Annotated in this window: 211 protein-coding genes and 1 other RNA gene; 57 read left to right on the plus strand and 155 right to left on the minus strand. The window is 54.6% G+C overall.

The window, feature by feature from the left end:
* From mazG to cysM, 4 genes are all read right to left on the minus strand, one after another.
* Positions 1 to 661 (minus strand): nucleoside triphosphate pyrophosphohydrolase (mazG, locus tag ACT3TJ_RS01185; protein ID WP_444665433.1); only part of this gene is annotated, 661 nt, incomplete at its 3' end.
* Between the two features lie 14 nt (positions 662 to 675).
* A complete protein-coding gene (gene relA, locus ACT3TJ_RS01190) occupies positions 676 to 2937 on the minus strand; it encodes a GTP diphosphokinase (protein WP_444627304.1) in 2262 nt (753 codons plus the stop codon).
* 68 nt (positions 2938 to 3005) lie between these two features.
* Positions 3006 to 4400 (minus strand): 23S rRNA (uracil(1939)-C(5))-methyltransferase RlmD, encoded by a 1395-nt coding sequence (rlmD, locus tag ACT3TJ_RS01195; RefSeq protein WP_444627303.1) that lies wholly within the window; start codon positions 4398 to 4400, stop codon positions 3006 to 3008.
* Complete coding sequence (gene cysM / locus ACT3TJ_RS01200; RefSeq protein WP_172116412.1) at positions 4401 to 5297, minus strand: cysteine synthase CysM; 897 nt, start codon at positions 5295 to 5297, stop codon at positions 4401 to 4403.
* Positions 5298 to 5388: 91 nt separating this feature from the next.
* On the opposite strand from cysM, the gene ACT3TJ_RS01205 reads away from it, so the two are divergent.
* Positions 5389 to 8109 carry an ATP-binding protein gene (locus ACT3TJ_RS01205; protein WP_444665434.1) on the plus strand — a complete coding sequence of 907 codons (2721 nt, stop codon included), beginning with the start codon at positions 5389 to 5391 and terminating at the stop codon, positions 8107 to 8109.
* Here the strand turns inward: ACT3TJ_RS01205 and acpS are convergent.
* The 12 genes from acpS to rpoE form a co-directional block, all read right to left on the minus strand.
* On the minus strand, positions 8093 to 8470 hold the full coding sequence (acpS, locus tag ACT3TJ_RS01210) for a holo-ACP synthase (protein ID WP_172116410.1): 378 nt from the start codon (positions 8468 to 8470) through the stop codon (positions 8093 to 8095). The genes ACT3TJ_RS01205 and acpS overlap by 17 nt on opposite strands.
* A 3-nt stretch (positions 8471 to 8473) precedes the next feature.
* A complete protein-coding gene (gene pdxJ / locus ACT3TJ_RS01215; RefSeq protein WP_172116409.1) occupies positions 8474 to 9310 on the minus strand; it encodes a pyridoxine 5'-phosphate synthase in 837 nt (278 codons plus the stop codon).
* 35 nt (positions 9311 to 9345) lie between these two features.
* On the minus strand, positions 9346 to 10038 hold the full coding sequence (gene recO / locus ACT3TJ_RS01220; RefSeq protein ID WP_172116408.1) for a DNA repair protein RecO: 693 nt from the start codon (positions 10036 to 10038) through the stop codon (positions 9346 to 9348).
* An 8-nt stretch (positions 10039 to 10046) separates the two neighbouring features.
* Positions 10047 to 10946, minus strand: coding sequence for a GTPase Era (gene era / locus ACT3TJ_RS01225; protein WP_441677086.1), 900 nt, complete (start codon positions 10944 to 10946; stop codon positions 10047 to 10049).
* Entirely contained in the window at positions 10943 to 11635 is a 693-nt protein-coding gene (gene rnc / locus ACT3TJ_RS01230) for a ribonuclease III (RefSeq protein WP_087109215.1), read from the minus strand. Before rnc ends, era begins: the two co-directional genes overlap by 4 nt.
* A 65-nt stretch (positions 11636 to 11700) precedes the next feature.
* On the minus strand, positions 11701 to 12504 hold the full coding sequence (gene lepB, locus ACT3TJ_RS01235; RefSeq protein WP_172116406.1) for a signal peptidase I: 804 nt from the start codon (positions 12502 to 12504) through the stop codon (positions 11701 to 11703).
* A gap of 14 nt (positions 12505 to 12518) precedes the next feature.
* Complete coding sequence (gene lepA, locus ACT3TJ_RS01240) at positions 12519 to 14336, minus strand: translation elongation factor 4 (RefSeq protein WP_172116405.1); 1818 nt, start codon at positions 14334 to 14336, stop codon at positions 12519 to 12521.
* A gap of 194 nt (positions 14337 to 14530) precedes the next feature.
* Positions 14531 to 15946 carry a DegQ family serine endoprotease gene (locus ACT3TJ_RS01245; RefSeq protein ID WP_444638909.1) on the minus strand — a complete coding sequence of 472 codons (1416 nt, stop codon included), beginning with the start codon at positions 15944 to 15946 and terminating at the stop codon, positions 14531 to 14533.
* Between the two features lie 66 nt (positions 15947 to 16012).
* A complete protein-coding gene (locus ACT3TJ_RS01250) occupies positions 16013 to 16459 on the minus strand; it encodes a SoxR reducing system RseC family protein (RefSeq protein ID WP_444621432.1) in 447 nt (148 codons plus the stop codon).
* Between the two features lie 67 nt (positions 16460 to 16526).
* Positions 16527 to 17474 (minus strand): MucB/RseB C-terminal domain-containing protein, encoded by a 948-nt coding sequence (locus ACT3TJ_RS01255; RefSeq protein WP_444621431.1) that lies wholly within the window; start codon positions 17472 to 17474, stop codon positions 16527 to 16529.
* A gap of 166 nt (positions 17475 to 17640) precedes the next feature.
* On the minus strand, positions 17641 to 18375 hold the full coding sequence (locus ACT3TJ_RS01260) for an RseA family anti-sigma factor (protein WP_444621430.1): 735 nt from the start codon (positions 18373 to 18375) through the stop codon (positions 17641 to 17643).
* Positions 18376 to 18731: 356 nt separating this feature from the next.
* Complete coding sequence (gene rpoE / locus ACT3TJ_RS01265) at positions 18732 to 19331, minus strand: RNA polymerase sigma factor RpoE (RefSeq protein ID WP_172116400.1); 600 nt, start codon at positions 19329 to 19331, stop codon at positions 18732 to 18734.
* A gap of 329 nt (positions 19332 to 19660) precedes the next feature.
* Here rpoE and ACT3TJ_RS01270 point away from each other — a divergent pair, with 329 nt between their 5' ends.
* Complete coding sequence (locus ACT3TJ_RS01270; RefSeq protein ID WP_192526389.1) at positions 19661 to 20737, plus strand: 3-deoxy-7-phosphoheptulonate synthase; 1077 nt, start codon at positions 19661 to 19663, stop codon at positions 20735 to 20737.
* Positions 20738 to 20797: 60 nt separating this feature from the next.
* On the opposite strand, the gene dinG is transcribed toward ACT3TJ_RS01270, so the two are convergent.
* Both dinG and rhlB read right to left on the minus strand, forming a co-directional pair.
* Positions 20798 to 22927 carry an ATP-dependent DNA helicase DinG gene (dinG, locus tag ACT3TJ_RS01275; RefSeq protein ID WP_444621429.1) on the minus strand — a complete coding sequence of 710 codons (2130 nt, stop codon included), beginning with the start codon at positions 22925 to 22927 and terminating at the stop codon, positions 20798 to 20800.
* Positions 22928 to 22932: 5 nt separating this feature from the next.
* Positions 22933 to 24207, minus strand: coding sequence for an ATP-dependent RNA helicase RhlB (gene rhlB, locus ACT3TJ_RS01280; RefSeq protein WP_192526387.1), 1275 nt, complete (start codon positions 24205 to 24207; stop codon positions 22933 to 22935).
* 145 nt (positions 24208 to 24352) lie between these two features.
* Here rhlB and ACT3TJ_RS01285 point away from each other — a divergent pair, with 145 nt between their 5' ends.
* Both ACT3TJ_RS01285 and xthA read left to right on the plus strand, forming a co-directional pair.
* Entirely contained in the window at positions 24353 to 24601 is a 249-nt protein-coding gene (locus tag ACT3TJ_RS01285; RefSeq protein ID WP_192526386.1) for a hypothetical protein, read from the plus strand.
* A complete protein-coding gene (gene xthA, locus ACT3TJ_RS01290) occupies positions 24601 to 25440 on the plus strand; it encodes an exodeoxyribonuclease III (protein ID WP_192526385.1) in 840 nt (279 codons plus the stop codon). The genes ACT3TJ_RS01285 and xthA overlap by 1 nt, the downstream gene beginning before the upstream one ends.
* Here xthA and ACT3TJ_RS01295 read toward each other — a convergent pair.
* The 14 genes from ACT3TJ_RS01295 to ACT3TJ_RS01360 form a co-directional block, all read right to left on the minus strand.
* Complete coding sequence (locus ACT3TJ_RS01295; RefSeq protein WP_192526384.1) at positions 25433 to 26497, minus strand: hypothetical protein; 1065 nt, start codon at positions 26495 to 26497, stop codon at positions 25433 to 25435. The two genes, xthA and ACT3TJ_RS01295, sit on opposite strands and share 8 nt — an antisense overlap.
* 4 nt (positions 26498 to 26501) lie before the next feature.
* The gene (locus tag ACT3TJ_RS01300) at positions 26502 to 27272 is read right to left on the minus strand and encodes an energy transducer TonB (protein ID WP_192526383.1); all 771 of its coding nucleotides are present in this window, start codon (positions 27270 to 27272) and stop codon (positions 26502 to 26504) included.
* Positions 27269 to 27676, minus strand: coding sequence for an ExbD/TolR family protein (locus ACT3TJ_RS01305; RefSeq protein ID WP_172116392.1), 408 nt, complete (start codon positions 27674 to 27676; stop codon positions 27269 to 27271). The genes ACT3TJ_RS01300 and ACT3TJ_RS01305 overlap by 4 nt, the downstream gene beginning before the upstream one ends.
* Positions 27669 to 28211 (minus strand): MotA/TolQ/ExbB proton channel family protein, encoded by a 543-nt coding sequence (locus tag ACT3TJ_RS01310; protein WP_192526382.1) that lies wholly within the window; start codon positions 28209 to 28211, stop codon positions 27669 to 27671. Before ACT3TJ_RS01310 ends, ACT3TJ_RS01305 begins: the two co-directional genes overlap by 8 nt.
* A 1-nt stretch (position 28212) precedes the next feature.
* A complete protein-coding gene (locus tag ACT3TJ_RS01315) occupies positions 28213 to 29577 on the minus strand; it encodes a MotA/TolQ/ExbB proton channel family protein (protein WP_444621428.1) in 1365 nt (454 codons plus the stop codon).
* Positions 29574 to 30359: a DUF3450 family protein gene (locus tag ACT3TJ_RS01320; RefSeq protein ID WP_192526380.1), complete on the minus strand. Its 786-nt coding sequence runs from the start codon at positions 30357 to 30359 to the stop codon at positions 29574 to 29576. The genes ACT3TJ_RS01315 and ACT3TJ_RS01320 overlap by 4 nt, the downstream gene beginning before the upstream one ends.
* Positions 30360 to 30602: 243 nt before the next feature.
* A complete protein-coding gene (locus ACT3TJ_RS01325; RefSeq protein ID WP_444621427.1) occupies positions 30603 to 31016 on the minus strand; it encodes an NUDIX hydrolase in 414 nt (137 codons plus the stop codon).
* 38 nt (positions 31017 to 31054) lie between these two features.
* A complete protein-coding gene (gene nrdF / locus ACT3TJ_RS01330; RefSeq protein WP_087109253.1) occupies positions 31055 to 32026 on the minus strand; it encodes a class 1b ribonucleoside-diphosphate reductase subunit beta in 972 nt (323 codons plus the stop codon).
* Between the two features lie 86 nt (positions 32027 to 32112).
* Positions 32113 to 34296: a class 1b ribonucleoside-diphosphate reductase subunit alpha gene (nrdE, locus tag ACT3TJ_RS01335; RefSeq protein WP_441677073.1), complete on the minus strand. Its 2184-nt coding sequence runs from the start codon at positions 34294 to 34296 to the stop codon at positions 32113 to 32115.
* The gene (nrdI, locus tag ACT3TJ_RS01340; protein ID WP_192526378.1) at positions 34278 to 34715 is read right to left on the minus strand and encodes a class Ib ribonucleoside-diphosphate reductase assembly flavoprotein NrdI; all 438 of its coding nucleotides are present in this window, start codon (positions 34713 to 34715) and stop codon (positions 34278 to 34280) included. Before nrdI ends, nrdE begins: the two co-directional genes overlap by 19 nt.
* A gap of 7 nt (positions 34716 to 34722) precedes the next feature.
* The gene (gene nrdH, locus ACT3TJ_RS01345) at positions 34723 to 34944 is read right to left on the minus strand and encodes a glutaredoxin-like protein NrdH (protein ID WP_087109257.1); all 222 of its coding nucleotides are present in this window, start codon (positions 34942 to 34944) and stop codon (positions 34723 to 34725) included.
* Between the two features lie 252 nt (positions 34945 to 35196).
* Positions 35197 to 35808, minus strand: coding sequence for a superoxide dismutase (locus tag ACT3TJ_RS01350; protein ID WP_193053757.1), 612 nt, complete (start codon positions 35806 to 35808; stop codon positions 35197 to 35199).
* Between the two features lie 200 nt (positions 35809 to 36008).
* A complete protein-coding gene (locus tag ACT3TJ_RS01355) occupies positions 36009 to 36935 on the minus strand; it encodes an electron transfer flavoprotein subunit alpha/FixB family protein (protein WP_172116385.1) in 927 nt (308 codons plus the stop codon).
* Positions 36936 to 36991: 56 nt separating this feature from the next.
* Complete coding sequence (locus ACT3TJ_RS01360; protein WP_192526376.1) at positions 36992 to 37741, minus strand: electron transfer flavoprotein subunit beta/FixA family protein; 750 nt, start codon at positions 37739 to 37741, stop codon at positions 36992 to 36994.
* Positions 37742 to 38133: 392 nt separating this feature from the next.
* Between ACT3TJ_RS01360 and ACT3TJ_RS01365 the strand changes: the two genes are divergently transcribed.
* Complete coding sequence (locus ACT3TJ_RS01365; RefSeq protein WP_444665435.1) at positions 38134 to 39798, plus strand: electron transfer flavoprotein-ubiquinone oxidoreductase; 1665 nt, start codon at positions 38134 to 38136, stop codon at positions 39796 to 39798.
* Positions 39799 to 39845: 47 nt separating this feature from the next.
* Here the strand turns inward: ACT3TJ_RS01365 and ACT3TJ_RS01370 are convergent, their stop codons facing one another.
* The 15 genes from ACT3TJ_RS01370 to ACT3TJ_RS01440 all read right to left on the minus strand — a co-directional run bounded on the left by ACT3TJ_RS01370 (position 39846) and on the right by ACT3TJ_RS01440 (position 53067).
* Positions 39846 to 42053 (minus strand): ATP-dependent helicase, encoded by a 2208-nt coding sequence (locus ACT3TJ_RS01370; RefSeq protein ID WP_193053758.1) that lies wholly within the window; start codon positions 42051 to 42053, stop codon positions 39846 to 39848.
* Entirely contained in the window at positions 42050 to 42634 is a 585-nt protein-coding gene (locus tag ACT3TJ_RS01375; RefSeq protein WP_193053759.1) for a DUF1285 domain-containing protein, read from the minus strand. Before ACT3TJ_RS01375 ends, ACT3TJ_RS01370 begins: the two co-directional genes overlap by 4 nt.
* Before the next feature lie 25 nt (positions 42635 to 42659).
* Positions 42660 to 43499 (minus strand): TatD family hydrolase, encoded by an 840-nt coding sequence (locus tag ACT3TJ_RS01380; RefSeq protein WP_193053760.1) that lies wholly within the window; start codon positions 43497 to 43499, stop codon positions 42660 to 42662.
* A 45-nt stretch (positions 43500 to 43544) separates the two neighbouring features.
* The gene (locus ACT3TJ_RS01385) at positions 43545 to 43877 is read right to left on the minus strand and encodes a PilZ domain-containing protein (protein WP_193053761.1); all 333 of its coding nucleotides are present in this window, start codon (positions 43875 to 43877) and stop codon (positions 43545 to 43547) included.
* Positions 43878 to 43967: 90 nt separating this feature from the next.
* Complete coding sequence (locus ACT3TJ_RS01390) at positions 43968 to 44954, minus strand: DNA polymerase III subunit delta' (RefSeq protein WP_193053762.1); 987 nt, start codon at positions 44952 to 44954, stop codon at positions 43968 to 43970.
* Positions 44945 to 45598 (minus strand): dTMP kinase, encoded by a 654-nt coding sequence (gene tmk, locus ACT3TJ_RS01395; protein WP_441677068.1) that lies wholly within the window; start codon positions 45596 to 45598, stop codon positions 44945 to 44947. The genes ACT3TJ_RS01390 and tmk overlap by 10 nt, the downstream gene beginning before the upstream one ends.
* 63 nt (positions 45599 to 45661) lie before the next feature.
* Positions 45662 to 46666, minus strand: coding sequence for an endolytic transglycosylase MltG (gene mltG, locus ACT3TJ_RS01400; RefSeq protein WP_441677067.1), 1005 nt, complete (start codon positions 46664 to 46666; stop codon positions 45662 to 45664).
* 9 nt (positions 46667 to 46675) lie between these two features.
* Positions 46676 to 47503 (minus strand): aminodeoxychorismate lyase, encoded by an 828-nt coding sequence (gene pabC, locus ACT3TJ_RS01405; protein ID WP_441677066.1) that lies wholly within the window; start codon positions 47501 to 47503, stop codon positions 46676 to 46678.
* Between the two features lie 6 nt (positions 47504 to 47509).
* Positions 47510 to 48748, minus strand: a complete 1239-nt coding sequence (gene fabF / locus ACT3TJ_RS01410) for a beta-ketoacyl-ACP synthase II (protein ID WP_441677065.1) — start codon at positions 48746 to 48748, stop codon at positions 47510 to 47512.
* Between the two features lie 191 nt (positions 48749 to 48939).
* On the minus strand, positions 48940 to 49173 hold the full coding sequence (gene acpP, locus ACT3TJ_RS01415) for an acyl carrier protein (RefSeq protein WP_008956801.1): 234 nt from the start codon (positions 49171 to 49173) through the stop codon (positions 48940 to 48942).
* Between the two features lie 124 nt (positions 49174 to 49297).
* On the minus strand, positions 49298 to 50041 hold the full coding sequence (gene fabG / locus ACT3TJ_RS01420; RefSeq protein ID WP_193056301.1) for a 3-oxoacyl-ACP reductase FabG: 744 nt from the start codon (positions 50039 to 50041) through the stop codon (positions 49298 to 49300).
* Between the two features lie 69 nt (positions 50042 to 50110).
* Positions 50111 to 51070 carry an ACP S-malonyltransferase gene (gene fabD / locus ACT3TJ_RS01425; RefSeq protein WP_193056300.1) on the minus strand — a complete coding sequence of 320 codons (960 nt, stop codon included), beginning with the start codon at positions 51068 to 51070 and terminating at the stop codon, positions 50111 to 50113.
* Between the two features lie 196 nt (positions 51071 to 51266).
* On the minus strand, positions 51267 to 52286 hold the full coding sequence (gene plsX / locus ACT3TJ_RS01430) for a phosphate acyltransferase PlsX (protein WP_193056299.1): 1020 nt from the start codon (positions 52284 to 52286) through the stop codon (positions 51267 to 51269).
* 43 nt (positions 52287 to 52329) lie between these two features.
* On the minus strand, positions 52330 to 52500 hold the full coding sequence (gene rpmF / locus ACT3TJ_RS01435) for a 50S ribosomal protein L32 (protein WP_087109291.1): 171 nt from the start codon (positions 52498 to 52500) through the stop codon (positions 52330 to 52332).
* A 36-nt stretch (positions 52501 to 52536) separates the two neighbouring features.
* Positions 52537 to 53067 (minus strand): YceD family protein, encoded by a 531-nt coding sequence (locus ACT3TJ_RS01440; RefSeq protein WP_193056298.1) that lies wholly within the window; start codon positions 53065 to 53067, stop codon positions 52537 to 52539.
* Between the two features lie 168 nt (positions 53068 to 53235).
* Here ACT3TJ_RS01440 and ACT3TJ_RS01445 point away from each other — a divergent pair, with 168 nt between their 5' ends.
* The gene (locus tag ACT3TJ_RS01445; protein ID WP_193056297.1) at positions 53236 to 53835 is read left to right on the plus strand and encodes a Maf family protein; all 600 of its coding nucleotides are present in this window, start codon (positions 53236 to 53238) and stop codon (positions 53833 to 53835) included.
* Positions 53836 to 53843: 8 nt separating this feature from the next.
* Here ACT3TJ_RS01445 and sppA read toward each other — a convergent pair whose 3' ends face one another.
* The 3 genes from sppA to ACT3TJ_RS01460 all read right to left on the minus strand — a co-directional run bounded on the left by sppA (position 53844) and on the right by ACT3TJ_RS01460 (position 56656).
* Positions 53844 to 54968 (minus strand): signal peptide peptidase SppA, encoded by a 1125-nt coding sequence (sppA, locus tag ACT3TJ_RS01450; protein ID WP_444621426.1) that lies wholly within the window; start codon positions 54966 to 54968, stop codon positions 53844 to 53846.
* 63 nt (positions 54969 to 55031) lie between these two features.
* Positions 55032 to 55682: an HAD family hydrolase gene (locus ACT3TJ_RS01455; RefSeq protein WP_172116367.1), complete on the minus strand. Its 651-nt coding sequence runs from the start codon at positions 55680 to 55682 to the stop codon at positions 55032 to 55034.
* 32 nt (positions 55683 to 55714) lie between these two features.
* A complete protein-coding gene (locus ACT3TJ_RS01460; RefSeq protein ID WP_087109302.1) occupies positions 55715 to 56656 on the minus strand; it encodes an RluA family pseudouridine synthase in 942 nt (313 codons plus the stop codon).
* 673 nt (positions 56657 to 57329) lie between these two features.
* Here ACT3TJ_RS01460 and rne point away from each other — a divergent pair.
* Positions 57330 to 60533 (plus strand): ribonuclease E, encoded by a 3204-nt coding sequence (rne, locus tag ACT3TJ_RS01465; RefSeq protein ID WP_444621425.1) that lies wholly within the window; start codon positions 57330 to 57332, stop codon positions 60531 to 60533.
* Between the two features lie 66 nt (positions 60534 to 60599).
* Here rne and murB read toward each other — a convergent pair whose 3' ends face one another.
* From murB to ACT3TJ_RS01500, 7 genes are read right to left on the minus strand one after another with little or no spacing between them, the layout of a single operon-like run.
* Positions 60600 to 61637: a UDP-N-acetylmuramate dehydrogenase gene (murB, locus tag ACT3TJ_RS01470; RefSeq protein ID WP_319941218.1), complete on the minus strand. Its 1038-nt coding sequence runs from the start codon at positions 61635 to 61637 to the stop codon at positions 60600 to 60602.
* Positions 61634 to 62104 carry a low molecular weight protein-tyrosine-phosphatase gene (locus ACT3TJ_RS01475; protein ID WP_444621424.1) on the minus strand — a complete coding sequence of 157 codons (471 nt, stop codon included), beginning with the start codon at positions 62102 to 62104 and terminating at the stop codon, positions 61634 to 61636. The genes murB and ACT3TJ_RS01475 overlap by 4 nt, the downstream gene beginning before the upstream one ends.
* Before the next feature lie 27 nt (positions 62105 to 62131).
* Entirely contained in the window at positions 62132 to 62902 is a 771-nt protein-coding gene (gene kdsB / locus ACT3TJ_RS01480) for a 3-deoxy-manno-octulosonate cytidylyltransferase (RefSeq protein ID WP_172116364.1), read from the minus strand.
* Entirely contained in the window at positions 62902 to 63111 is a 210-nt protein-coding gene (locus ACT3TJ_RS01485) for a Trm112 family protein (protein ID WP_172116363.1), read from the minus strand. Before ACT3TJ_RS01485 ends, kdsB begins: the two co-directional genes overlap by 1 nt.
* A gap of 13 nt (positions 63112 to 63124) precedes the next feature.
* Positions 63125 to 64150, minus strand: a complete 1026-nt coding sequence (lpxK, locus tag ACT3TJ_RS01490) for a tetraacyldisaccharide 4'-kinase (RefSeq protein ID WP_444621423.1) — start codon at positions 64148 to 64150, stop codon at positions 63125 to 63127.
* Positions 64150 to 65883: a lipid A export permease/ATP-binding protein MsbA gene (gene msbA / locus ACT3TJ_RS01495; protein WP_444621422.1), complete on the minus strand. Its 1734-nt coding sequence runs from the start codon at positions 65881 to 65883 to the stop codon at positions 64150 to 64152. The genes lpxK and msbA overlap by 1 nt, the downstream gene beginning before the upstream one ends.
* Positions 65884 to 65939: 56 nt before the next feature.
* Positions 65940 to 68222 carry a DNA internalization-related competence protein ComEC/Rec2 gene (locus ACT3TJ_RS01500; protein WP_444621421.1) on the minus strand — a complete coding sequence of 761 codons (2283 nt, stop codon included), beginning with the start codon at positions 68220 to 68222 and terminating at the stop codon, positions 65940 to 65942.
* A 97-nt stretch (positions 68223 to 68319) separates the two neighbouring features.
* Here ACT3TJ_RS01500 and ACT3TJ_RS01505 point away from each other — a divergent pair, with 97 nt between their 5' ends.
* Complete coding sequence (locus tag ACT3TJ_RS01505) at positions 68320 to 68871, plus strand: DUF2062 domain-containing protein (protein WP_444621420.1); 552 nt, start codon at positions 68320 to 68322, stop codon at positions 68869 to 68871.
* On the opposite strand, the gene ACT3TJ_RS01510 is transcribed toward ACT3TJ_RS01505, so the two are convergent.
* Positions 68868 to 69548, minus strand: a complete 681-nt coding sequence (locus ACT3TJ_RS01510) for an ABC transporter ATP-binding protein (protein ID WP_444621460.1) — start codon at positions 69546 to 69548, stop codon at positions 68868 to 68870. The genes ACT3TJ_RS01505 and ACT3TJ_RS01510 overlap by 4 nt on opposite strands.
* 106 nt (positions 69549 to 69654) lie before the next feature.
* Entirely contained in the window at positions 69655 to 70896 is a 1242-nt protein-coding gene (locus tag ACT3TJ_RS01515) for a lipoprotein-releasing ABC transporter permease subunit (protein WP_444621419.1), read from the minus strand.
* A 222-nt stretch (positions 70897 to 71118) separates the two neighbouring features.
* Between ACT3TJ_RS01515 and ACT3TJ_RS01520 the strand changes: the two genes are divergently transcribed.
* Positions 71119 to 72171, plus strand: coding sequence for an agmatine deiminase family protein (locus ACT3TJ_RS01520; RefSeq protein WP_441677131.1), 1053 nt, complete (start codon positions 71119 to 71121; stop codon positions 72169 to 72171).
* A 9-nt stretch (positions 72172 to 72180) separates the two neighbouring features.
* On the plus strand, positions 72181 to 73095 hold the full coding sequence (locus tag ACT3TJ_RS01525) for a carbon-nitrogen hydrolase (protein WP_441677054.1): 915 nt from the start codon (positions 72181 to 72183) through the stop codon (positions 73093 to 73095).
* A gap of 149 nt (positions 73096 to 73244) precedes the next feature.
* Here ACT3TJ_RS01525 and ACT3TJ_RS01530 read toward each other — a convergent pair whose 3' ends face one another.
* The 4 genes from ACT3TJ_RS01530 to ACT3TJ_RS01545 all read right to left on the minus strand — a co-directional run bounded on the left by ACT3TJ_RS01530 (position 73245) and on the right by ACT3TJ_RS01545 (position 78749).
* Positions 73245 to 74192: a Nudix family hydrolase gene (locus ACT3TJ_RS01530; RefSeq protein ID WP_441677053.1), complete on the minus strand. Its 948-nt coding sequence runs from the start codon at positions 74190 to 74192 to the stop codon at positions 73245 to 73247.
* A 109-nt stretch (positions 74193 to 74301) separates the two neighbouring features.
* The gene (argJ, locus tag ACT3TJ_RS01535) at positions 74302 to 75531 is read right to left on the minus strand and encodes a bifunctional glutamate N-acetyltransferase/amino-acid acetyltransferase ArgJ (RefSeq protein WP_441677052.1); all 1230 of its coding nucleotides are present in this window, start codon (positions 75529 to 75531) and stop codon (positions 74302 to 74304) included.
* A gap of 36 nt (positions 75532 to 75567) precedes the next feature.
* Positions 75568 to 78315, minus strand: coding sequence for a preprotein translocase subunit SecA (gene secA / locus ACT3TJ_RS01540; protein WP_193053780.1), 2748 nt, complete (start codon positions 78313 to 78315; stop codon positions 75568 to 75570).
* A gap of 86 nt (positions 78316 to 78401) precedes the next feature.
* Entirely contained in the window at positions 78402 to 78749 is a 348-nt protein-coding gene (locus ACT3TJ_RS01545) for a hypothetical protein (RefSeq protein ID WP_172116353.1), read from the minus strand.
* A gap of 107 nt (positions 78750 to 78856) precedes the next feature.
* Here ACT3TJ_RS01545 and ACT3TJ_RS01550 point away from each other — a divergent pair, with 107 nt between their 5' ends.
* Positions 78857 to 79312: a DUF721 domain-containing protein gene (locus ACT3TJ_RS01550; protein WP_193056286.1), complete on the plus strand. Its 456-nt coding sequence runs from the start codon at positions 78857 to 78859 to the stop codon at positions 79310 to 79312.
* Positions 79313 to 79467: 155 nt separating this feature from the next.
* Here ACT3TJ_RS01550 and lpxC read toward each other — a convergent pair whose 3' ends face one another.
* From lpxC to rsmI, 17 genes are all read right to left on the minus strand, one after another.
* Complete coding sequence (gene lpxC / locus ACT3TJ_RS01555) at positions 79468 to 80379, minus strand: UDP-3-O-acyl-N-acetylglucosamine deacetylase (protein WP_172116351.1); 912 nt, start codon at positions 80377 to 80379, stop codon at positions 79468 to 79470.
* A 135-nt stretch (positions 80380 to 80514) separates the two neighbouring features.
* Positions 80515 to 81693, minus strand: a complete 1179-nt coding sequence (gene ftsZ / locus ACT3TJ_RS01560) for a cell division protein FtsZ (protein ID WP_172116350.1) — start codon at positions 81691 to 81693, stop codon at positions 80515 to 80517.
* Between the two features lie 34 nt (positions 81694 to 81727).
* The gene (gene ftsA / locus ACT3TJ_RS01565; RefSeq protein WP_193053782.1) at positions 81728 to 83017 is read right to left on the minus strand and encodes a cell division protein FtsA; all 1290 of its coding nucleotides are present in this window, start codon (positions 83015 to 83017) and stop codon (positions 81728 to 81730) included.
* Between the two features lie 302 nt (positions 83018 to 83319).
* The gene (locus tag ACT3TJ_RS01570) at positions 83320 to 84033 is read right to left on the minus strand and encodes a cell division protein FtsQ/DivIB (RefSeq protein ID WP_193053783.1); all 714 of its coding nucleotides are present in this window, start codon (positions 84031 to 84033) and stop codon (positions 83320 to 83322) included.
* A 9-nt stretch (positions 84034 to 84042) separates the two neighbouring features.
* The gene (locus ACT3TJ_RS01575) at positions 84043 to 84981 is read right to left on the minus strand and encodes a D-alanine--D-alanine ligase (RefSeq protein ID WP_444621418.1); all 939 of its coding nucleotides are present in this window, start codon (positions 84979 to 84981) and stop codon (positions 84043 to 84045) included.
* Positions 84978 to 86390 (minus strand): UDP-N-acetylmuramate--L-alanine ligase, encoded by a 1413-nt coding sequence (gene murC, locus ACT3TJ_RS01580; protein WP_444621459.1) that lies wholly within the window; start codon positions 86388 to 86390, stop codon positions 84978 to 84980. Before murC ends, ACT3TJ_RS01575 begins: the two co-directional genes overlap by 4 nt.
* Before the next feature lie 53 nt (positions 86391 to 86443).
* Positions 86444 to 87541 (minus strand): undecaprenyldiphospho-muramoylpentapeptide beta-N-acetylglucosaminyltransferase, encoded by a 1098-nt coding sequence (gene murG / locus ACT3TJ_RS01585; RefSeq protein ID WP_444621417.1) that lies wholly within the window; start codon positions 87539 to 87541, stop codon positions 86444 to 86446.
* Between the two features lie 17 nt (positions 87542 to 87558).
* Positions 87559 to 88743, minus strand: a complete 1185-nt coding sequence (ftsW, locus tag ACT3TJ_RS01590) for a putative lipid II flippase FtsW (protein WP_444621416.1) — start codon at positions 88741 to 88743, stop codon at positions 87559 to 87561.
* Positions 88740 to 90119 carry a UDP-N-acetylmuramoyl-L-alanine--D-glutamate ligase gene (gene murD, locus ACT3TJ_RS01595; RefSeq protein ID WP_444621415.1) on the minus strand — a complete coding sequence of 460 codons (1380 nt, stop codon included), beginning with the start codon at positions 90117 to 90119 and terminating at the stop codon, positions 88740 to 88742. The genes ftsW and murD overlap by 4 nt, the downstream gene beginning before the upstream one ends.
* Before the next feature lie 45 nt (positions 90120 to 90164).
* On the minus strand, positions 90165 to 91247 hold the full coding sequence (gene mraY / locus ACT3TJ_RS01600) for a phospho-N-acetylmuramoyl-pentapeptide-transferase (RefSeq protein WP_087109356.1): 1083 nt from the start codon (positions 91245 to 91247) through the stop codon (positions 90165 to 90167).
* 9 nt (positions 91248 to 91256) lie between these two features.
* Positions 91257 to 92615, minus strand: a complete 1359-nt coding sequence (locus ACT3TJ_RS01605; RefSeq protein WP_441677047.1) for a UDP-N-acetylmuramoyl-tripeptide--D-alanyl-D-alanine ligase — start codon at positions 92613 to 92615, stop codon at positions 91257 to 91259.
* On the minus strand, positions 92612 to 94108 hold the full coding sequence (locus ACT3TJ_RS01610; protein ID WP_441677046.1) for a UDP-N-acetylmuramoyl-L-alanyl-D-glutamate--2,6-diaminopimelate ligase: 1497 nt from the start codon (positions 94106 to 94108) through the stop codon (positions 92612 to 92614). Before ACT3TJ_RS01610 ends, ACT3TJ_RS01605 begins: the two co-directional genes overlap by 4 nt.
* 19 nt (positions 94109 to 94127) lie before the next feature.
* Positions 94128 to 95837, minus strand: coding sequence for a peptidoglycan D,D-transpeptidase FtsI family protein (locus ACT3TJ_RS01615; protein ID WP_441677045.1), 1710 nt, complete (start codon positions 95835 to 95837; stop codon positions 94128 to 94130).
* Positions 95834 to 96169, minus strand: coding sequence for a cell division protein FtsL (gene ftsL / locus ACT3TJ_RS01620; RefSeq protein WP_172116339.1), 336 nt, complete (start codon positions 96167 to 96169; stop codon positions 95834 to 95836). Before ftsL ends, ACT3TJ_RS01615 begins: the two co-directional genes overlap by 4 nt.
* 2 nt (positions 96170 to 96171) lie before the next feature.
* Positions 96172 to 97128, minus strand: a complete 957-nt coding sequence (rsmH, locus tag ACT3TJ_RS01625) for a 16S rRNA (cytosine(1402)-N(4))-methyltransferase RsmH (protein WP_172116338.1) — start codon at positions 97126 to 97128, stop codon at positions 96172 to 96174.
* Between the two features lie 64 nt (positions 97129 to 97192).
* Positions 97193 to 97566, minus strand: an RNA gene (gene rnpB, locus ACT3TJ_RS01630) — RNase P RNA component class A.
* A 32-nt stretch (positions 97567 to 97598) separates the two neighbouring features.
* On the minus strand, positions 97599 to 98456 hold the full coding sequence (gene rsmI, locus ACT3TJ_RS01635; RefSeq protein WP_172116337.1) for a 16S rRNA (cytidine(1402)-2'-O)-methyltransferase: 858 nt from the start codon (positions 98454 to 98456) through the stop codon (positions 97599 to 97601).
* Between the two features lie 111 nt (positions 98457 to 98567).
* On the opposite strand from rsmI, the gene ACT3TJ_RS01640 reads away from it, so the two are divergent.
* From ACT3TJ_RS01640 to ACT3TJ_RS01655, 4 genes are read left to right on the plus strand one after another with little or no spacing between them, the layout of a single operon-like run.
* Positions 98568 to 100058 (plus strand): penicillin-binding protein activator, encoded by a 1491-nt coding sequence (locus ACT3TJ_RS01640; RefSeq protein WP_444621414.1) that lies wholly within the window; start codon positions 98568 to 98570, stop codon positions 100056 to 100058.
* Complete coding sequence (locus ACT3TJ_RS01645) at positions 100058 to 100429, plus strand: YraN family protein (protein WP_193056276.1); 372 nt, start codon at positions 100058 to 100060, stop codon at positions 100427 to 100429. Before ACT3TJ_RS01640 ends, ACT3TJ_RS01645 begins: the two co-directional genes overlap by 1 nt.
* Before the next feature lie 24 nt (positions 100430 to 100453).
* A complete protein-coding gene (locus tag ACT3TJ_RS01650) occupies positions 100454 to 101047 on the plus strand; it encodes a phosphoheptose isomerase (RefSeq protein WP_172116335.1) in 594 nt (197 codons plus the stop codon).
* 53 nt (positions 101048 to 101100) lie between these two features.
* On the plus strand, positions 101101 to 101673 hold the full coding sequence (locus tag ACT3TJ_RS01655) for a BON domain-containing protein (protein ID WP_172116334.1): 573 nt from the start codon (positions 101101 to 101103) through the stop codon (positions 101671 to 101673).
* 93 nt (positions 101674 to 101766) lie between these two features.
* Here the strand turns inward: ACT3TJ_RS01655 and ACT3TJ_RS01660 are convergent, their stop codons facing one another.
* The 8 genes from ACT3TJ_RS01660 to zapE form a co-directional block, all read right to left on the minus strand.
* Positions 101767 to 102252 (minus strand): ClpXP protease specificity-enhancing factor, encoded by a 486-nt coding sequence (locus tag ACT3TJ_RS01660; protein WP_193053794.1) that lies wholly within the window; start codon positions 102250 to 102252, stop codon positions 101767 to 101769.
* 62 nt (positions 102253 to 102314) lie between these two features.
* The gene (gene sspA, locus ACT3TJ_RS01665; RefSeq protein ID WP_172116332.1) at positions 102315 to 102941 is read right to left on the minus strand and encodes a stringent starvation protein SspA; all 627 of its coding nucleotides are present in this window, start codon (positions 102939 to 102941) and stop codon (positions 102315 to 102317) included.
* Between the two features lie 148 nt (positions 102942 to 103089).
* The gene (locus tag ACT3TJ_RS01670) at positions 103090 to 103830 is read right to left on the minus strand and encodes a cytochrome c1 (protein WP_193056275.1); all 741 of its coding nucleotides are present in this window, start codon (positions 103828 to 103830) and stop codon (positions 103090 to 103092) included.
* Positions 103830 to 105080 (minus strand): cytochrome b, encoded by a 1251-nt coding sequence (locus tag ACT3TJ_RS01675; protein ID WP_444665436.1) that lies wholly within the window; start codon positions 105078 to 105080, stop codon positions 103830 to 103832. The genes ACT3TJ_RS01670 and ACT3TJ_RS01675 overlap by 1 nt, the downstream gene beginning before the upstream one ends.
* Positions 105080 to 105679: a ubiquinol-cytochrome c reductase iron-sulfur subunit gene (gene petA / locus ACT3TJ_RS01680; RefSeq protein ID WP_444621413.1), complete on the minus strand. Its 600-nt coding sequence runs from the start codon at positions 105677 to 105679 to the stop codon at positions 105080 to 105082. Before petA ends, ACT3TJ_RS01675 begins: the two co-directional genes overlap by 1 nt.
* A 235-nt stretch (positions 105680 to 105914) precedes the next feature.
* Positions 105915 to 106304: a 30S ribosomal protein S9 gene (gene rpsI, locus ACT3TJ_RS01685; RefSeq protein ID WP_444621412.1), complete on the minus strand. Its 390-nt coding sequence runs from the start codon at positions 106302 to 106304 to the stop codon at positions 105915 to 105917.
* 13 nt (positions 106305 to 106317) lie between these two features.
* The gene (gene rplM, locus ACT3TJ_RS01690; RefSeq protein WP_172116327.1) at positions 106318 to 106746 is read right to left on the minus strand and encodes a 50S ribosomal protein L13; all 429 of its coding nucleotides are present in this window, start codon (positions 106744 to 106746) and stop codon (positions 106318 to 106320) included.
* Positions 106747 to 106931: 185 nt separating this feature from the next.
* Positions 106932 to 108113: a cell division protein ZapE gene (gene zapE / locus ACT3TJ_RS01695; protein ID WP_444621411.1), complete on the minus strand. Its 1182-nt coding sequence runs from the start codon at positions 108111 to 108113 to the stop codon at positions 106932 to 106934.
* A gap of 201 nt (positions 108114 to 108314) precedes the next feature.
* Here zapE and ACT3TJ_RS01700 point away from each other — a divergent pair, with 201 nt between their 5' ends.
* Complete coding sequence (locus ACT3TJ_RS01700; protein ID WP_193053799.1) at positions 108315 to 108779, plus strand: ZapG family protein; 465 nt, start codon at positions 108315 to 108317, stop codon at positions 108777 to 108779.
* A 57-nt stretch (positions 108780 to 108836) separates the two neighbouring features.
* Here ACT3TJ_RS01700 and ACT3TJ_RS01705 read toward each other — a convergent pair whose 3' ends face one another.
* Positions 108837 to 109598, minus strand: a complete 762-nt coding sequence (locus ACT3TJ_RS01705) for a Nif3-like dinuclear metal center hexameric protein (RefSeq protein ID WP_172116324.1) — start codon at positions 109596 to 109598, stop codon at positions 108837 to 108839.
* Between the two features lie 138 nt (positions 109599 to 109736).
* Between ACT3TJ_RS01705 and ACT3TJ_RS01710 the strand changes: the two genes are divergently transcribed.
* The gene (locus tag ACT3TJ_RS01710; RefSeq protein WP_444621410.1) at positions 109737 to 110981 is read left to right on the plus strand and encodes a Do family serine endopeptidase; all 1245 of its coding nucleotides are present in this window, start codon (positions 109737 to 109739) and stop codon (positions 110979 to 110981) included.
* Positions 110982 to 110999: 18 nt separating this feature from the next.
* Here ACT3TJ_RS01710 and hisD read toward each other — a convergent pair whose 3' ends face one another.
* The 9 genes from hisD to ACT3TJ_RS01755 all read right to left on the minus strand — a co-directional run bounded on the left by hisD (position 111000) and on the right by ACT3TJ_RS01755 (position 117761).
* Positions 111000 to 112331, minus strand: a complete 1332-nt coding sequence (hisD, locus tag ACT3TJ_RS01715) for a histidinol dehydrogenase (protein ID WP_444621409.1) — start codon at positions 112329 to 112331, stop codon at positions 111000 to 111002.
* 12 nt (positions 112332 to 112343) lie between these two features.
* Positions 112344 to 112997, minus strand: coding sequence for an ATP phosphoribosyltransferase (gene hisG / locus ACT3TJ_RS01720; RefSeq protein ID WP_172116322.1), 654 nt, complete (start codon positions 112995 to 112997; stop codon positions 112344 to 112346).
* 28 nt (positions 112998 to 113025) lie between these two features.
* Complete coding sequence (gene murA, locus ACT3TJ_RS01725; protein ID WP_172116321.1) at positions 113026 to 114288, minus strand: UDP-N-acetylglucosamine 1-carboxyvinyltransferase; 1263 nt, start codon at positions 114286 to 114288, stop codon at positions 113026 to 113028.
* A 10-nt stretch (positions 114289 to 114298) separates the two neighbouring features.
* Positions 114299 to 114550: a BolA family protein gene (locus ACT3TJ_RS01730; RefSeq protein WP_087109408.1), complete on the minus strand. Its 252-nt coding sequence runs from the start codon at positions 114548 to 114550 to the stop codon at positions 114299 to 114301.
* A gap of 96 nt (positions 114551 to 114646) precedes the next feature.
* Positions 114647 to 114979 carry an STAS domain-containing protein gene (locus tag ACT3TJ_RS01735; RefSeq protein WP_444621408.1) on the minus strand — a complete coding sequence of 111 codons (333 nt, stop codon included), beginning with the start codon at positions 114977 to 114979 and terminating at the stop codon, positions 114647 to 114649.
* Positions 114976 to 115632 carry an MlaC/ttg2D family ABC transporter substrate-binding protein gene (locus tag ACT3TJ_RS01740; RefSeq protein WP_444621407.1) on the minus strand — a complete coding sequence of 219 codons (657 nt, stop codon included), beginning with the start codon at positions 115630 to 115632 and terminating at the stop codon, positions 114976 to 114978. Before ACT3TJ_RS01740 ends, ACT3TJ_RS01735 begins: the two co-directional genes overlap by 4 nt.
* A 26-nt stretch (positions 115633 to 115658) precedes the next feature.
* A complete protein-coding gene (gene mlaD / locus ACT3TJ_RS01745) occupies positions 115659 to 116123 on the minus strand; it encodes an outer membrane lipid asymmetry maintenance protein MlaD (protein ID WP_193053805.1) in 465 nt (154 codons plus the stop codon).
* 16 nt (positions 116124 to 116139) lie between these two features.
* Complete coding sequence (gene mlaE, locus ACT3TJ_RS01750) at positions 116140 to 116940, minus strand: lipid asymmetry maintenance ABC transporter permease subunit MlaE (protein ID WP_172116316.1); 801 nt, start codon at positions 116938 to 116940, stop codon at positions 116140 to 116142.
* Positions 116940 to 117761, minus strand: coding sequence for an ABC transporter ATP-binding protein (locus ACT3TJ_RS01755; protein ID WP_172116315.1), 822 nt, complete (start codon positions 117759 to 117761; stop codon positions 116940 to 116942). Before ACT3TJ_RS01755 ends, mlaE begins: the two co-directional genes overlap by 1 nt.
* 255 nt (positions 117762 to 118016) lie before the next feature.
* Here ACT3TJ_RS01755 and ACT3TJ_RS01760 point away from each other — a divergent pair, with 255 nt between their 5' ends.
* The 10 genes from ACT3TJ_RS01760 (at position 118017) to ACT3TJ_RS01805 (ending at position 125317) form a co-directional block, all read left to right on the plus strand.
* The gene (locus ACT3TJ_RS01760; protein WP_172116314.1) at positions 118017 to 119003 is read left to right on the plus strand and encodes a KpsF/GutQ family sugar-phosphate isomerase; all 987 of its coding nucleotides are present in this window, start codon (positions 118017 to 118019) and stop codon (positions 119001 to 119003) included.
* 36 nt (positions 119004 to 119039) lie between these two features.
* Entirely contained in the window at positions 119040 to 119582 is a 543-nt protein-coding gene (locus tag ACT3TJ_RS01765) for a KdsC family phosphatase (RefSeq protein WP_172116313.1), read from the plus strand.
* Positions 119582 to 120154 (plus strand): LPS export ABC transporter periplasmic protein LptC, encoded by a 573-nt coding sequence (gene lptC, locus ACT3TJ_RS01770; protein ID WP_444621406.1) that lies wholly within the window; start codon positions 119582 to 119584, stop codon positions 120152 to 120154. Before ACT3TJ_RS01765 ends, lptC begins: the two co-directional genes overlap by 1 nt.
* 8 nt (positions 120155 to 120162) lie before the next feature.
* Positions 120163 to 120654: a lipopolysaccharide transport periplasmic protein LptA gene (lptA, locus tag ACT3TJ_RS01775; protein ID WP_193053807.1), complete on the plus strand. Its 492-nt coding sequence runs from the start codon at positions 120163 to 120165 to the stop codon at positions 120652 to 120654.
* Positions 120655 to 120663: 9 nt separating this feature from the next.
* Positions 120664 to 121413 carry an LPS export ABC transporter ATP-binding protein gene (lptB, locus tag ACT3TJ_RS01780; RefSeq protein WP_444621405.1) on the plus strand — a complete coding sequence of 250 codons (750 nt, stop codon included), beginning with the start codon at positions 120664 to 120666 and terminating at the stop codon, positions 121411 to 121413.
* Between the two features lie 123 nt (positions 121414 to 121536).
* Positions 121537 to 122949, plus strand: coding sequence for an RNA polymerase factor sigma-54 (locus ACT3TJ_RS01785; protein ID WP_444621404.1), 1413 nt, complete (start codon positions 121537 to 121539; stop codon positions 122947 to 122949).
* Positions 122950 to 123047: 98 nt separating this feature from the next.
* Positions 123048 to 123356, plus strand: coding sequence for a ribosome hibernation-promoting factor, HPF/YfiA family (gene hpf / locus ACT3TJ_RS01790; protein ID WP_172116309.1), 309 nt, complete (start codon positions 123048 to 123050; stop codon positions 123354 to 123356).
* 4 nt (positions 123357 to 123360) lie between these two features.
* Positions 123361 to 123831 carry a PTS sugar transporter subunit IIA gene (locus ACT3TJ_RS01795; protein WP_193053810.1) on the plus strand — a complete coding sequence of 157 codons (471 nt, stop codon included), beginning with the start codon at positions 123361 to 123363 and terminating at the stop codon, positions 123829 to 123831.
* Between the two features lie 67 nt (positions 123832 to 123898).
* On the plus strand, positions 123899 to 124813 hold the full coding sequence (gene rapZ, locus ACT3TJ_RS01800; RefSeq protein WP_444621403.1) for an RNase adapter RapZ: 915 nt from the start codon (positions 123899 to 123901) through the stop codon (positions 124811 to 124813).
* 234 nt (positions 124814 to 125047) lie between these two features.
* Positions 125048 to 125317, plus strand: coding sequence for an HPr family phosphocarrier protein (locus ACT3TJ_RS01805; RefSeq protein ID WP_444621402.1), 270 nt, complete (start codon positions 125048 to 125050; stop codon positions 125315 to 125317).
* 10 nt (positions 125318 to 125327) lie between these two features.
* Here the strand turns inward: ACT3TJ_RS01805 and pmbA are convergent, their stop codons facing one another.
* Entirely contained in the window at positions 125328 to 126668 is a 1341-nt protein-coding gene (pmbA, locus tag ACT3TJ_RS01810; protein ID WP_444621401.1) for a metalloprotease PmbA, read from the minus strand.
* Positions 126669 to 126764: 96 nt separating this feature from the next.
* Here pmbA and yjgA point away from each other — a divergent pair, with 96 nt between their 5' ends.
* On the plus strand, positions 126765 to 127286 hold the full coding sequence (gene yjgA, locus ACT3TJ_RS01815; RefSeq protein WP_444621400.1) for a ribosome biogenesis factor YjgA: 522 nt from the start codon (positions 126765 to 126767) through the stop codon (positions 127284 to 127286).
* A 3-nt stretch (positions 127287 to 127289) separates the two neighbouring features.
* Here yjgA and tldD read toward each other — a convergent pair whose 3' ends face one another.
* The 7 genes from tldD to ACT3TJ_RS01850 form a co-directional block, all read right to left on the minus strand.
* Positions 127290 to 128744: a metalloprotease TldD gene (gene tldD, locus ACT3TJ_RS01820; RefSeq protein WP_087109445.1), complete on the minus strand. Its 1455-nt coding sequence runs from the start codon at positions 128742 to 128744 to the stop codon at positions 127290 to 127292.
* Complete coding sequence (locus ACT3TJ_RS01825; protein ID WP_444621399.1) at positions 128741 to 132601, minus strand: YhdP family phospholipid transporter; 3861 nt, start codon at positions 132599 to 132601, stop codon at positions 128741 to 128743. Before ACT3TJ_RS01825 ends, tldD begins: the two co-directional genes overlap by 4 nt.
* A gap of 4 nt (positions 132602 to 132605) precedes the next feature.
* Positions 132606 to 134069: a ribonuclease G gene (gene rng, locus ACT3TJ_RS01830; RefSeq protein WP_444621398.1), complete on the minus strand. Its 1464-nt coding sequence runs from the start codon at positions 134067 to 134069 to the stop codon at positions 132606 to 132608.
* Between the two features lie 74 nt (positions 134070 to 134143).
* Complete coding sequence (locus ACT3TJ_RS01835; protein WP_193053816.1) at positions 134144 to 134746, minus strand: Maf family protein; 603 nt, start codon at positions 134744 to 134746, stop codon at positions 134144 to 134146.
* 2 nt (positions 134747 to 134748) lie between these two features.
* On the minus strand, positions 134749 to 135237 hold the full coding sequence (gene mreD, locus ACT3TJ_RS01840; RefSeq protein ID WP_441677028.1) for a rod shape-determining protein MreD: 489 nt from the start codon (positions 135235 to 135237) through the stop codon (positions 134749 to 134751).
* Entirely contained in the window at positions 135237 to 136178 is a 942-nt protein-coding gene (gene mreC, locus ACT3TJ_RS01845) for a rod shape-determining protein MreC (protein WP_193053817.1), read from the minus strand. The genes mreD and mreC overlap by 1 nt, the downstream gene beginning before the upstream one ends.
* Before the next feature lie 24 nt (positions 136179 to 136202).
* The gene (locus ACT3TJ_RS01850; RefSeq protein WP_087109456.1) at positions 136203 to 137240 is read right to left on the minus strand and encodes a rod shape-determining protein; all 1038 of its coding nucleotides are present in this window, start codon (positions 137238 to 137240) and stop codon (positions 136203 to 136205) included.
* A 234-nt stretch (positions 137241 to 137474) separates the two neighbouring features.
* Between ACT3TJ_RS01850 and gatC the strand changes: the two genes are divergently transcribed.
* From gatC to gatB, 3 genes are all read left to right on the plus strand, one after another.
* Complete coding sequence (gene gatC / locus ACT3TJ_RS01855; RefSeq protein WP_087109458.1) at positions 137475 to 137762, plus strand: Asp-tRNA(Asn)/Glu-tRNA(Gln) amidotransferase subunit GatC; 288 nt, start codon at positions 137475 to 137477, stop codon at positions 137760 to 137762.
* A 112-nt stretch (positions 137763 to 137874) separates the two neighbouring features.
* The gene (gatA, locus tag ACT3TJ_RS01860) at positions 137875 to 139335 is read left to right on the plus strand and encodes an Asp-tRNA(Asn)/Glu-tRNA(Gln) amidotransferase subunit GatA (protein WP_193053818.1); all 1461 of its coding nucleotides are present in this window, start codon (positions 137875 to 137877) and stop codon (positions 139333 to 139335) included.
* Complete coding sequence (gene gatB, locus ACT3TJ_RS01865) at positions 139335 to 140789, plus strand: Asp-tRNA(Asn)/Glu-tRNA(Gln) amidotransferase subunit GatB (RefSeq protein WP_172116296.1); 1455 nt, start codon at positions 139335 to 139337, stop codon at positions 140787 to 140789. Before gatA ends, gatB begins: the two co-directional genes overlap by 1 nt.
* A gap of 77 nt (positions 140790 to 140866) precedes the next feature.
* Here gatB and sixA read toward each other — a convergent pair whose 3' ends face one another.
* The 4 genes from sixA to ACT3TJ_RS01885 form a co-directional block, all read right to left on the minus strand.
* Positions 140867 to 141349: a phosphohistidine phosphatase SixA gene (gene sixA / locus ACT3TJ_RS01870; protein WP_193053819.1), complete on the minus strand. Its 483-nt coding sequence runs from the start codon at positions 141347 to 141349 to the stop codon at positions 140867 to 140869.
* Positions 141342 to 142409 carry an NAD(P)H-dependent glycerol-3-phosphate dehydrogenase gene (locus tag ACT3TJ_RS01875; protein WP_193053820.1) on the minus strand — a complete coding sequence of 356 codons (1068 nt, stop codon included), beginning with the start codon at positions 142407 to 142409 and terminating at the stop codon, positions 141342 to 141344. The genes sixA and ACT3TJ_RS01875 overlap by 8 nt, the downstream gene beginning before the upstream one ends.
* Before the next feature lie 101 nt (positions 142410 to 142510).
* A complete protein-coding gene (gene htpG, locus ACT3TJ_RS01880) occupies positions 142511 to 144415 on the minus strand; it encodes a molecular chaperone HtpG (protein ID WP_444621397.1) in 1905 nt (634 codons plus the stop codon).
* A gap of 102 nt (positions 144416 to 144517) precedes the next feature.
* Positions 144518 to 144865 (minus strand): YkvA family protein, encoded by a 348-nt coding sequence (locus tag ACT3TJ_RS01885; protein WP_193053822.1) that lies wholly within the window; start codon positions 144863 to 144865, stop codon positions 144518 to 144520.
* Positions 144866 to 144966: 101 nt separating this feature from the next.
* On the opposite strand from ACT3TJ_RS01885, the gene ACT3TJ_RS01890 reads away from it, so the two are divergent.
* A complete protein-coding gene (locus tag ACT3TJ_RS01890; protein WP_193053823.1) occupies positions 144967 to 146916 on the plus strand; it encodes a transglycosylase SLT domain-containing protein in 1950 nt (649 codons plus the stop codon).
* Positions 146917 to 146971: 55 nt separating this feature from the next.
* Here ACT3TJ_RS01890 and ACT3TJ_RS01895 read toward each other — a convergent pair whose 3' ends face one another.
* Entirely contained in the window at positions 146972 to 147628 is a 657-nt protein-coding gene (locus ACT3TJ_RS01895; RefSeq protein WP_193053824.1) for a LysE family translocator, read from the minus strand.
* 135 nt (positions 147629 to 147763) lie between these two features.
* Here ACT3TJ_RS01895 and ACT3TJ_RS01900 point away from each other — a divergent pair, with 135 nt between their 5' ends.
* The gene (locus ACT3TJ_RS01900) at positions 147764 to 147967 is read left to right on the plus strand and encodes a cold-shock protein (protein ID WP_018915713.1); all 204 of its coding nucleotides are present in this window, start codon (positions 147764 to 147766) and stop codon (positions 147965 to 147967) included.
* 61 nt (positions 147968 to 148028) lie between these two features.
* Here ACT3TJ_RS01900 and ACT3TJ_RS01905 read toward each other — a convergent pair whose 3' ends face one another.
* From ACT3TJ_RS01905 to ACT3TJ_RS01920, 4 genes are all read right to left on the minus strand, one after another.
* On the minus strand, positions 148029 to 148781 hold the full coding sequence (locus ACT3TJ_RS01905; RefSeq protein WP_193053825.1) for a hypothetical protein: 753 nt from the start codon (positions 148779 to 148781) through the stop codon (positions 148029 to 148031).
* 43 nt (positions 148782 to 148824) lie between these two features.
* Complete coding sequence (gene yegS, locus ACT3TJ_RS01910) at positions 148825 to 149784, minus strand: lipid kinase YegS (protein WP_193053826.1); 960 nt, start codon at positions 149782 to 149784, stop codon at positions 148825 to 148827.
* A gap of 38 nt (positions 149785 to 149822) precedes the next feature.
* A complete protein-coding gene (pepN, locus tag ACT3TJ_RS01915; RefSeq protein WP_444621396.1) occupies positions 149823 to 152453 on the minus strand; it encodes an aminopeptidase N in 2631 nt (876 codons plus the stop codon).
* A gap of 97 nt (positions 152454 to 152550) precedes the next feature.
* A complete protein-coding gene (locus ACT3TJ_RS01920; protein WP_087109478.1) occupies positions 152551 to 153036 on the minus strand; it encodes a YajQ family cyclic di-GMP-binding protein in 486 nt (161 codons plus the stop codon).
* A gap of 216 nt (positions 153037 to 153252) precedes the next feature.
* Between ACT3TJ_RS01920 and cobO the strand changes: the two genes are divergently transcribed.
* Positions 153253 to 153852, plus strand: a complete 600-nt coding sequence (gene cobO / locus ACT3TJ_RS01925; RefSeq protein WP_172116286.1) for a cob(I)yrinic acid a,c-diamide adenosyltransferase — start codon at positions 153253 to 153255, stop codon at positions 153850 to 153852.
* 86 nt (positions 153853 to 153938) lie between these two features.
* Here the strand turns inward: cobO and ACT3TJ_RS01930 are convergent, their stop codons facing one another.
* The 11 genes from ACT3TJ_RS01930 to ACT3TJ_RS01980 all read right to left on the minus strand — a co-directional run bounded on the left by ACT3TJ_RS01930 (position 153939) and on the right by ACT3TJ_RS01980 (position 167082).
* The gene (locus ACT3TJ_RS01930; protein WP_193053829.1) at positions 153939 to 155237 is read right to left on the minus strand and encodes an adenylosuccinate synthase; all 1299 of its coding nucleotides are present in this window, start codon (positions 155235 to 155237) and stop codon (positions 153939 to 153941) included.
* Complete coding sequence (locus ACT3TJ_RS01935) at positions 155237 to 156430, minus strand: ATP phosphoribosyltransferase regulatory subunit (RefSeq protein WP_172116284.1); 1194 nt, start codon at positions 156428 to 156430, stop codon at positions 155237 to 155239. The genes ACT3TJ_RS01930 and ACT3TJ_RS01935 overlap by 1 nt, the downstream gene beginning before the upstream one ends.
* Positions 156431 to 156614: 184 nt before the next feature.
* Positions 156615 to 157511: a protease modulator HflC gene (hflC, locus tag ACT3TJ_RS01940; RefSeq protein ID WP_172116283.1), complete on the minus strand. Its 897-nt coding sequence runs from the start codon at positions 157509 to 157511 to the stop codon at positions 156615 to 156617.
* Positions 157512 to 158786 carry an FtsH protease activity modulator HflK gene (hflK, locus tag ACT3TJ_RS01945; RefSeq protein WP_192526309.1) on the minus strand — a complete coding sequence of 425 codons (1275 nt, stop codon included), beginning with the start codon at positions 158784 to 158786 and terminating at the stop codon, positions 157512 to 157514. It lies immediately after the preceding gene.
* Between the two features lie 126 nt (positions 158787 to 158912).
* The gene (gene hflX / locus ACT3TJ_RS01950; protein ID WP_444621395.1) at positions 158913 to 160223 is read right to left on the minus strand and encodes a ribosome rescue GTPase HflX; all 1311 of its coding nucleotides are present in this window, start codon (positions 160221 to 160223) and stop codon (positions 158913 to 158915) included.
* Between the two features lie 37 nt (positions 160224 to 160260).
* Positions 160261 to 160509 (minus strand): RNA chaperone Hfq, encoded by a 249-nt coding sequence (gene hfq, locus ACT3TJ_RS01955; RefSeq protein WP_009099947.1) that lies wholly within the window; start codon positions 160507 to 160509, stop codon positions 160261 to 160263.
* A gap of 150 nt (positions 160510 to 160659) precedes the next feature.
* Positions 160660 to 161598 (minus strand): tRNA (adenosine(37)-N6)-dimethylallyltransferase MiaA, encoded by a 939-nt coding sequence (miaA, locus tag ACT3TJ_RS01960; protein WP_172116280.1) that lies wholly within the window; start codon positions 161596 to 161598, stop codon positions 160660 to 160662.
* 75 nt (positions 161599 to 161673) lie between these two features.
* Positions 161674 to 163605, minus strand: a complete 1932-nt coding sequence (mutL, locus tag ACT3TJ_RS01965; RefSeq protein ID WP_192526307.1) for a DNA mismatch repair endonuclease MutL — start codon at positions 163603 to 163605, stop codon at positions 161674 to 161676.
* A gap of 8 nt (positions 163606 to 163613) precedes the next feature.
* Entirely contained in the window at positions 163614 to 165089 is a 1476-nt protein-coding gene (locus ACT3TJ_RS01970) for an N-acetylmuramoyl-L-alanine amidase (RefSeq protein WP_192526306.1), read from the minus strand.
* Positions 165083 to 165577: a tRNA (adenosine(37)-N6)-threonylcarbamoyltransferase complex ATPase subunit type 1 TsaE gene (gene tsaE / locus ACT3TJ_RS01975; protein ID WP_172116277.1), complete on the minus strand. Its 495-nt coding sequence runs from the start codon at positions 165575 to 165577 to the stop codon at positions 165083 to 165085. Before tsaE ends, ACT3TJ_RS01970 begins: the two co-directional genes overlap by 7 nt.
* Before the next feature lie 11 nt (positions 165578 to 165588).
* On the minus strand, positions 165589 to 167082 hold the full coding sequence (locus ACT3TJ_RS01980; RefSeq protein ID WP_192526305.1) for an NAD(P)H-hydrate dehydratase: 1494 nt from the start codon (positions 167080 to 167082) through the stop codon (positions 165589 to 165591).
* Positions 167083 to 167198: 116 nt separating this feature from the next.
* Here ACT3TJ_RS01980 and queG point away from each other — a divergent pair, with 116 nt between their 5' ends.
* Positions 167199 to 168281 (plus strand): tRNA epoxyqueuosine(34) reductase QueG, encoded by a 1083-nt coding sequence (gene queG, locus ACT3TJ_RS01985; protein ID WP_192526304.1) that lies wholly within the window; start codon positions 167199 to 167201, stop codon positions 168279 to 168281.
* Positions 168282 to 168295: 14 nt separating this feature from the next.
* On the opposite strand, the gene orn is transcribed toward queG, so the two are convergent.
* Positions 168296 to 168877, minus strand: coding sequence for an oligoribonuclease (gene orn / locus ACT3TJ_RS01990; protein WP_172116274.1), 582 nt, complete (start codon positions 168875 to 168877; stop codon positions 168296 to 168298).
* 88 nt (positions 168878 to 168965) lie between these two features.
* On the opposite strand from orn, the gene rsgA reads away from it, so the two are divergent.
* Genes rsgA through asd form a run of 3 tightly spaced genes read left to right on the plus strand, consistent with a single transcriptional unit; the run spans position 168966 to position 171769 of the window.
* The gene (gene rsgA / locus ACT3TJ_RS01995; RefSeq protein ID WP_172116273.1) at positions 168966 to 169985 is read left to right on the plus strand and encodes a small ribosomal subunit biogenesis GTPase RsgA; all 1020 of its coding nucleotides are present in this window, start codon (positions 168966 to 168968) and stop codon (positions 169983 to 169985) included.
* A gap of 17 nt (positions 169986 to 170002) precedes the next feature.
* The gene (locus ACT3TJ_RS02000) at positions 170003 to 170845 is read left to right on the plus strand and encodes a sulfurtransferase (RefSeq protein WP_192526303.1); all 843 of its coding nucleotides are present in this window, start codon (positions 170003 to 170005) and stop codon (positions 170843 to 170845) included.
* 51 nt (positions 170846 to 170896) lie between these two features.
* Positions 170897 to 171769, plus strand: a complete 873-nt coding sequence (asd, locus tag ACT3TJ_RS02005; protein ID WP_172116271.1) for an archaetidylserine decarboxylase — start codon at positions 170897 to 170899, stop codon at positions 171767 to 171769.
* A gap of 2 nt (positions 171770 to 171771) precedes the next feature.
* Here asd and epmA read toward each other — a convergent pair whose 3' ends face one another.
* Both epmA and efp read right to left on the minus strand, forming a co-directional pair.
* Positions 171772 to 172752, minus strand: coding sequence for an EF-P lysine aminoacylase EpmA (epmA, locus tag ACT3TJ_RS02010; RefSeq protein WP_192526302.1), 981 nt, complete (start codon positions 172750 to 172752; stop codon positions 171772 to 171774).
* Positions 172753 to 172899: 147 nt separating this feature from the next.
* Complete coding sequence (gene efp / locus ACT3TJ_RS02015; RefSeq protein ID WP_172116269.1) at positions 172900 to 173466, minus strand: elongation factor P; 567 nt, start codon at positions 173464 to 173466, stop codon at positions 172900 to 172902.
* A 138-nt stretch (positions 173467 to 173604) separates the two neighbouring features.
* Here efp and epmB point away from each other — a divergent pair, with 138 nt between their 5' ends.
* From epmB to ACT3TJ_RS02030, 3 genes are all read left to right on the plus strand, one after another.
* Complete coding sequence (gene epmB / locus ACT3TJ_RS02020; protein WP_444621393.1) at positions 173605 to 174624, plus strand: EF-P beta-lysylation protein EpmB; 1020 nt, start codon at positions 173605 to 173607, stop codon at positions 174622 to 174624.
* A 335-nt stretch (positions 174625 to 174959) separates the two neighbouring features.
* The gene (locus ACT3TJ_RS02025) at positions 174960 to 175319 is read left to right on the plus strand and encodes a hypothetical protein (protein ID WP_444621392.1); all 360 of its coding nucleotides are present in this window, start codon (positions 174960 to 174962) and stop codon (positions 175317 to 175319) included.
* Between the two features lie 8 nt (positions 175320 to 175327).
* Positions 175328 to 177349 (plus strand): pyrroloquinoline quinone-dependent dehydrogenase, encoded by a 2022-nt coding sequence (locus ACT3TJ_RS02030; protein ID WP_441676992.1) that lies wholly within the window; start codon positions 175328 to 175330, stop codon positions 177347 to 177349.
* Positions 177350 to 177474: 125 nt separating this feature from the next.
* Here ACT3TJ_RS02030 and ACT3TJ_RS02035 read toward each other — a convergent pair whose 3' ends face one another.
* Positions 177475 to 178317: an ion transporter gene (locus ACT3TJ_RS02035; protein ID WP_192526298.1), complete on the minus strand. Its 843-nt coding sequence runs from the start codon at positions 178315 to 178317 to the stop codon at positions 177475 to 177477.
* A 306-nt stretch (positions 178318 to 178623) separates the two neighbouring features.
* Here ACT3TJ_RS02035 and ACT3TJ_RS02040 point away from each other — a divergent pair, with 306 nt between their 5' ends.
* From ACT3TJ_RS02040 to ACT3TJ_RS02070, 7 genes are all read left to right on the plus strand, one after another.
* Complete coding sequence (locus ACT3TJ_RS02040; RefSeq protein WP_192526297.1) at positions 178624 to 181455, plus strand: monovalent cation/H+ antiporter subunit A; 2832 nt, start codon at positions 178624 to 178626, stop codon at positions 181453 to 181455.
* The gene (locus ACT3TJ_RS02045; protein ID WP_087109531.1) at positions 181455 to 181787 is read left to right on the plus strand and encodes a Na+/H+ antiporter subunit C; all 333 of its coding nucleotides are present in this window, start codon (positions 181455 to 181457) and stop codon (positions 181785 to 181787) included. The genes ACT3TJ_RS02040 and ACT3TJ_RS02045 overlap by 1 nt, the downstream gene beginning before the upstream one ends.
* Entirely contained in the window at positions 181784 to 183295 is a 1512-nt protein-coding gene (locus ACT3TJ_RS02050; RefSeq protein ID WP_441676991.1) for a monovalent cation/H+ antiporter subunit D, read from the plus strand. The genes ACT3TJ_RS02045 and ACT3TJ_RS02050 overlap by 4 nt, the downstream gene beginning before the upstream one ends.
* Entirely contained in the window at positions 183292 to 183789 is a 498-nt protein-coding gene (locus ACT3TJ_RS02055) for a Na+/H+ antiporter subunit E (RefSeq protein WP_172116262.1), read from the plus strand. Before ACT3TJ_RS02050 ends, ACT3TJ_RS02055 begins: the two co-directional genes overlap by 4 nt.
* Positions 183783 to 184052, plus strand: a complete 270-nt coding sequence (locus ACT3TJ_RS02060) for a K+/H+ antiporter subunit F (RefSeq protein WP_087109537.1) — start codon at positions 183783 to 183785, stop codon at positions 184050 to 184052. Before ACT3TJ_RS02055 ends, ACT3TJ_RS02060 begins: the two co-directional genes overlap by 7 nt.
* A gap of 37 nt (positions 184053 to 184089) precedes the next feature.
* A complete protein-coding gene (locus tag ACT3TJ_RS02065; RefSeq protein ID WP_192526295.1) occupies positions 184090 to 184476 on the plus strand; it encodes a Na+/H+ antiporter subunit G in 387 nt (128 codons plus the stop codon).
* A gap of 173 nt (positions 184477 to 184649) precedes the next feature.
* Positions 184650 to 185483: a DUF6694 family lipoprotein gene (locus tag ACT3TJ_RS02070; RefSeq protein WP_318779675.1), complete on the plus strand. Its 834-nt coding sequence runs from the start codon at positions 184650 to 184652 to the stop codon at positions 185481 to 185483.
* Positions 185484 to 185556: 73 nt separating this feature from the next.
* On the opposite strand, the gene serB is transcribed toward ACT3TJ_RS02070, so the two are convergent.
* From serB to pgi, 4 genes are all read right to left on the minus strand, one after another.
* Positions 185557 to 186762 (minus strand): phosphoserine phosphatase SerB, encoded by a 1206-nt coding sequence (serB, locus tag ACT3TJ_RS02075; protein ID WP_192526294.1) that lies wholly within the window; start codon positions 186760 to 186762, stop codon positions 185557 to 185559.
* Positions 186763 to 186765: 3 nt separating this feature from the next.
* Positions 186766 to 189018 (minus strand): DNA topoisomerase IV subunit A, encoded by a 2253-nt coding sequence (gene parC / locus ACT3TJ_RS02080; RefSeq protein WP_192526293.1) that lies wholly within the window; start codon positions 189016 to 189018, stop codon positions 186766 to 186768.
* Between the two features lie 5 nt (positions 189019 to 189023).
* Complete coding sequence (gene parE, locus ACT3TJ_RS02085) at positions 189024 to 190919, minus strand: DNA topoisomerase IV subunit B (RefSeq protein WP_192526292.1); 1896 nt, start codon at positions 190917 to 190919, stop codon at positions 189024 to 189026.
* Positions 190920 to 191076: 157 nt separating this feature from the next.
* Positions 191077 to 192774 (minus strand): glucose-6-phosphate isomerase, encoded by a 1698-nt coding sequence (gene pgi, locus ACT3TJ_RS02090; protein WP_192526291.1) that lies wholly within the window; start codon positions 192772 to 192774, stop codon positions 191077 to 191079.
* A 100-nt stretch (positions 192775 to 192874) separates the two neighbouring features.
* Here pgi and cmoA point away from each other — a divergent pair, with 100 nt between their 5' ends.
* Both cmoA and cmoB read left to right on the plus strand, forming a co-directional pair.
* A complete protein-coding gene (gene cmoA, locus ACT3TJ_RS02095) occupies positions 192875 to 193618 on the plus strand; it encodes a carboxy-S-adenosyl-L-methionine synthase CmoA (RefSeq protein ID WP_087109693.1) in 744 nt (247 codons plus the stop codon).
* Positions 193619 to 194632: a tRNA 5-methoxyuridine(34)/uridine 5-oxyacetic acid(34) synthase CmoB gene (gene cmoB / locus ACT3TJ_RS02100; protein ID WP_192526290.1), complete on the plus strand. Its 1014-nt coding sequence runs from the start codon at positions 193619 to 193621 to the stop codon at positions 194630 to 194632.
* Between the two features lie 20 nt (positions 194633 to 194652).
* Here cmoB and ACT3TJ_RS02105 read toward each other — a convergent pair whose 3' ends face one another.
* The 9 genes from ACT3TJ_RS02105 to ACT3TJ_RS02145 form a co-directional block, all read right to left on the minus strand.
* Positions 194653 to 195327, minus strand: coding sequence for a zinc metallopeptidase (locus tag ACT3TJ_RS02105; RefSeq protein ID WP_192526289.1), 675 nt, complete (start codon positions 195325 to 195327; stop codon positions 194653 to 194655).
* 79 nt (positions 195328 to 195406) lie between these two features.
* Positions 195407 to 196546 (minus strand): App1 family protein, encoded by a 1140-nt coding sequence (locus ACT3TJ_RS02110; protein WP_192526288.1) that lies wholly within the window; start codon positions 196544 to 196546, stop codon positions 195407 to 195409.
* A complete protein-coding gene (locus ACT3TJ_RS02115) occupies positions 196546 to 197109 on the minus strand; it encodes a type 1 glutamine amidotransferase domain-containing protein (protein WP_192526287.1) in 564 nt (187 codons plus the stop codon). Before ACT3TJ_RS02115 ends, ACT3TJ_RS02110 begins: the two co-directional genes overlap by 1 nt.
* 193 nt (positions 197110 to 197302) lie before the next feature.
* Positions 197303 to 198730: a sulfate adenylyltransferase subunit CysN gene (cysN, locus tag ACT3TJ_RS02120; protein ID WP_192526286.1), complete on the minus strand. Its 1428-nt coding sequence runs from the start codon at positions 198728 to 198730 to the stop codon at positions 197303 to 197305.
* Positions 198730 to 199692 carry a sulfate adenylyltransferase subunit CysD gene (gene cysD, locus ACT3TJ_RS02125; protein WP_172116252.1) on the minus strand — a complete coding sequence of 321 codons (963 nt, stop codon included), beginning with the start codon at positions 199690 to 199692 and terminating at the stop codon, positions 198730 to 198732. The genes cysN and cysD overlap by 1 nt, the downstream gene beginning before the upstream one ends.
* Positions 199693 to 199866: 174 nt before the next feature.
* A complete protein-coding gene (locus ACT3TJ_RS02130; protein WP_192526285.1) occupies positions 199867 to 200601 on the minus strand; it encodes a metallophosphoesterase in 735 nt (244 codons plus the stop codon).
* On the minus strand, positions 200601 to 201047 hold the full coding sequence (locus ACT3TJ_RS02135; RefSeq protein WP_172116250.1) for a DUF1249 domain-containing protein: 447 nt from the start codon (positions 201045 to 201047) through the stop codon (positions 200601 to 200603). The genes ACT3TJ_RS02130 and ACT3TJ_RS02135 overlap by 1 nt, the downstream gene beginning before the upstream one ends.
* A 23-nt stretch (positions 201048 to 201070) precedes the next feature.
* Complete coding sequence (locus ACT3TJ_RS02140) at positions 201071 to 201724, minus strand: NUDIX domain-containing protein (RefSeq protein ID WP_192526284.1); 654 nt, start codon at positions 201722 to 201724, stop codon at positions 201071 to 201073.
* Between the two features lie 75 nt (positions 201725 to 201799).
* Entirely contained in the window at positions 201800 to 202444 is a 645-nt protein-coding gene (locus ACT3TJ_RS02145) for a tetratricopeptide repeat protein (RefSeq protein WP_192526283.1), read from the minus strand.
* A 196-nt stretch (positions 202445 to 202640) separates the two neighbouring features.
* Between ACT3TJ_RS02145 and greB the strand changes: the two genes are divergently transcribed.
* Positions 202641 to 203174, plus strand: coding sequence for a transcription elongation factor GreB (greB, locus tag ACT3TJ_RS02150; protein WP_172116247.1), 534 nt, complete (start codon positions 202641 to 202643; stop codon positions 203172 to 203174).
* A gap of 13 nt (positions 203175 to 203187) precedes the next feature.
* Here the strand turns inward: greB and ACT3TJ_RS02155 are convergent, their stop codons facing one another.
* The 4 genes from ACT3TJ_RS02155 to ACT3TJ_RS02170 all read right to left on the minus strand — a co-directional run bounded on the left by ACT3TJ_RS02155 (position 203188) and on the right by ACT3TJ_RS02170 (position 207383).
* The gene (locus tag ACT3TJ_RS02155; protein WP_192526282.1) at positions 203188 to 203916 is read right to left on the minus strand and encodes an SIMPL domain-containing protein; all 729 of its coding nucleotides are present in this window, start codon (positions 203914 to 203916) and stop codon (positions 203188 to 203190) included.
* 109 nt (positions 203917 to 204025) lie between these two features.
* Entirely contained in the window at positions 204026 to 205024 is a 999-nt protein-coding gene (locus tag ACT3TJ_RS02160; protein WP_192526281.1) for a methyltransferase, read from the minus strand.
* The gene (locus ACT3TJ_RS02165) at positions 205021 to 205830 is read right to left on the minus strand and encodes a methyltransferase domain-containing protein (RefSeq protein WP_192526280.1); all 810 of its coding nucleotides are present in this window, start codon (positions 205828 to 205830) and stop codon (positions 205021 to 205023) included. Before ACT3TJ_RS02165 ends, ACT3TJ_RS02160 begins: the two co-directional genes overlap by 4 nt.
* A 44-nt stretch (positions 205831 to 205874) precedes the next feature.
* The gene (locus ACT3TJ_RS02170) at positions 205875 to 207383 is read right to left on the minus strand and encodes an amidase (protein WP_192526279.1); all 1509 of its coding nucleotides are present in this window, start codon (positions 207381 to 207383) and stop codon (positions 205875 to 205877) included.
* 182 nt (positions 207384 to 207565) lie between these two features.
* Here ACT3TJ_RS02170 and ACT3TJ_RS02175 point away from each other — a divergent pair, with 182 nt between their 5' ends.
* From ACT3TJ_RS02175 to ACT3TJ_RS02190, 4 genes are read left to right on the plus strand one after another with little or no spacing between them, the layout of a single operon-like run.
* Positions 207566 to 208576 carry a LacI family DNA-binding transcriptional regulator gene (locus ACT3TJ_RS02175; protein ID WP_192526278.1) on the plus strand — a complete coding sequence of 337 codons (1011 nt, stop codon included), beginning with the start codon at positions 207566 to 207568 and terminating at the stop codon, positions 208574 to 208576.
* Positions 208577 to 208612: 36 nt separating this feature from the next.
* Positions 208613 to 209581 carry a sugar kinase gene (locus tag ACT3TJ_RS02180; RefSeq protein ID WP_192526277.1) on the plus strand — a complete coding sequence of 323 codons (969 nt, stop codon included), beginning with the start codon at positions 208613 to 208615 and terminating at the stop codon, positions 209579 to 209581.
* Positions 209582 to 209616: 35 nt separating this feature from the next.
* Positions 209617 to 210591 carry a 2-hydroxyacid dehydrogenase gene (locus ACT3TJ_RS02185; RefSeq protein WP_192526276.1) on the plus strand — a complete coding sequence of 325 codons (975 nt, stop codon included), beginning with the start codon at positions 209617 to 209619 and terminating at the stop codon, positions 210589 to 210591.
* An 8-nt stretch (positions 210592 to 210599) separates the two neighbouring features.
* Positions 210600 to 211283, plus strand: coding sequence for an HAD family hydrolase (locus ACT3TJ_RS02190; RefSeq protein WP_441676988.1), 684 nt, complete (start codon positions 210600 to 210602; stop codon positions 211281 to 211283).
* 117 nt (positions 211284 to 211400) lie between these two features.
* On the opposite strand, the gene uxuA is transcribed toward ACT3TJ_RS02190, so the two are convergent.
* From uxuA to ACT3TJ_RS02230, 8 genes are all read right to left on the minus strand, one after another.
* Positions 211401 to 212576, minus strand: coding sequence for a mannonate dehydratase (gene uxuA, locus ACT3TJ_RS02195; protein WP_444621391.1), 1176 nt, complete (start codon positions 212574 to 212576; stop codon positions 211401 to 211403).
* Positions 212577 to 212586: 10 nt separating this feature from the next.
* Positions 212587 to 214059 (minus strand): mannitol dehydrogenase family protein, encoded by a 1473-nt coding sequence (locus tag ACT3TJ_RS02200; RefSeq protein ID WP_193053857.1) that lies wholly within the window; start codon positions 214057 to 214059, stop codon positions 212587 to 212589.
* Positions 214060 to 214061: 2 nt separating this feature from the next.
* Positions 214062 to 215345: a TRAP transporter large permease gene (locus tag ACT3TJ_RS02205; RefSeq protein ID WP_192526273.1), complete on the minus strand. Its 1284-nt coding sequence runs from the start codon at positions 215343 to 215345 to the stop codon at positions 214062 to 214064.
* A gap of 2 nt (positions 215346 to 215347) precedes the next feature.
* Complete coding sequence (locus tag ACT3TJ_RS02210) at positions 215348 to 215929, minus strand: TRAP transporter small permease (RefSeq protein WP_193053858.1); 582 nt, start codon at positions 215927 to 215929, stop codon at positions 215348 to 215350.
* Between the two features lie 83 nt (positions 215930 to 216012).
* Positions 216013 to 216981 (minus strand): TRAP transporter substrate-binding protein, encoded by a 969-nt coding sequence (locus ACT3TJ_RS02215; RefSeq protein WP_444621390.1) that lies wholly within the window; start codon positions 216979 to 216981, stop codon positions 216013 to 216015.
* 81 nt (positions 216982 to 217062) lie between these two features.
* On the minus strand, positions 217063 to 218085 hold the full coding sequence (locus tag ACT3TJ_RS02220; RefSeq protein ID WP_444621389.1) for a Zn-dependent oxidoreductase: 1023 nt from the start codon (positions 218083 to 218085) through the stop codon (positions 217063 to 217065).
* 30 nt (positions 218086 to 218115) lie between these two features.
* Positions 218116 to 219327, minus strand: coding sequence for a D-mannonate dehydratase ManD (gene manD / locus ACT3TJ_RS02225; RefSeq protein WP_087109628.1), 1212 nt, complete (start codon positions 219325 to 219327; stop codon positions 218116 to 218118).
* Positions 219324 to 220070: a GntR family transcriptional regulator gene (locus ACT3TJ_RS02230; RefSeq protein ID WP_444621388.1), complete on the minus strand. Its 747-nt coding sequence runs from the start codon at positions 220068 to 220070 to the stop codon at positions 219324 to 219326. Before ACT3TJ_RS02230 ends, manD begins: the two co-directional genes overlap by 4 nt.
* Before the next feature lie 115 nt (positions 220071 to 220185).
* Here ACT3TJ_RS02230 and ACT3TJ_RS02235 point away from each other — a divergent pair, with 115 nt between their 5' ends.
* On the plus strand, positions 220186 to 221361 hold the full coding sequence (locus ACT3TJ_RS02235) for an alpha-hydroxy acid oxidase (RefSeq protein WP_444621387.1): 1176 nt from the start codon (positions 220186 to 220188) through the stop codon (positions 221359 to 221361).
* A 399-nt stretch (positions 221362 to 221760) separates the two neighbouring features.
* A partial coding sequence (locus ACT3TJ_RS02240; RefSeq protein ID WP_444621386.1) for a four-helix bundle copper-binding protein occupies positions 221761 to 221942 on the plus strand: 182 nt, incomplete at its 3' end.

Here is a 221942-nt window from a genome sequence, read left to right on the forward strand (position 1 = left end):
GGCTGCGGGCTAAATTGGTTACCGCAAACAATAAATCACCGACTTCTTCCTGAGCATGGCGTGTATCTCCTGTCGCCAGTGCTTCTTCTACCTCATCCAGCTCTTCACGGATTTTATCCAGAACGCCCTGCGTATCAGGCCAATCAAAACCTGCCCGGGCCGCGCGCTTTGAAAGCTTGTTCGCACGGCTTAACGCGGGCAACGTACAAGGTACGTCATCAAGTACCGAAGGCGCCTCAATGACACGTTGGGCGCGCTCTTCCGCCTTAAGTGACTCCCAGCGCTGATTAATCTGTTGGGTCTGTAGCGCTTCAGCGCTAACACCTGGCGGCCTACGCGAGCCAAGCGTACCCTCCGGAAACACATGCGGGTGCCTGCGCAGCATTTTAGTCGTCAACGTATGTACGATATCGTGAAAATCAAAGCGCTGCTCTTCTGCACCAAACTGAGCGTAATAGATGACTTGGAAGAGTAAATCACCAAGCTCCCCCGGCAGCTCATCAAAGGCTCGCCGCTCAATGGCATCGGCAACCTCGTAGGCTTCTTCCAGCGTATGGGGAACGATGCTGTCCCAGCCTTGCTTAATATCCCACGGGCACCCTTGCTCGGGGTCGCGCAGTACCTGCATTAATGTCAGCAGGTCATCCAGATCATAGCGCATCAAGCCGCTCCATATTAGGCACCTTTTTCAGGGTCTGCGTTTCGCAGGCGGCGCACTTCGGTCACATTGGGCAGTTGCTGAATACGTGAGAAGAGCCGCCCCAAAGATTCAAGTCCATCCACTTCTAACGTAATCCTCAGGCGAGCGATGCCTTCGTTGGTATCCGTTAGCGTATTCACCGCCAGCACATTGACTTTCTCATTGCCTAGAAGGCCCGTCACATCGCGCAGGAGGCCCGAGCGGTCCCAGGCCTGGATTTCGATAGTGACCGGATAACGCGTATGAGCGCGCTCGCCCCACTCTACTTCAATGATACGTTGGGGCTCTTCCATACGCAGTTGGAGGATATTGTTGCAGTCCTGACGGTGTACGGTAACCCCTCGCCCTTGGGTGATAAACCCCACAATCGGCTCACCCGGAACGGGGCGGCAGCAGTTAGCCATGCTGGTTTTAAGATTGCCCACGCCAAGCACGGTAATGTCACTTTTAGAGGGCTTGCTCGGCTGTTTGCGCGGTTTGGCAAGTAAACGTTCCAGCTGTTCCTGATCGTCAGTCTCGCCAAATAACTGCTGGGCCTGGTGTAGTACCTGCCCAATACGCAGGTCGCCTGCCCCGATAGCGGCATACATATCATCAGCGTTTTGATAATTAACCGCGTCGGCCAATTTGGGGAGATCCAACTGGTCGACATCAAGACGGCGCATTTCTCGCTCAAAAAGTACCCGGCCCTCTTCCAGGTTTTGGCCTCTGGCCTGATGCTTAAACCATGCCTGAATTTTGGCGCGCGCTCGTGACGTGCGCACATAGCCAAGATTAGGATTGAGCCAGTCGCGGCTTGGCCCGGCTTTGGTGGCGGTAAGAATTTCCACCTGCTGGCCCGTTTTAAGCTCATAGGTCAGCGGAACAATGCGCCCGTTAATTTTGGCGCCCCGGCAGCGGTGGCCAATTTCGGTATGAACCCGATACGCAAAATCAATCGGGGTGGCAATACGCGGCAAGTCGATCACATGACCGTCAGGCGTAAAGACATAGTTGCGGTCGGGGGCCACGTCACTTGAAAGCCCTTCGCGCAGATCACCAAAATCACCCACTTCGTCCTGCCACTCAAGCACTTGACGCAGCCAGGCAATTTTTTCTTCGTAGCTACGGCTTTTCGCGTTGGTATCGTGCCCTTTATAACGCCAGTGGGCACATACCCCGAGTTCTGCGTCGTCATGCATGGCGAACGTGCGGATTTGAATTTCGAGGACTTTATTCTCAGGCCCGACCACTGCGGTATGAAGCGATTGATAGCCGTTCTTTTTAGGGTTGGCGATATAGTCGTCAAATTCGTCTGGAACATGGTGCCAGCGCGAATGCACAATTCCTAATACGGTGTAACAGTCGGTGACCTCTGGCACCAAAATACGCACCGCACGAACGTCGTGTACGTCAGAAAAATCGATCCCTTTGCGCTTCATTTTACGCCAGATCGAGTAAATATGTTTGGCTCGGCCGCTCACGTCATGATGGGTAATATGCTGGGCTTCCATCAACGTTTTAATCGTTTCGACCACGTCGCGGATATAGTGCTCTCTATCCAAGCGCTTCTCAGCAAGCAGCTTGGCGATCGCCTTGTACTCATCTTCGTGCAAATAGCGAAACGACAGGTCTTCAAGTTCCCACTTGATTTGCCCCACCCCTAAGCGATGCGCGAGGGGCGCATAAATGTCGGCGACTTCGCGGGCTACCTGCAGACATTTTTCAAGCGGAGCATCCTTGACCTGACGCAGCGCACAGGTGCGCTCGGCGATTTTAATAAGCGCAACGCGAACATCGCTCACCATGTTGACCAGCATTTTACGCAGGTTTTCCTGCTGGTTATGCTGTGCCATACCGTGGTTGGGCGCGAGTGGATAGCTGATGGCGGCCATTTGCAGGACGCCATCAATTAACCTGGCAACTTCACTGCCAAACCGCTTGGAGACGGCCTCCAGACTCAACAGACCTTCGCGCACGGCGCGATAGAGCACTGCCGCTTCCAGGGTCGCCTGGTCAAGCGTTAGGTCTGCCAAAATGTCTGCCATTTCAAGCCCCATACGAAAGCTTGAACCAGGAGATAACCATTCACGATGAGTACGAGGCGCCTCACGTTCGAGTTGCTCTGCCAGTTCGCAGGCTTCAATAAGGCGCTCAGGATCACTTAGACGCACATCTTCTTGCAGGCGCGTTAACCATTGTTGTATGTCTACCCTGCCGCTATCCATTAGCGGCTGGTCTTCACGCACTTTCACCATGACTCTTACTCATCCCTTCAGGGTATTCATCTTGACGGCGAATACCGTGGCTTGATGCGATAGGCGGACTAGCCTTCGTACTCGAAAAGCATAAGCGATTCCATATGTGCAGTGTGCAGGAACATATCCGCCACTGCTACTTGCTTAATACGATAGCCTGCACGAACCAGATGCGCCGCATCACGAGCAAGCGTTGCCGGGTCACACGACACATACGCAAGCCTGGGTACAGGATAACGGCCCAGTGCCTTGCACACTGTTTCTGCACCGTTACGCGGTGGGTCCAGCACCAGTGCGTCCAAGTGCTGCTGAGTTTTCAACAAGGCTTCAACCGCTGTGCTATCGCTTAAATCAGCCTGTTGAGCACTTACCTCTAGCCGGTTACGCGCTGCATTACTGCTGATGCGCGCCACCATTGAAGCGCTGCCTTCAACGGCATGTACTTTGGCACCGCTTGAGGCGATGGGCAGGCTAAAGTTACCCATTCCGGCAAACAGGTCCATAACATGCTGGCCAGGCGCAGGAGCCAGCCATTTCACCACGTGCGCCACCATTTGTTGATTGACGTCAGCATTGACCTGTAAAAAATCACCGGGAGCAAAGGTGAGCGTGAGCGGTGGTTGGCCTTCTATCTGCAGGGTCTCTTCCAGCACCGGTTCAGCGCTGTACCAGTGTAGGCAGGCAGACTCGCGGCCCAGCCACGCGCCAAGCGCAACCCCTTGCTGCCTGGCAAATGCCTGCCAGCGCTCGGCATCCAGCGCATGTGCTTTCAACTGGCGAACCAACAGCACGCATTCCGACGCAGTCGCCAAGAGTTCGATGTGGCCCACCAGACGCGGCGCCTCAAGCGTTGCTAACAAGGCCCTCAAGGGAGGCAAAAGCGCTTGCAAGGGCTCCACCAATACGTGGCACTGATGAATATCGACTAACCGATGACTATGGGCTGCGCGAAACCCCAGCAGCACGTTACCCTGCCCATCTATTTTTACGCCGAGTCGCGCTCGGCGGCGATAGTGCTCCGTACTGCCATGAAGCAGATGGGGAGTGCCAAGCTCAATACCCTGGCGAGCAAACAGCTCGCACAGTACGTCTTGTTTATGCGTGCGCTGCGCCTCAATCGCCATATGTTGCAATTGGCAACCACCGCACTGGCCAAAATAAACGCAGGGGGGCTCAACGCGCTGTTGCGAACGGTCCAGCAGCGCTTTTACATGCGCTTCATCAAAACGTTTGCGGTTGACATGCACGGCAGCGTCAACACGCTCGCCGGGAAGCGCCCGGTCAATAAACACGGTTTTACCTGTGGCGTCATGCGCAACTCCCCGGCCATCATGCGCCAATCGCTCAACCACCAGCGCATCACTAGTATCAGAAGCGCTTGTTGACTTAGCAGCGGGCTTGCGTACCAGCCCTGACTTGCCTGATGCAGCGCGCGATGGACGCCGCTTACCCAGCATGGCCATTTATAGCTCCGGGCCGAATAGGCCCATTGAGAGGTAACGATCCCCCCGATCACACACAACAAACACGATGACCGCGTTTTCGACCTGTTCCGCAATACGCAACGCACCCGCCAGGCTGCCGCCCGATGAAACACCCGCTAGAATGCCCTCTTCACGGGCCAAACGGCGCATGTTGCTTTCAGCCTCTTGCTGGCTAATATCCAGCGTAATATCTACTCGCGGAGCTTCAAAAATCTCGGGCAGGTACGCCTGCGGCCAACGGCGAATACCGGGAATGCTGGCGCCATCGGAGGGCTGCAAGCCGACAATCTGAATAGCGTCGTTCTGCTCTTTAAGGTAGCGAGATACGCCCATGATAGTGCCGGTGGTGCCCATGGAGCTTACAAAATGGGTAACCTCCCCCTGGGTTTGCTGCCATATTTCAGGCCCCGTTGTACGGTAGTGCGCCAAGGGGTTGTCTGGATTGGAAAACTGGTTCAGCGGCTTGCCTTCGCCCCGTTCAATCATGGCATCGGCAATATCCCGGGCCTCCTCCATACCACCGGCCTTACTGGCAGAAATCAGCGTGGCGCCGTAAGCCACCATGGCCTGCTTACGCTCCTCGGAGGCATTTTCAGGCATCACCAGGACCATGGTGTAGCCTTTGATAGCCGCCGCCATGGCGAGCGCAATACCGGTATTTCCCGAGGTTGCCTCGATCAGGGTATCGCCTGGCTTTATTTCTCCACGCGCTTCCGCTTCATTCAACATCGAAAGCGCGGGACGATCCTTTACCGAACCAGCGGGATTGTTGCCTTCAAGCTTCGCCAACAGCGTATTGTTGCGCCCAGCAGTGATCCGCTTCAAACGCACCAAGGGAGTGTTGCCAACCACATCCTCTAGCATGGGATAATTCATCACACGTTCCTTATCATTACCGTTATGCTGCATTATATCGGTGCTGTCGTACGCTGGACAGGCAACCACATTGAATCAACGAGTTTCTTCCATGTCTTTAAACACGCGTTTGCTGTTCGCGCTACTTGGCTTTCCGCTTCTGGTGTACGCCATGATGGCTATTTTGCTCATGGTGCAAAGTGATACGGCTGAACGTGCGGCGCTTCACGAGCGACTTAAAGATGCCGGTGAGCTATTAACCCCCAGTTTCCAGCTTGCCATGGCAGACGCAGACTTTCAGCGTATGGAAAGGCTTTCTCGACGGCTGTTGGACCGCTATGGGCTTAGTTCTGTCAGCCTCTTCGATGAGCAAGGTAACCGTTTGTTCGTGTTAGGCCGCTCCACCCCGCCTCAGCTACGTTTAACAGCGCCCAGCGCTCCCCTGATAGAAGAAGAAGAGCATATTTGGCGACTTCTAGTCCCTCTTGATAGCGTGCTCCCCAACATAAACCCGACCGGGGTGGGCTGGCTTGAAGCCGAGGCAAACGCCCGCCCTTTGACGCTTGAACGCTACAAACTGTTGGCCAGTTTAAGCCTGGGCGGCATGCTATTAGGGCTACTGCTGTTTCTGGGTGCCTTTGCTGTCAGTCGGTATATTTCCCGGCCTATTGAGGAAGCTAACCAGGCCTTATATCGCTTATCTCGTGGCGACTATCGGCTGCAATTAACGCCTGCACGGCCAAGCGAACTTCGCCAACTAGCCGTTCATGTGAATAGCCTGGCTGAGCACTTTCAGCAGTCGCAGCGCGATATGCAGACCCAGATTGAGCAGGCGACCAGCGAATTGCAGGAATCAATGGAAACCATTGAAGAGCAAAATATCAAGCTCGACCTGGCCCACCGCAGCGCGCTCCGTGCGAATGCCGTTAAATCCGAATTTTTAGCCAATATGAGCCATGAGATACGCACGCCACTCAATGGCATTATCGGTTTTTGCCGGTTACTGAGCCGCTCCAGGTTGGATAACCGCCAACAGGGGTGGTTAGAGCACGTTCACCGTGCCTGCGACAACCTGCTAATGCTCGTCAATGACGTGCTCGATTTTTCCAAGCTTGAAGCAAATCGCCTCACACTTGAAGAAGTCGACATTGATATTGTATCGCTTTTGGATGAAGTAATTGGCCTGCATGCGCCTGAGGCGCAACGTAAACATCTGCACTTGGTGGCAATGATTTACGATGATGTGCCTACGCCGCTTAGCGGCGACCCGCTGCGTATTCATCAGGTGCTTAGTAACCTGGTCGGCAATGCACTCAAGTTTACCCACGAAGGCGACGTTATTGTTCGTGTGATGCTCGACACCCAGGAAGGCCAGCACGTGGTACTGCGTATCAGTGTTAGTGATACCGGCATTGGTTTGAGCGAAGAGCATCAAAAACAGCTTTTTAGCGCTTTTTCCCAGGCAAAACCCAGCCATTCACGCCAATTTGGCGGTAGCGGGCTGGGCTTATCGATTTGCCGCCAGTTGATTGAGCGAATGGGCGGCACTATCAGCGTGGAAAGCGAGGTAGGCCACGGCTCAACGTTCTCATTTACTCTTCCACTACTGGCTAACCAAAGCGGCGAACGCCCCGCAGAGCTTACTCTGAAAAGCCCGGTCGTACGTCTTTATGAAACCCATACGCCTACTCGCAATACGCTTGAGTACTTGCTAGAGCGCTGGGGGGCTATTCCCGTCGCCTTTACCGCTAATGAGCCCGAAGACCTACTGATGTTATGCCTGGATCAAGATGAGTTCGAAATAGAGAGGAGAGACTACTGGCGAGATTTGATTGAGCAAGCCGCCTGCCCCGTATTGATTCTGGCAAACACCACCAGCTATGACTTACCGCCTTGGGAGCTTCCTCATGGCGGGGAAATGCTCTGCAAACCTTTCACTCGCGCTCAGCTGGTCACGACATTGCGCCATTTACTGCAGCCTGCAGATAAAGAAATAGCGTCCGCTCAATCAAAAGCGCCTCCGCCTACGGACCCTTCCGTCATTGATATTTTGATTGTTGACGACAATGCCTCCAACCGTGAGCTGCTTAAGGCGCTGCTTGAAACGGATCAACTGCGTATTACGCTTGCCGATAGCGGGCATGAAGCGCTTGCCTTGGCAGTTAATTACACGGCTGACATGGTGCTAATGGATATTCGTATGCCGGGTATGGACGGCGTTGAAACCAGTCAGGCACTGCGCCGTATCAATAATCACTGGTCACGCTGCCCTATTATTGCGGTAACCGCTCATGCTTTAAGCAGTGAACGTCAGCAGTGGCTGGCGGCTGGGCTGGATGATGTACTGATAAAGCCTGTTGATGAGGCGCAGCTACAACAGCTGTTGCTGCGTTTTTTGGCCGTACCCCCTTCTCTGCCTACCGTGACATCAACGGCAACCTTGCAACGAAAAGACACTACTGAATTTGCCAGTGAAGCACTCGCGGCCGTCGATTTAACCATGGGCACACAGCTTGCGGGCGGCAAAGAGAGCGTTGCCTATGCACAGCTTATACGCCTGATTGACAGCCTGGATGAAACAGAAACGCAAATGCGTGCCGCCTATGCCCAGAAAAACCTGGCGATGCTGCTGGACTGGGTGCATGGGCTCAATGGAGCAAGCCGTTACTGCGGCGCACCTGAGCTAGCCCTATTGGTAGAAACCCTTGAGACGCGGTTACGCACCAGCGGGCTCAGTCATGTGGAGAGCCTCCTGGAAGCGTTGTACACCGCAATGGCACGCTTGCGTACTCATCGAAGCAGGCTGGCCGATGGGGCTAACGCTCCAGAATGACAAAGGCAACCGCGTACTCCGCTTCATCACTTAGCGTGATATGGCTGGTCGTCGCGCCGGATGCCTGCATTAGCCGCTTGGCCTCATGGCTCAACTGCAAAAAGGGCTTCCCCAAGGGGTCATTAACCACTTGGATGTCCCCCCACTGCATGCCGCCTCGAAGGCCAAGCCCTAGTGCTTTTACAAACGCTTCTTTAGCGGCAAATCTTTTCGCCAAGTAAGCCACCGGTTCGCCTTTTTGCTGCCATATCGCGTATTCGTCAGCTCCCAAAATACGCTGAGCAAAACGTGGCCCATGACGCTCAACTGCCCGGGTAAAACGCGCCACCCGGGCAATATCGGAACCAATCCCCACAATCATCTGTTAGTGACCACAGCAGTCATGATGACCATGCGTATGCTCATCTGCATGCTCATGGCTATGTTCATGATCGTGAGCATCTAAAGCCGCCATCAACCCCGCTTCCTGGCCTGCAATAATAAGCCGCTTCATTTCCTGAACAGCCTCTTTGAGGCCAACAAACAGCGCGCGAGCAATAATGGCGTGCCCGATATTCAGCTCATTCACCCCAGGTAGTGCGGCTATCGCTTCTGCATTATGGTAATGAAGGCCATGCCCAGCGTTAACCACCAGCCCCAAGGAAACGGCCTGAGTCGCTGCTGCGGTTAAACGCTGATACTCAGCATTTGCGGCGTCACTCCCCAGCTTCTCTTCTGCATAAGCACCGGTGTGCAGTTCAATCGTTGGGGCACCAGCGCGATGAGCCGCATCAATTTGCGCTTCATCAGGATCAATAAACAGCGATACGTCACAGCCTGCGTTTTTCAGCCGCTCGCACGCTTTGGCAACCGCATCAAAACTACCGACCACATCCAGACCGCCCTCTGTGGTAAGTTCTTCGCGTTTTTCAGGTACCAGGCATACGTGTGCAGGGCGCACCTCTTCAGCCAACGCGAGCATCTCTTCGGTCACTGCCATCTCTAAATTCATACGGGTATTCAACACGTCCGCCAACAGCCTGACATCGCGAAGCTGTATATGGCGGCGGTCTTCGCGTAAATGCACCGTAATGCCATCTGCGCCCGCTTCTTCAGCCAACAAAGCAGCCTGTACCGGGTCCGGGTAGCGGGTACCACGTGCCTGACGCAGCGTGGCGATATGGTCGATATTAACGCCCAGTAGAATACGCGGAGGATGCATAACTATCTCCATTCCAAAAAAGTCATAAGCATGAACTATGGCTGACGCCGGCGGGCCAGTGCCATCATTAGCTCCCGAGAGCGCAGCGCAGCAGACCCCAAATGCGGTGCTAGTGCCGCCCGCATGACTGACTTAAGAACGCTTGCTAGCCCCGCATGTTGCCAGTCACCCTGCTCAATATAACGCAATGCACGCCCTTCAAGCCCCTGCTCTGCGGGAAGAAAAGCACGGCTTTGTGCATCAAACCGATAGCGGGCTTGCGGGTCCAGCACATTATTATCTGGCGTACAAAAACGCGGGGTAGCTTCAAGCGCATCCAGCAATGCCCACTCATACCGCCGCAAGGCAAGAGCGCGCTTGGAAGGCATTGGCAGCGCTTCAAGCAGCGCCGTATAGAAGGCAAAAACATCGGGCGCAGCAAGTTCCAGGGGCAGCAGCCGGGTGGCGATTTCATTCGCGTAAAGACCGCATAGGAGCCCCTCTCCTGCCAGTAATGCCGTTTGTCCACGCGACTCCATCAACGTGAGGCGTTTCAAATCGCGTTCGCCGCGCCAGCTAACAAACAGCGGCGTAAACGGCTGTAGTCGTTGACGCGACTTGGACCCCGGCCGCTGCCCTCCGTGGGCAACGGCGCGGATACGGCCATTATTAAGCGTCAGTAAATCGACTAACGCGCTGGTTTCACGGTAGGGTTTACGATGCAGTAAAAAAGCGGGTTCCGCTGACATTGCGACACTCAATCGAGGTCGTAACCCAGGCTTTTCAAGGCACGCTCGTCATCAGACCAACCGCGCTTCACCTTGACCCACATATTAAGCATGACCTTGGTACCCAGCACGCGCTCCATATCCAGGCGCGCCTCGCGGCCGATGCTCTTGATCCGGTCACCGTTTTCGCCGATCAGGATGACTTTCTGCCCTTGGCGTTCCACCAGAATCAGCGCGCTGATATGCGTGACGCGCCCGGCTTCACGGAACTCTTCAATTTCAACGGTCATCTGGTAGGGCAACTCGTCACCCAACTGACGCATGACTTTTTCACGCACCAGCTCAGCGGCCATAAAGCGCAGGCTCTTGTCGGTAATCTGGTCTTCCGGAAAGAAGTGCACGCTTTCTGGCAGATGTTTAGCCACTTCCTCTTCCAGCGTTTCTACCTGGGTGCCGTGCTTGGCTGAAATAGGTACAACGGCTGCAAACTCACGCCGCGCGCCCACTTCAGCAAGCCAGGGTAGTAACTCGCCCTTATCCTGTAGACGATCCACCTTATTGACGGCCAGAATAACCGGTGCCTTAACATGCTCAAGACGCTTGAGCACGGCCTGGTCTTCGTCAGTCCAGCGGGTACGATCAATAATAAATACCACACAGTCAACATCACGAAGTGCTTGGGTAGCCGCCTGGTTCATAAAGCGGTTGATGGCTTTATTACGGTCTTTGGACATGATGTGCATGCCCGGTGTATCCACGTAAATAAACTGCGTATCTTCAACCGTTTTAATACCCATTACCTGATGGCGCGTGGTTTGCGGACGCCGCGAGGTAATCGAGATTTTTTGCCCCAGAATACGATTCATGAGGGTTGATTTGCCTACGTTAGGCCGTCCAACAATGGCCACAAAGCCGCAGGATTGGCTCATGATTTGTCTCCTGGTTTTTTCTCAAGGTACGAAAGCGCTTCTTCTGCCGCTTGCTGTTCAGCATGGCGGCGACTAGGGCCTTTACCGGTGGTATGCTTGCTTAGTAGCTCAATGTAGCACTCCACGGTAAAGGTCTGGGCATGCGCCTCGCCCTTTACAGAGACCACTTCATAGCGCGGCAGCGCTGACTGACGCGACTGCAAAAACTCTTGTAAGCGTGTTTTAGGGTCTTTCTGGGTATCTTGTAACGAGATATTCTCTAGACGCTCGGCGTACCAGGAAAGCACGCGTTCCCGGACAACATCCATGCCGGCGTCCAGGTAAATGGCACCAATTATCGCTTCAACCGCATCGGCGAGAATCGACTCACGGCGATGCCCTCCGCTTTTCATTTCCCCCGACCCCAAGCGCAAGCATTCTCCAAAGGTCATTTCACGGGCGAGCTCAGCAAGCGTTTGGCCTTTCACCAAACGCGCGCGAAGGCGCGATAACTGCCCTTCCCGCGCTTGAGGGAAACGTTGAAACAAGGCTTCTGCGATAACGAAATTAACAATTGAATCACCCAGAAATTCCAGGCGCTCATTGTTACGACCACCGTAGCTTCGGTGCGTCATGGCCAGTTCCAAGAGCGTCTCGTCGCCAAAGGTATGGCCGATTCGTCGGCAAAAAGCGTTTAAAGGATTACTCACAAGGCTCCTACGTCATTGACGTTAACTATTAGTGACATGACTAACCAGGGCTGACATAAACTTATTCATTCAATCCGTCGCACCGTATTAAAGCTGGGCAACCCGCCGTCCCAATGCATCCAAACAGCAAATGCACGACCCACAATATTCTCTTCCGGCACAAACCCCCAGTAACGGCTATCGTTGGAGTGATCGCGATTATCGCCCATCATGAAGTAGTGACCTTCAGGCACTTCAACTTCGCGCATTTGCGGCCCTGGGTCGCGGGGGTTGTTGTAGATAGTATGGCGCACGCTACCCAACTGCTCTTCTAATAATAGCTCTTGTGGCGAGGCATCGGGGCCTTCTTCCAATAACGTTTTAGTGACCAGTTCGCCGTTCACATAAAGCTGTTTATCTTCGTAGCGAATACGGTCGCCCGGAAGGCCTACCACCCGTTTGATAAAGTTGACCGATGGCTCATCCGGGAAGCGAAACACCATCACATCGCCACGCTCAGGCTCACCAACCTCCAAAATACGGTTGTGAACCACCGGCAAACGCAAGCCGTAGGCAAACTTGTTCACCAGGATAAAATCGCCTACTTCCAGCGTAGGCCGCATTGAACCCGAGGGAATTTGAAACGGTTCGACAATAAAACTGCGTACTACCAATACCACCAGAAGTACCGGGAAAAAAGAGCGCGCATAATCGACCGGCCAAGGCTCTTTTAAAAGTTTTTCCTGTGTTGGTGCGTCGATGTTCCCAGCAGCGGCTTCCTCTGCTTTCGCCAACCGCTCACGACGCTTAGGCCGCAGCCAAATCACATCGATAAAATAAACGACCCCTGAAATTACAACGGCCAGTACCAGCAGTAATGAAAAATCCATAAAGGAAACCTTCCCTAGTCGTTAACCTTGAGCACAGCGAGGAAGGCATCCTGGGGAATTTCAACGCGCCCCACCTGCTTCATCCGTTTTTTACCGGCTTTCTGTTTTTCCAGCAGTTTTTTCTTACGGCTTACATCACCGCCATAACATTTTGCCGTTACGTTTTTACGCAGGGCTTTTACGGTAGAGCGCGCCACTACCTGGCCACCGATAGCGGCCTGAATGGCCACGTCAAACATCTGGCGCGGAATCAGCTCTTTCATTTTTTCGACCAGCAGCCGGCCGCGACTATGGGCATGATCACGGTGAATAATCACCGCGAGGGCATCTACCTTTTCGCTATTGATCAGCACGTCCAGGCGCACCAGCTTGGCCGCTTCGAAACGCTCGAAATTGTACTCAAGCGACGCGTAACCGCGGGAGATGGATTTCAGACGGTCGAAGAAGTCCATGACCACTTCCGACATCGGCAACTCATAGGCTAACTGAATCTGGTTACCCAGGAACTGCATGTCTTTCTGGGTACCGCGGCGCTGCTCACACTCGGTAATGACGTTACCCACAAACTCCTGAGGCACCAGAATACTGGCCCTCACGATGGGCTCACGCATCTCATCCACGTCTGCCATATCCGGCAGTTTGGAGGGGTTGGAGATGTAAGTGACATCACCATTCTTCATCGCAAGCTCGTATACCACGGTCGGTGCCGTGGTAATCAGGTCAATATTGTATTCGCGCTCAAGCCGCTCCTGGATAATCTCCATGTGGAGCGTGCCCAGGAAACCGACGCGAAAACCAAAGCCCAGGGCATCCGAGTTTTCCGGTTCATACTCTAAAGAGGCATCGTTAAGCGCGAGCTTTTCAAGCGCATCCCGGAAGTCTTCGTAGTCATCAGCACTGACGGGGAACATCCCAGCATACACCTGAGGCTTCACCTTCTGAAAACCAGGCAGACGCGGCACGTCGGGCGTTTTGGTATGCGTGATAGTGTCACCCACCGGCGCACCGTGAATCTCTTTAATGCCTGCGACAATAAAGCCCACCTCACCCGCGCGCAGGATATTGGTCTCTTTGCGCAATGGAGTAAAAATGCCCACTTCAGTGGCGTTCCAGTCGCGGCCCGTTGACTTGATACGGATCTTGTCGCCCTTGCGCAGCGTGCCATCAAACAAGCGCACTAGCGAGACTACGCCCAGATAGTTATCAAACCAGGAGTCAATGATCAATGCTTGCAGGGGGGCATTCCGATCACCTTTAGGCGGCGGAATATCACGCACCAAACGTTCAAGCAGTCCTTCAATGCCGATACCGCTTTTGGCGGACACCTGGCAAGCGTCTGTGGCGTCGAGACCAATGATTTCCTCAACCTCTTGCGCCACCTTGTCCGGGTCGGCTTGGGGTAAATCGATTTTATTGAGGACCGGCAATACTTCCAGGCCCTGCTCGATGGCGGTATAGCAGTTAGCTACCGACTGCGCCTCAACTCCTTGGCCCGCATCTACGACCAGCAGCGCCCCTTCGCAGGCATACAGTGAGCGCGATACTTCGTAGGAGAAATCCACGTGGCCTGGCGTATCGATGAAATTAAGCTGATACACCTCGCCATCGGCCGCAGTGTAATCGAGCGTCACCGATTGCGCTTTAATGGTGATACCACGCTCGCGCTCAATGTCCATGGAGTCGAGCACTTGCTCTTTAAGCTCACGCTGGGTCAATCCACCGCAGGTTTGGATCAAGCGATCAGAGAGCGTTGATTTCCCGTGATCGATATGAGCGATAATTGAGAAGTTTCTTATATTCTTTAAATTACTGCTAGAAACGTCGTGGGACATCGAGAGTGGTCTGCCTTAGTGGTACGTAAGCGGCTTTATTACCAGCCGCCTCGAGAGTTTAAAGCCCGAAAACAGCTGGCATGTTGGCCACTTTGCCTATTTCCGTTAAAAAGATAAGCGCTATTGTAGCGATATGTGCGGGATAGGAACAGCAGTCCGGCGAGAACCGCCGGACTGGGTAGGCAGAGAAGGTCTTATTCCAGGCGTAAAGCTAAAAACAGTGAGCGCCCCTCACGGTAAACACGCACTGGAATTGCCCGATCACTGGGTAGCTGTTCGACAATGTCTAACAACTCATCCGGAGAAGACACGCTGCGGTGATCAACACTTACCAGTACATCGCCAACACGGAGGCCCGCTTGAGCGGCAACGCTACCAGGCTCAATCTGACGCACTGCAACGCCCCCCTCAATATTTAGGCGCTCTCGCATCGCGTCATCCAACTCGGCAACCGAAATGCCCAAACGCACCTGATTGTTGCTTTCATCACCCTGTGTGGCTGCTTCGGAATCGGGCCAATGTCCCAGCGCTACCGTCTCCGTTACCTCTTCGCCATCGCGCATTAAGGTAAGCTCCACATCACTTCCAGGCGTAACACGGCCAATTAAGCGCGGCAGCGTGCTTGAGCGATCAACCTCTTCGCCATTGACGCCAGTAATCACGTCGCCAGCACGCAAGCCGCCTTGCGCCGCAGGGCCTTCCGGGTCAAGATCAGCAATGAGCGCCCCACTTGCGTTTTCCATACCAAAGGATTCGGCCAAATCCTGAGATACAGGTTGAATCATGACGCCTAGCCAACCGCGATCAACGCGCCCCTCTTCACGCAGTTGATCAGCAACGTCCATGGCGACATTAATGGGTATCGCAAATGAAAGCCCCATAAAGCCGCCGCTACGGGTAAAGATTTGCGAGTTAATCCCGACGACTTCTCCGTCAAGATTAAACAGCGGCCCACCGGAATTACCTGGGTTGATCGCCACATCCGTTTGAATAAAAGGAACGTAGGCATCACGCGGCAATGTGCGATTAATCGCGCTGATAATGCCTGCAGTGACGGAATGATCAAACCCGAACGGAGAGCCAATCGCGGCTACCCACTCACCCACTTTAAGATCGTCAGAATTGCCAAGATTCAAGACCGGTAATTCAGAAGCATCAATTTTTAAAAGTGCAACGTCGGTCTGAGCATCGCTGCCAACCAACTCAGCGGAAAGCTCTCGATGGTCATTCAAGCGCACCAATATCTCGTCAGCATCCTGGACAACGTGGGCGTTAGTCATGATATAGCCATCATCGCTAATCACGAACCCAGACCCCAGCGACTGACGCTCTTCACCACGCCCTTGTCCGCCACTACCTGGCGGGGCTGGAAAACTATCGCCGAAAAAATGCCGGAAAATCTCAGGTATCTCTTGCCCACCGAACCCACCCATTGAAGGGCCACTACTGCGTTGCACGGTACGGCTGGTTGAAATATTGACAACGCCTGGCGCGGCCTCTTCAACCAACTCTGTGAAATCGGGTAAATTATAGGCATAGGCATTTTGGCCTATCATCAATAATGTGGCCATGCATAGCCATAATGCGGAAGGAAGAACCAAGCGCTTCATGTAAGAGCTCCTAATAAAGCAGACATCAAACGAAGGAAGTGCAACTCACCATGAGATGCAGGACGCCTAACTGACCAATTGAGGGCGAAAGCGTTCCGTTCGCCCGCTAAGCAATTTTTTTAAAATCCCACACCCAATGAACAACGTCATAAAAAAACTGGCGGGTGCCCACCACTCAGCCCCGCCTAACGCTGCAACCCCTCCTGATAACAGTAGCGCAACCAATAACGGCAGCGCATAGACAAGCAAGGCTAACAGGGTAATATCGGAACGGCCAAGAGTAAGCGTTACGCTTGTGCCAAGCGGGTAGTGTTCGCAAAGTTGAGTGGGGGCATAAGGGGTTTTGACTTCAATACGCTGATGCTGCTGACGCGCCAACACGCCCATGCCACATCCACGGCCCTGGGCACACTGCTGGCAACTCTCTTTAACCGACACATCGACTAACAGCCCTCGCGGGGTGTAGCCAACAACGCGACCGGCACGCAGCAAGGCATCACTTTCAGATTTCATCAACGCATTAATACCTTGGCTGGACTGATTGAGCTGTAGATCATGCGCACAATGTACATAAGAAAATTTAGTCAAACTCAACCGATTGAACAATACGCTGAAGCATTGAAGGGGGAACTTCACCAATACCGACGAGCTGCCAGTACTGCTCGCCTTCAGCATATTCGTCAACCGCTATCGACGAAACACCAATTTGGTGGACGCCGCGATTCAAATCTTGCGGCCCCGCTTGAGGCTCGGCAAAAATGCTAATGGTGGCCAAACCGTCGCTATACAAACGCTGATGCGCCTCGTCATCCTGGGAGAATGTCGGCTGAGCGACAAACCCTTCGGGCAGCCATGAAGGCTGCCAAGCGGGCTCTGTGCTGACGGGCAACGCATCAATGACAACCTGACCTGCATAACGCTCGGGCTCATTTAATTGTGTTATTTGAAAGGTTTCTAAAATACGACCCGTTGAATCGCTTAGCACGTGTTTTAACAATAAGCCAGTTGCATTATCCAACCACCACTCATGGGTATAACGCTGCTGGTCATGCGGCTCAAATCGAAGCGTTGCCGCCTCGCGCCCAGCGACTCGGACGTCTTCATCCAGCGAAATATCGTAAAACTGAGAAGCGTGGTCAACCCACCCTTCCAGAGAAGGGAACGCACCGTTTTCGCTTTTTTCTGACCAAGCCAGCTGTCCTACGCGGGAGCGACGCTCGACGCTTACAGAGGGGCCATCAAGCTGTTGAACAACTTGCTGGCGAACACCATCCTGAATGCGATGAGAAAGCGCTAGCGTGCGCACATCAATGGCATTAATCACCACGGCCCGCGCTTGAAACGTATAACAATGGCTCGCCTGTAAACTTCTTTCCAGCCACACCTGAACATTGCCAGATGCATTTTCAGAGGGCACATCCGCACACATGCCCCGTTCATCAGTTTGTGCATAGAGCTGTAAAGGCAACAGGCTAATGCTCAATAACGCAGCAGAAGCCATCCACCTGTTTCGCCAGGTCACCATCATGCGGGTTTATTCCCTTATCTATCGGTAGCCACTCTTAGCCTGCTGTTACCTGCCATCTTTCAAATACCTATCTCGAAACCAAGGCATTTTCCCGAGTTATACCTTACGAATACGTGTTTAAAATTCGTATTCAGGTGCCTCACTCCGGAAACATTGTCATAACATGTTAGCGTTGGCCTAGTGGTTCAGTGACAGAAGAACGCATCAATGGCATCCAGCTTTCGCCATTGCCATAAGCGGCACCCTGAGAATGCTGCTCCAGATACGACTGCAGAAGCCTGATCTGATCAACATCAATAGTGGTACCTTGCTGTGCGGGAGCACTTTGAGCCACGGCGGCTGAAGCAAAGCCCGTTTCGCTTACGTTCATTAGCCCGTTTTGCGCTTGACCATTAACCCGAAAAGGCGTTGGTTCAAACATCGGCATGCTGGCAGAGGTCATTGACGCTGGCTGCGAGGCGGCAAGGTTGACAGGCTGAACCTGACCCGCTGCACCTCCGCCCGCCGAGGACGTTGCCGCAACAGTGTTGCCTGGCTCAATACTTTCACCGTCAGCACCAAAGAACTGAACACCAGTAATCACCATAAGTGATACCGCTGCTGCAACACCGGCGCCGCGAGCAAAAGAGATGTTACTTGACCGAGCAGGGGTTGACGCTGGGGCGTCAGCCATCATCGGAGCAGGTTCATCCTGTAAACGCGCCATAATACCGGCGGAAACGTCGGCGCTCACATCAACACTCCGCTCACGCTGCATCATGCTACGAGCCAAGTGGTAACGTCGCCACGTATCTGCCGCATCAGCATCATTTGGCAGTGCCTTCAACACTCGGCGTAGTTCCAGCTCATCACTTTCGCTATCCATTAATGCTGAAAGCGATTCCCGTGTGTTTTGACTCATACTTCACACCCTCACACTGTGTTAAATGAAGCCTTACCGCAGCACGGCAAATAAGCAGCGACCGCTGTAACAACTCCACTGGCCAAGATCTGATAACAACTCGCTTAGTGCAACGCACCTCGCATGATGCTGCCTCATTCTTTGGTACATCAGCCGCTTGATGCGACATGGTAGCTCTAAAGCGTCACGGCTGCTTGTTCTCATCCGCTCAACGAAAGCAACTGATGAGTATGACGCCTTGCCTGCCAGACAGTTCACAAAAAAAGGAAAAACGTAATTTTCTGTGTCCTGACCGTTACCTGCAACTTTTACCTGCAACTTCCAGCAGCACTGTGTTTATTCAGTTCTATCGACCACTATTCGTCGCGACTGTTCCGTGCAGTCGTCACTAACGGTCGAATGTGTTCATCCACCGCTTCACGCGCGCGAAAAATCCGCGAACGCACAGTCCCCACTGGGCACTGCATTACCTGAGCAATATCTTCGTAGGCAAGGCCGTCCAGTTCGCGCAGCGTAATGGCCGTACGTAGATCGTCCGGTAGCTTTTCAATCGCCTCAAAAACGGCGGCTTCAAGTTGATCACGTGCAATAGCAGCTTCTGGCGACTCGGCATCTGCCAATCGGCCACTCTGGTCGACAAGCTCTGCATCCACAATGTCCAGGTCGCTACCAGGTGGCCGTCGGCCCCGAGATACCAGATGGTTTTTAGCCGTATTGATAGCAATGCGATACATCCAGGTATAGAAAGCACTTTCAGCACGAAACTTACCAAGCGCTCGATAGGCTTTGATAAACGCTTCCTGGGCCACGTCCTGGACCTCAGAGTGATCGTGTACGTAGCGACCGATCAAACCAATAATTTTATGCTGGTATTTTTTTACCAGCAGATCAAACGCGCGCGTATCACCTTTTTGGGCACGTTCGACAAGCTGTTGATCCGTTTCCCGAGTGCCCATTCACACGCCCCTCCAGCTCGTACGACATGCGTCGAGCCCTATTTCTGCCACCCCTTTTGAGCGGGCCTTCACAGCAAGCAGCATAGCGTCCCTTGGGCATTAATTAATGACAATGATGACAGCGGCGACCAATATGCCGCTGTGTTTATGATTCATAACGCTAAGTGTTACGCGTTCTGTACGAGGCATCAAGCGCTTACACACTACTTGCAAAATCTTGAAGCTGACACTGCTCAACGCTTTCAAGTTCCTCAAGAATTGATTTTTACCACCCTGACACGCCATAGTAGGCGTTATTTTTCGCTCACTGCGCACGCATAGGTAGCTAGATGTCAGAACAACAGGTCCATAACCTTAACGTCCTCGCCCAGGATGTCCTCACCACACCCGACGCACTCAAGCGGGCGGTTCCTCTTACCGATACCGCTGAACGTACGGTCATTGAAGGGCGTCAAACCATTCAGAATATTCTGGATGGTAAAGATCCACGCCTGTTAGTTGTCGTCGGCCCCTGCTCTATCCACGATGTAGACGCAGCGCTGGATTACGCCCGCCGCTTGCGCAAACTGGCCGACCAGGTCAGCGATAGTCTTTATATCGTGATGCGCGTGTATTTTGAAAAGCCTCGCACAACGGTCGGCTGGAAAGGCCTTATCAACGACCCGCACCTCAACGACTCCTTTGAGATTGATGAAGGCCTGCATATTGCGCGCAAGCTGCTGGTCGACCTGGCGGACATTGGTTTGCCGCTGGCGACCGAAGCACTCGACCCCATTTCGCCTCAATATCTGCAAGACTGTATCAGTTGGTCAGCGATTGGTGCACGTACCACTGAGTCACAAACCCACCGCGAAATGGCCTCAGGCCTCTCCTCACCGGTCGGTTTTAAAAACGGTACCGATGGCAGCCTGGACGTCGCTATCAATGCGCTGCAGTCCGTGGCGAGCCCGCATAACTTCCTGGGCATTAACCCAGCCGGTCAAGTAGCCATTATTCGCACCCGAGGTAACGCATACGGCCACGTCGTTCTACGGGGCGGTAACGGCAAACCCAATTACGACAGTGTTAGCGTGACGCTGGCTGAAAAAGAGCTTAAGAAAGCCAACCTTTCTGCCAATATCATGATCGACTGTTCTCACGCCAACTCTAATAAAGACGCGGCCTTACAGCCGTTGGTATTGGAGAACGTGACCAACCAGATTCTTGAAGGCAACACCTCTATCATCGGCCTGATGGTGGAATCCAATATCGGCTGGGGCAATCAAAAAGTTCCCGCAGACCTAAGCCAACTGCAGTACGGTGTTTCCATTACGGATGCCTGCATCGACTGGGATACGACGGTAGAAACGTTTACCCGCATGAACGACAAGCTGGCACCGGTACTTGCCAAGCGCATTGCGCAGTAACCCGACCGCACGCACATGCCCCGCTATGGCGTCAGCCATAGCGGGAGGATGACAGATGACTTATGGATGAATCTCGCGCCTGAATGGTGGTAAAGCATCCAGTAGCGCCTGACCGTAGCGCCGGGTAATCACACGCTTGTCCAACAACGTAATGACCCCCTGGTCGCTCTCTTTACGAATCAGTCGCCCACAGGCCTGCACCAGTTTAATCGAGGCATCCGGCACGCTAATGCGCATAAACGAGTTCCCGCCCTGGCTCTCGATCCATTCGGCAAGCGTCGCCCCTACCGGGTCATCCGGCACTGAAAACGGCAGCCGCGTGATCACCACGTGGGTCAAATAGTCACCAGGCAGATCAATCCCTTCAGCAAAACTGGCTAGTCCGAAAATAATACTGCCTTTGCCCTTGTCGACCGCCGCGCGGTGCCGCTCAATTAACTCTCTTTTGGGCAGCGCATCCTGGGCAAGCACCCGCTCTCTGATGGCCGCTGGCAGGCTTTTCTCTACCGCGCGAAGCTGCGCACGAGAAGAAAACAGCACCAGGGCCGCCTCCTTCTCGGTCAATTGCGTGACAAACTGAGCGATCGCATTTTCATGTGCATCGCGATCACCCGGGTCCGTCGCCTCCTTTGGCACACGCAGCACCGCATTGGCATAATCAAACGGGCTGGGCAACGCCTGGTAGCGGTACCGATTAGCCAACCCGGCACGCTCCTGAATGCGTTCAAATCGACCCAGTGCCGTCAGCGTTGCCGAGGTGACCACTGCGCCATGGCAGCGCCCCCACAAATGCTTGGCAAGCGTATGGGCCGCTGATACAGGGCTTGCAGAAAACTCAATCTCAGGCTCACCCGCCACCCGACTTAGCGTAAGCCACCGAGCACTTGGCGGCGCGTTAGGGGCATCCTGTTCACTAAACGCTTGCCATAAGGCGTGGGCTTCCAGGGCGCGGCCATGCAGCAGGGCGACCAGTGGCAACCAGCTTTCCGCTTGTTCGCGATCAAGCCCGGTCTGCTTATCAGGATCAAGGCTTTCACGCAGAATCTCGCTGATGCTTTCCAGACAGCGCGAGAGCGTGGCAAACATCACCAGTAGCTGCTGCGCCTGTTCACGCAGCGCATCAGGCACCTGGCCTTTTTCAAACCGCGATTGCAGTGTGTTTTCTTCATCGGACAGCCCATTGGGCCGCCCTGCCAGCTGGTGCCCTACGCTAAACACATCGCCTAGTACAGGTTCCAGGCCATGGATGGCCTCGGGCAGGCTTGCCAGTAAGCGCGCGATGGTGGGCTGCACCGCCAACGCCTGATTCAGGTCGGTCAAACTGCTTTTAAGCGTGTTTAACCAACGCACACAGCCGTGTACGGCAAACCGGTGGGCGAAATGCGAAAGCGCCTTATCAGGCAGGTGATGGCCTTCATCAAAGACAAAAATGCAGTCGGCAGGATCCGGCAAAATCGCCCCACCTCCCAGCGCCAAATCCGCCAGCACCAGGTCATGGTTGGCAACGATAACATCCGCATTTTCAAGATCACGACGCGAGCGAAAAAAAGCACAGGCGCCAAAGTGGCCACAGCGCCTACCGGTGCATTGGCGGTGGTCTACCGTTAGCCGCCGCCAGTGGGCATCATCAATGGTGGTGGGCCAGTTATCGCGGCCGCCCTCCCACTTACCCTGCCCATAGGCGTCCGTCATATCAGTGGCAAGCACGGTAAAATCGCTGCTTTCGGTTTGCAGCGACTGCTCGAATAGCGAAAGCGTCGGGTTAGGCTCAGCGCCTTCCATTACCTGGTCCAGCTTGGCCACACACACATACCGGCCGCGACCTTTGGCCAGCGCGTAACGAAAGGCAATACCGCTATGGCTGGCAAGCGCGGGCAGGTCTTGATTCAGCACTTGCTCTTGCAAAGCAACCGTAGCGGTCGAAATGACCAGCCGCTTACCACGCGCTTTCGCAATGGGTAATGCAGCGATCAGATACGCCAGCGTTTTGCCGGTGCCGGTGCCCGCCTCCAGCACACAGACATGGCTGTCGCTGGTGCGCTTGCCTTCGCTATCGCTTTCGATATCCCCTAACGTGCGGGCAATCTCAGCAATCATCAGGCGCTGCCCGTAGCGTGGCGTCAGCTCAAGCTTTTCCACCACGCGACGATAAGCGTCCTGAATATCGCTTTTTAGGGCATCATCAAGCATGTGCTTTACAGCATACCTTCCGGCGGATGTTCGCAGGGCAGTTTGCCGTTGATATAGCGTTCGATCTCAGGCAATGAGAAGGCATCTTCTTCGCCCACAAAGCTGATGGAAACGCCTTTGGCGCCTGCACGACCGGTACGACCAATACGGTGAACGTAGTCTTCCGGGTCTTCAGGCAGCGTGTAGTTGATGACGTGGCTTACGTCTTCAATGTGAATTCCGCGGCCTGCCACATCCGTAGCAACCAGTACTTGAATATCACCTTCGCGGAAACGCTCAAGCGTAGTGATGCGCTGGCTTTGCGGTACGTCACCCGACAGCATGGCCGCACTGATACCGGCTTTTTTCAGCAGGTCATCCAGCTTACGAACCAAATCGCGGCGATTACCGAATACCATCACACGCTCAAAGCTCTCTTGCTCAAGCAGGTTTACCAGCAGGCGCTGCTTATCGTCGTCCGAGACGAGATAAACACGCTGGTCAATATCCGCCTGGTTTTCAACCGTGACTTCAATCTCAACGTGGGCTGGGTTAACCGTCCACTGATTGGCCAGATTGAGAATATCGTCGGTAAAGGTGGCAGAAAACAGGAACGTCTGGCGCTCTTCTGTCTTCGGCGTGTAGCGAATAATACGCTTTACGTCAGGAATAAAGCCCATCGACAGCATACGGTCGGCTTCATCCAATACCAGCACTTCCACTTCAGAAAGGTCGATATCGCGCTTTTGATGGAAATCCAGCAAGCGGCCTGGCGTTGCGACCAGGATATCAATCTTTTTGCCCAAACTTTCGCGCTGCTTTTGATAGTCCATCCCACCAACAACGCTGGCCACGTTCAACTGCGTAAAGCGAGCAAGCGCCTTGGCGTCTTTTTCGATTTGCAGGGCCAACTCACGCGTAGGCGCAATAATCAGTGCTCGCGGCGCACCGGGCTTTTGACCATCCGGTGCAGGCTCTTCAAGGAAGTACGCCATTACCGAGATCAAAAATGCAGCCGTCTTGCCGGTACCGGTTTGCGCTTTACCCACTATATCGCCACCCAGCAGCGTTGCACGTAGCGCTTCAGCCTGGATCGGTGTGCAGTATTCAAACCCTTGGGCATGAATGGCGCGCATCAACGGTAGCGGCAGATCAAAGTCATGAAAGCGCCACTTGCCAGCCACGGCAGGCACCTGAAACTGACGAAGATCCCAGCTAGACTGGCGGCGACGCGGTTTCCGACGGCGACGTTTCGGCTTGCGGTTCTGGGCCGATGCTATGGTCTGTTCCGACTCGCTCATAGGCTATGTATCTGTCCATTACTGTGAATGTTAGGCATCACGAAGCGCGTATTGTATCAGGGGTTGGCGCTAAGAGCGCGTCCTGCTGTCGAAGGTAGGCCAGAGCCTGTTAGAATATGGCTTAATTCGACATAAGGAGCGCGACATGACGCGTAAGAAAAAAACACGTTCTTTGGCTGACAAGGTGACGATTCGCACCGGGCGCCGCAAAGACTATAAACAGTGGCGCCATGATAACCCCGACCAGGTGACCTCTTCACGCCGTTTTGTCGCCAAAAAGCAGCAGCAGCGTAAACTTCAGGCAGAGCGCAAGCTGGCGCGCCAACAGGAGGGCCAAAGTATCGCCATCCATCCTGACAAAGAGACGGATCATACGCCAGAGGATAAATCGTAATGCGATTGGTTTCTTTCAACATCAACGGCATCCGCGCTCGGCTTCATCAGTTGCAGGCCTTGATTGATACCCAGCAGCCTGACGTTATAGGCCTGCAGGAAACCAAAGTACAGGACAGCGAGTTCCCCCTGGCCGATGTAGAGGCCATGGGCTATCACGTCTATTACCATGGGCAAAAAGGCCACTATGGGGTGGCGTTAATGTGCCGCCAAAAGCCCCAGGACATCTTTTATGGCTTTCCCGATGATGGCGAAGAAGCGCAGCGGCGCATGATTGGCGTACGCTTGCTGGCTGACGACGGCGAATCAGTCACCGTTTGGAACGGCTACTTCCCACAGGGTGAAAACGTTAGCCATCCGACGAAATTTCCCCATAAAGCGCACTTTTACCGCCAACTCACAAGTCTGCTCAACGAACATTACCGTGCGGACGAGCGTCTAGCGATTATGGGTGATTTTAACATTTCACCTGAAGATCAGGATATCGGCATTGGCGAGGCAAGCCGCAAGCGCTGGCTGCGTGAAGGCAAAGCAAGTTTTCAGCCGATTGAGCGCGAATGGCTGGCGGGCATCAAAGCCTGGGGACTAACCGACAGCTATCGCCTTTGCTACCCAGAGAACAATGAGTGGTTCAGTTGGTTTGATTATCGTTCCAAAGGCTTTGACCGCGAGCCCAAACGTGGCCTACGGATCGACTATATTCTAGTAACACAGCCGCTTGCCGACTGCGTTCAGGCAGCGGGGATCGATTATGAGCTGCGCGCGATGGAACGCCCCTCCGACCATGCACCGACCTGGAGCGATTTTGCGGTTACGCTCAGTCCTTCTGACGTTAATTGAAATTGGCCAGCCACTGGCTGGCTTCTTCATCGCCCAACTCAGCTGCCTGGAAAAGCGCCTGCTCGGCCTGCTCTTCATTTCCCCAGGCATAAGCCAACTGCCCATATTGGCGCCAGTCCTTGGCCGCTTGGGTATATTCAGCCAATGTTTGCCAGGCACTTAGCGCATTATCGACGTGCTTGGCCTGCTGCCAGGACGTGGCGAGCAAGCGTAACGAGTGCTCATCTCGCTCAAGCTCCCCCTTCGCCAAGGCATTTTCCACATGCTCTGCGGCCCGCGCAGGCGTTCCTCCGCTTCGATGCAGCTGAACCAGTAGCCAAAAGTCATCCTTTGTTTCCAGCTTGCCCAACTGCCACGCCATTTCCCACAAGCCAGCGGCAACGCCTGGCTGGCCTGCCTGCTGGGCAAGCCCCGCTGCCTGCTGCCACGCGTCTCTATCGCTTTGTGGGCCCAGGCCTTCAACCAACCAGCCAAGCGCCTGTTCGCTTTGCCCTGAATGTCGTAGTACGGCAAGCGCCAGCGCTTGCTGGCTCTCATCAAGCGCTTGTGTTTGCTCAACGGCCTGATTCAGCTGCTCAGCGGCAGCATCCCATTGCGCCTCTTGCGCCATCAAACGCACCAACTGCCATAGCGCGGCGATATCCTGCTCGTTCTCTAGCCATTCGCTCAATAAATCAATGGCCTGCTCATTTTGCCCCGCCACACGTCGCAGCGACGCTTCTTCACGCAACCAACGCGCTGCCTGCTCTGCACCCACACCGCTGGTCTGACGCGCCAATGCGAGATGATCAGCGGCCTGAGCAGGCTTTTCCTGGCGAGCCAAAGCGCTTGCCGCCAGCTGATGGTAGAGCGCACTGGCCCAACGGTCAGAAACATTTCCTCCAGCCAATCGATTCGCCTGGGCGGTGGCGCGTTCAGCCACGGTCTCAAACGCACCACTTTGCAACTGCTCTTGCTGCGTTTTCAAATCACGAATGATGTCACCCGAAAGCGGTGCATCGGCCTGAGCGGCAGAAGCCCAAACACTGAACATTAGAATCCATGCTAAACGCTGCATTCCGTTACCTCAATTGAAACTCTATGCGCTGTGTGGCACGCCGGATCTGCTGGCTGCTGGCAAACTGCCACTGCCCAATAGCCTTTTGGGCGGCGTCATCAAATACACGCCGTGGCTGAGAATTCGTTACTCGAACGGAGGACCGGTCAACGCTACCATCGCGACGAATAATAAATTCCACCTCAACGAACCCTTCCATACCTCTGCGCTGCGCGCGCGGTGGATAATTAGGGTTAACACGATTGGTAGGCGCCACCTGCCCGACACTTACTGGCTCGTTGGAAGGCGGCGCTTCGGCTACCGGGGCCGCTTCACGCTGAGCGGGTGCCTCCGTGGGCGTCGCTACTGGCGCTGCTTCCGTCGGCGGCTCTGGGGATGGCTCAGGTGCAGGTTCCGGCTGCGGTGCGGGCTGAGGCTCGGGTTGAGGCTCGGGCGCTATTTCCGTTAACTCCGGCAGCTCATCCTCCATCTCCACCGGCTCGACGGGTACGTCAGGTAGCTCTACATCAGGCAGCGTAATAGCACTATCGGTTACCGGAGGCGGCTCGGGTGTCGGCATGGGCGGCGGCGCCTGCTGAGGCGTGGCTTGCGCAGGCTGTGGCGCTGGCGCCTCTTGCTCAGGCGCCACTTCTGGCGCTTCCACCATATTCATGGTCATGGTCATTATCGGCGTTTCAGGCTCGCTTTCTGGCGGCGTTACCAGTAGTGCCAGCAGCCAAAACAGACCCACTGCCAGCGTAATTCCCACCAGAAAGGACACCGCATGACGCATCATGGCGCACTCCGGCTCGCAGCGACGGCCACCTGCTCTACCCCGGCCTCTTTAAGGCGATCCATAACTTCAATGAGCAGCCCGGTCGTCGATGCCCGGTCCGCCTGGATCACGGCAGACCCTTGCTCGGTCAACATACCGGCCACTTCCCGCCCTACGTGATGGACATCCACTGGCTTACCGTCCACCCAGACAGCACCTTCAGGTGTAATAGCCACCAGCACCTGCGCTTCCGGGCGTGGACTCGCCGCACTCGATTCCGGGCGTTCAATCTCGATACCGCTCTCTTTAATGAAGCTGGTCGTTACGATAAAGAAGATCAGCATAATGAACACCACATCGAGCATGGGCGTCAGGTTGACTTCATTGCTTTCTGCGTTTGCGTCCATTGAACGGCGTCTACGCATCACTCTCCTCCAAGGCACGTGCCAGCCGGTCATGCAACCGCTGATCTTCTCGACGAATCACGTGCTCTAAACGACTAATAAACAGAAGCCCCACGACCGCAATCGCCATACCGGTTAACGTAGGCAGCGTTGCACGCGCCACGCCATCAGCCATCGCGCGCGCTTGATGCGTATCACTCATCGAGAGACTATCAAATACGGTAATCATGCCGGTAACAGTACCCAGCAGGCCCAGCAAGGGGCAGAGCGCGACCAGCAGTTTTAACCAGGGCAGCGGACGACGAAGCCTGGCCACCAATGCTTCTGCCCACACGTGGCGTAGCGTGCGCGCGCTCCAGCTGCGGTGGTCGCGTCGCTCCGCCCAGCGACGAATCAACTGCCGACGGGCGGAACGCCAGGTAATGCGGTAGTACCACCAGCGCTCTATCGCCATGCCGAACACCAGCACCGCGACCAACGCTAGCACGACCAGAACCGCACCACCGGCATCGACTAACCGCTCTACCGGTTCAAGCCAGAGAGGTAGCGTGGGCATATCAATTCACCGACGTAGCATGAGCAGTAGATTGAGCTTCCAAATGATCCGCCAAGGTCGCACTCGCCTCGCCTTCAATCACCTGGCTTAAGTGACGGCTGCGGCTTGAAAGCGCCGTTTGCGCAAACAGCAAAGGCACCGCCGTAATGAGGCCCAGCACCGTGGTGACCAATGCCTGGCTAATGCCCCCTGCCATGAGCTGCGGATCGCCGGTGCCAAACACGGTAATCGCCTGAAACGTTACAATCATGCCGGTCACCGTACCTAACAACCCCAGCAGCGGTGCAATAGCAGCCAATAGCTTAACAATGGGCTGACCCCGCTCAATGCGCGGCAACTCTGCCAGTACCGCTTCATCCAAACGTGCTTCTAACGCTTCAGGGGTTTGGTGCTTATCCATCTCTTTAAAGCGAAGCAACACGCGGCCTAGTGGGTTATTCGACTGCAACTGATTAAGCGACTGACGTTGGCGGCGCACGCGAAGACTCTGTAGCACCAAGTAGGCATATTGCCCCAGCGCCACCAGCAGACCCAACACCCCCAGCACGACGATGACATAACCGACGTACCCGCCCTGCTGGAAACGCTCCCACAGGCTAGGACGTTGAGAAAGCGCCTGTAAAACGGGGCCTTGAGTGGGGTCAATCAGGAATTCCCTGCTTTCTCCCTGATGGTAAGCCGCGAGCACACTTTGAATTTCGTCTGGCGTACGCGGCGCTTCGGCCAAATGACTGACGTCACCATCTTGCTGAAGTAGTGCATTTTCCGTAAACGCGGCGAAGTCACCCAATCGAACCACGTTACGGGGCGCGATCATGCCGCTGGAATCCGCGACCGGAAGCTCCAAACGTTCAACCTGCCCGGTTTTTGCAGCCAGCGTTGCCAGGCTGTCGACCACGTTTTCTAGCTGACGACGTTCAAGCACTTCCGCGTTATCCAGGCGAGGCGGCAGTATCTCTTCTTGCAAGGTTAACCAGCTATCTTCACCCAATGCGTTGCGCACTTCGGTACTGTGTCGCGCAAGGTTGGCCAACAAGCCGGAAAGCGCTTCACCCTGTTCGTTCTGGCGCTCGGTTAACTCACTGGCCTGCTCAGCCTGCTCGGTTTGCTGGGCTTGCAGCGCCTCACGCTGCTCCTCGGCTGACTGGTGGGCGGCGCGAGCCTCTTCAAGCGCTGCATTTAACGCTTGCTGATCTTCCAAAAAGCGCGCCAAGCGCTCCTGGTCACGCGCCTCAGCGGCCTGGCGTGCTTCGCGTAGCGATGAAACAGGCTCACTTTGCGCCGAGACGCCGAAACTGACGGCGACAAGCCCCACCAACAAACCAGCACTTACCAGGCGTTGCAGACGTTGACGATTGACGCTCATGGCTGACCTCTCTGCTGTTCTGCAACGGTAATGGATAGCGGCAACCTCAATAGATCCGGCGTGCGCTGGTCAGCGGCGATGCGCAGACCATTGCGGACTTCGCGCCGTGCTCGCTCATCCAACGGTAGCCATTCATGGTTGGCGGCATCCCAAACACCGCCTTCCCGAGCGTCTGGCGTCAGGTAGTAAAATCCAATTCTACCGACGCGTAGATAATCTACTTCCCGAGCATTGCCTTCAGGGCTTTGCAAACGTCCGCGCCAGTTATCAATGTCACGGCCGTATTCAAGCTCTACTCGCCATGCTTCTAATAAGCCGTTGATCCGCTCAACGGTGTTGCTGCTCTGCGCCTCATCAGAGTGCACGACTCGAGCCAAGCGCTCATCGCGCAAGAACGGCATATCCTGCTCAATCCAGCGCGTTAGCTGTGCTTGCATATCCTGCTCGATGAGCGGTAGCGCCGCGCGTGTCTCTTCCAGGGTATTCAGTGCAGTACTTAAACGCTGCTGACGTTCGGCTTCTTCTACCAAACGCGCACTTAGCGACGCGTTTGTGGCCTCCATTTGGCGAGTCTCACGCTCTAGCCGACGTAACTCTTCTAGCGCGCCCCGGGTCTCTTCATCGGCTGCATCAATTTGCTGCTGCAGGGCCGCCTGGGTTTGTTGGGCTTCTACGCTCTGGGCCGCCTGGCCCGCTGTTTCATCGCTTGCCATTAGCCCACCGCTGACTAGCACGAAGGCTAAGCAACACGTACGCACGGCAAAGAAAGACCTGTTCAGCACGTCGACTCTCCGTTACTGCCTAGCGAGCTTTACCATTAGCCACACTAGAAACCAATTAAGTATAAGAACGATTTGCGTTTAAATTCTACGCGTTAGCCTACCACCATCTCAATAAATGACAATATTTATCATTAACATTAAGACGTTTTTTGCTTTATTTTGGGTATAAAAAAGGGCGCCAAATGGCGCCCCGCTTATAATGGTGATGCTTGATGTCTTAAACGTTCAACATGACACATGTCTTTATGACACGGTCCTTATGACATAGCCTTTGGTTAGCGGCGCGAGTGGAAGCTCCCACGCCTGCTCACGGCTTACCCATTTGGCTTCAGCGATTTCAGCGGCCGCCTCTACCGGCTCATCAATCACCAGCCCATAGAGCTGCGCTTCAATCGTCATGCCAGGCTCATTCGCCGCCGGGGCCTTCTGTACGCCCAAAGGAAGCAGCCGGTCTTCAGTGACATGCAAACCGAGCTCTTCTTTAAGCTCACGACATAGTGCTGCCAGTGCCGTTTCACCCGGATCGATCTTACCGCCCGGCTGCATAAAGAAAGCGGTGCCCTGTTTACGCACCAGCAGCAGTCGACCATCCAGGTCACTTACAACCGCCGCTGCGATTTTCAGTACACTGGCCGTGTTTGGCGTTACATCTGGCATGCCCCTTCCCTCTTTTTACCGCTTACCGGATGAGACTATTAAAACTCCCAGTCATCATCTTCAGTGGCAATGGCTTTGCCAATAACATACGAGGAGCCAGAGCCTGAGAAGAAGTCGTGGTTTTCATTCGCGCTGGGCGACAGAGCCGCCATAATCGTCGGGTCAACGTCGGTCACGCTACTGGGGAACAGCGGCTCATAGCCCAGGTTCATCAGCGCTTTGTTGGCGTTATAATGAAGAAATTTCTTCACATCTTCCGACAGCCCCACTTCGTCATACAGTGACTCGGTGTAGCGCACTTCATTATCATACAGCTCAAGAAGCAGCTCATACGCGTAATCCTTGACTTCCTGCTGACGCTCGGGCGTGGCTTCTGCCAAGGCTTGCTGGAATTTGTAGCCAATGTAGTAACCGTGTACCGCTTCATCGCGAATAATCAAACGAATAAGATCAGCGGTGTTGGTTAGCTTGGCGTGACTGGACCAGTACATGGGCAGATAGAAGCCCGAATAGAACAAAAAGGACTCCAAAAATACGCTGGCCACCTGGCGCATCAACGGGTCATCAGAGCGATAGCGCTCCAGAATCAGTTCTGACTTAGCCTGGAGCGTGGGATTCTCTTCACTCCACCGGAAGGCATCATCCACATCGCGCGTGGCGCATAGCGTCGAGAAAATCGAGCTGTACGAGCGCGCATGCACCGACTCCATAAACGCAATATTGGTGTATACCGCCTCTTCATGGGGTGTGCGAGCATTTTCCATTAGCACCGGAGCACCAATGCTGCTTTGGATCGTATCCAGCAGCGTCAGGCCTGTAAACACGCGAATGGTTAGCTGCTTTTCCTGCTGGGTCAGTGTGTTCCACGATTGAATATCGTTGGAAAGCGGCACTTTTTCCGGCAGCCAAAAGTTACTGGTCAGGCGATTCCATACTTCAAGATCCTTGTCATCCTGAAGACGGTTCCAGTTGATCGCATTCACCCGCGATAAGCGTTGCGTGGTAGTCATGAAATAACTCTCATTAAAAGCGCCGTATTACATACGGCGCATCAAGTACAGAATATCAAATGCTGGCAATTTGCCAGGCACGGGTATTAAAGCGTGCAGGAAACACAGCCTTCCACTTCAGTACCTTCCAGCGCGCTTTGGCGCAGACGAATGTAATAGAGCGTTTTAATACCTTTTCGCCACGCGTAAATCTGCGCCTTATTGATATCACGCGTTGTCGCAGTGTCCGGGAAGAACAGCGTCAATGAGAGCCCCTGATCAACGTGCTTGGAAGCCTCAGCGTAGGTATCAATAATCTTCTCAGGGCCAATTTCATAAGCGTCCTGGAAGTAATCAAACGTGGACTCGCTCAAGAACGGCGCAGGGTAATAAGCACGCCCCAGCTTGCCTTCTTTACGAATCTCGATCCTGGCCGCTACCGGGTGGATACTTGAGGTCGAGTGGTTAATATAGGAAATAGAGCCCGTGGGCGGCACCGCCTGCAAGTTGCGATTATAAAGGCCGTGGGCCATTACCGAGGCCTTGAGCTCCTGCCAGTCCTGCTGAGTAGGCAGCGTGATGTCGCTACGCTCGAACAGGCCGCGTACTTTATCGGTGCGTGGCAGCCACTCCTGGTCGGTATATTTATCGAAGAACTCGCCCGTTGCATATTTGGAGTCTTCAAAGCCTGCAAACGTATCGTTATGCTCAATCGCCAAGCGGTTCGACGCGCGGATGGCATGAAAGGCGATGCAGTAGAAATACAGGTTGGTAAAGTCCAACCCCTCTTCAGAGCCATAATAAATGTGTTCGCGAGCCAGGTAACCGTGCAGGTTCATCTGACCAAGACCAATAGCGCGTGACTTGGCATTACCTTCGGCAATAGAGGGTACGCTACGTAGATTGCTCATTTCTGAAACTGCGGTTAACCCGCGAATGGCGATCTCAACGCTTTCGCCAATATTGCCGGCGTCCATTACCTTGGCGATGTTCATTGATCCCAGGTTACAGGAGATATCCTGACCCATTTGGCGATAGCCAAGATCATCGTCGTATTCGGTAGGTGTATTGACCTGCAGAATTTCCGAACACAGGTTACTCATATTGATACGACCAGCAATCGGGTTCTCCCGGTTGACCGTATCTTCAAACATGATGTACGGATAGCCCGACTCAAACTGCAGCTCTGCCAGTGTCTGGAAGAACGCCCGCGCATTGATTTTGTGCTTACGGATACGCGCGTCCGCGACCATCTCATGGTATTTCTCGGTAACGCTGACGTCGCCAAACGGGACGCCATAAACGCGCTCAACGTCGTAAGGCGAGAACAGGTACATATCGTCATTGCGCTTGGCAAGCTCAAACGTAATATCCGGAATCGTCACGCCCAGCGACAACGTTTTAATGCGGATTTTCTCGTCAGCATTTTCACGCTTGGTATCCAAAAAACTCAGGATATCGGGGTGGTGCGCATTCAGATAAACCGCGCCAGCGCCTTGGCGAGCACCCAACTGGTTCGCATAGGAGAAGGCGTCTTCCAAGAGTTTCATGATCGGGATAATACCCGACGACTGATTCTCAATACGCTTGATGGGTGCGCCGGACTCACGGATATTGCTCAACAAAAAGGCAACACCGCCGCCCCGCTTGGAAAGCTGTAGCGCTGAGTTAATCGAGCGACCGATCGACTCCATATTGTCTTCAATACGCAGCAAGAAGCACGATACCAACTCACCACGCTGCTGCTTGCCGCAGTTCAGGAAGGTAGGCGTCGCTGGCTGGAAACGACCACTGATTATTTCATCAACCAAGGATTTTGCCAGCGCTTCATCGCCGCGCGCCAGGGTCAGTGCCACCATGCATACGCGGTCTTCATAGCGCTCAAGGTAGCGCTTACCGTCGAACGTTTTTAGCGTATAGCTGGTGTAGTACTTGAAGGCACCTAAAAAGCTTGGAAAACGGAATTTGTAGGCATACGCCTGCTCAAACAACGCTTTAACAAAAGCGAAGCTGTATTGGCCGAGCATCTCCGCTTCGTAATAGCCCTCTTCCATCAGGTAATCGAGCTTTTCTTCCAGCGAGTGGAAAAAGACGGTGTTCTGGTTAACGTGTTGCAGGAAGTACTGACGTGCTGCTTCACGGTCTTTATCCAGCTGTAGCTCACCGTTGGCACCGTACAAATTAAGCATCGCGTTTAGCGCGTGGTAATCCAAAGTACGCGCTTCGGAAGCTCCCGTAGCCGGCCGTTTGGGTTCAGCCTGGTTTTTCGTGACTAGGTTTGTCGTTTCCAAAACTCTTCTACTCCTTTGCGAACCTTGGCCACGTCATCGTCGGTGCCAAAGAATTCAAATCGATACAGCAATGGCACACGGCACTTTTCTGCAATAACGCGACCAGCCAGGCCATACGCATCACCAAAATTAGTGTTACCGGCAGCAATGACGCCGCGAATAAAGCGTCTATTCTGCTCATCGTTAAGAAAGCGAATAACTTGCCCTGGCACCGCACCTTTTGCCTCGCCGCCCCCGTAGGTGGGCGTGATTAATATATAAGGTGCTGTGGCATGTAGCGTCGGTTCATCACGCCCTAGCGGAAGGCGCTGTGCGGCCAGACCAAGTTTTTGTACAAAACGATGAGTGTTACCTGATTTGGTGGAGAAATAAATTAGGCTGCCGACCTGGGGTGTTGCAGCGGCGGCGTCCACCAACATAGCAATTTTACGCCAACGCTTGGATACGGTCCGGGCGGAAACCCGACCAGTGATCATCACCAGCAACGACCACTGGAAGCTGGCGGTAGCCAAGGGCTTCTACTTCTTGCTGGGCACCTGACTCAGCGGTGATATCAATAACGGTATACGCTAGACCCTGTTTATCCAGAGCACGGTAGGTAGCAGTACACTGAACACAAGCAGGCTTGCTATAAATCTGGATTGCCATGGTCATTTTCCCCTTTTCATAGCGGTATTTTTCGGGCAGAGCATATCTAGTACCTCCCCCCCTCTGAAGACATCACACATACTATATATAGACCATGGGAAAATCAATTCAAGCATATATAGTATTTTTTCATCCACAGGTTATTGACAGCTCATGCCCAGCCTACGGTCTGGAAACAAAAAAACCGCCCCACAGAGGGGGCGGCATTGTGCAGGCGCCAGCGGCTGGCATCCTGCCCGACATAGCGCTAAATTAAGCGATAGCAGCCTGATAGCGACGCTCTACGTCTTCCCAGTTAACGACGTCGAAGAACGTAGCAACGTAGTCAGGACGCTTGTTCTGATACTTCAGGTAGTAGGCGTGCTCCCATACATCCAGGACGAGCAGCGGCGTGTTGCCGTGCATCAACGGGTTATCCTGGTTCAGCGTATTTTCAACAACCAGCTTTTTCGCGGGAGTCACGGAGAGCCATGCCCAGCCGCTACCAAAACGACCTACGGCTGCCTTTTTGAACTCTTCCTTGAAGGAGTCCAGGCCGCCTAGTTCGCTATCAATAGCATTGGCAACATCGCCCTGAGGCTGACCACCACCGTTCGGCGACATCATTTGCCAGAACATGGAGTGGTTGGCATGGCCGCCGCCGTTGTTAATAACCGCTTGACGCTTGGCTTCCGGCACACGGTCCAGGTTTGAGACGAGCTCTTCAATCGCAACGTCCTCAAGGCCTGTGCCCTCAAGTGCAGCGTTGAGGTTATTGACGTACGTTTGGTGGTGACGCGAGTGGTGAATTTCCATGGTCATCGCATCAATATGCGGCTCGAGTGCGTCATAAGCGTACGGCAGTTCGGGAAGTGTATGTGCCATATTATCATCTCCTTGAGTGGCTTGCGTTGCGTTCATCATGATAGGTGTGGTCAGCCCACACCTTTTTCAACCGCTTTGGCGGCACTTTCTCACATTGCCCGTACTTTAGCCAACTACGGGCAGTTTATCTAATTTACTCTCCTAAAAAAGCCGGCTTTTAATAAGCCGGCTTGGGTAAACCAAGTCAATCCAGAAACGCCTTACAGCTTGCTCTCAAGTTCAGGCAGAATCTCGAACAAATCGCCTACCAGACCATAGTCCGCTACTTGAAAGATCGGTGCTTCATCGTCTTTATTAATCGCGACAATGACCTTGGAGTCTTTCATGCCCGCCAAATGCTGAATGGCGCCCGAAATACCTACGGCAATATAGAGATCAGGTGCCACGATCTTGCCGGTTTGCCCGACCTGCATGTCGTTAGGAACAAAGCCTGCATCTACCGCTGCCCGTGAGGCGCCTACGGCCGCCCCCAGCTTGTCGGCGATACCGTCCAGCAGCTTGAAGTTCTCGCCATTGCCCATGCCGCGGCCGCCTGAAATAACCACTTTGGCGCCACCCAGCTCGGGTCGGTCGGACTGTGCAAGTTCTTCTTTAACAAAGCTTGACTGGGTATTTTCAACCACCACATCGACCGCTTCTAGCGTAGCGCTGCCGCTGCTGGCAACGGCATCAAACGCGCTGGAGCGTACGGTAATTACTTTCAGCGCATCATCACTTTTCACGGTGGCGATGGCGTTCCCCGCATAAATGGGACGCAGGAAGGTGTCAGCGCTCTCAATGCCAATGACGTCGGAAAGCTGGCTAACATCTTTTAGGGCAGCCAAACGCGGCAACACATTTTTACCGGTTGTGGAGGCGCTCGCCAGCACATGGGTGTAACCACTGGCTAACTCCACCAGCAGCGCGCCCATGGGCTCAGCCAGTTGGTAAGCGTAAACAGCGTTATCTGCAACCCGCACCTTGCTGACGCCATCAAGCTTGGCGGCTGCTTCAGCGGCAGCCTGGACGCCCTCTCCAGCCACCAGAACGTCAATATCGCCACCGATGGCTTTGGCGGCAGCTACCACGTGAGCGGTGGCGCTGGCGAGTTGGCCGTCATTGATATCGGCAAGTACCAAAATGCTCATTAGATCAGCTCCTTTCAAAGCACTTATCTTGAAGAACTTATCTCAAAGAACTTTTCTTAAAGAACTTTGGCTTCGTTTTTTAGTTTATCGATCAATTCATCCACCGACGCAACCTTAATACCGCCTTTACGTTCTGCCGGGGACTCGACTTTCAAAAGGCTTACCCTGGATGCCACCTCAATGCCGTAATCGGCAGGGGTTTTGACGTCCATCGGTTTCTTTTTAGCCTTCATGATATCCGGCAGCTTGGCGTAGCGTGGCTCGTTCAAGCGCAAATCGGTTGTCACAATGGCAGGCAGCGTCAGCGCAACAGTCTGCAAGCCGCCATCGATTTCACGGGTAACGTTAACCGTATCACCATCAATGGCCACTTCTGAGGCGAACGTGCCTTGCGGCAAGTTGGTTAAGGCAGCCAGCATCTGGCCCGTCTGGTTATTGTCGGTGTCGATCGCCTGCTTACCCAGGATGACCAAGCCGGGCTGCTCTTCGTCAACCACCTTGGCCAGCAACTTGGCAACTGCTAGCGACTCAACTCGCTCGTCGGTTTCGATGTGAATAGCGCGGTCAGCACCCAGCGCCAGCGCGGTACGCAGCTGTTCCTGGGCGGCTTTGGGGCCAACGGTGACGGCCACCACTTCAGTAGCAACGCCCTTCTCTTTTAGGCGTACCGCCTCTTCCACCGCAATTTCGCAGAAGGGATTCATGGCCATTTTGACATTGGTAAGATCAACGTCAGAGTGATCTGCTTTGACGCGGATTTTGACGTTATAGTCGATGACGCGTTTAACCGCGACGAGTACTTTCATAGGTTCCTCGCTTGGCTGGTGGCAAAAGCCGTTAACCAAAGTCGGCACCCGCCCAGCGGACACCGCTTATAAAAGAGTCAGCCTCGCCATACGCGATGACGATGCCGAAGAGATTCATGCAAGCGTTTGATAGGCACGCAGTTACAAAACCTTGTTAATTTGCCACAGCCTGCCCAATGGCAACAATACCCATTCGCTACCGCTATAGTCGAACAATCACCAAACAGGGCTACGTTTGGGCCACTGAGCATGAAACGCGCTTTTAGCATCGTAGGCGTGACCTGACCACGGTATTATGCCTATCATGGAGCATAACCAGAAGCAAACGACCGTTTTATATTAAGGCCGTGTTTTTATAAGGCACTGCACTTATGAGAATAAGGAGAGACCAGGTGGAAAATGTTGAACGCGACGTCATGGACTTTGATGTAGTGATTGTAGGCGCGGGTCCTTCTGGGCTTGCCGCTGCCTGCCGCCTGATGCAGCAAGCAAATGAAGCCGAACAAGAACTGACCGTTTGTGTCGTGGAAAAAGGCTCTGAAGTCGGTGCGCACATTTTATCTGGCGCGGTGTTTGAGCCACGGGCGCTCAATGAACTCTTTCCCGACTGGCAAGAGCGTGGCGCCCCTTTGAACACTCCCGCCATTCGCGATGATGTTTACCTGCTCAAAGATGCCCAAAAGGCACAGAAGCTGCCCAATTCGCTGGTCCCCAAAAGCATGCACAATACCGGCGGTGATCAAACGCGCTACGTGATCAGTGCTGGTAATCTGTGCCGCTGGCTTGCCGAGCAAGCTGAAGCGCTGGGTGTTGAAATTTTCCCCGGCTTCGCCGCCCAGGACGTCATTATTGAAGAAGATGCCGTACGCGGCATTTTGATAGGCGATATGGGCGTCGCCGCTGACGGCACGCCGAAAGATGGCTATATGCCGGGCATGGAGCTGCGTGCCAAATACACGCTGTTTGCTGAAGGCGCGCGTGGTCATTTAGGCAAACGCTTAATCAAGCATTTTTCCCTTGATGCTGGACGCGACCCGCAACACTACGGCATTGGCCTAAAAGAGCTCTGGGACGTTCCCGCTGACAAGCATGAACCCGGGCTTGTGGTTCACGGTTCTGGCTGGCCGCTGGATAAAGATACCTCTGGGGGCTGGTTCCTGTATCACGCTGAAAACCAGCAGGTAGTGGTTGGCCTGATTATGGATCTTTCCTATCAGAACCCCTGGCTTTCGCCGTTTGATGAATTTCAGCGCATGAAGCATCACCCGGCGCTTAGCCGATATCTGGAAGGCGGTAAGCGTGTAGCTTACGGCGCCCGAGCGCTCACCAAAGGAGGTTTTAACTGCCTGCCTAAAATGACGTTTGCAGGCGGCCTACTAATTGGCTGTGATGCAGGAACCCTTAATTTCTCCAAAATCAAAGGCCTGCATACCGCCATGAAGTCAGGCCTGGTGGCCGCTGAAAGCGTTTTTGAAGCCCTAAAAGCAGGTGATGAAGGCGCGCAAGAACTGGCTAGCTTTACCCAAAAGTGGGAAGCCAGCTGGGCTTACGAAGAGCTTAAAGAAAGCGCAAGCTTTGGACCCGCCATGCATAAGTACGGCACCGTGGGTGGCGGCGCTTACAACTTTGTTAATCAGTTGCTGGGCAACAAGCTGCCCAATGTTCACGACACGACCACTGATTACGGCGCTCTAAAACCGGCGGCTGAGTTTGAAAAAATCAATTACCCCAAGCCGGACGGAAAGCTCTCGTTTGATAAGTCCTCTTCGGTGTTTCTCTCCAACACCAATCACGAAGAGGACCAGCCGTGCCACCTGCACCTGGACGATCCTGACATTCCGATTAAGCACAACTTACCCAAGTATGCCGAGCCGGCCCAGCGTTACTGCCCTGCAGGCGTGTATGAAGTGGTAGAGGATGATGCTGGGCAGCCACGTTTTCAGATCAACTTCCAGAACTGCGTGCACTGCAAAACCTGTGACATTAAGGACCCGGCCCAGAATATTACCTGGGTAGCGCCTGAAGGCGGCGGCGGGCCCAACTATCCCAATATGTAAGCTGTAAACAGCAGGCGCCAAACAGAGCCACTTGCACCGCCTAACAGTTAGGCGGATTGCACAGGTGGCTCTAATCGCTCAATGGGTGCGCGGCGAGCAATTAAACGTCGCCTGCCTGCTTGAACAAAACGCACATCAATGACCGGATCAGAGGGATTACCTTCTACCGAGGCAATCTCTCCCTCACCAAAAACGGCGTGATGCAGCCGCTGTCCGGGGTAAAAGTGCTCCCCTGGCGCATAAGCGGCCTGGGGCTCCTTCACCTCGGGCGCCGTTAACGTAATATCGTCACGCCCTAACCGCTCAAGATAGCGTTGTACAATCGCTGGCGAAGCCGCCCGTAACACAGCGCTTGTGGGCTCGCTCTTCGCTAGACACTCGGCAACCTGCATGCTGTCCTGCCATGCGCTTTCAGCAATAAAGCGACTTGGACGATGCGAGCCACCATCGTGCATAACCAGAAGCTGCTCTTCTGCGCGAGTAATCGCGACATAAAAGAGTCGGCGTTCTTCTTCAAGGCGCTCATCGCTCAGTGGCGTATCCCGGCTATAATGCGGGAAGTCTTCCTCATTGACGCCGGCGACTACCACAAGCGGCCACTCCAACCCTTTGGCACCATGCACGGTTGAAATCAGGACACCCCCGGCCTGGTTTTCAACCGGACGCTCTAATAACGCTATAAAGGCGTCCGGATCAGGCACGCTTTGAGCCTGTTCGATCAGCACATCCAAAAGGCGGACGTCCTCTTCGCCTTTATCCCGCCGGGCTGCGGCACGCTTTAGCGTTTTTTCAGCGTCGATGCTTTCCACCACATGGCTAAGTAATTTAGCGGATGGCCATGCACGTAGCCGGGGAAGCTCACACAATAACGCCCAGCGTTTTTTTAACGTACGCCGTTGAAGCGGCTTTAGCTCAGTAAGCACGGGGTCATGCCGTTCTGGCCACTCTTGCGTAGTGGCCAACTGGTAGGCCAAGCGCTGTAGCCGTTCCCGCGCGACAAAAGGCGTTGGCTGAGAGAGCAGTAACAGCAAGTGTTCTGGGTCGTGGAGAAGCTCAGGACGGCGAGATAGCTTTAAGTAACCCACTAACGCCTGCACCAACGGTAAGCGAAAAACAAAACGATCTTCACGCAGTAAGCGAAAGGGGATGCCGGCCTGCAATAACGCCAGCTGGAACGGTACGGAAAGTGCCCAACTGCGCACTAACAGGCTGACCTGGTGAAAAGCGCGCCCCTGCGCACTCCAATCCATCAAGGTATCCAGCAGGACAGCACTTCCCTGCCCGACCGATACCCGCGTATGCGGATTATTTGCCGCCGCCAAACAGAGCTGATCGGGGCGTCGTTGATTGGCAACAATCGCATGATTCGCGGTTAACGCCAGCGCATGCCCATGGCGAAACGTCGTTGATAGTGGGTAATCGGTGGGCCGCCCGAAGGTCGCGGTAAAATCCTCCAGCATGGTGTCCGGCCGCGCACCACGCCACTCGTAAATGCACTGATTAGCATCCCCTACCGCCATAACCGCCGCCGTGCTACCCGCCAATACCGCAAGGAGGCGTTGCTGCGCCGCGTTGATATCCTGATACTCATCAATAATGACGTGGTCCAAAAAGCCTTCCACGCGCTGGCGTAGCGTAGCGTCAGCTTCCAGCGCCTGGAGCGGCCGATACAGCAAATCGGCGTAGGTCATAAGACCTTCATCCGCGAGCATTCGCTCTGCTTCGTTAAACGCGCTGGGGAAGTAATCAGTGTCCGGCTCGTAGTTAAGCCGCTCATAAAGTGCTTGAGGTTCGGCCATTTCTGCTTTGACCAGATTACAAAAATGCGCCAGCGCCTCCAGGCGCTCGCCCTCAATGGCCGCATCGCGCCGCTCAACGCTTTCACGCAGCACATGTAAACTGGCCTGGCGAAGCAAGCGCTCCAACTGCCAGTCAGCCGACAGCAATCGGCGTGGTGCCAGCACTCCCCAACGGCACAGACTTTGGGTTAATCGATGCCCCAGCGAGTGAAAAGTACGCACCGCAGGCAGCGCCTGCCCGGAGGGGGACATGCTTACCAAGCGTTGATGAAAATCATCCCGTGCTGAGCGGTTAAACATCAGTATCAGCATCCGCTTGGGCGCAACCCCACCGGCCAGCAGATGCAGCACTCGGGCTGCCATGGTGGTGGTTTTACCCGCACCGGCGACTGCCGCTACTCTGGCATGGCCGTTTTCATGATGGACAACAGCGTGTTGTTCTGCGGTTAACTTCACAAAGCCTCACTCGGTGCGCCATTATCGCCGCCAGCGGCGTCCTCAGCATCCACACAGCCGAGTGGAAACCACTCACCGGCACTCCACACACCGACTTCACACTGGCCATTAGCCAGTGTTTTCATACTTGCTGCATCAACCAGTTGATAAAACACATGGCGATGTAATCGGGCGGATAACCCATACCGGACAGCAATTTCCGGCAGCATCTCGCCACCTTGAGTCTCGCTGAACGCTAGAGGGTGTGTCGCGTCAAGGCGCACGACATCTTCAAACTGGGTCGTAAACCACCAGGCATCCTCATGAAAGTCGGCCTCAACAGCCACAAAAGGCAAATCGTCCACCTGGAGACACCAGCGCTCAACAGGCGTCACCAGGCAGTAGCCTTCCGGGTCGTGGCGCAACAGCGAGGATAGCAAACGCGCAACATCAGGGCGGGCAAACGGCTGCCCTTCGTGTAACCAGGTGCCGTCTGCTTGAATCACAATATTGATATCGCCAGACAGCGCTGGCTGCCATTGATCCACAGGCGGAATAGTGGCCACACTTTGACGCTGCTGCAGGAGTCGATCAATATTCATTGCATCCGCCTTGCGCTAATACCGCTTAACGTGAAGACACGAGCCCAGACTGCGCCAGGGCCTGTTTAACATGCGCAGGCGCATCGGGCACGGCTGCTTTAAACAGCTGAAAGAAGTTGGCCGTCGCTTGCATGGCCACTTCATCGACGCTGATGCCCCGCGCTTTGGCGATGCACTCTGCCACCTCAACAACCCACGCAGGTTCGTTGGGTTTGCCACGGTAAGGCACAGGGGCCAAGTAAGGACTATCGGTTTCAATAAGCAGACGATCCAGCGGCAGTTGGCGGGCCAATTCACGCAGCGACGCCGCGTTATTAAAGGTAATAATACCGGACAACGAAATATAGAAGCCAAGCCGCACCGCTTCACGCGCCATGTCCAAGTCTTCCGTAAAGCAGTGGAGCACACCACCGACGCGTGGATCGCTATATTCTCGCAACAAGGCAAGCGTGTCTTCCTTGGCTTCCCGGGTATGCACGATAACGGGCAACTCAAGCTCGCGGGCAGCGATCAAGTGCTGCTTAAAGCGCTCATACTGCACCGCAACCGGCACGCTTTCCCGATAGTGATAATCTAGCCCGGTTTCACCAATGGCAATGGCGCCGTACTGCTCTGCGGCTTCTTGAATATCACTCGCCACTGGCTCTTGCACAGGCGTATGCAGCGGATGAAGGCCCGCAGAAATAGCGACGTCGCTATGCTCACGAGCAATCGCAGCGAGCCCTGGCATATCCTCAAGGCTCACTGAAATCGCCAAAAACTGGCTAACGTTTGCAGCTCTAGCCGCGTTTAGCGTGGCGGCGATATCACCACCATGCGTGTGCTCCGACAAACGATCCAAATGACAGTGCGAATCAACAAACATGAACGTCTCATCAACCAAAAAGAGAAATAAAAAGGCGGGATAACGCTAAAGCGTCAATGAAGGAGCCGTATGATCATCAGCTTCCAGCAGCATTTCGATGTGCTCGCGCAGAGCGCTATCCTTAAAGCTAAAGTGAACGCCAATTCCCGCAACGCGCTGACTACTTATCTCGTCAGGCGATACCCATACGACATCACCCAAAACCGTCAGGCGCTCACACTCACCTGGCAACGTGAGCAATAAAGTGACCTGATCACCCAGCGCATAGGGCGTTTTAGTCGGTACAAATAGACCTCCACGCTCCAAAAACGGCATATAAGCTGAAAATAGCGTAGACGCATCAGGCACGGTGAGGGCAAGGGCTTTTTGAATACTCATATCAACCTCGCTCGCCGGTAAATCCATGACCACCATCGTAACGACATGACTAGAAGGTGATGGTTGAAATCCATAGCCAACGCAATAACGCTATGAGCGCAGCAGCGCTGCCCAACGCACTAGCCATGCTTCAAGCACCAGTTGCGGGTTTGGATTGGCTCCAACCGCTAACAGGCGCCGCTGTTCTCGGGCGTAATCCAGCAAACGAAACCAATCCTGCGCACGGCCATTTTTGACCGCTTGGCGGTAAAGGGGTTCTAAATCGGGATTGTGCAGTACGCTTGCTTCACCTGAAATACCCAAGCGAATTAAGTCTTCAAGCCATGCGATACCGTACCACAAGATAGCGTCAATCGCTTGGCGGTCCAGCCGTGCGGCCTCCGATACCGGCTCAGCGCCTCGCACCAATTGCTCAAAGCAGTCATGAATCTGGTGGCGTAATGCCCGCTCTTCAGGCGAAGCTAATTCAGCCGCCAAAAGCGGCAAACCACCCGACACCCGCCACCAAAAATACGCCTCTTCCTCACCGCCCAACTGTTCGATTAACCAACTGCGACACGCAGTAAAAGGCACACTGGGAAACGACCACTGCTGGCACCGGGAACGAATAGTCGCCAACATGCGAGATGGCACATCAGAAAGCAGAATAAACAGCGTTTTAGCGCCAGGCTCTTCCAGGCTTTTAAGCAACGCATTGGCCGCGGCGATGTTCATGCTCTCGGCCGGTGAAAGAACAATCACACGATAACCGCCCTGTTGGGCGGTCTGTGAGACAAACCGATTAACCTCGCGAATAGGGTCAATACGTATTTGGCGCTTGCCTTCTTCCGGCGAAACCCGCAACAGGTCCGGATGATAACCCGACGCCAGCATGGAACAGCTATGACACTGGCCGCATGCCAGCACATTCGGGCTTGCGCACAACGTGCGGGCAATTAGCGCCTCTGCCAGCTGCTGCTTACCCACACCGTGAGCGCCACTTAACAAAATGGCATGGGGCATACGCCCCTCATCTGACAGCCGCACCAACTGCTGCCATGTGGCCTCATGCCAAGGCAGTAGACCACTTAACGCCATAGCGCTATCCGTTCGGCGAGCACATCCTGAATATCGGCTTGTACGCTAACCAGCGACTGATGGGCATTAATGAGCGCAAAGCGCTTAGGCTCAGCACTGGCACGCTCCAGGTAGGCGTCACGGACAGCTTGAAAGAACTCGCCCCGCTCTTGCTCAAAGCGGTCACGCTGCTCATTTTGACTGTTAAGCCGTGACTCCAGGCGCGACTGCGCCGCCGTTAACGGCATATCAAGCAGTAACGTCAGATCTGGCGTTAGCCCCTTCTGCACAAAGGCTTCAAGCTGGGCAATGCGCTCAACCGACATACCGCGCCCGCCGCCCTGGTAGGCAAAGGTCGCGTCAGTAAAACGGTCGCATACCACCCATGCACCGCGCTCCAATGCAGGCACTATTTTTTCGGCCAGATGCTGCGCTCGCGCGGCAAACATGAGTAACAGCTCAGCATCGGCGTGCAATGGCTCCTGGGGAGCAGGGTCCAGCAGTAGCGCGCGGATCGCCTCGGCGCGCGGCGTCCCCCCCGGTTCGCGGGTGCTCACCACGTCAAGACCTTGCGCTTCCAGCGCTGCGACCACAAAAGCCATATTGGTGGATTTACCTACGCCCTCACCGCCTTCAAGCGTAATAAAGCGTCCCCGCTTGGTCATTGCCATCCCTTAATCAACGCGTGCATCGTTGAGATTAACTTCATGAAAAACCGTCACTTTGGGTCAGCGGTTGCGAATATAGCGATTAACTGCATTATTGTGCTCACGCAGCGTACGTGAAAAGTGGTGTGTACCGTCCCCCTTGGATACAAAATAGAGCGTCTCGCCTGGCAGAGGATCAACCGCTGCTTCAAGCGACGCTCGCCCCGGCATGGCAATCGGCGTGGGCGGCATGCCATCAATCACATAGGTATTGTAAGGCGTGGCTTCACGCAGATCGGCATAGGTAATGCGCCCTTGATACCGGTCGCCCATACCGTAAATCACGGTCGGATCAGTTTGTAGGCGCATGCCCTGCTCCGTCCGGCGCTTAAAGACACCGGCGATCTCACGCCGTTCTTCAGGCGCGCCTGTTTCACGCTCAATCAGCGATGCCATAATAAGCGCCTCATAAGGCGTCTCAATAGTCAGGTCATCCGAGCGTGCGGCCCATACCTCTTCTAAAATGTTTTCCATCCGCACCAACGCTTGGCGCAAAATATCGACGTCACTCATACCCAGGTGGTAGCGGTACGTATCGGGGAAAAACCAGCCTTCTGGAAAGGTGCCTTCTCTATCCAGCAAGGTCATTATTTCTTCATCGCTCAACTCCGCCGTGCGATGTTCCAGCTTGGGTGCGTTATTGAGTAGGTCGCGTAGCTGACTAAATGAGCGTCCTTCTGGAAGCGTCAACGGATACGTCACCACGCGGTTACTGCCTAACAGCGCCAGCATTTCCAGCCCGTTCATGCCAGGCGTTAACTCATATTCGCCCACACGAAGACGGGGAATACGTTCGGGCTGAACCCGAGCCAATACTTGAAAAGCCCAGGCATCCTCAAGAATTCCTTGCGCCTCCAACTGCGCAACCACCTGATTAAAGCCTGCTCCAGCAGGCACCTGATATAAAACAGGGGCTTCTAAAGCAAGAGGAGCTTCTAATCGGCTTTGCCAATAAAAATAGCTGCCTGCGACGCCAACGACGCCCAATACCAGCATAATTCCAACAGCGGCCAGTAACCGTTTCAACGTATCACCTCAACAAAATAGGTCAGGGCTTGCGGTATAAGTTGACGCATAGCCAAGCAGACGATGCGCCCGTGTTTGGAACTTATCGGGCTGATTAATCGGCCAACGCTGCAGACAAACCGCATCTTCAGACAATAACGTCGCCACTGGCCATACGCCCTGTACGGAGTTCGCCACCCAAGCGCGCTCAACGGCGGGTAAGGCCTCAAGGGTAAGATTAGCTTCACGCACAGCGCCTTCAGCAATTAACGCGGCACGCAATGTACCGGCCACGCCACACATATCGAGTGGCGGCGTAAACAGTTCACCGTGTTGCTGCCAAAACAGGTTCATACTGGTCGCCTCGACCAACTGCCCTTGAGCGTCCGCCAGCAAACCTTCGGCAATCGACACATCCTGCCACTCTTGTCGGGCCATTACATTTTCGAGGCGGTTTAAATGCTTGATACCAGCCAAAGCCGGTTGGTGAGCCAAGCGTATGCGGCAGGTACGCACCGTCACGCCGCTTTTCCAGCGCTCAACCATAGGGGCGAAAGAAGTCCGCCGACTTAGTAAACGGGGTGTTGGTGTATCAGGTAATGCATACCCCCTTCCACCACTACCCCGAGTAACAATCAGTTTTAATACCTCAAGCGGTGCCGTGGCGTCTTCCTGCCAAGTGGCATCAATCGCCTCTTGGCAGGGAACCGGAATACCGAGCCGCTGGCACCCCTTCACCAACCGTGCCACGTGGTATGTCCACAGCACCGGTTTACCGTTACGTAGCAGCACCGTTTCGAACACACCGTCCCCATACGCCAGCCCGCGATCATCAAACGGCACCTGAGGCAGGGTCATCTTGCGTTATACCTTTTTAAACAACAGCGAGCCGTTGGTGCCGCCAAACCCAAACGAGTTGGACAAGGCAACATCGATGCGCATGTTACGCGCCGTGTGCGGCACATAGTCCAAGTTGCAGCCTTCCTGGGGGTTATCCAGATTAATCGTTGGCGGTGCCACCTGATCACGAATGGCCAGAATGCTAAACACCGCTTCAACAGCGCCAGCAGCCCCCAACAAATGGCCAATCATGGATTTGGTAGAACTTACCGCTACATTCTGAGCAGCGCTGCTCATTACCCGTTCAACAGCCCGGCTTTCGGCCAGGTCGCCCGCGGCCGTAGAGGTGCCATGCGCGTTAATATAGTGCACTTCGGCAGGGTCCATTTGAGCATCTTTAATCGCATTGCTCATGGAGAGCGCAGCCCCGCGACCATCTTCAGGCGGTGCCGTCATGTGATAGGCATCATCACTCATGCCAAACCCGACAAGCTCGGCATAGATATTCGCGCCACGTGCTTTGGCATGCTCGTACTCTTCAAGTACCAGTACACCGGCACCATCAGAAAGTACAAAACCGTCGCGATCTTTATCCCACGGGCGGCTTGCCGCTTCGGGATTATCATTACGCGTTGAAAGCGCTCGGGCGGCAGAGAAGCCTCCCAGGCCAAGTGGCGTCGTTGCCATTTCAGCACCACCACAGACCATGACATCCGCATCCCCATAGGCAATCGTGCGTGCACTATAGCCAATGTTGTGCGTACCGCTGGTACATGCGGTGGTAATAGCGATGTTAGGCCCTTGAAAGCCATGTTGAATCGCCAAATTTCCCGAGATCATATTGATGATAGAGCCCGGCACGAAAAAAGGTGATACGCGACGAGCGCCGCCCTTGTTAAGCGCATTGTGGTTATGCTCGATCATGGGCAGGCCACCAATACCTGACCCCATGGCTACCCCAATACGCGGTGCATTCTCTTCTGTACAGGTAATGCCAGCATCCTGAATTGCCTGCGCGCCAGCCGCCATGCCGTACTGAATGAACAGGTCCATCTTGCGGGCTTCTTTGGGATTCAGATAAGGGCTAATATCAAAATTCTTAACCGAACCACCAAAGCGTGTATTGAAGCTACTTGTATCAAAGTGCTCAATGGGCGCTATGCCGCTCTTACCAGCCGTAATATTCGCCCATGTTTCATCCACGTTATTGCCCACTGGGGTCACCAGGCCTAACCCAGTTACCACTACCCTTCTTCGTGCCATTAGCTTTCCTCCAGGCATCCATGGTGACTCGACCCATCCGGGTCATTTTCAGTAGAAATCAGATGACTAGTATAACGGAGATTGAACGTTATGTTCACGGTGAAGCACAAAGCAAAAAAGCCGCCCTTTAAAAGGGCGGCTTTTAAGGGGGATGCTAGCACCACACCCTCGTTTGATGCATCAACTTGCCCTTACTGGTGGGCGTTTACGTAGTCGATGGCTTCCTGAACTGTGGTAATTTTTTCCGCTTCTTCATCAGGAATTTCAGTATCGAACTCCTCTTCCAAAGCCATTACCAGCTCAACAGTGTCAAGCGAGTCAGCACCCAGGTCTTCAGTGAAAGAAGAGCTGTTCTGGATGTCTTCTTCTTTAACGTTCAGGCGCTCTGCTACAACTTTCTTAACGCGCTCTTCAATAGTACTCATTAACGTACTCCAGTCGTTCACATTAGCCGTTTTGGATAACCAGCTATTTGGAAACCGCAAGCCAAAAGCTGCGGGGTAGTTTATAGACGCCCTTAGGCAGGCGCAACCGCTAAGCCTAAGGCCATCAACGCATATTCATGCCGCCGTTTACATGCAGGGTCTCACCGGTAATGTAACTTGCAGCATCACTGGTAAGAAAACCGACAGCGGCAGCTATCTCTTCCGGACCACCCAGGCGAGCCAACGGAATTTGCTTCAGCAGCATTTCATGCTGCGCTTCCGGCAACGCTTGTGTCATATCGGTCGCGATAAAGCCAGGCGCCACTGCGTTAACCGTAATGGCACGTGAAGCCACCTCACGCGCCAACGCACGGCTGAAACCTTCCATACCCGCTTTTGCAGCTGCATAGTTAGCCTGACCCAGGTTACCCATGGTCGCCACTACAGAGCTGATGGATACGATACGCCCAAAACGCGCCTTGGTCATGCCTCGCAGGCACGCCTTGCTTACACGATAGACAGACTTGAGATTGGTATCCATCACCGAATCCCACTCATCCTCTTTCATGCGCATCAATAAATTATCACGCGTAATACCGGCGTTATTAACTAAAATTGTCGGCGCACCAAAGCGCTCCGTGATGACCTTAAGCACGTCATCAATGCTTGCCTGGTCCGTCACATTAAGGCAAAGGCCAGCACCCTCAATGCCGTTTTGCTGCAAATCGGCATCAATTTTTTGTGCCCCGGACTCACTGGTCGCGGTTCCGATCACGATACGGCCCTGACGGCCCAGCTCGTGAGCAATCGCTCGACCAATACCACGACTGGCACCAGTAACAAGCGCAACTCGGCGTTCTTGCGTCATAATTTTTTGCCTTTAACTATTGGCTTCTTAACCACGTAAATAAGCAAGGATAGCGAAAATTTCAGCGAACTAGGCGTCACTAGTCTGCGCTTCACGTGCCAGCTCAAGCGCCGCATCCAGGCTGTCAGGATCATTGACTGCCAACCCTTTAGCGCCACGGACAATGCGCTTGTTAAGCCCTGTCAGCACTTTACCTGGGCCACACTCAATAAATACATTAACAGACTGAGCAGCCATGGCTTCAACGCATGCTGCCCAACGCACCGGCTGATAAAGCTGCTCGATCAACCGCGTACGCAGCGTATCAATGTCGGCATGCGCCTGCGCATCTACGTTTTGAATAACCGTGTAGCGTGGCGCTCGAAATTCGACACTTTCCATAGCGGTGGCCAAACGCTCGGCAGCTGGACGCATCAGTTCACAATGCGAAGGCACCGAAACCGGCAGCGCCATTGCACGCTTGGCACCCGCCTCCTGACACGCCACAATCGCCCGCTCAACCGCAGCGGCACTTCCGGCAATCACGACCTGGCCCGGCGAATTATAATTAACGGCCGAAACAATATCCCCCTGCGCAGCACTGGCGCAAGCGGCTTCAACCGCACTATCTTCCAAGCCGAGAATAGCCGCCATACCGCCCTCACCGACCGGTACAGCGTCCTGCATGGCTTCGCCGCGAAGGCGAACCAGCTGAACGCCTTCAGCAAAACTCATCACACCCGCACACACCATGGCGCTATATTCACCCAGGCTGTGCCCGGCCATGACAGTAGGCCGAGGCCCTTCAAGCTCCTGCCACACCCGCCAAATTGCAACACTAGCAGAAAGCAGCGCAGGCTGCGTGCAAGCGGTCGCGTTTAGCGCGGCCTCGGGGCCTTCCTGGACGACTTTCCACAAGTCGTAACCAAGTGCATCCGAAGCTTCCTCAAATGTTGTTCCCACTACACTATAGCGTTCGGCTAGCTCACGCAGCATTCCAAGCTGCTGAGAGCCTTGCCCGGGAAAAATGAGGGCAAGGGGTTGAGACATGTCGTTCACCTTTGCTCTTTAGGCATTTGCTCATTTGAGCGATAAGCGTGGCTATGGCTACATCCTGCTGTCACCCATAGCCCGCAAAATAAGTTCTAACCTTTTATTATCGAGCACTTTACCTAGTAGCACTCTGCGCCCATACCCTACACCATGGTGTACACATAAGCGCCTTCCTTAATGACTGAAAATGGTATTAACGGCGCTCCCAACGCCCTGCCATACGCGCGGGTAGATTATGCTCCACCTCATGTACAGCACGCTGGATCGCATAATAAAAACCCTCTGCCTGGGTACCACCATGGCTTTTCACCACGATGCCCTTCAAACCAAGCAGGCTTGCTCCATTGTAGCGTACAGGGTTTAATTCTTGCTTTAGATAGCGCAACACAGGCTTGGCCAGTAGGCTTGCCAAACGACCGCTTAGGCGCGATTCAAACGCCATTTGGACACGCTCAACCAGCATACGAGTCAAACCTTCGCTTGCTTTGAGTACGGCATTCCCGACAAAGCCATCACACACCACCACATCAAGCTTGCCTTCAAAAAGATCACCACCTTCGGCATACCCCTGATAGGCAAAGGCGGACGCATCAGAATATTCGCGCAGAAGCCGGTCTGCTTCGCGCACATTCGCACTCCCCTTGGTAGCTTCCGCCCCCACATTAAGCAGCGCGACACGGGGCAGGCTTACATTATCAACGCACTGCGCCATGGCAGCACCCATGACGGCAAAATCAACCAACCGGTGCGCGGGCGAATCCACGTTCGCGCCCAAATCCAGTAAATAGCAGCGACGGCCATAGCGGGCCGGAATCGCAGTACTAATGGCAGGCCGTGAAATACCTTTAAGCGTTCCCAGCTCACGACGAGCAAGCGCGACCAACGCAGCCGTATTGCCCGCGCTTACGCCAGCGACTGACTCGCCCAACCGAAGACTCCGCAACATACACGCCATACTGCTTTCCTGGCCATGACGAAGCGCCCAGGCAGCACTGGAGGCCTGAGAGATGCTCAAAGGGGCATCACTAACCGCTAAACGTGACGCTGCCGCAGCCAGAGGCTGCGGCAAGCGTGAAAGCTCAGCAATAATATGCTGACGCGGACCAAACAGAGTCAATTCAAGACCAGGATGTTCAATCACTGCTCTTGCAGAGCCTTCGATAACCGCATGGGAGCCTTGATCGCCTCCCATCACATCAATCGCTAGGCGCATGCAGCACCCACTCTATTTGGCCGCTTAACAAGATAGTTAAGGCTTATACCTCAACCACCTTGCGACCACGGTAGAAACCATCTGCAGCGACATGGTGACGCAGGTGCGTCGTACCGGTTTCTTTGTCCTGAGACAGCGTCGGCGCGCTCAGCGCGTCGTGGCTACGACGCATACCGCGCTTGGAACGAGTCTTACGGTTCTTTTGAACTGCCATGGGTGTTTACTCCAGGGTGTGTAGGGTAAATAACGCTTACTTTTTGCCCTTTAAGGCATTAAGCACTGCGAAAGGGTTCGTGGCCGGCGTCGCTTCTTCTGACGCACCGTCTGTCTTGCTGACCAGCTGCTCCGCCGAGACATGGCATTCGGTCTCATCGTGATAGACCACCTGCGGCAGACTGAGGATAAGCTCATCCTCAACTACCGTTAGTAGATCCAGCTGTTCTTTTTCCACCAGCACCGGTTCATGACTGGCAGGCAGCTCGGCGGCCAAGGCCTCGTCACTGATCATTCCAAGCAGGAAGTCACTGGACACGTCTTGGCTCAGCGGCACCAGGCAACGACGACATGGCAATGCCAGCGTCGCTTGCAAATGGCCACGAATTTCACGACGACCTTGGGCATCCACACCAAACTCAAGGACAACATGACAGTCGCCCGTTTGGTCACCTGCCTCTTCGGCAAGCCGTGGCAACGAATTCAGTGCCACTACGCCTTCTAGTCGTTCGCGGCGGGCTGCAAGCTTATAAGGCTCAACCCGGCTGGGGAGTTGTGAGGTCAACATAGGCGCGCAATGATAGGCACTCCCCCCGCTGGTGTCAAAGCTTCAACTCAATTCTTCATGGTTTATCGCACATTTCCCCATGACTTATCGCCCACACCCGCAAATTAGGCACGCCCGCTGGCTTTCGCTACACTCCCCTTTTATTCCAAATCGCTTAGGAGAAATGGCGTGCCGCTTACTCAAAACGCATCGCTGGTGCTGGGCTCAAGCTCGCGCTGGCGACGAGAGCTGTTGGAACGCTTACAGCTTCCCTATCAGTGCTATTCGCCTGATATTGACGAAACACCTCGTGCCAATGAGTCCCCCAAGGCACTTGTGCATCGTTTAGCGCTCAGCAAAGCCAACGCCGTGGCGCCCCACTTCCCCAATCACTACATTATCGGCTCAGACCAGGTAGCGCTCTTTGAAGGCGACATACTGGGCAAGCCCCACACCCAGGAACGCGCCTGCGCCAACCTGGCGCGTTTTTCAGGTCAGCGCGTTACTTTTTTAACCGGGTTAGCGCTGCTTGATACCCAAAGGCAACGCCACTACACCCACATAGAGCCTTTCGACGTTATCTTTCGGCAGCTGACCACACGCGAAATTGAGCGCTACGTCACCCTTGAGCAACCACTGGACAGCGCTGGCAGCTTTCGAATGGAAGGATTGGGCATCACGCTGTTTGAAGCGTTAGAAGGGCGTGATCCGAACGCCCTGATTGGGCTTCCGCTTATTGCGCTGTGTAATATGCTACGCCAAGTGGGCATGGACCCACTTGACGGTTAAGCTCGGGTTTATTGTGCCTGGTAGCGTAGCGGTGAGTGAGCCGCTTTAAGGCCAAGCACCTCCGCCGCCACTTGGGTAAAGCGTCGCGTCAACCGATCAAACGGATCAAGACGCGGCGTATAATCTTCCCAACTCGCCTCCCCCACCTGATCGCGCGCCACTTCTTCAAGGCTTGCCAACTGGTCCACCAGACCAAGCTCAAGCGCCTGCTCGCCGCTCCAGATAAGCCCAGAGAATATATCTGGCTGGTCGCTTAGCCGATCGCCTCGCCCAGCACGAACATCATTCATAAATTGCTGATGTGTTTGCGTCAACACACTCTGCCAGAATGCCTGCGCCTCTTCATCAAGCGGCTGAAACGGGTCCAAAAATGCCTTGTTCTCGCCCGCCGTTAACACACGGCGCTCTACGCCTATCTGGCTGATCGCATCCTGAAAGCCAAATCCTGCATAAATAACCCCAATCGAGCCCACCAGGCTTGCCGGTGAAGCAATGATTTCATCGGCTGCCGAAGCGATATAATACGCCCCACTCGCACCGATATCCTCGATAACCGCCAGAATCGGCTTATCACCCTGCTCGCGCAGGCGCATGATTTCCGCATAAATACGCTGCGATTGAACCGGGCTACCACCGGGACTATCAATATGCAGCACAACGGCTTCGGTATTATCTGATTCCCAGGCGCGATTTAATCCCTGAATGATACGCTCGGCATTCGCTGGAGCATCACTGGCAATAACACCATTAACGTCTACGATGCCCAAGTGACGCTGCAGGGTAGACGCATCGCCCGTTGCGGCCCAAAAAGCGTTATATACAACAGTCGCGACTAACGCCAGTACCAAAAAGAGCGTCATAAAACGGAAAAACAACTTCCAACGCCGTGTACGACGCTGCTCCGTTAACACGCCGCCAATCCAGCGATCCATCATTTCAACCTGGGCCAAGCGCTGCCGCTCACGCAGCGTTTCAGCATCATCGCCTGCCGCCCCCACCGCAGCAGCCTCATCTTTATAAGCCGCCACGTCAGGACCCTGCGTCCAGCGATCCTGACTTGAACGATCAGGCGTAGGGTTGTCCTCAGGCTGTTGGTATCCGCTGGCATCACTGCGGCGCCAATCATCACTCATATACCATCCTTTTTTGAGTTTAGGGACGCCAGATGATGGACCATCCACCCAACGTCGCATCCTCTATCCATGCAGCCAGCCAAAAAGATCTTCAACGTTATGAGCGACCCACTTGGGCTGGCTTGCCGCTAGCCGCGCTGGCGTATGAACACCGTACGTTACTGCCACACGATCCATGCCGATGGCCCGCGCCATTTCCAGGTCATATTCCGTATCGCCTACCATCACTGCACGCTCCACGGGAACGTCAAGTTCTAGAAGCAACTCATTCAGCATTTGTGGGTGTGGCTTTGAACGTGTTTCATCTGCAGTGCGACTAGCATGAAACCAGCCCCCACTTCCCGTTTCAGTGAAAACCCGATCAAGGCCACGGCGGCTTTTACCCGTGGCAACGGCCAAACGCTGCTGTTCGCGCTCGCGAAGTCGCGCTACGTGCGCCTCGACCCCATTAAAAAACGGCATGGGCGTTGTGTTTCCATGCACAAACTGATGTGCATAGCGCTGACGCAAGCGTTCAGCCTGAGCAGGACCGATGCCCGGACACAGCGTGGCGATGGCTTCAGGGAGCCCCAGGCCGATAATATCTCTAATTGCCGCGACGTCCAGCTCGCCCCACTCAGCCTCCTGGGCCGCTGCCTGCATACAGGCAACAATTTTCGACACCGAATCCATCAGGGTGCCGTCCCAATCAAAAATAATCAGCTCGTAACGCATTACCGCCCCTTATTACTTCACTGCCCGTACATTTATTGCCGAGCACGCTTGAGCACGTCTTCCAGAACTTCTGGCAACGGCGCCTTAACGGTCACTGGGCGGCCGTTGGTAGGTTCCGGAAACGTTAGCGAGCGGGCATGCAGAAACAGACGACTAACGCCTAGCTGTTTCGTCAAGTGCGCACTTTCACGTGTCGAGTACTTATCATCCCCAAGCAGCGCATGCCCCGCATGAGTCGCATGAACGCGAATTTGATGTGTTCGCCCGGTCACCGGCTCGGCTTCAATCAGCGTGGCTTTCTCAAAGGTTTCAACAACCGCAAAATGGGTGCGCGATACCTTGCCGTTTGGATCTACCCGCACTCTACGCTCACCGTTGCCTGCGTCGAATCGGTCAAGACGCGCACTTTCATAGGTTTTACGTGCAGGCCAGCGACCGCTCACAAGCGCCAGATAACGCTTGTCCATGCCATGTTTTTTTAACGACTCGTTAAGTGTCACCAAGGCATCACGAGACTTTGCCAGCAACAAGCAGCCAGAGGTATCGCGATCAAGCCGATGAACAAGCTCCAAAAAGCTCAAATCATCCCGCACCTGACGCAGTGCTTCAATCAACCCGATTTTAACCCCGCTCCCCCCATGCACCGCCAAGCCAGAAGGCTTATTAAGCACCATCCAGTCAGGGCCTTCCATAATGACGCTACCTACTAACACGTCACGCAAATTATCGCTGACTTCCTTCACCGCCTCACGCGGCGCCAAACGTAATGGCGGCACCCGGACCAGGTCACCCGCCTGGAGACGGTAGTCCACCTTGACGCGCTTTTTATTAACCCGTACTTCACCTTTACGCACGATGCGGTATATCAATGCTCTAGGAGCACCTTTCAGGCGAGTCATCAAAAAATTGTCAATTCTTTGACCTGCCTGTTCAGGGGCGATATCCACCCACTGTACTTCACGCCCTTCGGCCATTGCCGCGCACTCCTGCTGTGTCTCTATGATGCCAGGCTAAAAACGGCATTCTAACGTAGACCCAAGGGCATTGCGTCAATTGCTGGTAGTTGTCTTTACTGTTATATTCCAAATCGTTCACTACTAAGCGTGGGCAGCTTGTCGAGTATTACAGTTTTCACAAGTGCTACTACCACGTTTAGCTAAAAGCGCCTGCCCGACTAACACGCAGGCCTGAGCACAAGAAGCGGCGCCAGTGTACGCATTGCCCGAATCTTAACGTATTAAAATGCAGTCACTCTGTCGCCCGTATGATGTCGACAGATTTGCTAACGCTTAGCCCACAACGGCAAGCGAATGCTGAATAAAACGCCACGCCCAGAACTGCCCCGTCTTTTCGTCACAAGGCGCTGGTCACTTCTGGGCGACAAGTTCAACGCTGTGCCGACGACCGGCGTTGACGAATCGATGAATGCTAGGTGTAGGCGGTGTCAGCAGGGCCGGATGGACGTGACAGCCACCGAAACACGTCCTGCCTCCGCCACGTACTCAACCTGTCAGCCGGGTCGGTTAAAACCTTCCTGGCTTGCCGCGTCAGCATAACCATGCGCCGAGCACAAGCACGCAGCACCCACCGATTCGTCTACGTCACTCCTTAGACGGTCCGTCGGCGCGCAACGCTATGCGAGACAACATGAAACGGATGCTTATCAATGCGACCCAACCCGAAGAGCTTCGGGTCGCGCTGGTTGATGGACAACGCCTGTACGATTTGGATATTGAATCAGGTGCACGAGAGCAGAAAAAAGCCAATATTTACCGCGGCAAAATTACCCGCGTGGAACCCTCCCTTGAAGCGGCCTTCGTTGACTTTGGTGCAGAGCGCCATGGTTTTCTACCGCTCAAGGAGATCTCCCGCGAATACTTTCTTAAAGACGTATCTGGCCGCCCCAGTATTAAAGAGGTACTGAAAGAGGGCCAGGAAGTTATCGTGCAGGTGGACAAGGAAGAGCGCGGCAACAAAGGCGCAGCCTTAACGACCTTTATTAGCCTGGCAGGCCGCTTTTTGGTGCTTATGCCCAACAACCCTCGTGCAGGCGGTATTTCTCGCCGCATTGAGGGCGAAGAGCGCAGCCAGCTAAAAGACGCCATGGGTCAGCTCACCGTACCTGACAAGATGGGTCTCATCGTGCGCACGGCGGGCATTGGCCGTAATCCCGAAGAGCTTCAGTGGGACCTGGATTATCTGGCCCAGGTATGGGAATCAATCACCACAGAGGCCGCCAAGCGCCCTGCTCCGTTCCTGATTTACCGCGAATCCAACGTTATTATCCGGGCCATGCGGGATTACCTGCGCCAGGATATCGGCGAAGTGCTCATTGACAGCCCTGAGATTCATGCTGAAGCACTAGGCTTTATCCGTCAGGTAATGCCGTCATATCAGCAAAAAATCAAACTCTATGCGGATGAAGTGCCGCTCTTCTCGCGCTTTCAAATTGAGTCACAGATCGAAACAGCCTATCAGCGCGAGGTAAAACTCCCGTCTGGCGGCTCGATCGTTATCGACCATACCGAAGCACTGGTTTCAATCGACATCAACTCCGCCCGAGCGACCCGCGGCAGCGATATTGAAGAAACCGCCCTTCAGACCAATTCTGAAGCGGCCGATGAAATCGCCCGCCAGCTGCGCCTTCGGGACATTGGCGGCCTGGTGGTGATTGACTTTATCGACATGGGCCCGGCACGCAATCAGCGCGAAGTCGAAAACCGCATGCGCGACGCTTTGAAGCTTGACCGCGCACGGGTACAGATTGGGCGCATTTCACGCTTTGGCTTGATGGAGATGTCTCGCCAGCGCCTGCGCCCTTCACTGGGCGAAACCAGCGGTGTGGTCTGCCCGCGCTGTAATGGTCAGGGCACCATCCGCGATGTCCGTTCGCTCTCGCTCTCGATCATGCGTCTTATCGAAGAAGAGGCCATGAAAGAGCGTAGCGCACAAATTCGTGCGATTCTGCCCGTACCTGTTGCTACCTATCTGCTCAATGAAAAACGTAGCGTACTGGCCGATATTGAGTCACGCCAAGAGGTACGCGTTGTACTGCTACCCAATCCGGAAATGCATACGCCTCATTATGACGTGCAGCGTTTACGCGATGACCATTTAGATGAAGATGACACTCAAACACTGTCAAGCTTCGAGCTATCTACCGATACCGAAGTAGGCAAAGAGCCCAACCCCAACTTCTCGCCGCCCACACAGCGCGCTGAAGCGGCAGTTAAGAGCATTGCTCATAATGCCCCCGCCCCCGCCTCACTACAGACGGACGAGCCAGCAGCAGCCAAGGCCACCGTACCTGCTACCAACGATGAGCAACCCAGCGTTATTGGGCGCTTTATCCGCGGGTTTGCAAAGCTACTGGGCAGCGATGACAACAGCCCAGCCGAAGCCCCTACTAGCAAGCCAGAAGCGCCTGCGCCACGTAAACAAGCCGAGCGTAGCCAACAGAAACCGGCCCCATTAGGCAGTGAGACGAAACAGCGTCCTGCCCGTAGCGAGCGCACCGAAAACAGCAAGGCAGATCAGCGGCAGACCCCGTCGCGAAATGCCAATGTCGATGCCAGCGAAGAAGCCAACGATAAGCGCAGCGGCCCTTCTCGCACTCGCAATCGGCGCCGGAACCAGCAACAGGACGAGGCTAAAACGCAGGAGAGTGGCAGCAAAAACAGCCGCCAGAATCAGAAAGAGACCTCTCCCGCAAAAGACGAAAGTCTGAATACATCGAAGAAAGCGCCTCAAAAAGAGTCACGTCGAGAGACTCAACGCGACAATAAACCGGCAAAAGAAGCTGCGCAAAACAACGCAGAGCAGCCGACTCCCCAGGATGATGGCAAACCGAAGCGTACGCGCAACAACCCGCGCAACCGTTCACGCAAGCAGGCAGTCAGCCCCCAGGCGGAAGCCGAGCAGTTAAAGCTGCAGGCCCAGGCAGCCGAAGAGGCCACGCACGCAGACGCTACAGCCCCAGCGGCGGAAACGCCCGAAGCTGCAGCACCGAAACAGGAAGTCGCTCACGAAAGCCTTTCTGAAGCCTCTGCACAGTTGCCTGAAACGCAAGCCGAAGCTTCGCCTGCCAGCAGCATTGCAGATAGCAATCACGCTGACAGCCACTCGCATCAAGCGACCGCTGAGGAAAACACTCAGGAAACCGTTCAGGAACTTTCTCAAGCACCAGCTCAGGAAGCAGCTCAGGAAAGTGCCAAGCCTCAAGACGCGGAAAATACCGGCGTTAGCGCTGCTGACGAAACTACTCCGGTAGCGGCAGTTGAACCCGCCGAAACACTTAAAGCGGAACAGCCCTCTCCGAAAGTCGCCGAGCATGACGTTGCGCCAACTGAAGCAACAGCACCGGCCCAGCAAGAGACGCCCGCAGCTGCCGAGCCTGAAAGCGCACCGGTCCCGGAAGATGAACCGAAAACGGCAGATGAAGCGAAGAGTGACGATGTCATATCTCTTCCGCAGCAGACCGATGAAAAGCTCGAAAGCGACGCAAGTAGCAACGTCGATACTACGCTCGCGCCATCGCCCACTGAATTGGCCGAAAGCGGCGTAGCCGATGAACCCCAGCAGTTGGCACCGGTCAATGCGTTGGCAGACGAGAAACCTGTAGAAAGCAGCACACCTGCGGATAACGTACCTGCCGACAAATCGCTTGCCCAGGAAGATGTGCAGCCTGACGCCACTAACGTTGACGTTGCGCCACACGCCGCTAAATCGGTAGACGCACCTGTCGCCGAAGAAGTGGCTGAAGAAGCACCCAAGCCGCGTCGTCGCCGTACCCGTGCGCATAACGACCCTCGTGAGCTGCGCAAGCAGGCACAAGAAGCCAGCAAAGAGTAATTTGCTGACTGCGTAAAAAAACCCCGCCTGGCGGGGTTTTTTTATGCGTTAGTGCTCATGTATTTATCAACCTTGAACCAAACGTGGCTCCGGCTCCAGCTGTACATTAAAACGAGCATGCACACGGTCGATAATCTTGCCTGCAAAGCGCAGCAAACCCTTACGGTCACCGCCGCCAAAATGAACCAACACTAACGCCTGGCGGTCATGCACGCCAAATTCGCCCTCACATACACCTTTAAGACCGCACTGATCAATCAACCAACCGGCCGCCAATTTGGTCTTTCCTTCGCCTAAAGGGAAATGTGGCATGTCAGGATAGCGGGCCAATAGCGTCTGCCCTTGCTGATCTGAAACAATGGGATTCTTGAAAAAACTGCCTGCATTGGCAAGCTGCCCCGGGTCTGGCAATTTTTCCTGACGAATAGCTGCCACTGCCTCTGCAACATCCAACGGGGTGGGCGCATTCGGCAAGCGCGAGGCAAGATCGCCATAGTGAACCTTCGGTGCGGGCTGCCTGGAAAGCCGCAATACCAGCCGAGTAATCACGACACGATCACACAGCGCACCCTTGAAAAGGCTATCGCGGTAGCCAAACGCACACTCAGCATTCTCAAGCCAACGCGTGCTTCCTGTCGCAATCTCCATGACCTGCACGGCCTGAAGGCTATCGGCAAGCTCAACGCCATAGGCGCCGATGTTTTGCACGGGGGCTGCACCACAATCACCCGGAATCAGCGCCAGGTTTTCAATTCCCCAGAACCCTCGGGCCGCCATATTGAGCACCAGCGTATGCCAGTTAACGCCAGCCCCCACATGCGCCAACACATTATTACCCGCCGAGGTCAGCCACCACTGCCGTAGTGCCGGGCGTATCGCAATCCCTGTTAAGCGCGGCGGCAAAAGCACGTTGCTCCCCCCGCCCAAAAGCGTTACCGGCCAGCACTGATGATGGGCGATAGCAAGCGTCGCACGTAAGGCGTCTAGCGTGGTGGGTTCAGCGTAATAATCAGTCACGCAGGGCAAACGTAACGTATTGGACGATGAAAGATCCACGCGTTCGTTAATGAGACAAGCCGAGTTTTTAAGGGCTGAAGCTGTCACACGCGGTCACTTTTCAGGTGCTGGATTAACCCTTGTGACGCCGTTTCGATCATATCAAGTACGTCTTCAAACCCCTGCTCACCGCCATAGTAAGGGTCTGAAACCTCTGCTCCCGGCGTTCCAGAGAACTCCAGGAAAAGCCCGACATAAGCGTTGCTTTCGTCTGGTTTCAAGGCACGCATTGCCCGCAGATTGTCGTCATCCATGCCCAGTACATAATCGAATGTCAGAAAATCTTCTGCGGTCAGCTGCCGGGCACATAGCTGGCTCAGGTCAATACCTCGCCGCTTGGCTGCTGATTGAGCGCGCGAATCGGGTGCTTTCCCTATGTGCCAAGCGCCTACTCCGCAAGAGTCAATACTGACACGTTCACTCATACCTGCGTTTTCCAGTGCACGTCGAAAAATGCCCTCGGCAGTGGGCGAGCGACAAATATTTCCTAAACAGACAAAAAGTACCCGCGTCACGACGCGCTCCCTGTACGTTGAAAAGTATTAACCAGATGGCGCTAACAGCGCGCGAACACGAGCTAAATCTTCCGCCGTGTCGACACCTGCCGGGTTAACCTCGCACGCCAATGCCACCTGAATTAAATGGCCATGCTGCAAAGCGCGCAGCTGTTCAAGCTGCTCTAACTGCTCCAGCATTGAGGCCGGCCAATCCTGATAGGCGGCTAGAAAGCTCGCGCGATAGGCATAAATCCCGATATGGCGCAGCCATGCATCCGTTTCAAGCAGTGCAGGCTGCTGCTTGAACTGCTCACGATCCCAGGGGATGGGCGCACGTGAGAAATACAGCGCCCGCCCCTGCAGTGAGCGCACTACTTTGACCACATTGGGATTAAAGAGTGATGCTACATCGTTAATCGGCTCAGCCAACGTCGCAATGGAGGCTTCTGCGTCATCGGCCAAGCGCAGTGCCACTTGGTCGATTAACGCGGGCGGAATGAGCGGCTCGTCACCCTGCACATTCACCACTAGCTCGTTTTCACCCAAAGAAAGGACCTGGGCAACTTCGGCAAGCCGATCCGTTCCCGAGGCGTGATCATCGCGCGTCATGACGACCTCAGCCCCATACGGCAGCATCGCATCACGGATACGTTCATCATCGGTCGCAACAACGACACGAGCCGCCTGGCTTTGACAGGCACGCCGCCATACATGGGCGACCATAGGCTCACCAGCAATATCCAGCAGTGGCTTGCCTGGCAACCGGGTTGAACCATAGCGGGCAGGCACAACGGCTATAAATGCAGGAAACGCCATTACAGGTCTCCCGTGCGACCTGGTGAGGTTGGGAGCTTTTCGTCAGCGTCCATTACCCGGGCTTCCTCAGGCAGCATAACCGGGATACCTTCTTGTATCGGATACGCTAGACCGTCATAAAGACAAACCAGTTCCTGCGCTTCGCGGTCGTACTTAAGCTTGCCGTTACATAACGGGCAAACCAGCATTGCCAGCAGTTCCTTATCCATTTATGCATCCCCTTCAGGACAGAGCTGACAGCCTGGCTGCCAGCCAATGTTCAAATTCTAATGGAAGCGTTGCCTCCACTTCTAATATCCAGCTATTGGGTGGCGCAATTCCCATGCATTTCACCGCATCTTTGGCGGTCATGACCACGGGCCGCTGTTTCGCCGGAGTAAATATATCCGCACTAAAACGCTGGTGGTCTGCCAGCGCCAGCATTTCACCGTTTACGCCTAAATCACGCAATGTATTAAAAAAGCGCGCGGGGTGTCCGATACCGGCCACGCCAAACACCGGCACGCTAAAAGGTAGCGGTGTCAGCGGAAAGCGCTTGCCATCATTTAGGCGCCGCCAACTTATCGGCATTAGCTGCATGGAAGTGGCGCTCACCGAAAGTGATTGGCGCATGTCTCCCTTCGCTATTTCACCATTCACTATTTTACCATTAACAACCACCGCATCTACACGCGCTAAACGTTCGGGCGACTCACGCAGTGGCCCCGCAGGCAGGCAGCGACGATTACCCAACCCTCGCGCCCCATCAATCACCACGATCTCAATGTCTCGCTCAAGCGCCAGATGCTGCAGCCCGTCGTCACTCAAAATAATATCGCAACCGAGATCGACCAACGCTTGAGCGCCACGCGCACGCTTGGGGTCTGCTACCACGGGTAACAAGGTTTGCTGGGCCAGCATAACCGGCTCGTCACCGCTTTGCGCGGGATCCGTCGATGGCGTTACCTGGAGCGGGTAGTGCTCGGCTTTACCGCCATAGCCACGCGTGACAATACCCGGCGTCCAACCTTGTGTGACCAACCAGCGGCTTAACCAAGCCACTAATGGCGATTTCCCGGTTCCACCCAGGGTGATATTACCCACCACGATGACCGGCACTGGCGCACGCCATGTGGCCTTTTGGCCACTCACGTACGCGGCTTCACGACGCGCCATGGCATAGTTATAAAGCGCGCCCAATGGCCTTAGCGGCAATAGCCATGGGCTATTGTGATAGCCCGCTTCAAGCCAGCGCTGCGCCAGCGTCATTATGCTTCCTGAAACTGAAGTTGATACAGCGCAGAGTAGGCACCACCTTTGTCCAGAAGCTCCTGGTGCGCTCCTTGCTCAATAATACGCCCCTGGTCCATCACCAGGATTCGATCTGCACGCTCAATCGTGGACAGACGATGGGCAATGACGAGTGTCGTGCGTCCCTGGCAGACGTGCTCCAGCGCTTTTTGGATATAACGCTCAGACTCGGTATCCAGAGCAGAGGTTGCCTCGTCCAAAATCAATATCGGGCTATCTTTAAAAATCGCCCGAGCGATCGCCAGACGCTGGCGTTGCCCACCCGATAGCATGACCCCGTTTTCACCCACCACCGTTTCATAACCTTGTGGCAGCTTATCGATAAATTCGCTGGCATACGCCGCCTTGGCGGCAGCTTCAACTGCCTGACGATCAGGGTTCGCCGTGCCATAAGCAATATTATCGGCCACCGTGGCGTTAAAGAGCGTCACTTGCTGTGTGACCAAGCCAATCTGCTGACGCAATGGACCTAACGCATACTCATTAATATCCACACCATCGATTAAGATGCGCCCTTCATTAAGACGATAAAAGCGTGGCAATAGGCTAACGAGGGTTGATTTTCCGCTGCCTGAACGACCCACAATCGCCACCATCTCACCAGGCGAGACGTGCAAATTGATGTCATGCAGCACGCTTGGCTGGTCGTCGGCATAGCGAAAACCAATATTTTCGAGCATCAGCTCGCCCGTTAGACGCTTGGGCACACGCTGACCGGTGTCTTGTTCCGGTGCTGTATCCATCAACCCAAAGAGCTCTGAAGCGGCAGCAAGCCCTTTTTGAATTTCACTGTTAATTTCAGTGAGCTGGCGTACCGGCTTGATCATCAAGGCCGCTGCGGTAATAAACGCAACAAACTCACCAGGCGTCATATCGGCCATTATCGCCGGCGCCATGGCCAGCCACACCAGCAGCGCCATGGATATCGCTACCAGCATAAGAATAACCGGGGAGCTTATCGCCCGCGTCATTGCTTCTTTCATACTCTGCTTACGGTTCTCTTCGCTTACCCGTGCAAACCGTTGCTTTTCATAATCCTCAGCGCCGTAGGTGCGCACAACGCGGTAGCCTGACAAGCCTTCGGAAGCGACATGAGTGACATCACCCATCGAGCTTTGTATGCGTTTGGAAATACGCCGAAAGCGCTTGCTGACATAGCTCACCACCACGCCAATAATGGGGGTAACCCCTAAAAACAGTAGGGTTAGCATCCAGTTCGTCCAAAACAAATAACCCACCAACCCCACAACAAACAGGCCTTCGCGCAAAATAACGGTGACAGCATTCGTTGCAGCGCCCGCCACTTGCTCTACATGGTAGGTCACGCGCGAAACAAGGTGGCCGCTTGAGTGCTGGTCAAAAAACCGTCCAGGCAGATGCAGCATGTGGGCAAAAACGTCGCAGCGCAGCGTGTGGATCACATAGCGTCCTACATACGCCATATAGTAGGTACTTAGAAAAGTGCCTACACCACGCGAAGCAAACATCAAAATAACAAACAGCGGAAGAAACAGCCGAAAAGCAGCATCGGGATTTTGGATACCATCGATTAACCGCTTCATCATCTCAGCAAGTGCCGTACTTGATGCGGCATATACCACAAACCCAATAGCGGCCAAGCCAAATGCTTGCCAGTGTGGTTTTACGTAGCTAAGTAGCCGTTTATAAATAACCCAACTTGAATCGGTCACACGCGCTCCTGGCAATAGTGTGCAATGCGCTGGATTCTACCTTATGGCGAGGCGCATCAACACCGCTTAACGCCACCATGTTGAACACTACCGGATGGCCAACGCATTGGTGTCATAGACACAGGATGATCTTTTTGAAGCCAAAACCGCAGTGCCCCATCGTGCCCGGTACTCCACAGGCAGCTCTTATACGCTCGGAAGCGGCGTACCACATCATCGACCGGATGCTGGAAAGCATTATTGCGACCTGCACTAAAGATCACATGCAAAGGCGTCGTATGCTGGACAAACTGAACACCTGAGCTCGTGCGGCTACCGTGATGTCCGGCGACCAATACGCTGAGCGGCACATCAATATCTTTTAGAAAACGCCGCTCTATATCACGGCTGACATCTCCGGTAATTAATAACTGATGCTCTCCCGCGCTGACTTCCAGCACACAGGAGCGGTCATTGGCCGAGTAATCATTGGACCCGGCAGGCGGCCATAAAAACCGATACGTGATTCCATCGCGTTGCCACTGTTGGCCACGCTCGCACGGGGTGGCCGTTACCGGTAGAGCTTCACCTAGAGGCGCACGCCAGTGCGTGACTGCATGGCTCTCCAGTAGCGCGCCTATACCGCCTGCATGGTCACTGTCGGCATGGCTAACTATCACCTCATCAAAACGCTGGCCTGGCGACCACAATGTTTGCAGAGGCATAAAGCCTGCCTGAAAACGTGGCCCAGTATCGTATAAAAGCCGGTACTGCTGGCTGCGTAGCTCGATAAGCTGACCCTGGCCCACATCATGCACCGTTACACGCAACGTGCCTTTAGGTATTTGCTCCAGCGGAAGCCACCAGGCAAGCGATACCACCAGACACGTAGCCCCCACTTTCAACCAGGACACCACGCCAGGCAGCCCCCAGCATAAGGCCAACAAAAGAAGAGCGCCGCTTAATGGGTACACTAGCGCATGATCAGGTTCCCACAGCGGCCATCGTTCTGACGTAACGGTCAGAAAAACGTAAAAAACCGACAGTGCTTGTTCAAACAACCACCACATGCCCGTACCCAGCCACGGCAACGGTGAAAATATCCAGCCCAGCAGCGCCAACGGCACCATGATTGAACTTACCCAGGGCACGGCGATTACATTAATAATGGGCGCGCCCGGCGCCATACGTCCAAATGCGATCAGCACGGCGGCGGCCATGAGTGGGGCCAGTAACAGCTGGGAACGCAGCAACGCCCAGCACCAGCCTTTAACCCCTTTTGGTCGCGTGCGCCCTTGCCAAATAATGATCAACCAGGCAACAGCCACAAACGATAGCCAGAGCCCAGGGCGCCATAAAGAGAGCGGATCAAGCAGTAGAATAACGGCAAGTGCCAGCCACCAGGCCTGCCAAGTGGCTGGGGAGTGTCGACCACTGAGCACCCACAGCCCTACCAGCGTCATGACCATGGCGCGCATGGCGGGCGGTTCCATACCGGCCAGATAGGCATAACCGATGGTGACCAGCGCGGCCACCCACCAGGGCCACACGCGCATTCGCCAGTTCAAAGGCGTTGTTAGCCGTGCGATGAGCTTTGCCAGCAATAGCGCAAACCCGGCCACCAGCCCCACATGCAAGCCTGAAATAACCACCAGATGCGTCGTTCCCGTGGCATTGAGTAACGACCAGTCCTCCTGGGTTAGCTGGCTGCCCTCCCCCAGCGTTAAGGCTGCGAGCCAGCGGCGTGTTCGTTCACCGAGTGGTTGTCTCTCCAGCACATCAAGCGCCAGCTTTCGTACAGAAAACCCAGCCGTGGCCAATTGCGTCGGCGCTGGCTCCTGGCGTACATACCCCGTTGCATGAATGCCTTCTCGCCAGAGCCACTGTTCAAAATCAAACGTACCAGGGTTGGCAAATCCGCGAGGCGGGCGCAGACGTAGCGTCATTCGCCACTGCTCTCCCGCATAGTAAGTCGGCGCGTTATACGCCGTTACACGGACCTTGTTAAGCGTATCGCAAGCGGGGTGATGGGTAGGTCCTTCACAGGTTTTTACCGCTAACAGTAACCGCTGTGCATCACCCAATGGGGTTACGCTCAGCACCCTTGCTTCCACAACGACATCTTCGCCGTTGAGACCTTCGGGCAAGCGACTGCCCCACTCCTGATGAATGCCAACCACTACCCAGCCACCCAGTAATAGCCAGAAAGCCGCCTTGGCGCGCCAGGCCATCAGTAGCAGCACGCCCAATAAGCTAACGCCAACAAAGGGGTTCATTGCCCCCGTTATACCGCTTAATCCCGCGATTACTGCCCCTAACAGTGCCGCTAGCGCTGCCGGTATCGCCATGCCAAACGGCATACGGCTCTCCTTGGCTTAAGAACTTCATCTACTTGGCATAGCCGAAGCGCTACGCGATATGGATAATAGGGTGCACTAATAGGCAAGAGTACCTGACATGCCGCGCCGGTTCCTGCAGCGCTACATGCCCAAACCCGACACGCTACGGCGACAGCGGTCGCTACGCTTTATAGCACCGCTAATTGCCGACCCCGGGCTGTGGCTTTTAACTCGGCGAAGCGTTGCCAACGCCTTTAGCGTTGGCTTGTTTTGCGCCATGCTACCGATTCCATTTCAAATGGTAGTCGCTGCCGTGGGTGCTCGCCTAAGCCGTTGTAATTTAGCACTTTCGGTAGGCCTTGTCTGGATTACCAACCCACTCACCATGCCGCTGATTTTTTATTTTAACTATCGAATTGGCACATTTATGCTTGGAGCCCCGGTACGTGAAGCACCTACGCGTATTTCAACGCGCTGGATTGCCGAACAAATGCACGATATTGTGCCGCCACTGATTGTTGGCTCATTTATTACGGCTATTGTGCTAGCAGTGGCCGCCAATATCGGCATTCGCCTTATTTGGCGCTGGCATGTCTCTCATAATTGGAAACGCCGCCGCCTAAATAGGCAGCGGCGTCGGGCATGTATCGAATCCGAGTTCGATGATTAAGGTGTGTGAGGCTGCTCAACCAACTTGCCCGCGTCCAGTTTAAGCACCCTGTCCTGATGTGCAGCCAGCCCCACGTCATGCGTCACGATAACAAACGCACACGCGCTCTCTTTGGCCAACTCATCCATCAAGGCCAGGATCGTGGCTGCCGTCGTTTGATCCAGGTTACCGGTAGGCTCATCCATTAGCACCAGGCTTGGGTCTGTTACCAAGGCACGCGCAATGGCAACCCGCTGGCGCTCACCACCAGAAAGCTCGCCTGGCTTATGATCAGCCCGCGCCTTCATCCCTACACGCTCAAGAATCTGCATAGCGCGTTTTTCAGCGGTTTTTTTCGACTGACCGCGGATAATTAACGGTAACGCTGCATTCTCAACGGCGGTAAATTCTGCCAGCAAATGGTGAAACTGGTAAACAAACCCAATGTAGCGATTACGAAACGTCCCCAAGGCCGCTTCGTTTAAGTTGGAAAGTGGCTCACCAGCGATCACCACCCGACCATCGCTTGGGCGATCCAGACCGCCCAGCAAGTTTAAAAGCGTGGTTTTACCCGACCCAGAGCTACCCACTATCGCCACCCGCTCGCCCGCACGAACGGAAAGTTCAAGCTTATCAAGCACGGTCAGGTCTTGTGGTCCTTCGCTATATACCCGCGTTAACTCCTGGCAATCCAACATAACAGGCGGCTCGTTCGCTCCCCCTGCTGCGGCTGGCGTAGCGTTGGACGGCGTGGAAGTTGACTGCATAGACGTTAACGGCCCAGTAGTAGACATGGAAGCATCCTTATTCATAGCGCAGAACATCCGCCGGTTGAACGCGAGCAGCGCGCCAGGCTGGGTACAGCGTGGACAAAAACGTTAGACCGAAGGCCGCCAACACAATATTGCGCACGTCATCCCACCTAAGCTGGGACGGCAAATCGCTGATAAAGTAAACGCCTGCATCCAGAAATTTAATCCCAAAGGCCGCTTCAAACCAACCGATCAGATCAGATACTGTCAGCGCCAGCAGTATGCCCACAGCAACGCCAATCGCAATACCAATCAAACCAATGGCCATGCCTTGTACGATAAAGATGCCCATGATCGAGCGTGGCGTAGCACCAATGGTACGCAAAATAGCGATATCGGCACGCTTGTCGGTGACCACCATGACCAGAGTAGAAACAATATTGAACGCCGCAACGGCAATGATCACCGTTAGCAGCAGTGCAATCATGCGCTTTTCCATCTGAATGGCCTGGAAAAGGTTGCCATGCGAGTACGTCCAATCGGTGCCGCGGTAGCCTGGTCCCAGATCGTTCACAATGGCCTGGGTCTCGCTGCCCGCAATAAACAGATCATCAAGCTCAAGGCGCAAACCACCTACCGCGTCGCCAAGGCGCGCAAGGGTTTTCATATCTTCGATATTGGCGTAAGCGAGATTGGCGTCCAAATCGGCGCCCACGCTGAAAATACCGCTAACGGTAAAGCGCTTTAACCGTGGGAAGACACCCGCCGGAGTGATAGAAGCTTCCGGCACCAGCAGCGTCACTCGATCACCTACACCCACCCCCAGCTGGCGAGCAAGCATAGAGCCAAGCACCACATTCCACTCATCTGGCACTAATTCAGCCAACGTGCCTTGGCGCATATGCTGACCAATAATCGAGACCTGGTCTTCCCAATCGGGATCAATACCGTTGACCATGGCTCCCTGGTTGCGGCCACCCGCGGAAAACATGCCCTGCTGCTCAACATACGGTGCAGCCCCCGTCACGCGCTCACGCTGCGTCAATCGGTCTGCCAGCGCCTCCCACTCCACCAGGCCATCGGTTGCTTCAATTTTAGTGTGCGGCACCATTCCTAGAATCCGGGTACGCAGCTCATGGTCAAAACCATTCATAACCGATAACACCAGGATGAGTACCGCCACACCCAGCATTAGGCCCAGCATCGATGTTAGTGAAATAAAAGAAATAAAGTGGTTCCGGCGTTTGGCGCGCACGTAGCGCAGCCCCACCAGAAAAGGCAAACGATCAAGCATGGCGTCATTCCTTATTAATAAGCGCTCATGGTACGGTTTTTTTAGCCATACTGCATGTGCAAACGGGCATTAGAGTAACAGACCCCAGGCCCGTTCCCTGAAACCACGTAACGCTTGCAAGTTCTTCGACGACGCCCTACATTGCGCCCATTTGCGCTGGCTAAATCGGTGAGCGCTTTACTTCAAATAACGTTACCAAGAGACTTCCTAACCTTGGCCAATATGACATATCGCTTGCTGCCGGAATGGCACCCCCAGGATGGTCTACAGCTGACCTGGCCACGCCCTGATGGCGATTGGGCATCGCTTCTATCGCGTATAGAAGCAACGCTTGAGCGCATCGTGCTGGCAACCGTTCGTTACCAGCAGGTAGTGATCAGCATGCCAGATCAAGCCACCTGTGACCGCGTACGCAAAACGTTCGATGCCTATGGTGTGCCTGCTCATAAGCTATTGCTGATCGTAGCGCCTACCGATGATACCTGGGCGCGTGACCACGGCCCGATTAGCGTTGTTGATGATGGAGGCCAGCCGCTACTGTTGGATTACACCTTCACCGGCTGGGGCGGAAAATTCCCTGCCAGCAACGATAATCGGCTGACGCAGGCGTTAGCCGATGCAGGCGTCTGGGCATGCCCAGTGGCTTCACGCGATATGGTATTGGAAGGCGGGGCTATCGAAACCGATGGCGCGGGCACGCTGCTGACGACCGAAGCCTGCTTGCTCAATCCTAATCGCAACCCGCATTTAACACGCCAGGACGTTGAAGCCTTGATAGGCGATGATTTCGGCGTCGACCGGGTGCTTTGGTTAACCAATGGGCATCTGGAAGGTGATGATACCGACAGCCACGTTGATACTTTGGCGCGATTCTGTAACCCATCGACCATTGCTTATGTGCGCTGTGATGACCCACAAGACCCGCACTACACAGCCCTACACACCATGGAACAAGAGTTAAAGGCATTTCGACAACGCAACGGCGAGCCCTACCAGCTTGTCCCGCTGCCTTGGCCACAAGCATGCTTTGACCCTGAAGACGGCCATCGGCTGCCAGCTACTTATGCCAACTTTTTGATTATTAATGAAGCAGTACTGGTGCCAACCTACGGCGACCCGGCTGATGCGTTAGCACTCAGTGCGCTGGCCGAAGCGTTCCCCAACCATGCGCTCATTCCCATTGAGTGCTCGAGCGTTATTCGTCAACATGGCAGCTTACACTGCCTGACCATGCAGTTGCCCAAGGGCACGCTCACCACCTCTTTTCATCAGTAAGGAGCCAGGATGTCTATCAAGGTGACCTCTGACCTAACGGTTGGCGTAGTGCAACAGTTTGCCTGGCCCGATAAAGCGCAGAGCCTGGCAGCCAGTGAAGCGGGCATTCGTGATGCCGTAAAACGTGGCGCTCAGCTTGTCATGCTGCAAGAGCTGCATGCTACCCACTACTTCTGCCAGTATGAAGATCCGGCCCTGTTCGACCTGGCCGAACCGCTGGATGGTCCGACCGGTCAGCACCTGGCCGCACTTGCTCGCGAATTGGATATCGTGCTGGTCGGCTCGCTGTTTGAGCGGCGCGCACCAGGGCTTTATCACAACACGGCGGTGGTATACGACCGAGATAAAGGCCGGGTGGGTCAGTATCGGAAAATGCACATCCCTGATGACCCAGGCTTTTATGAGAAGTTTTACTTCACCCCTGGTGACCACGATGCGAGCCGTGCAGAAGGTTTTACACCGATTGATACTTCGCTTGGCCGTTTGGGCGTACTGGTGTGCTGGGATCAGTGGTACCCGGAAGCGGCTCGCCTGATGACCTTGGCCGGAGCAGACTTGCTGCTCTACCCCACGGCGATTGGCTGGGATCCTAACGATGATATTGCGGAACAAACCCGCCAAAAAGATGCCTGGACGTTAATCCAACGCTCGCATGGCGTCGCCAATGGCTTACCGGTGATTGTTGCCAATCGCGTGGGGTTTGAAACCGATCATTCAGGCGTGGGCGATGGCATTCAGTTTTGGGGAGGCAGCTTTATTTGTGGGCCTCAGGGCGAGCTACTTGCCCATGCCGGTGAAGAAGCTGAACAACTGGTTGTGACCATTGATATGGCGCGCTGCGAAAATACTCGCCGTATCTGGCCTTACCTGCGTGACCGCCGTATCGATGCCTATAGCGATCTAACCCGCCGCTTTCGCGACTAGGCGTTATCGCCCTATAGACCACTGTTTAACGTAGCGGTCTTTGACGAAAAACGCCTGCCAAAATCATCTGGCAGGCGTTTTTTCTAGCACCTATTTCTGTACGTACCTCAGCGCTGACTTACGCCATTACGTCAGTAGTAACAAACTTCTTACTTCCAGAAATCGCGAATCGAAGCGATGCCTTGGGCGCCTACGGCGCGGGCGTGATTGGCATCGAAGCGTGTCATTCCACCCAGCGCAAAGACCGGCATTCCGGCACGCTCAACCAGTTGTTGAAAATCATGCCAGCCCATCGGCGCTACTTCCGGATGTGAAGGCGTAGTGCGAAGCGGTGACAGCGTCACAAAATCACACCCCAGCAGCGCCGCTTTGGAGAGCTGAGTTTGGTCATGTGTCGAGGCAGAGAGCCACTTTTGCTCGGCAATCGGACGTCGATCCAGCTGCATCAAGCGCTCGCTGGTTAAATGAATACCATCGGCATCCACATGTTCAAGCAGCGCAGGCTCGCCGTTGAGTAGAAGCTTGGCGCCATACTCATGACACATGCGCAAGGCGCGTTCAGCGCGCTTAAGATAAGCGGCTTCATCAAGCTGCTTGGCACGCAGCTGCACCAAGCGAACGTTGTCTTCTTTCAAGGCCCGCTCCAGGAGCGTATCAAAACGCGCCTCGTCAGCCTCTTCTTTTGTAATCAGATATTCAGTGGGCAACATCACAGCACGCAGGATCGGCAGGTTGGCCGCCGGGAACGGATAATTAGCCAACTCCTCCATCGGCACCCAACGCACGGCTTGGCCTTCGCGACCAAAGGGCTCGCCAGCAAACTCATGAACCTGCCAAACATCTAACAAAATATGCTTGTCAGGATATTCGTGATGCACACGGATCAAGGGCTGCGCACGCACAATCTCAACACCAAGCTCTTCGTGCAGCTCACGCTTAAGGCCCTCAAGTCCTGTTTCATAAGGCGCGAGCTTCCCACCCGGAAACTCCCACAAGCCACCCTGATCGACATTCGAGGGCCGACGTGCAATCAGCACTTGCTTCTGATCGGCACTAATGATGGCTGCTGCCGCAACATGAACTCGTCGTTTTACCATTACATTCATTACGTCTTTATCCACTGTGTGCGCACCGGCGGATCAGTGCCGGCGCTTACTCGCTGCGTGAGCCCTTTATGACTGCCAAACCCAGTCGGTGACTGGCTAACTAGCTACGATAGTCTGCGTTGATCGACACATAGTCATGGGAAAGATCAGAGGTCCATACGGTGGCACTCTCCTGACCGCGCCCTAAACTGATGCGAATCGTAATTTCGTCTTGCGCCATGACGGCACTGCCTGCGGCTTCCGTATACCCAGCCGCACGACCACCTTCTTCAACCAAGCGAACATCTGCCAGGTCAATGACAATGCGGTCCACGTCAAAATCAGCCACAGGCGCTCGACCTACTGCGGCCAGGATACGCCCCCAGTTAGCATCAGAGGCGTAAAGCGCTGTTTTCACTAAAGGTGAGTGGGCGACGGTAAATGCGACATCCAGCGCTTCCTGACGACTTTCTGCGCCATCAACCTGGAGCGTCACAAACTTTGTCGCGCCCTCACCATCACGGATGATCGCCTGAGCCAAGCTCGTCATTACCTGCTGCAATGCATCACGGAAGACAGCGATATCCTCGTCGTCTTCAATCGCCGCTCCCGTGCCTGTCGCTGCCAACATGCACGCATCATTGGTTGAAGTGTCGCTATCCACGGTAATGCAGTTAAACGAGGCATCCACCGTCTCGCGTAACAAGCGATCCAGCAATGACTGTTCAATAGCAGCATCCGTGACGACAAAGCCCAACATGGTCGCCATGTTGGGTTTAATCATACCTGAGCCTTTAGTGATGCCATTGATAGTAACTGACCCGTCACTAACCTTCGCGGTAACGCTGGCGCCTTTGGCTCGGGTGTCGGTGGTTAAAATCCCTTCACCGGCATTTTGCCACGCCTGACTATTGTCAGCACCTGACGCAAGCGCTGGCGTGATACCGGCTAAAAGGCGCTCCATGGGAAGTGGTTCACCTATAACCCCCGTTGAGAAAGGCAGTACCTGATGCTCGGCAACGCCAGCTTGCTCTGCTACCGCTTTACAGCTGGCGTAGGCATCATGAAGCCCCTGCTTGCCAGTGCCCGCATTCGCATTACCGGTATTAATTAGCCAGTAACACGGTGCTTGGCCCTGCTCGCGGCAACGCTCAATATGCGCCTTGGCAACCGACACCGGGGCAGCGCAGAAGGCATTTCGCGTGAACACACCAGACACGGTTGCCGAGGCGGGTAGCTCAATAACTACCATGTCACGACGACCCGGCTTTTTAATACCCGCCATTGCACTTCCCAAGCGCACCCCAGCCAAGGGGGGCATCACCGGAAAGGGACTATTTCCCACCGCCATGATCGTCTCCTCTACCTAAATCCAGACCGCTTCTGATTAGCTTAATTTGCCGCAGCACTGCTTGTACTTCTTACCTGAACCACACACACACGGGTCGTTTCGGCCAACTTTCGGCCCTTCGCGACGGACAGGGCGTGCGTCCTGTTCAGTGCTTTCTACATCACTGTTTTCACCGCTTAATCCGCTTTCACTGGAAGAAGCATCATCGTGACGATTCGCGGCCGCGGCTTTTTCGCGGGCCAGCTCTTCACGCCGCTTTTGCTCCAGCGCATCAACTTCTTCAGGCTGACGTACCTGAACATGGCTCAGAATACGGGTGACATCCGCTTTAATATTGGTCAGCAGGTGCTGGAACAATTCAAACGATTCACGCTTGTACTCTTGCTTGGGGTTCTTTTGTGCGTAGCCGCGTAAATGGATGCCCCGACGCAGGTGATCCATGGACTGCAAGTGCTCTTTCCAACGCGTATCCAGAACCTGAAGCATGACCTGCTTCTCAAAACGACGAATCAGGGTCGCGCCTGCGGCATCCACCTTGGCCGCATAAGCGTCACGGTGCATGTCTTGCAGACGCTCACGCAGCTTCTCTTCGCTAAAGCGCTCATCATCAGCGGCCCACTGGACCACCGGGGCATCCAGGTTGAATTCTGTCTTAAGGTGCATTTCAAGCCCAGCCAGATCCCACTGCTCGGCTAAACTCTGCGGCGGAACGAAGTCGTTAATAGTGTCTTCCATGACTTCTTCACGAATACCCACGACAGCTTCTGAAATGTCATCAGAGGCCAGAACCTCATTGCGCTGCTCGTAAATAACCCGGCGTTGGTCGTTTGCCACGTCATCATATTCAAGCAACTGCTTACGAATATCGAAGTTACGCCCTTCCACTTTTTTCTGGGCACGCTCAACGGCGTTAGATACCATTTTGTGCTCAATGGCTTCGCCGCGCTCCAGGCCCAATGCCTGCATGAGACGCTTAACGCGGTCAGAACCAAATAGCCGCATCAGACTATCTTCCAACGACAGGAAGAACCGCGTTGAACCTGGATCGCCCTGACGGCCAGAACGCCCACGCAACTGGTTATCAATGCGCCGAGACTCATGGCGTTCCGAACCAATAACGTGCAGGCCACCGGCTTCCAGCACACCATCGTGACGCTGCTTCCACTCGGCTTTTAATGCATCAATCTGCGCCTGACTTGGGTTTTGCAGCTTGGCAACGTCAGCCTCCCAGTTGCCCCCCAACATAATATCGGTACCTCGACCGGCCATGTTGGTGGCAATAGTGATCGCGCCAGGACGCCCTGCCTGAGCAATAATCTCAGCTTCACTCTGGTGCTGCTTGGCATTCAGGACATTGAACTTCAGCCCCGCTTCGCGCATTAAGTGCGCCAGGTACTCAGACGTCTCGATGGACGCCGTACCTACCAACACCGGGCGGCCTGCCTCTGTTTCGGCCTGAACGTCCTTAATAATCGCCTCGTACTTCTCCTCGGAGCTAAGGTAGACCAGGTCGTTAAGGTCTTTACGGGCTAACGGGCGATTGGTGGGAATGACGATAACATCAAGCCCATAAATCTGACGGAACTCAAAGGCTTCCGTATCAGCAGTGCCGGTCATGCCTGCCAGTTTTTCATACAAGCGGAAATAGTTCTGGAAGGTGGTGGATGCCAGCGTCTGGCTCTCGCGCTGAACGGTGACCCCTTCCTTGGCTTCAACAGCCTGGTGAAGCCCTTCCGACCAACGGCGGCCAGGCATCGTCCGTCCAGTATGCTCATCAACGATGACCACCTGGTCTTCCACTACGATGTAATCAACATCCTTATTGTAGAGATGCCGTGCCCGGAGCGCAGAATGCATGTGCTGAAGTAAATTCAGGTTTTGAGCGGCGTAAAGCGATTCACCCTCTTTAAGAAGGCCTTCCGCCTGCATCAGCTCTTCAACCCTGTTATGCCCCTGCTCGGTCAGCTCAACCTGCTTTTGCTTCTCCTCCAGCACAAAATCGCCGGTTGCAGGCTGGTCGTCATCTTCCGAGACCTCACCCTCTTCCAACTGCTGGGCAAGCTGATTAACGACGTTATAAAGATTGGTATTTTCATCCACCGCACCTGATATGATCAACGGCGTACGCGCCTCATCAATCAGGATAGAGTCCACCTCATCGACAATGGCATAGTGCAGGCCACGCTGCACCTTATCCTCCAAAGAGAACGCCATGTTGTCGCGCAGGTAGTCAAAGCCAAATTCGTTATTGGTACCGTAGGTAATATCACACCGATATGCATGGCGTTTCTCCTCCCCGGTTTGACCGGAAAAGATAACCCCAACAGAAAGCCCTAAAAACTCATACAGCGGGCGCATCCACTCGGCATCACGGCGGGCAAGGTAGTCATTGACGGTAACAACGTGTACGCCCTTTGCAGGCAGCGCATTGAGATAAACGGCCAGTGTTGCTACCAGCGTTTTACCTTCGCCGGTTTTCATTTCAGCAATACGACCACGGTGCAGGGTCATGCCCCCCACCATCTGTACATCAAAATGCCGCATACCCATGACGCGCTTGCTGGCCTCTCGCACAATCGCAAACGCAGAAGGCAACAAACTATCCAGCGCCTCGCCATTTTCCAGGCGCAAACGCAGCTCCGCTGTCTTACCTTGTAATTCAGCATCGCTTAATCCTTCAAGCTCAGCTTCGAGCACGTTCACACTGCGAACGTTTTTGTGCATGCGCTTTACTTCACGGTCGTTCTTGGAGCCAACAACCTTGCGTAACAAATTATTAATCATGAAATTTCCAAATCATCTTGAGCGAACCAATGGGTTTCGCCCTGTTCCGTATAAGGCAAGTAAAGTACGTTGTAGAAAACCGTGAGTTAAGCGGGCGGACCGCGCTGGGTAAGCACATCGTGTGCGGCTACCCGGCGCTTTATAAAGACATAAACAGGTAAAAAGTGGCGCTGCACCGCGATACGTTTAAATCGCTGCTGCCAACCGCGCAATGCGCGTCGCCTTTTGGCGATCCAATGCGATTGAGCACGTAAAATAGCCGGCACCCACAAACACACGCAGACGTTACGCTCAGCCCCCCGCATGGCATCAAAAGGCACTAAACTATTGGGCAACAAGCAGCTTACCAGGAGCCCCGCCAGCCACCAACGCGCCAAGCCATAGCGACGGTTACGTCGCGGCAAAGCAGAAAAGGTGTTAAGCGTGGAGGACATGCTGTGGATTGGCTCCTGAGCGTGTTAGGCTCTGCAAATAAGTAATGCATCCGTGTAGATGCCGCTACTTGGTTATATATTGAGGGGTTACCCCAGGATTCAAGCGTATGAGTATAAAGGTTAAGCGTTCTCGCGCACAGCCCATCGCCCGTCTGCTAAACAAGTCAGGGGATATTGGCCAATTAATGCGCCAGTCTCGCTTGATAGATCAGGCCCAGTGTCATTTAAGAGCCCACCTGCCAGAAGAGATGCGCCCACATATCTTTGTCGGCGGCTTTCGCGATGGGCGCTTAACCCTGATCAGTGGGCAGGCAAGCTGGCTGACATGGTTGCGCTTTGAACAGCAGCGGCTGTTGACGCTGCTACATCAACTGCCAGGCTTTGAGGCTGTGAACGGCTTTACCTTTAAAGTACGCCCCGTCCGCCCAGTTGAGGCGCCTTTGCGTAATACCCGACACTTATCCGCCAGTGCGGGAAAAACGCTCAGCGAGTGCGCAAGCGACACGCACAATCCTGCGCTACGTAAAGCGCTAGAGCGCCTTGCGTCTCACGCACCAAAATAAGCGCCGCGCACATTGCGCACTTCTCAAATGCCAGAAACGCAAAAGCACCGCCTGAGCGGTGCTTTTTTTCATCAAGTCCAGTTATCGAGCTTGACTACCAAAGGTGGAACCTGGATAGCGCGTCATAGCTAATATCTGACACTCCTGCTTGGCAGTTAGGCCATTGCAGGCGCTGCGTACGAAATAGGCGCAACGGCTTTTTCATCTTCAAACGTCACGATTTCATAAGCATCAGGCTGTGCCATCAATTCGCGGCAAAGCTGGTTATTCAGCGCATGGCCAGATTTTGTACCGTGAAACTCACCAATCAGGCTGTAGCCTAACTGATACAAATCGCCGATCGCATCCAGCACCTTGTGCTTGACGAATTCATCTTCGTAACGCAAACCGCCTTCATTGACGATGCGATAATCATCAACCACGATCGCATTATCCAGGCTTCCCCCCAGGGCCAGGTTATTAGAGCGCAAAAACTCCAAATCCTTCATAAACCCAAAGGTGCGCGCCCGAGAAACTTCTTTCACAAAAGAGGTCGTCGAAAAGTCGATAAGCGCGGTTTGTTTCTGCTGTTCGAAAACCGGGTGGTCGAAGTCAATGGCGAACGAGACCTTGAACCCTTGGTGCGGAAGGAAAACGGCTTCTTTATCGCCATCTTTAACCGCGACGCGACGCTTGATACGTATAAATTTCTTTGCTGCATCCTGCTCAAGAATACCCGCCGATTGGATTAAAAACACAAACGGGCTGGCACTACCGTCCATAATCGGTACTTCGGGAGCACTTAGGTCAACGTAAGCATTATCGATGCCTAGTCCTGCAAACGCTGACATCAAATGCTCAACCGTTGCCACTTTCACACCTTCGAGTGAAAGTGCAGTGCAAAGTGTTGTGTCTTCCACTAACTCTGCGCGTGCGGGTATATGTACCACAGGCTCCAGATCGGTTCTAACAAACACAATCCCGGTGTTTGTCGGCGCCGGACGCAAAGCCATGTGGACTTTTTTGCCGGAGTGCAGACCCACTCCAGTGGCGCGGATGACGTTTTGTAGGGTGCGTTGTCTGATCATGGGCAGTGGTCGAACTCTAATGACGGTAGTACCGTAGGGGAAGGAAAGTTATCAAACAGCGTTCACTTTAACAGCAAACGAGCGTTTTAACCAATAAAACACTCGTTTGCTGGCCCGGTAAACCTATAGAAACAATCAATCGGCCTGACGGCGCAAGAAAGCAGGTATGTCCAGATAGTCGTCAGCATCGGCTGAGCGACTCTTTTCCGGACGCGGTTTGGGCGCGTGTTCAGGCGCCTCTGCACGGGCAGTTGCTTGCTGACGCATTACGGTAGGCTGCTGTAGCTTACGGTAATCAGAAGAGTCAGCAGAAGAGCGACGTGCAGGTTCACGTGTCGTCGCTTTGGCAGCTTTCGCGCCATCTAATCCAGCAGCAACAACAGTAACACGCAGCTCATCAGACATTTCCATATCGATGGAAGTTCCCACGACAATGGTCGCTTCTTGTGAAGCAAACTCTTGAACGGTGGCACCTACATCGTTGAACTCGCCAATCGACAGATCCGGGCCTGCCGTAATATTGACCAGAATGCCTCGCGCGCCATGCAGATCGATATCTTCCAGAAGCGGGCTACGGATAGCTTTTTCGGCTGCTTCACGGGCGCGGTTCTCGCCGGTAGCTCCGCCCGTACCCATCATTGCCATGCCCATTTCAGACATAACAGTACGCACATCAGCAAAGTCGACGTTGATAATACCAGGGCTTGTGATCAGCTCGGCAATACCTTGAACAGCGCCAAGCAATACATCATTAGCAGCGCTAAACGCAGTTAACAGCGTCGCGCTTTTACCCAGTACGGATAAAAGCTTTTCGTTGGGTATGGTGATCAGCGAATCAACATGCTGAGAGAGCTCTTTCATTCCCTCTTCGGCAGCGCGCATACGCTTGGGGCCTTCAAACGGGAAAGGCCGCGTAACGACAGCTACCGTTAAAATACCCAGTTCTTTGGCAACTTGCGCAACCACTGGCGCGCCGCCGGTGCCTGTACCACCGCCCATACCAGCGGTAATAAAGACCATATCGGCGCCTTCAAGCAGCTCAGCGATTCGGTCACGATCTTCCATCGCGGCCTGACGACCTACCTCAGGGTTGGCGCCAGCACCGAGCCCCTTGGTGATTTCACCACCTAGCTGTAATACTGTTTTTGCGGATACGCGTTTAAGCGCCTGGGCATCGGTATTGGCGCAAATAAATTCAACGCCTTCAATGTTACTTTCAACCATGTGATTGACGGCATTGCCGCCGCCGCCACCAACACCGACTACTTTTATGACCGCACTACTTGAGGGTGCGTTATCTACCAATTCAAACATAAGCCCCGTCTCCTGAACCGCGCTTGCGGCCCTGTCAGAAATTTCCTTTGAACCAGCCCTTGATTCTGGCCAGCGCCGAATGGTCTTCCTTGATATCACGTCGAGAGAGCTCGTTGCGACCTTTATGAGGTGCAATGACTCCCCCGTGGCTTTCTAGACCCTGCCCATGCCGCGCTTCTTGCAGTGCATAGTGCAATAAGCCGACACCTGTCGCATAAATGGGGTTTCTCACGACATCCGCTAAACCTTTAACGTTTTGCGGACAAGCAATACGAACCGGCATGTGGAATATCTCTTCCGCCAGTTCGCCGACCCCTTCCATACGTGAGGTGCCACCAGTGAGCACAACACCAGCGGCAACCATGTCTTCATAGCCACTGCGACGTAATTCGTCTCTAACCAGTGTAAATAGCTCTTCATAGCGTGGTTCGACCACTTCTGCGAGCGCCTGACGCGACAAGTCGCGTGACGGACGATCACCCACACTAGGAACCTTAATCATTTCATCGCTTGCAGCCAATTGCGTTAAGGCACAAGCGTATTTAACCTTGATCTCTTCTGCGTGCTGCGTCGGTGTACGTAGCGCCATGGCAATATCGTTGGTGACCTGATCACCAGCAATTGGTATAACGGCCGTATGTCGAATGGCACCTTCAGTAAAGATGGCCATATCAGTGGTTCCACCGCCGATATCCACCATGCAAACGCCTAATTCACGCTCGTCTTCGGTCAACACTGCCATGCTGGATGCCAGCTGCTCCAGGATAATTGAGTCGACGTCCAAACCACAGCGTCGAACACATTTCTCAATATTCTGTACCGCGTTGAGTGCTGCCGTTACCAGATGAACTTGCGCTTCTAAACGTACACCGGACATGCCCAAGGGCTCGCGAATACCGCCTTGTGCATCAATTGCAAATTCCTGGGGCAGTACATGTAAAACGCGCTGACCTTCTGAAACCGCCCTTGCCCTCGCTGAATCAATAACGCGATCAATATCAGAAGGAGTAACTTCACGCTCTTTAATAGCGACCACGCCATCTGAATTCATCGAGCTAATATGACTACCCGCAATGCCCACATATACCGAGTGAATATCGCAACCAGCCATAAGCTCGGCTTCTTCCACAGCGCGCTGAATAGATTGAACGGTTGATTCAATATTAATGACAACGCCTCGCTTCATACCCCGTGACGGATGCGAGCCGATACCAGCAATTTCAATGCCGCCATCATCGGTAGGTTGACCGACAATTGCGACGACCTTGGACGTTCCAATGTCCAGCCCGACCACCATATTCGATGCATTGGGTGAGCCTGCCATGAGTCGGGAATTCTCCTTGTAAACTTTTTAAAATTAAAATAAATAGGGATACTTAAACCAACTTATTCTTTGCCTATTATAACTTGCAACCGGTAAGCGCTGATAGCTCAATAGCGCAGTACGCTGATGTGAAGTTTAAATCTACAAAATCACCGATATCCCATAGTATAGAAACAATTGGCATAATACGACCAGCCCAAGCCCACAATAATGGGCTTGAAGTGTAATTTAAACCCCATTAATGCGTTTTTACGCGCTGACGGCGACTTATCATGGCTAAAGCGCGTTAATTAAAACTTGAGTTAGTCTTCTGATGCCTCAAAATCGCTCTGACCATGCCAGGCAACAGCGACACCGTTAGGATAGCGCAGATCAATATAACGAATATGCTCACTATACCTTGATAACTCGCGCTGCCAGGAGGCCGCTAAGCGTGCCAAACGCACTTCATGCTCGCGCCGGCCCAGCATAATCCAGGTACCGTTACTTAGCTGTACACGCCATGCACCGCGCGGTTCTAATCGAAACTGAGTAAGTGCCAACGACAAGTTTGCGAAATAAGGTGTTAGACGATGATAGTAATTTAGCACCTCTTCACTGCTTCCGCTGGGGCCCGCAAGATCAGGAAGACCTGAAGGCACCGCCAGAGGTGCAAAAGCAAAGGGCTCGCCTTTCGGGTTAAGCAAAAAGTCATCATTCCAGCGCGCAACGGGCACTTGTTCCGCCAGTTCAAACACCAGCGCATTCGGCCACTCACGAGAAATACGCACTTCTTTAAGCCAGCCAATCTCCAGGGCCCGGTTACGCAGCACACCTAAATCAGCCGATAACCAAGTGGCACCTTGAACCAAAGGGGCAAGCTGAGTGCGTAGGTAATCTGCGCTTACGTAATCCCACTCCCCACGGATGGAAACACGCTCGATGGGCCGATCCAGCCATAGCCATAGCGCGCGCCCTCCTGCCACTAACAGTAACGCCAGAAGCAGGATACCAAACCAGGCATTACGCCTTTTCATAAGGCCTCATCATGATGCGTTCTGCTTTCCGGCAGAGTGGAGTATCTGCACCACCAGGTCATCAAATTCGATGCCCGCATAGGCAGCGGCTTGAGGCACCAAACTGTGATCGGTCATGCCAGGCACGGTATTAACTTCCAATAGCCAGAACTGGCCATTGGCATCCCGCATCACGTCCACACGCCCCCAGCCTTCACAACCAATGGCCGCAAACGCGTGCTGGCACAGCGTTGCCAGCTGCGCTTCCTCTTCTGCGGTAAGCCCACAAGGAAGATGGTACTGGGTCGTATTGGAAACGTATTTGGCTTCATAGTCATAGAATCCGCCAGGCACTTCGACCCGAATAGCGGGCAATACACGCTCATCCAACAGCGCCACCGTGTACTCTTCACCGACCACAAAGCGCTCGGCCATCACTCGGGCATCAAATTGTGCCGCTTCGCGATAGGCGGCCTCAAGCGCCTCCTGGCTTTTAACTATACTGATCCCAAGCGTGGAGCCTTCATGTACTGGCTTAACCATCATCGGCAACCCAAGCTTGGCGACTACTCCGGCCCAGTCTGCATCAGCCGTTAACATAATGCTTTCCGGCGTGGGCAGCCCAATGGCTTGCCAAACCTGCTTGGTGCGCTGCTTATCCATTCCCAGTGCTGACGCCATAACGCCACTACCGGTATAGGGAATACCCAGGAGTTCAAGCGCGCCCTGCAGCGTACCGTCTTCACCACCACGACCATGCAGGGCGACAAATATCGCCGATGGCGCCATCGCCTCAAGTCCGGCTAACCCCTTATCGCGTAAGTCATAGCCTTCTGCGTTAATCTTTTGGCGTTTTAGCGCCTCGAGTACAGCGGCACCACTTTTAAGGGAAACCTCACGCTCAGCAGAAGAGCCGCCGTAAACCACCACCACACGTGAGCAATCAATATTGACGTCTTTCAGGCTCACAGCTCCACCTCACTCATTTGCAGCTTCGCCTTGGCCAAGCTGAGCGAGATACCACCTACGTCGCCCGCCCCCTGAGTAATTAGAATGTCATCGGGTCTCAGTACATTGGCCAATAGCGCTGGCAGCTCCTGCTTATGTTCAACAAAAAGCGGGTCTACCTCACCGCGCTGACGAATCGAACCTGCAAGCGTGCGCCCTTCAGCGCCAGGGATAACCGCCTCGCCCGCGCTGTATACGTCTAAAAGCACCAGCGTATCTACCTGGGACAATACTCGAACGAAATCTTCATAGAGATCCCGGGTCCGGCTGTAGCGGTGGGGCTGATAAAGCATCACTAAACGACGCTCAGGCCAGCCAGCGCGGACTGCTCTGATGACCATATCCACTTCGCGCGGATGATGGCCATAATCATCCACTAACATAATCTTGCCGGGCGCTTTAGGCGCAGGGAAATGGCCATGCACTTGAAAGCGCCGCCCTACCCCAGCAAACCCCGCCAGACCACGCAGAATCGCCTCGTCACTCACGCCTGCATCCGTAGCAACAACAATCGCTGCCATCGCATTAAGCGCATTGTGCTGACCAGGCATGGCAAGCCGCACGTTTAAGGGCGCAGCCTGGCCAGGCCGCAAAGCCGTAAAGGAAACTTCACCACTTTGCTGCACAAAATCGGTAATCCGATAATCGGCATCTTCTTCAAAACCGTAGGTAACGAATTGGCGCTTAATCTGAGTTCGCAGTGCCCGTACATGCGGGTCATCGATACACAATATAGCCAACCCGTAGAACGGCAGGTTGTGTAGAAATTCGATAAAGGTATCTTTTAACCGTTCGAAATCGCCACCATAGGTGCTCATATGGTCAGCATCAATATTGGTAACTATCGACACCATTGGCTGCAAATGCAGGAATGAAGCGTCAGACTCATCAGCCTCTGCAACCAGATAATCCCCTTCACCCAAGCGCGCATTGGTACCGGCACTGGTCAACTTCCCGCCGATGACAAAGGTCGGGTCCAGGCCGCCTTCGGCTAACAGCGTCGCCGTTAAGCTGGTCGTGGTTGTTTTTCCATGGGTACCGGCAACCGCAATGCCGTGACGAAATCGCATTAACTCTGCCAGCATCTCGGCACGACGCACCACGGGGACACGGTGCTCATGTGCCCAGCGAATTTCAGGGTTGGTCGTATCAACGGCGCTTGAAACAACCACAACGTCGGCCCCTTCGACATTCTCCTCGGCATGGCCAATCTCAACCCGAACACCACACATGCGAAGCCGCTCAATAACCGAAGAGGCTTTCATATCGCTGCCACTGACGCTGTAACCTTGATTGGCCAATACTTCGGCAATACCACACATGCCCGCGCCACCGATACCGACGAAATGAATATGCTGAATACGGCGCATACCCGGGCCGCTTGAGCTTATGCGTTGCAGCGACGATGGGGTTACTGAGTCGGTCACACGTTTTCTCCTTTGTGTAGTATCGCCAGGCATCCTTCGGCTAATCGCTCTGTGGCATCCAGGTGCGCGGCCTGGCGTGCACGGGAAGCCATCAGCGCCAGCGTAGCGGGCTCTAACAGGTCATTTAAATAGTGCGTTAAGCGCTCAGGCGTCAGCGCGGACTGCACAACGCATAGCGCAGCACCCGCATTAACCAGCACATTGGCATTGACTCGCTGGTGATCATCGACCGCAAAAGGAAACGGAACAAGAAGCGAGGGCTTTGCCGCAGCCGCCAGCTCTGCAACCGTTAACGCCCCCGCTCGACAAACCACCAAATCAGCCCAATCATACGCTGCGGCCATATCATCAATAAACGGGGAAACATCGGCCTGTATGCCATGTTCGGCGTACCCTTGTGCCGTTTGAGCGTCCCGCGACTTCCCGGCCTGGTGGCGTATTTCCGGGCGCTTACCGGGTGGTAGCGCAGCAATCGCTTGGGGCAAGCGTTCATTTAATGCCACAGCACCTAATGATCCCCCCACCACTAACAAGCGCAGCGGACGCCCCTGTAATGCCTCGACCGTACGCGGCACTTGGCCAAGTGTCGCTATATCTTCACGCACGGGGTTGCCAATGACGTCTGCCCGCGTACCGAACGCTTCAGAAAAGGCAGCATAGCTGCGCGTCGCTAGGCGGGAAAGCACGCGGTTGGTTAAGCCGGCAACTGCATTTTGCTCATGAACGACCAGCGGAATACCCGATAGCCACGCAGCAAGCCCGCCCGGACCACTGGCAAAACCACCGAGGCCAACCACCAACTGCGGCTTAAAGCTTTTTATGACATCACGTGCTTGCCAAATAGCTCGGCTAAGGTTCACCGGCGCTTTAAGCCAGCCTGCCATACCATTACCGCGCAACCCACTCACGGCAATGGTATGCAGCTTAATACCGGCCTCGGGCACCAGTCGATTTTCAATACCTCTGGGGCTACCCAACCACTCAACGTCAATGTTTTGCGCCATAAGCGCACGCGCAAGGGAAAGCGCGGGGATCACATGCCCACCCGTTCCTCCTGCCATGATTAAAACACGCCGATGTGCGTTCACCGTCACAAACGACTCCTTGAAAATTATTTCGATAACCGCGGTTCATGGCGCGGTTTATAGGGGGTTGGCGCACGGCTCGGCCGCTGTCGTGTTTCTGCGTCAACCCGCAAAAGCAGACCAATCATCATGCCAATAACCAATAAGCTCGAACCACCATAACTTATCAAGGGCAAGGTCAGCCCCTTGGTGGGCAGCAGCCCCGAGCTTACCGCCATATTGATAAATGCCTGAGAGGCAATAACAAAACAGATACCGTAACTTACGTAAGCACCAAAAAGATGGCCCGCAAGTTCAGCCTTTCGGCCAATCCACATGGCGCGACTAATCAACAGGGTAAACAGCAGGATAATCGCAATAGCGCCAATCATGCCTAGCTCTTCGGCAATAACGGCAAAGATAAAATCGGTATGCGCCTCGGGTAAATAGTGCAGTTTCTGGACACTATTTCCTAACCCGGTGCCTGTAACATGCCCACGACCAAAGGCAATCAGCGCTTGGGTCAACTGATAGCCGGTTGCGAACTGGTCTGCCCACGGATCCAAAAAACTGGTCCAACGCGCCAGACGGTAAGGCTCCAGCGCCACCATCATGACCGCACCAAATCCCAAAACAGTACCGCTGCCAATAAGTAACACGAGCGATGCACCACTCATCATTAACATGCCAATGACACACGTGGTGTAGACCACCATGCCGCCAAAGTCGGGCGCTAAAAACAGCAATCCTGCTGGTAGCGCCAACACCGCAATGGGACGCCACATGGTAAAAACACGGCGGCGTAAATCATAGGTAAAACGCGACATAAACATCGCCATGTAAAAGATAAGGCCTATTTTACCAAGCTCAGATACTTGAAGACTAGGCAGCGGGCCCGGCAGCGATATCCAGCGCTTACTGCCGTTAATTTCCTGACCAAACAGCAACACGCCTACCAACAATGCTACGCTTATTAAAAAAATCAGTGCCGCATTCTGGCGCCATACTTCAAGGGGTACGCTAAGCATAAACAAGCAGCCTAGCGTTGAAATGAGCAAGAAAACCCCATGCTGCCGAAAGTAGTAGAAGCTATTCTCCAGAAGCCCTATTGAGGCCGAGCTGACCATCACCCAGCCAATGCCTGCAAGCGCCACAGCGGCTGCAATGAGCCAGATATCACAGGGGGAGTTTCGCGTCGTTAATACAGTGTGCAAGCGCTTTAATCGGCTCATAAGGGTACTCCCGTCGCACTGCTTTCCACCCAGCGACGAAAAGCATCACCTCGAACCTGGTAGTTGGGAAACTGGTCCAGGCTTGCACAGGCAGGTGACAGCAACACACAGTCGCCAGGCTCTGCCTGGCTAAATGCGGCCTCCATTGCCTGCGTTAAGTCGTTTACCTGCTGGACCGGCACATGCACTGCTACAGCGTCTGAAATTCGATCACTATCAGCACCAAATAGCAGTGCCAACCGCGCGCAGCGCGCCAACGGCACCGCTAACGGCGAAAAGTCAGCGCCTTTACCTACACCACCCGCCAACCAAATCAAGCGGCCCGTTAACGTGGCGCCCAACCCTTCAATGGCGGCTAATGTTGCCCCAACATTGGTGCCCTTCGAGTCGTTTATCCACGTCACCCCATTAATACAGGCTACTGTTTCGCTCCGGTGAGGCAACCCCGTAAAGGCTTTTAAGGCTTCTACCATGGAAAATGCATCAAGCGCCAACGCCTGCCCCATTGCCAGTGCTGCTAATGCATTCGTATAGTTGTGCTGGCCAGCCATCTTCAATTCACTCGCCGAAACCCATGACGTCTGCCCCTGCATGAGCATAAGCTCGGCCCCTTGCCATACCAGCCCCCAGTTGCTGTCTGTGGGCGGGTTCGCTGAAAAGCTGGCAATGCCTGGTCCTTCTTGAAAAGGCCAGGTCAGGGGGTCGTCCTGATTGACAACCGCATACTCCGCACCGTTAAAAATACGTTGTTTTGCCAAACGATAGACCGACATATCACCATGCCTATCCAAATGATCTTCGCTCAGATTCAAGAAAGCCGCGACTTTTGCACCCAAGACAGGCGTGGTTTCAAGCTGAAAACTGGAAAGCTCAAGAACATACAGCTCTGCATCCGGCTGCTCGGCCAATAAATCCAGCGCGGGCGTTCCCAGGTTGCCGCCAACCGCCACTCGCAAACCAGCCGCCCTGGCCATCTCACCCAGTAGAGTGGTCACCGTGGATTTCGCGTTTGAGCCCGTGATAGCCGCAATGGGGACCTGGGTCCCGCGAACAAACAGCGCCGTTTCACCAATCAGCACAGGCTCGCCAGTATACGGGTTAACGCGCCCAGCCAGGCTTTCAAGACCCGGCGAATCGGGGCCAACGCCTGGGCTAAGCACTACTTCATAAGCGTCCGTAAAATCGAGCGACGTCAGAGGGCCGCAGATGACGTCAACGTTTGGATGGGCTGCATAAAAAGCGTCAAGCCCCGGCGGCTCGCTGCGCGTATCGACGACCATAAACGGCGTATGCGTGCGTGCCAGGTGGCGGCATATTGCTCGGCCTGAAAGGCCTAAGCCAACGACCACTGTGACACCCTTGGGTACTCGCACCATCTCTGGCTCCTTTGCGGTTTACGCTTAAGGCGATAACGCTACCGATTAACGAACCTTGAGCGTCGCGAGGCCCAGCAGCACCAGCACAACGGTAATGATCCAGAAGCGCACAATAACGCGTGGCTCAGGCCAACCTTTTAACTCGAAGTGGTGATGCAGCGGCGCCATACGGAAAATACGCCGCCCCGTCAGTTTGTAAGACCCGACTTGCAGGATCACCGACAACGTCTCCACTACAAAGATACCGCCCATAATAAACAGGACGATCTCCTGGCGAACGATGACCGCCACAACCCCAAGCGCCGCCCCCAGGGCAAGCGCACCTACATCTCCCATAAACACCTGGGCGGGGTACGTGTTAAACCATAAAAAGCCGAGACCCGCACCTGCAATCGTGGCGCAGAAAATAGCCAGCTCACCGGTGCCGTTTATAAACGGGATATGCAAGTAGTTAGCGAACACTGCATTACCGCTAGCGTAGGCAAACACCGACAATCCCATCGCTACCAGCACGGTTGGCATAATGGCCAAGCCATCCAGCCCGTCGGTTAAATTCACGGCGTTAGAGCTACCCACAATCACCAGGTAGGTTAATACGATATAGAACACGCCAAGCGGCAGTGCGACGTCTTTAAACAGCGGCACCAACAAGCTGGTTTCAACGGGCGTGGTTGCGGTGAAAAACAGCACTAACGCAGCGCCAAGGCCTACCACCGACTGCCAAAAGTATTTCCAGCGTGCCGGCAGGCCTCGCGGGTTCTTTTCTACCACTTTCCGGTAATCATCGACCCAGCCTATCGCACCAAAGCCCAGCGTAACGGCCAATACCACCCACACGTAGCGGTTGGTTAAATCACCCCATATGATGGTGCTGATGCCGATGGCCAGCAGGATCATCACCCCTCCCATAGTAGGGGTGCCCGCTTTTGATAGATGTGACTGCGGGCCATCATCACGCACGGCCTGGCCTATCTGGCCTTCCACAAGCCGGCGAATAACCCACGGCCCTAGCCAAAGGCAAAGCATTAATGACGTTAACGCGGCAAGAATGACGCGCAGGGTGAGATAGTTAAAAACCTGAAAGCCCGTATAGTACTGAGCTAAAAAATTCGCCAAGTAAAGTAACATGAACGGCGTTTACCTTATTTCATCCGAGCACAGCGCAGTAATGATCTTTTCCATACCGGCGCTACGCGACCCTTTAACCAACAACGTGGCATTGGGCGGCAAAGTATTAATGACATGACGCACTAGCGTCTCGTGGTCGTCAAAATGCTGCCCGCGACCGAAGGCGTCACAAGCTGGACGCGCGTTATCACCCAACGTCAACAGCCCGTCGATGCCAAGCTCAGCCGCGTAGCGGCCCATCTCAGCATGCAGTTTTTCCGTTTCGTCTCCCAGCTCACCCATGGCGCCCAGTGCGCACCAACGCGGCGCGGGGAAACGCATTAACGTCTCCATAGCGGCTTTGACCGCCCCAGGGTTGGCATTATACGTATCGTCTAACAGCGTGGCACCATTAAGTCCCGAAACGATACTTAGCCTTCCTTTCAATGCGCGCAGGGTCCGCAGACCTTCAATCACATCCGTGGGCGTTACGCCTATCGCTAATGCGGCCGCAGCCGCGGCCAGCGCATTGCTCACGTTGTGCTTACCTGGCATGGCAAGCTGCACATCGCCCAGCGGTTTGCCATGTTGAACAAGCGTGAAAGCATACCGCCCCTGAGAGTCACAGGAAAGCGCCGAGGCATGAACATCCGCGGCACTATCAAACCCAAAACTGATCACACGGCGCGGCGACGCACAGGCAGCCCAAAAGGGGTAGTAACGATCATCGCGATTGAGCACCGCAATGCCCTGCTCACTTAGACCGTTCAGCAGCTCGCTTTTGGCTTGGGCAATATGACCCATGCCTCCAAACTCGCCAACATGCGCGCCCGTTACGTTGGTAATCACCGCCACACCCGGTACGGTTAATCGACTGGACCAGGCGATTTCACCCAAGTGATTTGCGCCTAACTCAATCACGCCTGCTTGATGCTCGGGCGCTAAGCGTAAAAGCGTGAGGGGTACGCCAATATCGTTATTAAGATTGGCTTTGGTGGCCAACACGTTACCCAACGGCGATAACAGCGCAGCCGTCATCTCCTTCACCGTCGTTTTGCCACTATTTCCCGTGATACCGACTAATGGGATAGCGCACTGACGGCGCCACGCGCCCGCTAAAAGCCCAAGCCCCAGGCGTGTATCAGGGCATACCAACTGAGTCAGTGGACTTTCAACAGCGGACTCAACCAGTGCCGCCGCCGCGCCTTTGTCGCGGGCCTGTTCGATAAAATCATGACCATCAAACCGCGGCCCTTTAAGCGCGATGAATAAGCAGCCAGGCACAATCTGCCGAGTGTCCGTCACAATGGAGGTAAATGCGCGCGATGCATCGCTGGCGGGCACCATAATTCCCAGCACTCTGGCGGCATCGGCCAGTGTCCAGTTCATTGTGCACTACCCCGCAATGCAAACGCCTTCATGACTTCATCTTCATCGTTATAAGCGTGGCGGACGCCGTTGATCTCCTGGTAGGCCTCGTGGCCTTTCCCTGCGACCAGAATCACATCGTTTTGAGCTGCCTGCTGAATTACTTGACTGATCGCGTGACGACGGTCCGCTATTTCGAGCAGTGTTGCCGTTGAGGCGAGCCCGGCAATAATGTGCTGACGAATCTGCGCTGCTGACTCGCCCCGTGGATTATCGTCAGTCACCACGACCACATCCGCCAGAGCCTCCGCCGCTTTTGCCATTTCTGCGCGCTTGCCTGTGTCGCGCTCACCGCCACAGCCAAACACACACCACAGCTTGCCCGCCTTGCTTAAATGGGCGCGCAGCGCTGTGAGCGCATTGTGTAACGCATCAGGAGTATGGGCATAGTCAATCACCACGCCCGGAACGCCTTTTGCGTGATAAAGCGCCATACGGCCAGGCACCGGGGTAAGCGCAGCGGCAGCCTCGAAAAGTGAGTTAATCGAATGGCCCCATCCATAAAGCGTCGCCATGGCCAACAACACATTATCCAGGTTGAAGCGCCCGACCAGACCCAGCACTAACATGTGCTCGCCTTCGGGCGTGGCAATAAGTGCTTGCTGGCCTGTTTCGCTTGTCTGAACGTCCATCACCCGTAGCGTTACGGCCTCATCCTGACCGACCGCCAATACGCGAACGCTTTGATCACAACCAGCCAGCATCAATCGCGCCAGAGGATCATCGGCATTAACCACTGCAAGCTCAAGCTCGCTACGTCTGAACAGCTTCGCCTTGGCCGCGGCATAAGCCGCCATGCTGCCATGATAATCAAGATGATCTCGCGTTAGATTGGTAAACACGCCCACCTTTATATTCGCAGCATCTAAACGATGCTGGTCAAGGGCATGGGAGGAAGCCTCAAGCGCTACTCGCTTAATGCCCTGAAGCGCCAGCTCTCCAAACGCCGCCTGCAGGGCTAAAGGCCCCGGCGTGGTGAGCCCAGTATCCACTAGCTGGCCCGGGCGGCCTACACCCAGCGTTCCTACCACACCCGCCGGAACACCTAGCACTTCGCTAAGTTCTGCAATGTAATGAGTAACGGAGCTTTTACCATTGGTACCGGTGACGCCAATAACCTCAAGGTCATCCGGAACATTAAAAAGTTGTTTACCCAACTCTCCCAAGCGGGCAGCCAGATGTGGCAAGTAGAGTACACGCCCATCCCAGGTCGCATGGCGCTCCGTGGTATGCGCCAGCACCAGCGAAGCGCCTTGCTCAAGCACTGCGCGAATAAAATCGCGCCCGTCACGCTGACTACCTGGAACAGCTACAAATATATCGCCGACTTCCAGCGCGCGTGAATCGGTGGTCAGACGTAAAGACGCGGGTAGTTCGGGAAGCGGCTGCTCAAACGAAGCACCCGGCCATACTTTGCTCAGCGCACTCCATACATCGGTGGGAGCCAACGTCATGCCATCTCCTTAGCCATTCTTACTCGTCAACTTCATGGTCTGGCGGTACGTCCAACAAGCGCAATGCGTTGCCTGTCACGCTTGAAAAGACCGGAGCGGCCACTGCACCGCCATAAAATTCACCCGCTTTAGGGTGATCAATCATCACCACGGTCACAATACGCGGGTCGGAAATAGGCGCAATGCCTGCAAATACACTGCGATAAGCATCCGTGGTATAACCGCCCTGCCCCGACTTACGCACAGTCCCGGTTTTGCCTCCCACACGATAACCTTCAACGCGTGCGCGCCGACCACCGGTATAGGCGGCAACGGATGTCTCCAGAATACTCAGCAAATCATTGGCGACGGCGGGCTCAATGGCAGGCAGTCCTTGGGGCGGTTCAGAAAGGCGTAGCAATGAAGGCGGTAAGCGCATGCCACCATTAGCCAGCGCGGTATAAGCACTGGCTAATTGAACAGCCGAGGTAGACAAACCATAGCCGTAAGAGAGCGCTGCCCGCTCACTACGCGACCAGCGCACCGGGGCCGGAAGACTGCCCGTTGACTCCCCAGGAAAACCCGTTCCAGGGGATTGCCCCAGCCCTAGTTGGTTATATTTTTCCCACATAGCCGTATCGCTTAACTGCAACGTTAAACGGGACATACCCACGTTGGATGAGTGCTCCAAAATACCAGCAAGCGTCAACTCACCATAATCGCGAAAGTCACGAATGGTAAATTGATCAAGACGCATCCAGCCAGGCGACGTATCCACAACGGCATCGCGATCCACAATGCCGCTTTCAAGAATGGCTGCCATGGCCAGCGGTTTCATAACAGAGCCTGGCTCAAACACATCAACCAGCGCCTGGTTACGCAACCCACGGGGATCAAGCCCGGTACGATTATTAGGGTTATAAGAAGGCAGGTTAGCCATCGCCAACACCTCGCCGGTGCGGGCATCCATCATGACAAGCACGCCACCATCGGCTTCATGCTCAGCCACCGCCGCTCGAAGCTCCCGGTACGCCATATATTGAATGCGCTGATCAATTGAGAGCACCAAGTCTCCGCCTGGCTGCGCTTCACGTATGACGCCTAGCTCGCGCACCAAACGCCCACGGCGGTCTTTAATGACGCGGCGCTGGCCAGGGTGACCGGCCAGGAAAGGCTGATAAGAGAGCTCCAACCCCTCCTGCCCCCTATCATCTACATTGGTCACGCCAAGTATCTGTGCGGCGACCTCGCCAGCAGGGTAGTAACGTTTGTACTCGCGCTGGGGATACACGCCGGGCGTGCGTAAATCCAGAATCTGCTGGGCCGCTTGAGGCGTCATCTGGCGGCGAAGGTACATAAACTCACGGCTGCTATAAAGTTCAACCCGCGCCTCAAAGTCATCCGGCGACATGCCTAGCGCCTGCGCCAGCATTACGCGCTGAATACCATCTTCGGGTAGCTCTTGAGGATTGGCCCACAGCGTAACAACCGGTGTTGAGATCGCGAGCGGCTCGCCGTTTCGATCCGTGATCATGCCGCGGTGCGCAGGGATCGCTTCATGGCGAAGTGTTCGCGCATCTCCCTGGCTCTGTAGAAAGGGTCGGTCAATCACCTGTAGCAGTGTGATGCGCCCAATAAGGATGCATGCCACTACGCAAAATACGATCAATATAAAGTAAAAACGACCGTTACCTAACGGGGGGGCAACAGGTAGATGACGGGGCATCCCTCCCCGACGTTCGCCTCTCATGGTCGTATCACCTCAACATCATGCACATCAGGAATACGCATATCCAAGCGCTCCGTCGAAATTTGCTCAATACGAGCGGGTGTCGACCAAGCGCCCTCTTCCAAAAGCAACTGCCCCCATTCGGTCTGCAGCTGATTTTTCTCCTGCCCAAGCTGTTGCAGCTGAGCATACTGAACGCGCGTTAAATGAGTAACAACAACGGTGGCTAAGCCACTAACAATGCAGGCAAAAAAAAGCAGGCAAATAACCAGCGGCCACGTGCGAAAACGTAGTTTAAAGGGCCATTCAGTGCGTAGCGTTGAGCTCCAACGCTCAATCCGATCCATGCTCATGGTTATACTCGTTTTCGGGCAGCCCGCATAACGGCGCTGCGCGCACGTGGATTACCGACCACCTCGTCATCACTAGGGCGTACGCCTTTGCCCAACGCCTCAAGACGGCGATTTAACTGATCATCACGGATAGGCATACCACGCGGTAGATGCGAATCGCCACGCACATAATGACGTATAAAGCGTTTTACACGGCGATCTTCCAGCGAGTGGAAACTGATAACCACAAGATGACCACCGGGCGCTAGCGCTTCAAGGGCTGCGTCTAAGGCAGCATCAAGTTGATCTAGTTCACCATTTAGATAAATTCGTAACCCTTGAAATGCTTTGGTCGCAGGGTGCCGCCCCTTTTCCCAAGCAGGGTGGGCTTTTTTCAGCACCTCGGCCAGGTCGACCGTATGCGTAAACGGCGTTTCAACACGCCGCTCGACCACCGCACGTGCCAAGCGCTTTGCATAGCGCTCTTCACCGTAGGCTTTAAACACGTGAGCGATATCCGCCTCTTTAGCACGTGCTAAAAATGTGGCTGCACTTTCGCCTTGCGTCGGGTCCATACGCATATCCAGCGGACCATTGCGCATAAAGCTAAACCCACGCTCAGGGTCATCCAACTGCGGAGAAGAAACACCTATATCCAACAACACGCCAGACAGCTTGCCAAACACACCCTGCTCACGCGCATAGTCAGCCAGGCGGGCGAATTCACGCTGGGTAATTTGAAAACGCGCATCATCGATTTCAGCGGCGGCAGCAATAGCTTGGGGATCGCGGTCCATGGCCATCAGGCGCCCCTGGTCGCCAAGGCGAGACAGGATTAACCGCGAATGACCGCCACGACCAAAGGTGCCATCTAAATAAATACCGTCAGGAGTATGTACAAGGGTATCAACCGCCCCTTCCAGTAATACGCTGGTATGGCGAAACGGTGAAACGACCTGGTCAGCGTCAGGAGAAGGCATGTTACTCTCACACAAATCTCATAGAAAAATAAAAGGGGCTCGCTACTGCGGGCCCCTTATGGAAATGGGGAGTCGGCCGATAAGCCGGGTTCTGTCGTGGACAGTCATTCCTCTAGGCGCTGCGTCACCACAGCGCTCAAGCAACCTACCCGGACCCAGCGCGGGCCACGCCTTTGGGTCCCTATTTGGTCTTGCTCCGAGTGGGGTTTACCATGCCACGCACTGTTGCCAGGCGCGCGGTGCGCTCTTACCGCACCCTTTCACCCTTACCGGCCCTTTGAGGTTTATTTCAAGAGGCTTAGGCGGTCTACTCTCTGCTGCACTTTCCGTCGGCTTACGCCGCCCAGGCGTTACCTGGCACTCTGCCCTATGGAGCCCGGACTTTCCTCCCCCAGCCCATCAAAAAGATGGGCTAGCGGCGACTGTCTGGCCAACTCCGGCGGCAAGCATACCAGCGCCCTCGCTTCGCCTCAATGCTCGGTTTTAATTGCCTGCAATCTTGCATACCACTCTTGTTTGCGACCGCCCAGCATTCGAGCCACTATCGCTGCTCCTTGCTTGACACCTACGCCCTCATCCAGCAGCACTTTCATCAACGCATCTGCGCCAATATTCTGATGTTCGCTTTGAGTGACGGGCGGGGCACCTGCCACCATTACCACAAACTCGCCTCTTGCCTGGTTAGGATCTTCTGTTAGCTGCGCCAACAGGGCTTCCGGAGTGCCCTGAAGAAAGGTCTCAAACGTTTTAGTCAACTCCCTGGCCAATACCACGCTACGTTCGGGCATTTGGTCACGCAGCGCCTCCAGGGTATGCACAATACGGTGTGGGGATTCGTAAAACACCAGCGTTTCTTCCCGAGCTTGCCACTGCTCCAGCGCCTGGCGGCGCGGGCCTGGCTTGGCGGGTAAAAAACCGCAAAACGTGAAGCGATCAGTCGGCAGACCCGCCCCAGAAAGCGCCGTCACAAAGGCACAAGGCCCGGGCAGCGCCACCACATGACGGCCACGCACGCGCAGCTCTCTCACCAGCACAAACCCAGGGTCACAAATAAGCGGCGTTCCAGCATCGCTAATCAATGCAATACTTTCGCCTGCCTCCAGATAAGCATCCAGGGTATCCACTCGGCGCGCCTCATTATGTTCATGAAGCGACAGCATGGGTGTATTAATCCCCAAATGCGCCAATAAGCGGGCGCTATGACGCGTATCCTCTGCCGCGATGCGCGATACTTCCGCTAATACCCGAGCTGCACGCGGCGATAAATCGTCCAAATTCCCAATTGGGGTGGCAACCACGTACAATGTGCCCGGATTGTGGTGTGTCATCGTGACTCCCGATTTGTTAATGGCTTGCTCTGACGGTGCGCTATGCTTGTGCTATGCCAACTTACCCACTGACATGCGGCGACAGCGCAAATGAAAACTAAGGAAGGATACATGAAACAGTCTCTGCGTGGCGTACTCGCCACAGGCCTCTTGGCACTTCTTATGACTGGCTGTGCGATGCAATCGCCCAGCGTGGTCGACCGCGCGGACGATCAGGAGGCGGGCCGTTTGCTCAATCAGGCAGAACAGCAGGCCCCGAATCAAGCGGCTAAAACTCGTCTCGAAGCAGCCACCATTTTTGCCCAACAAGGGCAGCGGCAACGTGCTTTTGAGACAGCCGATGCGCTTGATGAAGTCAGGCTTTCAGACACGGATCGCGTTCGCTGGGCACTGCTTTTCTCTGAATTAGCGCGTGGCATGGATAATCCACGCGCCGTGCTGCGTGCCACGCAAGTGCTCAACGACGACCTGCCCATTCAGGATGATCAACGCGAAACGCTGACAGAGCGCCAGCGCTGGGCGCGTACCGCGCTTGATGAACCCGACATGGAACAACTGACACTACCAAGTCTTGAGGGTCAGGACATAAGCCGCATCATTGTGGCCCTGCCCGAATCAGGCCCGCTTAGCGGCGTCGCCAATACGCTATCGACCGCCATGCGTCGCCATCACGAGATTCGCGGTGACAATGTACAGCTCAGCTTCATCGACGCGTCACAATATTCGATGGATGAGATTTATAGCCGTGCAGGACAGATGAACGCGCAGCTGATTATCGGCCCCCTCGCCAAAGACGAGGTTAGCCAGCTCGAACAACGCAATAGCGTACCGCTTCCCACCCTTGCGCTGAACTATGGAAGCGGCGAACAGAACCGTGCTGCGGGTCTTTTCCAGTACGGCCTTTCCGCTGAAGATGAGGCCCGCCAGGCAGCACGCCGCGCATACCAGGACGGACATCGCCAGATGTCGGTAATGGTGCCAGATAATGACTGGGGACGCCGAGTCGGCGAAGCATTCTGGAATGAGTTTCACGGCCAGGGTGGCGAAGTGACGACGGCGGTACGCTACAACCCGGACAGCGCGGTCACCAATGCCGTTCAGACAGCCTTAAACGTGAGTGGCGAACGTGCTCAACTGGGCAGTATTGATGCCTTGTTCCTACTGGCCTTGCCTGATTACGCTCGCCAAGTCCCGCCCACCATGGATTACTACTACGCGCCCAACCTGCCTATTTACGCCACTTCCCACCTGCATGAAGGGCACTTACAAGCGCGTCGTGACCAGGATCTTGACGACGTCATGTTTATGGATATTCCATGGCAAATTCCTGACGCCGCTGTCGGTGGTGAAGAAGTACTCCCGTTCTACCCTACTTACCAGCGTTTGAGCGAAGAGTCTGACGCTTCCATGTTCCGCCTAATGGCCATGGGCGTAGATGCCTATGAAATTGCGACCGAGCTTTCAGATATTTCAGCGCTAAATGGCCTACGCGGCAGCACAGGAACGCTCTACCTGACGGGTGACGGCCGCATATATCGCGAACTACCCTGGGCGAAGTTTCAAAACGGTGTCCCGGCGCCCATTTTAATCCCTGGGCAATAATGGCAAATAACGCCCAAACTGCCCGTAAACGCGGCGCAGCCATTGAGCAGTTAGCTGCTCAATGGCTGCAGCAAAGGGGTCTTACCCTCGTTACCCAAAATCATCACGTAAAGGGTGGCGAGCTTGACCTAGTGATGCGCGACGGTGACACACTGGTGTTTGTTGAAGTAAAGCATCGGGTAACTACGCGATACGGACACCCTCTGGAAACCATCACGCCGACAAAAAGAAAGCGCCTAATTCGGGCCGCTCAGCTATATCTTGGCAATTTCGGCCTTGCATCGCCTTGCCGCTTTGATATTCTTGCCATTACGGGCGCTCCGCCCACTCTCGAGTTCCACTGGGAGAAAGCGGCTTTTGATGCCTACTAATTCCATTTTAACCAGGAAGCCCTAATGGACTTTCAATCGCGCATTCTTAACCACTTTAACGCCAGCATAGACACCAAAACCTATGCGAGCGAAGTACTCCCCCCCTTTATCGAAGTCGCCAGTCAAATGATGGTTCAGTGCCTGGTTAATGAGGGAAAAATTCTGGCATGCGGTAATGGAGGCAGTGCGGGCGACAGCCAACACTTCTCTTCTGAACTGCTCAATCGGTTTGAGCGGGAACGGCCAAGCTTGCCTGCCCTTGCGTTAACCACCGATACATCAACGTTGACATCCATTGCCAACGACTACAGCTATAACGAAGTATTTTCCAAACAGATACGCGCCCTTGGGCAGCCAGGCGACGTATTGCTGGCAATCTCTACCAGCGGTAATTCGGCTAATGTCGTGCAGGCGATCCAGGCAGCTCACGACCGTGAAATGACGGTTGTAGCATTAACCGGGCGAGACGGTGGCAACATGGCTTCCTTGCTGGGTCAGGATGATTGCGAGATTCGCGTCCCTGCCACATCAACAGCAAGAATCCAGGAGATTCACCTACTGGTCATTCACTGTTTATGTGACCTTATTGATGAACAGTTATTCGGCAGCGCTGACTAACGGGGCAGTACCCTACCACTCATCATTTTCATTAAGATAAGGAGTCATCCAACATGGCCCTGCGCTTTTTCTCTCGTCCGTTACTAGTTGCGACACTAGTAGCTGCTGCTCTGATCAGCGGCTGCGCCACGCACAGTGCTTCCAACCCCTCTAACTATGGGCAGCTCAGCAAGGACGTTAAAGCGGTCGATGCGACCATTGAGCGCGAATCCAAGCGTGCGCTGGACCAGGCCGATGCTCGACTGGCCGATGCCCGCATTCGTACGCACAGCTATAACGGTACATTATTATTGGTAGGCCAGGTCCCCAGCGAAGAACTACGCACGAAAGCGGGTAATGTTGTGCAAAACCTGCGTGGCGTTAATCAGGTGCATAACGAACTCACCATTGCGGGCAATCTGCCCGCCACCCAGCGCCTAACCGACACATGGATAACGACCAACGTTGTAAGCACACTCGCCACCAACGACCGCATCGACTCCTCCAAGATCAAAGTGACCACTGAAAATGCCAATGTTTACTTGATGGGCTCGGTCTCCCACGAAGAGTCTGATCGAATCGTTGCTGCGACCTCCTCAGTTGGCGGTATTCAGCGCATTGTCAAAGTATTCGAATACATTGATTAACCGGCTCTTGGGCCTATAAAAAAACCTCGCACAGTCACTATGCGAGGTTTTTTATGGCCTGACCTTTTATAGCCTGACCAGATAGCACTGGCGCTATTTTACGACGCGCAGTGTTGGCTTCTTCTTGGACGTCGAAGACGTTGAGGACGCTTCAGAAGCATCTTCAAGGTTGCCGCCAGAAACAGGCTCCGTCACCGTCAATTCAGGCTTGGAAGGTGAGTCAGGCGCCTCATCAAACTGCTCCTCTTCATCCCCTTCTTCAGCAAGCTCAGGCTCGTGACCAAACACCATGCCCACACCATTTTCACGGGCATAAATAGCAATCAGCGCAGGAATGGGCACCATCACCTGCATGGGCTGGCCGCCAAAACGTGCGTTAAAGCCAATTGCCTGATTCTCCATAAACAAATCACGCACGGCTGTTGGCGCCACGTTCAACACAATCTGACCATTCTGTACAAACTGGCGCGGCACTTCGACCCCGGCCTGCGTCGCATCAACGACCAGGTAAGGGGTTAGTTCATTATCCAGCAACCACTCATAGAGCGCTCGGGCGAGATAGGGGCGACTCGATTTCATAAGACTCCCTCCTCCTGACAAGTAAGGCCCCAGCCCTTACCGGACGATGGGGCCATGTAAATTCAAGTACGCATCTCTTTTTCGCGCTCACTCAAAGATGCTTTGAACGCTTCCCGCTCAAACACTCGCGACATATAGCTTAAAAGTGGCTTAACCTGCTTTTCAGGCAGCTCAATATTAAGATCTGGCAAACGCCACAAGATCGGCGCGAGACAGCAGTCCACCAGAGTGAACTCTTCGCTCATAAAGAAAGGCATATCTTCAAAGATCGGTGAAATACCAATCAGGCTTTCACGCAGCTCTTTACGCGCCTTGTCCGCCTCTTTCTTCCCACCGCTACGGATCTGGTCGACCTTGGGGCACCACTCTCGCTCAATGCGGTGCATCCAAAGACGGCTCTGCGCACGGGCCACAGGGTAAACTGGGAGTAACGGTGGATGCGGGAAACGCTCATCCAAATACTCCATCATGACTTTTGACTCATAGAGCACTAAATCACGATCCAACAACGTGGGCACACTGTTGTACGGGTTGAGGTCTGCTAAATCTTCGGGCGGCTGCTCTTCGTTAACATCAACAACATCAACGGCCACCCCCTTCTCAGCCAGAACAATGCGCACACGATGACTAAAATGATCATCACTACCTGAGTAAAAAATCATCGACGACCGCTTGGCCACAACACCCATGAAAGCATCCTCGCATTAAAACAATTATGGATAATAACACGCCAGAGGCACCTTATGGTAAGGCAGCCTGTTTTGGGTTACCGCTTAACATCAACGCAACCGCCATGTGATTTACACGATGGCTCAACTCTGTTTTTAGCATTCGACGCTAACGGATATCTTTCCAATATTCACGCTTCAGCAAGTAAGCAAACACGCCAAAAATAAATATGAAAAACAAAACTTTAGGGCCAATACTCTGCGCCTTCAGCCTAGAAGGCTCGCCAACATAGGCTAAAAAATTGGTAATATCGTATACGGCTTCTTCAAATGCTTCGGGCGATAGCTCTCCAGGCGCTGTCACGCTTAATTGCTGACACCGCCCGCCACCTAGCGCTAAAGGCCGAGCCTGACGACAGTCGAGCTCTTGCACACCTTGAAGAGGCTCAAGCACATTCGGCATTGCCACCGACTCATAGACCGTATTATTGACGCCTGTAGGGCGCGCGGGATCTCTGTAGAACCCCAACAGAAAGCTGTACACCCAATCGCCCCCACGCAAACGTGTCGTTAGGGATAAATCTGGCGGTACAGCGCCCCACCATTGCGCGGCATCGTCGTCGCTTAGCGCATTATGCATAGCGTCGTTAAATGCAAGGCCTGATGAGAACATAACACTATCTTTCATCAACGCCTCAGGAATACCCAGGTCGTCCGCAGTGCGCGAAAATCGCTGATAACTCAGCGTATGACACCCAAGACAGTAGTTAACATAAAGCTTGAGACCATTTTGCAGAGAGGCACTATCCTGCAAGTCGGGCGACATTGACGTCACGTTACGTGTTTCTTCTTGCGCCGTAGCCGTCATCGGCAACAGCCATAAAAACAGAGCCATTACGTATTTTTTCATTAGCCAGTCACCCTTTTCGGCACGGGCCTGGTTTTTTCCAACCGGGTGTAGAACGGCATCAATAAAAAATACGCAAAGTACAACACGGTAAATAGTTGCGCCAATCGTGTCCGAACAGGGGTAGACGGCAATACACCCAACACGCCTAACGCGACAAAGCTTGCAACAAGCACGACCAGCATCAGCTTCGACATCCAGCCTTTATAGCGCATGGATCGCACCGGGCTACGGTCCAGCCACGGCAAAACAAACAGCACTGCAATAGCGCCACCCATAAAAACAACGCCCAAAAAGCGAGCATCCAGGCCCAGCAGCGAGAAATTCACTCCCCGTAAAATGGCATAGAAAGGCGTGAAGTACCAAACAGGCGCAATATGGTCGGGCGTATTAAGCGGATCAGCCGGCGCAAAGTTCGGCTGCTCAATAAAAAAACCGCCGCCTTCCGGGAAGTAAAACACAACGCCACAAAAAACGAAGAGAAAGATGGCCACGCCAACCAGATCTTTAACGGTATAGTAGGGATGAAAGGGAATACCATCTACCGGCTTGCCCGCAGCGTCTTTCAATCCGTTAATTTCAATACCATCAGGGTTATTCGACCCCACCTCATGCAGCGCTACAATATGCAGCACCACCAGCCCAAGAATCACCAGCGGCAGTGCAATGACATGCAGCGCGAAAAAACGATTCAAGGTAGCCCCTGACACCACATAATCGCCGCGCACCCACTCGGCAAGCCCGGGGCCGATACCTGGAATAGCTGAAAAAAATGAGGTAATTACCTGCGCTCCCCAATAGGACATTTGCCCCCACGGCAGCAAATATCCCATAAACGCCTCGGCCATCAGAATCAAATACAGCGCCATACCGAACACCCACACAAGCTCACGCGGCGCTTTATAAGAACCGTACAAAAGCCCCCTAAACATGTGTAGATAAACAACAATAAACAGAGCGGACGCACCCGTTGTATGGAGATAACGAATCCACCAGCCCCACTCAACGTCGCGCATTATATATTCGATGGACGCAAACGCCTCTTCAGGAGAAGGACGATAGCTCATGGTTAACCAGATGCCGGTCAAGAGCTGATTGACCAACACCAGTAGCGCAAGCGATCCAAAGATGTACCAGATATTAAGATTTTTAGGTACGTAGTAGTTGGCCAGATGGTCGCGCCATAGCCTGCTTACTGGAAACCGAGCATCCAGCCAGCCCAGCAAACCGCCCGACTTCTCGCGCGCCGCCATCAAACAGCCTCCTTATCTTCGCCCACCACGATAATAGTATCGTTAAGATAATGATAAGGGGGCACTTCTAGATTCGTCGGTGCAGGCATACCGGTATATACGCGCCCCGCCAAATCAAAACGCGAACCGTGGCACGGGCAAAAAAAACCACCTGACCAGTCATCATCACTATCGGCCTGTGCGTCTGGCTCAGGCCGATACAGCGGCGAACAGCCAAAATGCGTGCAGAGACCAATCAACACCCCCACTTCTGGCTTAATCGAGCGAAGCGCTCCTTGCACATAGGCAGGTTGCTGAGGGTGATTTGAATCAGGGTCTGCCAAGCGCTCTGTCGCCACGGTTTCAGTGCGCGCTATCATTTCAGGCGTTCGGCGAATGATCCATACGGGCCTGCCCCGCCACTCAACGGTCATACGCTGGCCAGGCTGCAGCTTGGATATATCCGCTTGAACCGGCGCACCCGCCGCTCGCGCCCTCGCACTGGGTTGCCACGATGCCACAAAGGGAACGGCCACGCCGACCATGCCTACTGCTCCTATAACGGAGGTAGCGCCAACAAGGAAACGTCGTCGACCTTTATTGATGCCGTGCTCTGCCATGCAAGGCTTCTCCCATTAACGTGATGCGTGGCCACCCAATGCATAAAAGAACGAATCTGCGAAATACTATACGATAAATAGATGGATATCCTTGATAGCCGTCATACTGCTCCAGGACCACCAAAATAACTTGATGCTAATATAATTTGATACTAATGCATTATACTTTTTGATTTTACAATAAAAAACGCCCAGGCCGATGGCCTGGGCGTTTTGCCGCATAAGCGTTGAAAAATTAACGCTTGGAGAACTGCGGACGACGACGTGCTTTACGCAGGCCGACTTTCTTACGCTCAACTTGACGCGCATCACGCGTTACGTAGCCAGCGGCACGCAGCGTAGGACGCAAGTCTTCGTTGTAGCTCATCAGGGCACGAGTAATGCCGTGACGGATAGCGCCAGCCTGAGAAGAACCACCGCCACCAGCGACAGTTACAAAAATGTCGAACTGGCTCAGGGTTTCAGTCAATTCCAGCGGCTGACGAACCACCATACGACCAGTAACGCGACCGAAATACAGGTCGAGTTCTTGGTTGTTAACGGTGATTTTGCCAGAGCCCGGCTTCATAAACACGCGAGCGGTGGAAGTCTTGCGGCGCCCGGTACCGTAATACTGCTGTGTCATGGCGAAGATTTCCTCAGATGTTCAGTTCAAGCGGCTGCTGGGCAGCATGCGGATGCTCGGCACCGGCGTACACTTTTAACTTGGTATACATGGCACGACCCAACGGACCTTTCGGCAACATGCCTTTAACGGCAAACTCAATGATGCGCTCGGGCGCATGATCAAGCATTTTGTCGAATGTCATGGTGCGCAGGCCGCCCGGGTAACCGGTGTGGCGATAATAGGTCTTAGCCTTCGCCTTGTTGCCAGTCACTTGGACTTTCTCAGCGTTGATGACAACGATGTAGTCGCCAGTATCAACGTGAGGAGTAAATTCGGGCTTATGCTTGCCACGCAGGCGGCGAGCAATCTCGGTTGCCAGACGACCGAGCGTTTTGTCCGTAGCGTCGACAACATACCAGTCGCGCTGGACGGACTGCGGCTTAGCACTGAACGTCTTCATGGATGAAATCACCAGATTAAGTGTATTGGGTGGCTAACACCGTCAAGCGGTGAAGCACCTTCCCTATTTTTTTTGGTTGCCAAGCTTAGCCTGACAACATGTAGCGAGGCGGCATTCTACAGTATGGCGCGGGACAAGTTAAGCCCTAATCGTGGCTTTTCTTAACGACTGGGCCATAAACCTCATCACGGCTTATGGGGCAGCGCCAAATATTCACGCGACTGCATTTCCTGAAGGCGCGACAGCGTACGCTGAAACTCAAAGGTTAGCTTACCGTCCCTATAAAGCTCTTCTACCGGCACCTCTGCTGACATTAATAGCTTTACCCCGCGATCATAAAACTCATCGACCATATTGATAAAGCGGCGCGCCTGATCGTCATGCTTGGCTTCCATCCGCTTCACATTCGACACAAGCACCGTATTGAAGCTACGCGCTATTTCAATATAGTCATTCTGGCTACGCGGCCCATCGCAGAGCTCCAGAAATTCAAACCACGCCACATTTTCATGTAGCCTGCGCGTTTTCAGCACCCGATGATTAATTTCCAGCGGCGCATCCGCCTCACCCTCGTGGCCAGCGATCTCGCGGAAGCTGCGCGTAAGCTCCTGCTCGGCCGCCTCATCCAGCGGCGAGTGAAATATCTCCGCGCGTTCCAAGGCGCGCAGCCGGTAGTCGACCCCGGAATCAACATTGACTATCTCACAGTGACGCTTGACAAGATCGATGGCAGGGAGAAAGCGCGCCCGCTGCAGGCCATCCTTGTACAGGTCATCCGGCACGATGTTGGAAGTAGCGACTAGCACAACGCCCCGCTCGAACAGCGCCTCAAGCAGGTTGGCCAGAATCATGGCATCCGTAATATCCTTGACGAAGAACTCATCAAAGCAGATAACCCGAGCCTCTGAGGCAAATTTACCAGCAATCAGCGTGAGAGGATTCTTCTCACCCTTATAGTGGGTTAACTCGTTATGAACCCGCTGCATGAAACGATGAAAATGGGTGCGCATCTTTTCAGGAAAGGGCAGCGACGCAAAAAAATTATCAACCAGATAGGTTTTACCACGCCCCACACCGCCCCAAAAATAGAGGCCTTGCACTTGGGGCAACGTCGGTTCGTTTGACGATGAGGCTTTACCGAACAGGCCCTTCATTTTGGCCTTCAAGCCGCCATGTGCCAGCACGGCCTTGGAAACCGCGGTGGGCGTCGCCATTAGGTCGTCATAAAGGCGCTGCAAATGCTCAACCGCTAACTCCTGCGCCGCATCATGCTGAAAGTCCTCGCGCCGTAGATCTGCACGATAGCGCTCCATGGGCGTTGGCCGAGATGACGGACCTGCCTTTTGGTTTGCAGAAGTAGCTGACATTTACTCGCTCCAATGCGTATTACGACGGCCCTCTAAATCCGACCAGCCGCCTTCAAAAAGCTGGGATTATACGCTGCACATCGTCTAAGCGCATGGTTGGATTGACCTAACCTGCCAATCGACGCCTATAATGAGGCTTGATTCGTTCGCAAACCGTCCACTCAAGCGTGACGGGGCGCTCCAAGTATCAGGGAGAAAACTGTGGAAGCAAGCTCGCCTTATACCTTTGCCATCGTTGGCATTATTATTGGCTTCATCCTCGGCTTGGGATGCTATCGGCTGTTTAGTAAAGGAGAGCGTCATAACGCGTCTTTACGCCAAACAGTGCTGGAACGAGAACATCAAATCGCCGAGCTTAAAAAAGGCATGGGAGGCCATTTAGAGGGTGTCTTCGAGCATTTGAAGTGCATTCGCGCCGAGGCCGACCAGCTTGAGCAGAAAATCATCGAGGATGCACAGCAGTGGCATTTGGGCAGCAACACGCCTGCGGCCATCAAAGAGCGACAGCAACCAGCGCAGCATCAAGCCGCCACACCCACAGGGCCTGATTCGGAGGGTAGCCTGGCCACCCCCCGTGACTATGCGGATGGTAAAAATGGCACGCTGGCAGAAAACTTTGGCTTAAAAGGCGATAACGCCGATACGCCCCAACCGCCTCGCTATTAAGCCTGCACCTCACGCCATCGCCCGTTACCGGTGATTTTCAACCCCGTCGCCAAAAGGTCAGGCGGGGTTATCGATATCGACAAAGCGGTGCTCAATATCGTACTCATCGGCCAGCCACTCCCCCAGCGCCTGCACGCCATAGCGCTCGGTTGCATGATGACCCGCGGCAATGTAGTGAATGCCCAGCTCGCGCGCCAAATGGGTAGTACGTTCAGAAATCTCACCTGACACAAACACCTGTGCACCTGCTTCAAAAGCAGCTGTAATCATGTCTTGCGCGCCCCCTGTACACCAGGCGATCCGCTCAATATCCCCCATGTTCGGCGCCTCAATCACCAAAGGCGCACGTTGCAAGACATTCGCCATTTGTTCTGCCAACGCGGTCACGCTTTGTGCTTGAGCCAAGCGCCCCGACCACAAAAAACCCTCTCCCAACTCACCATCCAGACAACCCTCTACCCGCCAGCCCAATCGCCTGGCAAGCTCTGCGTTATTCCCCATCTCGCTATGGGCATCAAGCGGAAGATGATAGGCAAGCAAATTGATATCGTGGTTAATCAGCGTTTTTATACGCTGATGCTTCATGCCTGTAATGGCCACTGGCTCATTTTTCCAGAAGTAGCCGTGGTGAACCAACAGCATGTCGGCCTGCCAAGCGACTGCTTCCTCCAGCAACGCCTGGCACGCAGTGACCCCACTCATTACGCGCTTAATATCCGGCCGCCCAGCGATTTGCAGGCCATTGATCGTAAAGTCCTTAAACGTTGAAGCACGCAGCTGATGGTCGCAAGCAGCTACGATTTGATCGCGATGAGTCACAAGGGCTCCTTTAATGATTCGTCGACTATCATGAGGATGAGCATCAGAAAGTGTTACCATAATGCCATAGTAAAACCCGCTTCGTGTGATCGCGAACCTCACGTTTGACAAGACCACTACCCGCTGAGGAATTTTTGCATGCACCGCTTTGTGCTGCCTTATTTATGGCCTATTTTGACCGGGGTATTATTAGCTGCCCTGCTACTATTTGCATTCCCGGACACGCTGCCCAATCCCTTTACCAACGCGCCCTCCACGACATCACAAGCCCCCACCTCCCCTCTGGTGAATGTCAGCGACGAGGTTAGCAGCCGCCCGGCCCCCGAAACTCGCCAGGCCGCTCCGCTTTCGCGTGACCAAGGGCCTGCCAGCTATTCAAGCGCGGTCGGCCAGGCAGCGCCTGCCGTCGTGAATATCTACTCATCGCGTATTGTCGAGCGCGATCAACACCCGCTGATGTCTGACCCTTTTTTCCAGCAGTTTTTCAGCGGTGACGATGCGACAACCCACCAGCGCATGTTATCCAGCCTCGGCTCAGGGGTTATTATCAGTCACGATGGCTACGTACTAACCAACCACCACGTGATAAATGGCGCTGACGAGATTCAGGTGGCACTGCGTGATGGGCGCGAGACACTCGCCGAGGTCATTGGCACCGACCCCGAAAGCGACCTCGCCGTATTGCATATCGACCTTGAGGATCTTCCGGTCATTGAAATAGCCGACTCAGCGGATGTGGCCGTTGGGGATGTTGCGCTGGCCATCGGCAATCCATTTGGTGTAGGGCAAACCGTTACCATGGGCATCATCAGCGCGACCGGCCGTAATCATTTAGGCTTAAATGCCTATGAAGATTTTATTCAAACGGACGCAGCAATTAACCCGGGTAACTCAGGCGGCGCACTGATCAACCCCGACGGCGCCCTGGTGGGCATCAACACAGCGATTTTCTCACGCTCCGGCGGCTCGCAAGGCATCGGCTTTGCGATCCCGGCCAACCTAGCGCACAGCGTTCTGGATGAGCTAGTGACTCAGGGGCGGGTCATACGTGGCTGGCTGGGAATTGAAGCGCAAGCGCTGTCACGCGAACTCGCTGCCTCGTTTGGGCTACGCACACCTCAGGGGGTTATTGTTGCGGGTGTAGCGAGTGGAGGCCCAGCAGACGAAGCGGGGCTAGAGCCTGGCGACATCCTGCTCTCGGTTAACGGCCAAACCGTGCTGGACGCTCGCGCTACGATGAGCAATATTGCCTCCATCCCCCCCGGCACAACGCTGCCTATCACCATTGTTCGTGGCGGCGAGCGCATCGATATCTCGCTTGAAGTGGGCGAGCGCCCGCTGATTCCCAACGCACCATTGGGCGAGCGACCTAAAGAATCCTAGCACTCGCCCGCAGGCTAATTACGGCTTAACCCGATACTCCGCTGACCGCGCATGCGCGGTCAGCGACTCTCCGCGAGCCAATACTGACGCGACCTCGCCCAATGCTGACGCACCCTCACGCGAGCAGTGGATAATGGAGGAGCGCTTCTGGAAGTCGTAAACCCCCAGGGGAGATGAGAAGCGCGCCGTACCGGACGTGGGCAGAACATGGTTTGGGCCTGCGCAGTAATCCCCTAGCGCTTCTGCCGTGTAACGCCCCATAAAGATCGCACCGGCATGACGCACATCAGCAAGCCAAGTGTCCGGTGCGTCGACGGAAAGCTCAAGATGCTCGGGCGCGATACGGTTAATGATATCAACCGCCTCAGCCTTGCTCTGACAAAGCACCAACGCCCCCCGCCGACCCAGCGATTCACGCACGATTGATTCGCGATCAAGCGTGGGCAACAAACGCTCAATAGAGGCGGACACCGCATCCAGGTGTTCACTATCCCAACTGACCAGAATCGCCTGAGCATCTTCGTCATGCTCCGCCTGTGAAAACAGGTCCATGGCTAGCCAGTCCGGGTCGGTCTGCCCGTCGGAGACCACTAAAATCTCGGAAGGCCCCGCAATCATGTCGATACCGACCTGACCGAACACCGCCCGCTTAGCCGTCGCAACATAAATATTGCCGGGCCCAACAATCTTGTCCACCCTTGGCACGGTTTCTGTGCCGTATGCCATCGCAGCGATAGCCTGAGCGCCACCAATAGTGAAGACGTCATCGACCCCCGCCAAATGCGCCGCCGCCAATACCAACTCATTGACCACGCCGTCAGGAGTAGGAACGACCATCACAATTTCGCGCACGCCCGCCACATGGGCAGGAATCGCGTTCATCAATACAGAAGAAGGATAAGCCGCCTTGCCCCCCGGGACATAAATACCCGCGCGATCAAGCGCCGTAACCTGCTGCCCCAGCACCGTGCCATCAGCCTCTTCATACTGCCAAGAGGTTGGCTTTTGCCGCTCATGATAGAGCCGAATACGCTCGGCGGCGCTGGCTAACGCATCGCGCTGCGCTGCGGGCAAATTTTCGAAAGCGTGCTTTAGCTGCTCGGGTTTTAAACGCAGTTCATCCATGCGTTCAACCGAAAGCCGATCAAAACGATTGGTCGCTTCAATAACCGCTGCGTCGCCGCGCTTTTTAACATCCGCCAGAATCTCATCAACCCGTGCTTTTACCGCCGTATCCGAGACCCCTTCCCAATCCAACAGCGTATCAAGGCGGTCATCGAACGAGGCATCAAGCGTTGAAAGCCGGGCGATCATGGGCGTGGAGCCAACCGCTGAAGACATAGTGCTCATAAAGACCCCGCGTTATGTGGAAGGCTGTGCTTGGCGTTTTTTCACGGCGCGCTCCAAGCGCGCCAAAAGCGGCTTGATACGCTCATGCTTCATGGTCATGGCGGCCTTGTTCACGACCAGGCGTGTGCTGATATGAGCAATTAACTCACGTGGCTCCATGCCATTGGCACGCAGCGTATTGCCCGTATCGACAATATCAACAATTTCATCGGCCAGATTCATTAAAGGCGCTAATTCCATTGCCCCATAAAGCTTAATGACTTCGGCTTGAATACCCTGTTCGGCATAGTAGCGCCTGGCAATATTCACAAACTTGGTAGCTACACGCCGACGCGCATGAGCAGGCTGCTCCCCTGTCACCCCGGCGGTCATCAGCTTACAGCGAGCAATCTCCAGGTCCAGCGGCTCATAAAGACCTTCAGCACCATGCTCCAATAAAACATCTTTCCCCGCGATACCTAGATCAGCTGCGCCCAGCTGTACATAGGTCGGCACATCGGTGGCACGAATAACCACCAGTTTTACATCGGGCAGGTTGGTATCAAACAACAGCTTACGGCTCTTGCCCAGGTCTTCTGCCGGTGTAACACCGGCATCAGCGAGTAACGGCAGCGTCTCATCCAAAATACGCCCTTTGGAAAGGGCTAAAATTAGTTGCTTACTCATTATAATGGCCAATGGTTAATAGCATGGCTTAGCCAGGAATACGGCGAATACGTGCACCCAGCAACTGCAATTTCTCTTCGATACACTCGTAGCCACGATCAATGTGGTAGATACGATCAACCAGCGTTTCGCCTTCCGCCATCATGGCGGCAATCACCAGCGACGCGGAAGCACGCAGATCGGTGGCCATCACAGGCGCGCCTGAAAGCTTTTCAACACCGTTAATTAATGCGGTGTTACCTTCAAGGGCTATGTCCGCCCCCATGCGGTTAAGCTCTTGCACGTGCATGAAGCGGTTTTCGAAGATGGTTTCCACTACGCGCGAATGGCCAATGGCGACGGCGTTCATGGCCACAAACTGGGCCTGCATATCGGTAGGGAACGCCGGGTACGGCGCGGTGCGGATATTAACGGCCTTGGGCCTTTTACCGTGCATATCCAGCGCGATCCAGTCATCACCACTGGTAATCTCGGCGCCCGCTTCTTCAAGCTTGGCAAGCACGGCTTCCAAAATGTCCGCACGGGTGCGCTTTACTTTCACCCGCCCACCGGTCATGGCGGCTGCCACCAGGAAGGTGCCGGTCTCAATACGGTCGGGCATAACATCGTGGTGACAGCCATGCAGCTTCTCGACACCTTCAATCACAATGGTGTCAGTGCCGTGGCCACGAATATTGGCGCCCATTTTGATCAAGCATTCGGCCAGATCAACAATCTCTGGTTCACGCGCCGCATTCTCAAGGACAGTCTTACCCTCGGCAAGGGTGGCGGCCATCAACAGATTCTCAGTGCCAGTTACCGTGACCGTATCGAAGAAAATAGTCGCGCCTTTCAAGCGGCCATCAACGCGAGCACGGATATACCCGGCTTCAACCCGAATATCCGCCCCCATGGCCTCCAGGCCACGGATGTGCAGATCAACAGGCCGAGAACCGATGGCACACCCGCCAGGCAGCGACACATCTGCCTCGCCGAAGTGGGCAAGCAAGGGGCCTAGCACCAGAATGGAGGCACGCATTTTCTTCACTAACTCATAAGGAGCGTGACAATGCGTGACTTGAGAGCCATCCAACTGAATAGTGAGCCGTTCACCCATGACAGGCTCAACGCCCATACGGCCCAACAACTCAAGCGTCGTGGTAATATCCTGAAGATGTGGCAGGTTGCCGACAACCACCGGGCCATCGGCCAAAAGGGTGGCACATAAGATAGGCAGAGCCGCGTTTTTGGCGCCGCTTACCCAGACCTCACCATCCACCGACCCATTGCCGGTAATAATTAACTTATCCATGCAGGCGCCGTTATTGAGCGTTTTCCGACGCAGTGGACCACTGCGTCGGAGTGAACGTTTTAATACTGATGGCGTGTAAAGCGCCCGAGGCAATTTCATCACTTAACGCGGCGTAAACCAGCTGTTGGCGCTTAACCGGAGAGAGGCCTTCAAAGGCGTCACCCACCGCAATCACCTGAAAATTACAGCCTTCGCCCTGGATATGAAAGTCACATCCGTCGATACGGGATTCAAGCAGTGCTTTTACCTCATTGGGTTGCATGAGACAGGAAACTCCTTCAGGTCGATGTGAATAGTACTAATAAGGCAACATAATAAAGAAAAGCGACACGCTTGGCGATGCCAAGGGTGCCACCCCCTAACGGGCGAGGGTTGGCGGATGGATAAGTGATTCAATTTCTGAAAGAAGCGCTAAGCGTTCAAGGGGCGCTGAAAGGGTCACCGCATTGACGGTAATGCTGCGCGACTGGCAGGTACGCATCCATTCAAACAGCACGCTTATAACCGCACTACTGGCTTTATGGACGCCATTAAAATCAAACGTAACATCACGTTGCTCTGTCGCCTGGAGCCATTTTTTACCCGCGGCGGCAAGCTCTGCCGCCGCGTCCATGCCAACATCGCCCGTAACGCACAATGTATTTTGCGAGGCCTCGAGGCTTAGCTGGGACAGTGACAGTAAACGTGTCACGCATCGCCCCCCTGCTCCAGCTCGTCGACACCAATTTCAGGTGCCCAGCCACGAATAACCGCATCATAGTCACGATTGTTTTCGCGCATTGCTTGGTCAAACTGGTTGCGGAACGTCAGTCCCAGGTTAATACCGTTAACAATCACGTTCACTACGCGCCATTCACCGTCAGACAGGCGCAGGCTATAGCTCACCGGATAGACCTGTCCGTTATTGGCCACCACTTCCATATCGACACTTGCCTGGTCTTCGTAACGCTGACCGCGCTGGTTATTCAACACCCGCAGCTCACGATAATCGAACGTTACCAAGCCACGTGCATACGTATCAATTAAGGTCTGGCGAAACACGTTTGCAAAGCGACTGCGCTGCTCCGGGGTCGCGTTACGAAAGTAGCTTCCCATCACGCTGGCACCGATATAGCGAAAGTCCGCCACGCCTTCAAGGCTGGTGTCGACCAACGCTTCAAGCTCACCCATATGATTGGCGTAATACTCCCTCTTGCCTTTGATCTCTCCCATCAGAGCATTGACGTTTTCCCGAACCATCGCTTCAGGCGACTGGGTTTGCGCATGAGCCTGAAGCGGTAAGACCAGTACCAACATCATGAACGCAAAAAGCCAGCGCATCGGCGTCAGTGTCGTGTTTCGCATTACATTCACCTCTACTAATAGAATGTTTAATTACTCGCCATATTGGATACAAATTGCTGGATTAGTTCTTCAAGCACCAGCGCAGACTGGGTATCGCGAATGGTATCGCCATCTTCAAGCACTTCAGGGGCGCCACCCACGCTTAAGCCAATATACTGCTCGCCCAACAGGCCGGAGGTTAAAATGGCGGCTGTTGTGTCCTCGGAGAGCTGCCCTTCCAAGTCATTATCCAGGCGTAGTGTGACCCGAGCGTCAAACCAGTCGGTATCTAAATCAATCGACTCCACGCGCCCAACGGTCACGCCCGCCATGGTGACTCTAGAGCGCGGCTTTAATCCGCCAATATTGGAGAAATTGGCGTCAAGGTGAAACGTTTCAGAAGAGCTAGCAAGGCTTAAACCACTGACGCGCAGGCCCAGAAAAATCAGCCCAACAATCCCCGCCAGCATAAATAGACCCACGCCAAATTCCATTGTTTTACTGCGTTTCATGAAACCACTCCACCTATTAAAGGCCGCCGAACATTACGGCGGTTAATACAAAATCAAGCCCCAATACTGCAAGCGATGAATAAACGACGGTGCGCGTTGTGGCCCGCGAAATCCCTTCAGACGTCGGCATTAAGTCATAGCCTTGAAACACCGCGATCCAGGTAACAACGACGGCAAAGACAAGACTCTTGATGATGCCGTTACCTACATCGCCGATAAACGATACGCTGGCCTGCATGTTGCTCCAGTAAGAGCCTTCAAAAACGCCAAGCCACTCCACACCGACCAGATAGCCACCCCAAATACCCACGACGCTAAAGCCAACCGTCAGAATGGGCAGCGAAACGAACCCAGCCCAGAGCCTGGGCGCAATAATTCTACGCAGTGGGTCTACGCCAATCATTTCCATACTGGTTAGCTGCTCGGTGGCTTTCATTAAGCCAATCTCAGCGGTAAGTGCCGACCCTGCCCGCCCGGCGAATAGCAGCGCAGCGACAACCGGCGCCAATTCCCGCAGCAAGGAAAGCGCAACCATTTGCCCTAACGCCTGCTCCGCGCCAAAGTCGACCAAAATAGTGTAGCCCTGCAGCGCCAGCACCATGCCAATAAAAAGTCCCGATACGATCACAATCGCCAGCGAGAGCACGCCCACAAAATGCATTTGACGCAGCCAGAGGCTCCACCCTTCACGAGACGGCACGCCGACCGCTGACTGGCCAAGAAATAGCCCGGCACGGCCCAGCGCTTCCATTACATCGCACCCTTTACGCCCCAAACGGGCGATATAGCCGATGCCTTGTTCAAATTTCGACTGCATTACCCTGCCCTTGTCGCGGTAACGGGGCCAAGAATATCGCTATACAGCGTCTCGGCGGGATAGTGAAATGGCACAGGGCCATCTGGCTCGCCATGAACGAACTGGCTAACGCGTGGGTCCTGGTTGGCATTTAGTGTTTGCGGCGTTCCCTCAGCGACGACCTGACCATCAGCGAGAAGATAGAGATAGTCGGCGATGCTTAGTGTCTCTTTAATATCGTGAGAAACCACCACCGAGGTAAGCGCTAGTGCCTGGTTAAGCCGTTTAATCAACTGCACCAACACGCCCATGGAAATAGGATCCTGCCCGACAAAAGGCTCATCATACAAAATGAGCTCCGGGTCTAACGCTATTGCCCGGGCCAGCGCCACGCGCCTGGCCATACCGCCCGAAAGTTCTGCAGGCGTTAGATGACGAGCCCCGCGCAGCCCCACCGCTTGAAGCTTTAGCAATACCAGGTCTCGAATCATGGCATCGGGCAGGTCGGTATGGACGCGCAAGGGAAACGCGACGTTCTCGAACACATCCAGGTCAGAAAACAGAGCGCCGCTTTGAAACAGCATGCCCATACGTTTACGCAATGCAAACAGCGCTTTTCGCGACAGCCGATGAACGTCCTGGCCATCGACGATAATACGTCCACGATCCGGCGTTAGCTGACCACCAATGAGTTTTAGCAAGGTTGTCTTGCCGGTACCGCTAGGCCCCATAATGGCGGTGACGTTACCCTGAGGAATAATCATGCTGATTCCACGAAAGATCTCATGGCTCCCACGTGAAAAATGCACGTCTTCAATTTCGATGAAGGGAACGTCTGTCATGGGTTGGTTGACTCCCATTGTTACTTAATAGTAGCGGGTGCGTTTATCGGTTGGATATTCTACCGTTTAAAAACAGCGTTTTCTAAATATTCTCGAACATCAAGCTTGGCTTCAATGGCACTTATGGCAAGGCGTGCGTTCCAACCCACCCTAAAAACCCGTTAAAGCGCTATGCTTATAGATGCCCACAAAATGGTATTCTTGTCAGTTAATCGCACTACGTTTGCACTGTATTTCTATTAAAACGAGATGTTCATGCCCCAGCCCTCACCCACTGTTAGCCCGTTGCGTGAAAGCGCCCTACGCACGCTGCAAATAGAACAAGCCGCCATTGGCGGTCTTCAAGGCAAGCTTGATGAAAGCTTCGACCGTGCATGTGAATTGATGCTGGCGTGTCAGGGCCGGGTCGTCGTGACGGGAATGGGCAAGTCTGGCCATATAGCAGGAAAGCTGGCCGCCACGCTTGCCAGCACCGGCACACCTGCTTTTTTTGTTCACCCTGGTGAAGCTAGCCACGGCGACCTGGGGATGATTACGCGCAACGACGTGGTCCTGGCACTTTCAAACTCCGGAGAAACCGCCGAAGTGACGGCGCTACTGCCTCTGTTAAAACGGCTAGGCACACCGTTAATTAGCATGACAGGCCGCCCTGGCTCAACACTTGCCAAACATGCGGATGCTCACCTGAACAGCGGTGTTGAACGCGAAGCGTGCCCTCTGGACTTGGCCCCCACAAGCTCCACGACGGCCGCCCTTGCCCTGGGCGACGCGCTTGCCGTTGCGCTACTTGAAGCACGCGGATTTACCGCTGATGATTTTGCCTTATCGCATCCCGGTGGCAGCCTGGGAAAACGACTGCTATTGCGCGTTAAAGACCTTATGCATAGCGGCACACGCTTGCCGCAGATAGCACTAGGCAGCCCGTTGCGTGATGCGCTCTTGGAGATTACCCGCCAAGGGTTGGGATTTACCTGTGTTGTCGACAGCGAAGGGCGACTTGCAGGTGTTTATACCGATGGCGACTTACGCCGCACCCTCGATCAGTTTCATGATCTGCGCAAAGTAACCGTGGACGATGTAATGACCCGACCCGGCAAACGCATTGGCCCCGACCTACTGGCCGCCGAAGCGGTGCGCATCATGGAAGATAGCCGTATTACTGCGCTAGCGGTCGTCGATGACGAACAGCGCCCCATCGGGGCGCTCCATATGCACGACTTGCTTGCCAGCGGCGTTATCTAACCACTTTACCCAACAGTTTACTGACAAGGAGTCTCTATGGCCCTCCCCACTGCGCTACTTGACCAGCTTCGCCATGTGCGACTACTTGCCCTCGATGTTGACGGTGTGCTCACCGATGGACGGCTATACTTTCAGGCCGACGGTATCGAGATCAAAGCCTTCCATACACAAGACGGCCATGGCTTAAAGTTGCTTAAACGTGTGGGCATTCATGTGGCGTTAATTACAGGACGCGACTCCCCCATGGTGAGCCAGCGTGCTGCGGCGCTGGGAATTAACCTTGTCCATCAGGGCTGCGAAGATAAGCTCACTACTTTGAAAGCGTTGTGCGAGCGCCTCAATCTGAACCTAAGCCAGGTGGCTTACTGCGGCGATGACCTGCCTGATCTTGCGCCTATCAAACGCGCAGGCGTTGGTATTACGGTACCCAACGCACCCGATTACATGCATACCCACGCTGACTGGATTACCGACCGCTTGGGTGGTCACGGCGCCGTACGTGAAATTTGCGATACATTGCTTGAAGCGCAGGGCCACTGGAGTACTGTTCTTGAGTCGTATTTGAATGGTCGCGTGTAATGTTTCAAAGGACCAAGAAACGCGTCGGGTTAGCGGCCCTGGTGATCGCTTTAGGGGGGCTGCTGGTATGGCTGGACCCACGCGGCCCGGAAGACCGGCCCGTTGACGAAGAAGCGCAGGCTGAAGAGCCTGGCCACGTGCTGGAAAATGCCGAGATCACGCTGTTTGGTGAAACAGGGCATATCCAGCAGTCGCTGTCCGCGCCTTTATTGGTTTACATACCACAAAGCACCCAGGCCGAAGTCACTCAACCCGAAGCGACACTGTTTGATAGTGATAACCGAGAGTGGCTCGCTCACGCCAACGAAGGCGTTCTGAACACGGCCACCCAAGCACTAACACTGTCTGGTGATGCACAGCTCCTGGCGCCTACAGAAGGCTGGCAGCTTGATACTGAGTTATTACATTATGATGGGGTAGCGCGTCATGTCTGGAGCGAGGCGCCCGCCGTGTTTCAGCAGCCACCTCAACGAATGAGCGCATCACGTATGGATGTTTGGCTTGATGATAGCCAAGTCCGACTAACCGATAACGTCCGCGGCCATCACCCCCCCGCAACACAAAATCCTTAGGAGTCGCTATGAACGCTTTTATTCGCACCGCGCTTTTCGCCCTTGCGGTGCCGCTATCGGCAGCGGCCCAGACAAGCCAAGCCCCCATTGAAGTAGAAGCCGACCAGCTAGACCTTGATCAGCGTGCAGGCACTGCCGTTTATTCAGGCGATGTCAATATTCGCCAAGGCAGTATGCAGCTACGTGGTGATCGCGTTGAAATTATCCGTAACGACGCGGGTGAGCTTTCTCGCGCTATTGCCACCGGAGAGCGCGCCTACCTACGCAATCAACTCGATGATCAGGACGCGCCGATGGAAGGATGGGCACGCCGCGTGGTTTATCACGTAGCAGAGCGGCGTGTAGAGCTTATTGACCAGGCCGAACTGACCCAAGCGGGTGATCAGTTTACCGGTGGCCGCCTGGAGTACTTCATTGACCGCGAAGTGGTGCAGGCACGCTCCGATGTAAACGGTAGCGAGCCGCAGCGTATTCGTATGACGCTTCAGCCAGCGCAATAGGAGTCAACCATGTCTATTGCGGAAGCACCACCCATAAAAACCCTTTACGCCAATCACTTGGCAAAAAGCTATAAGCGCCGCCGCGTGGTTAAAGACATTAGCCTGGAGATTGCTCAAGGCAGCGTGGTAGGCCTGCTTGGCCCTAACGGCGCGGGTAAAACCACATCGTTTTATATGATTGTGGGCCTGGTGAAGTCTGATGCGGGTAGGGTGCGTATCGACGAGCAAGACTTAACCCGCGTTCCCATGCACGAACGCGCGATGGCCGGCATTGGCTATCTACCCCAGGAAGCGTCTATTTTTCGCAAGCTATCGGTTGCGGATAATATTATGGCGATTCTGGAAACCCGCAAAGATCTGGACAGGGCAGGACGAGAGCAGCGGCTTGAGGCCCTGCTTGACGACTTTCATATTACCCACATCCGTGACAACCTGGGCATGAGCCTTTCCGGCGGCGAGCGGCGGCGCGTCGAAATTGCCCGCTCCTTGGCCACAGAGCCCGCGTTTATCTTGCTGGACGAGCCATTTGCAGGTGTCGATCCCATCTCGGTTGGTGAAATCAAGAGCATTATTCGCGCCTTAAAACAGCGCCACATTGGCGTGCTAATTACTGATCATAACGTCCGAGAAACACTGGATATTTGCGATATCGCCTATATTGTCGGTGACGGCCACATTATTGCTGGCGGCAGCCCTCAGACTATCCTTGATAACCAAAAAGTGAGGGAAGTTTACCTGGGTGCTGATTTTCGCTTATGAATTTAATTTCACCGCTAAACAGTGATCTGCAGTAAAAATTTTATCAGTGGCATGCTTATTGCACTTGCACAACAACATGACTCGCACTAGGGTGAAGCTTTCCGATTAACGAGTGGTTCTCAGATGGTCATGAAAGCTTCTCTCCAATTGCGTATCGGTACGCAGCTGACCATGACACCTCAGCTGCAGCAAGCGATTGCACTGCTACAGCTATCGACATTGGATCTACGTCAGGAAATTCAGCAGGCACTGGATGCCAACCCAATGCTGGAGCAGGAAGACGAGTTCGGCGAGCAGGCGACCGTCGAAACACCTGACGAGGAGTGGTCAGAAAGCATTCCCGAGGAACTGTCTGTCGATAGCGACTGGTCTGACACTTACCAGGACATGGGTAGCTCTGGCAGCAGCGAAGGCCCCGATTTTGAACGCCAGGCCGCGGGACAAAGCCTGCATGGACATCTCCTTTGGCAGCTGGCGATGACCGACTTTACGGCTCGTGAGCAGCTAATCGCCGAAAGTCTGATTGATGCACTGGACGCCAATGGCTACCTGACGCAGCCGCTCAACGATATCCGCGATGGGTTACGTGCTCAGAGCATCGAAGGTCTCAGCCAGCGAGAGTTGGAAACCACTCTGATGCGCTTACAGCAGTTCGAGCCAACGGGCGTCTTCGCCCGTGACTTGCGCGAATGTTTGATGCTTCAGCTTGCAACGCTCCCCGACGACACGCCCCTACTGGTTCCCGCGCGCCGATTGGTTCGCCAGTTTCTTGAAGCGCTGGGCAAAAATGACATGCGCCTATTAAAGCGCCGCCTAAGCCTGGACGATGAGCAGCTAGACGATGTGATCGGTCTGATCCGAAGCCTGGACCCACGCCCAGGCAGCGCTTATGGCGTCACCGACGATAGCTATATCACGCCCGACCTGGTCGTACGTCATGATCATGAAGGCTGGCACCTGGAGCTAAACCCTGAAGCCCTGCCTCGGCTGCGTATCCAGCCCGACTACGCCAGTTTAATCAAGCGTGCAGACAAGAGTCAGGATAACCAGTTTTTAAAAGAGCACTTGCAAGAAGCGCGCTGGCTAATCAAAAGCTTGTCCAGCCGCAACGACACGCTTCTACGCGTAGGGCGCGAGATTATCACTCGCCAAATCGGTTTTTTAGAGCACGGTGAAGAAGCGATGAAGCCGTTGATTCTTGCCGATATTGCCGAGGCGGTTGAGATGCACGAATCAACCATTTCTCGGGTCACCACACAAAAATATATCCATACCCCACGGGGTGTCTTCGAACTTAAGTACTTTTTCTCAAGCCAAATTAGCGGGCAAGATGGCGCAGACAGCCACTCAAGCACCGCGATTCGCGCCCGGCTTAAAAAGTTGATTCAAGATGAGCCTCCCGGCAAACCTCTTTCGGACAGTCGTTTGGTGACATTACTGGGAGATGGCGGCATCACAGTGGCACGCCGTACGGTGGCGAAATATCGTGAGTCGCTGGGCATTCCCTCATCAAGTGAACGTCGTCGTTTGCGTTAGTCGTTACAAGAGAAATGGCAAAACTCGCGACAGGGGCTTTGCAACACCGTAAAAAGGGTTACAATCGAAATTCAGTCCGATGGATAAGGAGCACGTCAATGCAAGTAAATATCACGGGTCATCATGTAGAACTGACTGACGCCTTGCGTGACTACGTTAATGAAAAACTTGAACGCATCGAACGTCATTACGACCACATCACCACGGTACAAGTCACCTTATCTATTGAGAAGGAGCGCCAACATGCCGCGTGCACCCTTCATGCGGCAGGCGCCGACTTACATGCCGACGCCGAAGATGTCGATATGTATGCCGCTATTGACGCCTTAGCAGACAAAATTGATCGTCAACTCGTTAAGCACAAGGAAAAAGCACAAGCTCGCGCCCAAGGCGCTGGCGTGCGTTAATTCAATGACGTTGGAAACCATCCTCCCCCCGGAGCGCGTACTTTACGACGTGCCCGGGGGCAGCAAAAAGCGGGTGCTGGAGTTTTTCAGCACCTTTATCGCTCAAAATACACCCAGTCTGGATAGCCAGGAAGTTTTCAGCCGACTGATCGGCCGGGAACGTCTTGGCAGCACGGGGATCGGTAACGGCGTCGCCATCCCCCATGCGCGCAGCCCACATTGCGTTACGCCTATTGCGGGTTTTTTAAAATTATCAGAACCTATTGATTTTGATGCTATTGATGGCGACCCGGTCGACCTCGTCTTTGTGCTGCTGGTTCCCGAAGAGGCTGACGACACGCATTTGTCGCTTTTGGGACAAGTGGCCACCATTATGAATGATGCGAGCACACGCCAGGCATTACGCAAAACCAGCAGCCAGCACGATTTGCTTGACCTGCTAATGGGCAAGATTCGCGAACAGGCCGCTCCATAATCGCCCATAACGACTAACACATTTTCATGCGTTATCCCTTTTATACGTTCAATCAGAGAGAGCCACTATGCAACTGGTGATTATTAGCGGCCGCTCTGGCTCTGGCAAATCAATCGCATTACAAGCGCTGGAAGATATTGGCTATTACGCCATTGATAATCTCCCCGCCATGTTGCTTGGTTCTTTGATTGACGAACTCCGTGACGAGGGTGAACGTACACATCTAGCGGTCAGTATCGATGCCCGCAACCTGCCAGCGGCGCTTGAGCGCCTTCCCGCACTGCTTGAAGAGCTGCGCGCGCGGCCTATAGATTGTCAGGTTATCTATCTAACCACCGATTCACGTATTTTACTGGAACGCTATTCTGCGACACGGCGACGCCATCCGTTAACGCGCAACAGTGATATGACGCTTGAAGAGGCGATAGAGAAAGAGGAAGAGACGCTCAACGAAATACGTGACTTGGCCGACCTGCGGATTGATACATCACGCTTATCGGTCCACGACCTGCGTCGTCGCATTTCAGACCAGGTAGCCCACCAGCGCAAGGACCAGCTAACACTCACCTTTGAGTCGTTCGGCTACAAACGTGGCGTACCCATGGATGCAGATTTAGTCTTTGATGTACGCTGCCTGCCCAACCCTTATTGGGACCCAACGCTACGCCAGTACACAGGACGTGATGCCACGATTATTGCGTTTCTGCGCGGCTACCCGATTGTCGAAGAGATGAGCCATGATATTCAGGCAATGCTTGAGCGCTGGCTGCCTGCTTACCAAAATAGTCAGCGCAGCTATATGACGGTAGCTATTGGCTGTACCGGCGGGCAGCACCGTTCTGTGTATATTGCCGAGCAGCTGGCGCAAAAGCTGGCACCGCTCATCGGCGAAGTCCAGTTGCGTCACCGAGAATTGGAGCTGCAATACACGCTACGAGGAACCCGGGCAGAGCCACCGACGGCTTCTCCATTTTCCGAGTAGACGCCCAGCCCTACGTAAACGCTTATGCCACAGGGTTTGTACGAAAAGTCGCTGAGCGAAGGCCAGACAAGGCAAAAATCAGCGAAAAAACGGACCGAGCTCGCGCACGAGTTTACATGTGTAAATGAGTATCTTGATCGGACTCGCGCACGAGCTGATTTTAACGCCGTATGGTCAAGCGCAAGCAGTTTTCGTACAAAGCCTAATGACACCACTCGGAAAAAAGGAACCAGGGTGCCAGAAAGAACCTTAACACTTACCAATCAGCGCGGCCTACATGCCCGCGCCGCCACAAAGCTGGTGAAGTGCAGCCAGCACTACTCCGCCAGCATACAGGTGTATAAACAGCAGCAATTGGCTGATGCAGCCAACATCATGTCGCTATTGATGCTGGCCGCACCCTGCGGCACCCAACTGCGGATTTGTGCGGAAGGCGAGGATGCCGAACAAGCGCTTGATGCAATCCAAGCGCTGTTCGACGCCCGCTTTGACGAAGATCAGTAGTACGGCTTTTTTAGCTACCGGCGACAGTCATCGCATCCACTAACCAGCTGCCCGTATGGATGCTGCCGCGCGTATCGATATCACTTCCGATACCAACAAGGCCTGAGAACATACGCTCAAGGTTTCCAGCGATGGTAAATTCTTCAACCGGATACTGGATTTCTCCATTCTCGACCCAGAAGCCCGCCGCACCACGCGAGTAATCCCCGGTTACGCCGTTCACGCCTTGGCCCATTAGTTCGGTGACCCAAATGCCTCGACCCATCGTTTTAAGCAGCGCATCACGCGTCTGCAAGGATGCGTCTAAACGCACGTTGCGGGCACCGCCAGCATTCCCCGTGGTTTGCATGCCCAAGCGACGGGCACTGTAGGACGAAAGCATATAGCTCGCGATACGCCCCTGTTCGATAAAGCGGTTATTACGTGTCTGCACACCTTCTCCATCAAACGGCGTACTGGCGGTCGCTCCTATTTCCATAGGGCGCTCTTCCAGACTAAACCATTCAGGAAATAACGGCGTGCCCAAACGGTCACACAGGAAAGAGGATTGGCGATACAGCGCGCCACCCGCCAATGCGCCCAATAAATGCCCAACCAAACCACTAGACAGCGAAGGATCAAACAGAATGGGAAAGGTGCCGGTTGGCGGCCGCTTGGCACCTAACCGACGCAGCGTACGGGCCGCGGCCTCGCGCCCTACTTCACCCGGGTCGCGCAAATGCTGTGGATTACGCGCAGAGGTATAGTCGTAGTCCCGCTGCATACCACCTTCATCCTGAGCAATGAGCATGCATGAAAGGGAGTGACTACTGCCTTTTTGGGTACCTAAAAAACCATGGCTGTTAGCATAAACCCGTACGCCCTCACCGCTTGAAAGCGACGCGCCTTCTGACTGACTAATACCCTCAACATCACGACCCGCCTGCTCGCAGGCAAGCGCAAGGTCGATTGCTTGCTCAGTTGTCAGCGCCCACGGGTAATGAACCTTAAGGTCCGGCAATTCGGTCGCCATCTGATCGGCATCCGCCAAGCCAGCCACCGGGTCTTCACCGGTATAACGCGCAATGGCTAATGCTTTCTCAACCGTTGCTTGAATCGAGGCACTGCTGGCGTCACTCGACGATGCACTTCCTTTGCGCTTGCCGACGTAAAGCGTGACGGCAATGCCCTGGTCTCGTGAAAGCTCAACCGTCTCCACATCGCCCAAGCGCACGCTAACGCCCACGCCCTGGTCAACGCTTGCGCCCACTTCCGCCGCATCGGCTCCCAGGCGCTTGGCCAAGGTCAACGCCTCTTCTGCACGCGCGGTTAACAGTGCCTGCTGCGAGGATGCATCAAATGCCTGTGCCATATAGCCTCCTTTTTCGTACGAATCTCATCGCCGAATCAATGTTCTTGTCGCAGCCTGATATAATGCTGCCAACGAATCTTGTCTGTGAGCCTTACTATGCCGAAGAAACGCCCCGAGCCCCTGGATACTCAAGAACCCGAAGAGCGCCCCAGCAAGTCGCAGCTCAAACGCGAAATGCATGCGCTCCAAGCGCTCGGCGAAACCTTAATCGCCATGAAACCTGCTGAGCGTGCCCGCTTTCCTCTCTCCGACGACATGCTGCGTGCCATCGAAGAGACCTCTCGTATTCGCTCCCACGAAGGGCGCCGCCGTCATATGCAGTATGTCGGCAAGCTGGTTCGCAAAGAGGACCTGACCGCGATTCAAGGTGTCTTTGACTCAATTGAGCAGGAAAAAGAGCAGCGCGACCATGCCTTTCATCGTCTTGAAAAGTGGCGGGACCGGCTTATTGGAGAAGGCGATCCTGCCATTGACCAATTTATGGCAGACTATCCCAACGCGGATCGCCAAGCGCTACGTCAGTTAGTTCGCAACGCTCAGCGTGAGCGCGATCAGGACAAGCCGCCCGCCAGCTCGCGTAAGCTGTTCAAACTTCTACGCGACACGCTGGCGCTTTAACACTTACGAGGACTGCGTACCGCCAACGGTTAGCTCATCCAGTTTTAGTGTGGGCTGACCCACCCCAACCGGTACGCCTTGACCCTCTTTGCCACACACGCCAATGCCTGTATCCAGCGCCATATCGTGGCCAATCATGGAGACACGCCCCATCGCCTCCGGCCCATTACCAATCAGCGTGGCGCCCTTAACGGGAACCGTAATGCGCCCATCCTCAATCAGGTAGGCTTCGCTGGCGGAGAATACAAATTTGCCCGAGGTGATATCCACTTGGCCGCCACCGAAGCTAACGGCATAAATACCTTTTTTGACGCTTTTGATAATATCCTCGGGTGCATCCTGGCCTGCCAGCATGACCGTATTGGTCATGCGCGGCATGGGTAAATGCGCAAACGACTCGCGGCGAGCATTACCGGTTGGCGCCATGTTCATTAATCGAGCATTCAGCTTGTCCTGCATATAGCCAGTAAGAATGCCGTCTTCGATCAACGGCGTGTTTTGCCCGGGTGTGCCCTCGTCATCGACACTTAACGAGCCACGACCATCAGCAATCGTGGCATCATCGACCACCGTCACACCCTTGGCAGCGACGCGTTGCCCCATACGACCCGAGAATGCCGAACTGCCTTTACGGTTGAAATCACCTTCCAGCCCATGACCGACGGCTTCGTGCAGCAAAATGCCCGGCCAGCCAGAAGCCAGTACCACCGGCATTTGCCCGGCTGGTGCATCGACCGCCTCAAGATTGACGAGCGCTTGGCGTACGGCCTCTTTTGCGTATCGCTCGGCAACACCTTCATTACGCAGGCGAGCCATGGAGTAGCGTCCGCCACCGCCTGCACTGCCGCGCTCTCTGCGGCCATTTTTCACGGCAATTACGCTAACGTTAAAGCGCACCAGCGGGCGAATATCCGCGGCCAAGGTGCCATCACTGGCACGCACCAAAACCACTTCGTAAGTGCCAGAAAGCGAGGCGCTTACCTGAGAAACGCTAGGGTCAGCCGCGCGAGCGATGCGATCAGCTTCTTTTAGCATGGCGACCTTCTCTTCAGCAGTCAGCCCCGCTAAAGGATCAACACCAGCGTAAAAAGGGGCCACTGAAACCGGCTTAACGGCTTGCCCAGGCAGGCGCTTGCCACTACGCACAATGCCTGAGGCCGTGCGCCCGGTATCGATAAGCGCATCCGCACTAATCTGATTGGAGTAGGCAAAGCCGGTTTTTTCTCCGGCCAGGGAGCGGACGCCCACACCGCCATCAATGTTGTAACTTGCCTCTTTTACCTCACCATCTTCCAACACCCAGCCCTCTGTCCAGGTGCGCTGAAAGTAGAGATCAGCGTAATCCACACCCGCGCCCATGGCGTACTCAAGGCCTTTATCAAGCCCATCAAGGTCCAAGCCACCCGGCGTAAGAAGAATGGAAACGGCGGAGTCTATATCGCTCTTAAATGCGGTCATTCGGAGCCTTCTAAAGTAACCTGCGGCGAAGTCCAGGGGCCTCGCGCGCGATAATGAATGGTCGTCGCTCGATCCAGAGCGCTGCCAAAAAGCTGATCAGCAATAAATAGTGCGCCACCTACAACAGGAGCGCCCACCGCAAGGGCGGCAATGGGCAGTGTTTGCGTCACCGGCATCACAACGCCAAGGCGCAAATCAAGCTCTCGATGAAGCAAGTTAACATTACCGGTTAGGGTTAAGTTGGCGGCAGGTGCTTTAATTTGCAATGGCTCGCTCAACGAAAGCTGGCCATTTTCGACATCTGCCGTGCCGTCAACGCGATCAAAAGCGGTACCCGTGCCGGTGACGTCAGAAAAATCCAACCGCAATCGACGCAATATATTATCGAAATTCAGCAGGCCAACGAGACGCACCGGTGCAGAGTCCAGATGCATAAAGCGCCCATCCTGCACGTCGATGCCTATGTCGCCCTGCGCCTGATTTAACGAGAACTGCCATGGTGCGCCCTCCCAGCCAAGATTGGCGGTTGCGGTAGTACGTCGGCTGCGTAAGGCAACGGGTTGATCCATGCGCTCAAGAGCGGTACCTACATCGCCGCCTTCGATGGAAATATTGGCCTGGGTTCGACTGGTCGAGGCATCGCCCTCCCAATAGAGTTCACCACGAGCAGAAAGTTGCCCAAGCGTTAACCCAACCGGCATTAGCGAAAACCGGCCTGGTTCAGTGTGCCAATAGGCGGATAAAGGCCCGAAACGGCTTTCCCCCACGCTCATTTCCGCCAACCGAAGTCGCCCATCGGGTAGCTCAGCCAGCCACTCAGGAATAGCCGCAGGCACTGTGCGCTGCGTCTCCACCTCACCGAGCCAGGAGTCCGGCGAGGTCGTTTCTGACTCACTGCTCGTATCTGCCAAATTAGTCAGCCGATCCAGTGCTAACTGGCTAATGGTGATATCCAGAGGGTGCTGAGCTGCTTGCTGATAGCGAAGATGCCCCGTCACCAAGTCGCTCTCAAGCGCTGCGGTAACTGTGCCATTCTGCACACTGCCGATTAATGCCGCACCACCAACGCATGCTTGCTGATAGACAAGGCAAGCGGTATCCAGGGCGAACTCCAACGGCGGATGCTGACCGGATAGTTGAGCGGTTAGGCCACCGCTCTGGTCGCCTCGAAACAGTGGAGCGACGGCTTGTTGCCACGCCATCGGGTCAATGCGAGGAAGGTTTGCCTGTAAGCGAAAGCCTGACTGCATCGGCCACTCGGGTGCGCTTACCTCAGCATCCGCCACATGCAGGTTGCCTGACACGTCACCTAACCGATCCTTTAAGCGTAAATGCGCGATATCGGCCAAGCGACTCTCCACCCGGCCACTGTCGAAATCAGCACTAAGCGTCCAGGGCCAAGGCTCGCCTGCAGCCTTGGCAAAAGGTTCAGGCAGATCAAGACGCACCCCTTCAAGCTGGCTTTCTAGAGATAGCGCAGGGCCTGGCTCAAGCGTTACGCGCCCTTGCCACTGCATCGTTCCATCAAGCAGCTGCTTGCCTTGCTCGGCAGGTATATCCACCAATGAGAAAAGTGACGCCACCGGCGTTTGCCCCCGCAAGCGGATACCGTCTCGCTGGGTATGCATGTCAGCACTAATATCGCCGCCCAATAGCTGTCCATCGACACTGCCTATTAGCGCCATGCTGTCACCGTACTGCTGCCAGGTTAACTGGCCCTTTACCGCCTGAAGCGCCTCGCCCACGGGGGCGTAAGCGACACGGGTGAGCGCAGGGACTGCATTGACTTCCAGCTGGAAATTATCTGGCGCTTCCAGAGGTAGCGATATGGCTAAATCAGCCTCTACCTCGCCTTCAGCCTGAAGGTCGTTGAGAATATTCATATCGACATCAGGTATCGATGTTAAAAATGCGATCAGGGCGGAGCCATCGCCATGCAGGTTACCCGACACATTGAGTATCTCATCTTGCATGGTCAGCTCGCCTTGTGAAGCGGTTATACCGCGACTCTGGGCATGCTCAACCCGCGCTTCAAGCACCTGATTTTGCCACGTTAAACGCCCTTCAACATCCTCCAGGCGAGGCCAGCCGGGGGCAATAGGCAAATGCCCTTCGGTTATCTTAAGTGCCAGCGTTGCGGATATATCATCAGCGCTAATGTCGCTCTCGATAGGCAGGCTCAGTTTGAGCGAACCATTAGGCACCTTGCCGCCAATATCATCTAACAGCCAGTCACGCAGTTCCTCATCGAATACATGCAAGGGCAGCCATTGACCCAGAGGGCGCTCAAGCGCATCGACATTGGCAAAATCGATATCCAGTCCGAACCGACCTGTCTCCTCTGCAACCACTAACCCAAACCCACCGCTTATCTGGGCATCGTCCCAATCCACGTTAATTTGACGGCCGCTGACCATCGTATTAGGTCCATCGTAGACCCACTCTACGATGCCCTCAGCCTGCTGAAGCTGCATGGGTTCGGTGAACAAGTCGGGGAAATAGAGCGAACTGTCACCGGCACTATTAAACGTCACCCGGCCACGGGAGTCCCGAGCTTGAACCCAGGCATCCATGGGGCCGCCACCTGGCGCGCCTTCCCAAGGCGATACTTCGACATTGGTTAACGCCGCATCGACCTCCCAGCTACCCTCCTTCTGGCCCAAGCTCAGCCCTTGCACCCGCCCCCTCGGAGCCAGCGTTTCCAGTACACGCGTCACGGATTCGGGTAACAATACGTAGTCTCGCCAAGCAGTGAGCGAAGCCAGCTCAAAAGCACTGGTACGCAGCGCCCACTGGCCTGGCCGATGAGACAGGTACCAGTGATGCGGCAGTGCTGGGCCTTCTATCGCCTCGCCAGGTTCGGCCCAATCAACACTCTCTGCGTTACCGCTTAACCACGCTTCACCGCCCTCTCCTTCGCGTTGCCACTCACCCTGTGCTTGTATGTTTCTTAGCACGGCGAACTGAATATCCTGGCGCAGCACTAGCTCAGGGATATCGATGGCAAGGCGCACCTCCTGAAGCCCGCCTTCATACCAGCGGCCCCACACGCGTGCATCGCCTCCGGCCTGCTCCAGGTTCGGCACATGTTCTGGCCGAAACAGCTCAACCAGCGTCAGTAACTGATCAAACTGGGCCTCCAGCTTCAACGTGGCAGAGAAGTCGTTCAGGCCATCTCGGCCCGGCTGCATTTCCGCTAGTAGCTGTACAGCGGGTATTGGTGGCGCTTCGCTACGCTCCGAATCAAGAACGTCGACCGTACCCTGAAGTTTTGCCCCTTGCTGATTGCCGGCTAATAACAGCGCAGGAGCTTCGAGCATGACGCGCTCTTGCTTGCCGTGCAGAACAACACGCGTGTCATCAATCCAGATTTGCTGGCGCAATACCCATTCCGTCCAGGCATCAATGGTTGGCAAGTCAACATCCGGCTCTGGCGCTATATGCACCGGCAGCTTGGCAGGGTCGGGCCATTGCCAAACGTCGTCCACTCCTTGATAAAGGTGAAATTCGGTTTGATGTAATCTGATGTCGCTAAAAATAGGCAAGAGATTACGTAGCGATGCGCCAATATCCAGGCGCAGCTCGGCTTGGCGCAGTGAAAAAAGCGGCTGACCGCTCGGCGTTTCGGCCCCAAAGCCTTCAAGCTCCACGATCAACTCACTACGCGCCATTGAAAAGGAGAGGTTTTCAATCGTTACCGGCACACCAATCTGAGCTTCCAAAAAAGCTTCAACATGCGGCGTCAAAGTATCTGCCTGACTGACCATAAGCCGGAAAAGCAGCGCTATGACCGCAATACCGCCCAGTCCCCAGGCAAGCAGAAGTAAACTCCAACGCGTCAGCGAGCGGATCGTCATGGCATCACATCAACACAATATCGTACTGCTCTTGTGAGTAGTGTTGCTCCACCTGAAAACGAATCGTTTTATTAATAAACGTTTCCAAGTCTGCCACTGCCGCCGACTCCTCATCCAGCAGCCTGTCAACGACGGCCTGGGAAGCAAGCACGGTATACGTTTCAGGGCTATAGGCACGTTCTTCACGCAGAATCTCGCGGAAGATCTCGTAGCACACCGTTTCAGGAGTTTTGAGCGTGCCGCGTCCGCTGCACGTAGGACAGGCATCGCACAACGTTTGCTCAAGGCTCTCACGAGTACGCTTGCGCGTCAGTTGCACAAGCCCTAACTCGGTAACACCGGTGCATTTGGTCTTGGCATGATCACGCCCCAGCGCTTTTTCAAGCACACGAATAACCTGGCGCTGATGCTCTACCTCCGCCATATCGATAAAATCGATGATGATGATACCGCCCAGATTGCGTAACCGAAGCTGGCGGGCAATGGCCGTTGCTGCCTCAAGGTTGGTCTTGAAAATGGTCTCTTCGAGGTTGCGGTGCCCAACGTACCCCCCCGTATTGACATCAATGGTTGTCATCGCCTCGGTCGGGTCAATGACCAGATATCCGCCTGACTTCAGTTGCACCTTGCGGCCCAGCGCCTTCTGAATCTCATCTTCTACACTATAGAGATCAAAAATGGGCCGCTCGCCTGGATAGTACTCAATTCTATCCACGGCATAAGGCATAAACTCTTCGGCAAATTCGACCAGCTTGACAAAATTTTCCCGAGAATCGATACGCACTTTCTCGATGTCATCACGCATCACATCGCGCAAGGTACGCATAAACAGCGGCAAGTCGTCATAAATGACGTTGGACGGCGCCGCGCTAATTTTGCGTTCGGTAACTTTACGCCAGATACGCAGCAAAAAGTGCATATCGCCCGCCAGTTCCTCATCGCCGACGCCTTCAGCGGCCGTGCGTACGATAAAGCCGCCGGTCACTTCCAATGTTTGCTCAGTAATGCTGCTATCCAGCAGGGCCTTCAGGCGCTCGCGTTCACGCTCATCTTCAATGCGCTGCGAAACCCCATGATGAGGAGAGTCGGGCATATACACCAGGTAACGAGAGGGAATAGAGAGGTGCGTGGTAAGACGCGCCCCTTTCGTACCAATGGGGTCCTTGGTTACCTGTACGACCAGCGCTTGCCCCTCGTGCAATAATTGCCCAATGGTTTGCTGCTCATCAACGGGCGTCCCGGAGGGCATAACTTCATGGGCATGGATAAACGCCGCGCGCTCAAGGCCAATATCGACAAAGGCAGCCTGCATGCCAGGCAATACGCGAACCACTTTGCCTTTGTAGATATTACCTACAATGCCACGTCGCCGTGAGCGCTCTATAAGCGCCTCTTGCAAAACGCCATTTTCAACGAGCGCAACCCGTGTTTCCATGGGCGTTAAATTGATGAGGACTTCACCGCTCATGCAAAATTCCTTCTCGGTTCACGTATATCACACCCGTTACAGGGGGCATGAGACGACGAATAAGTGTGCGAGTATTAATGCCCCATCCAAATAGGCACTCCCTGCTGGCCAAGCAACTGCGCCGTTTCATAAAGCGGCAAACCCACAACGGCAGAGTGGCTACCCTTGATTTCTTCGACAAAAATGGCGGCCAAGCCTTGTATGGCATATCCGCCCGCCTTGTCCGCTGGCTCACCCGTTAACCAGTAATCGCTAATTTCCTGAGCGGTGACCTGTCGCATCTTGACGTCCGTCGTTACGCAGCAACACAGCACCCCCTTGGGCCCCGTAACAGCCACCGCCGTCAGCACCTGATGCGTCCGATTCGACAACTGCCTCAGCATGGCGGCGGCATCGTCTGCATTAACCGGCTTGCCCAGAATAGTACCGTCTACCACTACGGCGGTATCCGACCCAAGCACCGGTAACAGCGTCTTCGGCGCAGCGGCCAAGGCCTTGGCAACCGCAAGACGCTGTACATAAGCCGCTGCTGACTCTCCCTGTTTCGGCGTTTCATCTACATCGCTGGGTATAACACTCACCGTCACCCCAATGGACGCCAGCAGGTCTCGCCGCCTGGGTGAAGCAGACGCCAAACAAAGCATGGGCGATGATGTAGTAGCCAGCGTTGACTGCATGCCTAAGCCCCCAGTAAGCGTCTTTCCAGTGCCTTAAACATGGTAGCTAACCATGGCCATAAAAAGGCACTGATTAACGCCGACATCAGGAAAGAGAGGTGTATTGAGAACTCCCCGGTTAAGGTACGTAACCACTGTTCGACTAACTGCACCAGACCAAGCAGCACCAGCACCAGCAGCGACTGTTGAACCAGTGAATACGCTCGAAAGCGCGGATACACTAGGGCGCATAGAAACGCTAATAACGACAATATCAGCGCATGTTGGCCAAGCGCCGTTCCCTCTATCAGGTCAAGCAGCAGCCCAAGTACAAAGCCATGGAAAACACCGACTCGGTCAGGTGATCGCATACACCAGTAAATCAGCATCAGCCCGATCCATTCAGGCCGATAAACTTGCCACCCCTCGGCCAGTGGCATGACTTGCAAACACAGCGCCAGAATCAAGCTAAACCACACCACTACCAAAGGTACAACAGGTGCGCGCGCCATTAGCGAACCTCCTGAGGGTCAGCAGGTACCGCTGGCGCAAGGCGCTGGGCTGCATGTATCGCGCTGGCTGAGATATCCATGGACTCATCCCAAATTGAATCTTCGATGTCTTCGCGCGGCGGTGGGAAAAGTAGCAAGAAATGACGAGCACGCTGCAACTGGGCAGTAGGTTCAGCCGTTACATGCGCAAATGGCTGGCCGGGGTCATGATAAACGTTGGTAACGCGCGCAACGGGGTATCCTGGTGGAAAACGACCGGCAATCCCTGAGGTGGTGAGCAAGTCGCCTTCCCGAATATCCGCCGTGTCTGGCACGTGTAATACATTGACGCTGCCATAGCGACCAGCCCCCTGGACAATAAAGCGCAATCCGTTACGGTTAATCTGAACCGGCAATGCATGGCTTGCATCTGCCAGCAACAGCACACGACTAGAGTACGCTGAAACGGCTGTCACTTGGCCTACCAGCCCCGACGCATCAATCACAGGCTGCCCAACATACGCCCCGTTACGATGCCCACGATCAACCACCATTTGATGGCTAAACGGGTCATTATCCAGGGAAAGCAGCTCTGCACTGATATAAGGAATTTGGCGCCGTTCTGCGGCGTTTAATAGATGACGAAGCTCGGTATTTTCAGCCGTCAGGTTGGCCATGCGCTGCCCACGATGAGACAGCGTCAGAATTTGTTCGCGCAGTCGGCGGTTTTCGTCCACCAATGCCTGCTGATCAGACAGCGCGAGCGCGCCCCAATTCAATAGATCGCTAGGCACGCTAACAATCCATTGAACAGGCGCAACAACCATCGTCATTTGGGCGCGCACGCCTTCCATGCGTGTAAATCGGTGGTCGGCAAACATCAAGGCGCTTGCCGCCAGCACGCAGAAAAACAGCCGGTAGCCCGGCAGCGACCCGTGTGAAAATAGCGGTTTAATAGGCAATCCCCCGCGATAAACCGCTAAAAATTAGTCGCTTGAGAGCAGCTCAAAAGTGTGCTGATCGATCATTTCAAGCGCTTTACCGCCGCCTCTTGCCACACAGGTAAGTGGGTCTTCGGCAACGATGACCGGCAATCCCGTCTCTTCAGCAATCAGCTTATCGAGGTCGCGCAGCAACGCGCCACCGCCTGTTAACACCAAACCGCGCTCCGCAATATCAGAAGCAAGCTCTGGGGGCGACTGCTCAAGTGCGCTTTTAACAGCGGCGACAATCGAGCCAAGCGTTTCCTGCAGCGCTTCCAGAATCTCGTGCGAGTTCAACGTGAAGCTGCGCGGTATACCTTCCGCTAAATTACGCCCACGGACGTCGATTTCACGCAGCTCACCACCGGGGTAGGCGCAACCAATCTCTTCCTTGATTCGCTCAGCCGTGGCTTCACCAATCAAGCTGCCATAGTGGCGGCGCACGTACGCGGTGATCGCCTCATCAAAACGGTCACCGCCTACGCGGATCGATTCTGAATACACCACGCCATTAAGCGAAATAATGGCAATCTCGGTGGTACCACCACCAATATCTACCACCATCGAACCTTGCGCTTCCTCAACTGGCAGCCCTGCGCCAATCGCAGCAGCCATTGGCTCTTCGATCAGGAACACTTCACGGGCGCCAGCCCCTTCAGCGGACTCACGGATCGCTCGCCGTTCAACCTGCGTTGACATGCACGGTACGCATACCAGTACGCGCGGGCTAGGCGTCAGGAAGGTGCTCTGGTGCACTTTACGAATAAAGTGCTGAAGCATCTGCTCGGTGACTGTAAAGTCGGCGATAACGCCGTCTTTCATGGGCCGGATGGCGGTAATATTGCCAGGCGTACGTCCCAGCATGCGCTTTGCGTCGGCACCTACCGATGCCACGCTACGCATACTGCCAGACTGGCGAATGGCGACAACGGACGGTTCATCAAGCACGATGCCACGACCGCGAACATAAATCAGTGTGTTGGCCGTACCCAGATCGATCGACAGATCGCTGGAAAACAGCCCCCTCAAACGTTTGAACATGGATGTTGTTACCTAGTGCAGACCGGGAACCCTGTGCGGATGCAAACGGTATCACCGCAACCCCTTGGCAGCAAGCACGAGTCGCGCTGAACACTGCCCGCGGAGGTCAAAATGTGCTACCTTTTGCGGCTATTTTCCACGTCTGCTACACAAGACGTTTTTTTCGATGACTGATTGTATACCGTATAACGCGGAATATGTTCCATCTCACGTTTTAGCGAGGAATTTTCGATCATGGCGCTTGAAGAATCTCATGTGCGCCGGGCTGCGCATCTGGCCCGACTCGCCGTCAGCGATGACCAGGCTATTGGCTTTGTAGACGATCTAAGCCGCATTCTGGACATGGTCGACCAATTACAAAGCATTGATACAGAGGGAGTTTCTCCGCTTTCACACCCATTGGACGCCACCCAGCGCCTGCGTGCGGACGAAGTAACCGAAACCAACCAGCGCGACACCTTTCAGCGTTGTGCTCCGGCAGTGGAAAACGGCCTATATCTGGTCCCCCGTGTCGTTGAGTAAGAAAGCCGTGTTTTTAAGGCTGTTTTAACGACAGTTTTAATGACGGTTTTAAAGACAGTTTTAACGACGGTTTCCACACTTTTCATACGTTCTCGAACGGAGCTTTCGGGTCATGCTTGATAAAACGTTAACGCAACTCGCTGCCGCCTTAAAAAGTGGTGAGTTTTCCAGCCGCGAGTTAACCTCGCACTATTTACAAAAAATTGAAAAAGCTGATAGCAAGATCAACAGCTTTATTACCGTGACCGCTGAACAGGCGCTTAATCAGGCCGAAGCGGCCGATAAAGCACGCGCAGCGGGTAATGCCGGGCTGCTTACCGGCATTCCTTTGGCGTTAAAAGATATTTTTTGTACACGCGATGTAAAAACCAGCTGTGGCTCCAAAATGCTGGATAACTTCATCGCGCCGTATGATGCCACCGTCGTAGAGAAGCTTAATGCGGCCGGCACCATCAGCCTGGGTAAAACCAATATGGATGAGTTCGCCATGGGCTCCTCCAATGAGAATAGCTACTACGGTGCGGTTAAAAACCCTTGGGATTCAACCGCTGTTCCCGGCGGCAGTTCCGGCGGAAGCGCTGCTGCAGTCGCTGCCGGCCTTGTGCCTGCGGCCATGGGTACCGATACCGGCGGCTCTATTCGCCAGCCGGCGGCTTTTTGCGGCATTACGGGGTTGAAGCCCACTTACGGGCGCGTTTCGCGCTACGGCATCATTGCCTACGCATCCAGCCTGGACCAGGCAGGCCCCATGGCCCGCTCGGCTTCCGACTGCGCGCATTTGATGAACGTGATTGCGGGTCACGACGTACGCGACTCCACCAGCGTCGCCCGCGGTGTGCCTGACTATACCGAAACCCTCAATGCACCGCTTTCAGGCCTAAAAATCGGCCTACCGAAAGAGTATTTTGGTGACGGACTAGACCCCGAGGTCGAAAAAGCCGTGCGTGACGCGGTAAGCGTGTATGAGTCGCTGGGTGCGACGGTACGCGAAGTGAGCCTTCCGCATACTCACTATGCGATTCCGGCCTACTACGTCATCGCCCCTGCGGAAGCTTCCTCCAACCTGTCGCGCTATGACGGCGTGCGCTTTGGATACCGCTGCAATGAGCCGGTCGATTTAGTCGATCTTTACATGCGCAGCCGTGCCGAAGGCTTCGGTGAAGAGGTCAAACGACGCATTCTGATTGGTACGCATACTCTTTCTGAAGGCTTTTTTGACGCCTACTACACCAAAGCGCAGAAAGTTCGCCGCTTGATTCGCCAGGACTTTTTAGACGCGTTTGAAGATGTTGACGTCTTGATGGGGCCGGCCTCGCCGACGCCGGCCTTTGACCTGGGTGCCAAAAAAGATCCGGTCTCGATGTATCTGCAGGATATTTATACGATTGCCGTGAACCTGGCGGGCATCCCCGGCATCAGCGTACCCGCAGGCTTTGCCGGCGGCCGCCCAGTAGGCTTACAGATTCTGGGTACGCACTTTGCTGAAGCGCAGCTTTTAAATGTGGCGCACCAGTATCAGCAAGCGACCGACTGGCACCTTCAACTTCCTGCTATTGCCGAGGAGCACGCCTAATGCAATGGGAAACCGTAATTGGGCTGGAAGTCCACGTACAGCTCGCGACTCGCTCCAAGATTTTCTCTGGTGCTTCTACCGCGTTTGGCGCTGAGCCAAATACCCAAGCATGCGCGGTTGATTTGGGCCTTCCAGGAACGCTGCCTGTTCTCAACGAGCAGGCCGTGGCCATGGCCGTTCAGTTTGGTCTAGCGGTCCATGCGGATATTGCTGAAGTATCGGTATTTGATCGCAAAAACTACTTCTACGCGGACCTACCCAAAGGCTATCAAACCAGCCAGATGTATCAGCCCATAGTGGGTCCTGGGGACGTGGAAATTACCCTGGATGACGATACTACCAAGCGTATTCGCATTCACCATGCGCACCTGGAAGAAGACGCTGGAAAGTCGCTGCACGAAGACTTTTTAGGCATGACCGGCATCGATTTAAACCGTGCAGGCACTCCGCTGCTAGAGATCGTTTCCGAGCCGGATATGCGCAGCGCCAAAGAAGCCGCCGCGTATCTTAAAGCGATCCACTCCATCGTTACGTATCTGGGCATTTCCGACGGCAATATGGCCGAAGGCTCAATGCGCTGCGATGTGAACGTGTCTGTGCGCCCGAAAGGCCAGGAAGCCTTTGGCACCCGGGCAGAGATCAAAAACGTTAACTCGTTCCGCTTTGTCGAGCGGGCGATTGCGTTTGAAGTAGAGCGCCAGATTGAGCTCATCGAAGACGGTGGTACTGTCGTTCAAGAGACGCGCCTGTTTGATCCTGAGCGCGATGAAACCCGCAGCATGCGGACCAAAGAGGAAGCCAACGACTACCGCTACTTCCCCTGCCCCGACCTACTGCCCGTCGTACTTGATAACGCTTACCTGGACCACTTACGCAGCCAACTGCCTGAACTGCCCGCCGACAAGCGTGAGCGCTTCAAGAGTGAGCTAGGCCTTTCTGCTTATGACGCCGCGGTGCTATCTGCCAGCCGTGAAATGGCCGAGTTCTTTGAGGAGGTTCACCAAGGTTGCGGTGATGCCAAGCAGGCCGCAAACTGGGTACAGGGCGAGCTTTCCGGGGCGCTTAACCGTGAGAACCTCGCCATCAACAGCAGCCCCATATCGGCGCGCCAGCTGGGCGAGCTACTTAGCCGAGTGATTGACGATACGATCAACGGCAAAGCCGCCAAGCAGGTCTTCCAGGCGCTCTGGAATGGCCAGGGCGAAAGTGCCGACGCCATCATCGAAGCCAAAGGGCTTAAACAGGTCACTGATACCGGCGCGATTGAAGCCATGATCGACCAGGTGATCTCTGAAAGCCCGGCTCAGGTCGCGCAGTATCGCGACGCAGAACCTGAAAAACGCGGCAAGATGATTGGCTACTTTGTGGGTCAGGTAATGAAAGCCTCGCGCGGCACGGCTAACCCCCAGCAGGTTAACGGCGTGTTAAAAGAGAAGCTCGACGCGCTGCTGTAAGCATCAACGTTTGGCTCGTACAGCAACGCGAACGGCGGCCTTGGGGCCGCCGTTTTTATTACCTTAAAACGGTTCTTTCAAGCCAACTGACCTGGCGACATATAACGCGCTAACTGAGCGCAGCCTGCTGCCCATACATCTGCCTCTAACTCCGCAATGCCCGCGGTGTCGAACCCCAGCCCCTGGCCCGGCCTGCCCTCCACCAGCAGTTCCGTCAGATTACCCACCAGCGGCATATGGCTGACCAGCATTATCGGCGCGCTGTCTGGCTGTGTTAACAACCATTCGCTTACCTTGGCCGGGTCATCCTCTGGGGTTATAAAGTCCAGCGTGCTTAGCGAACAGCCTAATGCCTCAGCGACAATACGTGCCGTTTGTTGCGCACGCGCATAGGGGCTTGCATAGAGAACCGGTACGAAAAGCTCCCCTTTTGCCAAGCGTGCAGCCAGCCATTGCGCCATCATGGCGGCTTCGTGCTCCCCCTGCGGGGTGAGCAGCCGTTTGCTATCCAGAAAGCCGGGCGCTGCTTCTCCGTGGCGCATAATGAATAAGCTACTCATGCCAGCCTCGATTATCCAAATGGGCCTGCTGAACTGCCTCACGGGGCAGAATAAATTCTACATCACTGCTCTGCTCGCCCATCATCAGCGTACGCGCCATCTCCTGGGCAGGCACACCGCCGAAGAGAACATGGGAGAGGCCTTCGGCAAGCGGCATATATACACCCATTTCCTGCGCCTTGGCACACACCAGCTTAACCGTATTGACGCCTTCAGCCACTTGGCCAAGCGCGGAAACAGCCTCTTCAAGGCTGCGCCCCTCGCCCATGGCATACCCCACGCGATAATTACGCGACAGGTTCGACGAACAGGTCACAATCAAGTCGCCCACCCCGGCAAGGCCAAGGAATGTCATGGGGTTAGCCCCCTGGGCCACGGCAAAGCGGCTCATTTCAGCCAGCGCCCGAGTCATTAGCATGCTGCGGGTATTTTCCCCCATACCCAACGCAGCGGCCATGCCCGCCGCAATGGCATAAATATTCTTAAGTGCACCGCCCAATTCCACCCCGTGGCGATCATTGCTGGCATAAACACGAAAGTAGCGGCAGCCCAATGCTTGCTGCACACGGGTGCGCGTTAGCGCATCGGCACTGGCAATCACTGTCGCCGTTAGCTGCTTATCGGCTATTTCTGAGGCAAGGTTGGGGCCTGCGATGACGCCAATATGGGAAAAGCCGGTTTCATCCGCTAACACCTGACTCATCAGCAGAAAGCTATCCGACTCAATACCTTTGGTGGTACTGACCAGAATTTGTCTTGCCTTTAGCCAAGGTTTCGCGGCCTGCACCACGCTTCGAAACGCCTTTGAGGGAATGGCGATAAGCACAAGCTCGGCATCGTCCAGCACCGTGTGCAGGTCCGTTGAGGCTTGAACGGCAGGATTCATCGCATAGTGAGGCAAGTAGCGACCGTTACGGTGCTCTTGATTAATTTGTGCGACCAGCGCTTCGTCTCGCATCCATTGACGCACATGGGCACCGTTATCCGCCGCGATGCTGGCAAGCGCCGTACCGAAACTGCCACCTCCCAGCACCGCGACCTTGATTTGCTGCTCAGCCATAAGGATGTCCTGAAAAAATCACGCGAAAAGTAACAGCTACTTTATCAAAACAAACGGCCCGCTTGGGAATCCAAACGGGCCGTGAAAAGTAGCAACGACGATTAAGCGGTCAGTACGCTGTTTAGACGCTTCACATAAGCGGCTGGGTCGTCCAGATGACCACCTTCGGCGATAATCGCCTGGTCAAGCAGGATGTGCGCCAGCTGTGTGAAGATCTCGCCTTCTGCTCCTTCCAGGCGTGTTACCAGCGGGTGCTCCGGATTGAGCTCTAAAATGGGCTTAACGTCCGGCATTTTTTGCCCGGCGGCTTCCATAATGCGGCGCATTTGAAAGCCCATTTCATGCTCAGGCAGCACGACGCAGGCCGGTGAGCCGGTCAAACGATGGGTAACCTTGACGTCCTGTACACCATCGCTAAGCGCTTCTTTAACGCGCTTCAGCAAGTCTTCTTTCGCCTTGGCTGTCTCTTCCTGAGCCTTTTTCTCGGCTTCGTCTTCGACATCACCAAGGTCCAGCTCGCCTTTGGCAACATCCGCAAAGGATTTACCGTCAAACTCGGTCAGATGGCTCATCAGCCACTCATCAATACGGTCAGACAGCAGCAGAACTTCGATACCTTTCTTACGGAAGATCTCCAGGTGCGGGCTGTTTTTCGCCGCATTGAAGCTATCTGCTACCACGTAGTAGATCTTCTGCTGGCCTTCTTTCATGCGCTCGACGTAGTCGGCAAGCGATTGATCCTGGGTAGCGGTGTCGCTGTGCGTGGACGCAAAGCGTAAAAGACCAGCAACTTTTTCGCGGTTAGCAAAATCTTCGCCTGGGCCTTCCTTCAGCACGCTGCCGAAGGTGTTCCAGAAGGTTTGGTACTCTTCGCTGTCCTTGGAAAGCTTTTTAAGCATATCCAGCGCACGCTTGGTCAGCGCCCCTTTGATCTTGTCGACCTGCGGGTCCTGCTGCAAAAGTTCGCGGGAAACGTTGAGCGACAAATCGCGCGTATCCAATACGCCTTTGATAAAGCGCAGGTAGAGCGGCAGGAACTGTTCAGCGTCATCCATGATAAATACGCGCTGCACATAAAGCTTAACGCCGCGAGCGCCATCGCGCTCATACATATCAAAAGGCGCCCGGCCCGGCACGTAGAGCAAACTAGTGTACTCAAGCTTGCCCTCTACCTTGTTGTGGCTCCAGGCAAGCGGGTCGCTAAAGTCATGGGCAACGTGCTTATAAAACGCCTTGTACTCGTCATCAGAAACATCGCTCTTGGGGCGCGCCCAGAGTGCAGTGGCTTCGTTAACGGTTTCCCACGTGGTGACTTCGCTACCTTCGATGTCGTTGCCTTCATCATCCTTGACCGTTTCGGTCTTGGGCATGCGCACGGGCACTTCAATATGATCAGAGTACTTGCGCACCAGGTTTTGAAGGCGGTAATCGTCAGCAAACTCTTTAGCGTCTTCTTTCAGATAAAGCGTAATTTCGGTGCCGTGAAGCTCGCGCTCAATATCAGCGACGGTAAACTCACCTTCGCCTTTAGAGCGCCACTCAACGCCTTCAGAGGCGGCCGTCCCGGCTTTGCGGGTACGCACTGCCACTTCGTCAGCCACAATAAAGCCTGAGTAGAAACCTACACCGAACTGGCCGATCAACTTGGCATCTTTTTGCTGCTCGCCTGACATCTGCTTTAAAAACTCAGCGGTGCCTGAGCGGGCGATGGTGCCCAGATTAGCGATAACGTCTTCGCGGTTCATACCAATACCGTTGTCGCGCAACGTAATGGTATTGGCTTCTTTATCGTGCTCAATTTCTACTCGAAGCTCGCTGTCGCCTTCGTACAGCGCATCGTTATCTAGCGCCGCGTAGCGCAGTTTGTCACAGGCATCCGCGGCGTTAGAGATAAGCTCACGCAGGAAAATCTCCCGGTTGGAATACAGGGAGTGAATCATCAGGTTGAGAAGCTGCTTAACTTCTGTTTGAAAGCCTAACGTTTCTTCGTGGGTCGCTGTTGACATTCGCCTAGCCCTCATCAATCACGTTTGTTTAGAGTTCCTGCCTCCCAATGAGACAGGAACGAAAAAATGTGTGAGTTGGATATGGGGATAAGCAGAGCGATTTCAAGAAGGTGAGTGTTGAGAAGTAGTGATATCAATATCGCCGTACTTCCAGGCGCGGTAATCTGCCAAGCGCTGGTCAATACGGTTGAGAAGCCAGCCAACGATAATGACATCGTCAATCAGACCTATGAAAACGAGAAAGTCCGGAATTAAATCGAACGGCATTGCAAGGTAGGCAAGCGCCAGCGTCATCATGCCAAAGGCAGCCCAGGGCACAGGCCGAAAGCGACCGCTCAGGACATCAGACGTCATGGGCACAAACAGTTTCAGTGCGCGTCCGATACGTTTTACAGCCCAGAGGCGGGATTTAAGTCGACGAAATAGCCACAACGTGGATAATCGAGCCATCGTAATTGAATCCTCCAAGTGTCACGATTGTCTGAACACTATTTGACCATTTCGTTCACTATTAGCGGTTGCCAATCCGTTAGCGAGAAAGAGAGAAAATTATGCAGGCATCGCCATTCAGATCCCCTTTTCGCACTTTATGCGCGGCAATCCTGGTGGGCTTACCCACTGCCTCATGGGCTGCTTCTGATACCGCTATGCGCGATGCGTTAGAAGCCGCTCGTCAACAACAGTGGAACCACATCGACGAGCGCGCTATTGAAGGCCATGTGCTGAGCGGCTATGTCGACTACCACCGATTACGCAATCAACTACCCAACGTCTCGACGGCCCAAGTACAACGCTTTATTGACCAGCATAACGACTCTCCGCTTTCTGAGTGGCTACGCGGCCAGGCCATTGCCCAGTATGGCCACGCGGGGCGTTATAGCGATTTGCTGGCCGTTGCCGATGGCGAACCTGCAGGCACCGCTCGCCAGTGTTATTACTATACAGCCATACTGGATTCACAGCCCCAGCAGGCCGCAGAGGCAGGCCTTGCACTTTGGCTTGAAGGAAGCTCTCAGCCCGATGCGTGTGACCCCCTGTTTGACCGCCTGCGGGCTAACGGCACGATTGATTCAAAGGCTATCTGGGAGCGAAGAATGCTCGCTTGGCAAGCCGGTGAAGATCGTCTCTCAGACTATTTAGACGGGCTGCTCAGTGGCCAGTGGCACACCGCTATTGAAACCGCCGACCAAGTGAATACCAATACCCGCGCGGTCACCTCAGCGCCCGCCTGCCTTGGCCCTGAATGCGCGGCAACCGCCAGTTTCTACAAAGCCGCGATGCAGCGGTTCACCCGTGAAGATACCCCGGCCGCATTGAGTAGCTGGCAAACCATCGCGCCCAACTTGAACCTTCTACCCAGTGATCAGCAAACCATTGAAGAAGAGTTGGCTTTCTATGCACTGGTACGCAATGTACCCGGCGCCTTAGGCTGGGTAGATGACGTTCTTCCCTCGTTGGATAGCGAGCGCGTGCTTGAGCTACGCGTACGTCGTGCATTGGCAGACCGGCAGTGGCAGGAGGTGATTCACTGGATTGCGGAAATGCCCACCAGCCAACAAGAAAACAGCCGCTGGCAGTACTGGCTGGGGCGTGCCAATGAACAGCTGGGCAGCCAGGAGGCAGCCACCGCTCGCTACCGTCAGGCGGCGACCGACCGCAGCTTTTATGGGTTTGCGGCCGCTGAACAACTTGGCCAGCCTTACCAGCTCAATCTTGAGCGCAATCATTTTGATGAGACTTCACGCGAACGCACTGCACGCCTCCCCGTGGTCCAGCGTACCGAAGCGCTGCTACGCATTGGCGAAGACGGCCTTGCCAATAGCGAATGGCTGTATGCGGTGAAAAACGGCACGCCCCAGCAGGCGCGCGCCCTGGCCGATTATGCAGCCCATCAACAGTGGCATGCACGCCTGGTACAGACCACGATTGCTGGCAGCATGTGGGATGCGCTTGATTGGCGCTTCCCCGAGGCTTACCGGGAGAGCTTTATGCACTGGGGCCACCAAACCGGTGTAGACCCGTATATGCTAATGGCGATTACCCGTCGTGAAAGTGCCTATAACCCGGTAGCGCTCTCTCCAGCAGGCGCCCGCGGTTTGATGCAGTTAATGCCCGGCACGGCAAGCCTGGTAAGTCGCCAATTGGGTATTAGTGACCCAGGGCCTTACGGCATTCTTGACCCTGAACTTAATATTCGCCTGGGCAGCACTTATCTGCGCAACAAGCTTAACCGCTATCAGGGTAACCGACTTGCCGCCGCTGCCGCCTATAATGCTGGCCCTGGGCGTGTTGATCAGTGGCTGGGAAGCGGCATGGAGTCATTTGATCTGTTTGTGGAAAGCATTCCCTTTAAAGAAACACGCGATTATGTGCAGGCGGTGCTTAGCTATCGGGTAATTTTTGAAAGTTTGGCCAACGGTGGTAACAGCGAAGGTGTTTCACTGTTAAGTGATAGTGAACAACAGGTACGTTACGACCGCGCTTTGCTGGCTCGTCAATAAGCGTACAAAGGTAATCGCGCTTACTGCCTGGTCAGTTTACTCACCAAGCGCCCAGTTATACTGGGCGCTGCTCCATCGCCAAACGGAGCCCAAACGCGACCAGCACCGCGCCAGTCGCGGCATTTAACGCCTGCGCAAAGCGCACGCTGGCGAGCCACTTGCTGGCGCCTCCCACCATGAATACCACGCTGATTTGCCAGATATTGGCAATGATAAAGTGGACACCTGCTAGCCACAGGGACTTGACCAACGCCGGATCACCCGGCGCAATAAACTGAGGCAAAAAAGCCATATAAAAAATAATCGTTTTTGGATTCAATACATTGGACAGCAAGCCTTCCTTAATGGGCTGCCAAAGCGGAACAGGAGAAGCAGCACCGATCACCCCTTTGACCGGTAATGGCTGGCCACGCCTTGCAGCTAACAAACTGGTGACCCCTAGCCATACCAGATACCCCGCCCCGACCAACTTTAATAGATGAAATGCCCAGGCCGACTGGAGCAGAATCAGTGAAATACCTAATGCCGAGATGGTCGCGTGTACAAACAGACCGCAGCAGATCGCTAAGCTGGTGGCAATGCCGTCCCGAGTCCCGCCTCGGGCAGTGTTACGGATAACCAGCAAGGTATCCACGCCAGGCGTAATCGACAACAGCGTAATAGCGACCAAAAAGGCCACAAACTGAGAATCTACAAGCTGTATTGACAACATATACGCGGCTCAACAAAAGTTAAGAAACATTAGATTGTTACTGGACGACCCATTTTTTTGCATCTACATTGATTTTGGCGGGCGAATCCTATGCAGGTTCGCTTGATCATTATAGGCACGTTAAGGAAACGACTAATGGCAACTGGCACCGTCAAGTGGTTCAACGATACGAAAGGTTACGGCTTCATCTCACCGGATGATGGCAGTGACGACCTGTTTGCGCACTTCTCCGAAATTCAAGCGGAAGGCTTCAAGACCCTGCAAGATGGTCAAAAAGTCAGCTTTGAGGTAACGCAGGGTAAAAAGGGCCTTCAGGCTTCTAACATTCGCCTTGCTTAATCATGGCCGAATGTAGCGAGGCCCGCCAAGGCGGGCCTTTTTATTGCCTGCTCAACGCGCCTTATTGATGAGTAGCGTTAGTATTATCGCTGTCTGCGTCTTCATTCAGAATAACCCCACGGCTACTACTGCCATTATGTTCACGCTCGATTTCCTGAAACTGCTCTTCAAGTCGCTTTTGGGCTTCCTCAAAGCGGCGTTCGGTATCCTCAATCAATGCATCAACATCGGTAGCTTCCCGGTTATCTTCCAAGCGCGAGCTTTCGGGTAGGCTGCTCTGTGTTTCCCACTCATTGGACAATGCTTCTTGCTCAATAGCATCGTACTCTTCGGCTTGTTGCTCTGCTTCTTCAAACTGCTCATTTAGGCGCCGTTGGGCTTCCTGAAAACGCTGTTCAGTCTCTTCAATCATTTGATCGACGTCGGAGCGCGTTGCCTCTCCTGGCAATGCGCCACCCTCTTGCAGTATCTCATCAGGGTCCGCCGCCAGAGTGTCTTCGCCTGCCGTTACCTCTTGGGCCTCGGGCTCGTCAGCGTTGACCGCATCATCTTGCATATCATCACGCAGCGCCTCGGCCTGCTCTAGCTCTTCAGCGGCCTGGCGCGCCTCAACGTCATCCTCTACCTCCGCAGGACTTGGCATATCCGCGGCATTTTCAGCGGCGGCCGGCGCTTCTTCCTCTTGTACAACGTCTTCATCAGAAACCGATGAAGGCTCATCCGGTGTCACATCAGTCTCTTCTTGAGAGTCACCACATGCGCTTAGCAATAGTGCCAAGGTGGCAACAACCGGTATCCATAAACGGTTTACCATTAGATTCCCCTTCTTAAATAACGCTTTTAAAGACAGCCTACGATCAGTGTCGGTCATTTGCTGACAGTAACGAGCAACCCTCAGGCAATAAAACGTGCAGCGCCAACGGCACCACTTCAACGCAAAAACGATCATACTGACACATTTCGCCGTCCAGCGTTAAGGGCCAAGCAGGATCATCTTTCTGAGTTGTGACCGTCAGCTCAGTCGCTGTGAAATAGCGTACATACTGCCCATCAGAGGGAAAGCTCTGAAGCTCGCTAATCAGCGTCGGCAGTTCCGTTACGGAGCTAAAATCCTTCACCAGAAGAACATCCAAGCGGCCATCATCAAGCTTGGCACGTGGGGCGAGCACCTGTCCGCCGCCTGATTGCCGGCCATTACCTAACGCCAATAACAGCAGCGAGACATCCTGCTCTTTATCGCCCCAGTGAAGCGTGCCACGATAGCTGCGATGCCGCCAGGCTTTAAGCGCCCCCATTAAGGAGTATGCACCTCCGCCTAACAAGCGTTTCAGCGTCTTCGGTGTTGAAGAGGTAATTTCCGCCCCAAATCCGCCCGTGGTCATGTTGACGTAGTACTGAACGACGGTTTTATTATTAGCCTCAGCCGTTACTCGTACGACATCAACGGGGTATGCGCTTAGTGTCCTTGCCTGTGCCAGCGCAGGGCTTGGCTCCAACGGTAACCCCGTGGAGGTGGCAAAGTCGTTGGCACTGCCCAGCGGCACAACGCCCAAAGCGGGACGCTTATCATGAGCGACACGCATTAGCCCGTTAACCACTTCGTTAACAGTGCCATCGCCGCCGCAGGCGATGACATGGGTGATGCCCATATCACATGCCTGCTCGGCAAAGAGAGCGGCGTCACCGCCCTCCCATGTTGAGCGCACGGTAATCGGCATCCCTGCCTCACGCTGCTCTTCAACGGCTTCACGCAGTGCCGGGTTCCCGGCTGATTTACCATTTATAATCAGTAAAAAATGCGGTTGTGAGTCGTTCACCAATGGCTTCCCTTTCATGGTTGGAACGCTGGGAGTGCTTACGCCAGCGCTTTTTCAACTACTTCATATACGTTCGAAGATAGCGGCTCTTTTTTGATACGTTCCAACTGCGCATGCATTAAGGCCTGGCGCGCTTCGTCAAAACGCTGCCAGCGTGTTAGCGGGGTAACCAATCGCGCGGCAATTTCCGGGTTTAGTCGATTAAGCTCAATCACCACATCGGCAAGCAGCGCGTAACCCTTACCATCCAGGCGATGGAAATTAACCCGATTTTGCGTAAAAGCACCCACTAGCGCACGTACTTTGTTTGGGTTCTTGATTGAAAATGCCGGATGCTGCATCAAGAACTCGACACGCTCCAGCACATCAGGCTGAGGCCGCGTCACCTGAATCGTAAACCACTGATCCATAACCAGCGAATCATGCGCCCATTTTTCACCAAACGCTTTTAAAGCGGGTGACGACACGTCATCACGTTCGCTATGCACAAGCAGCGTTAGCGCATGGCTCACATCGGTCATATTGTGGTCAGCGGCAAACTGGGCCTGACAAAATGCAATCGCCTGCTCATCCTCAATCGACATCAAATAGCTAAGCGCTATGTTTTTAAGACTACGCTGGGCGATTTGCTCAGGCGTTGGCGCGTAAGCCTCCTCCGAGCGATTGGCTTCAAACGTGGCCACAAATTCATCGCGAAGTGCTAACGCCAATGATTGGCGCACAAACTCACGCGCCGCGTGAATCGCATCGACATCGACGATCGGCTGCTGCTCGGCAATGTAGGCTTCAGAAGGCAGGGTTAGCATCTCGGCCAGCACCGCCTTGTCAGACGTGGAGCTTGTCAGCAGCGCTCTAAAGGCTTCCGTAACGCGGCCATCCATGACTTTTTCAACGCCATTACGATGCGCCGCGATCAGATCGTCCAACGCCAGCATGGCCAAGCGCTGACCGGCATCCCAGCGGTTAAAACCATCACTATCATGGGTGAGCAAAAATGCCAGTTCTTCACGTGAATAGGGGAAATGTAGCTTCACTGGCGCCGAGAAGTCACGCAGCAGTGACGGTACTGGCGCCTCGGCGACATCGGTAAAGACAAAGGTCTGCTCGTTATCGCGTAAATGGATCACCGCATCCTTGCCCAGCACTTCCCCGGCCATGGTCAGCGTTAAGTCCTGACCAGATTTGGTTCCCACCAGCCCCATCCGCACAGGGATATGCAGCGGCTGCTTCTCGGTTTGGCCGGGCGTGGCAGGCGTGCGCTGCCGAAGCGTTAGCCTGTATTCACTATGTACATAGTCGTATTCACCGTGGACATCAATCTCTGGCGTACCTGCCTGCGCGTACCAGCGCATAAATTGATCAAGCGTTTGGCCCGACGCCTCTTCCATACAGCCAACAAAGTCTTCAATGGTGACCGCCTGACCATCAAAGCGCTCAAAGTAGGCATCGGCCCCTTGGCGGAAATTTTCCCACCCCACCAGGTTACACAGCATACGCACTACTTCTGCACCCTTTTCATAAATAGTCAGGGTGTAGAAATTGGTGATTTCAATGTAGTGGTCGGGGCGCACAGGATGCGCAGTGGGGCCTGCATCTTCTGCAAACTGCGCCGTACGGAAAAAAGACACATCTTGAATACGCTTAACCGGCGCCGAGTTGGTATCAGCGGAAAAACACTGGTCCCTAAAAACGGTAAAGCCTTCTTTCAGCGATAGCTGGAACCAGTCACGACAGGTCACTCGATTGCCGGACCAGTTATGAAAATATTCGTGGGCCACAATGCCTTCCACGTTTTGAAACGTGGCATCGGTGGCGGTATTGGGATGCGTCAGTACAGCGGCAGAGTTGAAAATATTCAGCCCCTTGTTCTCCATCGCTCCCATATTGAAATCGTTAACGGCCACGATCATAAACAGATCAAGGTCATATTCGCGGCCATAGGTCTGTTCATCCCACGCCATGGAACGTTTGAGCGAAGCCATGGCGTGTTCGGTTTTATCCAGATTTTCCTCTTCTACCCAAATTTGCAGCGTGACATCACGGCCGCTCATGGTAGAAAAGTGGTCTTCAACCTTGTGTAAATCACCCGCTACCAACGCAAACAGGTAGCACGGTTTAGGATGCGGATCTTCCCATTTCACGAAATGGCGACCGTTTTCCAATATACCGCTGTCCACGGGGTTGCCGTTGGCCAGCAAAACGGGTTCGTTGTTTTGATCACCAATGACCGTGACGGTGAAGGTGGCCATCACATCCGGGCGGTCTGGGTAGAACGTAATGCGCCGAAAACCTTCCGCTTCACACTGGGTACAGTACATACCACTCGACTGGTAAAGCCCTTCCAGAGCAGTGTTAGCACCAGGCGCAATTTCTACCTCACTTTCAAGGCTGAACGTTCCCGGCAACTGCATAATACGCAGGCTGCCCTCATCCAATTGGTAATCCGCCTCCGCTAGCGGTGTGCCATCAATGGCCAACGAGATCAGCGACAGCTGCTCGCCATTCAGCACCAGAGGCGTTTGGGCGTCTACGTTTTCGTTACGTTCAATCAACAATCGTGCTTTTACACGGGTGGCAGCAGGGTCAAGATCAAACGTCAGCTCGGTGTGGGTGACCTGGTAGGCGGGCGGCTGATAGTCGCTTAAATAAACCGGCTGCGGATCAGACATAGTGCGTTAGCTCCTGTAATAAACGATGGTTGCGAGTAGGCAAAAAGAGTGGCAAAAACGGGGCAGCGCATAGACACCGCCCTACACGTGATAAGGCTTAATCGCGGAAATTATCAAACTGCAGAGGTAGTTCAGGCCCCTCTTCACCCCGTAAAAGCGCCATGACGCCTTGTAAGTCGTCACGTTTTTTCCCGGTCACGCGAACTTTTTCACCCTGAATTTGCGCTTGGACTTTAAGCTTACTCGCCTTGATACGCTTTACCACATCCTTGGCTTCTGCCGCATCAAGCCCCTGCTTCAAAACGACTTCCTGACGCGCCTTCACCCCGGAAAGCTCGGGGTCTTGAATATCCATGCAGCGCGCATCAATGCCTCTGGCAATTAACCGACCACGCAGTACATCCAGCATCTGCTTAAGTTGAAAATCGACCTGGGCCTCTAACTGCACTTTTTCGCCTTCAAGGGCGAAGCTTGCGTCAACGCCTTTAAAATCAAAACGCGACTGCACTTCACGATTCGCCTGGTCAACGGCGTTAGACGCTTCGTGCTGATCAAATTCCGACACAATATCAAAAGAGGGCATGGCATTTTTCCTGGCAAGTTATGAAGGGTTATTTTAGAGCAGTAAGCTCCCTATCGGCCAATTCTGTTATTGATTAGCCGCAAAAACCTCGATTCCTACGGAAAAGCTTAACAACTGTATAAATTTTATTCACATTTAAGCCATCATCACGGCATTGCAAGCTCTATATGGCGTAGGCTAGAGACCTTCAGGCAGCCTTTTAAGAGGAAAGCGACGGTGAAAGACCGCGATACACGCCATAAAGCGTCGATGGAAAAACTCAAAGCCCGCGTGGATGAAAAAGTAGCCAGCGCCACAGAACAACGCGGACTGCTGCTGGTGAATACCGGGAATGGTAAAGGCAAAACCACGGCCGCCTGGGGCACCGTCACCCGTGCGTTGGGCTATGGCTATCACGTGGGGGTTATTCAGTTTATTAAAGGCTTATGGGAGTGTGGCGAGCGCAACCGTTTGGAAGATGACCCTAATCTTGACATAGCAATTATGGCAACGGGCTTTACTTGGGACACCCAAAACCGTGAAGCCGACACTCAAGCCTGCCTGGCTGTTTGGAAAGAGGCTGAGCGCATGCTGGCTGACCCAAACACTTACCTGGTCGTGCTGGATGAAATTACCTACATGCTCAAGTTTGGCTACCTGGATATCGCCACCGTTAAAGCGGCGCTTGAAAATCGCCCCAGCGAGCAGACAGTAATTATTACGGGGCGTAATGCGCACCGTGAACTGATAGCCATGGCGGATACCGTCACCGAAATGCAGGAAGTTCGCCACGCCTTTAATAATGGCCTACAGGCACGTCGCGGCATTGATTTTTAATCAATATTTACCAAAAAGGGGTGCCAAGGCACCCCTTCTCATACACCCGACGATATTCTCAGCGAGTGTTATTCGACGACAGCGGATTATTCGCCGTCAAACGGATTGCGCAGTACGATGGTTTCAACACGGTCTGGCCCCGTTGAAATAATATCAATACTGGTGCCCACCTGCTCTTCCAGGAAACTGATGTAAGCGCGGGCGTTAGCCGGTAAATCGTCGACGTTTTTAGCACCCAGCGTCGACTCTTTCCAGCCTGGTAAATCCTGATAAAGCGGCTCTATGGCTTCGTAGCCTTCAGAATCAACCGGGTTGTCCAGCACGTCACCATCTTTACTGCGATAGCCCACGCACACCCGAATATTTTCCAGACCATCGAGCACGTCAAGCTTGGTCAGGCAGATGCCGGATATGGAGTTAATTTGTACCGCATGACGCAGGGCCACAGCATCAAACCAACCGCAACGGCGTGGACGACCCGTGGTGGCACCAAATTCGTGGCCACGCTCAGCCAGGTGACGGCCATGGTCGTCGAACAGCTCAGTGGGGAACGGTCCTGAACCCACGCGCGTGGTATACGCTTTGGTAATACCCAGCACATAATCCAGGTAAAGCGGGCCGACACCAGAACCCGTGGCCGTGCCGCCAGCCGTGGTGTTGGAGCTGGTAACAAACGGGTACGTACCGTGGTCGATATCCAGTAGCGAGCCTTGGGCGCCCTCAAACAGAATATTCTCACCCGCCTTGCGCAGGTCGTGAACCATGCTCACGGTATCGCATACCATCGGACGAAGCTCATCGGCCATTTGCATGGCGCTGTCCAGCACTTCCTGGAAGTCGACGGCGGGTTCACCGTGGTAGTTAACCAATACGAAGTTGTGGTAATCCAGCACTTCGCCCAGTTTGGAGGCAAACCGCTCCCGATGAAGCATATCGCCCAAGCGCAAGCCACGGCGTGCCACTTTATCTTCGTAAGCCGGACCAATGCCTCGACCCGTTGTGCCAATCTTGGCAACGCCACGGGCTTTTTCGCGGGCCTGATCAAGGCGCACGTGGTAAGGCAAAATCAGCGGGCAGGCAGGTGAAAGGCGCAGGCGCTCACGCACCGGTACACCTTTATCTTCAAGCTCGCGGATCTCTTTGATCAGCGCTTCAGGCGAAAGCACCACCCCGTTGCCGATTACGCAGGTTTTACCCGGACGCAGGACACCCGACGGAATGAGATGAAGCACCGTTTTTTCACCGTCGATTACCAGCGTGTGGCCCGCATTATGGCCACCCTGGAAACGCACTACCGCCGCCGCTGACTCGGTGAGCAGGTCAACAATCTTGCCTTTGCCTTCATCACCCCATTGGGTGCCCAGGACTACGACATTCTTACCCATTATGCACTCGTCTCTTGTGTCAGGGCCGTTGTCTGCCAACAGCCATCGATAAACTCAAGACGGCGGTCACACTTGTGCTCCGCCGGCCCAGTACGCTGCCCAGGCAGCGCTTGAATAACGCGTTCTCCCTGCTCTCGCAGTGCAACTATGGCAGCGTTGAGAGACTCTTCCTCTTGGGCAGGCGCCCAAATGGCGCCGTTGCCTGGCGATGCCAAGGCCAATGATGCCAACTGCTTTAAATCCATCGAAAAGCCAGTAGCCGGACGTGCACGCCCAAAGGCGCGCCCCGTATCATCATAGCGGCCACCCTTTGCAAGCGCATGGCCGTAACCTGGCACATAAGCGGCAAACATCATGCCTGTGTGGTATTGATACCCACGCAGCTCGGCAAGATCAAAATAGAGCGACACGTCAAAGCGAGCCAACACGCCCTGATACAGCGCACTTAACTGATCAAGCGCGGCGGTTACAGAGGCCGGAGCACCTGCAAAGCGCTCGCGTGCTTGCTCAAGTATACTGGCGTCGCCGTGCAACTCACCTAGCGCCATAAACATATCGGCCAGTACCGGGTCGCTGACGCTTGCGTTAACTTGCTCCGCCAATTGTCCCGGCGACTTGAGTGCCAGTGCCTCAAACAGCGTGCTCTCCTGCTCATTATTAAGCGCGGCAGCGTCTACCAAACTACGGTAAATGCCGATGTGCCCAAGAGCCAGATGTATTTCACCTGCGCCTGCGGCTTTTAAACTGGCGAGCGCCAAATGAATGATTTCACTATCGGCCTCTAACCCAGCATGGCCAAACAGTTCGACGCCGACCTGAACAGGGCTGCGTCCGCCCTGATGCTGATCAGCTTTAGCGCGCAGTACGTTCGTGCAGTAGCACAGCCGAACGGGCCCTTGGCGTTTGAGCGAGTGGGCATCCATACGCGCCACCTGCGGCGTAACATCTGCCGAGGCGCCCATCATACGGCCGGTTAATTGGTCTGTTAGCTTAAAGGTTTGCAGATCAAGGTCGGTACCGGTACCGGTCAACAAGGAGTCTAGAAACTCCACCGGTGGTGGCATGACCTGGTCATAGCCCCAGCAATGATAAAGATCAAGCAGCGCGCGGCGCAGCTCTTCCATGCGGCTTGCCTGAGGCGGTAGCACCTCATCCATGCCGTCGGGCAACAGCCAGCGGTCAGCGATGGTCATGTAAACAATCCTGCAAGACGATGAAGGCCCTGGAGTCGATGAATACGCGCTTGACGCATTAACGTTAAATGAGGGCCACAAAAAAACCGGGCGACGCCCGGTTCAATTAAGTCTACCACGTTTGCTCAAGGGATGAACCCCGCCATGCGTTCTGCTTCATGGCAAAATTCACCCCTATACCAACTTACTCTTCTCCGCCTGCTTGCCCGTTAGGATTAGCACTGCGCAGGTAACGGAAAAAGTCGCTGCTGGGGTCTAATACCAGCATATCACCGTCGCCCGAGAAGCTATCGCGGTAAGCATTCAAGCTACGCCAAAAGGAGAAAAACTCCTGATCCTGGCCATACGCTTCAGAAAAGATACTGGCTGCCTGAGCATCACCTTCACCGCGCAGCGTCTCTGCACGCTCATTTGCCTGAGCGATAAGTACGTGGCGACGACGGTCAGCATTAGCGCGAATCCGCTCCGCTTCTTCCTGTCCCTGGGCACGCCATTCGCGGGCTTCGCGCTCACGCTCAGAGCGCATCCGCTCAAAGACTGCCGCTGACACGTCTTCAGGTAAATCAATACGCTTGATGCGAATATCGCGGATAGCGACACCCAGCTCATCACGCATCAGGCTATCCAGCTCTTCGGTAGGGCCAATCATCAGGTCATCACGGCGCTCGGCAATGATTTCCTGCAGATTAAGACGGCCAAACTCGTTACGTAAGCTCTCGTCAACACGTGGCTGAATAAGGCGGATCGCCATCATTTCATCGCCTGCCGTTGCCTCGTAGTAGCGGGTAGGATTAACCACCTGCCATTTAACGTAGGAGTCGACGATAACTGCTTTTTGCTCAAGCGTCAGATAACGACTGGTATCGGTATCCAGCGTCAGCAGGCGCGTATCAAACTTACGGATCGTTTGAGCAACCGGTATTTTGACATGCAGGCCAGGCTGAATATTCTCTTCAATAACCTCACCAAAGCGCAGTTTTACGGCACGCTGTGTCTCATCAACAACATACAGCGAATTACTTGCCAACCACGCGACAACAGCCAAGCCACCAACGATCAGCAGGGATCGATTATTAATCATTTACCGGCCCTCCCTGCGAATAGAGCTACTACTTGAAGATGAAGAATTCGTCGTTTGGCTTCCACGTAAACTTTCTACAACACGCGGATCCAACTCCTCACTGCCTGAGCCACTGTCATTAGCGCTTGATGCGCTATTGCTGCGCCCACTATTGCCACGCATTTGATCAAGCGGCAGATACATTAGCGGTGCATTTTCGCTTACATCCATGAGTACCTTGGGCGTACCGCCGTAGACGCTTTCAAGCGTATCCAGGTACATCCGCTCACGCATTACCTCTGGCGCATTTTGGTACTCTGTTAACAAGGCATTGAAGCGATTCGCTTGACCCTGAGCTTCGGCCACGACCGACTCACGATACCCTTGGCCTTGCTCAACCACGCGTTGGGCTTGACCCTGAGCGGCCGGGATAATGGCGTTAGCGTAAGCCATGCCTTCGTTAATGGTACGCTGGCGGTCTTCGCGAGCACGAATTACGTCATCGAATGCGTCGATAACCGGCGCAGGCGCGGAAGTCGACTCAATGTTAATGGTTTGTAAACGGATACCCGCTCCATACGCATCAAGATAGGACTGCAAGCGGCTAGCGACCGAGCTGCCCAGGATTTCACGCCCTGAGGTCAGGATATCGATCATGTCTGTGCCACCTACAACGTGACGCAAAGCAGAATCAAGCGCATTTTCCATGGACAGTGCAGGATCACGCACATTGAGAACAAAATCTTGCGGATTTGCGACCTGGTACTGCGCCGATATTTCCACTTCCACGATGTTTTCATCGCGCGTCAGCATCGCCTGGGTTTGTGACACAGAGCGAACACGCGTGACATTCACCATGCGGACATCGTCAATCAACGGCGGATTCCAGTGAAGGCCCGGCCCAACAACGCTCTGGTACTCACCAAAACGTAAAACAACGCCACGCTCAGACTGATCCACCAGATAGAAGCCGGAGGCTGCCCAAATCGCTAGCGCAACCACAACTAAAAGGCCCGGCAATGCAAGCGTATTACGTGGTTTACCACCACCGCTTCCACTGTTCCGCTTGTTTCCGTTGCCTTTTTTACTGCCGCCGCCCAGCATGCCGTTCAGCTTGTCTTGAAACTTCTTGAGCGCTTCATCAAGGTCAGGAGGGCCTTGGTTATTACCCCCATTATTCCCGCCCCGATTACCGCCGTCGTTGCCACCACGGTTATCACCGTCGTTGCCACCCCGTCGACCACCACCACTCCATGGGTCGTGCTGGTTGCCACCACCAGGCTCATTCCAGGCCATACTTCGTCTCCACTAAGGTGCTCATCTGCGCATGGCATGCCTTCGGCAAGCTCCATGCGCTTTATTGAAATTATTGCTATATCAAACTGTTATTACCATCCCTTACACGAGTAGAAAAGCAAGGACCTACCACTCGTCAACTTCACGTAATGCTACAGGCAAATAGGTGTTAGCACGCTCACCCAGCTGCGCCATTAATTGGTTAAAGTCGCGACGCGGTAGTCGAACATCCAATACAGAGCGCCCCTGCTCATCAAATGCTTCCTGACGCACGGCGTTTAGCTCATGAAGTCCTGCCCGCAGCTTGCCCTGTTCTGGCGTCAGTGTCAGCGAAAATCCGATGACATCGCCAGCCAAGAGCTCAGTAAGCGCTTCATGAAGTAGCTCAAGACCTTGGCCTTGTTGAGCAGACAACCACACCACTTCAGGCACGCCATGCCCATCACGCTCAATACGCGGTGCGCTATCAAGCTTGTCGATTTTATTCATTACCTTGAGAACCGGCACACTATCGGCGCCAATCTCTTTCAATACGTGCTCTACCTGGTCAACGTTTAGCTCGCGATCAGGGTCGGCTGCATCAATCACATGCACAAGCAAAGTGGCTTCCGCTGCCTCCTGAAGCGTCGCCTGGAACGCCTCAACAAGCTTATGGGGCAAATGCCGGATAAACCCTACCGTATCCGCCATCACCACCGGGCCCACGTCTTCGATCTCAAGGCGCCTCAGCGTCGGGTCCAGCGTTGCAAACAATTGGTCAGCGGCATACACATCGGCATTGGTTAACGTATTAAACAGCGTCGATTTGCCTGCGTTGGTATAACCGACCAGCGATACACTGTGGATTTCCGCACGTGCACGGGCGCGGCGGTTCTGTTCACGCTGGCTACGTACTTTATCCAATCGCTTATTGATTGACTTAATACGTCCTCTTAATAGACGGCGGTCGGTTTCCAGCTGCGTTTCGCCGGGCCCACGCAAGCCAATCCCGCCTTTTTGGCGCTCAAGGTGCGTCCACCCACGCACAAGGCGAGTAGACATATACTCTAGCTGAGCAAGCTCGACCTGCAGCTTACCCTCATGGGTTCGTGCCCGTTGCGCAAAAATATCGAGAATCAGACCAGTACGGTCAAGGACTCGGCACTTGAGTTCTTTCTCAAGGTTGCGCTGCTGGGAAGGACTTAAACTATGATTGAAGATCACCAGCTCCGCCTCATGAGCCGCGAGCATGGCTCGCAACTCTTCCAGCTTTCCCGAACCCACAAAGGTTCGTGAATCAGGGCGCTGACGACTAGCGGTGAGCAGCGTCGCGGGCTCTGCACCTGCAGAGCGCACGAGCTCTAAGAACTCACCCGGGTCTTCACGTGCTTGTTCGTCATGAAAATCAACGTGGACAAGAACTGCCGTTTCACCGGCTTCTGGGCGTTCAAAAAACAATCAATACCTCGAGGACTCTATTGCTCATCCAGCGGTGTTAAATATCCGCATCAGGCGCGGCCGGGTCTTGTGCCGGCAAACGCACATTGCGCGAAGGCACCACCGTGGAAATAGCATGTTTATAAACCATCTGACTAACGGTATTACGCAGCAGAATAACAAACTGGTCAAACGATTCGATCTGGCCTTGAAGCTTAATGCCATTTACCAAAAAGATGGAGACCGGAATGCGCTCTTTGCGCAAAATATTCAAGTAAGGATCTTGAAGGGACTGCCCTTTGGACATGTTGCTCTCCCTAAACTGTCGTTGGGGTTGGTTGTTAAATGGCGTGCCCTACTGGTGCTACGCCGCAATCTATTTGCCCGAAAGGCCCGTGTGGTTGAAAGCGCCCTTCGGCTACTCAAAAACACACGCTCACGAAACCACTATCTTACGCTAAGCACCGCTTTCACGCACGAATTTCAGCGTCTTATCCACCACGTCCAACTGCTGCGAATCAATCCAGGTAAGATTAGACCAGCTTCTTAACCAGGTTAGCTGACGCTTGGCGAGCTGGCGAGTAGCAATTACGCCGCGCTCCTTTAAGACAGCATAGTCGTACTCACCGTTCAGATACTCCCACACCTGACGATACCCTACGCTTTTCATGGCGGGCAGCTCCAGATGCAGGTCACTACGCTTTTTGAGGGCGGCCACCTCATCTATCAAGCCCTCCTCAAGCATAGCGGCAAAACGTTTTTCAATACGTGCGTGTAAAACACGTCTGTCGTCTGGCGCCAACGCAATGGATAGCACGCGCCAAGGGAAAGGCGCTGGCTGCTGCTCACCCCACAGCTCACTCATTGAGCGCCCACTGGCGTAATAAACTTCGAGTGCGCGCATTAAGCGTTGAGGATCATTGGGATGGATGCGCTGCGCCGACACAGGATCCACATCCATCAGTTTTTTATGCAGCGATTCCAGGCCTTCACTTTCACGCTGTTTGGCTAGCTGCTCGCGAATAGCGGGGTCCGCCGCAGGCATATTTGCGACCCCTTCAACCAGGCGCTTGTAGTACAGCATGGTGCCGCCCACGAGCAGTGGCACCTTGCCCGCTGCGCTGATTTGCCGCATCTCACTAAGCGCATCTTCTCGAAAATCAGCGGCTGAATAGGGCTCTGCAGGATCACGCAGATCTATTAACCGATGGGGTGCACGGGCAAGCTCAGCAGCACTGGGCTTAGCACTACCAATATTCATGCCGCGGTAGACCATTGCGGAATCAACGCTGATTAGCTCATGCCCTAGCCGCTCGTGCAGCGCGATTGCCGTATCGGTTTTTCCGGCCGCCGTGGGACCCATTAAAAAAATCGCCCAAGGGCGTGTATCAGCCATACCGTGGCAAACTCCGCCAAAAAATAACAGGGATTAATTCAGCCAGCCGCCACTTGGCAACATCTGGCAGCACCGCTACTGTCCGCGCAAGAACAACCGATCAAGCGCTTTTAGGTTCATTTGTGTCCAGGTAGGCCGACCATGATTACACTGATCGCTACGCTCGGTGCGTTCCATATCGCGCAGCAATCCATTCATCTCTTCAATGGTTAGCCGTCGATTCGCGCGCACGCTACCGTGGCATGCCATAGTGGAAAGCAGCTCATGAATACGTGTTTCTACCTGATGGGTGCGCCCAAAACGGGCAAGCTCTTCAAGCATTTCTCGCACCAGCGCTTCCGGGTCAGCCTGGGCCAAAAGCGCGGGTAACTGGCGCACCAGCAGCGTTTCCGGCCCTGCAACATCCAGCTCAATCCCCAATTGAGAAATGGCTTTCTGTTCGCTTTCTGCCGTTGCCACTTCCGTGCGGCTGGCAGCAAGCGACACGGGCACCAATAGCGGCTGAGTATCAATACCACTGGCGGCTGCCAGCTGATTTTTCATCCGCTCGTAGACAATACGCTCATGGGCGGCGTGCATATCCACCAGCACGAGCCCTTGGGCATTTTGCGCAAGGATATAAATCCCATGCAGTTGCCCCAACGCAAAGCCTAGCGGCGGCGCACTGGTCGGGTCACTTTCAGGCATTACCGCAGGTGCTTCGCGCACCTCGCTAACAGACTCGTGACCGCCAGCCCATGCACCCGGCGGCTGCGGCGTAAGCAGCGTATCCTCATGATTAGGGTGCAAGGCCTGATAGCCCTGCATAAAGCGGCGTACTTTTTCAGCCCCCGGGTGACGGTCAGGCGCTTGAGAAAGCGCCATGCCTTGCTGCTGCCACCGGGTAGAATCGGTCTGCTCAGGTTCGGCAGTGGCACCATTCACGCCTTCTGCTGAATGCTCCGAGGCATCACTGGCATCGCCATCACTTTCTTGCGCTGGCTTAGACGTCGCCAGGCAGTGGTGCAGACTTGAGTAGAGAAAATCATGCACCATACGCCCATCACGAAAGCGCACTTCATGCTTGGTGGGATGAACATTCACGTCGACCACATCAGGGTCCAGTGTCAGGTAGAGTACAAACACAGGATGGCGGCCGTTATAGAGCACGTCCCGGTAGGCCTGGCGCACGGCATGGGCCACCAGGCGGTCACGCACCACACGCCCGTTAACAAAAAAGTACTGCTGATCGGCCTGAGAGCGTGAGTGCGTGGGCAAGCCCACCCAACCGCTTAGGCGCAGACCACCAGCTTCGCGCTCAATATAGCGTGCATGCTCAATAAAATTCTTACCCAGTAGCGAGGCGATACGCCGCTCCTGAGCCACCGCCGTATGCCCAGCAGGTAGCTGGTGGACTACCTTCTGGTTATGACGGAGCACCCAGGTGATGTCGTAACGCGACAGTGCCTGACGCCGAAAGGCCTCTTCCACGTGGGCAAACTCGGTCTTTTCGGTACGTAAGAACTTGCGCCGCGCAGGCGTATTGAAGAACAAATCACGCACCGCAACGCTGGTGCCTCGGGGGTGTGGTGCAGGCGTTACTCGCGCCTCCATCCCTCGCCCTTCGGCCACCACTCGCCAGCCGGTTCGCGGGTCTTCTTCCGCATTGGACACAAGCTCCAACCGAGAGACAGAGCTTATTGAGGCCAGCGCCTCGCCACGAAACCCCAGAGAACTGACGCCCTCCAGGTCCTCAAGGCTTCCGATTTTACTGGTGGCATGACGTGCAAGCGCCAGCGGCAAGTCCTGCTCACTAATACCGATGCCGTCATCGCGTACTTTAATTAATCGCGCACCGCCCTGCTCGATCTCAACCTCAATGCGCTGACTTCCCGCATCAATGGCATTTTCCACCAGCTCCTTGGTTACCGACGATGGACGTTCGACAACCTCCCCCGCGGCGATTTGGTTGGCCAAGCGGGGGTCGAGTACATGAATACGTGATGGCAAAGAACTCGACTCGGACACCAGACACCTCAAGAGTTGGGAATACGTAATACTTGGCCCACGCGAATAACGTCGCCATTCAAATCATTAGCTTGGCGCAGCTGGCCCACTGGCACACCGTGGCGCAGCGCGATCGAAGAGAGCGTATCGCCTGACTGAATGCGGTACTCATTCCCCGTAGGCTGGCGATGATTATCGCGCTGCCAGGCAAGCAGGCTCGCCGGTGGCGGGTTACGTTCAAAATGTGCGTTTAACCCGGAAAAAATAGCATCCGCAAGCCCCTGCTGGTGAACGGGATCACGCAGTCGACGCTCTTCACTGGGGTTGGAAATAAAGCCAACCTCAATCAATAGCGAAGGAATATCAGGCGATTTAAGTACCATAAAACCGGCCTGCTCGACGCGAGATTTATGCAGCCGATTAATCCGCCCCAACTGCTCAAGCACCTGCCCGCCAATAGACAGAGAATCGTTCAGCGTGGCGGTCATGGTTAAATCAAGCAAAACACCGCGGAGTACTTGATCCTTATCACGCAGCGAAAGGTTGCCGTCCACCCCGCCAATCAGATCAGCGCGGTTTTCGCTGTCGGCAAGCCACTGGGCTGTTTCTGACGTAGCGCCACGCTGCGAAAGCGCGTATACCGAGCTGCCCTCGGGGCGCGGACTGTTAAATGCATCGGCGTGAACCGACACAAAGAAATCGGCCTTTTGCTCACGGGCAAGCTGGGTACGTTGCCGCAGACCTATATAATAATCGCCATCGCGAATAAGCACCGCTTTATAGCCCGGCTTGGCGTTGATTTGCGCAGCCAGTCGGCGGCTTATATCCAGCACAACGTCTTTTTCTCGCGTACCGCCAGGGCCAATAGCGCCTGGATCTTCACCGCCGTGGCCAGCATCAACGGCAATAATAACATCGCGTTGGGGGTGCGGCTGGGCGGGCTGAACTTCGGCCGACTCAGGGCTTTGCGTTCCAGGCGACGCCTGGCTATCCGGCAATTGAGCCTGAACATCGTTTCGCTGCGCCAGCATTTCCTGATCACGAATCATCGCTTCTATCGGATCAATCGGGTTTTCAACGGCACTCTCGCCAGGATACTCAAGGTCTACCACCAAGCGGTGACCATATTGGTCATTAGGCGGCAACACAAAGTGGCGCGGTTCCACTAAGCGATTGAGTTCCAGCACCACGCGCAAACCACCCCCATCCCGCGGTCCGGTCCGCACAACCTCAATCGCGCTGCCATCTAGCGGCAATGTGGAGGCATCCGTTTTTAGCTGGCTCTCCTCCAAATCAATCACCAAGCGCTCGGGGTCCGACAGGGAAAAAACATTCGCCTGAGTGACGCCGGAAAGATCAAATACCAGCCGCGCGTGGTCGGGGGCGGCCCATAACCGCATGCTTTCAACATCAGCGGCCTGTACAGAAGAAACGCTTGCCATTAGCGCCATCAGCCCAGGCATGAGATACCGGGCCAGGCCGGTGAATTCGTTGCTAGTTACCATGAAGTGGCACCGTCTTCTGACTGCTTAAACGATTGTCTTGACTGCAGCCCATTAAGGACGCACTCACCGTACTCACTGAGTGCGTTCAACGTCGCCTCGCGCCCTGCACCCGCTACCGTAAGTGATAAGAAAATATCGGGAGCTGGCAGCCATCCCTCGCCGCGACTTGGCCACTCAACAATACATAGAGCGTCGTCCGCCAGCACATCACGACCGCCGATAAACTCAAGCTCCTCAGGGTCAGATAAACGATAGAGATCTAAATGATAAATGCGCTGTGTGCCCAGCTCATAAGGCTCCACGAGGGTATAGGTAGGGCTTTTGACTGCCCCCAGATGCCCATAAGCCCTTAAAACTCCACGTGTTAATGTCGTTTTACCGGCGCCCAGGTCACCTTCCAGGTAAACACGCCCACGCCCCTGCAATGCACTTCCCAGCGCTTCACCAAAAGCGACCTGCGCTTCTTCATTTTCCAATTGCACCTGCATGTGGGCTGCCTTCACGGGTTGATCAATACTCGTGCATAGGATGCCAGATCACTTGCCAGCAAGCCACGTTCTCCTTGTGCCTGTGCGGCGCGGTCGGCGGCTAGCGCATGCACCATAACGCCTAGCCAGGCACTACTCTCTATCTCTGTTCGCTGGGCGACCAAGGCGCCGAGCATACCGCTGAGCACGTCACCCATTCCACCACTGGCCATACCGGGGTTTCCGTAAGGACATACAACCAAGCCACCGGGCCCGGCAATCAAGCTCCCCGAGCCTTTTAGAACAACAACGCCTCCTCGTCTACGCTGCAGCTCACGCGCAGCGGCAGGCCGGTCAGCCTGCACATCGGCGACGCTACACTCAAGCAACCGGGCAGCTTCGCCAGGGTGCGGCGTTAAAATCCAGTTATCACGACGCTCGCTCGGCCAGTGGCTGGCGAGTAAATTAAGCCCATCGGCATCGACGACCAGCGGAGAGCCCGATGCTAGCGCGTGCTGCAACACAGCCTGCCCCCAAGCGGCCTGCCCCATCCCCGGCCCCACCACCAGAACATCCGCTTTTTGCGGAAGTTCGTTTAAATCAGCGCCGCCGCGTACACCGTGCGCCATTACTTCCGGGCAACGCATCAAACTGGCGATGGTATGCTCTGGCGCGGTTGCCAGGCTTACTTTGCCAGCGCCTAAGCGTACCGCCGCTTGGGAAGCCAACAGCGCTGCACCACCAAACCCCGGAGCACCGCCCAAGACCAGCACATGCCCCATATCGCCTTTATGGCTGGTACGGGAGCGCGGCGCAAAGGCGTCTGTTAACCAGCCTTCGTCCAGCCGCCACGCACAAGGAGGAATATCAAAAAAGGCCTGCGCTTTAACGCCCAAGGGGCGAAAATCAATCTCCCCCGTATAGGCAGGCGCTTCGCCGGTATGTAGCCCTATTTTATCGCCAATAAACGTGACGGTAGTATTCGCGTGAACAGCATCGCCAAGGACCGCGCCCGTATCCGCGGCTAACCCAGAGGGTATATCGATCGCCAGCACGGGACATTTAGCGGCGTTGATCGCCTTAATCGCCTGTTGCGTTGCCCCTGTCACCTTGCCGGTAAGGCCGATACCGACCAGAGCATCAACAATCACCTCGCCCGAGAACACACAATCGGCGTGCCACGCTTCGCAGGAAACACCGGCAGAGGTTGCAAGCTCGGCAGCCCTGGCGACATCACCTTTCAGTGCATCCAACGGCTTTAGCGTAATACGCTGCACCTTAAGCCCTGACTGAATGGCAAGCGCTGCCAGTACATGACCATCGCCAGCGTTATTTCCCCCACCACATAACACCGTTACGCTACGCGCATGGGGCCAGCGCGCGCGAAAGCTATGCCAGGCACTGGACGCTGCCCGCTGCATTAGGGCAAACCCTTCGATACCACCGGCAATGGTACGGCGGTCCAGTTCACGTACCTGCTCCGCTTTGAATAGCGGGCGCAGCGAGGAAGTACTTAAGGTGGACACGATATCTCCTTTCGCATGTTGTGATGGCGACCAATTGCGTTAGCATAGCGCGACTAATGCTCGACCGTAGACTGATAATGCCCTGTTCCACTGCTTCTTCACTTTCAAGCCATACCATGACCACTGAACAACTGGCCCATCTTGCTGACCTCATCAAAACCTGGGGCCGCGAGCTGGGCTTTCAGCAGGTTGGTATTACCGATACGCAGCTCGATACGCATGAGCAGCATCTCAACGCATGGCTTGAGAAAGGTTATCACGGTGAGATGGGCTTTATGGACAAGCACGGTACCAAGCGTACACGCCCGGCCGAGCTTGAACCGGGCACGCTGCGAATCATCAGCGTGCGTATGGATTATTTACCTCCCGAAGTTGAAACGACTCGGCTGCTGGGGCAGCCGCAAAAAGCCTATGTATCACGCTATGCATTGGGCCGTGACTACCACAAGCTAATACGTAAGCGCCTGGCTCAACTGGGTAAAAAAATCGAACAGGAAGTAGGCCCTTTTGGCTACCGTGCCTTTGTCGATTCTGCCCCGGTAATGGAGCGCGCCCTGGCGCAAAAGGCAGGCCTTGGCTGGTTCGGTAAAAACGCCATGCTGCTCAACCCAAAAGCAGGCTCACTGTTCTTCTTGGGCGAGCTTTATACCGACCTGCCCCTCCCCGTTGACCCGCCCTACGAGCGTGAGCATTGCGGCAGCTGCGATGCTTGTCAGACCGCCTGTCCAACAGGGGCGATTGTTGACGACAAAGTGGTGGATTCGCGCAAGTGCATCTCCTATTTAACGATTGAGCTACACGGAGCGATCCCGGTTGAGTTTCGCCGCGCCATGGGCAACCGCGTATATGGCTGCGACGACTGCCAACTGGTATGCCCGTTCACACGCTTCACCCGCGTGAGTAACGAGCAAGATTTTGCCCCCCGCCACGACCTGGACCGCGCCTCCCTGCTCAGCCTGTTTGGCTGGAGCGAAGAGGCATTTTTGGACAAAACCGCCGGCAGCCCCATTCGACGTATCGGCTACGAACGCTGGCTACGCAATATTGCCATTGGCCTGGGCAACGCACCGTGGAGCGAGGCGGTTGAAGCCGCGCTGTGGGCACGGCGCGCTTACCCCAGCGCTCTGGTACGTGAACACGTTGCCTGGGCGCTTGATGAACAGCGCCTCAAGCGCGATGCACGCATTGCGACAAGCTAACGTTCAACCGAGGCTTACTCTTCTTCGTCCTGCCCGCCTGCCACGCGCAGAAAAGTGTTGCGGTAGTGGGCAAGTTCAGCAATCGACTCTTTGATATCATCCATTGCCAAGTGCACGTTGCGCTTGCTAAAGCCTGCCAGTGCGCCCGGGTTCCAGCGCTTGGCAAGCTCCTTAACGCTTGAGACATCCAGGTTACGGTAGTGGAAGAAACGCCACAGCGCTGGCATCTCACGCTCCAAAAAGCGTCGGTCCTGATGGATGCTATTACCACACATGGGCGACGAGCCTGCCACCACGTACTGGCGCAAAAATTCCAGTGTCTGCTGTTCGGCACTGGCCGTATCGTTCTGGCTGGCTTTTACGCGCGCGACCAAGCCGGACTCGCCGTGGGTCTTCTGGTTCCAGTCATCCATTTGTGCCAACAGACTATCTGGCTGCTTAACGGCAATTACCGGGCCTTCCGCCACAACGTTTAAATCCGCATCGGTAACGAGTGTTGCCACTTCGATAATGCGCTCTTTATCAGGGTCAAGGCCGGTCATTTCCAGGTCGATCCAGACCAGCAGATCACTGCGCGGTTCGTTACTATTGCTCATGCTTTTCTCCAGGATAGCCAACGGGTCGAGTTACCCGGCGTCAGTTAACAGGTACACTATCCCCTATTGTACCGAGCATCGAGTGGTCATGAGCAAACGTAAATTAAGCCGCCAGCAGCAGTGGCGAGTCGACAAAGTCCAGGCAGAGCGTGCTAGCCGCGCTGAAAAGCGTGATGTACGCGACGCAGAAAAGCTGGCTGCTGGCGAATACGGCGCCGAACAGCCCGGCCGGGTGATGGCGCATTTCGGGCGAACGCTGGAAGTACGTAATGCCGAGGGCACACCGGTACGCTGCCATCTACGTGCTAATCTGGACGGCATGGTGACCGGTGACCGAGTAATCTGGCGGGCAGGCCAGGAGGGCTCCGGCGTTGTTGTGGCCCGCGAAGAGCGCGACAGCGTGCTCAAGCGCCCTGATGCGCGTGGCCAACTTAAGCCGGTCGCCGCCAATATCGACCAGATTTTAATCGTTTTTGCCGTTGAGCCGGCGCCGCACCCTAATTTGATTGACCGCTATCTGGTCGCCGCTGAAGCCACCGCTATCGCGCCTGTTCTGGTACTCAACAAAATCGACCTGCTGCCAGACGATGGCGGCGAGCTTGGCAAGCTACTAGAGCGCTACCGTGCGCTAGGCTACCCGGTGGTGCGTACCACGACGGCCAATGAAGAAGGGCTTGCCCCTTTGCGCCAGCAACTTGAGGGTCGCACCTCAGTGTTTGTGGGCCAAAGCGGCGTGGGTAAATCATCGCTAATTGACCTGCTGTTGCCCGATGAGTCATTGCGTATCGGCGCGCTTTCCGAAGACTCGCGTAAGGGCACGCACACCACGACTACCGCACGGCTCTATACCATGAACCGCGATGAAGTCACCGATGGCGAGCTGATCGACTCTCCCGGCATTCGGGAATTTGGCCTGATTCATTTGACCGAACAGGACGTGACCGACGGCTTTATCGAGTTCCGCCCTTTCCTTGGCTACTGCCGTTTTCGTGATTGTCGTCACCGGGAGGAGCCAGGCTGCGCTTTACTTGAAGCGGTTGAGGAAGGCAAGATTCACCCGGAACGTTTTGCCAGCTATCGCCGGATTCTCGATAGTTTAGACGCTTGATTTTAAAGGAGCTAACCATGAGCACCGAGCACCCATCGTCAGAGTCAAATCTTCTACCGCTGATCGTTGAGCCAGAACAGTTACAGAGCCACCTGGATCAACCAGCGCTTTTGATCATTGATGTGCCGGTGAATCCGGATAACTACCGCCAGGGGCATGTGCCGGGCGCAGTATATCTGGATTTTCGCTACCTGATGCGCGGCGAAGGCCCGGTGCCCAATGACGTTCCCGATGTAGGCTTCTTATCGCAACTATTCAGCGCATTGGGGCTTACTCGCGACACCCACGTTGTAGCCTATGATGACGAAGGCGGCGGCTGGGCAGCGCGCCTTTTATGGACGCTGGAGCTGATTGGCCACACCCGCTACTCCTATTTAAATGGCGGCATTCATGCCTGGCGTGATGCCGGTATGCCCGAAAGTACGGAGCAAACCCGCCCCTCGCCTAGCGAATACCATGCACAAATTTTAAACCCGCAGGCGCTCATCACCTGTGATGAGATTAAAGCCAAACTGGGTGACAAGCAGTTTGCAGTTTGGGATGCGCGCTCCAAGGGTGAATATGACGGCGAGCAAGGCAATAATAAGCATCTTGGCCACATTCCAGGTGCGGTCAATATGGATTGGCTAAACGCCATGGACCGGACCCGCGCCCTGCGTATTCGCGACTACGCCGAGCTTATAACCGAGCTTGGGGCCATGGGCCTAACGCCCGATATGGAAGTAGCCACCCACTGCCAGAGCCACCACCGCAGCAGCTTTACCTGGCTGGTGGGTAAAGCGCTAGGGTTTAATATACGCGGCTATGCGGGCTCCTGGGGCGAATGGGGCAACCGCGACGATACGCCGATCGAAAAGTAACGTAACCGGCTTGGCTGGCACGACGTTTAACCACTGCTAAAAGTAATTAATGTGACGCTACCTCAAAAAGCTTTCTCGTTACTCCAGTACCCGCTTCCCCATCATGCCATCTCGCGTCTGACCGGCACGTTTGCGCAGAGCGAGGCGCCTTGGCTGAAAAACATGCTGATCAAGGCCTTTATCAAGCGGTTTAACGTCGACATGAGCCAGGCACTTGAGCCGGACCCAACGGCATACGCCAATTTTAACGCGTTCTTTACCCGCGCTCTAAAAGCGGATGCTCGCCCACTGGGGCAAGGCATTTTAAGCCCGGCCGATGGCTCGCTTTCGCGCCATGGCCGCCTGCAGGCGGGTCAGCTGGTTCAAGCCAAGGGCCATACCTATTCGGCGCAGTCGTTACTGGGCGGGGATGCGGCGCTTGCAGAAGAGTTTATGGGCGGCAGTTTCGCGACCGTTTATCTCTCGCCACGCGACTATCACCGTGTACATATGCCCATGACCGGCACGCTACGGGAAATGATTTATGTGCCTGGGCGAATTTTCTCGGTGAATAAAGCCACCGCGAGCTACGTGCCTAACCTGTTTGCACGCAACGAACGCTTGGTATGCATTTTTGATTCAGAGCACGGCCCATTTGCCATGGTGTTGGTCGGCGCGATGGTGGTTGCCGCCATTGAAACCGTGTGGTCTGGGCAAGTTACACCGCTGGCGGGCGTGCCTCAACGCACACGTTTTGACAACACCATCACCCTTAAGCGCGGCGAGGAAATGGGGCTATTCAAACTCGGCTCTACCGTTGTGATGTGTTTTGCCAAGCCGGTTGCGTTTAGCAATCCAGCAACGCGTGAGGATTATCGGCCAGAAGCCATGGTGCAAATGGGCCAAACCCTCGGTGATTTTCCGCCAGCCCCGCCTATCGCTTAGCGTTAGCAATTAGGCGTCGAAAAGGTGAGCACGTCTTCAAGGCGTGCTTTACCCAATGCCAATTGAATTAAACGATCAATTCCCAGCGCTACGCCCGCACACTCGGGCATGCCATGCTCAAGCGCTGCCAGCAAACGCTCATCAACATCGACCACGGGTAGCCCCAGACGTCGCCGTTCAGCGTTATCGTCGCTAAAGCGAGTGCGCTGCTCCGTGGCATCGGTTAGCTCGTGATACCCATTGGCCAGCTCAATACCGCTCAGGTAAAGCTCAAAACGTGATGCAACCCACTCTCCATCCACATCCTGGTGTCGGCGGGCAAGCGCTGCCTGGCTGGCGGGATAGTCCGTGACCACGCTTAATTCGTTCTGGCCCAACGTGGGCTCAATCACCATGCTCATCAAAAGGTCGAGGCAGGTATCCCGGCCTTCGTCCACCAACGCCCCGGTAGGCATCCGGCCTCGCTCAGCGGCCAGCGCGCGTAGCTTATCAAGTGACGTTGTGAAGGGGTCAACAGCCAAGCAAGTATGGAAAAGCTCGCGATAACGATAGTGCACTACCGGCCCGGCAAAAGCAGGTAACAGCGTGGCCACCAGCGTGGCGGTCTCGTCGATCAGTTCGCCAAGCGACAACCCTGGCCGGTACCATTCAAGCATCGTGAATTCGATGTTGTGGCGCGAACCTACTTCGCCATCACGAAAGCTTCGCGCCAGCTGAAAAATGGGCCCACTGCCCGCGGCCACTAAACGCTTCATATGAAATTCAGGTGAGGTTTGCAGCCATAACCGTCGCTGACCTTTATCAGTGCGCGCTTGAGTCGCAAGTGACACCAGGTGCACATCGGTACTTCCACCCTGTCCAAGCACAGGCGTTTCAACTTCCAGCACGTCACGTTGGGAAAAAAATGCTCGTACTTTTGAAAGCAGACGTGCTCGCTCACGCAGCGTTTCAATTTGCGCATTTGGTCGCCACTCAATGGCCATCACCGCTCCTTGAATAAAATAAAGCCACGCAAATGCGTGGCTCTAAGGTAGAACAAATGCCGCCAAGTGCGTAATAAGGCCTACCGCTTTATCCACTTGGCTAAGCACTTAACTACTCACTTAATACTTGGCTTAAAAACGTACTTATCAAGCGCGAGAAACGTACTCGCCGGAGCGCGTATCGATTTTGAGCACTTCGCCCTGGTTGATAAACAGAGGTACACGAACAACAGCACCTGAAGAGAGCGTTGCGGGTTTAGAGCCGCCCTGCGCCGTATCGCCCTTCAGGCCTGGGTCAGTCTCGACCACTTCAAGCTCAATGAAGTTGGGCGGCGTCACCGAAATTGCCTTGTCGTTCCACAGTGTCAGCGTATAAGGCACCTGCTCTTTGAGCCATTTAACAGTATCACCCAGCGCTTTTTTCTCTACGGCGTACTGCTCAAAAGAGCCGTCCGTTTTCATAAAGTGCCACATGTCACCGTCGGTGTAGAGGTACTCCATCTCCAGGTCCATGACATCGGCACCTTCCAGTGAATCACCCGATTTAAAGGTACGCTCACCTACACGGCCGGTCATCAGGTTACGCAGCTTAACGCGGTTAAACGCCTGGCCCTTGCCGGGCTTGACCAATTCGTTCTCAACGATTGAGCAAGGATCACCGTCGAGCATTACTTTTAAACCGCCTTTGAATTCATTGGTAGAATAGTTAGCCATGTTGCCTCTCTGTGATCTATTTCAGTTAGCTATTACAGTGAGCGATGCAAGATAGCCTACGTCGCCGCAGCGTGGATAGCATCGTCAAATAAGTGCGCGCATGATAACCCGAAGGAGGGCTTTTTGCAGGAGAACATTATGATCGTTGCCTCGGATAATCACGAGCGATTCAACGAAGCCTCAAGCCCTACGTGGCAACAGCAGCTTTCCAGCGCCATTCGTGACCCGCATGCGCTTTGCAAGCGGCTTGGACTAAAGAGTGAATGGCTCTCTGGCGCACATACCGGGCATACGCTGTTTGAAACCTGCGTGCCCGAGGCCTATTTGTCACGCATTACTTACGGCGATACGTCAGACCCTCTGCTGCGCCAAGTGCTGCCCGTCAGCGACGAAGCGCTCACGCCTAGTGGTTACGTGTTTGACCCTCTTGAAGAGGCTGATCATCGCCCTGCCAAAGGGTTGATTCACAAATACGCCGGTCGGGTGCTATTAATCGCAAGCCCAAACTGCGCAATTAACTGCCGCTACTGTTTTCGTCGCCACTTTCCCTACAGCGATAATTCACCTTCCAGGGCCCAGTGGCAAGATGCGCTTGATTACCTGCGTAGTAGCCCCACCATTCATGAAGCCATTCTTTCCGGCGGCGACCCGCTGGCTGCCAACGACCGTCAGCTAGCCTGGCTAGTCGGCGAGCTGGAAAAAATCCCTCATCTTAAGCGGCTGCGCATTCACACACGCTTACCCGTGGTGATTCCTGATCGTATCGATAATGCGCTACTTGCCTGGCTGGGCAATACCCGGCTGCAAAAAGTCGTGGTACTGCATATCAATCATGCCAACGAGGTAGATCAAGCTGTCGTTGAGGCCTGCACCCGATTAAAAGAAGCCGGTGCCACCCTGCTTAATCAAAGCGTACTGCTGCGCGGCGTTAACGACGAAGTGAGCACACTCACCGCCCTTTCAGAGCGGCTTTTTGAGGCAGGCATCCTGCCCTACTACCTGCATGTATTAGACCCGGTGCAGGGCGCCGCTCATTTTGATGTACCGGATGATGAAGCACGTGTACTCATCACCCAACTACGTGAGCACTTACCCGGTTTTCTGATGCCCCGACTTGTGCGCGAAGTACCTGGGGAGGCGAGTAAAACGCCGCTGTGAGGGGTATCAATAGCCAAGCGAGCAGCCCGATACGGGGCTTGGCATAAACGTTACACCATTCTGGAAATGCTTGCCGCCTCGGCGCTTTGGACAGCCCAAGAGGTTGTGCATGCCAAAACCGCTAAAGCGGCATTTTCAGTCATAAACCAGGGCTAAAGCTCAATGCCTAGCCCCTACCAGCATCGTTAACCAGATGCGCCCTCTCTCGCCTCCTCGCAACCGTCTCGTACATAAACCTTCTGTCAGCGCCACCTCAATTACCGGCGTCTGCTACGCTTAAACGAACAATTAGGTAAACATTGGGGCCATCTATTCATCACAGGAGTGATAACGCAATGTCGCGATTACAAAGACGCCGTACGGGCGCAGGGGTACTGCTTTTAGCCGCTCTAGCGGGTGTTGTGATTTCTACTTACGCTTATATAACACCGTTGACCGGCGTAACCGGCACGCTTGGCGCATTGGTGGCTATTCTGGCCTGCATTGTGCTCATTGCCGCGGCACTGGTGCTCTTCAAACTTAACGCCAGTGGCGGGCTCATCGCGCTTCGTACGCTTATTATTATTGGGCTGGCTGGGACATTTTTCGCCGCTATGCTTTTACACCAGTGGTGGCTGGGCGTCGCCATGGTCATAGGCCTGATCGGGCTGATGGTTGATATAGCAAGCTCCCCCTCTAAACCCACTCGGACCTGAGGCGCTCTATGCCTGCTCATTATGTAAATACCCAACGCCAATGTGGGCGTTCATCCTCTCGTTTCACTGGCAACCTGCTTTTAGCGCTACTGTTCACACCGTTACCGCTATTGGCGCAAGCGCTGCCTTCCGAGCAAAGCGAACCTTTAAACGAGACAAATAGCCACCAGGCAATTCCGCTAGTCCCCGAAGGCGCCATTTGGGATAGCTTTCACGGGCAGCTTAATGCGCAAAAATATAGCCCACTGGATCAGATCAACGTAGACAACGTAGGTCATTTAGAAAAAGCGTGGGAGTTTCATACCGGCGATGTCTCCGATGGCTCTGGCGATATTCCTCCCACGGTTTGGTCAGCAACCCCCGTATTTGCCAACGATACGCTCTATATAGGCACGCCGTTTTACCGGGTATTTGCCTTGGACCCCGCCACTGGCGAACAGCGCTGGATGTTTGACACCGATTCCTCTCTTGAAGCCTTGACCCAGCCAGCGCTTAAAAGCCGCGGGGTAGCCTACTGGGAAGCGGACGAGCCTTCTGACAATGCCTGCGATAAAATCATCTACTTCGGCACCATGGATGCTCAGCTTTTCGCACTCGATGCCGATAGCGGTGAACCCTGTGAAGACTTTGCTGATAATGGCGTTTTGAACGTTAACCAGTGGAATAATATTCCCGAAGATTGGCCGTTATCGCTCTTGCAACCCCCCACTGTCGTGGGTGACCGGCTTATCCTGGGCTGGGCGGGTAAAGACTGGGCAACCAGTGAAGCCCCTTCGGGTACCGTTTTCTCGGTCAATGCGCGCACAGGCGAGCTTGAGTGGGCCTTTGAAGCGCTATCCGAAGAGATGCGTGAACGCAGCGGTACCGCCAATGTTTGGACTCACATGGCAGCCGATGAAGAACTTGGGCTTGTATACTTGCCCATCTCTTCGCCCTCGCCCAACTTTTGGGGCGGTAATCGTACCGAGGAAGTGCCGCTGGCCACGTCCACGACCGCACTGGATATTGAAACCGGAGAGGTCGTATGGTCACGCCAGTGGGTACATCACGACCTATGGGACTACGATATTAACGCCGCACCTACCCTAATGGATATTACGGTCGATGGTGAAGAGATACCGGCGTTAATGCAGGCCACCAAAATGGGTTTTCTCTTCGTGGTTAACCGTGAAACCGGCGAAGACGTGTGGCCGATTGAAGAGCGCGAGGTACCTAGCGGTGATGGTACGGTAGAGGGCGAAGTCTACTCACCCACACAGCCATTTCCCACCAAACCCGCCCCGCTGCTTGACCAGTCTGAGAAACCAAGCATCTGGGCGCTGGCCGATGCGGTGAGCTTTGGCCAGTGCTCCGCCCTTTGGGATGATCTTTGGTATGAAGGCATGTACACCCCACCTACCACCCAAGGCGAAGGAACACTTGCCTACCCGGACAGTGCCGGTGGCGTGCAGTGGGGCGGCGTGGCCTTTGACCCGGTTAATCAAACGGCCGTCGTCAATACGTCACATATTGTGCAATACGTGAAGCTATTTAATCGCGACGACTTTGAAGAAGCCGACAGAGGTTCAGGTAATGAAAGCGGATACTCTCCTCAAGAGGGCGCGCCCTACGGCATGCGCTTGGAAGTAGCGCTTAACTGGCTTGGCATGCCCTGTTGGGAGCCGCCCTTTGGCGAGTTGGTGGCGCTGGATATGACCACCGGCGATGTGAAGTGGCGCCGCCCGGTAGGCGCTTCACAGCAGTACGGCTTTTTCATGCCTGAGCGTTGGGGCTCACCGACCATTGGCGGCCCGGCTATCACGGCTGGGGGGCTTATATTTATCGGCGCATCCATAGACGCCAAGCTTCGCGCTTACTCGCTTGAAACCGGCGAACAGCTTTGGTCTGACCAAGCGGAAGCGCCCGCAGTCGCCAATCCTGCCGTTTACGAGTACGAGGGCCGACAATATGTGGCGTTCGTAGCCGGGGGCAATACGATTGTCAAAGATCAGGTAGGCGACCAACTGGTGGTCTATGCCCTGCCGGAGTAACCGTACCTTGTAAACACCATAACCCAAAGGGGCGGCCCGTGTTTTGCAACACGGGCCGCCCCTTTCTCTATTCCTACCATGTTCGAAGAAGCCGTATCCGCTACCGCATGGTGCGTGCCTGCCTTCTATTGAGGCGAGTTTGTATCACGCTTTGTCAGTGCTGACTCCATACGGTCAAGCTGAGCACGTAATTCACGAACATCACTACGTAACCCCTGTATCTCAGCCTCCTCTCCTTCGCCACTGTCCAGCGCCATCTGGGCGCTCTCTTTTTGCATGACGTCCAGCACAATGCCGATCATCATATTGAGAAAGATAAAGGCGTTGAGGAATATGAACGTTAAGAAGTAGATCCAGGCATAGGGAAAGTGCTCCATCGTCGGGTACAGGACGGCAGTGGCCCAGCTTTCGAATGTTGCCACCTGGAAAAGCGTGAGCATGGCCAGCGCAATGTTACCCCATAGCTGCTCATCGACGGTGTGGAACAAAAAGCTGCCGATTGCGGCATAAATGTAGAAAATAATAAACATCAAAAGCGCCACGTATCCCATACGTGGTATGGATTTGATCAACGCCGACAGCAGCATTTGAAGCTCAGGTATCATTGATACCAGACGCAGCACGCGGAAGATGCGTAGCAAGCGCGCCAGCAGCACCATTTCTGACTCATCCATGGGGATTAGACTGGCGGTAACAATCAAGAAATCAAAGATGTTCCAGCCTTTTTTGAAGAAATCCCGCAGCCTGGGCTCTGCCGCCATACGAATAAGGATCTCGACCAGAAAAAACACCGTCACCGCCATATCCAGCACGCCGAGCCACTGCTCAAACCGGCTCACCTCATCGTAGGTGCGTGCGCCAATTACCAGCGCCGATATCACAATGATGGCAATCACAAACGTCTCAAAAAACTTATTACTGCGCAGCTTTTCAAAGCGTGCCTGCCAGGTACTAAAGGAAGTGCTCATTGCTGTAAAGTTCTCGCAAGCATAGAAAATTCAAAAAATAGTTTAAAAAATGAGAAGCATTATTCATCCTCCCCATGCGGCAACGCAAATGCTACCTGCAATAACCGCCAACCGTTTGGGGCGTGCATCAACGGCAAGTCCCCAATCACTTTCTCTTGTTCATTGAATACGCGGACCGATTATACGAAAGCCGCACATCTTCAAAACAAGTGATATTCTACAGTTTCGCTTAATTTACCCTTGGCCCTAGGTGTATTCTCCTCACTTTGCGGCCTTTTTTGAGATTTTATTGCGCTGGATGAGCCCATGACACTGCTTTGGATAGCCTTATTACCGTTGCTTGGGGTACTGGTGCCACTGATCACCGCTCAACGCGACCGCTCTGTGTGTTCGCTTGCGACGAGCGTGGTACCGGCTGCCGCCCTGCTACTCACCTTACTTCAGATACCGGCCTTGCTGGATGGTGAAACATTGCGCTTCCATGCTGAATGGATGCCTGAGCTTGGCTTGGAACTTGCCTTTCGTCTGGATGGCCTGTCCTTGCTTTTCAACCTCCTGATTCTGGGGATTGGCCTGCTCGTATTGCTGTATGCCCACTTCTATTTGGGCAAAGATGAACCTGTAGGGCGTTTCTACGCTTTTCTGATGCTGTTCATGGCCTCTATGGTCGGCATCTCAATGTCTGACAACCTGATTCTTTTATGGTTGTTCTGGGAGCTTACAAGTCTCTCCTCGTTTCTATTGATCGGTTTTTGGTCTTATCGTAACGATGCGCGTAAAGGCGCACGCATGGCGCTAACCGTGACAGGTGCAGGCGGCCTTGCCCTATTAGCGGGGCTATTACTGCTCGGCGATATGGCCGGCAGCTTCAATATGAGTGATGTGCTGGCCAGTGGTGCCACCATTGTGGCGGACCCGCGCTACCCCATCATGCTGGCACTAATTTTATTGGGTGCTTTCACCAAATCGGCGCAGTTCCCGTTTCATTTCTGGTTGCCGCATGCCATGGCGGCGCCGACCCCGGTTTCTGCTTATCTGCATTCGGCCACCATGGTTAAGGCGGGCATCTTTTTAATGGCCCGGCTGCATCCAGCGATTGCCGGTAGCGAGCTTTGGAGCGTGGTGGTACCGCTTATCGGTTCAATCACGCTGCTATATGGCGCCTGGTTTGCTCTGTTCAAGACGGACCTAAAAGGTATTTTGGCGTTTTCTACCATTAGCCACCTGGGCCTGATTACAGTGCTATTGGGCATCGGCACGCCTATGGCCGTTTTGGCGGCGCTGTTTCATATTGTTAACCACGCCACTTTCAAAGCAGCGCTTTTCATGAGCGCAGGCATCATCGACCATGAAACCGGCACACGTGAGCTTAAGCAGTTGGGTGCGCTGCGCAAAACCATGCCCATTACTGCCCTGCTGACGACACTGGCCGCTGCGGCGATGGCAGGTGTGCCCTTCTTTAATGGGTTTCTCTCCAAGGAGATGTTCTTTACTGAAACATTAGCCACGCCCGTACTGGGCGGGTTAAGTTGGCTAATCCCTGCGCTGGCCGCTATAGGTGGCATTCTTTCCGTTGCCTACTCGGTACGTCTGGTGTATGCGGTGTTCTATGCGCCTGCGAAGGAAGCGTCGCCCAAGGCGCCTCATGAGCCACCACACCTGATGCGTTTTCCGGTCGAACTACTAGTAGTGCTCTGCATGCTGGTAGGTTTATTCCCCACGCTGATGGTCAATAACCTGCTTGAGCTGGCGACGCAAGCGGTGCTCGGTGAACCGCTGGACTTCCACTTGGCTATTTGGCACGGCGTGAACCTGCCACTCATCATGAGTATGGTGGCGTTTGTAGTGGGTGTTGTCCTTTACTGGCGCCATGCTGATCTACGTCGTTTCGCCCAATCGTTTGCCAGCGTCGATGCAAGCCGTGTGTTTGAGCGCGCAATGATCAGCCTTGAGCAACGTGCAGAAGCCCTCGTGGCCGCCTGGGACGGTCATTCGCTGCAGCGCTTTGTGGGCTGGCTTTTGCTGTCCACGCTGATCATGGGCGTTATCGGCTTATCACAAATTACCGAGCTTACCGGCCCCAAAGGCAATCAACCCATTGATGGCGTGCTGCTGCTAGGCGCTGGCATGTTGATTTTTGGCGGTATCGCCACCGCCGCCACTCACCGCTACCGGCTAATTTCACTACTCATGCTGTCGGTGGTGGGACTTTTTGTAGCCCTTACGTTTGCACGCTTCTCTGCACCGGATCTAGCGCTGACGCAGCTTTCGGTGGAAGTGGTAACGATGATTTTGCTGATGCTGGCGCTTTTTTTCCTGCCTCAAAAGACGCCCCCCGAATCCAGCCCCAAGCGCAATCTGCGCGACATGCTGTTAGCGGGTTCATTGGGACTTGTCATCGCCAGCATTAACTATGCGGTGATGACGCGAGATACGCTGTCGATCTCTAACTTCTTTATGACCAATAGCGTTCCTGGCGGCGGCGGCCATAATGTGGTCAACGTCATTCTGGTCGATTTCCGTGGCTTCGATACCTTGGGCGAGATTACGGTGCTGGCCTTGGCGGGCTTGGCGATTTTCAAATTGCTCAACCGTTTACGCCTGTTTATCCCGCACAGCGACGGAGAAGGCCGCGTTTGGTCCCCTGATCGTTATCCGGCCATTCTGACCTCTATTTCACTAGCTCTATTGCCGTTGGCGCTGCTGGTATCGGCGTTTATTTTCTTGCGCGGCCACAATGAGCCCGGCGGCGGCTTTATCGCTGGCTTGATCACCGCGGTTGCGCTGATTCTTCTGTATATGGCACGTGGCGTGGAATGGACACAACAGCGTTTGGACTTCCCCTTCCAACCCGTTGCCATTGCAGGGGTTGCGGTGGCGACGCTAACCGGCTTGGGTAGCTGGTTGTTCGGCTACCCCTTCCTGACCTCTGCCTTCAGCTACTTTAGCCTGCCGGTAGTCGGTAAGTTTGAGTTAGCCACTGCTCTGCTGTTTGATCTCGGCGTTTATCTCGCCGTCGTCGGCGCCACGCTGATGATTCTGGCCAACCTGGGCAAGGTCACCACGACTCACCGGCCAGTGGTTAATGAGCCCAAGGGCGATGAGGTCACGCCGCCACCCGCCAAGGAGCAAAGCTGATGGAATTACTTTACGCAATCACCACCGGCGTACTGAGCACCTGTGGCCTCTATTTAACGCTTCGGGGGCGTACTTTTCCCGTAGTGGTAGGTCTAACGCTGCTTTCTTACGCCGTGAACCTGTTTCTATTTTCGATGGGTGGGTTAACCACTGACGGTGCGGCCATTGTTCATGGCGAAGGCGTTTATGCCGACCCGCTGCCTCAAGCGCTAGTGCTTACCGCCATCGTTATTGGCTTCGCAATGACCGCTTTCGTCGTGATTCTCGCGATGCGCGCCCGCAGTGAAGTGGGCAACGATCATGTAGACGGTAAAAAGGAAGACCGCGAATGATGCAACACCTGATTGTTTTTCCTATCGTCCTGCCACTGATCGCCGGCATTATGCTGCTCTATCAGCGCCAAGGATTGGTTCGCTACAAACGTATCGTGAGCGTTGTGGCCACCGTTCTATTACTGGCCGTGGCGATAGGCCTAATTAGCCAAGCCATGCGTGGCGAGATTCTTTACTACGCATTGGGCAACTGGCAAGCGCCTTTCGGCATCGTACTGGTGCTCGACCGCCTATCTGCCTTGATGCTGTTGATCACAGCCCTGCTTGCAGTGGGTGCCGTGATATTTGCCTGTGCAGGGGATGATGAAAAAGGCAGCAATTTTCACGGCCTTTTTCAGTGGCAACTTCTGGGCATTAATGGCGCGTTTCTAACCGGCGACTTGTTCAATCTGTTCGTCTTTTTTGAAGTGCTGCTTCTCGCCTCTTACGCGCTGCTGCTACACGGTGGCGGCAAAGCACGCATCCAGGCGAGCGTGCATTACGTGGTACTCAACCTGGCAGGTTCTTCACTGTTTCTGATAGCGGTAGGTACGCTTTATGGCGCTACGGGAACGCTTAACATGGCGGATATGGCGCTGCGCGTAGCCGAACTGCCTGCTGAGCGCCAAGGTCTGGTGACCGCTGGCGCGTTAATGTTGTTGGTGGTATTTGGCTTGAAAGCCGCCATTTTGCCGCTCTATTTCTGGCTACCGCGCGCTTATTCAGCGGCGCCCGCCCCGGTGGCAGCTCTCTTTGCCATTATGACCAAGGTCGGTATCTACGCCATCCTGCGCGTTTATCTGCTGATTTTTGGCGAAAGCGCGGGCGCACTGACCGCACTGGAGCAGCCATGGGTATGGTGGCTCGGCTTGGCAACGCTCGTTGCCGCTGGGGTAGGCATTATGGCTGCCCGAGACCTAAAACTACTGGTCGCTTACCTGGTGTTGCTGTCGGTGGGCACACTTTTGGTCGGTGTGGGCATGCGAATAGAGCAAGCGACTTCAGCGCTTCTTTACTATTTGATTCATACCTCCTTGATTACGGGTGGTTTATTCCTGCTGGCTGAAATGATCGGATTACAGCGCGGCAAGGCAGGGACTCGGCTGGTGAAAAGCCGCCCCATGACCCAAGGCAAGGCGTTAGGGCTACTGTTTCTTGTAGGTGCTGTCGCCGTTGTGGGCGTTCCGCCACTTTCCGGCGCCTTGGGGAAAGCACTGGTGCTCAACGCCGCTGAAGGTGCTCAGCGATTATGGCTATGGCCTACTCTACTGCTGGTGAGTTTGGCAGCCTTGATCGCTCTGTCGCGCGCAGGTTCCACGATCTTCTGGCGTAGCTATCGCGGCAGTTTAGGCGGCAATGCGTTGCCACGCCGCCAATGGTTTGCCGTCATCTGGCTGCTAAGCGCGGCCCCCTTAATGACCCTGTTTGCAGGGCCCATCAGCAGCTACACCCAAGCAACGGCCGAGCAGCTATCACAGCCACAAGTCTTGATCGACACGCTGCTACTTGATGCAGGAGATGCCCCATGATTACCCCGCGCTCCTGGCTGCCGACGCCAGTTTTATCGCTATTATTACTAGGCGTCTGGCTGCTGCTTGCACGCAGTTACGCCCCCGGGCAAATCGTACTGGGCGGCATACTGGCCATTATCATCCCACTGGTGACCTATCGGTTCTGGGACACGACTCTACGCATCAAAAAGCCCTGGGTGCTGCTGCGGTTTATCTTGAGGGTTTTAAAGGATATCGTCGTCGCCAATTTTGAGGTGGCTTATCTAGTGGCCAACCCTTGGCGCAGGCTAACGCCACATTTTATTGAATACCCTTTAATGCTGGAGGAGCGCTTCACCATTACGCTGCTGGCCAGCACCATTAGCCTGACGCCTGGCACGGTATCAGCCAACCTGCGCCTCGACGGTCAATCGCTATTAATCCATGCTCTGGATGTTGATGATGAAGAGGAACTGATCAGGCAGATCCGCGAGCGGTATGAGCGTCCTCTCAAGGAGATTTACGAATGCTAAGCATTGCTTTGTACATTACCCTAGCGCTTGTCGTCATGGCGCTGCTGATGAATCTCTTTAGGCTTACCGTGGGGCCAGACCTCCCGGACCGCGTACTGGCGCTGGATACCATGTACGTTAACTCCATCGCACTGATTGTTCTGCTGGGGCTATGGCTTAACAGCAAAACCTATTTCGAGTCGGCGCTGCTGATTGCCATGCTGGGCTTTATCAGCACCGTGGCCGTGTGCAAATACATTCTGCGCGGAGACATTATCGAATGAACGCACTTTCTGTCTCGTATCACCCGGAGGCGTCGCCATGTCGCTCTTTGTAGAAGCACTTATCTCCTTAATGCTTATCACCGGCGGCGTGTTCGTATTTATCGGCTCACTGGGGATGGCTCACCTGCGCGATTTTTATATGCGCCTGCATGGCCCTACCAAGGCCACTACGCTGGGTATTGGCTGCATGCTGATTGCCTCAATGGGTTATTTTTGGAGTGTCGATGGTCACATTGATATTCAGGAGTTGCTCATCACGCTATTTCTGTTTATTACCGCCCCTGTCAGCGCCCATTTGCTTGCCAAAACCGGCCTGCACTTGCGTTTGAGGCATGCCCAAAAAACGCAGGGCAAACCGATAGAGCTTCGCTCAGAGGAAGTCGGTGATAAACCCGTCCCCCATCCCGACAAAGGCCACGGTTAGCCGTCCGGCCATGGCCCTGTAGTGAGAAAAACAGTCTCTACACGGCCACGGCTTCCTAAATTTTCACAGCCCACAACCGATAAATAAAGTGCTTAACAATGACAGAGATAGTAGTGGTCGTTAGCGCTTTCCGGTAAGCTCCACAGCGTTTTTGACCATAATGAGGTGAATGTATGTGGAGCCTCCTACGGCTGTCTGCCATTACGCTATCGCTATGTGTGTTAGCCGGTTGCTCAGACCCCAAAATAGATACCAGCTCCATGCCAGCGGCGGTTGTCTCAATTGAGAATGTACGTGAGGCGATGCCTGCTTATAAGCGTGATGAGTTTGATAAAGCGCTCGCTATCATGGCGATGCCAAACTTTGGCAGCATGGCCTTACTTAGCCCTAAACGAATGAATGCAGCCGAGATCGCTGAATCGGCCAACGTTCGCATGCATGGTCTAACGGGCGACCAGGTAATTAAACGCGCCGACGATATTCTACGTGAGAGGCGAGCCAGAGAGCGTCAGCAGGCGCTCTCTACCCTTGCCCGGTTGACTGAAAAGCAAGCGCGGGCAGCTAAAGACCGCGAGCAACGGGAGCGCTTTAGCATTGATAACGCACGCTATTATATAAGCCAAAGCCCATACGGCACACCAGAACCGGCGCTGGATATTGAGGTGACCAATCATACGGAGCAGGCCGTCTCGCAAGTATTTTTAAGAGGTGTTGTGACCAGCGCTGATCGGTCCGCGCCCTGGATTGATGAAACGTTTTACTATGTGATTGCGGGCGGTCTTGAAGCAGGTGAAACAGCCATGTGGCGCTTGGCACCTAATCGTTTTAGCGCTTGGGGAAACACACAAATACCCAGCGATGTATCGCTCACGGTAACCGTCGAAGGCCTTCAAGATGCCCAAGGCAACCCGTTATGGGATTCGCCTGAACTTAGCAAGAGCGAGGTAGAAAGGCTTGAGCACCTGAGCCACGAATATCAGGGCATCGCACTATCTACCACCCAGTAGTTGTCGGGTTTATAGAGCGCGTACTATTGAGTCGGTACGTTACGCACCGACTCAATAGCTGGCCGAAAAGCACTTAATCCATTAGATCCGTTTGGCGATAACCAATCAGATACAGCACGGCATCAATGCCCAGTGTCGAGATCGCCTGACGCGCTTGAGCGCGCACTAATGGCTTGGCTCGAAACGCGATACCCAATCCCGCTTTAGCCAGCATTTTCAGGTCATTGGCGCCATCGCCTACCGCAATGGTCTGCTCCAACGTAAAGCCTTCGCGCAGCGCAATTTGTTCCAAAAGCTCTGCCTTGCGCTCAGCATCAACGATCGGCAACGTCACTTCACCAGTGACTTTACCGTTCTCAATCACCAGCTCATTAGCATGAATCTCGTCAAAGCCGAGTTTTTCCTGTAAATGGCGGGCAAAGTAGGTAAAGCCCCCGGATAGAATCACGGTGCGGTAACCGAAGCGCTTTAAATTAGCCATCAAACGCTCTACGCCATCCATTAACGGCAGCTCTTCGGCAATCTTGATCAGCACCGACTCATCCAGGCCTTTCAGCTTGCTCATGCGTTCGCGAAAGCTCTCCTGAAAATCCAGCTCGCCACGCATGGCCCGTTCGGTCACCTCGGCAACCTCATCACCCACCCCGTGGTGCCGGGCCAGCTCATCAATCACTTCAGCTTTGATCAGCGTGGAATCCATATCGAAGCACACTAGGCGGCGATGGCGCCGCCAGATTGAGTCTTCCTGGATGGCGATATCCACGCCATGTTCGCCTCCTAGTGCCAACGCCTTTTCGCGCAGCGCTTCGATATTCGCCTCGTCGCCACGTAACCAGCACTCAACGCAGGCACCGCCGGAAGGCGCGCTACCCTCCAGCGATTCACGCCCAGAAAGCCGATGAATCAGCTCGACCGTTAACCCAAATTCTGCCGTTAAAATGCCGACTTCAGCCAATATGCCTGCTGGCAAATGCGGCGCCAGCAGCGTCAAAATAAGCCGAGGCTGACTTGCTTCGTTGCTCCAGCGCCGATAATCGTCGGCGTTAACCGTAATCACCTGCACATCCAACCCTAGCGCATCGCCCGCCTCGCTGAGCATCGCCTCCAAGGCATTATCGCGTTCAAGCCCCACAAGGGCTTCCAGAGAGAGCATGCCAAACGTCACGCTTTGATTAATATCCAAAAGCTGGGCATTCGTGCGGGCCAGCGCTTTCCCAAATCCCTCTAGCTGCCCGGAACGCGCCATACCGGTTGCACGAATTAAACAACGTTTTGTCATGAGTTACTCTCCCGCCTCTAACCGATCAACTTTTTGGAAGCCGCGCGGCAACTTGCTGCCTCGTCGCCCTCTTTCGCCGCGATAATACGCTAAATCATCCGCTTTCAAGGTCAGCTTGCGCTTACCGGCGTGAACCAGCAGTGCGTCGCTTGCCGAGAGAACGGTAACGTCACGTACAAACTCCTCACGTCGGGCGGCTCTCGGGCCGGGAATATCGAGCATTTTGTTGCCTTTACCTTTGGTCATTTCAGGCAACTGCTCAAGCGGGAACAGCAGTAATCGGCCTTCGCTAGACACCGACGCCACCCACAGCTCTTCACCGTCAGGCACTTCGATGGGCGCCATCACGCTACAGCCTTTGGGTACGCTGAGTACCGCTTTGCCGGCTTTATTTTTACCGGTAAGCGCGTCCAAGCGGGCCATAAATCCATAACCACCGTCGCTTGCCAATACGAAGCGCCGTTCGGGTGGGGCAAGCATTAGCCCGGCCATTTGTGCCCCTGCCGAGACATTAGCGCGGCCGGTCACCGGTTCACCTTGGCCCCGCGCACTGGGCAAGTTATGGGCGGCCAGGGTATAAGCGCGTCCCGTGTCGTCCAGCAGCACCAGCGGCTGATTAGTCTTGCCCCGAGCGGCCAGATGAAAGCTATCACCGGCTTTATAGGACAGTCCTTCCGGATCAATATCGTGCCCTTTGGCAGCGCGAATCCAGCCTTTATCAGACAACACTACGGTGACCGGATCAGCCCCCAGCAACTCAACTTCTGAAAGTGCCTTGGCTTCACTGCGCTCAATCAACGGTGAGCGGCGCTCGTCGCCGTGCTCTTTGCCCGCCGCACGAATCTCTTTTTCGATCAGCGTGGTTAGCTTTGCTTCACTGCCCAGCAAGCCCGTAAGGTACTTACGCTCTTTTTCCAGCTCGTCCTGCTCGCCGCGAATTTTCATCTCTTCGAGCTTGGCAAGGTGACGCAGGCGCAGTTCGAGAATCGCTTCCGCTTGGCGCTCAGAGAGACTAAAAGTGGCGATTAGCGAGGCTTTTGGGTCATCTTCCTCACGAATAATTCGGATCACTTCGTCAAGATCCAGATAGGCTGTCAGCAAGCCTTCCAAAATGTGCAGGCGGTCTTCCACCTTGCCCAGGCGGTGCTCCAACCGGCGGCGCACCGTGGTCCGGCGAAAGCGTAGCCACTCGCCCAGCATATCCGTTAGGGGCATGACCCGCGGGCGGCCGTCCAGGCCGATCACGTTCATATTTACCCGCACGTTCTTTTCCAGGTCCGTGGTGGCAAACAGGTGGGCCATCAGCGACTCGACATCGACGCGGCTGGAGCGCGGTTCAATCACTAGGCGCGTGGGCTCTTCATGAGTTGATTCATCACGAAGATCGGCCACCATCGGCAGTTTTTTCGCCTGCATCTGCGCGGCAACCTGCTCAAGTACCTTGGCACCGCTGACCTGGTACGGCACGGCGGTAATCACGATATTGGCGTCTTCGCGGGTATAGCGCGCACGCAGTTTTACCGAGCCTCGGCCTGACTCATAAAGCTTACGCAGGTCGGCTTGGGGCGTGATGATTTCCGCATCCGTAGGAAAGTCCGGCGCGGGTACAAACGCCATCAAGTCAGTTGTGGTCGCCTTAGGGTTGCGCAACAGATGGCAGGTAGCCTCGACCACTTCGCTAACATTATGGGGCGGAATATCGGTGGCCATGCCCACGGCAATCCCGGTACCGCCATTGAGCAGTACATGAGGCAACTTGGCAGGCAGCACGAGAGGCTCCTGCATGGTGCCGTCAAAGTTGGGTGCCCAGTCGACCGTGCCCTGCCCCAATTCGCCCAGCAGCACTTCGGCAAACTTGGAGAGCTTGGCCTCGGTGTAGCGCATGGCGGCAAACGATTTGGGGTCATCCGGACTGCCCCAGTTGCCTTGGCCATCCACCAGCGGGTAGCGATAGCTGAACGGCTGGGCCATCAGCACCATGGCTTCGTAACAGGCGCTGTCGCCGTGAGGGTGGAATTTACCCAGCACGTCGCCCACGGTACGCGCTGATTTTTTGTACTTGGCATTGGCGTGTAGCGCCAATTCGCGCATGGCGTAAATAATCCGCCGCTGCACGGGCTTCATGCCGTCGCCAATGTTGGGCAGCGCACGGTCCAAGATGACGTACATCGAGTAGTCGAGGTACGCTTTTTCGGTATAGTCGCGCAAGGAGAGGCGTTCGACGTCGCCTTCCGCTACCTGAATATCCATGGTCATCGGGGTTATACCTCAATATCTGCGAGGTTGCCGTAATCTTCCAGCCATTTCTTGCGGTCGCTGGCGCGCTTCTTGGCGAGCAGCATATCCATCATTTCCATCGTGCCATCGCCCTCTTCCAGGGTGAGTTGCACTAGGCGACGGGTTTCGACCGCCATGGTGGTTTCGCGCAGCTGTAAAGGACTCATTTCGCCCAGGCCCTTAAAGCGCTGTACGTTAGGTGTACCGCGCTTTTTCGCCAGTTGCTTGAGCACGGCGGCTTTTTCGCTCTCATCGAGGGCGTAGTGCACCTCTTTACCTAAATCGATGCGGTAAAGGGGCGGCATGGCGACAAACACATGACCGGCATCCACCAGCGCCGGAAAATGGCGTACAAACAGCGCGCACAGCAGCGTGGCAATGTGCAAACCATCGGAGTCGGCATCGGCAAGAATACAGATCTTGTGGTAGCGCAGCTTTTCAAGGTCGGCGCTACCTGGATCAGCGCCAATCGCGACCGCAATATCATGAACTTCCTGAGAGCCGTAAATATCGTGCGTCTCGACTTCCCAGGTATTCAGAATCTTGCCGCGCAGGGGCAGGATTGCCTGAGTGTCGCGGTTACGCGCCTGCTTCGCACTGCCCCCGGCCGAGTCGCCCTCGACCAGAAACAGCTCGCTAAGTGACGGGTCCTGCCCGGAGCAGTCAGCAAGCTTGCCGGGAAGCGCCGGGCCTGATGTGACCTTTTTACGGGCGACCTTCTTGGCCTTTTTCTGGCGATGCTGAGCGGCGCTGATCACCAACTCCGCCAACTGCTCGGCTTGATCAATATGATGATTGAGCCACAACGAGAAGGCATCCTTCACCACGCCGGAGACAAAGCCTGCGATGGTGCGTGATGACAGCCGCTCTTTGGTTTGCCCGGCAAACTGGGGGTCGAGCATTTTCACCGAAAGCACGAAAGAGGCGCGCTCCCAAAGGTCCTCAGCGGTGAGTTTGATGCCGCGCGGCAGCAGGCTGCGATATTCACAAAACTCGCGTAGTGCATCCAGCAGTCCTGATCGAAAACCGTTAACGTGAGTGCCGCCTTGCGGCGTGGGAATCAGGTTAACGTAACTTTCCAACAGCGACTCACCGCCTTCCGGTAGCCATTGAATGGCCCAATCCACACCGTGCTCGTCGTCACTGAAGTGGCCGACAAACGGTTCACCGGGCAGTACGTCATAGCCATCGGTGGCTTCGGCCAAATAGTCGCGCAGACCATCAGCGTAGGCCCACTCGGTTTTGGTGCCATCTGGCTCAATCAGCGTAACGGCAAGCCCTGGGCAGAGCACCGCTTTGGCGCGCAGTAGATGTTTAAGCTTTGAAACGGCCAGTTTGGGGCTGTCGAAATAGCTCTCATCAGGCCAAAAACGCACTAAAGTTCCGGTAGCGCGTTTAGCCGCCTTGCCGATTTCATGCAGATTTTCGACTTTTTCGCCGTGCTCAAAGGCAATCGCATGGCGCGCGCCGTCACGGGTCACTTCTACTTCCAGGCGCCGTGAAAGCGCGTTAACGACCGAGACGCCAACGCCGTGAAGGCCACCAGAAAACCGATAGCTTGAAGAGGAGAACTTACCGCCTGAGTGCAGTTTGGTAAGAATCAGCTCCACCCCTGAAACGCCGTGCTCGGGGTGAAGATCAATCGGCATACCTCGGCCGTCATCCTGAACCTCGATGCCCCCATCGCTGTGCAACGTGACACGAATAAAAGAGGCGTGGCCGGCCAGCGCTTCGTCGACGCTGTTATCAATCACTTCCTGGGCCAGGTGATTGGGCCGTGAGGTATCGGTGTACATACCGGGACGCTTACGTACCGGCTCGAGCCCTGACAGGACTTCGATAGAACTCGCGCCGTACTGAGAGGCATCAAACTGGGTCATGTAACGTCGGTTCCTGAAGGGTAAAGCTGGCAGCCGCCTGTAACTTGTACAGGCGGCCGACAAAGATCGCTAGAATAGCAAAAAGCTGTATATCCAGCCATATCTAATACATGGCAGGAAAACTGGGAGCACGCTTTTTCATAGACGCCCGAGGCAGTTACCCATCCTGCTCGGCGGCCCAAAACGCTTCAATCAAGCCGCGGCTAGAGGCATCCATGCGGGTAATGTCGCCCTGCCCATCGATGATGCCTTGGGTATCCGTGGCAATTTTTTTGCCAAGCTCCACCCCCCACTGATCGAACGGATTGATATCCCAGATAACGGCTTGAACAAACACCTTATGCTCATAAAGGGCAATCAAAGCCCCCAGCGTAGCGGGCGTTAGTGTATCCAGCAGTACCGTGGTCGATGGCTGATTGCCGCGATAGCGTTTGTGCTCTGGACGGGGGCCATCATCATCCAGCGCGTCATCGCCGAGCATCAGAACGCGGGACTGGGCAAAGCAGTTGGCAAGCGCTAGCCGGTGCTGCGCTTTGAGATGGCGGCGAGTATCCGGGTCTTCCACCTCATCATAACGCTTGAGCGGAGCGATAAAATCACACACAACCGACTGAGTGCCCTGATGAAGCAGCTGATAAAACGCATGCTGAGCATTGGGGCCCAGCTGCCCCCACAGTACCGGGCAGGTCGAATAATTGACCGCCTGGCCCTGGCGGGTAACCGACTTGCCGTTGGACTCCATTTCCAGCTGTTCAAGGTAGGCAGCAAAATATTCCAACCGACCATCGTAAGGCAGGATTGAGTGGGCGCGGATATCCAGAAAATTAACGTTCCAGATGCCGGCCAAGGCCAGCAGAACCGGCAGGTTATCTTCCATGGGCGCTTCACTGAAGTGGCGGTCCATGGCGTGGGCACCGGCCAGCAGCTCGCGAAAATGCGTCATGCCTACGACCAGAGCAATCGGCAAACCAATCGTGCCCCATAGCGAATAGCGCCCGCCTACCCACTCCCAGAATTTAAGCTGGTGGTCGGGCGCAATGCCCCACTCGCTCATTTTCTCGGGGCTGGCCGACACACCAATAAAGTGCTGGCGCACAATAAGTTCAGCGCTTACCGGTGGAGCACTGACAAAATCGCTATGCTGAGTTAAACGGCCCAACAGCCAGTCTCTGGCCGTATTGGCGTTGGAAAGAGTATCAATGGTGGTAAACGACTTGGAGGAGAGCACAAAGAGGGTCGTTTCCGGATTTAGACGCCCTAAATAATCGGCCAGCTGCGAGCCATCCATTGTCGAGGCAAAATGTACCTCAACGGGATGAATATTCTCAGGCCGATAATCGGCCAGTGCATGGGTCACCATCAACGGCCCTAAATCCGAGCCGCCGACGCCTAAATTCACCACATGGCGAATGGGCTTGCCCGTGGCTCCTCTCCACTGCCCGGCGTGCAAACGGCACACCAGACGCTCCATTTGCGCCAGGCTTTCCTGCACTCCGGCGACAATATCTTCCCCTTCAACGTTCAGCGTTGCCTCGGCCGGTAAACGCAGCGCTGTGTGCAAGGCTGGGCGGTTCTCACTAACGTTAACCCGCTTACCACTTAATAAGGCATCAATAGCGCTGGGCACACCCGCATCGTGCGCCAGCGCTAACAGATGCTCAAGCGTATCGTCGTCCCAACGCTGCTTGGAAAGATCCAGCGTCAGGCCGGCTTCATGGCGGGTAAAATTCGCCCATCGGCTGCTCTCCGAGCCAAATAGTGTTTTTAAATGAACGCCTTTGAGTTCATCGGCATGCTGTTTTAATGTCTGCCATGCGGGCAGTTTATCGGGGGTGGCGCGTGATGCTGAGGCCATTTGCCGTCTCCTGTGGCGTCGAACCATGCAGCTCGGGTCTGTTCTGGTCAAATCAGGGCGCGTAAACTACTCCCCCCTTTTGATGATTCCCGGCTTGCCAATGAGTAATGCATCTTACCGTGACGCTATCTTTTCGACACCCCTTGATCGAGTGGCGCGCTTCTCGTTCGATGAACAGGTAGTGGCTTGTTTTCCCGACATGGTCCGTCGCTCTATACCAGGCTACGGCCAAATCCTGGGCATGCTGAGCCTGATTGCCCAGCGTCACCTTCGCCATGGCGGCCACGTGTATGACCTGGGCTGCTCGCTCGGCGCCTCAGGCTTGGCGCTTGCGGGCGCACTCGCCCCTGACGCGTTTCGCTATACCGGCGTCGATTTATCACCAGCAATGGTGTCGCGTGCTCGCCAGACCTTCACCGAAGAGTGCCCTGAACATGCCATGAGCGTGGAAGAAGCCGACATTCGCACGCTCGAGTATGCGCCATCCGGCATGATCATTCTTAACTTTACGCTGCAGTTTTTGCCACCGGCTGACCGGGATGCCCTGTTAAGGCGGCTGTTTGACGCGCTCGAGCCTGGCGGCGTGCTGGTTTTATCGGAAAAAACCGTTGACGTCGATGAGCGGGATAATGCCTGGCGAGTTGAGCGCTATCATGACTTCAAACGCGCCAATGGTTACAGCGACATGGAAATCAGCCAAAAGCGCACCGCACTTGAAAACGTGTTGGTGCCCGATACGCTGGATGCGCTGCATCAGCGCTTACAGCAGGCAGGCTTCCCACGTACGGTAACGTGGTTTCAATACTTGAACTTTGCCTCTGTCATTGCGTTTAAGGAGAGTTAAGTGGAGCTCCCTGATGACCACCGCGCACTTTATCAGGCGTTTTTAGACCAGGGCTTAACGACCTGGCTGGCTAAATTACCCGAGCAGCTGGCCAGAGGGCTTGACCGCCAACGTCATGGCGACCTGCCCGCCTGGGAGAAGGCCGTTGCCAAACTGCCGGCCTTACCGGCCGAGCGCCACGTTCAACTGGACAGCGATACGCTAACGGTAGAGCTTGCGCTCAGCGATAGCCAGCAACGCCAATGCTTTAATCTACTGCGTAAGCTGGCTCCGTGGCGCAAAGGACCTTTTCAGCTGGGCGGCATTCATATCGACACCGAATGGCGCTCTGATTGGAAATGGCAGCGCGTGGCGCCTCATTTAGCCCCCCTGAGATACCGCAAGGTGTTGGATGTAGGCGGCGGCAGCGGCTATCACGCCTGGCGGATGACCGGAACAGGAGCGGCCTTCGTGCTGGTGATTGACCCTTCACCACGCTTTTACTGGCAGTTCCAAGCAGTGCGCCACTTTGTGGGCGATGCAGACGGTGGGCGCACTCAGTTTCTACCGGTCGGAATCGAGGATGTACCGGAAAACCTCGGCTTTTTTGATACGGTGTTTTCAATGGGCGTGCTTTATCACCGCCCTTCGCCACTTGAACATCTTCAGCAGCTAAAAGCCGCGCTGGCGCCGGGTGGCGAGCTGGTATTGGAAACGCTGGTGGTGGAAGGCGACGAGCAAACGGTGTTTGTTCCCGGCGAGCGTTACGCCGCGATGCCTAATGTTTACTTTCTACCCTCCTCCAAAGCGCTTTGCCACTGGCTTAGCCGTTGCGGCTTTACCAATATTCTCGTGGTCGATGAGGCAGTCACCACCCTGGACGAGCAGCGCTCCACCGAGTGGATGACCTATCAATCCTTGGCCGACTTTTTAGATCCCAATGATCGTACCCGCACCATCGAAGGCTACCCGGCGCCGCGGCGGGCAGTGATTATTGCCAACAAGCCGGAACAGGCTGTAAAAACAGTTATTTAAGCCAGCACAGTCGTTAGCGTTTAGCGGCGCAAGATCACCAGCCAGCGGCCCAGGTTCAACATGCTGGCAAGTGAAGCCGCAACATAGGTGAACGCACAAGCGGTAAGCACATGCCGAGCGCCCGACATGTCGTAGGGTGGCACGTACTCTTTTAAAAGCGGCAGTGCGCGGTTGAAGCTGGCATCAAACTCCACCGGCAGCGTGACCAGATGCACCAGGGCGGCGGTACCAAAGCTGATCACCGCCATGCCAATGACTAACGCCAAACCGCCCGGCACGCGCGTCAACAAGAATAAAAACGGCGCGGCCATCATTAGAATCGCGCCCATTTTTTCTGCCTTTTGGGCAACACCTACCAAGCGGCTGCGTGCCAGCAGTGGCGCATAGCCTTGGTGATGCTGCAACGCATGGCCTACTTCATGAGCGGCAACGGTAACCGCCGTTAACGAGCAGCCATCATAATGGTCAGGCGAAAGGCGCACACAGCGCGTCTCTGGGTCGTAATGATCGCCGAATTCGGTACGCTCAACGGGAATGTCTTTAATACCCAGACGCCGTAGCAAATGCTCGGCAAGCTCAGCGCCGGTGCCAGGGTAGTCATTACGTCCTCGCATATGGCGTTTTAGCACCCACTTTGCCCATACATTGGGCAGTATAAATACCGCGAGTAACAGCACGACGAATAGAACGACCATGATGACTTAACACTCACTAGGAGAAAACAGGGAAAGGCTTCGTTTTATCATGGTCGGGCTAGCAACAACAGAGTTGAGGCTAGACTTCCCCTTGGGCTTCACGACGCTCTTCTTCGCGATGCTCTTTTACATCGCGCTCGACCGCTTCCAGGCCCCGCGCTGAAATATCCCCATTGGCGTGGGCGTGCTCAGCAATTAATACACTGTCGGGTGCGAGCACCAGGTCACACTCGGAATTGACCAGTTCATCGCGAAGCCGTTGAATGGCCTTCTCGCGCTCAGGGTCTTTATCCACGCGACGGATATAAATCGCCTTGATGCGCCCAGGATAGGCTTTCACGATCTCAGCATACACTTCTGGGTCGTGCTGTCCGCTATCGCCAATCAGGATGCACGGTAGCCCATCAAACAGCGTCAACATTCGATCAATTAACAAGCGCTTGTGAGCTTCGGCACGGCGCGGCCAGGGGTGACGCAGCGAAATTCCCCACTCGCGTAGAAACAGGATCGGACCTACCGGAATCCGGTTAAGCTGAAAGAACGTTTCGAGCATTTCGTAAATAGCCCATGGCCCGCGGGATACATACAAGATGGGTCGCTCGGCCTTCTCACTTTCGCCCCGGTGCAGCGCCTGATAAAGCGAGGCAACGCCTGGAAACGCCGTACGCCGATGGGGTTTACGCACAAACAGGCGGTAGAGCATCTTTAGCTTTTCGGCAACGCCGGTAAACATGACGGTGTCATCAATATCGCTGATAATCAGCAAGTCGGTTTCCGGTGGCGGTACGTATACCTCAACATTAGTACGTACAGGCGACTGGTTTTCCGCATGCACCCTAATATCCGCTCGATGCCAGGACACATCGATAGGCAGCGAATGGGTAATCGGAAGGTGCGCATCGAAATAGCCATCCCGGTCGGTTGTCAAGGACAGTTCGTTTTCACCGATACGAATATCAACTTGGGCACCGGCCAAGCCCCGTCGAAAAATGCGGCGCGCTACATCAGCTGTGTCGCGCAGCATCCCTCGGCGTGGAATAGCGCGGCCAAGAGCGGCTTGGCGGAACACCCGCCCCATCAAAAACACTTCACTGGACGAACCGTAACCACGGTAAGGATGAACGACCATCCCCCCGCGGCCACGGTCTCGCTTCATCGGTTTTGCAACCGTGTGGACAAGCCTTTTAACAAAGCTTGCCCACGGGCTCAACCATGACATTAGGCGTGTTGACCTGAGTGGCGTCCTTCTTGCAGCTCTTCAAGGAGCTTGGCATTGAACGCATCCAGGTCTTTGGGGGTACGGCTAGTGACCAAACCATTATCCACCACGACGGCCTCATCGACCCATTCCGCGCCCGCATTGCGTAAATCCTGAGCCACGGTGGGCACCGACGTCATACGACGACCTTCTACCAAGCCAGCGTTAATTAAAATCCATGGCGCATGACAAATAGCGGCTACTGGCTTACCTGCGTGAAAAAATGCTTTTACAAAACTTAGCACGTCTTCTTTGACCCGCAGCGCGTCGGGATTGAACAGGCCGCCTGGCAGTACCAGGGCGTGATAATCAGATTCATTGACATCTGTCAGCGCTTTATCAGCCGAATATGTATCACCCCAATTAGTTTCTGCCCAGGCACGAATATCGTTGCCTTCAGGTGTCACGATATCAACATCAACACCGGCATTTTTGAGTGCGTCACGCGGTGAACTCAGCTCAGACTCCTCAAAGCCATCGGCCGCCACAATAGCGACGCGTTTACCCTTTAGTGTTTGGTTCATCATGCTCTCCTTTTCGTGATGAGGCGTGCGTGAAAAACGCTTTATCAGTGTGGCGTATCCTGGGAGAGCGTCAAGCGAGCCGACCGCTAGATTAGAGATGTTTGATTTAAGTAGATATAAAAAAGCCCGCTTAATCAAAGCGGGCCAACCTGTTGATAAAGACTATTGGTAAAGACTATTGATAAAAAATGATTTAGCGTTTGAGCAATTGACTAATATCGTTGGCTTCCCAGTGCGGAAAGTGCCTGCGTACCAGCGCATTAAGGTCTTTCTCAAACGCTGACCAGTCCGTGGTGGGGGCTTCAGCAGCACCTGCTGAACCCGCTTCACGAATCATTCCCGCTCCCACCGTTACGTTGGTCAGCCGATCGACAATAATAAAGCTTCCCGTTTTAGGGCTAACCCGATAATTATCGATGGGTACGGTGGCGGTAAGCTCGATATCACAGCGAGCAATCGCATTGAGGTTTAACGCCTGCGCTGTGTGCTTCTCAAGCGTATTAACATCAATTTGATAGTCAATAGCGCTGACCTGCCCGGAAAGATCGCGGGTAGCGAGTTTAAAGTCGTAAAGCTTACCCAGGGTTAGTGGGTCTTCATGCATCCAGACCACATCAGCAGTAAACCGGTTGGAAAGCGGCACATCCGCATCGGCACTGACGAGCCAGTCGCCACGAGAAATATCGATCTCGTCTTCAAGCGTCACGGTAATCGCTTGGCCGGGATAGGCTTCGCTTAAATCACCCTCAAAAGTGACAACCCTCGCCACGGTAGAGGTTTTACCCGAAGGCAGCGCTTTTACCGCTTGGCCGGGGCGTAAGATCCCGGCGGCCAGCGTCCCGCAGTAACCACGAAAATCCAGGTTCGGCCGATTGACATACTGTACGGGCAAACGCAGATCCGTCAGGTTGTCGTCTTGGCTGATTTCGGTATTTTCGAGTAGTTCGATCAGCGTCTCGCCGCGATACCACGGCGTGTGCTCGCTACGGTTAACGACGTTATCGCCATTGAGCGCCGACATGGGCACAAACTGGATATCGTCCACCTGCAAATTCGTTGCAAACGCACGGTACTCTGCCTTGATTTCCTCAAAGCGCTGCTCAGAAAAGCCCACTAAATCCATTTTGTTGACAGCAATGACCAAGTGCTGAATACCCAACAAGTCAGCAATAAAGCTATGCCGACGCGTTTGGGTTTGCACGCCATAGCGAGCGTCGATAAGGATAATCGCAAGGCTTGCCGTAGAAGCGCCGGTGGCCATATTACGTGTGTACTGCTCATGGCCTGGCGTATCGGCAATGATAAATTTGCGCTTATCCGTCGAGAAGAACCGATAGGCGACATCAATAGTAATGCCCTGCTCACGCTCGGACTGCAGACCGTCTACCAATAGCGCCAAGTCAACCGTATCACCCGTGGTACCGCTGGTTTTGGACGCTTGAGTAATCGCTGCTAGTTGATCCTCAAAGATCATTTTGGAGTCGTGCAGCAAGCGACCAATCAGGGTCGATTTACCGTCGTCGACACTGCCGCAGGTAATAAAACGCAGCAGGTCCTTGTTTTCATGCTCGTGCAGGTACTGCTCGATGTTGTCAGCGATTAAGTTAGATTGATGAGACATTAGAAGTACCCCTCGCGCTTTTTCTTCTCCATCGAACCCACCTGGTCGCGATCAATGGCGCGACCACTGCGCTCACTGGTGCGGGTCAGCAGCATTTCCTGAATAATTTCCGGCAGCGTTGCCGCTTCGGACTCCACTGCGCCGGTTAGCGGGTAGCACCCAAGCGTTCTGAAACGCACCGACTTCTCTTCAGGCACTTCACCTGGCGCTAGCGGCAAACGATCGTCGTCTACCATCACCTGCATGCCGTCGCGCTCAACCACTGGGCGCTTGGCTGCGAAGTACAGTGGCACAATCGGGATAGACTCCAGATAGATGTACTGCCAGATATCCAGCTCCGTCCAGTTGGAAAGCGGGAACACGCGAATCGACTCACCCTTGTTGACCCTGGCGTTATACATGTTCCAGAGCTCAGGACGCTGGTTTTTGGGATCCCAACGGTGGTATTTGTCACGGAAGGAGTAGACCCGCTCCTTGGCCCGAGAGGCCTCTTCATCGCGCCGGGCACCGCCAAACGCAGCATCAAAACCATGCTTGTCCAGCGCCTGCTTGAGCGCTTGGGTCTTCATGATATCGGTATATTTGGCGCTGCCATGCTCGAACGGGTTGATATTCGCCTCCCGCCCCTCTTCGTTGGTATGCACGATCAGTTTCATACCCGCCTCGGAAGCCATGCGATCACGAAACTCGATCATTTCCCGGAATTTCCAAGTGGTATCCACGTGCATCAGTGGAAACGGCGGGGTACCGGGATAAAATGCCTTCCGCGCCAGGTGCAGCATCACCGAAGAGTCTTTGCCGATCGAATACATCATGACCGGGTTACTGAACTCAGCCGCCACTTCACGAATGATATGGATGGACTCGGCTTCAAGCTGTTTTAAATGAGTGAGACGCGCGGCGCTAAGTGCGCTGGGCACCTCACGCCGGGGCGTCGAAGAGAGCGGGGAGAACTGAGTCATGGTCTGCTACCTCACAAAACAAGCCAATTTTTATAAGCTTGCAGTACACGCTGAATTAAAACGTTATACGTTCGATTGTGGATAGAGTAACGCCGAGTCAATAATAACCCAAAAGAATTAATAACTATCTTTTTATTCTTTTATCGCCTAACGAACATAAAAAACATGATATCGCTATACGTCAACGCGCTCGACCCAGGTATCCCACTGCTCACCGCTAAGGTTTATCACTCGATAACCAGGCCGTGAGGCTTCATCAATCGTAAATTCATCAGCGCCCGGCATAAACTGATCAGACATGGCTGGGCAGCCGTAAACACTCACTGAACCTGCCGCTGTTTCAATGTGCTGCGCATACGCTTGGTGAGCGTGACCAAACAGCACGACTTTCACCTGAGGATAAGCGCTTAAAACCTGCCAAAACGCTTCACGATCTTGTAGGCCGATAGCATCCATCCAGTCAGCGCCAACATCCACCGGTGGATGGTGCATGGCAATCAGCGTGGGGCGGTCATCCTCTTCCAAACGTGTCGTTAATGCCATCAACTGTTCGCTGCCCAGCTCGCCGAAGGGTTGGCCCGGCACTTGGGTATTGAGCAGCAGCAGACGCCACTGCTGCAAATCTACCTCGTCAAGCAGCGGATGCTCGGCGCACATGAATGCTACCTGGTCGTGATTGCCCGGGAGCCAAAACCACGGGCAAGGAAGGTCAGCCAACGCCTCCTTGGCCAGTGCATAGGAAGCCGCTGTTTCATCCTGACTGATGTCTCCCGTCACAACGATAACGTCCGGACGTTCAGCCGCTGCCGCCGCGAGAACACGTTGAAAATGCAGCCAAGGAACCCCCGCACGCGAACGTGTAGTAACATCAGCATGCAAGTGAGCATCGGTAATCTGTACAAGGCGCATTAGCGCATCTCCGGTAAATCGCAAGTATGACCATGGGCTAGTCCATGCGCTAACCATTCGCCTAAAAAGCGGTTTAACTGGAGCTTTTCATCAGGCTGATGCATCTGCGCATTAGGATATCGATAGCGGCCACTAAAGTGGCGCTGACGCTGAAAATCCGTCACCTCCGCCATACGCACGTCATGGTAAAGGTGCACGCGCATGCGCGGGCCGTCCATAACTGAATCCAACGGACCGCTTTGAGTGACCGCCACCATGGTGGTGTAAGGGGCATGTTCCAATACGGTAAGCTGCAAATCGCCAAAGTACTGCTCGTCACTGCTTAAGGCGATCTCTCGGCGCTGGCCACTCTCCATATCGCCCACCAGGCGTAATAACCGCAGGTAGTTGGCGCTGCACTCCCCCTGGAGCGACTTTAAATCGGTGACATAGGCTGTTCTTGCCATGAACACTCCTCGTGGTTTTCACTTTACGTGAGCGCTCGTTGGGATGCCGCGCGCAACGAAGCACGCTGACCAGCTAGCCAGTGCAATCCAATCAAACACATGGCGTTGTCGAGTCTTCCCTGTATCAAGAGTTCCCACGCGGTCGGAAAAGACACCACGTGAACACGGATATCTTCATGCTCCTCGTCAAGACCATGAATACCGCCCATACCTTGAGTATCAACCAGCCCACAAAAAAGCGTTACGCGTTCGTTGCACGCGCCAGGGCTTGGGTAGTACGTATGCATTAGCGTTAACGGGCCTACCACGCAGCCCGACTCTTCCAGCGCTTCGCGCCGGGCAACCTCTTCGAGTGATTCATCTTGTTCAACCAACCCTGCAACCAGCTCTAGCTTCCAGGGCGAAACGGGATCATCGAAAGCACCAGCACGAAACTGCTCCACCAGCACAAGCGCATCCCGTGCAGGGTCGTAAAGCAATACGCCTACCGCATCGCGACGGTGGTGCACTTCGCGATGCATGGGCTTGCTCCAACCACCTTCAAAAAGCCGGTGGCGTAGTTCCATGACTTCCAAGCGAAAAAAGCCCTGATGAAGCGTTTTACGCTCAATCAGCTCTATATCGTCACGGCCAAAAGGCGGTGTTTCTAATGATGAAGTTTTAGCATTGAATGCCATGCGGCACTCCCAGTAATCACAATTACCCCATTATCAATGCTTGCTACCGGGAATGCCAACCTGGCCTAGGCGGGGTTACAGACGGTTTAGCATGGCTTGGGCATCGCGGCGTAACGCTTCATCGGAGAGTTCACGCTGCGCTCGTGGAGTACCGTTCACCGCGCGTTCAGCGTGCTCGCGGGCAGCGGCGGTGTTCCCTTCATCAAGCAGGAACGCGGCGTAATAGTAGTTGACGTCGATACCTTCAGGGCGAATCTCAACGGCACGCTGAAACATTTGCTGAGCTTTTTCACTGCTTCCAAAGCTAATTGGGCGCCCAGGTACGTTGTCGTAAAGTGCGCCCAGTGTGACGTAGGCAGAACCGTTTCCTCCTTGCGGATCAAGCGCAATGGCCTGTTCAAGCGCATCACGCGCATCACCAGCGATACCCAACGCGCCGAAACCACCACGTTCACGCGCATACGAAGCCAGAATAATGCCCTGCCAAATCAGAAGCTCCGGCTGATCCGGGTTTTCGCTGGCCAACGTCGTGACTTCATTGGACAAAACGTCCAACGTGCCTTCACGCTGGTTAGCTGGCAAGTCGCTCACCGTATGTTCCCAACGGTTCTTCAAGGAGAACAGTTCGTTTTCATAGGCCAAGGCCGTTAAGGGTAACAGCATTAGCGTGCTGCCAAGCGCTGCAGTCATTATCAAACGAGAAAACGGTCGTGTGCGCATTATTATCTCCTGAGTTGTTTTTATATCGACATATAGACGCTGCGTTGTTAAGCGCTAATCAGCCTATTCTCACAATGTAACGAACGTTTGATTGATTCGCTAGCCGCGAGTGATGTCACTGTGCTTTTGTTTACTTTCTCTTTACCCTACAGTCGTCTTTAACCAGCGCTATCTTTAACCAGATGAGAGTCCCTTAATGAAAGGTCGTAACATGACCCGCTGGCGCGATCCGGCAAAAGATCCGCGTCAGGCACCCAAAAGCAATTTGATTACCGCCGAGGGCGCCGCGCGTTTACGCGGAATTTTGGATCACTTATCCAGAGTCAAACGCCCCGCACTCTCAACAAAAGTAGGTGAAGCCGCTGCGCTTGGCGACCGTAGTGAAAACGCTGATTACACTTACAACAAGAAAGAGCTGAACCGTGTGATTGCGCGGATTCGCTATTTGACCCTACGTCTGGATGAGCTGCAGGTGGTTGATCGACTACCCGCAGACACCAACAAGATATTTTTTGGGGCATTTGTCGAGCTGGAGGATGAAGATGGCGAAGCGCTTAGCATACGGATTGTAGGACACGACGAAATCGATACCCAAAAGCGCTGGATCAGTATTGATGCGCCCATGGCCAAGGCACTTCTCGGCAAAGGGGTCGATGACGATGTAGAAGTGCTTACTCCGAATGGGAAGGTGTTCTACACCGTTACTGCGATCCGCTATGCCTCGCTTTAGTGCACGGGGCTTCCTAATCTTTTAAGGCATAGTCGATAGTCGTCACCACTCGGACACGCTTGATATGCGGAGTATAGCTGTCCAAATCATCAATCGAGAAATAGCCTTGGGTTGCCTGGCGGATCTGCCCTACCTGACTCCCGGAGTCTTCTGCAAACTGCTGGGCGGCATTACGCGCGTCAGCCGTCGCCTCGGCAATCATCTCAGGCTTGATCGCCTCCAAGCCGGTAAATAGAAACTCGGTTTGGTACTCGTAACTTGGCGAGAGCAAAACCCCTTGACGTACCAGCGACGAGGTCCCTGGCATCGCCTGCATCACGCCCTCTACATCTGGCGAACGCAGCAGTAACGTGGCCTCAGCGCGGTAACGCTCATCAGGGCGCTGCCCGCCATAGAGATTACTAAACTGGTCGGTAATTCTGGGGGGTGTTGTGCTGATATGCCCGGGTTCAAATCCCTGAGACTCCAAAAAGCGACGAATCGCCTGGTCATTATTGGAAAGCTGCTGCTCCAGGTCGCTTAAGCTATTAGCGCTCACGCTGTAGTTAAACGGCCATAGCACCAAGTCGGCCGCCACCTCGCGCTCGGCCAAACCACGCACGGTGACATTGCGCGAAGACTGCTGCCACACGTCGGCCGCCTGCTTGATATAGCTGCCACCTCCTACCAACCCCAGCGCCAGCAATCCACCTAGCACAACTGCACTTCCCAATATCACGATGCTTCTACTGCTTTTAACCATCGTCGCTACCTCGCACAACGTTCATTAAAGTGCCCAATGCCTATCAGCATCATAGCCGTGAAATGGGGATGCGTCGGTAGTTGAATATGGTTAGTGTGAGGAAATAGTGTCAGCTACGCTGGCTACGGTAGACCCGAAACCGCCGATTATCAGCAAGCGTTTCAAAGCTGCCAAAAGCCTCGGTGAGAAGGTCCGGATAAGGCAAGAACACATTGGCGACGATGATGAGACGCCCACGGTTAGCAAGATGCTTGGGCGCTTGGCGAATCAAGCGTTGGCTGGGCCCATAGCTTACGTCTCGCTCTTGATGAAACGGCGGGTTACTAATAATAAAATCGTAGGTTTCACTTTCCAATGCGCTATATACATCGCTTTGCAAAGCGTGCCCATTAACCTGATTAGCCTCTAGCGTGCGATGCGCTGCCTCTACAGCAAAAGCGCTGACATCCACGGCGGTTACCGCATGGCCACGTTTGGCAAGCCAAGCGCTAATAATGCCATCGCCACAGCCCATATCGAGAATACGTTGAGGCGCTTTAGGCAGCTCTTTTTCCAGGCTGTCCAATAGTAGCAGCGTGCCTTCATCTACCTTGCCATGACCAAAAACGCCGGGATGACTAACCAGCGTTAAGCCCAAAGCATCAAAGCGCTGCCAAGCGTCTTCCAGGGTATTCTCAAGCGCGATGGTGCGTGTGGCAAAGAGTGAACAGCGCCGCGCGTTATCGCGCTTGTCACACATCATCCCCCGCTCTGCGAGTACGTTAGGCACGCGTTTCACGCCGCCACTGTGCTCACCGATAATTTCAATGGCCGTGCCCGTGGGTAGCACGCTGCATAGCCACTCAAGCCACCAAATGCCTAGCTGATGCGCTTTAGGCCAGAACAACACTATCTCGCCGTGGGTAACGGCATTTTCAGGCAGCGCGAAGGGGCTATAGACCTGCTTGCCTACCGCTTGCCACTCGCTTAGCACACCAAGATCACCGCTGATAACGCCTGCGGATTGCGCGATTAACCAAGCATCAACCGGTGGCGCTACGACCATAAGTGCCGTGTAGTCATCCTGTTGACGTTCCAGCAGTTGGCAGGCAGGTGATTGGGCACTCATTGGGAAGTCTCCGGTTTAATCAACGTGTAGAGTAAATAACGACCCAGCCGCCAGTGCGGGTCTTGTTGGCAGTACTTCTTTTCGAGCGCCAGCAGCGTTTCACGCTCTTTATCGCTGGCGGGAGGCAGGCGTAGGTAGTCCTGAAATACACGGATACCCGCAACGCTTGCCACTTCAAGACTGTTTTCCGCCCCCCATGCCACCATCTCAGCGTGGGTGACCGGCGAAATAGGCGTTAAGCGCTGCCGCTTGCCCATGCCTTCCAAACGATCACTTAGCGCCTTTTCCAAATTGCCTTTCACCGCGTTGGAAAAGCGCAGTGCATCGCGGTTAAACACCATCAGGCTCAACTGCCCGCCGGGCGCGAGCAGGCTTGCCAGGCTTGCCATCGCTGAGCGCGGGTCGCCCAACCACTCAAGCACCGCATGGCAGGTAATCAACGGCCAGGGGCCAGGAGCTTGCTGGCCTAAATCCTGAAGCGGGGCATGCACGTAGGTCATCGCCTCGCCAGACAGCCGCTTAGCTTCACTGTGCCAATGTTTGGCATACGTAAGCATATCCAGCGAGGGCTCGGCCATGGTGACCGGGTGCTGGCGTTCGGCAAACCACGCCGCCTGCTGGCCTAACCCGCCGCCGACATCCAGTACGGGCTGCTGAGTTAGTTCAAGCATTTGCGGCAGCAAGTAATCCAGCATCGCCAAGCGCAGCTCGCCGCGAGGCGCTTGGTAAAGCGAGCGTGAAAACTTGTCGACCAGACCGTCAAAGTAGCGGTCTCCAGCGTCGTTTAATTCATAGGTTGGATGCATGCATAAGGCCAAGCGGCATAGTAAAGCCGCGTAGTTTACCCTGCCTAAGAGCGGAACGCTTGCAGCGGTAATTGATGCTGCCAGGCATCGTACCGTTCCAATGCCGCAGCTAGCTGTAAGAGCTGTTTATCTTCACCAAACCGCCCGACTATTTGCACGCCTACCGGTAGGCCATTGGCGGCCATATGCAAAGGCACTGACATGGCGGGCTGGCCGGTCAGATTGGCTAATTGGGTGAACGGCGTGCGGCCAAGGGCGTCCACCGCCAGCCTCTTTAACAAGCCTGCCTTTAGCGCCAGCGATGATGCCCCAGGAATGGCCAGCACAGACATTAAGCGTTCACGTGCCGCGGATGGATAGAGCTCGCCAATTTCAGGGGCGGTATCTGCGGTGACCGGCATCACCAGCGCATCAAAGCGTTGATGAAAACGGCTCATCTGTTCAGCGGCAACGTGCCAATGGCGTTTCGCCAGCTCGTAATCCTGCGCTAACAGCTTGCTTCCCAACCGGCCGATAGCACGTGTAGAGGGTTCAATCGCCAAGCGGTGCATGGGTACGCCGGTTTGTTGGCTAATCCAGCTAAGGTCCGCCGCCAAGTGGCCAAGGTAAAGCGTCAGGTAGCTATCTGCCAGGGCTTCACCATCCACCGCCGGCTCGCACCACTCCACCTCATGGCCCATTTCCGTTAGCGCGGCGGCAGCTTTATTAACCGCTGTTTTTACTTCCGAGCTTAACTGCGTGCCCAAGCCACGGCTTAAAGGCTCGCCCAGCGATACCGCAATACGTAATCGCTTAGGCGAGGACGCTAATGCCGTTACGAAGCCGGTTTCAGCGCGCACTGGGTACGGGCCGGAAGGCGCCATACCGTTCACCTTCTCCAACAGCGCCGCACTATCTCGTACGCTGCGCGTCAACGCATGCTCAATGACCGCCCCCTGCCACACTTCCCCATGGTTTGGGTCAAGCGGCATCCGCCCACGCGTAGGTTTAAAGCCAAAAAGCCCACAGTAGCTGGCAGGAATACGGATGGAGCCACCACCGTCCCCGGCCAACGCCAACGGCACAATTCCGCTAGCCACTGCCACGGCTGCACCGCCGCTGGAGCCACCGGGTGAATACCCCTTCCGCCACGGGTTAACAGGGTGCGGAAAGGCTTTAGGCTCGGTAATTCCCATCAATCCCAATTCAGGCGTGGCTGTTTGCCCAATAACGACCAAACCCGCAGCTTTTGCGCGCTGGATAATCGGCGAATCCTCTTTAGGGCGCCACTGAGTTAACGCAGCACATCCGGAGGCCAAGGGTTCACCGGCCAACCCCATCAACAGATCTTTACTTAAGGTGGGCACTCCACCAAAGAGCGCGTCATCGGCGATCTCCTCGCTCTCACGCCGGGCTTTCTCAAATCGCGTTCTAACGACCGCTTTTAGGGCAGGATTTAGTGCTTCAATCGCCTTAAAGGCAGCCTCCAGAACGTCTGCGCGACTCACCTCCCGGCGGCGGATCAGTTCGGCAAGGCCGGTGGCATCATATTGTTGGTACTCGTGGGACTGCATTACGTTCGCCTATTATGCTTGTCTCTACAGCCTAGCAGAGGCCGTCCACTTAATTTTTCTTAACCATGTGTTTTCGCCGACTCTTCTACTGAGCCTTAAGGCGTATTGCCTTTAAACTCAAAACTCACTATGTTGGAGCCGATTGGGAACGTTCCCATTTTACTGTTTAATGGATAGCCAACATGCCCCCTGCCTCTGTGCGCGCCACACTTATTGAAGTCGCTAAGCTGGCGGGCACGTCTAAAACCAGCGTATCGCGCTTTTTCGGCCCGGAGCGCGAACGGCTAACGCCCAGCCTTCAAGCGCGCATTGCCAACGCCGCCACGACGCTGGGCTACCAGCCTAATTTAATGGCACGCGGTCTCAAGGGAGGCGGCTCGCGCCTACTGGGCGTACTGGTGGCCGATATCCGCAATCCGTTCTCAGTGGCAGTTGTCCACGGCATAGAGCAAGCGGCTCGGACTCACGGTTATTCATTAATCGTCTGCAATACCGATAACGACCCAGAACGAGAACAGCAGCACCTGCGCCTGCTGACGTCGTATCAGGTAGAAGGCTTGATGATTAATGCTACCGGGCAGCCTGAAGCTCAGTTACAGGCACTCATGCATAGCGGTGTCCCCCTCGTGCTACTTGACCGCGAAGTTCACCAACTTGACGTTGATGTGATCGGGCTTGATAACGCGCTAGCGATTGATATGGCACTGAATCATCTCGTGCAACAAGGGTATCGCTCCCTTCTCTATGTCAGTGAGTCGCCTGCACATGCCAGTACCCGCCAGGAACGGCTACAGCGCTTTAACCAGCAAGCAGAGAGCTTAGGGATCAAAAGTCAGACGCTAATACTGGACAATTCAGCGCCTCACATTGAAACGCTAGCCAACTTTACCCAGCACACTGCCTCATCTCCAGGCGCTGTTTTATGCGCTAACGGTAACGTCACGCTCGCTATGACACGCAGTTTTCAACAGTTGGGGATCACACCAGGTCCTACCGGTTTAATGGGAATTGACGAACTGGATTGGTGTGAGCTGATAACGCCAGGCATCACCACCCTGGCCCAGCCTACCGATGATATCGGCCATGCTGCCGTCAGTTGCCTGCTCAACCAGCTTAACGGCTCAGCACAGGCATCGCCCGTATGCTACCGCCATGCGCCACGTTTACAGATCCGCGGCAGTACAACGCTTTAGCCAAATCCTTAACACCCTTAAAAAGAGAATATCCTGATGGCAAATACAACGCTCTCCTCCCCACGGATACTGACTTTTGGCGAAGCCATGGCCATGCTGGTGGCGAATACACCGGGTGATCTAGCAGAAGTCGAAAGCTTTCATCGCCGTTTAGCAGGCGCCGACAATAACGTCGCCATCGGCCTCTCGCGCCTGGGTTTTCACGTTGGCTGGTTGAGCCGAGTGGGCACCGACAGCCAGGGCAGGTTTATTCAGCAGTCTTTAAAAGCTGAAGGAGTTGACGACCGGTATATTCATCTTGATGAACACCACCCCACCGGGCTGATGTTCAAAGAGCGCGCAGAAAACGGTGCCGACCCACGGGTTGAGTACTTCAGGCGCGGCAGTGCCGCCAGCCACTTAAGCATTGAAGATGCCGCTTCCATCGATTTTCAGTCGCTCACTCATCTGCATGCTACCGGCATTACCCCTGCGCTTTCTAAAAGCGCCCTGGAATTAACCCGCCACTTGATGCAGCAGGCACGCCAAAGCGGCGCCAGCATTTCCTTCGACCCCAATTTACGCCCATCACTTTGGCCCAGCGAAGCTGTCATGCGTGATACCTTAAATGAGCTGGCAAGTCTTGCTGACTGGGTGCTACCGGGACTTTCCGAAGGGCGGCTTTTGACCGGCTGCGAATCGCCCGAAGCGATTGCCGACTTCTACCTTGAGCGCGGTGCCAAGGCCGTTATCATCAAGCTGGGGCCAGAGGGCAGCTATTATCGCGGCACGCTGGGAGGCTCTTTGGAAAGCATCAACGTGCCCGGCCAGCCGGTCGCCAACGTTGTTGATACCGTAGGGGCTGGCGATGGCTTCGCGGTCGGTGCGATCAGCGCACTGCTGGATGGCCTAACTGCTCGTGATGCGCTTAAACGTGGCAATCTGGTCGGCGCCCAGGCCGTACAAGTCGTCGGTGATATGGAAGGTTTGCCCACCAGGGACAAGCTGGAACAACTTGAGCACTAAGGTCACATGTAACAATCACAACACGAGGAGATAGCATGAAAAAAAGTATCATTGTGACTGGACGACTTGGCGATCCACTAAAAGAAACGCTAGCGCAACACTTTGAGCTTATTGAGCACTCAGGGCCACTTGATCCCACTCAGCAAGATGTGCTCGACATACTATCGAAGGCACACGGTATTATCGGCTCAGGACTGCCCATCACACCTGAATTACTGGATGCGGCGCCCGCGCTTGAAGTTATTTCGACAATTTCGGTGGGTTACGACAGCATCCCCGTGGATGAGTTAACCAAGCGTGGCATTATGCTGTGCAACACGCCTGATGTGCTCACTGAAACGACCGCTGATACCGGTTTTGCGCTGGTGATGGCCTCAGCACGCCGGGTAACAGAACTTGCCGAATGGGTGAAAGCGGGCAACTGGAAAGCCAGCCTTGGCCCTGATCACTTTGGTAACGACGTACACGGAAAAACGCTGGGCATGATAGGTTTTGGACGCATCGGCCAAGCGGTTGCCCGGCGCGGTGCGCTCGGCTTTGGCATGTCGATTCTCTACTCCAACGCGTCTCCCAAACCTGAACGCGAAAAAGAGCTAGGCGCCAAGCGCTGTGAGCTTAACGAACTATTGGAAAAAGCAGACTTTGTCTGTGTGACCGTCCCGCTAACCGCAGAGACCAAGCACCTAATCGGTGCCGACGAGTTTGCACGCATGAAGTCCTCAGGTATTTTCATCAACATTGCCCGCGGTAAAGTCGTCGATGAATCAGCGCTGATTGACGCACTTGAGAAAGGCACCATTAAAGCAGCGGGTCTGGATGTCTTCGAGCAGGAACCGCTGCCAGCCACCTCCCCTTTACTTAACATGGCCAACGTCGTTGCCCTGCCCCATATTGGGTCCGCAACACATGAGACTCGCCAGGCAATGGCTCAGCGCGCCGTGGATAATATTCGCTTGGCCCTACAGGGCAAGCCTCCCATTAACCTGGTTAACGAGGACGTACGCCAATGAGCCCTGCTATGCCCAGAGCAACGCCCAGCGCAATGACCGCCGATTACTGCCTACTGTTTGACAGCGATGGTACGCTGGTAGACAGCGAAGTACTCCTTGCAGAGGTAATGGGCGACATTCTTCCGGAGTTCGGCCTACCGTTCTCTGCGCGTCAGTATATGGAAGAGTTTCGTGGAGTACGCTTTCACACGATAGTCAATACGTTAGAAGCGCGTTTTCAGCCCCTCTCAGAAGACCAAGCGGCGACGCTTGAAGCCGGTATGCGGACACGCATGGAAGCCCGCATGCGGGCAGAGCTTGAACCCATCGCTGGCATTCCAGATGCGCTTGATCAATTAAGCAGCTACGCCAAAGCCGTGGTATCTAACGGCCCCGAGCGCAAGATCCGCTGTGCCATGGAAAGCACTGGTTTAGGCCACCATTTTAAAGGGAATTTATTCAGTGCTTATACCCTGAATGTCTGGAAACCCGACCCCGAGCTTTACCGCAAGGCGGCGGCGGCAATGGGCTACGCGCCCGAGCAGTGCATTGTGATCGACGATGCGGCCGTAGGCGTAGAAGCCGGGTTGGCTGCAGGTATGCACGTTATCCATATTAACCACTTTCCTGATGAAGAGAGCACGCCCGAAGGCGCCGTTAGCATTCAGCATGCCAATGAATTGCCTAGCGTGATTGCCCGTTTAGTCGCTTAGATAATTACCGACACACGAGTGCACCGACAAAAAGAACCCCACGGCTGCTTAAGCAGTGAGGTTCTTTGAGGTCCCGATTCAGGGTGGGCTACTTTTCAGCACGCTTCAGATAGCTATTTAATCCATCAACTGGCGTACCGCAAGCTCAATACCGCGCAGTTCGGCAAGCCCGCGCATACGGCCATAAAGCGGGTAGCCCGGCGCGGTTTTACGCTGTTGATCGTCAAGAATATGGTGGCCATGGTCGGGGCGTAATGGCAAACGCGCCCCGCCCTCTTTTTCACGGCGACGCTCCTCTTCGACCAGTGCCTGAATAACGCCGACCATATCAACGTTACCTTCCAGGTGCGGCGCTTCGTGGAATGAACGTGGGTCCACCTCGCGCTTTGTGGCACGCAGGTGGATAAAGTGAATATGCGGGGCAAAGTGGCGAGCCATGGCAACCAGGTCGTTGTCTTCACGAACACCATAAGAGCCGGTGCAAAACGTTAGACCATTGGCCGGGCTGGGCACATGATCCACCACCCACTGTGCATCCTCATGAGTTGACACCACTCGCGGCAAGCCCAGAAGCGGCCGGGGTGGGTCATCCGGGTGGATCGCCATACGAATGCCGACTTCTTCAGCCACTGGAATAATTGCCTGTAAAAAGTAGCCAAGATTTTCGCGCAGCTTTTCAGCATCAACCTCGGCATACTCCGCCAGCACATCCCGAAACTGATCCAGCGTATAGTGCTCTTCCGCCCCAGGCAGCCCGGCGATCAGTGTTGTAACCAGCTTGTCACGGGCGGACTGGTCAAGCGTCTCCAGGTAGCGTTGGGCCATCCGCTTATCCGCTTCGCTATACTCAGCCTCGGCTCCTGGCCGCTTAAGAATAAAGAGATCAAACGCCGCAAACGCGGTGTGATCAAAGCGCAGTGCCAGCGCACCATCCGGCAGTACATGGACGAGATCCGTGCGCGTCCAGTCGAGCACCGGCATAAAGTTGTAGCACACCGTGTCGATGCCACAGGCCGCCAAATTGCGCAGCGTTTGGCAGTACGTTTCAATCAACGCATCGCGCTCGGGCAGGCCCTGCTTTATCGCTTCATGGACCGGCACACTTTCAACCACCGACCAGCGAAGCCCGGCGGTCTCAATCAGGTTCTTGCGCGCTTGAATAGCCTCGACCGGCCACACTTGGTGATTAGGTATTTCATGCAGTGCCGTCACAATGCCGGTCGCACCGGCCTGGCGAATTTCTTCAAGACGTATCGCATCGTTAGGGCCGAACCAGCGCCAGGTATGCTCCATAAATAACTCCCTATCCTTCGATGCCTAGCGCTGCTAACGCGGCATTTAACCCATCTTGCGTTAAGGCGCGATAGGCCGCTACTACGTCGTCGACAAACGGCTGATGTGTTGCCAACGCGGGCGGTACCACTTCGTCCATGGCTAAAAATGCGTTTACCAACGCGACCGGCTGGCCACCGTGAGTCTGATGTAGCTCAGCAAACTGCTTTGCCATGGGATCATCAACGGTATAAAGCTTGCCGTTTAGCTCTTGGCCATCGGTATAACGAATCCACCCAGCCATTCCTAATGCAGTGCAAGGCGATGCCTGACCCACTTGAATACGCTCAAGAGCGCCGCTCAGCCAGCGCTGGGGCAGCTTCTGGCTGCCGTCCATGGCGATCTGCTGCAAACGGTGGCGCAAGCTGTCATTGGTAAAGCGTGAAAGTAGCGAATCAGCGTACGCCGCAAGGTCAGTGCCTTCGGGCATATTAAGCGTCGGTGCGGCTTCTTCCAGCATGTAGCGGCGCAGCAGCGCGCGCAGTGCCGGTTGGTTGATGCCGTCATACACCGTTTCAACACCTTCCAAAGCACCCAGATAGGCCAGCAGAGAATGGCTACCGTTCAACATTCGCAGCTTCATGGTTTCAAACGGGGCAACATCGGCGACCATTTCTACGCCGTCGGCCTCCCAGCTTGGCCGCCCGGTGGGGAAGTTGTCCTCTACCACCCACTGCGAGAATGCCTCACCCACCACGGCATTAGGATCAGCAACGCCCAAGGTAGCTAAGCGCTCAAAGTCAGCGTCGGTCATCGCTGGCACAATGCGGTCGACCATGGAGCTTGGAAACGCCACTTCCGCATCAATCCACTCGGCAAGTTCAGCACTACGCTGCTGGGCAAGCTTAACCACGGCTTTACGAGTACGCTGACCGTTGTGTGGCATGTTATCGCACGAAAGCACGGTAAACGGTGCCACGCCCGCGGCGTGCCGCCGAGCCAGCGCTTCAACCAGTAAGCCAGGAGCGGTCCGCGGCTCGCCAGGTGAGGCGATATCGCCCGCTACCATGGGGTCATCCAGGCGCAGCTCACCGCTGGCCGGGTTCAGGAAATACCCTTTTTCCGTCACGGTCAGCGTGACAATACGCGTCGCTGGCGCCGCCAGCCGCTCAAGCAGCGCGTCTCTATCCCGCCCCCAGTTGCCCGACGCATCGCGGCCGGAAAACAGCGTTTCTTCAATCACGCCGATCTCGCGTAGCGTCAGCGTCTGGCTGTCGGCATATTCCGCCACCTGATAGTGGTAACCCGCCTTGCGCAGGCTATCTACCAGGTCAACACTCGAGCGTAAATTGGCGCTACATACGCCCCACTCGCCATCGCCTGTGCGCTGGCGATAGCGCTCAAGATAAACCGCTTGGTGAGCACGGTGAAACGCGCCCAAGCCAAGATGGACAATGCTGATATGGCCGGATGGCGGCGCTGCATTAATACGTTTCATGGACATGCCTAGTTACTCCCCATCAGCAGATTAGGCAGCCAGAGTGAAATAGCCGGTACGTAGGTCACCAGCATCAGTACTGCCAGGTTGCATAGCAGGAAAGGGACAATCGCTCGCGCTACCGAAAGCATGGGCAGCTTACCGATGCCAGCGACGACAAACAGACACACCCCGACCGGCGGCGTGGTCAGGCCAATCATCAGGTTAAGCACGGCAATGACGGCAAAGTGCACTGGGTCCACACCCACACCGGTGGCCACGCCTACGAGGGCCGGGAATAGAATGATCAGCGCGGCGATGGTTTCCATGAAGGCGCCGACAAACAGCAGGATCAGGTTGAGAATCAGCAGCACGATCAGCGGGTTTTCACTGATGGAAAGAATCAGCGTGGCGATCATCTGAGGAATCTGCTCGCTGGTCAGAATCCAGCCGAACAGGTTAGCCAGGCCCACCATCAACAAAAGCGCTGACGAGGTCAAAACGGTATCGACCAGAATGCCCGGCAGTTTGCGCCAAGTAAGCCCCTTGTAGACATACATGCCTACCACCAGGGCGTAAAGACTGGCCACAATCGAGGCTTCGGTGGGCGTAAAGAAGCCGCCAATGATGCCGTACAGAATAATCACAGTCATCAACAGCGCCCAGAAGGCTGTTTTCGCTTCGCGCAGAAGCTGCAGGACCGGCACGCGCTTCTCCTTGGGGTAGCCGCGACGAACAGCCAGAATGTACACCGTGACCATCATGGCCAGACCCATTAAAAGGCCAGGCACCGCACCAGCCAAAAACATCCGGCCTACGGAGATACCACTTAATGAGCCTGCAATAATCATCGGCACGCTGGGTGGAATAATCGGCCCTATGGTTGACGAGGCGGCCGTCACCGCGGCGGCAAAGGGCTTGTCATAGCCCGAGCGCGCCATGCCCGGAATCATCACCGAGCCGATACTCGCGGAGTCCGCCACAGCGGTACCGGAAATACCGCCAAAAATCATCGAGCCGCCTACGTTGGCAAGGCCTAGCCCGCCGCGAATATGGCCAAGCAGCGCATTGGAGAAGCGCACGATATGTTCGGTGATATTGCCCACGTTCATCAGATTACCGGCCAGCACAAACCCCGGAATACATAGCAGAACGAAGGTGTCGATACCCGCGTACATACGCTGGGGTACGATGGTGAGCGAAATGCCCTCCAGCAATAGATACGATACAGAGGCGATACCAAGCGCAAACGCAATGGGCATACCCACCACGAGAAGTATCAGAAAAACACTAAACAGAATAATAACTTCCATGCTTACGACTCCTGTTTACGGGTGGCAGAGGGACGACACATTGCGATAATTCCCTCAAGACACCCCAGCACGCTATAAGCCAGGAGTAGCGCAAAGGTGACTACCGTTGAGAAAAAGATATACAGCATGGGAATCCGCAGCGTTGGCGAGGTCTGCCAGGTACCGTTCTGGGCATACTGCCAGGCATAGGGCAGCACCAGAAACGCAAATACCCCAATCATCAAGCAGATCAGCGCCTGAAACGCGGCTTTCACGCGTGGGCCAAGCATATGATGGAACAGCTCGACACTGATATTGCGGTGCTGGCGCATCACCACGCCGACCGAGAGCGCCACCATGTAGATAAACAGGTAGCGCGAGAGCTCTTCTGTCCAGGCAATGGAGAACGGCAGAAATAGCCGAGAACTCACCTGCAACAGCACCGTGCCCGCAATAGCGACCAGTGCAAGCACAGCCAGGGTTAGAAAACAGGTATCCACCCAGTCAATCAAGCGCCCAATAGGACCTTGCAGCCTGGGTACTACCGACATCGAATCCAAACTCTCCAACGCTTCTTGCTCAAGCGCTTTTTGATCCGAGCTCATAAACGTATCCTCATGGGATAAACCACTCTTGCAGATAGACGATGGGCTGGCGCACGACCAGCCCATCGTCATTACTTACCGACTTACAGGCCTTGAATGGCGTCGAAAATCTCACGCTGTTCAGGGGTCAATGCTTCTAGTACCGCTGGACGGGCCGCTTCAGCGAAGGCATCGACATCCACCTCAACGAACTCCATGCCGCGCTCCTGCAGCGTCTGTTCAAGACGCATTTGGTCTTCGACAAACAGCTCTGACTCATACGCCTGCATGGTCTCAGCAGCATCACGTACCACCTGCTGAAGATCTTCAGGCATATTTTCCAACTGGTTACGACCAATCACAACGTAGATCCAGCTGCGCACATGACCGGTCATGTTGACGTAGTCCTGCACCTCGTTGAAGCTGGCACTTTCGATCAGGCTAAGCGGGTTTTCCTGACCTTCCAGCGTGTTCTGCTGAAGTGCGGTGAACACTTCACTGAACGCCATGGGCGTTGGGCGTGCACCCATCGCCTGCCAGGTATCCACGAAAAGCGGCACGTTAGGCACGCGCAGGCGTAGGTCGTCCAACTCTTCTGGCGTGCGGATCGGACGGTCGGCGGTCAGCTCGCGAGGGCCACGCTCAAACCAGGTCAAGGGCACCAGATTGGTACGCTCTGTGATCTGCTCTTCAATCTCGGTGCCGATCTCACCGTTAACGGCTGCGTGCAGATGCTCGGAGTCACGGAAGGCATAAGGCACGGCCATCATGGCCGCCTTGGGCGCCCAGTTTTGCAGGCTCTCGCCGGTAATCGTCATGTCCGCCGTGCCCAGCTGAATGCTGTTGATCACATCCATTTCATTGCCCAACTGCTCGCTGGGGTAAAGGCGAACTTCAATACGGCCGTCAGAGTTGGCTTCTACTTCTTCCTTGAACTTCTCAGCCGCCTGGTGCCAGATGTTCTGCTCGTTGGCCAAATGGCCAAAGCGTAGCGTGTAGTCGGCGGCAAGCGCAGATTGCGCACTGAGAAGAACCGTTCCAAGTACCGCACTGGTTAATAGCTTCTTGATCATTTTTATCGCTCCTGCACTTTGCATTGTTGATTGTTAGTGCGCGTAGTTAATGTGAATGGTTGATATGAGTGGGCGTGGACGTTAAGCACTGACTTGAATCAGTACTTTACGGGCTTCTTCAGGACGGTGATCAAGCATATCGATGGCACCAGGCATATCGCTCAGCGGTAACCGATGGCTAACCAGCGCCAACGGGTCCAGCTTGCCACTTGCCATTAGCGCCAGCACCTCCGGAAACTTACGATTATTAAGCCGTGAACCGACCAGTGTCAGCTCTTTTTTGATCACTTCAAGCTGCACCAGATCGCTTGGCTGCACGCTGAACCCGAGCAGACCAATACGGCCCGCGGGCGATGCCAGCCGCAGCATCTGAGGAAGCAGCGCCGGCACACATGCAGCGTCGGCAATCAGCGGTACGCCTTCACCTTGGGTTAAGGCCAGCACCTCTGTTTCGACGTCCTGCTCACGGCTGTTGAGAACGTGCGTGGCGCCCAGCGCTTTAGCGGCCTCCAGGCGCTCATTGATAACATCGGTGACGATGATCTCTTCAATGCCCAAGGCCCGGGCCATCTGCAGGATCGTCATGCCGATCACGCCTGCGCCCAATATCAGCAGCCGATCACCGGGGTGCGGCTGCATGCGGTCCAGCACGTTGGCGGCAATGGTGTAGGGCTCTACCAAGGCAGCGGCGTCCAGGCTGATATGATCCGGCAGCTTGTGAACATTCGCTGCGGGCACCGCCACGAACTCTTCAAAACCGCCGTTACGGTGTACGCCAATTACCTCAAGGGCGCCGCACACGTTGGGGCGGCCAATGCGGCACGGGTAGCAGGTGCCGCAACTAATCACCGGGTCAACGCAGACGCGATCACCCACGGCTACACCCGTTACGCCTTCGCCTACCGCGTCAATAACGCCCGCAAATTCGTGGCCCGTGATACGCGGAAAGCGCACAAAGGCGTTATCGCCGTGGATAATATGCATATCCGAACCGCAGATACCGGCAAACGCTACGCGTACCCGTACTTCGCCTGCGGCGGCAGTGGGTACTTCAACATCGGCGACCTGGTAGTCATGGGGCGCCTTGACCTGAAATGCTTTCATGGATGCAAAACTCCTTATCCGTTCTTTAGGTCACCAATGCCAAAGAGTGCCATCCTCCAACCGGTTAACCGGCAGGCTGGCACGCTTATAGGGGTATTGCTTGGCAAGCTCTTCGTCGATATCCACGCCATGCCCAGGCGTTTCGCCAACGATAAAGTGGCCATCCTCAAACCGATAATCGTGAGGAAACACCTCGTCAGTCGCGCTGGTATGCGGCATGTACTCCTGAATACCAAAGTTAGGCACCCAGGTATCAAAGTGAATAGCCGACCCCAGGCACACCGGAGATAGATCGGTCGGCCCATGGAAACCGGTACGTACGTGGTAAAGACCCGCCAAATCAGCAATACGGCGCACGTGAGTGATGCCACCAGCGTGAGTCAACGTGGCACGAATATAGTCGATCCACTGGTTTTCGATCAGCGCTTTGGCGTCATGAATACTATTGAATACCTCACCTACCGCTAGCGGTGTGGTGGTGTGTTGACGTATAAGGCCAAACGCTTCCTGGTTTTCAGCCGGTACGCAGTCCTCAAGCCAGAAAAGATGGTAAGGCTCAACGTCCTTGCCCAAGCGGGCTGCTTCAATGGGTGTTAGGCGGTGGTGAACATCGTGCAAAATATGCAGATCATCACCAAAGCGCTCACGTACAGCGGCAAACAGTTTAGGCACGTGATTCAAATATTTGCTGGTACTCCAGACGTGCTCGGCGGGTAAATCGGCATCCGCAGGCTCGTAGGGCTCGCCCTCTTTTTTAGCAACACCATAAATACTCGCGATACCCGGCACACCAGCCTGCACGCGCACGGCTTTATAACCTTCATCTACATGGCGGGCGACTTCTTCAAGGCACGAATCGATATCGCGCCCTGTGGCGTGGCCATACACCATCACACGGTCGCGGCTCTTGCCGCCCAACAGTTGGTAAAGCGGCATACCCGCGAGTTTCGCTTTGATATCCCAAAGGGCCATGTCGACAGCGGCAATCGCGCTCATGGTTACCGGGCCACGGCGCCAATAAGCACCACGATACAAGTAATGCCAAATGTCTTCGATGCGCTGAGGATCACGGCCAATCAAGGCGGGAATTACGTGCTCATCCAAATAGGCGACCACGGCCATTTCCCGACCGTTTAGCGTGGCATCTCCGATACCGTAGGTACCCTGGTCGGTAACGATTTTTAAGGTAACGAAATTGCGCCCCGGCGAGGTGACGATGGTATAGGCGTGTTCGATTTTCATGGGGTTGCCTCCTCAATGAGGGATACCGTTTCCTGAGTATCGAACATCTCGGGAAACCGCTGTACTAGATCGGGAAGTGAAACAAAAATTTCACGCAAATGGCGCCGCATGGATTGCTCGGCAAGCGCTACGTCGCGGGCTTCAATAGCCGCCATAATATCGGCGTGCTGTTCAATCAAACGGGCAATCGGTGTGGTGTCAGGAACGCTTAAGTAGCGCACACGATCCAGTTGTGCCCTCACCTCTTCGATAACCTTCCAGGCGGCCTGTTGCCCAACGCCCAGTGACAGCGTTTTGTGAAAACGCTCATCAAGACGGTAGAAACGAATGGTGTCGTGCGGCTCAATACAGCGGCGCTGGCGCTCCAGCAAGTCGTGTAACTCGGTGAGCACTTCGTCGGGAAGCCCTTTGACCGTTGCCTGACGTACTACGGCTACCTCAACCGCCTCACGTACAAAGCGCGCTTCAAGCACTGCTCGCTGAGATATTTTGACCACATAAGTGCCACGCTGTGGCCGGACTTCGATCAGCCCTGCTTCAGAAAGACGGATAAAGGCCTCGCGCACTGGCTGACGGCTGACCGAAAAAGCGTCCGCCACTTCTTTTTCAGACAGCGCTCGGCCAGGTTCCAACACCATTTGAATAATCGACTGGCGCAGTACCTGGTAAAGACGCTGACGAACCGATTCGGTCTCCGACGTCTCCTGCCATAGCGCTTGTAGCGTGGTGTTTGTGTCACTCATCTGCCGCCGCCTGGGTGAAGGGGCATGACGCCCTTATCTGATACGACTAGTATGGTAGTATGGCGAGATAAACAAAAGCCTAAACACCCTATACTTTGGTTGAAGGTAACGCACCATGAAACGCCAGCTTTACACGGGTTCAAATTATAAAAAATCAATAAATATCAATGATCTTGAGCGCATCGCAAGAAAAAGACTGCCGAACTTCGTGTTTGAATATGTTCATGGCGGAAGCGATGATGAACATACGCTGCATCATAATCGCACTGTGTTCGATCAATATCTGTTTGAACCCAGAACAATGACAAAGGTGGGTACGCGGGATTTAAGCACAACACTGTTTGACCGTTCTTACCAAATGCCAGTAGCGATTGGTCCAACAGGATTTAACGGCATGCTGACGCGTGATGGCGACCGAAAACTTGCCTATGCCGCCCGCGATGCGAATATCCCGTTTGTACTGAGCAATGTCTCTACCACTGCCATGGAAGATATTCAGGCCATTGAAGGATTGACGACGTGGATGCAGCTCTACTTCTATCGTGACCGAGCCTTCGTAAAATCGCTTATCAAGCGCTGCCGGGACGCCCGTTTTGAAACCATTGTGATCACTACGGATAGCGCCATTTACGGCAACCGTGAGTGGGACGTGCGCAATTTCCGGCGGCCCATGAAACCCACCTTCGCCAACCTGGCACACATGATGACCAAGCCTCGCTGGATGCTGGATGTGTTGCTGCCCGGTCTGCCCACCTTTAAAAACCTGGATGAGCTTCTGCCACCGGAAAAGCGTGGCGCACAAGGCGCATCGCAAATTATCGGCGCGCAGTTGGACCCGTCGCTTAACTGGGAAGACATTGCCTGGTTACGTGAGACGTGGCCGGGCAAGATAATTCTCAAAGGGATCCTGGCGCCGGAAGAAGCCGAACAGGCCGTAAAACTTGGCGTTGACGGTATCGTGCTTTCCAACCACGGTGGAAGGCAGCTCAATCACTCGCTCTCGCCCATGGATACCTTGGCCGACGTAAAAGCCTGCGTAGGGGAACGCTGCCATGTGTTTGTGGATAGCGGGTTTCGGCGCGGCACCGATATTATAAAAGCACTGGCGTTAGGCGCAGACGCCGTTTGGCTTGGAAGAGCGACGCTTTACGGGCTAGCGGCGGGTGGCCAAGCGGGCGCGGCACATGCGCTGAGCCTGCTGAGAGGAGAAGTAGACAGAACGTTAGGCTTGTTGGGTCACACCAATATTGAGGATTTAACCTCAGCGTGCCTGGTCAAACGACCACGTTGAATTACTTATGAAACCTCTGATTACCTATAACGCAATTGCGTATGCTCAGCGCTTGCAATTGCGTTTAAAAAACCAGGTTACTGACACAACAACGTTAACGATCCATACATAAAAATCCGTTCTATTCCACTATTGCCTATCTTCTTTCATGCTGCATAAACCAAGCCAGAAACGTTAAAAGAAAAAGAGCAACCTGTGCCACAGGGTTTAAAAAATATTAAAGATCTTCTTATCCTACGCAAAACACCCGCTTAGATCCTATTATCAAATAATGGCTAGCATCATCAACTACTTATTAAGCGTGAACGCCTTTTCCGGCTATTCTTCAAACTAATTCTTCAAACTAATTCTTCAAACTAATTTAGTGTAAAGGCGCATCTTCATAATGGAGGTACTAACGTGAGCATACCGAAGTTTAAAGAGTGCATCGAAGCCTGCAATATATGTGCGATCTATTGCGATAACTGCGCGGCCTCCTGCCTTCAAGAATCCAACATTGAACACATGGCTGAATGTATTCGGTTAGATATTCAGTGTGCACAAATTTGCCGGTTGGCCGTCTCCTTTATGGCCCAGAATAG

Origin of the sequence: Halomonas sp. AOP30-A1-24, from assembly GCF_052378165.1 — a bacterium.
GTDB classification, from domain to species: domain Bacteria; phylum Pseudomonadota; class Gammaproteobacteria; order Pseudomonadales; family Halomonadaceae; genus Vreelandella; species Vreelandella citrativorans.

What these genes read in the sequence shown, in the direction of transcription:
- relA (WP_444627304.1), bottom strand. Translation starts at nt 2,937, where the DNA reads ATGGTGAAAGTGCGTGAAGACCAGCCGCTAATGGATAGCGGCAGGGTA.
- rlmD (WP_444627303.1), bottom strand. Translation starts at nt 4,400, where the DNA reads ATGGCCATGCTGGGTAAGCGGCGTCCATCGCGCGCTGCATCAGGCAAG.
- cysM (WP_172116412.1), bottom strand. Translation starts at nt 5,297, where the DNA reads ATGAATTATCCCATGCTAGAGGATGTGGTTGGCAACACTCCCTTGGTG.
- ACT3TJ_RS01205 (WP_444665434.1), top strand. Translation starts at nt 5,389, where the DNA reads ATGTCTTTAAACACGCGTTTGCTGTTCGCGCTACTTGGCTTTCCGCTT.
- acpS (WP_172116410.1), bottom strand. Translation starts at nt 8,470, where the DNA reads ATGATTGTGGGGATTGGTTCCGATATTGCCCGGGTGGCGCGTTTTACC.
- pdxJ (WP_172116409.1), bottom strand. Translation starts at nt 9,310, where the DNA reads ATGCATCCTCCGCGTATTCTACTGGGCGTTAATATCGACCATATCGCC.
- recO (WP_172116408.1), bottom strand. Translation starts at nt 10,038, where the DNA reads ATGTCAGCGGAACCCGCTTTTTTACTGCATCGTAAACCCTACCGTGAA.
- era (WP_441677086.1), bottom strand. Translation starts at nt 10,946, where the DNA reads ATGAGCCAATCCTGCGGCTTTGTGGCCATTGTTGGACGGCCTAACGTA.
- lepB (WP_172116406.1), bottom strand. Translation starts at nt 12,504, where the DNA reads ATGGATTTTTCATTACTGCTGGTACTGGCCGTTGTAATTTCAGGGGTC.
- lepA (WP_172116405.1), bottom strand. Translation starts at nt 14,336, where the DNA reads ATGTCCCACGACGTTTCTAGCAGTAATTTAAAGAATATAAGAAACTTC.
- ACT3TJ_RS01245 (WP_444638909.1), bottom strand. Translation starts at nt 15,946, where the DNA reads ATGAAGCGCTTGGTTCTTCCTTCCGCATTATGGCTATGCATGGCCACA.
- ACT3TJ_RS01250 (WP_444621432.1), bottom strand. Translation starts at nt 16,459, where the DNA reads ATGAAATCTGAAAGTGATGCCTTGCTGCGTGCCGGTCGCGTTGTTGGC.
- ACT3TJ_RS01255 (WP_444621431.1), bottom strand. Translation starts at nt 17,474, where the DNA reads ATGATGGTGACCTGGCGAAACAGGTGGATGGCTTCTGCTGCGTTATTG.
- ACT3TJ_RS01260 (WP_444621430.1), bottom strand. Translation starts at nt 18,375, where the DNA reads ATGAGTCAAAACACACGGGAATCGCTTTCAGCATTAATGGATAGCGAA.
- rpoE (WP_172116400.1), bottom strand. Translation starts at nt 19,331, where the DNA reads ATGGGCACTCGGGAAACGGATCAACAGCTTGTCGAACGTGCCCAAAAA.
- ACT3TJ_RS01270 (WP_192526389.1), top strand. Translation starts at nt 19,661, where the DNA reads ATGTCAGAACAACAGGTCCATAACCTTAACGTCCTCGCCCAGGATGTC.
- dinG (WP_444621429.1), bottom strand. Translation starts at nt 22,927, where the DNA reads ATGCTTGATGATGCCCTAAAAAGCGATATTCAGGACGCTTATCGTCGC.
- rhlB (WP_192526387.1), bottom strand. Translation starts at nt 24,207, where the DNA reads ATGAGCGAGTCGGAACAGACCATAGCATCGGCCCAGAACCGCAAGCCG.
- ACT3TJ_RS01285 (WP_192526386.1), top strand. Translation starts at nt 24,353, where the DNA reads ATGACGCGTAAGAAAAAAACACGTTCTTTGGCTGACAAGGTGACGATT.
- xthA (WP_192526385.1), top strand. Translation starts at nt 24,601, where the DNA reads ATGCGATTGGTTTCTTTCAACATCAACGGCATCCGCGCTCGGCTTCAT.
- ACT3TJ_RS01295 (WP_192526384.1), bottom strand. Translation starts at nt 26,497, where the DNA reads ATGCAGCGTTTAGCATGGATTCTAATGTTCAGTGTTTGGGCTTCTGCC.
- ACT3TJ_RS01300 (WP_192526383.1), bottom strand. Translation starts at nt 27,272, where the DNA reads ATGATGCGTCATGCGGTGTCCTTTCTGGTGGGAATTACGCTGGCAGTG.
- ACT3TJ_RS01305 (WP_172116392.1), bottom strand. Translation starts at nt 27,676, where the DNA reads ATGCGTAGACGCCGTTCAATGGACGCAAACGCAGAAAGCAATGAAGTC.
- ACT3TJ_RS01310 (WP_192526382.1), bottom strand. Translation starts at nt 28,211, where the DNA reads ATGCCCACGCTACCTCTCTGGCTTGAACCGGTAGAGCGGTTAGTCGAT.
- ACT3TJ_RS01315 (WP_444621428.1), bottom strand. Translation starts at nt 29,577, where the DNA reads ATGAGCGTCAATCGTCAACGTCTGCAACGCCTGGTAAGTGCTGGTTTG.
- ACT3TJ_RS01325 (WP_444621427.1), bottom strand. Translation starts at nt 31,016, where the DNA reads ATGCCAGATGTAACGCCAAACACGGCCAGTGTACTGAAAATCGCAGCG.
- nrdF (WP_087109253.1), bottom strand. Translation starts at nt 32,026, where the DNA reads ATGACTACCACGCAACGCTTATCGCGGGTGAATGCGATCAACTGGAAC.
- nrdI (WP_192526378.1), bottom strand. Translation starts at nt 34,715, where the DNA reads ATGTTGGTGGACGCCGCCGCTGCAACACCCCAGGTCGGCAGCCTAATT.
- nrdH (WP_087109257.1), bottom strand. Translation starts at nt 34,944, where the DNA reads ATGGCAATCCAGATTTATAGCAAGCCTGCTTGTGTTCAGTGTACTGCT.
- ACT3TJ_RS01350 (WP_193053757.1), bottom strand. Translation starts at nt 35,808, where the DNA reads ATGGCACATACACTTCCCGAACTGCCGTACGCTTATGACGCACTCGAG.
- ACT3TJ_RS01355 (WP_172116385.1), bottom strand. Translation starts at nt 36,935, where the DNA reads ATGAGCATTTTGGTACTTGCCGATATCAATGACGGCCAACTCGCCAGC.
- ACT3TJ_RS01360 (WP_192526376.1), bottom strand. Translation starts at nt 37,741, where the DNA reads ATGAAAGTACTCGTCGCGGTTAAACGCGTCATCGACTATAACGTCAAA.
- ACT3TJ_RS01375 (WP_193053759.1), bottom strand. Translation starts at nt 42,634, where the DNA reads ATGAATATTGATCGACTCCTGCAGCAGCGTCAAAGTGTGGCCACTATT.
- ACT3TJ_RS01380 (WP_193053760.1), bottom strand. Translation starts at nt 43,499, where the DNA reads ATGTTTGTTGATTCGCACTGTCATTTGGATCGTTTGTCGGAGCACACG.
- ACT3TJ_RS01385 (WP_193053761.1), bottom strand. Translation starts at nt 43,877, where the DNA reads ATGAGTATTCAAAAAGCCCTTGCCCTCACCGTGCCTGATGCGTCTACG.
- ACT3TJ_RS01390 (WP_193053762.1), bottom strand. Translation starts at nt 44,954, where the DNA reads ATGGCGTTAAGTGGTCTACTGCCTTGGCATGAGGCCACATGGCAGCAG.
- tmk (WP_441677068.1), bottom strand. Translation starts at nt 45,598, where the DNA reads ATGACCAAGCGGGGACGCTTTATTACGCTTGAAGGCGGTGAGGGCGTA.
- pabC (WP_441677066.1), bottom strand. Translation starts at nt 47,503, where the DNA reads ATGACCCTGCCTCAGGTGCCGTTTGATGATCGCGGGCTGGCGTATGGG.
- fabF (WP_441677065.1), bottom strand. Translation starts at nt 48,748, where the DNA reads ATGGCACGAAGAAGGGTAGTGGTAACTGGGTTAGGCCTGGTGACCCCA.
- acpP (WP_008956801.1), bottom strand. Translation starts at nt 49,173, where the DNA reads ATGAGTACTATTGAAGAGCGCGTTAAGAAAGTTGTAGCAGAGCGCCTG.
- fabG (WP_193056301.1), bottom strand. Translation starts at nt 50,041, where the DNA reads ATGACGCAAGAACGCCGAGTTGCGCTTGTTACTGGTGCCAGTCGTGGT.
- fabD (WP_193056300.1), bottom strand. Translation starts at nt 51,070, where the DNA reads ATGTCTCAACCCCTTGCCCTCATTTTTCCCGGGCAAGGCTCTCAGCAG.
- plsX (WP_193056299.1), bottom strand. Translation starts at nt 52,286, where the DNA reads ATGCGCCTAGCGATTGATGTGATGGGAGGCGATCAAGGCTCCCATGCG.
- rpmF (WP_087109291.1), bottom strand. Translation starts at nt 52,500, where the DNA reads ATGGCAGTTCAAAAGAACCGTAAGACTCGTTCCAAGCGCGGTATGCGT.
- ACT3TJ_RS01440 (WP_193056298.1), bottom strand. Translation starts at nt 53,067, where the DNA reads ATGTTGACCTCACAACTCCCCAGCCGGGTTGAGCCTTATAAGCTTGCA.
- sppA (WP_444621426.1), bottom strand. Translation starts at nt 54,968, where the DNA reads ATGAGTGATGATTGGCGCCGCAGTGATGCCAGCGGATACCAACAGCCT.
- ACT3TJ_RS01455 (WP_172116367.1), bottom strand. Translation starts at nt 55,682, where the DNA reads ATGCGTTACGAGCTGATTATTTTTGATTGGGACGGCACCCTGATGGAT.
- ACT3TJ_RS01460 (WP_087109302.1), bottom strand. Translation starts at nt 56,656, where the DNA reads ATGGCCGAAGGGCGTGAAGTACAGTGGGTGGATATCGCCCCTGAACAG.
- rne (WP_444621425.1), top strand. Translation starts at nt 57,330, where the DNA reads ATGAAACGGATGCTTATCAATGCGACCCAACCCGAAGAGCTTCGGGTC.
- kdsB (WP_172116364.1), bottom strand. Translation starts at nt 62,902, where the DNA reads ATGGCGTTTCCTGCATTTATAGCCGTTGTGCCTGCCCGCTATGGTTCA.
- ACT3TJ_RS01485 (WP_172116363.1), bottom strand. Translation starts at nt 63,111, where the DNA reads ATGGATAAGGAACTGCTGGCAATGCTGGTTTGCCCGTTATGTAACGGC.
- lpxK (WP_444621423.1), bottom strand. Translation starts at nt 64,150, where the DNA reads ATGACGCTGGCGCAGCGCTGGCTTGAAGCGGGCTATCACAATAGCCCA.
- ACT3TJ_RS01500 (WP_444621421.1), bottom strand. Translation starts at nt 68,222, where the DNA reads ATGCCGTTTGGCATGGCGATACCGGCAGCGCTAGCGGCACTGTTAGGG.
- ACT3TJ_RS01505 (WP_444621420.1), top strand. Translation starts at nt 68,320, where the DNA reads ATGCCGCGCCGGTTCCTGCAGCGCTACATGCCCAAACCCGACACGCTA.
- ACT3TJ_RS01510 (WP_444621460.1), bottom strand. Translation starts at nt 69,548, where the DNA reads ATGTTGGATTGCCAGGAGTTAACGCGGGTATATAGCGAAGGACCACAA.
- ACT3TJ_RS01515 (WP_444621419.1), bottom strand. Translation starts at nt 70,896, where the DNA reads ATGCTTGATCGTTTGCCTTTTCTGGTGGGGCTGCGCTACGTGCGCGCC.
- ACT3TJ_RS01520 (WP_441677131.1), top strand. Translation starts at nt 71,119, where the DNA reads ATGACATATCGCTTGCTGCCGGAATGGCACCCCCAGGATGGTCTACAG.
- ACT3TJ_RS01525 (WP_441677054.1), top strand. Translation starts at nt 72,181, where the DNA reads ATGTCTATCAAGGTGACCTCTGACCTAACGGTTGGCGTAGTGCAACAG.
- ACT3TJ_RS01530 (WP_441677053.1), bottom strand. Translation starts at nt 74,192, where the DNA reads ATGGTAAAACGACGAGTTCATGTTGCGGCAGCAGCCATCATTAGTGCC.
- argJ (WP_441677052.1), bottom strand. Translation starts at nt 75,531, where the DNA reads ATGGCGGTGGGAAATAGTCCCTTTCCGGTGATGCCCCCCTTGGCTGGG.
- secA (WP_193053780.1), bottom strand. Translation starts at nt 78,315, where the DNA reads ATGATTAATAATTTGTTACGCAAGGTTGTTGGCTCCAAGAACGACCGT.
- ACT3TJ_RS01545 (WP_172116353.1), bottom strand. Translation starts at nt 78,749, where the DNA reads ATGTCCTCCACGCTTAACACCTTTTCTGCTTTGCCGCGACGTAACCGT.
- ACT3TJ_RS01550 (WP_193056286.1), top strand. Translation starts at nt 78,857, where the DNA reads ATGAGTATAAAGGTTAAGCGTTCTCGCGCACAGCCCATCGCCCGTCTG.
- lpxC (WP_172116351.1), bottom strand. Translation starts at nt 80,379, where the DNA reads ATGATCAGACAACGCACCCTACAAAACGTCATCCGCGCCACTGGAGTG.
- ftsZ (WP_172116350.1), bottom strand. Translation starts at nt 81,693, where the DNA reads ATGTTTGAATTGGTAGATAACGCACCCTCAAGTAGTGCGGTCATAAAA.
- ftsA (WP_193053782.1), bottom strand. Translation starts at nt 83,017, where the DNA reads ATGGCAGGCTCACCCAATGCATCGAATATGGTGGTCGGGCTGGACATT.
- ACT3TJ_RS01570 (WP_193053783.1), bottom strand. Translation starts at nt 84,033, where the DNA reads ATGAAAAGGCGTAATGCCTGGTTTGGTATCCTGCTTCTGGCGTTACTG.
- murC (WP_444621459.1), bottom strand. Translation starts at nt 86,390, where the DNA reads ATGCGCCGTATTCAGCATATTCATTTCGTCGGTATCGGTGGCGCGGGC.
- ftsW (WP_444621416.1), bottom strand. Translation starts at nt 88,743, where the DNA reads ATGAGCCGATTAAAGCGCTTGCACACTGTATTAACGACGCGAAACTCC.
- murD (WP_444621415.1), bottom strand. Translation starts at nt 90,119, where the DNA reads ATGGTGCGAGTACCCAAGGGTGTCACAGTGGTCGTTGGCTTAGGCCTT.
- mraY (WP_087109356.1), bottom strand. Translation starts at nt 91,247, where the DNA reads ATGTTACTTTACTTGGCGAATTTTTTAGCTCAGTACTATACGGGCTTT.
- ACT3TJ_RS01605 (WP_441677047.1), bottom strand. Translation starts at nt 92,615, where the DNA reads ATGAACTGGACACTGGCCGATGCCGCCAGAGTGCTGGGAATTATGGTG.
- ACT3TJ_RS01610 (WP_441677046.1), bottom strand. Translation starts at nt 94,108, where the DNA reads ATGACGTTGGCTCCCACCGATGTATGGAGTGCGCTGAGCAAAGTATGG.
- ACT3TJ_RS01615 (WP_441677045.1), bottom strand. Translation starts at nt 95,837, where the DNA reads ATGAGAGGCGAACGTCGGGGAGGGATGCCCCGTCATCTACCTGTTGCC.
- ftsL (WP_172116339.1), bottom strand. Translation starts at nt 96,169, where the DNA reads ATGAGCATGGATCGGATTGAGCGTTGGAGCTCAACGCTACGCACTGAA.
- rsmH (WP_172116338.1), bottom strand. Translation starts at nt 97,128, where the DNA reads ATGCCTTCTCCTGACGCTGACCAGGTCGTTTCACCGTTTCGCCATACC.
- rsmI (WP_172116337.1), bottom strand. Translation starts at nt 98,456, where the DNA reads ATGACACACCACAATCCGGGCACATTGTACGTGGTTGCCACCCCAATT.
- ACT3TJ_RS01640 (WP_444621414.1), top strand. Translation starts at nt 98,568, where the DNA reads ATGAAACAGTCTCTGCGTGGCGTACTCGCCACAGGCCTCTTGGCACTT.
- ACT3TJ_RS01645 (WP_193056276.1), top strand. Translation starts at nt 100,058, where the DNA reads ATGGCAAATAACGCCCAAACTGCCCGTAAACGCGGCGCAGCCATTGAG.
- ACT3TJ_RS01650 (WP_172116335.1), top strand. Translation starts at nt 100,454, where the DNA reads ATGGACTTTCAATCGCGCATTCTTAACCACTTTAACGCCAGCATAGAC.
- ACT3TJ_RS01655 (WP_172116334.1), top strand. Translation starts at nt 101,101, where the DNA reads ATGGCCCTGCGCTTTTTCTCTCGTCCGTTACTAGTTGCGACACTAGTA.
- ACT3TJ_RS01660 (WP_193053794.1), bottom strand. Translation starts at nt 102,252, where the DNA reads ATGAAATCGAGTCGCCCCTATCTCGCCCGAGCGCTCTATGAGTGGTTG.
- sspA (WP_172116332.1), bottom strand. Translation starts at nt 102,941, where the DNA reads ATGGGTGTTGTGGCCAAGCGGTCGTCGATGATTTTTTACTCAGGTAGT.
- ACT3TJ_RS01670 (WP_193056275.1), bottom strand. Translation starts at nt 103,830, where the DNA reads ATGAAAAAATACGTAATGGCTCTGTTTTTATGGCTGTTGCCGATGACG.
- ACT3TJ_RS01675 (WP_444665436.1), bottom strand. Translation starts at nt 105,080, where the DNA reads ATGGCGGCGCGCGAGAAGTCGGGCGGTTTGCTGGGCTGGCTGGATGCT.
- petA (WP_444621413.1), bottom strand. Translation starts at nt 105,679, where the DNA reads ATGGCAGAGCACGGCATCAATAAAGGTCGACGACGTTTCCTTGTTGGC.
- rpsI (WP_444621412.1), bottom strand. Translation starts at nt 106,304, where the DNA reads ATGACACAGCAGTATTACGGTACCGGGCGCCGCAAGACTTCCACCGCT.
- rplM (WP_172116327.1), bottom strand. Translation starts at nt 106,746, where the DNA reads ATGAAGACGTTCAGTGCTAAGCCGCAGTCCGTCCAGCGCGACTGGTAT.
- zapE (WP_444621411.1), bottom strand. Translation starts at nt 108,113, where the DNA reads ATGTCAGCTACTTCTGCAAACCAAAAGGCAGGTCCGTCATCTCGGCCA.
- ACT3TJ_RS01710 (WP_444621410.1), top strand. Translation starts at nt 109,737, where the DNA reads ATGCACCGCTTTGTGCTGCCTTATTTATGGCCTATTTTGACCGGGGTA.
- hisD (WP_444621409.1), bottom strand. Translation starts at nt 112,331, where the DNA reads ATGAGCACTATGTCTTCAGCGGTTGGCTCCACGCCCATGATCGCCCGG.
- hisG (WP_172116322.1), bottom strand. Translation starts at nt 112,997, where the DNA reads ATGAGTAAGCAACTAATTTTAGCCCTTTCCAAAGGGCGTATTTTGGAT.
- murA (WP_172116321.1), bottom strand. Translation starts at nt 114,288, where the DNA reads ATGGATAAGTTAATTATTACCGGCAATGGGTCGGTGGATGGTGAGGTC.
- ACT3TJ_RS01730 (WP_087109408.1), bottom strand. Translation starts at nt 114,550, where the DNA reads ATGCAACCCAATGAGGTAAAAGCACTGCTTGAATCCCGTATCGACGGA.
- ACT3TJ_RS01740 (WP_444621407.1), bottom strand. Translation starts at nt 115,632, where the DNA reads ATGCGAAACACGACACTGACGCCGATGCGCTGGCTTTTTGCGTTCATG.
- mlaD (WP_193053805.1), bottom strand. Translation starts at nt 116,123, where the DNA reads ATGAAACGCAGTAAAACAATGGAATTTGGCGTGGGTCTATTTATGCTG.
- mlaE (WP_172116316.1), bottom strand. Translation starts at nt 116,940, where the DNA reads ATGCAGTCGAAATTTGAACAAGGCATCGGCTATATCGCCCGTTTGGGG.
- ACT3TJ_RS01755 (WP_172116315.1), bottom strand. Translation starts at nt 117,761, where the DNA reads ATGACAGACGTTCCCTTCATCGAAATTGAAGACGTGCATTTTTCACGT.
- ACT3TJ_RS01760 (WP_172116314.1), top strand. Translation starts at nt 118,017, where the DNA reads ATGCCCCAGCCCTCACCCACTGTTAGCCCGTTGCGTGAAAGCGCCCTA.
- ACT3TJ_RS01765 (WP_172116313.1), top strand. Translation starts at nt 119,040, where the DNA reads ATGGCCCTCCCCACTGCGCTACTTGACCAGCTTCGCCATGTGCGACTA.
- lptC (WP_444621406.1), top strand. Translation starts at nt 119,582, where the DNA reads ATGTTTCAAAGGACCAAGAAACGCGTCGGGTTAGCGGCCCTGGTGATC.
- lptA (WP_193053807.1), top strand. Translation starts at nt 120,163, where the DNA reads ATGAACGCTTTTATTCGCACCGCGCTTTTCGCCCTTGCGGTGCCGCTA.
- lptB (WP_444621405.1), top strand. Translation starts at nt 120,664, where the DNA reads ATGTCTATTGCGGAAGCACCACCCATAAAAACCCTTTACGCCAATCAC.
- ACT3TJ_RS01785 (WP_444621404.1), top strand. Translation starts at nt 121,537, where the DNA reads ATGGTCATGAAAGCTTCTCTCCAATTGCGTATCGGTACGCAGCTGACC.
- hpf (WP_172116309.1), top strand. Translation starts at nt 123,048, where the DNA reads ATGCAAGTAAATATCACGGGTCATCATGTAGAACTGACTGACGCCTTG.
- ACT3TJ_RS01795 (WP_193053810.1), top strand. Translation starts at nt 123,361, where the DNA reads ATGACGTTGGAAACCATCCTCCCCCCGGAGCGCGTACTTTACGACGTG.
- rapZ (WP_444621403.1), top strand. Translation starts at nt 123,899, where the DNA reads ATGCAACTGGTGATTATTAGCGGCCGCTCTGGCTCTGGCAAATCAATC.
- pmbA (WP_444621401.1), bottom strand. Translation starts at nt 126,668, where the DNA reads ATGGCACAGGCATTTGATGCATCCTCGCAGCAGGCACTGTTAACCGCG.
- yjgA (WP_444621400.1), top strand. Translation starts at nt 126,765, where the DNA reads ATGCCGAAGAAACGCCCCGAGCCCCTGGATACTCAAGAACCCGAAGAG.
- tldD (WP_087109445.1), bottom strand. Translation starts at nt 128,744, where the DNA reads ATGACCGCATTTAAGAGCGATATAGACTCCGCCGTTTCCATTCTTCTT.
- ACT3TJ_RS01825 (WP_444621399.1), bottom strand. Translation starts at nt 132,601, where the DNA reads ATGACGATCCGCTCGCTGACGCGTTGGAGTTTACTTCTGCTTGCCTGG.
- rng (WP_444621398.1), bottom strand. Translation starts at nt 134,069, where the DNA reads ATGAGCGGTGAAGTCCTCATCAATTTAACGCCCATGGAAACACGGGTT.
- ACT3TJ_RS01835 (WP_193053816.1), bottom strand. Translation starts at nt 134,746, where the DNA reads ATGCAGTCAACGCTGGCTACTACATCATCGCCCATGCTTTGTTTGGCG.
- mreD (WP_441677028.1), bottom strand. Translation starts at nt 135,237, where the DNA reads ATGGCGCGCGCACCTGTTGTACCTTTGGTAGTGGTGTGGTTTAGCTTG.
- ACT3TJ_RS01850 (WP_087109456.1), bottom strand. Translation starts at nt 137,240, where the DNA reads ATGTTCAAACGTTTGAGGGGGCTGTTTTCCAGCGATCTGTCGATCGAT.
- gatC (WP_087109458.1), top strand. Translation starts at nt 137,475, where the DNA reads ATGGCGCTTGAAGAATCTCATGTGCGCCGGGCTGCGCATCTGGCCCGA.
- gatA (WP_193053818.1), top strand. Translation starts at nt 137,875, where the DNA reads ATGCTTGATAAAACGTTAACGCAACTCGCTGCCGCCTTAAAAAGTGGT.
- gatB (WP_172116296.1), top strand. Translation starts at nt 139,335, where the DNA reads ATGCAATGGGAAACCGTAATTGGGCTGGAAGTCCACGTACAGCTCGCG.
- sixA (WP_193053819.1), bottom strand. Translation starts at nt 141,349, where the DNA reads ATGAGTAGCTTATTCATTATGCGCCACGGAGAAGCAGCGCCCGGCTTT.
- ACT3TJ_RS01875 (WP_193053820.1), bottom strand. Translation starts at nt 142,409, where the DNA reads ATGGCTGAGCAGCAAATCAAGGTCGCGGTGCTGGGAGGTGGCAGTTTC.
- htpG (WP_444621397.1), bottom strand. Translation starts at nt 144,415, where the DNA reads ATGTCAACAGCGACCCACGAAGAAACGTTAGGCTTTCAAACAGAAGTT.
- ACT3TJ_RS01885 (WP_193053822.1), bottom strand. Translation starts at nt 144,865, where the DNA reads ATGGCTCGATTATCCACGTTGTGGCTATTTCGTCGACTTAAATCCCGC.
- ACT3TJ_RS01890 (WP_193053823.1), top strand. Translation starts at nt 144,967, where the DNA reads ATGCAGGCATCGCCATTCAGATCCCCTTTTCGCACTTTATGCGCGGCA.
- ACT3TJ_RS01895 (WP_193053824.1), bottom strand. Translation starts at nt 147,628, where the DNA reads ATGTTGTCAATACAGCTTGTAGATTCTCAGTTTGTGGCCTTTTTGGTC.
- ACT3TJ_RS01900 (WP_018915713.1), top strand. Translation starts at nt 147,764, where the DNA reads ATGGCAACTGGCACCGTCAAGTGGTTCAACGATACGAAAGGTTACGGC.
- ACT3TJ_RS01905 (WP_193053825.1), bottom strand. Translation starts at nt 148,781, where the DNA reads ATGGTAAACCGTTTATGGATACCGGTTGTTGCCACCTTGGCACTATTG.
- pepN (WP_444621396.1), bottom strand. Translation starts at nt 152,453, where the DNA reads ATGTCTGATCCGCAGCCGGTTTATTTAAGCGACTATCAGCCGCCCGCC.
- ACT3TJ_RS01920 (WP_087109478.1), bottom strand. Translation starts at nt 153,036, where the DNA reads ATGCCCTCTTTTGATATTGTGTCGGAATTTGATCAGCACGAAGCGTCT.
- ACT3TJ_RS01930 (WP_193053829.1), bottom strand. Translation starts at nt 155,237, where the DNA reads ATGGGTAAGAATGTCGTAGTCCTGGGCACCCAATGGGGTGATGAAGGC.
- ACT3TJ_RS01935 (WP_172116284.1), bottom strand. Translation starts at nt 156,430, where the DNA reads ATGACCATCGCTGACCGCTGGCTGTTGCCCGACGGCATGGATGAGGTG.
- hflC (WP_172116283.1), bottom strand. Translation starts at nt 157,511, where the DNA reads ATGATTAATAATCGATCCCTGCTGATCGTTGGTGGCTTGGCTGTTGTC.
- hflK (WP_192526309.1), bottom strand. Translation starts at nt 158,786, where the DNA reads ATGGCCTGGAATGAGCCTGGTGGTGGCAACCAGCACGACCCATGGAGT.
- hfq (WP_009099947.1), bottom strand. Translation starts at nt 160,509, where the DNA reads ATGTCCAAAGGGCAGTCCCTTCAAGATCCTTACTTGAATATTTTGCGC.
- miaA (WP_172116280.1), bottom strand. Translation starts at nt 161,598, where the DNA reads ATGGCTGATACACGCCCTTGGGCGATTTTTTTAATGGGTCCCACGGCG.
- ACT3TJ_RS01970 (WP_192526306.1), bottom strand. Translation starts at nt 165,089, where the DNA reads ATGGTAACTAGCAACGAATTCACCGGCCTGGCCCGGTATCTCATGCCT.
- tsaE (WP_172116277.1), bottom strand. Translation starts at nt 165,577, where the DNA reads ATGCAGGTGCAATTGGAAAATGAAGAAGCGCAGGTCGCTTTTGGTGAA.
- queG (WP_192526304.1), top strand. Translation starts at nt 167,199, where the DNA reads ATGACCACTGAACAACTGGCCCATCTTGCTGACCTCATCAAAACCTGG.
- orn (WP_172116274.1), bottom strand. Translation starts at nt 168,877, where the DNA reads ATGAGCAATAGTAACGAACCGCGCAGTGATCTGCTGGTCTGGATCGAC.
- rsgA (WP_172116273.1), top strand. Translation starts at nt 168,966, where the DNA reads ATGAGCAAACGTAAATTAAGCCGCCAGCAGCAGTGGCGAGTCGACAAA.
- ACT3TJ_RS02000 (WP_192526303.1), top strand. Translation starts at nt 170,003, where the DNA reads ATGAGCACCGAGCACCCATCGTCAGAGTCAAATCTTCTACCGCTGATC.
- epmA (WP_192526302.1), bottom strand. Translation starts at nt 172,752, where the DNA reads ATGGCCATTGAGTGGCGACCAAATGCGCAAATTGAAACGCTGCGTGAG.
- efp (WP_172116269.1), bottom strand. Translation starts at nt 173,466, where the DNA reads ATGGCTAACTATTCTACCAATGAATTCAAAGGCGGTTTAAAAGTAATG.
- epmB (WP_444621393.1), top strand. Translation starts at nt 173,605, where the DNA reads ATGATCGTTGCCTCGGATAATCACGAGCGATTCAACGAAGCCTCAAGC.
- ACT3TJ_RS02025 (WP_444621392.1), top strand. Translation starts at nt 174,960, where the DNA reads ATGTCGCGATTACAAAGACGCCGTACGGGCGCAGGGGTACTGCTTTTA.
- ACT3TJ_RS02030 (WP_441676992.1), top strand. Translation starts at nt 175,328, where the DNA reads ATGCCTGCTCATTATGTAAATACCCAACGCCAATGTGGGCGTTCATCC.
- ACT3TJ_RS02035 (WP_192526298.1), bottom strand. Translation starts at nt 178,317, where the DNA reads ATGAGCACTTCCTTTAGTACCTGGCAGGCACGCTTTGAAAAGCTGCGC.
- ACT3TJ_RS02040 (WP_192526297.1), top strand. Translation starts at nt 178,624, where the DNA reads ATGACACTGCTTTGGATAGCCTTATTACCGTTGCTTGGGGTACTGGTG.
- ACT3TJ_RS02045 (WP_087109531.1), top strand. Translation starts at nt 181,455, where the DNA reads ATGGAATTACTTTACGCAATCACCACCGGCGTACTGAGCACCTGTGGC.
- ACT3TJ_RS02050 (WP_441676991.1), top strand. Translation starts at nt 181,784, where the DNA reads ATGATGCAACACCTGATTGTTTTTCCTATCGTCCTGCCACTGATCGCC.
- ACT3TJ_RS02055 (WP_172116262.1), top strand. Translation starts at nt 183,292, where the DNA reads ATGATTACCCCGCGCTCCTGGCTGCCGACGCCAGTTTTATCGCTATTA.
- ACT3TJ_RS02060 (WP_087109537.1), top strand. Translation starts at nt 183,783, where the DNA reads ATGCTAAGCATTGCTTTGTACATTACCCTAGCGCTTGTCGTCATGGCG.
- ACT3TJ_RS02065 (WP_192526295.1), top strand. Translation starts at nt 184,090, where the DNA reads ATGTCGCTCTTTGTAGAAGCACTTATCTCCTTAATGCTTATCACCGGC.
- ACT3TJ_RS02070 (WP_318779675.1), top strand. Translation starts at nt 184,650, where the DNA reads ATGTGGAGCCTCCTACGGCTGTCTGCCATTACGCTATCGCTATGTGTG.
- serB (WP_192526294.1), bottom strand. Translation starts at nt 186,762, where the DNA reads ATGACAAAACGTTGTTTAATTCGTGCAACCGGTATGGCGCGTTCCGGG.
- parC (WP_192526293.1), bottom strand. Translation starts at nt 189,018, where the DNA reads ATGACCATGGATATTCAGGTAGCGGAAGGCGACGTCGAACGCCTCTCC.
- parE (WP_192526292.1), bottom strand. Translation starts at nt 190,919, where the DNA reads ATGACCCAGTTTGATGCCTCTCAGTACGGCGCGAGTTCTATCGAAGTC.
- pgi (WP_192526291.1), bottom strand. Translation starts at nt 192,774, where the DNA reads ATGGCCTCAGCATCACGCGCCACCCCCGATAAACTGCCCGCATGGCAG.
- cmoA (WP_087109693.1), top strand. Translation starts at nt 192,875, where the DNA reads ATGAGTAATGCATCTTACCGTGACGCTATCTTTTCGACACCCCTTGAT.
- ACT3TJ_RS02105 (WP_192526289.1), bottom strand. Translation starts at nt 195,327, where the DNA reads ATGGTCGTTCTATTCGTCGTGCTGTTACTCGCGGTATTTATACTGCCC.
- ACT3TJ_RS02110 (WP_192526288.1), bottom strand. Translation starts at nt 196,546, where the DNA reads ATGTCATGGTTGAGCCCGTGGGCAAGCTTTGTTAAAAGGCTTGTCCAC.
- ACT3TJ_RS02115 (WP_192526287.1), bottom strand. Translation starts at nt 197,109, where the DNA reads ATGAACCAAACACTAAAGGGTAAACGCGTCGCTATTGTGGCGGCCGAT.
- cysN (WP_192526286.1), bottom strand. Translation starts at nt 198,730, where the DNA reads ATGTCTCATCAATCTAACTTAATCGCTGACAACATCGAGCAGTACCTG.
- cysD (WP_172116252.1), bottom strand. Translation starts at nt 199,692, where the DNA reads ATGACTCAGTTCTCCCCGCTCTCTTCGACGCCCCGGCGTGAGGTGCCC.
- ACT3TJ_RS02130 (WP_192526285.1), bottom strand. Translation starts at nt 200,601, where the DNA reads ATGCGCCTTGTACAGATTACCGATGCTCACTTGCATGCTGATGTTACT.
- ACT3TJ_RS02135 (WP_172116250.1), bottom strand. Translation starts at nt 201,047, where the DNA reads ATGGCAAGAACAGCCTATGTCACCGATTTAAAGTCGCTCCAGGGGGAG.
- ACT3TJ_RS02140 (WP_192526284.1), bottom strand. Translation starts at nt 201,724, where the DNA reads ATGGCATTCAATGCTAAAACTTCATCATTAGAAACACCGCCTTTTGGC.
- ACT3TJ_RS02145 (WP_192526283.1), bottom strand. Translation starts at nt 202,444, where the DNA reads ATGCGCACACGACCGTTTTCTCGTTTGATAATGACTGCAGCGCTTGGC.
- greB (WP_172116247.1), top strand. Translation starts at nt 202,641, where the DNA reads ATGAAAGGTCGTAACATGACCCGCTGGCGCGATCCGGCAAAAGATCCG.
- ACT3TJ_RS02155 (WP_192526282.1), bottom strand. Translation starts at nt 203,916, where the DNA reads ATGGTTAAAAGCAGTAGAAGCATCGTGATATTGGGAAGTGCAGTTGTG.
- ACT3TJ_RS02160 (WP_192526281.1), bottom strand. Translation starts at nt 205,024, where the DNA reads ATGAGTGCCCAATCACCTGCCTGCCAACTGCTGGAACGTCAACAGGAT.
- ACT3TJ_RS02165 (WP_192526280.1), bottom strand. Translation starts at nt 205,830, where the DNA reads ATGCATCCAACCTATGAATTAAACGACGCTGGAGACCGCTACTTTGAC.
- ACT3TJ_RS02170 (WP_192526279.1), bottom strand. Translation starts at nt 207,383, where the DNA reads ATGCAGTCCCACGAGTACCAACAATATGATGCCACCGGCCTTGCCGAA.
- ACT3TJ_RS02175 (WP_192526278.1), top strand. Translation starts at nt 207,566, where the DNA reads ATGCCCCCTGCCTCTGTGCGCGCCACACTTATTGAAGTCGCTAAGCTG.
- ACT3TJ_RS02180 (WP_192526277.1), top strand. Translation starts at nt 208,613, where the DNA reads ATGGCAAATACAACGCTCTCCTCCCCACGGATACTGACTTTTGGCGAA.
- ACT3TJ_RS02185 (WP_192526276.1), top strand. Translation starts at nt 209,617, where the DNA reads ATGAAAAAAAGTATCATTGTGACTGGACGACTTGGCGATCCACTAAAA.
- ACT3TJ_RS02190 (WP_441676988.1), top strand. Translation starts at nt 210,600, where the DNA reads ATGCCCAGAGCAACGCCCAGCGCAATGACCGCCGATTACTGCCTACTG.
- uxuA (WP_444621391.1), bottom strand. Translation starts at nt 212,576, where the DNA reads ATGGAGCATACCTGGCGCTGGTTCGGCCCTAACGATGCGATACGTCTT.
- ACT3TJ_RS02200 (WP_193053857.1), bottom strand. Translation starts at nt 214,059, where the DNA reads ATGTCCATGAAACGTATTAATGCAGCGCCGCCATCCGGCCATATCAGC.
- ACT3TJ_RS02205 (WP_192526273.1), bottom strand. Translation starts at nt 215,345, where the DNA reads ATGGAAGTTATTATTCTGTTTAGTGTTTTTCTGATACTTCTCGTGGTG.
- ACT3TJ_RS02210 (WP_193053858.1), bottom strand. Translation starts at nt 215,929, where the DNA reads ATGAGCTCGGATCAAAAAGCGCTTGAGCAAGAAGCGTTGGAGAGTTTG.
- ACT3TJ_RS02215 (WP_444621390.1), bottom strand. Translation starts at nt 216,981, where the DNA reads ATGATCAAGAAGCTATTAACCAGTGCGGTACTTGGAACGGTTCTTCTC.
- ACT3TJ_RS02220 (WP_444621389.1), bottom strand. Translation starts at nt 218,085, where the DNA reads ATGAAAGCATTTCAGGTCAAGGCGCCCCATGACTACCAGGTCGCCGAT.
- manD (WP_087109628.1), bottom strand. Translation starts at nt 219,327, where the DNA reads ATGAAAATCGAACACGCCTATACCATCGTCACCTCGCCGGGGCGCAAT.
- ACT3TJ_RS02230 (WP_444621388.1), bottom strand. Translation starts at nt 220,070, where the DNA reads ATGAGTGACACAAACACCACGCTACAAGCGCTATGGCAGGAGACGTCG.
- ACT3TJ_RS02235 (WP_444621387.1), top strand. Translation starts at nt 220,186, where the DNA reads ATGAAACGCCAGCTTTACACGGGTTCAAATTATAAAAAATCAATAAAT.